The organism is Phenylobacterium deserti (assembly GCF_003254705.1).
Lineage (GTDB): Bacteria > Pseudomonadota > Alphaproteobacteria > Caulobacterales > Caulobacteraceae > Phenylobacterium > Phenylobacterium deserti.
This window is the reverse complement of sequence record NZ_QFYR01000001.1, coordinates 164790-385128: the sequence shown is the minus strand read 5'-3', so window position 1 is coordinate 385128 and position 220339 is coordinate 164790. Positions and strand designations below refer to the sequence as shown.

General features: G+C 68.7%; 220 protein-coding genes, 1 tRNA gene, 1 other RNA gene and 1 riboswitch (2 of these 223 only partly in view). Of the genes, 113 read left to right on the top strand and 109 right to left on the bottom strand.

What is annotated here, in order from left to right:
* The 4 genes in view from DJ018_RS01920 to DJ018_RS01905 are tightly spaced (at most 50 nt apart) and all read left to right on the top strand, a layout consistent with a single transcriptional unit that may run on beyond the window.
* A protein-coding gene (locus DJ018_RS01920; protein WP_165842770.1) for an L-threonylcarbamoyladenylate synthase crosses the window boundary here: on the top strand, window positions 1-422 show its final stretch. 511 nt of this gene lie to the left of the window's left edge; the window shows 422 of its 933 coding nt (coding positions 512-933); its start codon lies off the left edge, out of view; the stop codon is at window positions 420-422.
* A gap of 24 nt (window positions 423-446) precedes the next feature.
* A complete protein-coding gene (locus DJ018_RS01915; RefSeq protein ID WP_111513105.1) occupies window positions 447-1859 on the top strand; it encodes an FAD-binding oxidoreductase in 1413 nt (470 codons plus the stop codon).
* Window positions 1860-1909: 50 nt separating this feature from the next.
* The gene (yaaA, locus tag DJ018_RS01910) at window positions 1910-2710 is read left to right on the top strand and encodes a peroxide stress protein YaaA (protein WP_111513104.1); all 801 of its coding nucleotides are present in this window, start codon (window positions 1910-1912) and stop codon (window positions 2708-2710) included.
* Between the two features lies 1 nt (window position 2711).
* On the top strand, window positions 2712-3509 hold the full coding sequence (locus DJ018_RS01905) for a 3-hydroxybutyrate dehydrogenase (protein ID WP_111513103.1): 798 nt from the start codon (window positions 2712-2714) through the stop codon (window positions 3507-3509).
* On the opposite strand, the gene DJ018_RS01900 is transcribed toward DJ018_RS01905, so the two are convergent.
* Window positions 3506-4069: a type III secretion system chaperone family protein gene (locus DJ018_RS01900; protein ID WP_133254201.1), complete on the bottom strand. Its 564-nt coding sequence runs from the start codon at window positions 4067-4069 to the stop codon at window positions 3506-3508. The two genes, DJ018_RS01905 and DJ018_RS01900, sit on opposite strands and share 4 nt — an antisense overlap.
* Window positions 4070-4178: 109 nt before the next feature.
* Here DJ018_RS01900 and DJ018_RS01895 point away from each other — a divergent pair, with 109 nt between their 5' ends.
* The 3 genes from DJ018_RS01895 (at window position 4179) to DJ018_RS01885 (ending at window position 7076) form a co-directional block, all read left to right on the top strand.
* Window positions 4179-5165 carry an SPFH domain-containing protein gene (locus DJ018_RS01895; RefSeq protein WP_111513101.1) on the top strand — a complete coding sequence of 329 codons (987 nt, stop codon included), beginning with the start codon at window positions 4179-4181 and terminating at the stop codon, window positions 5163-5165.
* A 2-nt stretch (window positions 5166-5167) separates the two neighbouring features.
* Window positions 5168-5626, top strand: a complete 459-nt coding sequence (locus DJ018_RS01890; RefSeq protein WP_240609430.1) for an NfeD family protein — start codon at window positions 5168-5170, stop codon at window positions 5624-5626.
* 127 nt (window positions 5627-5753) lie between these two features.
* Window positions 5754-7076 carry a hypothetical protein gene (locus tag DJ018_RS01885; protein WP_111513099.1) on the top strand — a complete coding sequence of 441 codons (1323 nt, stop codon included), beginning with the start codon at window positions 5754-5756 and terminating at the stop codon, window positions 7074-7076.
* Window positions 7077-7140: 64 nt separating this feature from the next.
* On the opposite strand, the gene DJ018_RS01880 is transcribed toward DJ018_RS01885, so the two are convergent.
* From DJ018_RS01880 to DJ018_RS01855, 6 genes are all read right to left on the bottom strand, one after another.
* A complete protein-coding gene (locus tag DJ018_RS01880; RefSeq protein WP_111513098.1) occupies window positions 7141-8682 on the bottom strand; it encodes an acetolactate synthase large subunit in 1542 nt (513 codons plus the stop codon).
* Complete coding sequence (locus DJ018_RS01875; RefSeq protein ID WP_111513097.1) at window positions 8679-10457, bottom strand: feruloyl-CoA synthase; 1779 nt, start codon at window positions 10455-10457, stop codon at window positions 8679-8681. The genes DJ018_RS01880 and DJ018_RS01875 overlap by 4 nt, the downstream gene beginning before the upstream one ends.
* Before the next feature lie 60 nt (window positions 10458-10517).
* Window positions 10518-11771: an RNA polymerase sigma factor gene (locus DJ018_RS01870; protein ID WP_240609429.1), complete on the bottom strand. Its 1254-nt coding sequence runs from the start codon at window positions 11769-11771 to the stop codon at window positions 10518-10520.
* Window positions 11758-12105, bottom strand: coding sequence for a YciI family protein (locus DJ018_RS01865; protein ID WP_240609490.1), 348 nt, complete (start codon window positions 12103-12105; stop codon window positions 11758-11760). The genes DJ018_RS01870 and DJ018_RS01865 overlap by 14 nt, the downstream gene beginning before the upstream one ends.
* Before the next feature lie 114 nt (window positions 12106-12219).
* Window positions 12220-13554, bottom strand: coding sequence for a dihydroorotase (locus tag DJ018_RS01860; protein ID WP_111513095.1), 1335 nt, complete (start codon window positions 13552-13554; stop codon window positions 12220-12222).
* Between the two features lie 4 nt (window positions 13555-13558).
* Window positions 13559-14557, bottom strand: a complete 999-nt coding sequence (locus tag DJ018_RS01855) for a glycosyltransferase family 9 protein (protein WP_111513094.1) — start codon at window positions 14555-14557, stop codon at window positions 13559-13561.
* A 62-nt stretch (window positions 14558-14619) separates the two neighbouring features.
* Here DJ018_RS01855 and ygfZ point away from each other — a divergent pair, with 62 nt between their 5' ends.
* The 4 genes from ygfZ to DJ018_RS01835 all read left to right on the top strand — a co-directional run bounded on the left by ygfZ (window position 14620) and on the right by DJ018_RS01835 (window position 17983).
* The gene (gene ygfZ, locus DJ018_RS01850; RefSeq protein WP_111514627.1) at window positions 14620-15477 is read left to right on the top strand and encodes a CAF17-like 4Fe-4S cluster assembly/insertion protein YgfZ; all 858 of its coding nucleotides are present in this window, start codon (window positions 14620-14622) and stop codon (window positions 15475-15477) included.
* A 65-nt stretch (window positions 15478-15542) separates the two neighbouring features.
* Window positions 15543-16130 (top strand): DNA-3-methyladenine glycosylase I, encoded by a 588-nt coding sequence (locus DJ018_RS01845; protein WP_420849498.1) that lies wholly within the window; start codon window positions 15543-15545, stop codon window positions 16128-16130.
* Between the two features lie 2 nt (window positions 16131-16132).
* Window positions 16133-16804, top strand: a complete 672-nt coding sequence (locus DJ018_RS01840; RefSeq protein ID WP_111513093.1) for a ribonuclease HII — start codon at window positions 16133-16135, stop codon at window positions 16802-16804.
* 96 nt (window positions 16805-16900) lie between these two features.
* On the top strand, window positions 16901-17983 hold the full coding sequence (locus DJ018_RS01835) for a site-specific DNA-methyltransferase (protein WP_111513092.1): 1083 nt from the start codon (window positions 16901-16903) through the stop codon (window positions 17981-17983).
* On the opposite strand, the gene mutY is transcribed toward DJ018_RS01835, so the two are convergent.
* A complete protein-coding gene (gene mutY / locus DJ018_RS01830) occupies window positions 17980-19026 on the bottom strand; it encodes an A/G-specific adenine glycosylase (RefSeq protein WP_111514625.1) in 1047 nt (348 codons plus the stop codon). The genes DJ018_RS01835 and mutY overlap by 4 nt on opposite strands.
* Before the next feature lie 87 nt (window positions 19027-19113).
* Here mutY and DJ018_RS01825 point away from each other — a divergent pair, with 87 nt between their 5' ends.
* From DJ018_RS01825 to DJ018_RS01780, 10 genes are all read left to right on the top strand, one after another.
* Complete coding sequence (locus DJ018_RS01825; RefSeq protein WP_111513091.1) at window positions 19114-19653, top strand: DUF721 domain-containing protein; 540 nt, start codon at window positions 19114-19116, stop codon at window positions 19651-19653.
* Window positions 19654-19770: 117 nt separating this feature from the next.
* Window positions 19771-20379: a DsbA family protein gene (locus DJ018_RS01820; protein WP_111513090.1), complete on the top strand. Its 609-nt coding sequence runs from the start codon at window positions 19771-19773 to the stop codon at window positions 20377-20379.
* A gap of 3 nt (window positions 20380-20382) precedes the next feature.
* A complete protein-coding gene (locus DJ018_RS01815) occupies window positions 20383-20985 on the top strand; it encodes a DsbA family protein (RefSeq protein WP_240609428.1) in 603 nt (200 codons plus the stop codon).
* A 14-nt stretch (window positions 20986-20999) separates the two neighbouring features.
* Window positions 21000-24440, top strand: a complete 3441-nt coding sequence (locus DJ018_RS01810; RefSeq protein ID WP_111513089.1) for an AAA family ATPase — start codon at window positions 21000-21002, stop codon at window positions 24438-24440.
* A 180-nt stretch (window positions 24441-24620) separates the two neighbouring features.
* Window positions 24621-24980 carry an AtpZ/AtpI family protein gene (locus tag DJ018_RS01805; protein ID WP_205853693.1) on the top strand — a complete coding sequence of 120 codons (360 nt, stop codon included), beginning with the start codon at window positions 24621-24623 and terminating at the stop codon, window positions 24978-24980.
* A 15-nt stretch (window positions 24981-24995) separates the two neighbouring features.
* A complete protein-coding gene (locus tag DJ018_RS01800) occupies window positions 24996-25781 on the top strand; it encodes a F0F1 ATP synthase subunit A (RefSeq protein ID WP_111513088.1) in 786 nt (261 codons plus the stop codon).
* Between the two features lie 45 nt (window positions 25782-25826).
* The gene (locus DJ018_RS01795; RefSeq protein ID WP_111513087.1) at window positions 25827-26051 is read left to right on the top strand and encodes a F0F1 ATP synthase subunit C; all 225 of its coding nucleotides are present in this window, start codon (window positions 25827-25829) and stop codon (window positions 26049-26051) included.
* Between the two features lie 73 nt (window positions 26052-26124).
* A complete protein-coding gene (locus DJ018_RS01790; RefSeq protein ID WP_111513086.1) occupies window positions 26125-26757 on the top strand; it encodes a F0F1 ATP synthase subunit B family protein in 633 nt (210 codons plus the stop codon).
* On the top strand, window positions 26757-27260 hold the full coding sequence (locus DJ018_RS01785; RefSeq protein ID WP_111513085.1) for a F0F1 ATP synthase subunit B: 504 nt from the start codon (window positions 26757-26759) through the stop codon (window positions 27258-27260). Before DJ018_RS01790 ends, DJ018_RS01785 begins: the two co-directional genes overlap by 1 nt.
* A 154-nt stretch (window positions 27261-27414) precedes the next feature.
* Window positions 27415-28869: a glycoside hydrolase 5 family protein gene (locus tag DJ018_RS01780; RefSeq protein ID WP_165842769.1), complete on the top strand. Its 1455-nt coding sequence runs from the start codon at window positions 27415-27417 to the stop codon at window positions 28867-28869.
* Here the strand turns inward: DJ018_RS01780 and DJ018_RS01775 are convergent.
* The 5 genes from DJ018_RS01775 to gcvT form a co-directional block, all read right to left on the bottom strand.
* Entirely contained in the window at window positions 28866-29270 is a 405-nt protein-coding gene (locus DJ018_RS01775; protein WP_111514623.1) for a hypothetical protein, read from the bottom strand. The two genes, DJ018_RS01780 and DJ018_RS01775, sit on opposite strands and share 4 nt — an antisense overlap.
* A gap of 138 nt (window positions 29271-29408) precedes the next feature.
* The gene (gene gcvPB, locus DJ018_RS01770) at window positions 29409-30992 is read right to left on the bottom strand and encodes an aminomethyl-transferring glycine dehydrogenase subunit GcvPB (RefSeq protein ID WP_111513083.1); all 1584 of its coding nucleotides are present in this window, start codon (window positions 30990-30992) and stop codon (window positions 29409-29411) included.
* The gene (gcvPA, locus tag DJ018_RS01765; RefSeq protein WP_111513082.1) at window positions 30989-32335 is read right to left on the bottom strand and encodes an aminomethyl-transferring glycine dehydrogenase subunit GcvPA; all 1347 of its coding nucleotides are present in this window, start codon (window positions 32333-32335) and stop codon (window positions 30989-30991) included. The genes gcvPB and gcvPA overlap by 4 nt, the downstream gene beginning before the upstream one ends.
* A 57-nt stretch (window positions 32336-32392) precedes the next feature.
* Window positions 32393-32758, bottom strand: a complete 366-nt coding sequence (gene gcvH, locus DJ018_RS01760) for a glycine cleavage system protein GcvH (protein ID WP_111513081.1) — start codon at window positions 32756-32758, stop codon at window positions 32393-32395.
* Window positions 32759-32782: 24 nt separating this feature from the next.
* The gene (gcvT, locus tag DJ018_RS01755) at window positions 32783-33934 is read right to left on the bottom strand and encodes a glycine cleavage system aminomethyltransferase GcvT (protein ID WP_111513080.1); all 1152 of its coding nucleotides are present in this window, start codon (window positions 33932-33934) and stop codon (window positions 32783-32785) included.
* Window positions 33935-34108: 174 nt separating this feature from the next.
* Window positions 34109-34197, bottom strand: a riboswitch (glycine riboswitch).
* Window positions 34198-34524: 327 nt separating this feature from the next.
* Here gcvT and DJ018_RS01750 point away from each other — a divergent pair.
* Complete coding sequence (locus DJ018_RS01750) at window positions 34525-36753, top strand: glycoside hydrolase family 1 protein (protein WP_111513079.1); 2229 nt, start codon at window positions 34525-34527, stop codon at window positions 36751-36753.
* A 105-nt stretch (window positions 36754-36858) separates the two neighbouring features.
* The gene (locus DJ018_RS01740; RefSeq protein ID WP_133254200.1) at window positions 36859-37587 is read left to right on the top strand and encodes a hypothetical protein; all 729 of its coding nucleotides are present in this window, start codon (window positions 36859-36861) and stop codon (window positions 37585-37587) included.
* Between the two features lie 77 nt (window positions 37588-37664).
* Here the strand turns inward: DJ018_RS01740 and DJ018_RS01735 are convergent, their stop codons facing one another.
* Window positions 37665-38207: a porin family protein gene (locus DJ018_RS01735; RefSeq protein WP_165842768.1), complete on the bottom strand. Its 543-nt coding sequence runs from the start codon at window positions 38205-38207 to the stop codon at window positions 37665-37667.
* Window positions 38208-38449: 242 nt separating this feature from the next.
* On the opposite strand from DJ018_RS01735, the gene DJ018_RS01730 reads away from it, so the two are divergent.
* Together DJ018_RS01730 and DJ018_RS01725 are read left to right on the top strand one after the other, a co-directional pair.
* Entirely contained in the window at window positions 38450-40252 is a 1803-nt protein-coding gene (locus DJ018_RS01730; RefSeq protein ID WP_165842767.1) for a calcium-binding protein, read from the top strand.
* Between the two features lie 562 nt (window positions 40253-40814).
* On the top strand, window positions 40815-41504 hold the full coding sequence (locus DJ018_RS01725) for an RDD family protein (protein ID WP_111513074.1): 690 nt from the start codon (window positions 40815-40817) through the stop codon (window positions 41502-41504).
* Between the two features lie 5 nt (window positions 41505-41509).
* Here the strand turns inward: DJ018_RS01725 and DJ018_RS19075 are convergent, their stop codons facing one another.
* A complete protein-coding gene (locus DJ018_RS19075; RefSeq protein WP_165842766.1) occupies window positions 41510-41668 on the bottom strand; it encodes a hypothetical protein in 159 nt (52 codons plus the stop codon).
* 107 nt (window positions 41669-41775) lie between these two features.
* Here DJ018_RS19075 and DJ018_RS01720 point away from each other — a divergent pair, with 107 nt between their 5' ends.
* Together DJ018_RS01720 and DJ018_RS01715 are read left to right on the top strand one after the other, a co-directional pair.
* Entirely contained in the window at window positions 41776-42876 is a 1101-nt protein-coding gene (locus DJ018_RS01720) for a PAS domain-containing protein (protein ID WP_111513073.1), read from the top strand.
* A gap of 116 nt (window positions 42877-42992) precedes the next feature.
* Window positions 42993-43526 carry a hypothetical protein gene (locus DJ018_RS01715; protein WP_111513072.1) on the top strand — a complete coding sequence of 178 codons (534 nt, stop codon included), beginning with the start codon at window positions 42993-42995 and terminating at the stop codon, window positions 43524-43526.
* A 69-nt stretch (window positions 43527-43595) separates the two neighbouring features.
* On the opposite strand, the gene DJ018_RS01710 is transcribed toward DJ018_RS01715, so the two are convergent.
* Window positions 43596-44648 (bottom strand): AI-2E family transporter, encoded by a 1053-nt coding sequence (locus DJ018_RS01710; protein ID WP_111513071.1) that lies wholly within the window; start codon window positions 44646-44648, stop codon window positions 43596-43598.
* 188 nt (window positions 44649-44836) lie between these two features.
* On the opposite strand from DJ018_RS01710, the gene DJ018_RS01705 reads away from it, so the two are divergent.
* The 14 genes from DJ018_RS01705 (at window position 44837) to DJ018_RS01640 (ending at window position 58558) form a co-directional block, all read left to right on the top strand.
* Window positions 44837-45259, top strand: a complete 423-nt coding sequence (locus DJ018_RS01705; RefSeq protein WP_133254199.1) for an Hpt domain-containing protein — start codon at window positions 44837-44839, stop codon at window positions 45257-45259.
* A gap of 88 nt (window positions 45260-45347) precedes the next feature.
* Window positions 45348-45677: a hypothetical protein gene (locus DJ018_RS01700; RefSeq protein WP_133254198.1), complete on the top strand. Its 330-nt coding sequence runs from the start codon at window positions 45348-45350 to the stop codon at window positions 45675-45677.
* A 50-nt stretch (window positions 45678-45727) separates the two neighbouring features.
* Window positions 45728-46807, top strand: coding sequence for a c-type cytochrome biogenesis protein CcmI (ccmI, locus tag DJ018_RS01695; protein ID WP_111513068.1), 1080 nt, complete (start codon window positions 45728-45730; stop codon window positions 46805-46807).
* Window positions 46804-47310 (top strand): cytochrome c maturation protein CcmE, encoded by a 507-nt coding sequence (gene ccmE, locus DJ018_RS01690; RefSeq protein ID WP_111513067.1) that lies wholly within the window; start codon window positions 46804-46806, stop codon window positions 47308-47310. Before ccmI ends, ccmE begins: the two co-directional genes overlap by 4 nt.
* Window positions 47307-49280, top strand: coding sequence for a heme lyase CcmF/NrfE family subunit (locus DJ018_RS01685; protein ID WP_111513066.1), 1974 nt, complete (start codon window positions 47307-47309; stop codon window positions 49278-49280). The genes ccmE and DJ018_RS01685 overlap by 4 nt, the downstream gene beginning before the upstream one ends.
* Entirely contained in the window at window positions 49277-49729 is a 453-nt protein-coding gene (locus DJ018_RS01680; RefSeq protein WP_111513065.1) for a cytochrome c-type biogenesis protein, read from the top strand. The genes DJ018_RS01685 and DJ018_RS01680 overlap by 4 nt, the downstream gene beginning before the upstream one ends.
* Window positions 49730-49879: 150 nt before the next feature.
* On the top strand, window positions 49880-51457 hold the full coding sequence (locus DJ018_RS01675; RefSeq protein ID WP_111513064.1) for a Do family serine endopeptidase: 1578 nt from the start codon (window positions 49880-49882) through the stop codon (window positions 51455-51457).
* Between the two features lie 84 nt (window positions 51458-51541).
* Window positions 51542-52213: a response regulator transcription factor gene (locus tag DJ018_RS01670; protein ID WP_111513063.1), complete on the top strand. Its 672-nt coding sequence runs from the start codon at window positions 51542-51544 to the stop codon at window positions 52211-52213.
* A 9-nt stretch (window positions 52214-52222) separates the two neighbouring features.
* Window positions 52223-53626 (top strand): sensor histidine kinase, encoded by a 1404-nt coding sequence (locus tag DJ018_RS01665; protein ID WP_111513062.1) that lies wholly within the window; start codon window positions 52223-52225, stop codon window positions 53624-53626.
* A gap of 100 nt (window positions 53627-53726) precedes the next feature.
* Window positions 53727-56606 carry a bifunctional [glutamine synthetase] adenylyltransferase/[glutamine synthetase]-adenylyl-L-tyrosine phosphorylase gene (locus DJ018_RS01660; protein ID WP_111513061.1) on the top strand — a complete coding sequence of 960 codons (2880 nt, stop codon included), beginning with the start codon at window positions 53727-53729 and terminating at the stop codon, window positions 56604-56606.
* Between the two features lie 67 nt (window positions 56607-56673).
* A complete protein-coding gene (locus tag DJ018_RS01655; protein ID WP_111513060.1) occupies window positions 56674-57051 on the top strand; it encodes an EF-hand domain-containing protein in 378 nt (125 codons plus the stop codon).
* 38 nt (window positions 57052-57089) lie between these two features.
* Window positions 57090-57635, top strand: coding sequence for an RNA polymerase sigma factor (locus DJ018_RS01650; RefSeq protein ID WP_111513059.1), 546 nt, complete (start codon window positions 57090-57092; stop codon window positions 57633-57635).
* The gene (locus tag DJ018_RS01645; RefSeq protein ID WP_111513058.1) at window positions 57636-58043 is read left to right on the top strand and encodes a hypothetical protein; all 408 of its coding nucleotides are present in this window, start codon (window positions 57636-57638) and stop codon (window positions 58041-58043) included.
* Complete coding sequence (locus tag DJ018_RS01640) at window positions 58043-58558, top strand: periplasmic heavy metal sensor (protein WP_111513057.1); 516 nt, start codon at window positions 58043-58045, stop codon at window positions 58556-58558. The genes DJ018_RS01645 and DJ018_RS01640 overlap by 1 nt, the downstream gene beginning before the upstream one ends.
* Here the strand turns inward: DJ018_RS01640 and DJ018_RS01635 are convergent.
* Window positions 58505-60373, bottom strand: a complete 1869-nt coding sequence (locus DJ018_RS01635) for a sensor histidine kinase (RefSeq protein ID WP_276309801.1) — start codon at window positions 60371-60373, stop codon at window positions 58505-58507. The genes DJ018_RS01640 and DJ018_RS01635 overlap by 54 nt on opposite strands.
* Before the next feature lie 90 nt (window positions 60374-60463).
* Window positions 60464-63094, bottom strand: a complete 2631-nt coding sequence (pepN, locus tag DJ018_RS01630; RefSeq protein WP_111513055.1) for an aminopeptidase N — start codon at window positions 63092-63094, stop codon at window positions 60464-60466.
* Window positions 63095-63270: 176 nt separating this feature from the next.
* Here pepN and DJ018_RS01625 point away from each other — a divergent pair, with 176 nt between their 5' ends.
* Complete coding sequence (locus DJ018_RS01625; RefSeq protein WP_111514622.1) at window positions 63271-63918, top strand: OmpW/AlkL family protein; 648 nt, start codon at window positions 63271-63273, stop codon at window positions 63916-63918.
* Between the two features lie 53 nt (window positions 63919-63971).
* Here DJ018_RS01625 and DJ018_RS01620 read toward each other — a convergent pair whose 3' ends face one another.
* The 6 genes from DJ018_RS01620 to DJ018_RS01595 form a co-directional block, all read right to left on the bottom strand.
* Window positions 63972-65318, bottom strand: coding sequence for a response regulator (locus DJ018_RS01620; protein ID WP_111513054.1), 1347 nt, complete (start codon window positions 65316-65318; stop codon window positions 63972-63974).
* Window positions 65319-65386: 68 nt separating this feature from the next.
* On the bottom strand, window positions 65387-66712 hold the full coding sequence (locus tag DJ018_RS01615; protein ID WP_240609427.1) for a glycosyltransferase: 1326 nt from the start codon (window positions 66710-66712) through the stop codon (window positions 65387-65389).
* A 188-nt stretch (window positions 66713-66900) separates the two neighbouring features.
* Window positions 66901-68493, bottom strand: coding sequence for an amidase (locus tag DJ018_RS01610; protein ID WP_111513053.1), 1593 nt, complete (start codon window positions 68491-68493; stop codon window positions 66901-66903).
* Between the two features lie 69 nt (window positions 68494-68562).
* Window positions 68563-70128 (bottom strand): cation:proton antiporter, encoded by a 1566-nt coding sequence (locus DJ018_RS01605; protein ID WP_111513052.1) that lies wholly within the window; start codon window positions 70126-70128, stop codon window positions 68563-68565.
* Window positions 70129-70149: 21 nt separating this feature from the next.
* A complete protein-coding gene (locus DJ018_RS01600) occupies window positions 70150-71715 on the bottom strand; it encodes a carboxylesterase/lipase family protein (RefSeq protein WP_111513051.1) in 1566 nt (521 codons plus the stop codon).
* A gap of 115 nt (window positions 71716-71830) precedes the next feature.
* Entirely contained in the window at window positions 71831-72013 is a 183-nt protein-coding gene (locus tag DJ018_RS01595; protein ID WP_111513050.1) for a CsbD family protein, read from the bottom strand.
* Window positions 72014-72239: 226 nt separating this feature from the next.
* Between DJ018_RS01595 and ettA the strand changes: the two genes are divergently transcribed.
* Window positions 72240-73907, top strand: a complete 1668-nt coding sequence (gene ettA / locus DJ018_RS01590) for an energy-dependent translational throttle protein EttA (protein ID WP_111513049.1) — start codon at window positions 72240-72242, stop codon at window positions 73905-73907.
* A gap of 57 nt (window positions 73908-73964) precedes the next feature.
* On the opposite strand, the gene DJ018_RS18925 is transcribed toward ettA, so the two are convergent.
* Entirely contained in the window at window positions 73965-74564 is a 600-nt protein-coding gene (locus DJ018_RS18925) for a hypothetical protein (protein ID WP_133254197.1), read from the bottom strand.
* A 163-nt stretch (window positions 74565-74727) separates the two neighbouring features.
* Here DJ018_RS18925 and DJ018_RS01580 point away from each other — a divergent pair, with 163 nt between their 5' ends.
* The 7 genes from DJ018_RS01580 to DJ018_RS01550 all read left to right on the top strand — a co-directional run bounded on the left by DJ018_RS01580 (window position 74728) and on the right by DJ018_RS01550 (window position 82360).
* Window positions 74728-75297: a type 1 glutamine amidotransferase domain-containing protein gene (locus DJ018_RS01580; protein ID WP_111513047.1), complete on the top strand. Its 570-nt coding sequence runs from the start codon at window positions 74728-74730 to the stop codon at window positions 75295-75297.
* A gap of 74 nt (window positions 75298-75371) precedes the next feature.
* Window positions 75372-76343, top strand: coding sequence for a metalloregulator ArsR/SmtB family transcription factor (locus tag DJ018_RS01575; protein WP_111514620.1), 972 nt, complete (start codon window positions 75372-75374; stop codon window positions 76341-76343).
* Entirely contained in the window at window positions 76340-77272 is a 933-nt protein-coding gene (metF, locus tag DJ018_RS01570; protein WP_111513046.1) for a methylenetetrahydrofolate reductase [NAD(P)H], read from the top strand. Before DJ018_RS01575 ends, metF begins: the two co-directional genes overlap by 4 nt.
* Window positions 77269-78330 carry a homocysteine S-methyltransferase family protein gene (locus tag DJ018_RS01565; protein WP_111513045.1) on the top strand — a complete coding sequence of 354 codons (1062 nt, stop codon included), beginning with the start codon at window positions 77269-77271 and terminating at the stop codon, window positions 78328-78330. The genes metF and DJ018_RS01565 overlap by 4 nt, the downstream gene beginning before the upstream one ends.
* Window positions 78331-78342: 12 nt before the next feature.
* Window positions 78343-79362 (top strand): D-alanine--D-alanine ligase family protein, encoded by a 1020-nt coding sequence (locus DJ018_RS01560; protein WP_111513044.1) that lies wholly within the window; start codon window positions 78343-78345, stop codon window positions 79360-79362.
* Window positions 79362-82013, top strand: coding sequence for a methionine synthase (gene metH, locus DJ018_RS01555; RefSeq protein WP_111513043.1), 2652 nt, complete (start codon window positions 79362-79364; stop codon window positions 82011-82013). Before DJ018_RS01560 ends, metH begins: the two co-directional genes overlap by 1 nt.
* Window positions 82014-82069: 56 nt before the next feature.
* Complete coding sequence (locus DJ018_RS01550; protein WP_111513042.1) at window positions 82070-82360, top strand: hypothetical protein; 291 nt, start codon at window positions 82070-82072, stop codon at window positions 82358-82360.
* Here the strand turns inward: DJ018_RS01550 and DJ018_RS01545 are convergent.
* Window positions 82348-83010, bottom strand: coding sequence for a DsbA family oxidoreductase (locus DJ018_RS01545; RefSeq protein ID WP_111513041.1), 663 nt, complete (start codon window positions 83008-83010; stop codon window positions 82348-82350). The genes DJ018_RS01550 and DJ018_RS01545 overlap by 13 nt on opposite strands.
* A gap of 138 nt (window positions 83011-83148) precedes the next feature.
* On the opposite strand from DJ018_RS01545, the gene DJ018_RS01540 reads away from it, so the two are divergent.
* Both DJ018_RS01540 and DJ018_RS01535 read left to right on the top strand, forming a co-directional pair.
* Complete coding sequence (locus tag DJ018_RS01540) at window positions 83149-85752, top strand: TonB-dependent receptor (protein WP_111513040.1); 2604 nt, start codon at window positions 83149-83151, stop codon at window positions 85750-85752.
* A 3-nt stretch (window positions 85753-85755) separates the two neighbouring features.
* Window positions 85756-86580, top strand: coding sequence for a YncE family protein (locus tag DJ018_RS01535; protein ID WP_111513039.1), 825 nt, complete (start codon window positions 85756-85758; stop codon window positions 86578-86580).
* Between the two features lie 30 nt (window positions 86581-86610).
* Here the strand turns inward: DJ018_RS01535 and DJ018_RS01530 are convergent, their stop codons facing one another.
* From DJ018_RS01530 to DJ018_RS01520, 3 genes are all read right to left on the bottom strand, one after another.
* Window positions 86611-87195 (bottom strand): DUF4893 domain-containing protein, encoded by a 585-nt coding sequence (locus DJ018_RS01530; protein ID WP_111513038.1) that lies wholly within the window; start codon window positions 87193-87195, stop codon window positions 86611-86613.
* A gap of 73 nt (window positions 87196-87268) precedes the next feature.
* Window positions 87269-87553: a hypothetical protein gene (locus tag DJ018_RS01525; protein WP_111513037.1), complete on the bottom strand. Its 285-nt coding sequence runs from the start codon at window positions 87551-87553 to the stop codon at window positions 87269-87271.
* A 448-nt stretch (window positions 87554-88001) separates the two neighbouring features.
* On the bottom strand, window positions 88002-88844 hold the full coding sequence (locus DJ018_RS01520; protein ID WP_111513036.1) for an alpha/beta fold hydrolase: 843 nt from the start codon (window positions 88842-88844) through the stop codon (window positions 88002-88004).
* Window positions 88845-88974: 130 nt separating this feature from the next.
* Here DJ018_RS01520 and DJ018_RS01515 point away from each other — a divergent pair, with 130 nt between their 5' ends.
* Window positions 88975-89772 (top strand): hypothetical protein, encoded by a 798-nt coding sequence (locus DJ018_RS01515; RefSeq protein WP_133254195.1) that lies wholly within the window; start codon window positions 88975-88977, stop codon window positions 89770-89772.
* Between the two features lie 116 nt (window positions 89773-89888).
* On the top strand, window positions 89889-90896 hold the full coding sequence (locus DJ018_RS01510) for a fatty acid desaturase (RefSeq protein ID WP_111513034.1): 1008 nt from the start codon (window positions 89889-89891) through the stop codon (window positions 90894-90896).
* On the opposite strand, the gene DJ018_RS01505 is transcribed toward DJ018_RS01510, so the two are convergent.
* On the bottom strand, window positions 90893-92449 hold the full coding sequence (locus DJ018_RS01505; protein WP_111513033.1) for an MFS transporter: 1557 nt from the start codon (window positions 92447-92449) through the stop codon (window positions 90893-90895). The genes DJ018_RS01510 and DJ018_RS01505 overlap by 4 nt on opposite strands.
* A 199-nt stretch (window positions 92450-92648) precedes the next feature.
* Here DJ018_RS01505 and DJ018_RS01500 point away from each other — a divergent pair, with 199 nt between their 5' ends.
* The 3 genes from DJ018_RS01500 to DJ018_RS01490 are packed head-to-tail and all read left to right on the top strand — an operon-like array spanning window position 92649 to window position 93915.
* On the top strand, window positions 92649-93023 hold the full coding sequence (locus DJ018_RS01500) for a hypothetical protein (RefSeq protein WP_111513032.1): 375 nt from the start codon (window positions 92649-92651) through the stop codon (window positions 93021-93023).
* Entirely contained in the window at window positions 93020-93385 is a 366-nt protein-coding gene (locus DJ018_RS01495; RefSeq protein WP_111513031.1) for a hypothetical protein, read from the top strand. Before DJ018_RS01500 ends, DJ018_RS01495 begins: the two co-directional genes overlap by 4 nt.
* Window positions 93386-93417: 32 nt before the next feature.
* Window positions 93418-93915, top strand: coding sequence for an MOSC domain-containing protein (locus tag DJ018_RS01490; protein WP_111513030.1), 498 nt, complete (start codon window positions 93418-93420; stop codon window positions 93913-93915).
* A 6-nt stretch (window positions 93916-93921) separates the two neighbouring features.
* On the opposite strand, the gene DJ018_RS01485 is transcribed toward DJ018_RS01490, so the two are convergent.
* Entirely contained in the window at window positions 93922-94407 is a 486-nt protein-coding gene (locus tag DJ018_RS01485; protein WP_111513029.1) for a GNAT family N-acetyltransferase, read from the bottom strand.
* 138 nt (window positions 94408-94545) lie between these two features.
* Here DJ018_RS01485 and DJ018_RS01480 point away from each other — a divergent pair, with 138 nt between their 5' ends.
* Both DJ018_RS01480 and DJ018_RS01475 read left to right on the top strand, forming a co-directional pair.
* A complete protein-coding gene (locus DJ018_RS01480; protein WP_111513028.1) occupies window positions 94546-96141 on the top strand; it encodes a response regulator in 1596 nt (531 codons plus the stop codon).
* A gap of 162 nt (window positions 96142-96303) precedes the next feature.
* A complete protein-coding gene (locus DJ018_RS01475) occupies window positions 96304-96612 on the top strand; it encodes a hypothetical protein (protein WP_111513027.1) in 309 nt (102 codons plus the stop codon).
* Window positions 96613-96805: 193 nt separating this feature from the next.
* On the opposite strand, the gene DJ018_RS01470 is transcribed toward DJ018_RS01475, so the two are convergent.
* Window positions 96806-99043, bottom strand: a complete 2238-nt coding sequence (locus DJ018_RS01470; protein WP_111513026.1) for a S9 family peptidase — start codon at window positions 99041-99043, stop codon at window positions 96806-96808.
* A 234-nt stretch (window positions 99044-99277) separates the two neighbouring features.
* Between DJ018_RS01470 and DJ018_RS01465 the strand changes: the two genes are divergently transcribed.
* Window positions 99278-99598, top strand: a complete 321-nt coding sequence (locus DJ018_RS01465) for a UrcA family protein (RefSeq protein ID WP_111513025.1) — start codon at window positions 99278-99280, stop codon at window positions 99596-99598.
* A gap of 7 nt (window positions 99599-99605) precedes the next feature.
* Here DJ018_RS01465 and yczR read toward each other — a convergent pair whose 3' ends face one another.
* On the bottom strand, window positions 99606-101051 hold the full coding sequence (yczR, locus tag DJ018_RS01460; protein ID WP_111513024.1) for a MocR-like transcription factor YczR: 1446 nt from the start codon (window positions 101049-101051) through the stop codon (window positions 99606-99608).
* 60 nt (window positions 101052-101111) lie between these two features.
* On the opposite strand from yczR, the gene yczE reads away from it, so the two are divergent.
* The 6 genes from yczE (at window position 101112) to DJ018_RS01430 (ending at window position 104920) form a co-directional block, all read left to right on the top strand.
* Window positions 101112-101714: a membrane protein YczE gene (yczE, locus tag DJ018_RS19070; protein WP_165842765.1), complete on the top strand. Its 603-nt coding sequence runs from the start codon at window positions 101112-101114 to the stop codon at window positions 101712-101714.
* A 56-nt stretch (window positions 101715-101770) separates the two neighbouring features.
* Window positions 101771-102616: a formate/nitrite transporter family protein gene (locus tag DJ018_RS01450; RefSeq protein ID WP_111514619.1), complete on the top strand. Its 846-nt coding sequence runs from the start codon at window positions 101771-101773 to the stop codon at window positions 102614-102616.
* Between the two features lie 69 nt (window positions 102617-102685).
* Window positions 102686-103312 (top strand): HAD hydrolase-like protein, encoded by a 627-nt coding sequence (locus tag DJ018_RS01445; protein ID WP_111513023.1) that lies wholly within the window; start codon window positions 102686-102688, stop codon window positions 103310-103312.
* Between the two features lie 45 nt (window positions 103313-103357).
* Window positions 103358-103609: a DUF3297 family protein gene (locus DJ018_RS01440; protein ID WP_111513022.1), complete on the top strand. Its 252-nt coding sequence runs from the start codon at window positions 103358-103360 to the stop codon at window positions 103607-103609.
* A 108-nt stretch (window positions 103610-103717) separates the two neighbouring features.
* Window positions 103718-103930: a hypothetical protein gene (locus DJ018_RS01435; RefSeq protein WP_111513021.1), complete on the top strand. Its 213-nt coding sequence runs from the start codon at window positions 103718-103720 to the stop codon at window positions 103928-103930.
* A gap of 108 nt (window positions 103931-104038) precedes the next feature.
* The gene (locus tag DJ018_RS01430; RefSeq protein WP_111513020.1) at window positions 104039-104920 is read left to right on the top strand and encodes an aldose 1-epimerase family protein; all 882 of its coding nucleotides are present in this window, start codon (window positions 104039-104041) and stop codon (window positions 104918-104920) included.
* Here the strand turns inward: DJ018_RS01430 and DJ018_RS01425 are convergent.
* Window positions 104917-105615: a pirin family protein gene (locus tag DJ018_RS01425; RefSeq protein ID WP_111513019.1), complete on the bottom strand. Its 699-nt coding sequence runs from the start codon at window positions 105613-105615 to the stop codon at window positions 104917-104919. The two genes, DJ018_RS01430 and DJ018_RS01425, sit on opposite strands and share 4 nt — an antisense overlap.
* A 225-nt stretch (window positions 105616-105840) precedes the next feature.
* On the opposite strand from DJ018_RS01425, the gene DJ018_RS01420 reads away from it, so the two are divergent.
* The gene (locus DJ018_RS01420; RefSeq protein WP_111513018.1) at window positions 105841-106032 is read left to right on the top strand and encodes a hypothetical protein; all 192 of its coding nucleotides are present in this window, start codon (window positions 105841-105843) and stop codon (window positions 106030-106032) included.
* Here the strand turns inward: DJ018_RS01420 and DJ018_RS01415 are convergent.
* The 3 genes from DJ018_RS01415 to DJ018_RS19065 form a co-directional block, all read right to left on the bottom strand.
* Window positions 106029-106313 (bottom strand): hypothetical protein, encoded by a 285-nt coding sequence (locus DJ018_RS01415; protein WP_111513017.1) that lies wholly within the window; start codon window positions 106311-106313, stop codon window positions 106029-106031. The two genes, DJ018_RS01420 and DJ018_RS01415, sit on opposite strands and share 4 nt — an antisense overlap.
* Window positions 106314-106387: 74 nt before the next feature.
* Window positions 106388-106579, bottom strand: coding sequence for a hypothetical protein (locus DJ018_RS01410; RefSeq protein ID WP_111513016.1), 192 nt, complete (start codon window positions 106577-106579; stop codon window positions 106388-106390).
* A 96-nt stretch (window positions 106580-106675) separates the two neighbouring features.
* Entirely contained in the window at window positions 106676-106843 is a 168-nt protein-coding gene (locus DJ018_RS19065) for a hypothetical protein (RefSeq protein WP_165842746.1), read from the bottom strand.
* A gap of 108 nt (window positions 106844-106951) precedes the next feature.
* On the opposite strand from DJ018_RS19065, the gene DJ018_RS01405 reads away from it, so the two are divergent.
* From DJ018_RS01405 to DJ018_RS01390, 4 genes are all read left to right on the top strand, one after another.
* Window positions 106952-107656, top strand: coding sequence for a Crp/Fnr family transcriptional regulator (locus DJ018_RS01405; RefSeq protein ID WP_111513015.1), 705 nt, complete (start codon window positions 106952-106954; stop codon window positions 107654-107656).
* Window positions 107657-107747: 91 nt separating this feature from the next.
* Window positions 107748-108296, top strand: coding sequence for a hypothetical protein (locus DJ018_RS01400; protein WP_111513014.1), 549 nt, complete (start codon window positions 107748-107750; stop codon window positions 108294-108296).
* 13 nt (window positions 108297-108309) lie between these two features.
* Window positions 108310-109488, top strand: coding sequence for a zinc-dependent alcohol dehydrogenase (locus DJ018_RS01395; protein ID WP_111513013.1), 1179 nt, complete (start codon window positions 108310-108312; stop codon window positions 109486-109488).
* Between the two features lie 102 nt (window positions 109489-109590).
* Window positions 109591-110865, top strand: a complete 1275-nt coding sequence (locus tag DJ018_RS01390) for a dicarboxylate/amino acid:cation symporter (RefSeq protein WP_111513012.1) — start codon at window positions 109591-109593, stop codon at window positions 110863-110865.
* On the opposite strand, the gene DJ018_RS01385 is transcribed toward DJ018_RS01390, so the two are convergent.
* Window positions 110828-111100 (bottom strand): DUF1294 domain-containing protein, encoded by a 273-nt coding sequence (locus tag DJ018_RS01385; RefSeq protein ID WP_111513011.1) that lies wholly within the window; start codon window positions 111098-111100, stop codon window positions 110828-110830. The two genes, DJ018_RS01390 and DJ018_RS01385, sit on opposite strands and share 38 nt — an antisense overlap.
* Before the next feature lie 104 nt (window positions 111101-111204).
* Here DJ018_RS01385 and DJ018_RS01380 point away from each other — a divergent pair, with 104 nt between their 5' ends.
* Window positions 111205-112044, top strand: a complete 840-nt coding sequence (locus DJ018_RS01380) for an MBL fold metallo-hydrolase (RefSeq protein WP_111513010.1) — start codon at window positions 111205-111207, stop codon at window positions 112042-112044.
* Window positions 112045-112048: 4 nt separating this feature from the next.
* Here the strand turns inward: DJ018_RS01380 and DJ018_RS01375 are convergent, their stop codons facing one another.
* Window positions 112049-112627, bottom strand: coding sequence for a hypothetical protein (locus tag DJ018_RS01375; RefSeq protein WP_111513009.1), 579 nt, complete (start codon window positions 112625-112627; stop codon window positions 112049-112051).
* Window positions 112628-112887: 260 nt separating this feature from the next.
* On the opposite strand from DJ018_RS01375, the gene DJ018_RS01370 reads away from it, so the two are divergent.
* On the top strand, window positions 112888-113583 hold the full coding sequence (locus tag DJ018_RS01370; protein WP_111513008.1) for a J domain-containing protein: 696 nt from the start codon (window positions 112888-112890) through the stop codon (window positions 113581-113583).
* Between the two features lie 100 nt (window positions 113584-113683).
* Complete coding sequence (locus tag DJ018_RS01365) at window positions 113684-113974, top strand: hypothetical protein (RefSeq protein ID WP_111513007.1); 291 nt, start codon at window positions 113684-113686, stop codon at window positions 113972-113974.
* 265 nt (window positions 113975-114239) lie between these two features.
* Here DJ018_RS01365 and DJ018_RS01355 read toward each other — a convergent pair whose 3' ends face one another.
* The 4 genes from DJ018_RS01355 to DJ018_RS01340 form a co-directional block, all read right to left on the bottom strand.
* A complete protein-coding gene (locus DJ018_RS01355) occupies window positions 114240-114758 on the bottom strand; it encodes a dihydrofolate reductase (protein WP_111513005.1) in 519 nt (172 codons plus the stop codon).
* Between the two features lie 31 nt (window positions 114759-114789).
* Window positions 114790-115659, bottom strand: coding sequence for a 2-dehydropantoate 2-reductase (locus tag DJ018_RS01350; protein ID WP_111513004.1), 870 nt, complete (start codon window positions 115657-115659; stop codon window positions 114790-114792).
* Window positions 115660-115661: 2 nt separating this feature from the next.
* A complete protein-coding gene (locus tag DJ018_RS01345; protein WP_111513003.1) occupies window positions 115662-116504 on the bottom strand; it encodes a thymidylate synthase in 843 nt (280 codons plus the stop codon).
* A 76-nt stretch (window positions 116505-116580) separates the two neighbouring features.
* Window positions 116581-117123: a DUF924 family protein gene (locus DJ018_RS01340; RefSeq protein WP_111513002.1), complete on the bottom strand. Its 543-nt coding sequence runs from the start codon at window positions 117121-117123 to the stop codon at window positions 116581-116583.
* A gap of 132 nt (window positions 117124-117255) precedes the next feature.
* Between DJ018_RS01340 and DJ018_RS01335 the strand changes: the two genes are divergently transcribed.
* A complete protein-coding gene (locus tag DJ018_RS01335; protein ID WP_165842764.1) occupies window positions 117256-118164 on the top strand; it encodes an RcnB family protein in 909 nt (302 codons plus the stop codon).
* Between the two features lie 3 nt (window positions 118165-118167).
* Here the strand turns inward: DJ018_RS01335 and DJ018_RS01330 are convergent, their stop codons facing one another.
* On the bottom strand, window positions 118168-118638 hold the full coding sequence (locus DJ018_RS01330; protein ID WP_111513000.1) for a 5' nucleotidase, NT5C type: 471 nt from the start codon (window positions 118636-118638) through the stop codon (window positions 118168-118170).
* Between the two features lie 37 nt (window positions 118639-118675).
* Entirely contained in the window at window positions 118676-119158 is a 483-nt protein-coding gene (locus DJ018_RS01325; RefSeq protein ID WP_111512999.1) for a Fur family transcriptional regulator, read from the bottom strand.
* Window positions 119159-119280: 122 nt separating this feature from the next.
* Between DJ018_RS01325 and DJ018_RS01320 the strand changes: the two genes are divergently transcribed.
* Window positions 119281-121365, top strand: a complete 2085-nt coding sequence (locus DJ018_RS01320; RefSeq protein ID WP_111512998.1) for a TonB-dependent receptor — start codon at window positions 119281-119283, stop codon at window positions 121363-121365.
* A 64-nt stretch (window positions 121366-121429) separates the two neighbouring features.
* Here the strand turns inward: DJ018_RS01320 and DJ018_RS01315 are convergent, their stop codons facing one another.
* The 3 genes from DJ018_RS01315 to DJ018_RS01305 form a co-directional block, all read right to left on the bottom strand.
* Window positions 121430-122455, bottom strand: a complete 1026-nt coding sequence (locus tag DJ018_RS01315; protein ID WP_420849487.1) for a DUF4167 domain-containing protein — start codon at window positions 122453-122455, stop codon at window positions 121430-121432.
* 269 nt (window positions 122456-122724) lie between these two features.
* A complete protein-coding gene (gene prmC, locus DJ018_RS01310) occupies window positions 122725-123594 on the bottom strand; it encodes a peptide chain release factor N(5)-glutamine methyltransferase (protein WP_111512996.1) in 870 nt (289 codons plus the stop codon).
* On the bottom strand, window positions 123591-124388 hold the full coding sequence (locus tag DJ018_RS01305) for an MOSC domain-containing protein (protein ID WP_111512995.1): 798 nt from the start codon (window positions 124386-124388) through the stop codon (window positions 123591-123593). The genes prmC and DJ018_RS01305 overlap by 4 nt, the downstream gene beginning before the upstream one ends.
* Window positions 124389-124481: 93 nt before the next feature.
* Here DJ018_RS01305 and DJ018_RS01300 point away from each other — a divergent pair, with 93 nt between their 5' ends.
* Window positions 124482-125711, top strand: a complete 1230-nt coding sequence (locus tag DJ018_RS01300) for a YihY/virulence factor BrkB family protein (RefSeq protein WP_240609425.1) — start codon at window positions 124482-124484, stop codon at window positions 125709-125711.
* The gene (locus DJ018_RS01295; RefSeq protein ID WP_111512994.1) at window positions 125708-126076 is read left to right on the top strand and encodes a YbaN family protein; all 369 of its coding nucleotides are present in this window, start codon (window positions 125708-125710) and stop codon (window positions 126074-126076) included. Before DJ018_RS01300 ends, DJ018_RS01295 begins: the two co-directional genes overlap by 4 nt.
* Here DJ018_RS01295 and prfA read toward each other — a convergent pair.
* A complete protein-coding gene (gene prfA, locus DJ018_RS01290; protein WP_111512993.1) occupies window positions 126073-127149 on the bottom strand; it encodes a peptide chain release factor 1 in 1077 nt (358 codons plus the stop codon). The genes DJ018_RS01295 and prfA overlap by 4 nt on opposite strands.
* Window positions 127150-127300: 151 nt before the next feature.
* Between prfA and DJ018_RS01285 the strand changes: the two genes are divergently transcribed.
* Window positions 127301-127609, top strand: coding sequence for a hypothetical protein (locus tag DJ018_RS01285; protein ID WP_205853692.1), 309 nt, complete (start codon window positions 127301-127303; stop codon window positions 127607-127609).
* 78 nt (window positions 127610-127687) lie between these two features.
* Here DJ018_RS01285 and DJ018_RS01280 read toward each other — a convergent pair whose 3' ends face one another.
* The 4 genes from DJ018_RS01280 to ptsP form a co-directional block, all read right to left on the bottom strand.
* Entirely contained in the window at window positions 127688-127981 is a 294-nt protein-coding gene (locus DJ018_RS01280; RefSeq protein WP_111512992.1) for a hypothetical protein, read from the bottom strand.
* An 80-nt stretch (window positions 127982-128061) separates the two neighbouring features.
* A complete protein-coding gene (ispG, locus tag DJ018_RS01275) occupies window positions 128062-129207 on the bottom strand; it encodes a flavodoxin-dependent (E)-4-hydroxy-3-methylbut-2-enyl-diphosphate synthase (protein WP_111512991.1) in 1146 nt (381 codons plus the stop codon).
* Window positions 129208-129258: 51 nt separating this feature from the next.
* A complete protein-coding gene (locus DJ018_RS01270; RefSeq protein ID WP_111512990.1) occupies window positions 129259-130239 on the bottom strand; it encodes a helix-turn-helix domain-containing protein in 981 nt (326 codons plus the stop codon).
* 140 nt (window positions 130240-130379) lie between these two features.
* A complete protein-coding gene (ptsP, locus tag DJ018_RS01265) occupies window positions 130380-132644 on the bottom strand; it encodes a phosphoenolpyruvate--protein phosphotransferase (protein ID WP_111512989.1) in 2265 nt (754 codons plus the stop codon).
* A 151-nt stretch (window positions 132645-132795) separates the two neighbouring features.
* On the opposite strand from ptsP, the gene DJ018_RS01260 reads away from it, so the two are divergent.
* Window positions 132796-134196 carry an MFS transporter gene (locus DJ018_RS01260; protein ID WP_111512988.1) on the top strand — a complete coding sequence of 467 codons (1401 nt, stop codon included), beginning with the start codon at window positions 132796-132798 and terminating at the stop codon, window positions 134194-134196.
* 3 nt (window positions 134197-134199) lie between these two features.
* Here DJ018_RS01260 and DJ018_RS01255 read toward each other — a convergent pair whose 3' ends face one another.
* The gene (locus DJ018_RS01255) at window positions 134200-135450 is read right to left on the bottom strand and encodes an aspartate kinase (protein ID WP_111512987.1); all 1251 of its coding nucleotides are present in this window, start codon (window positions 135448-135450) and stop codon (window positions 134200-134202) included.
* Between the two features lie 120 nt (window positions 135451-135570).
* Here DJ018_RS01255 and ubiG point away from each other — a divergent pair, with 120 nt between their 5' ends.
* The 3 genes from ubiG (at window position 135571) to DJ018_RS01240 (ending at window position 138206) form a co-directional block, all read left to right on the top strand.
* A complete protein-coding gene (ubiG, locus tag DJ018_RS01250; RefSeq protein ID WP_111512986.1) occupies window positions 135571-136329 on the top strand; it encodes a bifunctional 2-polyprenyl-6-hydroxyphenol methylase/3-demethylubiquinol 3-O-methyltransferase UbiG in 759 nt (252 codons plus the stop codon).
* 36 nt (window positions 136330-136365) lie between these two features.
* Window positions 136366-137169, top strand: a complete 804-nt coding sequence (locus tag DJ018_RS01245; RefSeq protein WP_111512985.1) for an FkbM family methyltransferase — start codon at window positions 136366-136368, stop codon at window positions 137167-137169.
* Window positions 137170-137276: 107 nt separating this feature from the next.
* Window positions 137277-138206 (top strand): alpha/beta fold hydrolase, encoded by a 930-nt coding sequence (locus DJ018_RS01240; protein ID WP_133254193.1) that lies wholly within the window; start codon window positions 137277-137279, stop codon window positions 138204-138206.
* Window positions 138207-138208: 2 nt separating this feature from the next.
* Here the strand turns inward: DJ018_RS01240 and chrA are convergent, their stop codons facing one another.
* On the bottom strand, window positions 138209-139414 hold the full coding sequence (gene chrA, locus DJ018_RS01235; RefSeq protein ID WP_111512983.1) for a chromate efflux transporter: 1206 nt from the start codon (window positions 139412-139414) through the stop codon (window positions 138209-138211).
* Between the two features lie 126 nt (window positions 139415-139540).
* Between chrA and DJ018_RS01230 the strand changes: the two genes are divergently transcribed.
* On the top strand, window positions 139541-140626 hold the full coding sequence (locus tag DJ018_RS01230) for a Zn-dependent alcohol dehydrogenase (protein ID WP_111512982.1): 1086 nt from the start codon (window positions 139541-139543) through the stop codon (window positions 140624-140626).
* Here the strand turns inward: DJ018_RS01230 and DJ018_RS01225 are convergent.
* The 4 genes from DJ018_RS01225 to ctrA all read right to left on the bottom strand — a co-directional run bounded on the left by DJ018_RS01225 (window position 140623) and on the right by ctrA (window position 145668).
* A complete protein-coding gene (locus DJ018_RS01225; RefSeq protein WP_111512981.1) occupies window positions 140623-141951 on the bottom strand; it encodes a M23 family metallopeptidase in 1329 nt (442 codons plus the stop codon). The genes DJ018_RS01230 and DJ018_RS01225 overlap by 4 nt on opposite strands.
* Before the next feature lie 127 nt (window positions 141952-142078).
* Window positions 142079-142432 (bottom strand): arsenate reductase (glutaredoxin), encoded by a 354-nt coding sequence (gene arsC / locus DJ018_RS01220; protein ID WP_111512980.1) that lies wholly within the window; start codon window positions 142430-142432, stop codon window positions 142079-142081.
* A 28-nt stretch (window positions 142433-142460) separates the two neighbouring features.
* Window positions 142461-144851, bottom strand: a complete 2391-nt coding sequence (locus tag DJ018_RS01215) for a M20/M25/M40 family metallo-hydrolase (protein WP_111512979.1) — start codon at window positions 144849-144851, stop codon at window positions 142461-142463.
* A 121-nt stretch (window positions 144852-144972) separates the two neighbouring features.
* On the bottom strand, window positions 144973-145668 hold the full coding sequence (ctrA, locus tag DJ018_RS01210; protein WP_111512978.1) for a response regulator transcription factor CtrA: 696 nt from the start codon (window positions 145666-145668) through the stop codon (window positions 144973-144975).
* A gap of 283 nt (window positions 145669-145951) precedes the next feature.
* Between ctrA and DJ018_RS01205 the strand changes: the two genes are divergently transcribed.
* The 3 genes from DJ018_RS01205 (at window position 145952) to DJ018_RS01195 (ending at window position 148907) form a co-directional block, all read left to right on the top strand.
* Window positions 145952-147094 (top strand): SDR family oxidoreductase, encoded by a 1143-nt coding sequence (locus DJ018_RS01205; RefSeq protein WP_111514616.1) that lies wholly within the window; start codon window positions 145952-145954, stop codon window positions 147092-147094.
* A 71-nt stretch (window positions 147095-147165) separates the two neighbouring features.
* A complete protein-coding gene (gene fliI / locus DJ018_RS01200) occupies window positions 147166-148500 on the top strand; it encodes a flagellar protein export ATPase FliI (protein ID WP_111512977.1) in 1335 nt (444 codons plus the stop codon).
* Complete coding sequence (locus DJ018_RS01195) at window positions 148497-148907, top strand: flagellar export protein FliJ (RefSeq protein WP_111512976.1); 411 nt, start codon at window positions 148497-148499, stop codon at window positions 148905-148907. The genes fliI and DJ018_RS01195 overlap by 4 nt, the downstream gene beginning before the upstream one ends.
* A 50-nt stretch (window positions 148908-148957) precedes the next feature.
* Here the strand turns inward: DJ018_RS01195 and DJ018_RS01190 are convergent, their stop codons facing one another.
* Window positions 148958-149326 (bottom strand): DUF4282 domain-containing protein, encoded by a 369-nt coding sequence (locus DJ018_RS01190; RefSeq protein ID WP_111512975.1) that lies wholly within the window; start codon window positions 149324-149326, stop codon window positions 148958-148960.
* 140 nt (window positions 149327-149466) lie between these two features.
* On the opposite strand from DJ018_RS01190, the gene DJ018_RS01185 reads away from it, so the two are divergent.
* Entirely contained in the window at window positions 149467-149943 is a 477-nt protein-coding gene (locus tag DJ018_RS01185) for a DUF1579 domain-containing protein (RefSeq protein ID WP_111512974.1), read from the top strand.
* Between the two features lie 3 nt (window positions 149944-149946).
* On the opposite strand, the gene flhA is transcribed toward DJ018_RS01185, so the two are convergent.
* The 12 genes from flhA to ilvN form a co-directional block, all read right to left on the bottom strand.
* Entirely contained in the window at window positions 149947-151986 is a 2040-nt protein-coding gene (flhA, locus tag DJ018_RS01180; RefSeq protein ID WP_420849497.1) for a flagellar biosynthesis protein FlhA, read from the bottom strand.
* A 53-nt stretch (window positions 151987-152039) separates the two neighbouring features.
* Entirely contained in the window at window positions 152040-152906 is an 867-nt protein-coding gene (bla, locus tag DJ018_RS01175) for a class A beta-lactamase (RefSeq protein ID WP_111512972.1), read from the bottom strand.
* A 2-nt stretch (window positions 152907-152908) separates the two neighbouring features.
* The gene (gene flbD, locus DJ018_RS01170; RefSeq protein WP_111512971.1) at window positions 152909-154276 is read right to left on the bottom strand and encodes a sigma-54-dependent transcriptional regulator FlbD; all 1368 of its coding nucleotides are present in this window, start codon (window positions 154274-154276) and stop codon (window positions 152909-152911) included.
* Window positions 154277-154308: 32 nt separating this feature from the next.
* The gene (gene fliN / locus DJ018_RS01165; RefSeq protein ID WP_111512970.1) at window positions 154309-154641 is read right to left on the bottom strand and encodes a flagellar motor switch protein FliN; all 333 of its coding nucleotides are present in this window, start codon (window positions 154639-154641) and stop codon (window positions 154309-154311) included.
* A gap of 20 nt (window positions 154642-154661) precedes the next feature.
* Window positions 154662-155303 (bottom strand): FliH/SctL family protein, encoded by a 642-nt coding sequence (locus DJ018_RS01160; protein WP_111512969.1) that lies wholly within the window; start codon window positions 155301-155303, stop codon window positions 154662-154664.
* A complete protein-coding gene (gene fliG, locus DJ018_RS01155; RefSeq protein WP_111512968.1) occupies window positions 155303-156337 on the bottom strand; it encodes a flagellar motor switch protein FliG in 1035 nt (344 codons plus the stop codon). The genes DJ018_RS01160 and fliG overlap by 1 nt, the downstream gene beginning before the upstream one ends.
* Window positions 156334-157974, bottom strand: a complete 1641-nt coding sequence (gene fliF, locus DJ018_RS01150) for a flagellar basal-body MS-ring/collar protein FliF (RefSeq protein ID WP_111512967.1) — start codon at window positions 157972-157974, stop codon at window positions 156334-156336. The genes fliG and fliF overlap by 4 nt, the downstream gene beginning before the upstream one ends.
* A gap of 108 nt (window positions 157975-158082) precedes the next feature.
* A complete protein-coding gene (locus DJ018_RS01145; protein ID WP_240609424.1) occupies window positions 158083-160299 on the bottom strand; it encodes a serine hydrolase domain-containing protein in 2217 nt (738 codons plus the stop codon).
* 100 nt (window positions 160300-160399) lie between these two features.
* Window positions 160400-160894, bottom strand: a complete 495-nt coding sequence (locus DJ018_RS01140; RefSeq protein WP_111512965.1) for an SspB family protein — start codon at window positions 160892-160894, stop codon at window positions 160400-160402.
* Between the two features lie 117 nt (window positions 160895-161011).
* Window positions 161012-161373, bottom strand: a transfer-messenger RNA (tmRNA) gene (ssrA, locus tag DJ018_RS01135).
* Complete coding sequence (locus tag DJ018_RS19060; RefSeq protein ID WP_165842763.1) at window positions 161357-162280, bottom strand: hypothetical protein; 924 nt, start codon at window positions 162278-162280, stop codon at window positions 161357-161359. Before DJ018_RS19060 ends, ssrA begins: the two co-directional genes overlap by 17 nt.
* A 37-nt stretch (window positions 162281-162317) precedes the next feature.
* Window positions 162318-162866 carry an acetolactate synthase small subunit gene (ilvN, locus tag DJ018_RS01130; protein ID WP_111512964.1) on the bottom strand — a complete coding sequence of 183 codons (549 nt, stop codon included), beginning with the start codon at window positions 162864-162866 and terminating at the stop codon, window positions 162318-162320.
* A gap of 162 nt (window positions 162867-163028) precedes the next feature.
* On the opposite strand from ilvN, the gene DJ018_RS01125 reads away from it, so the two are divergent.
* A complete protein-coding gene (locus tag DJ018_RS01125; protein WP_111512963.1) occupies window positions 163029-163364 on the top strand; it encodes a DUF6665 family protein in 336 nt (111 codons plus the stop codon).
* Between the two features lie 3 nt (window positions 163365-163367).
* Here the strand turns inward: DJ018_RS01125 and ybaK are convergent, their stop codons facing one another.
* The 3 genes from ybaK to miaA form a co-directional block, all read right to left on the bottom strand.
* Window positions 163368-163838, bottom strand: coding sequence for a Cys-tRNA(Pro) deacylase (ybaK, locus tag DJ018_RS01120; RefSeq protein WP_111512962.1), 471 nt, complete (start codon window positions 163836-163838; stop codon window positions 163368-163370).
* A gap of 146 nt (window positions 163839-163984) precedes the next feature.
* On the bottom strand, window positions 163985-165775 hold the full coding sequence (locus tag DJ018_RS01115; RefSeq protein WP_111512961.1) for an acetolactate synthase 3 large subunit: 1791 nt from the start codon (window positions 165773-165775) through the stop codon (window positions 163985-163987).
* 194 nt (window positions 165776-165969) lie between these two features.
* Window positions 165970-166899, bottom strand: a complete 930-nt coding sequence (gene miaA / locus DJ018_RS01110; protein WP_111512960.1) for a tRNA (adenosine(37)-N6)-dimethylallyltransferase MiaA — start codon at window positions 166897-166899, stop codon at window positions 165970-165972.
* Between miaA and serB the strand changes: the two genes are divergently transcribed.
* Window positions 166898-167770 (top strand): phosphoserine phosphatase SerB, encoded by an 873-nt coding sequence (serB, locus tag DJ018_RS01105; protein WP_111512959.1) that lies wholly within the window; start codon window positions 166898-166900, stop codon window positions 167768-167770. The genes miaA and serB overlap by 2 nt on opposite strands.
* Before the next feature lie 44 nt (window positions 167771-167814).
* Entirely contained in the window at window positions 167815-168489 is a 675-nt protein-coding gene (locus DJ018_RS01100) for an HAD family hydrolase (protein ID WP_111512958.1), read from the top strand.
* Here the strand turns inward: DJ018_RS01100 and DJ018_RS01095 are convergent.
* From DJ018_RS01095 to hflK, 3 genes are read right to left on the bottom strand one after another with little or no spacing between them, the layout of a single operon-like run.
* Window positions 168471-169013, bottom strand: coding sequence for a GNAT family N-acetyltransferase (locus DJ018_RS01095; protein WP_111512957.1), 543 nt, complete (start codon window positions 169011-169013; stop codon window positions 168471-168473). The genes DJ018_RS01100 and DJ018_RS01095 overlap by 19 nt on opposite strands.
* Window positions 169013-169918 (bottom strand): protease modulator HflC, encoded by a 906-nt coding sequence (gene hflC / locus DJ018_RS01090; protein WP_111512956.1) that lies wholly within the window; start codon window positions 169916-169918, stop codon window positions 169013-169015. Before hflC ends, DJ018_RS01095 begins: the two co-directional genes overlap by 1 nt.
* The gene (gene hflK, locus DJ018_RS01085; RefSeq protein ID WP_111512955.1) at window positions 169915-171093 is read right to left on the bottom strand and encodes an FtsH protease activity modulator HflK; all 1179 of its coding nucleotides are present in this window, start codon (window positions 171091-171093) and stop codon (window positions 169915-169917) included. The genes hflC and hflK overlap by 4 nt, the downstream gene beginning before the upstream one ends.
* Window positions 171094-171226: 133 nt before the next feature.
* On the opposite strand from hflK, the gene DJ018_RS01080 reads away from it, so the two are divergent.
* Complete coding sequence (locus DJ018_RS01080) at window positions 171227-172327, top strand: Mrp/NBP35 family ATP-binding protein (protein WP_111512954.1); 1101 nt, start codon at window positions 171227-171229, stop codon at window positions 172325-172327.
* Here the strand turns inward: DJ018_RS01080 and DJ018_RS01075 are convergent.
* Together DJ018_RS01075 and DJ018_RS01070 are read right to left on the bottom strand one after the other, a co-directional pair.
* Entirely contained in the window at window positions 172324-173718 is a 1395-nt protein-coding gene (locus DJ018_RS01075) for an MFS transporter (RefSeq protein ID WP_111512953.1), read from the bottom strand. The genes DJ018_RS01080 and DJ018_RS01075 overlap by 4 nt on opposite strands.
* Window positions 173719-173795: 77 nt before the next feature.
* Entirely contained in the window at window positions 173796-174701 is a 906-nt protein-coding gene (locus DJ018_RS01070; protein WP_111512952.1) for an SDR family NAD(P)-dependent oxidoreductase, read from the bottom strand.
* Window positions 174702-174888: 187 nt separating this feature from the next.
* Between DJ018_RS01070 and DJ018_RS01065 the strand changes: the two genes are divergently transcribed.
* Window positions 174889-175311 carry a DUF2147 domain-containing protein gene (locus DJ018_RS01065; protein ID WP_205853691.1) on the top strand — a complete coding sequence of 141 codons (423 nt, stop codon included), beginning with the start codon at window positions 174889-174891 and terminating at the stop codon, window positions 175309-175311.
* 17 nt (window positions 175312-175328) lie between these two features.
* On the opposite strand, the gene DJ018_RS01060 is transcribed toward DJ018_RS01065, so the two are convergent.
* The 3 genes from DJ018_RS01060 to DJ018_RS01050 are packed head-to-tail and all read right to left on the bottom strand — an operon-like array spanning window position 175329 to window position 178196.
* Entirely contained in the window at window positions 175329-176306 is a 978-nt protein-coding gene (locus DJ018_RS01060) for an HlyD family secretion protein (RefSeq protein WP_111512950.1), read from the bottom strand.
* A 4-nt stretch (window positions 176307-176310) separates the two neighbouring features.
* Window positions 176311-177063, bottom strand: a complete 753-nt coding sequence (locus DJ018_RS01055; protein ID WP_111512949.1) for an ABC transporter ATP-binding protein — start codon at window positions 177061-177063, stop codon at window positions 176311-176313.
* On the bottom strand, window positions 177060-178196 hold the full coding sequence (locus DJ018_RS01050; protein WP_111512948.1) for an ABC transporter permease: 1137 nt from the start codon (window positions 178194-178196) through the stop codon (window positions 177060-177062). The genes DJ018_RS01055 and DJ018_RS01050 overlap by 4 nt, the downstream gene beginning before the upstream one ends.
* A gap of 213 nt (window positions 178197-178409) precedes the next feature.
* Here DJ018_RS01050 and DJ018_RS01045 point away from each other — a divergent pair, with 213 nt between their 5' ends.
* Window positions 178410-179693 (top strand): NupC/NupG family nucleoside CNT transporter, encoded by a 1284-nt coding sequence (locus tag DJ018_RS01045; RefSeq protein WP_111512947.1) that lies wholly within the window; start codon window positions 178410-178412, stop codon window positions 179691-179693.
* Window positions 179694-179709: 16 nt separating this feature from the next.
* On the opposite strand, the gene DJ018_RS01040 is transcribed toward DJ018_RS01045, so the two are convergent.
* The 3 genes from DJ018_RS01040 to DJ018_RS01030 form a co-directional block, all read right to left on the bottom strand.
* Window positions 179710-180105 carry a DUF4870 family protein gene (locus tag DJ018_RS01040; protein ID WP_240609423.1) on the bottom strand — a complete coding sequence of 132 codons (396 nt, stop codon included), beginning with the start codon at window positions 180103-180105 and terminating at the stop codon, window positions 179710-179712.
* A gap of 73 nt (window positions 180106-180178) precedes the next feature.
* Window positions 180179-180526, bottom strand: coding sequence for a dihydroneopterin aldolase (gene folB, locus DJ018_RS01035; RefSeq protein ID WP_111514614.1), 348 nt, complete (start codon window positions 180524-180526; stop codon window positions 180179-180181).
* Between the two features lie 73 nt (window positions 180527-180599).
* Window positions 180600-181337, bottom strand: a complete 738-nt coding sequence (locus DJ018_RS01030) for an SDR family oxidoreductase (RefSeq protein WP_111512946.1) — start codon at window positions 181335-181337, stop codon at window positions 180600-180602.
* Between the two features lie 292 nt (window positions 181338-181629).
* On the opposite strand from DJ018_RS01030, the gene DJ018_RS01025 reads away from it, so the two are divergent.
* A complete protein-coding gene (locus DJ018_RS01025; RefSeq protein WP_111514613.1) occupies window positions 181630-183066 on the top strand; it encodes an aldehyde dehydrogenase family protein in 1437 nt (478 codons plus the stop codon).
* Window positions 183067-183069: 3 nt separating this feature from the next.
* Here DJ018_RS01025 and nhaA read toward each other — a convergent pair whose 3' ends face one another.
* Window positions 183070-184248: a Na+/H+ antiporter NhaA gene (gene nhaA, locus DJ018_RS01020; protein WP_111512945.1), complete on the bottom strand. Its 1179-nt coding sequence runs from the start codon at window positions 184246-184248 to the stop codon at window positions 183070-183072.
* An 81-nt stretch (window positions 184249-184329) separates the two neighbouring features.
* Here nhaA and DJ018_RS01015 point away from each other — a divergent pair, with 81 nt between their 5' ends.
* Window positions 184330-185769, top strand: a complete 1440-nt coding sequence (locus DJ018_RS01015; protein WP_111512944.1) for a protein adenylyltransferase SelO — start codon at window positions 184330-184332, stop codon at window positions 185767-185769.
* Here the strand turns inward: DJ018_RS01015 and DJ018_RS01010 are convergent.
* From DJ018_RS01010 to DJ018_RS00995, 4 genes are all read right to left on the bottom strand, one after another.
* Window positions 185766-186212, bottom strand: a complete 447-nt coding sequence (locus tag DJ018_RS01010; protein WP_111512943.1) for a DUF411 domain-containing protein — start codon at window positions 186210-186212, stop codon at window positions 185766-185768. The genes DJ018_RS01015 and DJ018_RS01010 overlap by 4 nt on opposite strands.
* Window positions 186213-186282: 70 nt before the next feature.
* Entirely contained in the window at window positions 186283-187185 is a 903-nt protein-coding gene (locus DJ018_RS01005; protein WP_111512942.1) for a DMT family transporter, read from the bottom strand.
* Between the two features lie 4 nt (window positions 187186-187189).
* Window positions 187190-188044, bottom strand: coding sequence for a tRNA glutamyl-Q(34) synthetase GluQRS (gluQRS, locus tag DJ018_RS01000; protein WP_111512941.1), 855 nt, complete (start codon window positions 188042-188044; stop codon window positions 187190-187192).
* Between the two features lie 10 nt (window positions 188045-188054).
* Window positions 188055-188693 carry a TetR/AcrR family transcriptional regulator gene (locus DJ018_RS00995; RefSeq protein ID WP_111512940.1) on the bottom strand — a complete coding sequence of 213 codons (639 nt, stop codon included), beginning with the start codon at window positions 188691-188693 and terminating at the stop codon, window positions 188055-188057.
* Window positions 188694-189121: 428 nt separating this feature from the next.
* Between DJ018_RS00995 and DJ018_RS00990 the strand changes: the two genes are divergently transcribed.
* Entirely contained in the window at window positions 189122-189682 is a 561-nt protein-coding gene (locus tag DJ018_RS00990; protein WP_111512939.1) for an HNH endonuclease, read from the top strand.
* A 4-nt stretch (window positions 189683-189686) separates the two neighbouring features.
* On the opposite strand, the gene DJ018_RS00985 is transcribed toward DJ018_RS00990, so the two are convergent.
* Window positions 189687-190133: a cupin domain-containing protein gene (locus DJ018_RS00985; RefSeq protein ID WP_111512938.1), complete on the bottom strand. Its 447-nt coding sequence runs from the start codon at window positions 190131-190133 to the stop codon at window positions 189687-189689.
* Window positions 190134-190229: 96 nt separating this feature from the next.
* On the opposite strand from DJ018_RS00985, the gene DJ018_RS00980 reads away from it, so the two are divergent.
* Window positions 190230-190982, top strand: a complete 753-nt coding sequence (locus DJ018_RS00980; protein WP_205853690.1) for a ZIP family metal transporter — start codon at window positions 190230-190232, stop codon at window positions 190980-190982.
* Here the strand turns inward: DJ018_RS00980 and DJ018_RS00975 are convergent.
* Entirely contained in the window at window positions 190979-191263 is a 285-nt protein-coding gene (locus DJ018_RS00975; protein WP_111512937.1) for a hypothetical protein, read from the bottom strand. The two genes, DJ018_RS00980 and DJ018_RS00975, sit on opposite strands and share 4 nt — an antisense overlap.
* A gap of 159 nt (window positions 191264-191422) precedes the next feature.
* On the opposite strand from DJ018_RS00975, the gene DJ018_RS00970 reads away from it, so the two are divergent.
* The gene (locus DJ018_RS00970; protein WP_111512936.1) at window positions 191423-191752 is read left to right on the top strand and encodes a hypothetical protein; all 330 of its coding nucleotides are present in this window, start codon (window positions 191423-191425) and stop codon (window positions 191750-191752) included.
* A gap of 8 nt (window positions 191753-191760) precedes the next feature.
* On the opposite strand, the gene DJ018_RS00965 is transcribed toward DJ018_RS00970, so the two are convergent.
* From DJ018_RS00965 to DJ018_RS00955, 3 genes are read right to left on the bottom strand one after another with little or no spacing between them, the layout of a single operon-like run.
* A complete protein-coding gene (locus DJ018_RS00965) occupies window positions 191761-192324 on the bottom strand; it encodes a demethoxyubiquinone hydroxylase family protein (RefSeq protein WP_165842762.1) in 564 nt (187 codons plus the stop codon).
* Window positions 192321-192836: a disulfide bond formation protein B gene (locus DJ018_RS00960; protein WP_111514611.1), complete on the bottom strand. Its 516-nt coding sequence runs from the start codon at window positions 192834-192836 to the stop codon at window positions 192321-192323. Before DJ018_RS00960 ends, DJ018_RS00965 begins: the two co-directional genes overlap by 4 nt.
* Before the next feature lie 31 nt (window positions 192837-192867).
* On the bottom strand, window positions 192868-193446 hold the full coding sequence (locus DJ018_RS00955) for a YqaA family protein (protein ID WP_111512934.1): 579 nt from the start codon (window positions 193444-193446) through the stop codon (window positions 192868-192870).
* A 117-nt stretch (window positions 193447-193563) separates the two neighbouring features.
* Between DJ018_RS00955 and hppD the strand changes: the two genes are divergently transcribed.
* The 6 genes from hppD to DJ018_RS00925 are packed head-to-tail and all read left to right on the top strand — an operon-like array spanning window position 193564 to window position 198603.
* Window positions 193564-194661, top strand: a complete 1098-nt coding sequence (hppD, locus tag DJ018_RS00950; protein WP_111512933.1) for a 4-hydroxyphenylpyruvate dioxygenase — start codon at window positions 193564-193566, stop codon at window positions 194659-194661.
* A gap of 6 nt (window positions 194662-194667) precedes the next feature.
* Window positions 194668-195648, top strand: a complete 981-nt coding sequence (locus tag DJ018_RS00945; protein ID WP_111512932.1) for an isoaspartyl peptidase/L-asparaginase family protein — start codon at window positions 194668-194670, stop codon at window positions 195646-195648.
* The gene (locus DJ018_RS00940) at window positions 195648-196784 is read left to right on the top strand and encodes a homogentisate 1,2-dioxygenase (protein WP_111512931.1); all 1137 of its coding nucleotides are present in this window, start codon (window positions 195648-195650) and stop codon (window positions 196782-196784) included. Before DJ018_RS00945 ends, DJ018_RS00940 begins: the two co-directional genes overlap by 1 nt.
* 2 nt (window positions 196785-196786) lie before the next feature.
* A complete protein-coding gene (locus DJ018_RS00935) occupies window positions 196787-197059 on the top strand; it encodes a hypothetical protein (protein WP_111512930.1) in 273 nt (90 codons plus the stop codon).
* A gap of 45 nt (window positions 197060-197104) precedes the next feature.
* Window positions 197105-198124 (top strand): fumarylacetoacetate hydrolase family protein, encoded by a 1020-nt coding sequence (locus tag DJ018_RS00930; protein WP_111512929.1) that lies wholly within the window; start codon window positions 197105-197107, stop codon window positions 198122-198124.
* On the top strand, window positions 198121-198603 hold the full coding sequence (locus DJ018_RS00925) for a MarR family winged helix-turn-helix transcriptional regulator (protein WP_111512928.1): 483 nt from the start codon (window positions 198121-198123) through the stop codon (window positions 198601-198603). Before DJ018_RS00930 ends, DJ018_RS00925 begins: the two co-directional genes overlap by 4 nt.
* A gap of 3 nt (window positions 198604-198606) precedes the next feature.
* On the opposite strand, the gene DJ018_RS00920 is transcribed toward DJ018_RS00925, so the two are convergent.
* The 4 genes from DJ018_RS00920 to DJ018_RS00905 all read right to left on the bottom strand — a co-directional run bounded on the left by DJ018_RS00920 (window position 198607) and on the right by DJ018_RS00905 (window position 202111).
* On the bottom strand, window positions 198607-198897 hold the full coding sequence (locus DJ018_RS00920; RefSeq protein WP_111512927.1) for a hypothetical protein: 291 nt from the start codon (window positions 198895-198897) through the stop codon (window positions 198607-198609).
* A gap of 392 nt (window positions 198898-199289) precedes the next feature.
* On the bottom strand, window positions 199290-199781 hold the full coding sequence (locus DJ018_RS00915; protein ID WP_111512926.1) for an OsmC family protein: 492 nt from the start codon (window positions 199779-199781) through the stop codon (window positions 199290-199292).
* A 108-nt stretch (window positions 199782-199889) separates the two neighbouring features.
* On the bottom strand, window positions 199890-201764 hold the full coding sequence (gene feoB, locus DJ018_RS00910; protein WP_111512925.1) for a ferrous iron transport protein B: 1875 nt from the start codon (window positions 201762-201764) through the stop codon (window positions 199890-199892).
* Entirely contained in the window at window positions 201761-202111 is a 351-nt protein-coding gene (locus DJ018_RS00905; protein ID WP_420849486.1) for a FeoA family protein, read from the bottom strand. The genes feoB and DJ018_RS00905 overlap by 4 nt, the downstream gene beginning before the upstream one ends.
* Before the next feature lie 194 nt (window positions 202112-202305).
* Here DJ018_RS00905 and DJ018_RS00900 point away from each other — a divergent pair.
* Window positions 202306-202389: transfer RNA gene (locus DJ018_RS00900), tRNA-Leu, on the top strand.
* 104 nt (window positions 202390-202493) lie between these two features.
* On the opposite strand, the gene DJ018_RS00895 is transcribed toward DJ018_RS00900, so the two are convergent.
* The 6 genes from DJ018_RS00895 to DJ018_RS00870 all read right to left on the bottom strand — a co-directional run bounded on the left by DJ018_RS00895 (window position 202494) and on the right by DJ018_RS00870 (window position 209583).
* Window positions 202494-205790, bottom strand: coding sequence for a PAS domain S-box protein (locus tag DJ018_RS00895; RefSeq protein ID WP_165842761.1), 3297 nt, complete (start codon window positions 205788-205790; stop codon window positions 202494-202496).
* A gap of 205 nt (window positions 205791-205995) precedes the next feature.
* Window positions 205996-206661: a glutathione S-transferase family protein gene (locus DJ018_RS00890; protein WP_111512923.1), complete on the bottom strand. Its 666-nt coding sequence runs from the start codon at window positions 206659-206661 to the stop codon at window positions 205996-205998.
* A gap of 71 nt (window positions 206662-206732) precedes the next feature.
* The gene (locus DJ018_RS00885; RefSeq protein WP_111512922.1) at window positions 206733-206933 is read right to left on the bottom strand and encodes a hypothetical protein; all 201 of its coding nucleotides are present in this window, start codon (window positions 206931-206933) and stop codon (window positions 206733-206735) included.
* A 115-nt stretch (window positions 206934-207048) separates the two neighbouring features.
* A complete protein-coding gene (locus tag DJ018_RS00880) occupies window positions 207049-208449 on the bottom strand; it encodes an alpha,alpha-trehalose-phosphate synthase (UDP-forming) (RefSeq protein WP_111512921.1) in 1401 nt (466 codons plus the stop codon).
* Between the two features lie 22 nt (window positions 208450-208471).
* Window positions 208472-208768: a response regulator gene (locus tag DJ018_RS00875; protein ID WP_111512920.1), complete on the bottom strand. Its 297-nt coding sequence runs from the start codon at window positions 208766-208768 to the stop codon at window positions 208472-208474.
* Between the two features lie 65 nt (window positions 208769-208833).
* Entirely contained in the window at window positions 208834-209583 is a 750-nt protein-coding gene (locus DJ018_RS00870; RefSeq protein WP_111512919.1) for an EcsC family protein, read from the bottom strand.
* A 79-nt stretch (window positions 209584-209662) separates the two neighbouring features.
* Between DJ018_RS00870 and DJ018_RS00865 the strand changes: the two genes are divergently transcribed.
* The 5 genes from DJ018_RS00865 (at window position 209663) to DJ018_RS00845 (ending at window position 213544) form a co-directional block, all read left to right on the top strand.
* The gene (locus DJ018_RS00865) at window positions 209663-210910 is read left to right on the top strand and encodes a cytochrome P450 (RefSeq protein ID WP_111512918.1); all 1248 of its coding nucleotides are present in this window, start codon (window positions 209663-209665) and stop codon (window positions 210908-210910) included.
* Window positions 210907-211845 carry a DMT family transporter gene (locus DJ018_RS00860; protein WP_111512917.1) on the top strand — a complete coding sequence of 313 codons (939 nt, stop codon included), beginning with the start codon at window positions 210907-210909 and terminating at the stop codon, window positions 211843-211845. The genes DJ018_RS00865 and DJ018_RS00860 overlap by 4 nt, the downstream gene beginning before the upstream one ends.
* 69 nt (window positions 211846-211914) lie before the next feature.
* Window positions 211915-212301 (top strand): hypothetical protein, encoded by a 387-nt coding sequence (locus DJ018_RS00855; protein WP_111512916.1) that lies wholly within the window; start codon window positions 211915-211917, stop codon window positions 212299-212301.
* Between the two features lie 68 nt (window positions 212302-212369).
* The gene (gene ypfJ, locus DJ018_RS00850) at window positions 212370-213227 is read left to right on the top strand and encodes a KPN_02809 family neutral zinc metallopeptidase (protein WP_111512915.1); all 858 of its coding nucleotides are present in this window, start codon (window positions 212370-212372) and stop codon (window positions 213225-213227) included.
* A 116-nt stretch (window positions 213228-213343) separates the two neighbouring features.
* Window positions 213344-213544, top strand: coding sequence for a hypothetical protein (locus tag DJ018_RS00845; RefSeq protein WP_111512914.1), 201 nt, complete (start codon window positions 213344-213346; stop codon window positions 213542-213544).
* Window positions 213545-213568: 24 nt separating this feature from the next.
* Here the strand turns inward: DJ018_RS00845 and DJ018_RS00840 are convergent, their stop codons facing one another.
* Window positions 213569-213754: a hypothetical protein gene (locus DJ018_RS00840; protein WP_111512913.1), complete on the bottom strand. Its 186-nt coding sequence runs from the start codon at window positions 213752-213754 to the stop codon at window positions 213569-213571.
* A 200-nt stretch (window positions 213755-213954) separates the two neighbouring features.
* Between DJ018_RS00840 and DJ018_RS00835 the strand changes: the two genes are divergently transcribed.
* The gene (locus DJ018_RS00835) at window positions 213955-215793 is read left to right on the top strand and encodes a DUF885 domain-containing protein (RefSeq protein ID WP_111512912.1); all 1839 of its coding nucleotides are present in this window, start codon (window positions 213955-213957) and stop codon (window positions 215791-215793) included.
* A gap of 189 nt (window positions 215794-215982) precedes the next feature.
* Window positions 215983-218886, top strand: a complete 2904-nt coding sequence (locus tag DJ018_RS00830) for a porin family protein (RefSeq protein ID WP_133254192.1) — start codon at window positions 215983-215985, stop codon at window positions 218884-218886.
* Here DJ018_RS00830 and DJ018_RS00825 read toward each other — a convergent pair.
* Both DJ018_RS00825 and cuyB read right to left on the bottom strand, forming a co-directional pair.
* Entirely contained in the window at window positions 218883-219770 is an 888-nt protein-coding gene (locus tag DJ018_RS00825) for a hypothetical protein (protein WP_111512910.1), read from the bottom strand. The genes DJ018_RS00830 and DJ018_RS00825 overlap by 4 nt on opposite strands.
* Before the next feature lie 90 nt (window positions 219771-219860).
* On the bottom strand, window positions 219861-220339 hold the 3' portion of the coding sequence (cuyB, locus tag DJ018_RS00820; RefSeq protein WP_276309798.1) for a cysteate racemase. 223 nt of this gene lie beyond the right edge of the window; only the last 479 of its 702 coding nucleotides appear in the window; the start codon falls outside the window, past its right edge; its stop codon occupies window positions 219861-219863.

Here is a 220339-nt window from a genome sequence, read left to right as displayed (position 1 = left end):
TCGGGCTGGAGTCCACCGTGGTGGCGCTGCTGGACCAGGCCCGGCTGCTGCGCCCCGGCTCCGTCACCCGCGCAGAGATCGAGGCGGTGATCGGCCCCCTGGAAGAGGCGGAAGCGGACGCCAAGCGCTCGCCCGGTCGGATGACCCGCCACTACGCGCCGAACGCGCCGGTCCGGCTGGACATCGAGGCCCCGGCTCCAGGCGAAGCCTTCTTGGCCTTCGGATCTGCGCCCGACGGTGAGCGCATCTGGAACCTGAGCCCCACGGGCGACCTCGCCGAGGCGGCAGCCAACCTCTTCGCCTTTCTGCGAGCCGCCGACCGGAGCGCGCCGGTCGCCATCGCCGTAGCGCCCATTCCGCAGACGGGCCTTGGCGAAGCGATCAACGACCGCTTACGGCGCGCGGCGGGCTTTGTGGGCTGAGATCCCGGCGCTATCTTCCGGGCCATGACCGTGCCCGTTCCCGCCGATGTCCTGTCCCGCCTGAAAGCCGTGCTCGGCGAAGGCGGTTGGAGCCAGGATCCTGACCGTCTCGCACCCAAGCTTGTGGAGTGGCGCGGCCGCTGGACGGGCGAGAGCCCTCTGCTCGCCCTGCCCAAGACGACCGAGGAGGTGGCCGCCGTGGTCGGCATCTGCTTCGAGGCCGGCGTGCCGATCACCACCCAGGGCGGCAACACCGGACTGGTGGGCGGGCAGATCCCGCGCGGCGAGATCCTGCTGTCCACCGAGCGCATGCGGGCGATCCGCGATGTGGAACCCTATGACGACGTGCTGGTCGCCGAGGCTGGCGTGAAGCTCGCGGAAGTTCACGAGGCCGCCGCCGCCGTGCGTCGTCGCTTCCCGCTGGGCCTTGCGTCCGAAGGCTCCGCCACGGTCGGCGGCGCGGTATCGACCAACGCCGGCGGCACCCAGGTCCTGCGCTATGGCATGATGCGCAACCTGGTGCTGGGTCTCGAAGCCGTGCTGCCCAACGGCGAGATCTGGAACGGCCTGAAGCGGCTGCGCAAGGACAACACCGGCTACGACCTGAAGCAGCTGCTGATCGGCGGGGAGGGAACCCTGGGCGTGGTCACCGCCGCGGCGCTGAAGCTCTACCCCGTCATGGCCTCGCGGGCCGTCGCCTTCATCGGTCTGGAGAGCCCGGCCGACGCGATCAAGCTGCTGGCCCGGGCCAAGGAGGAGACCGGCGGCGCCGTCGAGGCCTTCGAGCTGCTGGCCCGGATCGGCATCGAATTCGCTGTGAAGAACGTGCCGGGCACGCGCGATCCGCTGCCTGAGGCGCATCCCTGGTACGTGCTGGCGGAGTTCAGCTCGGGCGAAGCCGGCTCGGCGGAAGCCGCCATGGAGCGGTTCCTGTCCCAAGCGCTGGAAGACGGCCTCGTACGCGATGCGGTGGTGGCGCAGACGGAAGGCCAGGCCAAGGCGCTCTGGGCGATCCGCGAGGACCAGTCCGTCGCCCAGAAGCCGGAGGGCGTCATCTGGAAGCACGACGTTGCCGTGCCGGTCAGCCAGGTGGCCGACTTCATCGCGCGCGCCAACGCCGCGGTGCTCGACGTGGCGCCCCGAGCCCGGATCCTGGCTTTCGGTCACGTGGGCGACGGCAACATCCACTATGACGTGGTCCAGCCCGAGAGCGGCGCGGCCGATCCGGAGCACTCCGCCCGCCGTGAGGAAGGCATGCTCAGAGTGCACGATATCGCTGCGTCGATGAGCGGCTCGATCAGCGCCGAGCACGGGCTTGGCGTGATGAAGACGGCCGAGGCCCTGCGCTACAAGGCGCCGGTGGAGGTCGAGGTGATGCGGGCCATTCGCAACGCCATGGACCCCAAGCGGATCATGAACCCACGGGTGCTCTTCTAGGCTCCGGCGGGGCTTGGCTTGGCCCGGAACTCGCGCCAAGAACGGCCGCGATGCTGATCGTCCTTTCCCCTGCCAAGTCGCTCGATTTCACCGCCGCCCCGGACTCCGTTCCGCTGACTGCGCCCCAGCTCACCGACCAGACGGCGGAGCTGGCCAAGGTGACCAGGAAGCTGACGGCGGCTGACCTGAAGCGGCTGATGTCGCTGTCGGACAACCTCGCCAAGCTGAACCGTGAGCGCTTCCAGTCCTTCGACCCGGCGTCGGAGGAAGGGCTGCAGGCCGCGTTTGCCTTCAACGGCGATGTCTACACGGGCCTGAAGGCGCGAGAGCTCGACAAGAAGGGGCTGGCGTGGGCGCAGGAGCACGTGCGCATCCTGTCTGGGCTCTACGGCCTGTTGCGCCCGCTGGACGCCATCCAGCCCTATCGCCTCGAGATGGGGGTCAAGCTGAAGACCAAGCGCGGCCAGAGCCTTTACGACTTCTGGGGCGACCGGATCTCCGTGGCGCTCAACGAGGCGGCCATGGGGCACAAGGACAAGACGCTCGTGAACTGCGCCAGCGGCGAGTACTTCGGGGCGGTGGATCGCGGGGCGCTCAAGCTTCCCGTGCTGTCCTGCCGGTTCCTGGAAGAAAAGGACGGCGAGCGCCGGATCATCTCCTTCTACGCTAAGAAGGCGCGGGGCCTGCTTGCCCGCTGGGCGATCGACAACCGGATGCAGCGCGCCGAGGATTTGAAGGCGTTCGACACAGCGGACTACCGCTACGATCCGCAAGCCTCCAGCGAGGCCGAGTTTACCTTCGTCCGGCCGCAGCCCCCGCCGCCGGCCGCCAGCCGCAGCAAGGAGGCCTGAGATGGCCGTCGACTACCAGCTCAAGGGCCAGGCCGCGATCGTCACCGGCTCCACCAGCGGCATCGGCCAGGCGATGGCCCGGGCGCTGGCGCGGCAGGGCGTCGACGTCGTGCTGAACGGCTTCGGCGAGGCCGCCGCCATCGAGTCCGACCGCGCGGCGCTGGAGGCCGAAACGGGCGTGCGGGTCCGCTACCACAGCGCCGACATGTTCAAGCCCGAGCAGATCGCCGAGCTGGTGGCTTTCGCCCAGGCCGAGTTCGGGCGCCTGGATATCTTGGTGAACAACGCCGGCATCCAGCACGTGGCCCCCGTGGAGGATTTCCCGCCGGCCAAGTGGGACGCGATCATCGCCATCAATCTGTCGTCGGTGTTCCACGCCACCCAGGCGGCCGTGCCGATCATGAAGGCGCAGGGGCGCGGGCGGATCGTCAACCTCGCCTCGGCGCACGGCCTGGTCGCTTCGCCATTCAAGTCGGCCTACGTGGCCGCAAAGCACGGGGTTGTGGGCTTCACCAAGTCGGTCGCGCTGGAGCTGGCGCGCACGGACATCACCGTCAACGCCATCTGCCCCGGCTATGTGAAGACGCCGCTGGTCGAGGCCCAGATCACCGATCAGGCCAAGGCGCGCAACATGCCCGTCGATCGGGTGCTGGAAGACGTCATCCTGGCCGCCCAGCCGAACAAGCGGTTCGTGGAGTACGACCACCTGGCCGGCCTGCTGCTCTACCTGGTCTCCGACATGGGCGGCTCGACGACGGGGGCTGCTCTCAGCGTCGACGGGGGCTGGACGGCGGCCTAGGCCGCGTTCGCCAGGAAGCCGGTCGGGTCCTTCGCGAAGTCGGCAAAATCGGCGATGCAGCCGCGCCAGGCGTTCAGGTGCATCAGCATCTCATCCCGGTTTGTGCGGGGAAACACCAAGGCCGAGTACTCCACGTGGGCCTTGCCGGAGCGGTCCTGATAGACGCGGCACATCACCGACGTCTGATTGAAGCCGTTGATCTGGGCCATCGTTGGTGAGCCCTCGGCGCCCAAGCGGTCGAACAGAACCGCCTGGCACGCCTTGCCCTGCGGGTTGCAGCCGGCGAACTGGGCCGAGAACACCTCCGTCGGCGACGTCACGGTCATGAACACCGCATCTCCGTCGGTTCGCGCGATCTGCGCCTTGGCGTCCACGGACGCCAGCAGGCTGATAAAGGCGTTCGGATCGCCGGCGTCGTAGCCGCTGGTCCGGGCCGGCGCGGGCTTTGCTGCGGCCTTGGCGGCGGCAGGCTTGGCGGGCGCCTTGGGCGCCGGCTTTGCGGGCGCGGCCCCCATGCAAAGAAGGGCGGCTGCGGCGAGGAGCAGGGTCTTGCGAAGCATCATCGCCCCTTATCAGAGCCTGCACTTGGGCGGGAGCGTGTCTGTCCGGTTTCCATAGCGTGAGTTCCTGGCCGTCTATAAACTTGGGCGTGTGTTCATGGAGGGGCTCATGGGTTTCGGACTTGCTTTCGTCTTCATCGTCCTGGCCGCGGTGGTGCTGTTCGGGGCCGTGAAGATCGTGCCGCAGGGGCGCGAGTACACGGTGGAGCGGTTCGGCCGCTACACGCGTACCCTGAAGCCCGGCATCAGCTTCCTGACGCCCTTCGTGGAAGGCGTCGGGCGCAAGGTGAACATGATGGAGCAGGTGCTCGATGTGCCACGCCAGGAAGTGATCACCAAGGACAACGCCGTGGTGCAGGTCGACGGGATCGTCTTCACCCAGGTGATGGATGCGGCCGCCGCGGCCTACCGGGTCGACAACCTCAACTACGCCATCGCCCAGCTAGCGATGACCAACCTGCGCACGGTCGTGGGCTCCATGGAGCTCGACGAGGTGCTGTCGCAGCGTGACCAGATCAACTCGCGGCTGCTGGACGTCATCGACCAGGCCACCAGCCCGTGGGGCGTGAAGGTGGCCCGCATCGAGATCAAGGACCTGCAGCCGCCGCCGGACATCTCCAACGCCATGGCCCGTCAGATGAAGGCCGAGCGCGAGCGTCGCGCGGTGATCACCGAAGCCGACGGGGAGAAGCAGGCCGCCATCGCGCGCGCCGAGGGCGCCAAGCAGGCGGCCATCCTGGAGGCCGAAGGCCGGCGTGAAGCCGCGTTCCGCGACGCCGAAGCCCGTGAGCGGGCGGCCGAAGCGGAAGCCACCGCGACGGAGCTCGTGTCCAACGCCATCGCCAAGGGCGACGTGAACGCCATCAACTACTTCGTGGCCCAGAAGTACGTGGAAGCCTTCGGCAAGCTCGCTGAGAGCCCGCAGCAGAAGACGGTGATCGTGCCCGCCGAGATGAGCTCGCTGGTCGGCTCGATCGCGGGTGTGGCCGAACTGGTGAACACCGCCCAGACCGGGCCCCGCTCGCCAACTCCGGCGCCCGCCACGCCGCGGGCGCGGCCGCCCCGCGGCTCCGCCGTCCCGCCGACGGAGGCCTGATCATGAACGCGGTTTCCGATCTCTACGCCGCTCACGCGTTCTGGCTCTGGATCGCTGCGGCGGCGGCCCTGCTGGCGATCGAGGTGGCGACGGGCTCGGGGTGGCTCCTGTGGGCCGCCGCCTCGGCCGCGGTGGCGGCCTTCCTGGCCCGCTTTCTGGGGCTGTCGCTGCCCGAGGCGCTCCTGGCGTTCGCAGTCCTGACGATGGCCTCCAGCCTGCTGGCGCGGCGCTACTTCCCGCGCTCGCTCCGCGCCCAGGACAACGACATCAATGATAACATCAGCCGCCTGGTCGGGCAGCAGGGCCAGGCGGTCGCGGCCTTCCGCAACCGGGTCGGCCGGGTGTTCATCGATGGCAAGGAGTGGGCTGCGGAGCTCGAGAGCGCCGAGCGCATCGACGCTGGCGCGCGGGTGGAGGTGGTCGGCGTGGACGGGGCCCGCCTCAAGGTGCGTCCCAACTGACTGAAAACTAGGCTGTACGTCACACTTCCGGCGTCTTCACGGCTCAACTTGACCCTGGCTTGTTCGGGGCGCTTATGTGCGCGCCGAAGGGAAACATCCCGACGGAACACCCAGGAGAGACGTGAGTATGAGGCCAAAGAAACTGGGGCTGATCGCTGCCCTGGCTGCCGTGGCGCTGGCCCCCGCGGTTGTGCATTCCGCCCAAAAGCAGCAGGCCGCTGTGACCGACGCCGATCGCAAGGCGGGCATGGCCGCCGCGCCGGCCCTTGTGCAGACCGCCGGCGTGCCCTGCCAGGTCTCCGACGCGCGCCTGATCGGCAAGAACGAGGACAAGAAGGCCAAGACCTCGACGACCTTCTATGAAGTCGCCTGCTCGGGTCAAATGGGCTTCGTGCTGCAGGCCCCGCAGGGCGGTGCGCCCAGCGCCTTCAATTGCCTGGAATCCAGCGCGGAAGCGACGCCCGGCCAGGAGTCGGCGCTGAAGTGCAAGCTGCCCGCCAACTCCGATCCCAAGGCTGGTCTCGCCCCGGCGATCGCCAAGGCTGGCGTGCCCTGCACCCTCGAGAACGCCCGTGCGCTCGGCCAGACCAAGACCAACAGCATCTTCGAAGTCGCCTGTCAGGGCGGCGCCGGATACGTGCTGCTGACCAGCGCGCCGTTCGACGCCTCTAAGGCGGTCGAGGCGCAGAACTGCCTCAACTACGACGATGCCCAGGGCAACATCAAATGCACCCTCACCGAGAAGGCCACGCGCCTGGCGGTGGTGGATCGCTACGCCCAGCAAGCCAACGTCGGCTGCACCGTGAAGGACCGTCGCTACGTCGGCACTTCGAAGGGTGGCGACAACTTCTTCGAAGCCTCCTGCCAGGACGGCAAGGGCTACATCTTCCGCGTCGATAACAAGGGCGCCGTGGCCCAGAACTGGGATTGCGCCCGCGCCACCCAGATCCTCGGCGGCTGCACCCTCACCGACGCCCGTGAAGCTGCGACCCAGCAAGCCGGCCTCTACACCAAGCTCGCCAAGTCGGCCGGTTCGAACTGCGACGTCGATCGCTACGCGGTGTTCCCGCCGCGCGGCACCGACGAAGTCGTCGAGATGGTCTGCAAGGACGGCAAGGGCGCCGTCGGCGTCTTCAAGACCAACGGCACGGGCCAAGTCCTCGGCTGCGGCCACGCCCTGGCCGCCGGCTACAAGTGCTCGCTGACCCAGGACAACGGCTACGCCGCTCTGACCGCCGACCTGCGCAAGCACAACGTCAAGACCTGCACCGTCTCCAACGCCCGGCCGACCGGCCAAACGGCGAAGGGCACCGTGTTCGTCGAAGTCGCCTGCTCGGACGGCTACAAGGGCTACCTGATCGAGTACAACGTGAACCCGACCGTCAGCGCTGTCGGCGCCACGGGCTGCGCCATGGCGCCGGGCACCTGCAAGCTGCCGGGCAATACCTAAGCCTCAGCTTCGGCAAGAAGACGGAAGGCCCGCGGTTCATCCCGCGGGCCTTTTCTTTTGCGGGTCAGATCGCCGCTTCGATGAACATCGGGCCGCGCTCAGCCATGGCCCGGGCGAAGGCCGCGTCGAACGCTTCGGCCGTCTCGCAGCGCACCGCCGGCACGCCCAGGCCGCTCGCCACCGCCACCCAGTCGATCCGCGGATCGCTCAGGTCGAGCAGCTTGGAGGCCGCAGGTCCGGCTTCACCCGCCCCGGTGCGCGACAGCTCGATCCCCAGGATCCGGTAGGCGTGGTTGGCGAACACGATCGCCGTGACGTCCAGCTGCTCGCGCGCCGCGGTCCACAGCGCCTGCAGGGTGTACATGGCCGCCCCGTCGCCGTTCAGCGAAACCACCTTGCGATCCGGTGCGGCCACGGCGGCGCCGACGGCCAGCGGCAGGCCTGCCCCAATTGCTCCGCCGGTCAAAGCCAGCACCTCGTGCGGGGCTGCCGTCATGGCAGGCACCGCAACTCCGCCCCCGGAGGTGACGCTGTCGTCGCACAGGATCGCGCCCTCCGGCAGGTGGCGGGCGATGGCTTGACCGGCGCTGAACGCGCTTAACGGACCAATGGGCCCGCTGTCGGGCCGCTGCAGCGGCTGAGCCGGTCCGGACGCAGGCGCGCCCAACGCGTCCGCCAAGGCTGCCAGCGCCGCAATCGCATCCTCAGCCCGGTCCGCAAGCGACTGCGTCGCGCATCCTTCGGGCACGAGAACGCTGGGCCGGTCAGGATAGGCGAAGAAGGCCACCGGCTGGGTGGTCCCGGCGAACACCATCAGGTCCACGCCCTCCAGTTCCGAGAGCGCCATCTCGCCGAAGTAAGGCATCCGCCGCGGCGAGAACACGCCGGCCCCGCGCGCCATTCGGCCGACAAAGGTGTCCGCATAGATCGACACGCCCGCCGCAGACAGCCGCGCCGCCTGCGCCAGCCCCTCGGCTCGGCAGGCCTGACCGCCGATCAGGACGACGGGCCGGCTTGCGGCCTGGATCGCCCGCGCGGCCGCCTCCACGGCATCGGAGCCGGGCGGCCGGCGCATGGGCCTGGGCGCCACCACCACCTCGCTGGCGGTCTCCAGCCAGGCCGCGTCCGCTGGAAGGATCAGGCTGGCTGATCCGCAAGGCGGCGTCAGGCTGGCCGCCACCGCCTCGGCGGCCAGGGCGGAAACCTCGTGCGGGCTGTCGGCCGACTTCACCCACAGGGAGTTCGGCCGCGCCAGGCTCTCGATGTCCGACGCCAACGGCGCGTCGAACTGCCGGTGATAGGTCGCGTGGTCGCCGATGATGTTGACGATCGGCGTGAAGGCCCGGCGCGCGTTGTGCAGGTTGGCCACGCCGTTTCCGTAACCTGGACCCAGGTGCAGCAGGGTGCAGGCCGGCTTGTCCGCCATGCGGCCGTAGCCGTCTGCGGCCCCAGTCGCCACCCCTTCGAAAAGGCACAGCACAGGCCGCATGGCTGGCTCGCGATCCAGCGCCGCCACGAACTGCATTTCGCTGGTGCCGGGGTTGGCGAAGCAGGCGGTCACCTCGTTGGCGACCAGGGTGCAGATCAGGGCGTCGGCGCCGTTCATGGGAACTCCATCACATCAGGGGGCGGCGGATCGGCGAACAGCCGCTCCACGGCGGCGGCCCGTCTGGCGCGGGCCAGGCTCTGGGCGATGTAGCCCTTGTCGGTGATCTCACCGGCCAGAGCGTCGGGCCCTTCGGGCAGCACCAGCGCGCGGCGCACGCGCCCGCCCACGCCCTTGGACTTAGCGTTCAGCCGCTCGATCCCGGCGCGAACGGCGAGCGCGACCGCATCCGGCTCCAGCGCGGGCGAGGGATAAAGCAGCAGACCCACCGCCGACTGGCCCTCGCCGCAAACCACAGCATCGGTCACCGCTCCGCCGATGGCCGACACGGCCGCGATGCGCAGGTCCCCCACGCTGACGAAGCTGCCGCTCGCGAGCTTGAAGTTCTCGGACAGGCGCCCGTCATAGATCAGCCCCTGGGCCGGATCGGCCGGATCGACAAAGCGAGCCGCGTCGCCCAGTCGATAGAAGCCTTCCTCGTCGAAGGCGTCGGCAGATAGGTCCGGACGACCCAGATAGCCGGGGGTCACCTGCGGGCCCTTCACCCGGAACTCCAGCTTGCCGTCACGCGGCGTAAGCCGCACGGCCGTGCCCGGCACAGGCAGGCCGATCAGGCCCATTCGCTGGTTCGGCCAATGGACGTTGCACGCCGTGGGGCCGGTCTCCGTCGCGCCATACCCGCTGGCGAAGCTGATCCGCTCCCCCACCGTGCGCACCGCCACCACCTGGATGCGGTCGGCCACCACCTGGCCCAGGGCTGCCCCGCCGTACTGCAGGATGCGCACCCGCTCGAAGAACCGCCGGGCCAGCGCCTCATCCCGCTCCAAGGCGTCCACAAGCAGCATCCAGCCGGCCGGCACCATGTTGTGGTAGGTGGTCGCCACCTCGGCCAGGTTACGCAACGTCTCGCCGAACGCCGCCGCCGTGGGCTGGCCGCCGTCGATGTGCAGCGTCCCGCCCCGGTGCAGCATCATGTGCAGGATCGCATTCGCGCCCAGGCTGTGGCTCCAGGGCGCGGCGTTGACCATCACCGGCGGCTCGGGGTCATCGAAGCAGGCGGCGATCTGGGCCGAGTTCAGGGCGATGTTCGCCTGGGTGACGATCACCGCTTTCGGATGGCCGGTTGAGCCGGAGGTCAGCAGGTACTTGGCGTGGTCCGCCGGCCGGGCCGTGGGAGCCAAGGGGCTCGCGCGCAGCAGGCTCTCCAAGGCGATGTCGCCAGGACGCGGGTTGCGGCCTGCGATCACCGGCCGGCCGGCCAGGGCCTCGGCCGACAGCCCGGTGGCGAACAGGGCCGCGTCCTCCACGAACACCGCCGCCGGCCGCAGGATTTTGCAGGCGTGCGACAGGCGGCTCAGGTGCGCACCGGGCAGGCCATACTGAGGCGACACCGGCGCGGCGGGGATGGCCTGGCTCATGGCCGCATAGGTGATCAGCGCATGGTCGACGCCGTTGCGCGCCAGGATCAGCAGCGGCCGCTCGCCCGTGAGTCCAAGCTGGCGCAGCCCGCCGGCCAAGGCCTGAACTTGTTCGAACGCTTCGGCGAAACTCACCCTCCGCCACCCCGCGCCGGCACGCTCGGCCAGCCAGGTCCGGCCGGGCGCAACCCGCGCCCAATAGGCCAGGGCGTCGGAGGTGGTCTGGAAATCCGTGGAGAACGGCTGGCTGTTGGACAGCACCATCTCGCCGCCCGCATGCTGCTCGACCTCCAGCCGCCGCGGCGCATAGCGCGGATCGCGCATAGGGGCGGCGGAGACGTGAAGCTCGGCGTCCATCCCCGCTGTTATTTCAAGCCGGCGAGCCCTTGGAAAGGCAGGCGGCAGGGTGACGTTGCGTCACCCGAATGTAGCCCTTCCTCCGCGAAGAGATCTCGTGGCTTCCGCCATACGCTGCTCAAGGAAGCGCCGCTCTGCCTGCGGAGGCGACAGACGGAGCGCCGCCTCGAAGGCCTGAATCGCAGCCTCGTGTTCCCCAGCCTGGTTAAGCAGGCTTGCGCGCGCGGCATGGTAGGGACGCCACGTTTGCACGCGGGGTTCATCGGCCAGTTGCGCCAGGGCTCTCAATCCCTCGTCCGCCCCGAAGGCCTTCCCGCGGCTGACCGCGCGGTTCACCTGCACCACGACGTCCGGACGCATTGCGATCAGCGCGTCGTAGAGCCGTGCAATCTCGGCCCAGGGCGCAGCGCCCGTCTCTGCACGGGAGAGGTGGGCCGCGTGGATAGCGGCCAGGATCTGTCTCGCACCCAGCCGGCCCATCTCTGCGGAGCGCTCCAACAGCCCCGCGCCCTCGACCATCAGGTCGCGGCGCCAGAGTGCGGGATCCTGATCCTCCAGCGGAACCATGACCCCGTACCTATCCAGGCGCGCCGGACGCCGGGCTTCGGCGAACCGCACTAGGGCCGCCAAGGCGAGGACTTCCGGCTCTTGCGGCAAAACCTCGGCCAGCACGCCGGAGAGCCGCAGCACCTCGGCGGTAAATGGCGCAGCCTCTTCCGTCAGGGCGGCGTCCTCGTAAGCCTGGGCGTAGGCGACCTCGAGGGTGGAGAGCACCGCATCGAGCCGCTCGGGCCAGTCTGCCGGCTCCGGTATTGCGAACGGCACGCCGGCTGCCTGGATCTTCCGCTTCGCGCGCGTAATGCGCTGGAGCATGGTCGGCTCGCTTACCAGGAACGCTCGGGCCAGCCGCTCCGTGGAGAGACCGCAGACCACCTTCAGTGTGAGGGCCGCGCGGGTATCGGGCGCCAGGGCGGGGTGGCTGCAGACGAATATGAGGCGCAGGCGCTCGTCAGGGATCGGCTCGCGAGCGGCGATCAGGAGCTCCTCGGGCGTAGCCTCCGGCTGCCGCAGGTCGTGCTGCGCGCGGCGCCGCACCGCTGCCTTACGTCTGGCGTCGATGGCGCGGCGCACGGCGGCTCGCCAGAGCCAGGCCGCGTGATCACCCGGCGGCTGCTGGCGCCACGCCACCAGGGCCGCCGCTGCGGCGTCGGAGAACGCATCTTCGGCAAGGTCGAGGTCGCGGAAGCGCGCGGCCAGGGCGGCGACCACCCTCGGACGCACCGCCGCGATCTGCCCGCCGTCAGTCGTCTTCACGCATTAGCGGCCGGACCTCCACCTTGCCGCCCTCCGCAACAGGTATCCGACGCGCGATCGCCAACGCCTCGTCCAGGTCGTCTACTTCGATAAGGTAGTAGCCGCCCAGCTGCTCGTGCGTCTCTGCAAACGGGCCGTCGTGCACGGTCTGCTGACCACCCCCGGTCACGACGGTGGTGGCGGTGTCTACGCCCTGAAGGCCGCCGCCGCCCTTCTGAATGCCGGCGGCGATCAGCTCTTCTGCCAAGGCCATATGCTTGGCCACAATTTCGGTCAGCCGGCGCTCGCCGGCTTCCCCCTGGTATGCGGATTCCGGCTCATAGATCAGAAGCATGTACTGCACGGCTCTGGTCCCCCCTCTCGGCTCAAGGATGTCCGACGCACAGCGTTGCGTCAGCAGGGAGACGTGGAGGAGCGGCCGGATTCGACAGGCCCTCGTCTTTTCCGCTCAGCCGGCCAAGGTTTCCGCGAACCGGACCGGCTGGCCGCGGTGCGGGGCCACCACCTCGTCGTCGCGCATCACCACCTGGCCGCGGATGATGGTGGCCATCGGCCAGCCCTTGGCTTCGAACCCATCGAAGGGGGTCCAGCCGGAGCGATTGGCTTGCGCATCGTGGGTGATGGTGCGCCGCGCCTTCAGGTCCACCAGCGTCAGGTCGGCGTCGAAGCCCACCGCCAGCCGGCCCTTGTCCGCCAGGTTGAAGATGCGGTTGGCGCCATGGCTCGTCAGGTCGACCAGCCGCTCCAGCGACATCCGCCCCTCCGCCACATGGGTCAGCATGATCGGCAGCAGGGTCTGCACGCCCGGCATGCCCGAAGGCGAGGCGGGGTATGGACGGGCTTTTTCTTCCTTGGTGTGCGGGGCGTGGTCGGAGCCGATCACGTCCACCACCCCGTTGGCGATGCCGACCCACAGGCCGTCGCGGTGCTCCGCCGTGCGGATCGGCGGGTTCATCTGGGCGTAGGCGCCGAGCCGCTCGTAGGCCTCTGGCGCCGCCAGTGTCAGGTGCTGCGGCGTGACCTCGACCGAGGCGATATCCTTGTGCGCGGCGAGATAGGCGATCTCGTCCCGCGTAGTGACGTGCAGGACGTGGATGCGCTTGCCCAGGCTGCGGGCGATGCGGACCAGGCGCTCGGTGGATTGGATCGCCGCCTGCGCGTCGCGGACCTCCGGGTGGCTGGTCCAGTCGCCGGTGCGGGCGAGCTCCCGGCGCTCCGCCAGACGGTACTCGTCCTCGGAGTGGAACGCGGCGCGGCGGTTGATGTGGCGCAGCACCTGCTCGACGCCCTCGTCGTCCTGCACCAGCAGGGTGCCTGTGGAGGCGCCCATGAACACCTTGATCCCGCAGCAGCCGGGCAGGCGCTCCAGCTCGCCCAGGAAGCGCGCGTTCTCGTGCGTCCCGCCCACATAGAAGGCGTGATCGCAGTGCATCCGGTCCTTGGCCCGCGCCAGCTTGTCGGCCAGGGCGTCCGGGTCGGTGGTGTTCGGCTGGGTGTTCGGCATCTCGAACACCGCGGTGACGCCGCCCAGCACCGCGCCGCGGGAGCCGGTCTCGAGGTCTTCCTTCCATTCCAGGCCTGGCTCGCGGAAGTGCACCTGGGTGTCGATCACCCCGGGCATCACCAGCAGGCCGGAGGCGTCGAACACCTCCCCGGCCGAGGCTTGGGAAAGGTCGCCCATGGCGACCACCTTGCCGCCGCGAACGCCGATGTCGGCAGGGCCGCGTCCGGCGTGGTTGATCACATCGCCGCCACGCACGATCAGGTCGAAGGTCTCTGGCATGGGCCTACTCTGAAGGGGCGGCGGGCGGATCGCCAGCCTCGGTTTCGGAAAGCAAGGTGCGGGCAGCCTCGAAAACGCGCTCCACGCCCAGGTCCATCATGTGGCAGACCGCCTGCGACAGGTGGGGATCCACCGCCCGGATCTGCTCCAGCGTCCGCGCCCCGCGCACCACCCGCGCGTTCGCGCCCCAGGGTGCGTAGAGCCGATCGTCAGAGGGGCCGAACAGGCCAAGCGTCGGGCAGCCTGCGGCCGCCGCGAGGTGCATCGTCCCGGAATCGTTGCCGATGAACAGGCGCGCCCGCTTCAGACAGGCGTAGGCGGTGACCAGGTCCACCCGGCCAGCCAGGTCGATGAAGCGCTTGCGCGGAACCACATCCTTCAGACCCTGCACCAGCTTGGCGTCGTCCGGCCCGCCCAGCACCATCAGCCGCCCGCCGCGCATCGGCCCGTCGGATCCCAGCAGCCGCATGGCCACCCGGCTGAACCGCTCCAGCGGCCAGGTTTTGCCCACCCAATTGGCGGCGGGCGCCAGGGCCAGGATCGGACCGCTCCCGCCGGTCAGGTCGTCAGCGTAGGTCTCGACCTGCGGCGAGGTGAAGATGAAGGGAGCCGCCGGCTCGTCCTCGATCCGCAGCACCCGCGCCGCTTCCATGACCTTGTGGATCGGCTCGCCCGCGCTCTTGCGATGCACCGCGCGCCGCTTGGTGGACACCAGCCGCGATATGGCCGAGCCGCGCAGGTCGACCACCAGGCCCCAGCGCCGTTTGCGCACCTGCCGCCACAGGTCGAACCAGTGGCTGCCGTCCTTGGACTTGGTGAAGACGATGATCTCGTCGAGGTTCGGGACGGCCGCGAACAGGGGCGCGGCCGCCGGCCCCGCCACGATGGTGAAGCTCGCCTGTGGGATCTCGTCCGCGAGCCGTTTGATCAGGCCGGACGACAGCACGGCGTCGCCGATCCGCGTCGCCGTGATGAACAGAATTGGAAAGGACCCGCGCGCCATTGGCCGATCTATAGAAGCGTCCCTGCTGGCGCTCCAATGGCCGCGCGCCCATTTTGTTCGCCATGACCGCCGACTCGCCCACATTCGCCCCTCTGCCGAGCCGCGCCGTGATTGCGGTGTCGGGCCCCGAGTGGCGAGCCTTCCTGCACAACCTGCTCACTCAGGACGTGGAAACGATCGGCGAGGGCAAGGCGCGCTTCGGCGGCCTGCTCACGCCTCAGGGCCGGCTGCTCTACGATCTGTTCGTGGTGGGTCGTGCGGACGGCGTTTGGCTGGATGTCGCAGCCGAGCACCGAGAGGCCATCCTTCAGCGCCTTCTGATGTATCGGCTCCGCGCCAAGGTCGAGATTGCGGCCTCGGACGCCGCGGTCTCCGCTCTGTTTTCCGCCGATCCGCAGGACGCCACGGATCCGGGCGCCGGGGCCGGAGAATGGGTAGGCGACCCGCGGCTCCCCGCCCTCGGCCTGCGCGGGTACGGCGCTGAAGGTCCAGTCGGCGCCCGTGCCGGCGACGAAGCAGACTACGACGCTCACCGTCTCGCGCTTGGCGTGCCCGGACCTGCGGACTGGGGTTCGGACCGGACCTACCCGATCGAGGCCAACTTCGACCTGCTGGCCGGCATCGACTTCCACAAAGGCTGCTTCGTCGGCCAGGAGACGACCTCCCGGATGAAGCGGCGCGGCACGGTGAAGAACCGCATGCTGCCGCTTCTCTTCGATGGACCGGCCCCGCCCTTCGGTGCGGAAGTGCTGGCCGGCGACCTTCGAGCCGGCGAGGTGCTGTCGGGCGCCCACGGCCGGGCCATGGCCCTGCTGCGTCTGGACCGCATCGAGGGCGCGGAGCTGTCGGTGGACGGCCGGGCCGTGCGGGTGCAACGGCCGGCCTGGTTCGAGGCCGCGCTCGGCCAAGCTGCGGCCTAAGCTCCTCGGTCTCGAAACGCCCTTGAGGTTTTCGCCCGGCTCGGCAGAGAGTGCCGGCGATGACGATGTTGCCTCCCCTCCAGCGGTGCACGTGGCGCGGCATGGCCGGCGACGCGCTCTACGAGGCCTATCACGACACCGAATGGGGCGTGCCCGAGTACGATAGCCGGGCGCTGTGGGAGAAGCTGGTGCTGGACGGCTTCCAGGCCGGGCTCTCCTGGATCACGATCCTGCGCAAGCGCGACGCCTTCCGCGCCGCCTTCGACGGCTTCGATCCTGAGAAGGTGGCCGCCTACACGGACGCGGATCGCGCACGGCTGATGGCCGACCCGGGCATCGTCCGCTCCAACGCCAAGATCGACGCCGCCATCGGCTCGGCCCGCGCCTATCTCGCCATGCGCGAGGCAGGCGAGGACTTCTCCGAGTTTTGCTGGGGCTTCGTGGGCGGCAAGCCGCTGCAGAACCGCTGGGACGCGGGCGAGGTGCCCGCCCAGACGCCGCTCGCGGTGGAGGTTTCCAAGGCGCTCAAGGCCCGCGGCTTCAAGTTCGTGGGCCCGGTGATCGTCTACGCCTGGATGCAGGCCACCGGTCTGGTCAACGACCACCTGACCTGCTGTTTCCGCCACGACCAAGTCAAACCTAAGGACGCCTGACCATGGCCAAGGGACCGACCATGAGCCTGGAGAAGGCGTTCCTGGACGGCCACGTCTGCGGCGTGGACGAGGCTGGCCGCGGCCCGTGGGCTGGACCAGTCAGCGCCGCGGCGGTGATCCTGCACCCGCGCAAGATCCCCAAGGGCCTAGACGACTCCAAGAAGCTGTCGGCCAAGACCCGCGAGAGCCTCGAGGTCGAGATCAAGTCCAAGGCGCTCGCCTGGGGCGTGGGCTTCGCCTCGGTGGAAGAGATCGCCGAACTGAACATCCTCCACGCGACAGGCCTAGCCATGTGCCGGGCGATCGAGGCCATGGCGGTGCAGCCGACCTATGCGCTTGTGGACGGCAACTACCGCTTCAAGCTGCCTTGCCAGGTGACCACGGTCGTGGGCGGCGACGCCAAGTCCAAGTCCATCGCCGCGGCCTCCATTCTGGCCAAGGTCGCCCGTGACCGGCTGATGGTCGAAATGGACGCGCTTTATCCCGGCTACGGCTTCGCCGGGCACAAGGGTTACCGCGCCCCGATTCACGCCAAAGCCTTGCTGGAGCTTGGGCCCTGCGAGTTGCATCGCCGCGCCTGGGGGCCGGTCAAGCTCGCGTTGATGGGCAAGGACCCGCTGCAGGCTTTCGAGGACGCCATGCAGGAACAGCTGCCGCTCGAGGCTGCGGAGTAGGCGGCCGGCGGCCGTTTACATCCTGTTCACCACGTTTCGTAAGCAGCTCTTCACCACGAGGACTCAGGATTCCGTCTCCTAATCTGTGAGGCGTAGATGGGCGTTCCGTCCGAGACGATCATCCTGGGCGACAGCCTGGAAGAGCTGAAGAAGCTTCCCGACCGTTCGGTCGACCTGGTGTTCGCCGATCCGCCGTACAACCTTCAGCTCGGCGGCGACCTGCTGCGGCCGGACAACTCCAAGGTGGACGCGGTCGACGACGACTGGGACCGCTTCGAGAGCTTCGAGGCCTACGACGTCTTCACCAAGGCCTGGCTCAAGGAATGCCGCCGCGTGCTGAAGGACGACGGCGCGCTGTGGGTCATCGGCAGCTACCACAACATCTTCCGCGTGGGCGCGACGCTGCAGGACCTGGGCTTCTGGATCCTGAACGACATCATCTGGCGCAAGTCCAACCCGATGCCGAACTTCAAGGGCACCCGGTTCACCAACGCCCACGAGACCCTGATCTGGGCCTCCAAGAGCCGGGGCGGCAAGCGCTACACCTTCAACTACGACGCCATGAAGATGGCCAATGACGAGCTGCAGATGCGCTCGGACTGGACGCTGGCGCTGTGCACCGGCGAGGAGCGGCTGAAGGACTCCACGGGCGCCAAGGCCCACCCGACACAGAAGCCCGAGGCCCTGCTGCACCGGGTGATCATGGCCTCCACCAAGCCGGGCGACGTGATCCTTGATCCGTTCTTCGGCACCGGCACCACGGGCGCGGCGGCCAAGCGGCTGGGCCGCAAGTTCATCGGCATCGAGCGCGAGCAGGCCTATGCCGACCTCGCTCGCGAGCGGATCGCCCGCGTGATCCCCGCCTCGCCGGACGAGGTGATGGTCACCGGCTCCAAGAAGAGCGAGCCGCGCGTGCCCTTCGGCCACATCGTGGAAGCGGGCCTGCTGCGCGCCGGCGACGTGCTCTACGATCCGCAAGGCCGGCACGCCGCCAAGGTCCGCCCCGACGGCAGCCTGGCCGTCGGCGAGATGACCGGCTCGATCCACAAGGTCGGCGCGATGGTTCAGTCGGCGCCCGCCTGCAACGGCTGGACCTACTGGCACTTCAAGTCGGACAAGGGCCTCGCCCCCATCGACGTGCTGCGCGCCAAGGTCCGCAACCAGATGGCCGTCGCCTAGAGCAGGTTCGTCAGGCCGGCCTTCGCCGCTTTCAGGAAGACGCTGGGGAGGGCGTCGAGGTCGCGGCGCGGGCTCCAGATCACCTCGCCCGCGTCGCCCTCGGCCCGCAGCAGCTGCAGGGTCAGGGTGAAGTGCGTGAAGCCGTGCTCCACTTCGCCGACGCCGCGCCACGGCGCGTCGGCCGGCGCGGCCGCCAGGGCCTCGGTCTCGCTCCAGCGCTCGGCGCGCCACTCAGACGTGGGCAGCGCCAGCATTCCGCCCAGCAGCCCCTTGGGCGGACGGCGCACCAGGGCCACCTCGTCGCCACGGGTCAGGACGTAAGCCACGCCATAGCGATGCGGCCGCTCCGCCTTGGCGCTTTTACGAGGGAAGCTGTCCGGCGCGCCCGTGGCCAGGGCTGCGCAGTGCTCCGCCACCGGACACCGATCGCACAGCGGCGACTTCGGCCGGCAGATGGTGGCGCCCAGGTCCATCAGCGCCTGCGCCCAGTCGCCCGGTCGATCGTCCCGCACCAGCGCGCCTGCCAGCCGCTTCAGCTCCGGCTTGCCGGCGGGCAGGGGCTGCTCCACCGCGAACAGGCGGCTCATCACCCGCTCGACGTTGCCGTCGACCACATTGGTCGGCAGGTCGAAGGCGATCGCCCCCACCGCCGCGGCCGTGTAGGGCCCAAGGCCCGGCAGGCCTCGCAGACCTTCCTCGGTGTCCGGGAACACCCCGCCGTGGTCGCGGGCCACCGCCCGGGCGCAGGCCAGCAGGTTGCGGGCGCGGGCGTAGTAGCCAAGCCCTGCCCACGCGGCCATCACGTCCTCGTCGGGCGCGGCCGCCAGGTCGCTGACCGTCGGCCAGCGGGCGGTGAACTTCAGAAAGTACGGCGTGGCGTGCGGCACCGTGGTCTGCTGCAGCATCACTTCCGACAGCCACACCCGGTAGGGATCGGACCGCACCCCCGCCGCCCCCTCAGCCGGTCCTGTCCGCCAGGGCAGGCTGCGGGCGTTGGCGTCGTACCAGTGCAGGAGCTGGGCGCGGAGCGTCTCGGCGGTCACGCTGTCCACATAGGGGGCCGGACGCGCGGCGTCACTGCGTCACGGGGAACGCTTCGCCTTCGCGACCGGGCGCGCTAGGTTCTGCCCATGCGCCGGCGCCTGCCCACGCCCGATGAAGCGCTCCGCATCCTGGCGGAGAAGCGGACCCGTCCGCCCCACCGGCCGCCGCCGGTGGCCGGCAAGGCGCTGAACCGCACCCTGCGCGATTTCGACAGCAAGTACGGGCAAGGCCCGGGCGCCCTGATGGCCCGCTGGCGCGAAGTAGTGGGCCCCGAGATCGCCAAGCGCACCGAGCCCGTGAAGCTGACCCGCGGCCGCAACGGCGCGCCCTCCAGCCTGGAGATCCGGGTCGCCGGTCCCGCCGCGGCCATCATTCAGCACCAGGCCCACGACATCCTCGCCCGGGTGAACCTCTTCCTGGGCGCCGACGCGGTGCAGAAGCTGCGCATCGTGCAAGGCCCTCTGCGCGCCCAGACGGAAGGGGCCGCGCCCCTGCGCCGCCGGCCCAAGCCGCTGGACGCCGCCGAGGAGGCCAGGCTCGCCGCCAGCTTCGCCGACGCGCCCGACGGCAAGCTCAAGCAAGCCTTGTTGGCGCTGGGCCGCGGCGTCCTGCGGCAGGGACGCTGAGTTGACTCAAAAGCGCCGCCGTCCCATCGCAGTGGGCTGACAAAGCTCCCCCGGCTCACGCGGTCCGGGAATCGGGCATAAAATCGATCCTCAAGGGTTCAGGAAGGTCGCTTCAGAATGATCAGCCGCCGTCTTCTCGTCGCCGCAGCCGCCATGGTCGGCGGCCTGGCGCTCGCCGGATGCAGCAAGGGCGGCGCAGGTCCCGCCGAAGGTGACATGACCCTCGGCAGCGCGAACGCGCCCGTGAAGTTCGTGGAGTACGCCTCGGTCAGCTGCAGCCACTGCGCCACCTTCAACAACGAGGTCTTCCCGCAGTTCAAGGCCAAGTACATCGACACCGGCAAGGTGCAGTACACCCTGAAGGAATTCCTCACCCCGCCGGAGAACGTGGCCGCCGCCGGCTTCCTGACCGCGCGCTGCGCCGGCAAGGACAAGTACTTCAACGTCGTGGACGCCATCTTCCAGAACCAGAACGAAATGTTCCAGACCGGCGACGTGCGCGGCGTGCTGCTGCGCATCGCCCAGTCGGCGGGCCTGACCGAGCAGCAGTTCAACGCCTGCATCAACGACGAGACGGCCATCAAGGAACTGGATGAGCGGGTGAAACGCCACATCAAGGACGGCATCACCGGCACCCCGACCTTCATGGTCAACGGCAAGCAGGTCGCCGTGGGGGAAATCTCCATGGCTCAGATCGACGCCGCCGTGGCGGCAGCCGGCAAGTAAACCGTGTTCCGCTTCAGCCGCCGCCACGCCCTGATCGCCGCGCTCGCCCTTGCGGCGGCCGCTCCGGCGGCGGCTGCGCCGGGCGTCGCTGCGCCCGGCGACATGAGCCTCGGCAAGGCCAGCGCGCCGATCAAGGTCGTGGAGTACGCCTCCCTGACCTGCCCGCACTGCGCCACCTACAACGCCGAAGTCATCAGCGTTCTTAAGAGCCGCTACATCGACACCGGGCAGGTGCAGTTCACGCTGAAGGAGCTGCTGACCCCGCCGCAGACGGTGGCTGCGGCCGGCTTCCTGATGGCGCGCTGCGCCGGCCCGGACAAATACTTCAAGGTCGTCGATGACGTGTTCCGCAGTCAGTCGCGCTGGCGGGCGGGCGGCATCCGCCAGGTGCTGCTGCAGATCGCCATGGCCAACGGCCTGACCGAGCCGCAGTTCGAGGCCTGCCTCAAGGACGAGGCCCAGCTCGACGCCCTCGAGGCCCGCATCCGCAAGGTGGTCGAGGAGGACGGCATCGAGTCCACGCCGACCATCTTCGTCAACGGACGCAAGGTGGAGGGCCACACCCTGGCTGACCTCGAGGCGGCCATAGCCGCAGCACGCAAGTAAGGCGCGCGGCGGCCGTGCACTTCCAGCGGCTACGCCTCTCGGGCTTCAAGTCCTTCGTCGATCCCACCGAATTCCGGATCGAGCCGGGGCTTACGGCCATTGTGGGCCCGAACGGCTGCGGCAAGTCCAACCTGCTGGAAGCCCTGCGCTGGGTCATGGGCGCCAACTCCGCCAAGGCCATGCGGGCCGGCGGCATGGACGACGTCATCTTCGCCGGCTCCGGCAATCGCCCCTCGCGCAACCATGCCGAGGTGGCGCTGACCATCGACAATTCCGACCACCGCGCCCCGCCGGCCTTCAACGACCATCCGACGCTTGAGGTGGTGCGCCGGATCGACCGCGGCGCCGGCTCCACCTACCGGATCAATGGGCGAGAGGTGCGGGCCCGCGACGTCCAGCTGCTGTTCGCCGACGCCTCGACCGGCGCCAGTTCGCCGGCGCTGGTCCGCCAGGGGCAGATCTCCGAGCTGATCGGCGCCAAGCCGCAGAACCGGCGCCTGATCCTGGAGGAGGCCGCCGGCGTGTCCGGCCTGCATTCCCGCCGTCACGAGGCCGAGCTGCGCTTGCGGGCGGCGGAAACCAACCTGTCCCGCCTCGACGACGTGGCCGGCGAGTTGGAGAGCCAGCTCAACCGGCTGAAGCGCGAAGCCCGCCAGGCCGAGCGCTTCAAGCGCCTGTCCGCCGAGATCCGGGCCCTCCAAGGCGCCGTGCTCTACGCCCGTTGGGCCGAAGCCCGCGACGCCGCCCTGCGGCTGAAGGGCGAGGCGCAGGACGCCGTCCGCGCTGTGGAGGAGACCGCCCGGGCCGCCGCCGCCGCGACCACCCGCGCGGCCACGGCCGAGGAAGCCATCAAGCCGCTGCGCGAGGCCGAAACCGTCGCCGCCGCCATCCTGCACAAACTGGCCATCGACAAGGACCGGCTGGACCGCGAGGCCGAGGCGCACGCCGCCGAGCTGGAGCGGCTGGCTGGCGAACTCGCCCGCCTCGACGCCGACCGCGCCCGCGAAACCCACATCGTCGAGGACGCGGGCGCCGCGCTCGAGCGCCTGGCCGACGACATCGCCGCGGTCGAGGCCGCCGTCGCCGCCGCGCCCGAACGCGCGCCGGAGCTGGAAGCCCAGCTCGCCTCGGCCGAAGCCGCCCGCGCCGCCGCCGACGCCCAGGTCGAGACCCTGGCCGGTCAGCTCGCCGCGCAGGAAGCCGTTCGCCGCGCCGCCGCCCAGCGGATCGAGGAGGCGCAAGGCCGTGTCGCCCGCACCCGGCGCGCTCTGGACCAGGCCCGCGCCGAGCGCGCCGCCCTGGGTCCGCTTTCCAACCCGCAGGCCGAAGAGACCCGCGCCGCGCTGGCCGCGGCCGAAGCGGCCCTTGCCGCCGCTCGCGCCGCTCTGGAGGCCGCCGAAGACGAGCGGGCCAAGGCCAACGAGGCGGAGGCCGCCGCCCGCGACGCCGCCCGCAAGCTCGACGAACAGCTGGGCCGCTACACCGCCGAGGCGCGCGCGCTGGCCGGCCTGGTGGCCCAGGCCAAGCGCGGCGGCTTCACGCCGGCGCTCGACCAGGTCGCGCCCGACCGCGGCTATGAGGTCGCCCTCGCCGCGGCCTTGGGCGACGACCTCGACGCGGCTCTGGACCCCAAGGCGCCCGCCTTCTGGGGCGGTCGCGATGCAGCGCCGCCTATATGGCCGCAGGGCGCCACGCCCCTGGGGCCACTCGTAAAAGCCCCGCCCGCGCTCGCCGCCCGCCTCGCCTTCACCGCCCTCGTGGACCGCGCGGACGGCGAGCGGCTGCAGAAGACGCTGTCGCCCGGCTGCCGCCTCGTCTCCCGCGAGGGCGACCTTTGGCGGTGGGACGGCTTCACCGCCCGCGCCGAGGCGCCGAAACCGGCCGCCATCCGCCTGGAACAGAAGACCCGCCTGGCCGAGGTGGAGCGCGACGTGGAGCGTCTGACGCCCCGCGCCAAGCAGGCCCGCGAGGAACAGGCCGCCGCCGCCGCCCGGGTGCGAGCCGCCGACGAGACCCTCCGCATCGCCCGCCGCGAGCCCGCGGTGCACGAACAGAAAGCCTCCCAGGCCCGCGCCGCGGTGGAGCGCCTGGAGCGGGAGGCCGCCCGCAAGGAAGCCGCCGCCGCCTCGCTCGAAGACCTGATCGTCCGCTTCGAGGCGGAGTACGCCGAACATGACGCGGCGCTGCAGGCCGCCAGCGCCGACGCCGCTCCGGCCGCCGACGCCGAGCTGGCCCAAAGCCTCGCCGCCGCCCGCACCGCCGCGGCCGCCGCGCGTGAGGCGGCCACCGCCGCCCGCAGCGCCTTGGACCTGGAGAAGCGGGAGCGGGAAGGCCGCACGCGCCGGCTGGAGCAGCTCACTCGCGACCGCGACGACTGGGCCCGCCGCACCCAGGCCGCCGCCAAGCGGCTGGAAGCGCTGGCCGACGCACGGGTCAAGGCGCAGGCGGCCCTCGATCGGGCCCGCGAGGCGCCAGGCGCGCTCGAATCACGCCGCGCGGGCTTGCTGGATGAGTTCGCCGCCGCCGAGGCTCGCCGCGCCAAATCCTCCGACGCCCTGGCCGCCGCCGAGCGGGAGCGCGCCGAGGCCGATCGCGCCCTACGGACCGCCGAAGCCCAGGCCTCCGAAGCGCGCGAGGTGCGCGCCAGCCTCGCCGCCCACGCCGAAGCCGCCGCCCAGCGTCTGGAGGAGGTCACCGGTCAGATCCGCGAGACCGCCCGCATGGAGCCGGAGGAGCTCGCCCGCCGGCTGGCCGACGAGGCGGTGGCGATCCCGCAGGACGCCGGCGGCATGGAGGCGCACCTCTACAATCTCGAGCGGCAGCGCGACGCGATTGGGCCGGTCAACCTGCGGGCCGACGACGAGGCGGGCGAACACTCGGCGCGGCTGCAGCTGATGCAAACCGAGCGGGCGGACCTCACCGGCGCCATCGCCCGCCTGCGCCAGGGCATCGACGAGCTGAACGGCGAGGGTCGCGAGCGCCTGGTCGCCGCCTTCGAGGTGATCAACGGCCAGTTCAAGACCCTGTTCGAGAGCCTGTTCCAGGGCGGCCAGGCCGAGCTGCGCCTCGTCGAATCGGATGATCCGCTGGAGGCCGGGCTGGAGATCTACGCCTGTCCGCCCGGCAAGCGTCTGGCCTCCATGAGCCTGATGAGCGGCGGCGAGCAGGCGCTCACCGCCATGGCGCTGATCTTCGCCGTCTTCCTCGCCCAGCCCGCGCCGATCTGCGTGTTGGACGAGGTGGACGCGCCCCTCGACGACGCCAACGTCGACCGCTTCTGCAACCTGCTGGACGAGATGCGCAGTCGCACCCAGACGCGCTTCATCACTATCACCCACAATCCGGTGACCATGGCGCGGATGGACCGGCTGTTCGGCGTGACCATGGCCGAGCGCGGCGTGTCCCAGCTGGTGTCGGTCGACCTGCGGCAAGCAGAGGCCATGGCCGCCCAGTAGCGCCTTTCAACAGCCTTCGCCTGTGAGAATGCCGCAGGCAAGCGAAACGCCAGTTTTTTCCGCAACTTACGATGCGTCCGCCCAGCCTTGACGCACAGAAGTACGGTCTATAGGTTCCGCGCCACTTCCAGCCCCCCAGGCGCGGCGGCCGTCGCGGTCGCGCGAGTGACCTCGAGACGCATGCCGCAATCGGAAGACACGCGCGACGAGGAGCTCCGGCGCCTCGAAGAAAGGGCCGAAGCGCTTCACGCGCGTACGGCTCCGCCTCCCGCTCGTGACTACGGCTCCCAGGCCGCCGGCTACGGCTATCGGATCTTGGGTGTGTTGCTGGGTGGCTTGTTCGTGGGGATGGGCTTCGGTGCGGCGTTCGACGTCGTGGCGAAAACCTCTCCGCTGGGCCTCATCGTTGGGGTCCTTCTAGGCTTTGCGGTCTCCATCTGGATGGCGGTCCGCTCAGCCCGTGTCATGGCGGCCGAAGCGTCGCGGGAATGGGGTCCTCCAAAGGACCTCGGCCCCGAGGACGACGTCGAGGAAGATTAGGGAGTTCGAGGCGGCATGGCCGACCCGATGCACCAGTTCGAGGTCCAGAAGATCGTGGACCTGCCCGATTTCTCCATTCCGGGGGTCGGCGTCATCGACATGGCGTTCACCAATTCGACTCTGGCGATGACCCTGGCCGCCGGCGCGATCGTCGCGTTCATGGCCGTCAGCACCGCCAAGGTCTCGGTCGTCCCCGGTCGCCTGCAGGCGATGGGCGAGGGCGCCTTCAGCTATATCGACAACCTGACCACCAGCATCATCGGGCATGAAGGCCGGAAGTTCTTCCCCTTCATCTTCACCCTGTTCCTGTTCATCCTGGCGATGAACATCCTGGGCCTGTTCCTGGTGTTCACCGCCACCTCGCAGCTGGCCGTCACCGCCACCCTGGCGATCATGACGATCCTCCTGGTGCTGATCGTCGGCTTCGCGCGCAACGGCGCCAGCATGTACAAGCTGTTCGTGCCCGCGGGCGTGCCCTGGTACATGCTGCTGCTGGTCACGCCGATCGAGTTCATCTCGTTCCTGCTGCGTCCCGCCACCCTTGCGCTTCGTCTGTTCGGCAACATGCTCGGCGGCCACGTGGCCCTGAAGGTGTTCGCCGGCTTCATCATCTCGCTCGGCGGCCTGGCGGCCGGCGGCGGGCTGGGCCTGCTCGGCATCCCCGGTGCGGCGGTGTCGCTCGGCGGCGTGGTCGCCCTGACTGCGCTCGAGTTCCTGGTGGCCTTCCTGCAGGCCTTCGTTTTCGCGGTTCTGACCTGCGTCTACCTGAACGACGTGGTCAACCTCGGCCATCACCACTGACGGCCAAACACCAACCTCAATCTTTCAACTCAGGACTAGACTCTCATGGAAGCTGAAGCCGCTAAGTACATCGGTGCGGGCCTCGCCACCCTCGGCATGATCGGCGCTGCCGTCGGCGTGGGCAACATCTTCGCGGGCTTCCTGCAAGGCGCGACCCGTAACCCGTCGGCCGCCGGCAGCCAGTTCACCAACCTGATCCTGGGCGCCGCTCTGACGGAAGCCCTGGGCATTCTGGCCTTCGTGCTCGGCCTGCTGATCCTCTTCAGCTAAGCCCTGCATCCGCGGACGGTGCGGCGCGCCCGAGGGCTCGCCGCCATCCGCCACCGAAGGACGTCTACGCCTTATGGCCGCTCAGACCACACACAACGCAGGCGACGCCCACGACGGTAACCCCGTCGCGGAAGCTGCCGAAGCCGTGCACGGCCACGAGGTTCCGGCCGGCACGACCGAAGTCGCCGCCCACGGCGGCGAAGGCGGCGGCCTGCCTCAGTTCCGGATGGAGTACTGGGGCGGCCAGATCATCTGGCTGCTGATCATCTTCGCCGTCCTGTACGCCCTGCTCGCCAAGGTCTTCGTGCCGCGGCTGCGCAAGATCCAGGACACGCGGGCCCAGACCATCGCCGAGGCGGTGGAACAGGCGCGCACGGTGCAAGCTGAAGCCGACGCCCAGGCCAAGGCCGCCCAGGCCGAGCTCGAGGACGCCCGCGCCCAGGCGCGCCGCCTCGCCGCCGACGCCAAGGCCAAGGCTCAGGCCGAGATGGCCGCCAGCCAGGCTGCCGAGGACCAGCGCCTCAACGCCGAGCTGGAACAGGCGGAGGCTCGCATCCGCGGCCTGCGCGACCAGGCCATGAGCAATGTCCGCGGCATCGCCGCCGACACGGCCGAAGCCATGGTCGCCAAGCTCACCGGTCAGGCTCCGTCCCGCGCCGACATCGACGCGGCCCTCGCCGGCCGTACGACGGAAGGAGCCGCCTGATGCCCGCGTTCCTCAATCCCGCTGAAGCGGAGATGTGGGTCGGCGTCGGCCTGCTGATCTTCCTGGCCATCGTCATCTTCGGCGCCAAGGCTCCGAAGAAGGTGACGGCCGCGCTGGACGCCAAGGCCGCCTCGATCCAGGCCGACCTGGACGAAGCCGCCCGCATCCGTGAGGAGGCCACCCGCCTTCTCGAGCAGCTCAAGGCCGAACGCGCGCAAGCCGAGCGTCAGGCCAAGGAGATGCTGGAAGCGGCGCACGCCGAAGCCCGCCGCCTGGAAGCCGATGCGAAAGCCAAGCTCGAAGAGAGCCTGACCCGTCGTCGGGCCTTGGCGGAACGCAAGATCGCCACGGCCGAGGCGCAAGCCGCCGCCGAGGTGAAGGCCGCCGCCGCCGAACTCGCCGCCCAGGCCACCGAGGCGCTGCTCGTCCAGCGCCTGGCCGGCGCCAAGTCGGACCCGCTGGTGGACGCCGCCATCGGCCAGCTGGCCACCAAGCTTCAGTAGCGCCCAGCAGCGCCGCTGAAACGGACAAGCCCCGGGTAACCCCCGGGGCTTTTTCGTTTCGCCATCGGGGCGCGCAACAATCGACAGGCCGGGAAACCTCATGCGTCCTTGCGCCTTTCTCGGCTGGGCGCCTCAACCCGACAACGGACTGCGTATGGACCTGATCGAGCGGCGCCTCGCCGAACCTGCGTGCCGCAAAGCGCCAGTCGGCTTGCCGTGGATTCAGGTCGCTCAGGGCGCGCCCTACTTCGTCGACGAGACCGGCGCTGACTTCACGCCCATCGGCCAGAACGACGCCATCAGTTGGGTGGAGCTGGAAGGCCTGTTTCGCCGCCGCGACCTGGCGGCGGTCGAGCGCCACCTCGTCTGGTTGCGTGATCACGGCGTCACCGTGCTGCGCCTGATGATGGAGTATGCGCAGGTCCGCACCCGCTACTTCGAGCGGCCGGCGGGCCGCTTCAACCCCACTCTGGTTCAGCTGTGGGACGACCTCTTCGCCATGTGCGAGCGGGTGGGCCTACGCATCCTGCTCACGCCCTTCGACACCTTCTGGACCTGGCTCCACTGGCGCCACCACCCCTACAACGCGGCGAACGGCGGGCCGCTCGACCATCCCTCTCGCCTGCTCCTGTGCGGAGCCACGCGGGAGCTGATCAAGGCCCGCCTGCGGTTCGCAGCCGCCCGCTGGGGCGGCTCCGGCGCGCTGTTCGCCTGGGACCTGTGGAACGAGATCCATCCCGCTCAGGCGCAGGACAGCGCCGACAACTTCAACGACTTCATCGCCGATCTAAGCGCCGCGGTGCGGGAGGAGGAGTTGCGCCGCTTCGGCCGCTCGCATCCGCAGACCGTCTCCCTGTTCGGGCCCGAGCTGACTCTCAAGCCCCACCTGGACTTGGCCGGGCCGATCTACCGCCACCCGGACCTCGATTTCGCGAACCTGCACATCTACGCGACGGGGACCATCGACGATCCCAAGAACACCGTCGCGCCCCCCGTGGCCATGGGACGGATTATCCGCGGCGCCTTGACGGAGATCCAGGACAGCCGGCCGTTCTTCGACAGCGAGCATGGCCCGATCCACACCTTCAAGGACCGCAAGCGCACCCTGCCGGAGCCGTTCGATGACGAGTACTTCCGGCATCTGCAATGGGCGCATCTGGCCAGCGGCGGGGCAGGGGGCGGTATGCGCTGGCCCAACCGCCATCCGCACGTCCTCACGCCCGGCATGCGCCGGGCCCAGGCCAGCCTGTCCCGCTTCACCCCGCTGATCGACTGGAGCCGTTTCCGACGCCGCAATCTCAACCAGGAGATCGTCACCACCCATACCGGGCTCGAGACCTTCGGGTGCGGGGACGACCGGCAGGCCTTGGTCTGGCTGCTGCGACGCGGGCCGCTGGCCGACGGGCAGTTGGACGCCCACGCGCCGCCTATCCAGACGATGGTCCGCGTGCCGGGCCTCGCCGCCCGCGCCTATGAGGTCACGGCCTGGAACACCGCCGAGGGCCGAACGGAAGGAAGTTGGCGGCTGGAAGCGGGGCGAGGCGCGCTGATGATCCCGACGCCGCCCTTTGTCGCCGATCTTGCGTTGGCGGTCCGGCCGGCGGCTTAGGCCGCCCGCTGCGCCCGCATCCGGCGCTTCAGGCGGCGACGCCCACGAACGCCCACGCGGACGCGCTTGGGCAGCACCAGGCGCTCGACGCGCAGGTACTGCTGCCACACCACCAGCACGACCTCCGGCTCACGCCGCATCAGGCGACGGATCGGGAAGATCATCTTGGGGTGCGCCTTCTGCATCTTCACGAACTGGCGCTTCGCCCCGTAGGAGTTGCGCAGCACGATGGCCGCGCCCACCACGGTGAAGGGCACGCCGAGCGGACCTGGAAGCGGCGCGATCAGAATGCCGATCAGGATCAGCAGGCCGCCCAGGCCAAGCAGCGCATATCGGATGATCCGCGCGAGGAGCTCGCGAGCGGCTTCATCTGAGGCGCGGGGCACGCGCAAAGAGGGCATGGCGAAAGACACGGCGACCTGCGGACACGCGGCGTCCGAACATAGGGGAGGATCGGACCTGCGCCGCGCTTAGCTTGATATGCGAACCCGCCGCCGGATCGTAAAGGGAACAACCCGTTAAATTTCGGTCAGGTCGAGCTATTCCGCTGCCAATGGCGCCGGCGCCACACCCGTGGGTTCCGGGCGCCACGTCAGCTTCGGCTTCCGCGCCGCCTGGGTCTCGTCAAGCCGCCGCAGCGGGGCGAGGAAAGGCGCCCCCTTGAACCGCTCCACGTCGCCCGCCTTGGCCGCTTCGGCGAGGCCCAGCAGGGCGTGAACGAACCGGTCCAGCTCCTGCTTGGACTCCGTCTCGGTCGGCTCGATCAGCATGGCGCCGTGGACGACCAGCGGGAAGTACATGGTCATCGGGTGGAAGCCCTCGTCGATCATCGCCTTGGCGAAGTCGAGCGTGGTGATCCCTGTGCCTTCCAGCCAGCTGTCGTCGAACAGCGCCTCGTGCATGCAGGGCCCTTCCGGGAACGCGGGGCTCATGGCCACCGACAGGCGCGCCTTGAGGTAGTTGGCGTTCAGCACCGCATCCTCGGCCACCTGCCGCAGGCCGTCGGCCCCATGGCTGCGCATGTAGGCGTAGGCCCGCACGAACATGCCCATCTGGCCGTGGAAGGCGCTCATCCGGCCGAAGGCCTGGGCCGCCTCGCCGGCGGTCTCCTCCTCCAGGCGCAGGCCTTCGCCGTCATGCACCACCCAGGGCGCGGGCGCGAAGGCCGCCAGGGCCTGCGACAGCACCACCGGACCGGCGCCCGGCCCGCCGCCGCCGTGCGGCGTGGAGAAGGTCTTGTGCAGGTTGATGTGCATCGCATCGACGCCCAGATCGCCGGGGCGCACCCGCCCGACGATGGCGTTGAAGTTGGCCCCGTCGCAGTAGAAGTAGGCGCCCGCCTCGTGGGTCAGGCGGCTGATCTCCAGGATGTCGCGCTCGAACAGGCCGCAGGTGTTCGGATTGGTGACCATGATCGCGGCCACGTCGTCCGACAGCTTGGCCGCAAGGTCCGACAGGTCCACGCGCCCGTCGTCCGTCTGGGCGATCTCCGTCACCGAATAGCCGACGAAGGCCGCTGTGGCGGGGTTGGTGCCGTGCGCCGAGGTCGGCACCAGCACCCGCCGGCGATGGCCCTGGCCCGCCGCCTCGTGCGCCGCCTTGATGGCCAGCAGGCCGCACAGCTCGCCGTGGGCGCCGGCTTTCGGCGTCAGCGCCACCGCCGGCATGCCGGTCAGGGTCTTCAACCAGTGCGCCAGCCGGTCCATCAGCTCCAGCGCGCCCTGCGTGGTCGAGGTCGGCTGCAGCGGGTGCAGGTCCGCAAAGCCCGGCAGCCGGGCCATCTTCTCGTTCAAGCGCGGGTTGTGCTTCATGGTGCACGAGCCCAGCGGATAGAGCGCCAGGTCGATGGCGTGGTTCTTCTGGCTCAGGCGCACGTAGTGGCGCACGGCCTCCGGCTCCGAGAGGCCGGGCAGGCGCAGGTCGTCCCGCACCAGGCCACCCAAGTCGCTCTCGTCGAACCCCGGCGTCTCGTCGAGGTCGACGCCGGTCTTCTCCCAGCCGCCCACTTCAAAGAGCAAGCCCTCGTCCTGCAGCAGCGCGCGGCCGCCGCTCAGGGAGGCGTGGCCGGTGCTCTCGCCGGCGGTGTCGGGACGGGTGGGGCGGCCCACGTTCAGCATGCTCATCGGGCGAGCTTCCGGGAAAGGGCGGCCGCCAGGGCCGCGATGTCTTGAGAGGTGTTGGTTTCGGTGGCGCAGACCAGCAGGACGTCGTCCATGCCGCCGGCGGGATCCAACCGGCTGAACGGCACGCCGGCCAGAATGCCTTCGGCGGCCAGCTCGTCGGCCAGCTGCGCGGCCGGCACGGACGTCTTGATCGCCAGCTCGTTGAAGAAGCGGGGCGTCAGAACTTCCACCCCCGCCACGCCGGCCAGCGCATCGCGCAGCTCCCGCGCCCGGCTGTGGTTCACCCGCGCTAGCTGGCTCAGCCCCGCCCCGCCCAGCAGGGACAGGTGGATCGAAAACGCCAGGGCGCACAGCCCGGAGTTGGTGCAGATGTTGGACGTCGCCTTCTCGCGGCGGATGTGCTGCTCGCGCGTCGACAGGGTCAGGACGTAGCCGCGCCGGCCCTCGGCATCCACCGTCTCGCCGCACAGCCGCCCTGGCATCTGCCGCACCAGCTTCTCGCGGCAGGCGAACAGCCCGACGTAGGGCCCGCCGAAGTTCAGCGCGTTGCCGATAGACTGGCCCTCGGCCACCGCGATGTCCGCGCCCATGGCGCCCGGCGACTTCATCAGGCCGTAGGACACCGCCTCCGTCGTCACCACGATCAGCAGGGCGCCGGCCGCATGCGCCGCCTCGGCGATCTTGGAGACGTCCGTGACCACGCCGAACACGTTGGGCGTCTGGACCACCACGCAGGCGGTCTCGGCGTCGATCGCCTCGATCACCGCCGCTTCCGCATCCACCGCGGCCGGCAGGCGGACGATCTCCATCCCTTCCGCATGGGCGATGGTCTGGGTGGTGGAGGCGTAGTGCGGGTGCAGCCCGCCCGACAGCACCGCCTTCTCCCGCCGCGTGACCCGCTGGGCCATCATCACCGCCTCGGCGGTGGCGGTGGAGCCGTCGTACATCGAGGCGTTGGCGACATCGAGGCCGGTCAGCGCCGCCACCTGCGTCTGGAACTCGAAGAGGACCTGCAGCGTGCCCTGCGCGATCTCCGGCTGGTAGGGCGTGTAGCTGGTCAGGAATTCCGAGCGCTGGATGATGTGGTCCACCGTCGCCGGCACGTGGTGCTTGTAGGCCCCTGCGCCCAGGAAGAACGGCCCGGCTCCCGCGGCTCGGTTCTTCGCCGACAGGGCCGACAGCTCCCGCTCCACCTCCAGCTCGCCGGCGTGCAGCGGCAGGTCGAACAGGTCGGCCGGGCGCGCCGCCTCGGGCACGTCGCGGAACAGATCGTCGATGGTGGCGGCGCCGATCACGCCCAGCATCTCGGCGCGATCGTCAGGGGTCAGGGGCAGGTAGCGCATGGGGAACTCACCTATCCGCTCACACCCGCGCAGGCGGGCATGCGCAGTGTTTTGGGACTACAGCGTGGCGAGGAAAGCGTCGTAGGCGGCGCGGTCCATCAGCTTGTCCACCTCGGCCGGGTTCGACACCCGCACCTTGGCGAACCAGCCGCCGGCTTCCGGCCCCGAATTCACCGTTTCCGGCGCGCCGGACAGGGCCTCGTTGGCCTCCACCACTTCGCCGCTCACCGGCGAATAGACGTCCGAGGCGGCCTTGACGCTTTCGACCACCGCAAAGGCGTCGCCGGCGGTCAGGGTCTTGCCGACCTCTGGCACCTCGACGAACACCACGTCGCCCAGCTGCTCGGCGGCATAGGCGGTGATGCCGACGGTCGCGACGTCGCCGTCCAGCTCGACCCACTCGTGTTCCTTGGTGAAGCGCATGGGAGTGTCTCTCTCGCGTTTGACTTAGAGCTTCCGCACGTAGCGGTGGGCGACGAAGGGCGTTTCCACGACCGTGGCCGCCTGGGCCTTCCCCCGGACCAGGACCTTCAGCTTGGTCCCCACTTCCGAGTGCAGCGGCGGCACGAAGGCCAGGGCGATGTTCTGGCGCAGGGTGGGGGAGTGGCCGCCGGAGGTGATCTTGCCGATCACCGTCCCGTCCTCGTCCGCCATCTCGGCCCCTTCGCGGGCCGGCGCGCCGTCCACCTTCAGGCCCACGCGCTTGCGCATAGGGCCCATGGTCATCTCTTTCAGGATCCGCTCGGCGCCCGGGAAGTCGCCCGCCTCGCGCCGGCGCTTGGACAGGGCGAAGGCAAGGTCTCCCTCGATGGGGCTCACCGTCTCGTCCAGGTCATGGCCATACAGCGGCAGGCCCGCTTCCAGGCGCAAGGAGTCCCGCGCGCCTAGGCCGATCGGCTTGACCCGCTCGTCGGCCAGCAAGGTGTTCCAAACGCTCACCGCCGCGAACGCCGGCACGGAGATCTCATAGCCGTCCTCGCCCGTGTAGCCGGAGCGCGAGACCAGCAGGTCGACGCCGAACCCCTGCAGGGCCCGGGCCTCCATGAACACCATGGTGGCGACTTCCGGCACGTGCTGCTTCAGCACCGCCACAGCTTCCGGACCTTGCAGCGCCAGCAGCGCCCGGTCCTCCAGCCGCTCCACCTCGGCCACGCCCGCCAGCCGCTCGGCGATCAGGGCGTAGTCGTTTTCCTTGCAGGCGCCGTTGACCACCACGAACAGCCCGTCCTCGTCCGGACGCGCCGCCATCAAGTCGTCGATGATCCCGCCGTTCTCGTTCAGCAGCAGGGAATACCGCTGCTTGCCGGCTTTCAGCCCCTTGAAGTCGCCGGGCGTGAGGGTCTCGAAGGCCCCGAACGGATCGGCCCCGCGGATGCGCGCCTGGCCCATGTGGGAGACGTCGAACAGCCCCGCATGCTCGCGGCACCACAGGTGCTCCTTCAGCACCCCCTCGGCGTACTGCACCGGCATGGAATAGCCCGCGAACGGCACCATCCGCGCGCCCAGCGCCACATGCGCCTCCGACAGCGGCGTTGTCTTCAGGACCTTGTCGGCAGGGATCTCGGACGTGGGGAGGTCGGAGACGGGAGGCTGGGACATGGACGGCGGACTCCGGGCGATGATGCGGCGTAGCGCCGGAACGCACGTCCCGACGTTTCGCGCCCCCGCTGTCCTTCAGGCCTGAGAGATTTCGGTCCCGCCGATAGCTGGCGGTCCTCTGCTCCTTCGGCGGGCGCTTAACCGTCGCCGGTTGCGCCGCTTTCCAGCGTTCATCAGCCCGTCGCGGTCCTTTTGCCTGAGCGTTTCCGGGGCGGTTGCGCCTTCGGCTCCGGATCGAGTCCGGTCTCTCCCGCGAGAGTTGGGAGTCCTACTGCGGGAGGTGGTGGGGGGAGTCAAGCGGCGGCCGCTGTCGCAGCAGAGCCGCTTCGCGCCTTGAGCGTCTCATGGGCGTTCGCTCGACTGTTTCGTATTTATCGAGCGTCGAGCCGTCTTTCGCGCCAAAAGCATCGTCGCGCGAAGCTTAGGCGGATGCGTTCGATAACATAGATCAGTCATCGCGCCGCGAAGTGCGGCCCGAGCCAAACAATCATATGCGGGTAAACTTGGCGCAGCAGGAACGTCTCTTCTTACTGCTGCATTCTGCCTGCCCTACGCACCGCGTCGGTGATCAAGGGCAGCAGGAGTAAACAGTGGCGGAGGTTGTGGCGTTCGGTGGCGGCGGCAACGAGCGGCGGGAAATCCAGGAGCGACCGTCCAGGCGCCTTGAGCTGTGGGGCGGCTACGAGTGCACGGTGAACCGGGTCCGCGACGCCTGGTTCGACCAGACGCCCCGCAGCGGGCATGAGCACCGGATCTCCGACCTCCAACTGTTCGCCGATCTCGGCATGACGGCGCTGCGCTATCCGGCCCTGTGGGAGCGCATCTCCCCGCAGGACCCTGGGACCTTCGACTTCCGCTGGACCGACGAGCGCCTGCCGCGGGTGCGCGAGCTCGGCATGGAGCCGATCCTCACCCTCTGCCACCACGGCAGCGGACCGCACTACACCAGCCTGATCCAGGACTCCTTCGCACCGGGCCTGGCGCGCCATGCCCGGGCGGTGGCCGAGCGCTACCCGTGGGTCCGCGACTGGACGCCGGTGAACGAGCCCCTGACCACCGCGCGGTTCAGCGCCCTTTACGGCTACTGGTATCCGCACACCCAGACGGAAGATGCGTTCTGGACCGCGCTGCTCAACGAGATCGACGCCACCCGTCTCTCCATGCGCGAGATCCGCAAGATCAATCCCCAGGCGCGCCTCATTCAGACCGACGATCTGGGCTTCTGCCACGCCACCGAACCCCTGGCCCAGGAGGCGGAGTACCAGAACCAGCGGCGCTGGATCGGCTGGGACCTGCTTTGCGGAATGGTGACGCCCGACCACCCTCTTTGGGAGCGGATCGCTTCTCATGGGCTGGGAGATCGCCTGCGGGTCATCGCAGACGACCCGTGTCCGCCTGACGTCATCGGCGTGAACCATTACCTGGCCAGCGAGCGGCTGCTCGACCACCGCCTTGAACTCCACCTCAACCGGGCCGTTGCGGACCGCGAGCTCGGCCAATGCAACGGCGTGCCCTACGTCGACGTGGACGCCATCCGAAACCGGGAGGAGGGGGTCCTCGGGCTTCCCGCCCTGCTGCGTCAGGCGGCGGAGCGCTACGGACGAACCGTGGCCGTTACCGAGTGCCACAACGGCGCGACCCGCGAAGAGCAGGTGCGCTGGTTCGTGGAGGTCTGGGACGGCGCCCAGGCGCTGCGCGACCAAGGCTTCGACATCTGCGCCGTGACGGCCTGGTCCCTGCTTGGCTCTCACGACTGGAACCGCATGGTCACCCGCTTCGTCGGCCACTACGAGGTCGGCGTCTATGACGTCCGGACGGGCGAGCCACGCCCCACCATGCTCGCCCCGGTCCTGGAGGATCTGGCCAACGGCCGGCGACCCTCCGCCATCGCTCTGGAACAGCCCGGCTGGTGGCGGCGGACCAGCCGGCTGGTCAACGCTCAGCCCTCCGGCCGCCCCGAGTTCGACATGGGCCGAAACCCGCACCTCCAGGGCGCGTCCCCCCTGCTGATCGTCGGCGCGGGAAGCGTCCTCACTCAGCTGATCCAAAGGGCCTGCGAGGTGCGCGGGCTGCCCTACCGCCGGCTGCACCGCGCTCCCGACGCCGCCGCCCTGGCCCGGCTGACGCCCTGGGCGGTCGTCGACGGCCGCGACTGGGCCGGCATCTGCCAGCAGGAAGGGGCGAGCTCCCGCCGCCAGACCCGTTGGCCCGGCCCCAGCTTCGCCCCGCCCGAGGCCCTGGTGGAAGCCTGCGGTCTCCAGGGCGTGCCCTGCGCCGTCTTCAGTGCGCCCGAAGGCTTCGAGGAAGTCGACGAACGCCTCCTGACGCTTGGCGCCGGCGCCCTGCTGATCGCCCGTGCGGACGGCGTCTTCGCTCCCTGGGATCGTTCCCGCTTCGCGGTCAAGGCGCTCGACCTGCTGGAGCTTGGCCGCACTGTCGAGGCCTGCGCCGACAGCCACTGGGATGAGACCTATGGCCCCGATCTGGTGGACGCGGTGCTCGACCTTCTGATGGACGGGGTGGTCGGCTTCCAGACCTTCGCCCCGTCGGAGCCCTGGTCCGTCGCCGAGTTCGTCAGGCGGCTGGCTGAGACCGCCGAGTGCGATCCGGACCTGGTGGTTGGGCGGCGCATGCCGACCCTGCGCCCGGCGCCAGCCCAAGACCATGAGAGCGCCGCCTTCCAGCTGCTTCCGCCGGGCGAGACCACGCTGGAGCGCTTTGTGCGGGAAAGCCGCCTGGCCCGGCGCGAGGGCGCTCAGGCCGTCTCGCGGCGCGAGGACGAGCCCCACCTGGAGCCCGCAGCGCCGCTGGCGGGCTGACCGGCGGACCTAACAAAGGTCGCCCTCAGGAACGTCGCCGGCCCCTCCGGTTGGTCCAGCGTCGCATCCATCCTGCGTCGCTCCAGCCGGTCGCCGGAGAGCCTCATGGCGACGTCTTCGCCCGTCACAACCGCGCGCCGAAGCCCTTCCCTGAAGAGCCGCACCCGCGCGATCACCGGGACCATGCTGGCCCTGATCCTGGCAAGCTGCCGTCCCCAGCTTGCGCAGCAGCAAGCCGCGCCGCCGGCCGCGGCCGCGGCCGCGGGCGAGGCTGCCCGCCTCGCAAAGGGCGACCCGCGCCAGCCGCCCGCGCTGTACAAGATCGTCAAGGTGCAGACGCCGGCCCTCAGGGCCCCGGCGCCCTGGGATGCAGGCGTTCAGCTGCGTTTCGCCGCCCACAATTTCGTCGCGGTGATCGCGCCCGATGGTCGGGTGGTTCGTGAGTTGCATGGCATTGCAAGGGGACCGAGAGGCGAGCCCCTGGCCGGGCTTGGCGGCGTGCGCCCATTCGCCCGGGAATACATCTGGGGCGAAAGCTACGACCATCGCACCGGCTTCTACGACGAGACCTACCCCCAGGCCGTCCTGTTCACCGGCAGCGCCGCCGCCGTGGACGCCCGCCTCACCGCGGCCGCCGACCTGCAACGCACCGTGAACCGCCGGGCCATCCGCTACGCCTGGCCCGCCACGTCCAGCGCGAACAGCAACGCCTATTACACCACTCTGCTGGCGGCCATGGGCTTGGCCGACGTCCGCGCCGACCACCAGCTCTGGGCGCCTTCCGCTGGGCGCCTTCTGGTCACGTCACGCGCGCTGCAAAGGACGTGGCTCTGAGGCGGTCGAAACTCAGAGGCTGAGTCGGACAGGACGGCGGACTCTCCAGACGTCCGCCGTCCATCACCGCTTGCCGCCTACCTGAACCGTCGTTGGTAGCTGATCGACCACTGGTCCGCCCGCAGCGGCCCGTCGAACTCGTGGCGCGTCCAGTCGAGCCGCACCCCGTCCTTGTCCGTCAGCCGGTACTCGCCGCCGACCCCGTAGTTCCAGCTCTCGTCGCTGGTCGTGTAGGAGTAGGTCTGGCCGTTCTGGTTGCCGCCACGCTTCATCTCTGTGCGCCCGTATCCAGCTCGGCCAAACAGATCGATCTTACCCGTCACCGGGACAACGCCGACCACATAGGCCGCCAGCTGGTTGTCGATCTTGTTCGTGATGCTCATGGGCGGCACAGTGGGGACGTCGAAGGTCTCCTTGTTCAGCCCGATCGCGCCTTCACCCTCGAGGGCGAGAAAGCGGTTCGCCTTCCACCCAACCCGTCCCTGGACGGCTCCCAATTCTTCCGGGAAGAATCCGAAATCCGACTGCGCATACCCGATCGAGCCGTAGATCTGCGCGCCCGCAACCTCCGGAACCACGACACACGTCGCAGCCGCCAGCACCAAACTCAGCTTAAGCATCCAGCATTCTCCACCCAGGGGTGCGCACTGCGTCGCCTGAAATCTGGCCGAGAATGTGGCGTGGGTTTGAAGGTGTTCTGAACGGCGCCATGGCGTGCTTCGTCCGCTGAGCATTGCCGGATGCACGACGCCGGGCAGCATCCAGCGGTTGAACGTCGCGCCCCATGGACGCAGTACGCGTGCGCGTGCGACATGGCGCAACAAGCGGCGCGGCGGGAAGCGGCCGCATTTCGGAGGCTGCGATGCCGACCCCCATGCAGACCGTTACCACCTCGGCCGACTACCGGGTGTCCGCCACCGAGCAACTGATCTTCGTCAACCAACCGGCGTTCCTGCTGAACCAGTTGGCCCCTGGCGGCGGAGTGGCCCATCCTGCCGTGCACCTCACGATTTCGGGCGAGGTGCAAGCCCTTATGACCTCCGTCCAGGCGGCCGGAGCCATGGGGATCAATGGGATCAACGTCAGTAACACCTTCGACGCCGGCCCCACGGTGACCATCGAACGAGGCGGCCTGCTAAAGGTGACCGCGACCGGCGGCGGGGCGATCGCCTACGCTGGTGGCGGCCAAGGGGCTGCAACCCTGAACAACGCTGGCGCAGTGATCGTCCAGGCGGACGACAAGGCGGTAGGCCTAAACAACCTTTCCGCCAGGGGCGTGCTGATCAACAGCGGTCAGGTCAGTGTTATCTCCACCGGTTCCGACGCCATCGGCCTTGAGACGTACGGCTATCGGGTGCAAGCGCTCAACAGCGGCGAGATCACAGTCTTCGGTCACGATCGGGCAACCGGAGTATGGATCGCCGACTCGCAGGGGGTTTTCCGCAACACAGGCGTAATTGTCGCGCGAGACGACAATCCGGTGCGCGACAGCGTTGGCGTCCTCTGGAACGTCGGGCCAACGACAAGCTCGCAAGGCGAGTTCGTCAATGAGGGGACGATCGAGGGTGACCGATCACTGCAGGTCGAGATCTCATTCGGCTCCGCCGCGGACAACGTTATCGTCAACAAAGGTCGCCTGATCGGGACGGTGTTCATGGGCGGCGGAGCCGCCGAGACCCTTGTCAACAACGGGGTTATCGACGGCGCCGTCCGCTTCTTCGGCGGCGGCAGCATCTACGACGGCCGCGCAGGCACGGTGCTCGGGGAAGTCGTGGCCAGCGACAACAACGGCGGTGGCCTGTTGCTGGGTGGTAGCGGGGGAGAGACCCTTAGCGGCGGATACTCTAATGACACCATCTCGGGCGGCGGGGGTGATGACCTGATCGCCGGCGGCCGTGGCGACGATCGTCTGGACGGCGGCGCCGGAGTGAACACCTTGAGCTTCGCGCGCGCCTTGGAGCCAGTCCGCGTAGACCTCGCGGCCCAGACAGCGAGCGACGGAGGGACCAAGACCCTCGCCAACTTCCAGATCGTACTCGGCGGGCGCTACGCCGACACTTTGATCGGCGGCGTTGGCGATGACACCCTGATGGGCGGAGACGGCGCCGACGTGTTGACGGACATCGCCGGTTCCAACCGCCTCTGGGGCGAGGCTGGCGACGACAGCCTCGCGGGCGGCGTTGGCTTCGACAACATGAACGGCAACACCGGGAACGACACTCTGCACGCCGGGGACGGCGAGGACTGGGTGAGCGGGGGCAAGGACCAGGACCTGCTCTACGGGGACGCGGCGTTCGACATTGTCCTCGGGAACCTCGGCGATGACACCTGCGACGGCGGCGCTGGCGCCGATTGGGTGCGCGGCGGCCAAGGTGACGACATCGTTCGAGGCGGCGCGGGCGATGACCTACTGTGGGGAGATCGCGGCGCTGACACCCTCACCGGGGGGACAGGTGCAGACGTCTTCAACACCTTCGTAGGAGCGGGTCTGGATCGCGTAACCGACTTCAGCTTCGCCGAAGGAGACCGTGTTCACATTGAAGCGGGCGCGTCCTACAGCGTCCGGCAGGTCGGCGTCGACACCGTGGTCGACCTTGGTGGCGGCGACCAGCTCATCCTGGAGCGGGTCGATGCCGCTAGCCTTCCGGCAGGCTTCATCGTCTGATTTGCCAACCCAGCTTGGCCCTTTGAGGGGCCGCTGTGCGCGTGTTTCGCGCGGGGCTAGGAAATCAACATGCCCGTTTCCGGTGGCTTCGGAGCACCGCGACCTTGAAGAGGGCCGCCGGTGGCGCTGGTCCGTGACAGTCTCAACGGAACTCATCGAGGTTCAGGCTTGCGCTGTGCGGTCGCCACCTTGGACTGCAGGCAAGCCCGTAGCGTCCATTTAGAATGATGCGGAATGCGATCGTGCGTCGCCCCTCGCAACGGCCGGACCAATCCCTCTCGACGCGAGCGTGCCTCAGGCCCTCATGCGCGAGCCGCCGCTGGATCGACGCGATGCGTGTGCTGTCCAAGCCGTAGTCGAACCAGAGCAGAGATCCAGCCAAGACCAACCCAGGAAAAGCCACTGCTAGGAGACTCGCCCAAGTTCGCCCTCCTGCCTTGCGCAAGGCCGGCGTTGGGGCTGAGCCACGCTTGCTGGTGCTCATCTGATTTCCTCAGCCTCAGGTGGACCGCACCTGAAGGTTGCGACTAAGCTTCGCCACAGGGCAGGGGCGAGGTGTATCATGCAACAGCGTTGGGTGTTGACGGTCATCATCGGGGCGTGGCTGTTCGCAACCGTGCTTTCCGGCGGGGGCAGCGTTCTCCGTGACGAATGCGTCAACGGGGTCTGCGTAGTCCAGGCGAGGACATCACTAGCGAGCGTGCTGATCGCTGCTGGTCTTCTGGCTTTCGTACTGACCTATCGCCGCAAGCCGGTGGAAGCCCTCCCGGGCGCAGGTCCCGTTCGGCTAAGGACGCGGATTTTCGCCCTGGTTCTAGACATGCTGGCGGCGGGGGCGATCACGGTGCCGCTCGGTGCGCTGCCGATGCTCGCCTACGCAGCAGCAACGTCGGGTGAGTTTCTTTGGGCTGTGCAGAGTAATCGTGCCACGGCCGTCGATCACCTCTTTGCAAGCACCTTGGTGCTCGCAACCATGGTTGGGATGGGCGTCTACTTCTTCCTGCCCGTGATCCGCGGCGCTCAGACGCCAGGACAGTACGTAGCGGGCTACCGGATCGCGTCCGTCGGCGGTTCAGCGCCGAAGTGGCCTGCAGTCATTGTCACCGCACTCCTCGGACTGTTGCTTTGGCCAGTGTCAGTGGTGCTTGCCTTAGGCCGGGAAGACCGGGAGTTCTGGTGGAACCGTCGCCAAGGGCTGCAGGCCGTTCCGGTAGTTGCTTCCGTCGAACCCTCGACGATCCCTGCCGCCTAAAGGCTCTAGTCCGCCTCCGCCCACAAACACCGCCCATCCTCCCAAGCCCCGCCGTAGCGCACGCAGGTCTCCGCGTCTTTGGGCGGCGCGGTGCGGACCCAGGCGATCACCGTCGCCACGCACAGGACGAGCAGGATGACCGCGATCTTCAGGCCTGGGCTCATAAGGCCACGCTACGAAGCGCCGCGATGCCGGGCAACGCGCGCCGGCGCCGCAGCCAACTGCGCCGTGGTGCTGGTCTCAAAGCTCGGCCGTCGCTAAGACGCGGGCCGTGCTGCCAGATCTTTCCGTTTCGGCCCTGATGGACGCCCTCGCGGGCTCGCCCCTGCCGACCACCTTCGTGGATCGGGACGGCGTCTATCGCTTCGTCAACCGCGCCTACGAGCGGTGGTTCGGCCAGAGCTGGGACGAGGTGGTCGGCAGGACCATGGAAGAGGTGCTCGGGGCCAATGCGGCCTCCTCGGTCGAGTTCTACAAGGAAGCGGCCCTGAACGGCGCCACCGTGGAGTTCGAGTCCAGCTTGCCGTACCGCACCCGCGGCGTGCGGCGGATGAAGGTGGTCTACGCCGCGGCCCGGAACGCCGACGGCGGGGTGCCGGGCTTCTTCGCCTTCCTGGAGGACGTCACCGCCCGCTATGACGCGGAGGCCGCCGTGGCCTCGGCCCTGGACGGCATGGCGGACGGCTATTTCGCCCTCGACCATCAGCACCGCGTCACCTTCATCAACAGCGCCGCCGCCCGGCTGATGGGCAAGCCGCGCGACCAGTTGCTCGAGCGGCCCCTGGACGAAGTGTTTCCCGGCGCCATGAGCGGCAGGATCGGCGCGCTGATCAAGCAGGTGATCCACACCGGCAACCCCGAACGCAAGGTGCTGCCGTCCTCCATCCGGCCGGGCCGGATCTTCTCCGTCGACGCCATCCCCCTGATGACCGGCGGCGCCGGCGTGGTTCTGCAGGACGTCACCGAAAAGGTGCAGAGGGATGCCGACCTCGCCCTGGCTCGCGCCCGGTTCGAAGCGGCGACCCGGGCGACTCTCGGCGTGATCTACGAATGGGATCGCCACACAGGCGAGGTTTGGCGGTCCGGCGCCCTGGAGCAGCTGTTCGGCGTGCCGGCCGAAGACGCAGCCCCGACCGTTGCGTGGTGGACCGAGCGCATGCATCCCGACGATGTGCTGGACCCCGGGGTCTACCTGGCCAGCATCGAAGACATCGCGGAGCGGCGCTATCGGGTGCGGCACGCCGATGGCTCCTGGCGCTGGGTGCTCGATCGCTCCGCCCCCATCCGCGGCGAGGACGGCCAGGTCACCCGCGTCGTGGGCACGGTGTTCCTGAAGGATGGCGCGGACGGGGCCGAGGCTGCGGACCTCTGACCGGGGCGAAGACTCGCCATCGCTGATTTCCTGTGCGGCCCCGCTGGAACGAGCTTCCGGCGCCTTTTGTTGAGGGGCGAACCCGGCGCCGGGCCGGGTGCTCGGAGATCAGCAACATGAACGCAAACATCGTATCGGCCGTGTTCGACGACCGTCGGGAAGCGGAGCGCGCAGTTACCGACCTCCGGTCGGCGGGCGTGCGCCAGGAGGCGATCTCTTTCATCGCCCGTGACGAGGACGGTCACGCCCACCAAACGGATGCCGACGGCCACGAAAGCACGGGTGAAAAGGCGGCCAGCATCGCCTCCAAGGCGGCCCTGGGCTCCGGCGTCGGCGCCGCCTTGGGCGTCGCGGCCCTGGCCATTCCGGGCGTCGGCCCGCTGGTGGCGGCTGGCGCCATCGCCGAGGCGGCGATCGGCGGCGCGGCCCTGACCGGCACCGCGGTTGGCGCGGCGGCGGGCGGCCTGACGGGCCTGCTGTCCAAGCACGGGGTCAGCGACGACGACGCCCGCTACTACGAGGACCGGGTCAACCAAGGCGGCGTGTTCGTCTCGGTGAACGCCGACCAGGCGGGCGTGGCGCCCGACGCGGCTTCGGACATCCTTTACCGCGCCGGCGGGCACTCCTCCGCCCGCTCCAAGATGATCTAAGGGCGCAAAGCCTCGCGAGATCTGGCCCGTCGACGTCCTCGTCGGCGGGCCTTTTGCGTTCTGGCGCGGCTAGTCCTTGAGCTGGCCCGGCGCGTGGGCTTCCGGGTCGTGCAGCACATCCTGGCGGTAGAGCATGGTGACGGCCGTGTAGAGCACCAGCGCCAGCGGGGTGGCGAACAGCACGCCCAGGGGGCCGAACAGCGAGCCCAGGCCCACCACCGCAAAGACGCCCAGCACCACGGGAAGGGCGGCGACGTTCTTCTGCACCAGGGGCGTGATCAGGTTGGCCTCCAGCTGCGAGACACCGACGTAGAGCGCCAGGGTCAGCAGCACCGTGTGGCCGCCCACCGTGGCCGCCACCAGCAGGCCGGGAACGGCGGACAGGATCGGCCCCACGATCGGCACGAACTGCGCAAGGCCGGTGAGCAGGCCTAGCACCCCGGCCGACGGCACGCCGATCGCCCAAAGCCCCAGGCCCGTGAGCACGCCCACCGTGGCCATGGACACCATCTGCGCCCGCAGCCAGCCCTGCAGGGCCCTCCCGCAGGCGTCCATCACCTCCCGCAGGCGCGGGCGTGCGGCGAGGGGGACGATCGACAGGGCGCCGTCCCGCGACTGCCCGGGGCGGATCGCCAGGAACACGCCGGCCACCGCCACCAGCGTGAGCGTTGTGAAGCCGCCAAGCACGCCGGTCACGAACCTTTGGGCGAACAGCAGGGCCCGGCCGGCCTGGCCCACCAGGGCGTTGGTCACGTCCACCAGTCGGTCGCCCACCGGCGAGGCCTGCAGGCGGGCCAGCACCACTTCCCAGGCGGCGGGCAGGCGCTCGGCCAGCTGCGAGGCCTGGGCGCCGATCCGCTGGCCGAACAGGACGCTGACGCCGGCGATGGCGATCACGATCAGCAGCACCGCCAGGAACACCGCCAGCCCGTCCGGCATCCGGGTGCGCCGCACCAGCGGGTCGGCGATGGATCTCAGGGTCACCGCCACCACCACCGAGCCGAAGATCAGCATCCAGAGGTTGGACAGCCGGATCGCCAGCTGGGCTGCGAAGTAGACGCCCACCAGGGCCGCGGCGGCGAACAGGATCCGGACGATCTCGTCCCGGCTGAGGCCCTTCATGGCTGGCGCGCCGCCGTCATGCGTCTGTGTTCCAGGCTTGCTGTGGAGCTGGCGATCTTCGCAGGCTTCGCCGCCCCGGGCCAGTCGCCCGCAAGAACCGTTAGGGTGATAATTTCCAAACGTTAGTTCAGCGGCAAGGATGCCGCGCGCAGGATCGCTCACGACTGCAATCCGACCCGGTGATCGCCGTGCCCCAGGACTCTTCCGTCAAGATCGCGCCCGCCCGTGTGGAGCTTGCCCAAAGCGCGCTTGCGCAGATGCAGGGCGACCTGCGCGAAGCCCTCGTCCGTGACGTCGCCAAGCTCGAGGCCAAGCGGGCCGAGGTCGCCGCCGTCGGCATCAGCCCCGACACCGTCGGCCAGCTCTACATGCGCGCCCACGACCTCAAGAGCCTGGGCGCCACCTGCGGCTTTCCCGCCGTTTCCATCGTCGCCGAGTCCCTGTGCCTGGTGATCGACGACGAGGACTACGAGTTCGAGCGTCAGGTCGGCCTGATCGACGACCACATCGACGCCATCAAAGCGCTGCTGGCCAACGACGCCCGCGACGCCGCCCATCCCCTGGCCGCCCGCCTCCTCGAGGACCTGCGCCGGGACGTCGAGTACCGCTAAGCCCCGGATCGCGTCTCGCGAGCGCGCTGACGGGAAACGCAACCGCGGCGGAGTCCCGCGCCTGCGGTGTTCCCGTTATGTTCTCGGCATGAGGAGCGCCAAGCCCGAACCCGCCATGCGGCCGCTGCACACCGGCGCGGACACCCCGCTGGGAGCCTTCCAGCGCTATCCCGGCTGCCGGGTTCTGCTCAGCTGCGCGGCCTGCGCCTGGTCCAAGTCCTACCGGCCCGAGCCGATGATCGAGCGCCTGCGCAAGCTGCGGGCCGGCGGCTACGAGACCACCCTGGCCGACGCCGCCCGCCGGGTGGCCTGGAACTGCCCCCGCTGCCAGCGGATGCGCTGGCGCTTCGAGTTCGCCCTGCCCGAGGGGCTCGACGAGCGCGAGATGCGGCGGCTGGCCAATCAGTACCGGAACTGAGGCGGCACGCCGCGCTCGCCCTGCGCACGTCTTTCGGCTAAACGGCGCGCATGATCGCGTTCTGGGTCGTTGCGGGCGTGCTGACCGCCGCCGCCGCCGGCCTCATCCTCGCCAGGGCCGCCGGAGCCGCCCGCCAAGGAGCGGCGCAGGACCCGACTCCCGTCGTCTACCGCCGCCAGCTGGCCGAGATCGACGAGCTCGCCGACCGCGGCCTTCTGGCCGAGAACGAGCGCAAGAGCGCCCACGCCGAAGCCGCCCGCCGCCTGCTGGCCGCCGCCGAGAAGCCGGGCGAGGCCTGGGACGCCGGCTCCGCCTCCCGCCGCCCGGTGCTGATCGCCGCCCTTTTGGCGCCCGCCGCCGCCCTGGCCCTTTATTTCGCCGTCGGCGCCCCCGGCCTGCCGGACCAGCCCTTCGCCAAGCGCCTGTCGCAGTGGACTGAGGCCGACCCGCGCACCCTGGCCCCGCCCGAACTCGCCGCCGTGCTCCAGCGCGTCACCCGCGAGCGGCCGGATCCGGAAGGCTTCCGCTACCTGGCCATTGTCGAGGGCGCCGCCCAGAACCCGGCCGGCGCCGTGCGCGCCATGCGCCGCGCCGTCGACCTCGCGCCCCAGCGCGCCGACCTTTGGGAGATGCTGGGCGAGGCCCTGGTGTTTGAAGGCGGCGGCGAGGTCACCCCGCAGGCCCGCCAGGCCTTCGCTGAAGCCCTGAAGCGCGACCCCGCCTCCGTCGCCGCCCGCTTCCACCTGGCCCGCGTCGAGGTGGTGTCCGGCGACCGCGCGGCCGGCGTCGCCGCCTGGCGCGCCCTGCTGGCCGACCTGCCAGCCGACGATCCCCGCCGCGAAGCGCTGCAGGGCGCCATCGCCGAAGCGCAAGGCGCGCCCGCCGCCCCGGCCATCGGAGGCGACCAACTCGCCGCCGTCCAGGGCATGGTCGAGGGCCTGGCCCAGCGGCTGCGCGACAATCCTGGCGACGAGGACGACTGGATCCGCCTGGTCCGCTCCTATGCGGTGCTCGGCGACGCCAAGCGGCGGGACGATGCTTTGACCCAGGCCAAGGCGCGTTTCTCCGGACGCCGCGATGTGGTGGAGCGCCTTGAGGCTGCGGCGCGTACGGAGCCGATGAAGAGATGAGCTGGCTGCCCAAATCCCGAAAGGCGCGTCGTCGCCTGACCCTGATCGCCGCGATCGCGCCCGTTCTGGCCATCGCCGTCGGCCTGACCCTGTGGGGCCTGCGGGACTCGATCTCGTTCTTCTACACCCCGTCCCAGGCCGACGCGGCCCAGCCGCCGGCCGGCCGCTCTATCCAGCTGGGCGGCCTGGTGGCCCCCGGCTCGGTGATCAAGCACTCGGACGGCCGCGTGGAGTTCACGGTCCAGGACCAGAAGGCCGCCGACAAGGTGGTCTTCCAGGGCGACCTGCCCGATCTGTTCCGCGAAGGGCAGGGCATCGTCGCCGTCGGCTCCTTCCGCGATGACGGCGTCTTCCACGCCAAGCAGGTGCTGGCCAAGCACGACGAGCGCTACATGCCCCGCGAGGTGCAGGACGCGCTCAAGGAACAGGGCGAGTGGTACGGCGAAGGCGCCAAGCCGCATGAGGCCGCCCCGGCGACCCGGACGGACGCTTCCGCCACATGATCACTGAAATCGGGGCGTTCGCGCTCCTCCTGGCCCTGGCGTTCTCGCTGGCCCAGCTCGTGCTTTCGGCCGCTGGCCGCATCCGCAGGTCGACCGTGCTGGCTGCGGCCGGCGAAGGCGCGGCCCTGGCCGCCTTTATCGGCAACCTCCTGGCGTTCGCCGCTCTGATGCACGCCTTCATCACGTCCGACTTCTCGGTGTCGAACGTCGCCAACAACTCGCACAGCGAAAAGCCGCTGCTCTACCGGATCGCCGGAACCTGGGGCAGCCACGAAGGCTCCATGCTGCTGTGGTGCCTGGCCCTGACCGGCTTCGGCGCGGCCGCCGCCATCCTCGGGCGCACCCTGCCGCGCGGCCTCAAGGCCGTGATGGTCGCAACCCAGGGCGGCCTGGGCGTGGTGTTCCTGGCCTACACCGTGTTCGCTTCCAACCCCTTCGCCCGCTTGACCGCCGTTCCGGTGGAGGGCCGCTCGCTCAACCCGCTGCTGCAGGACCCGGCGCTCGCCGTCCACCCGCCCTTCCTCTACGCGGGCTATGTCGGCATGTCGGTGGTCTTCTCCCTGGCGGTCGCCGCCTTGGTGGAAGGCCGCGTGGACGCCGCCTGGGCCCGCTGGGTGCGGCCCTGGACCCTGGCCGCCTGGGCCGCGCTCACCGTCGGCATCACCCTGGGCTCCTTCTGGGCTTACTACGAGCTCGGCTGGGGCGGCTGGTGGTTCTGGGATCCGGTCGAGAACGCCTCCTTCATGCCCTGGCTCATTGGCGCGGCCCTGCTCCATTCCGCCATCGTGACGGAAAAGCGGGGCGCCCTGTCCGGCTGGACCGTGTTCCTGGCCCTGGCCGCCTTCAGCTTCTCCATGCTGGGCGCCTTCCTGGTGCGCTCGGGCGTGCTGACGTCGGTGCACGCCTTTGCGGTGGACCCGACCCGCGGCGTGTTGCTGCTGATCATCCTGGGGGTCACCGCAGGCCTGGGCTTCGCCCTGTTCGCCTGGCGCGCCCCGACCTTGAGCCAGGGCGGCCTGTTCGCCCCGATCAGCCGCGAGAGCGCCCTGGTGCTCAACAACATCCTGCTGGCCGCCGCCACCGCCACGGTGCTGCTGGGCACCCTGTTTCCGCTGATCCGGGAAGCGGCCACGGGCGAGGCGATCTCCGTCGGCCCGCCCTACTTCAACCTGACCTTCACGCCCCTGATGGCCGCCCTGCTGATCCTGGTCCCCGCCGGCCCCCTGCTGGCGTGGAAGCGCGGCGATGCGGCCGGCGTCGCCCAGCGGCTGTGGATCGCCGCCCTGATCGCCATCGGCTGCGGCCTGCTGGCCTTCGCCCTGGTCAGCCCGCGCAAGGCGTTCGGCGCCGCGGGCCTGGCGCTCGGCTTCTGGCTGATCACCGGCTCCCTGGCCGAACTGGTCGAGCGGACGCGCGCCTTCCGGGCGCCGGCGGCTGAGACCTGGCGGCGCCTCACCGGCCTGCCGCGCGGCGCCTGGGGCATGACCCTGGCCCACATCGGCCTCGGCATCTTCGTCCTGGGCGCCTGTTTCGAGACCGGCTGGAAGCAGGAGGCGGCCGAGACCCTGCCCATCGGCGGCAGCCTGGACGTCGGCGCCTATCACCTGGTGCTGGAGACCATCGGCGGCGTCGAAGGCCCCAACTACGAGGCCGAGCGCGGCATCATCCGCGCCACCCGCGACGGCGCCCCCGTCTGCACCGCCACGCCCGAGCGGCGCTTCTATCCGGCCGGCAGCCAGACCACCTCCGAGGTCTACATCTGCTACCAGGGCCTCAGCCACCTCTACATCGTGCTGGGCGAGCGGCGGGACACGGGCCCGCAGCCGGTCTGGCTGGTGCGCGCCTACTGGAATCCCTGGGCCAGCCTGCTGTTCTTCGGCCCCGGCGTCATGGCGCTGGGCGGCCTTGTGTCCCTGTCGGACCGCCGGTTGCGGCTGGGCGTGGCCCGTCGCAAGGTGCAGGCCGCATGAAGCTTCGCGCGCTCTTCGCCGTCCTGGCCGGCGTCCTGTGCATCGCCGCCGCCTCCGACCCGGCGGAGCGTCTGCCCGACCCGCGGCAGGAGGCCCAGGCGCGCCAGATCTTCCAGGATATCCGCTGCCTGGTCTGCCAGAACGAGTCCATCGACGACTCCGACGCCGAGCTCGCCCGCGACCTTCGCCAGATCGTCCGCGAGCAGGTCCGCGCCGGCCGCGACGAAGCCGAGATCAAGCGCTTCCTGATCGATCGCTACGGCGAATTCGTGCTGCTTCGGCCGTCCATGAGCCTTGGCAACATGGCCCTTTGGGCGGGTCCGTTCCTGGTGGTCCTGCTTGGCGCGGCGCTTATGCTTCGACGTCTTCGGAACCGAACCCCGGAACCGGAACTATCGGCTGCAGAGGCCGAGCGCCTGAAGCGGATCGCCAACGACGAGCCGGCGTGACACCTTTGCGCCCAACATCGGTCGTGAAGCTGCGCGGAGGGTGACCTAAACGTAACTTGAGAGGCGTTGCGCTCTCGTGCATCGAACCTAGGTTTGTGAGGCGCGCGCCGGGACTGCCGAAGACGCGCGCACAGGGAAACAGTAAGGCATATGACCTCGAAGAAGACGGGTTACCTCCTGGGCGCCGTGGCCGGCGCGGGCGTCATGGCCGCCGCGGTGGCCGGCGCAGGCATGCGTCTGCCGGCGGCGCACGCCGACCAGCCTCAACTTATCAAGGCGTCCACTGCGCCGATCTTCGCGCCCCCGCCGGGCGCGCCCATGTCGTTCGCCGACATCTTCGACCGCGTCTCGCCCGCGGTGGTGTCGATCAACGTGACCAGCCGGGTCGACAGCGCCGCGCTGCGCATCCCGGGCCTGCCGTTCGACCTCGTGCCGCGCGGCCAGGCTCCCGGCCAGGATGACGAGGACGAGGAAAGCGGTCCCCCGCAAGGCGGCCGGACCCAGCGCGGCCAGCCGCGCCTGCCGACGCAGCAGTCCTCCGGCTCGGGCTTCTTCATCTCCGCCGACGGCTATGTGGTCACCAACAACCACGTCGTCGAGAACGCCGAGACCATCAAGGTCGTGATGAAGGACGAGACGGAGCTCGAGGCCACCGTGGTGGGCCGCGACGAGGCCACCGACATCGCCGTGCTCAAGGTGAAGGGTCGCGGCAGCCCGTTCCCGTTCGTCAACTTCGAGAACTCCGCCAAGCCACGCGTCGGCGACTGGGTGATCGCGGTCGGCAACCCGTTCGGCCTGGGCGGCACCGCCACCGCCGGCATTATCTCGGCCTACGGCCGCGACATCGGCGAGAACTTCGTCGACTACATTCAGATCGACGCGCCCATCAACCGGGGCAACTCGGGCGGCCCGACCTTCGACGTCTACGGCCGGGTGATCGGCGTCAACACGGCGATCTTCTCGCCCACGGGCGGCTCGGTCGGCATCGGCTTCGCCATTCCCGCGGACGTGGCCGACACGGTCTCCAAGCAGCTCATCAGCGGCGGCAAGGTGACCCGCGGCTACATCGGCGCCACGGTCCAAAGCTTCACGTCCGAAATGGCCGAAGCCCAAGGCCTGGGCGAGACCCGTGGCGCGATCATCAGCGACCTCGTGCCGGGCGGCCCGTCCGAACGCGGCGGCCTGCTGCCGGGCGACGTGGTGGTTTCGGTCAACGGCCGCACCATCAAGTCGAACTCCGAGCTGACCCGCGAAGTGGCTAAGGCCCGTCCGGGCGACGTGCTGCGGCTGGAAGTGATCCGCGAGGGTCGCCGTCGCAACGTCGAGATCCGCTCGGGCACCCGTCCGTCGGAGCGCGAGCTGGCCTCGAACGACAACACGCCAGGCGGCCGCAACAACCAGGGTGGGCGCACGCCCAACCAGGCGGCCTCGCCGCCGGTGCTCGGCCTGTCGCTGTCGCCGCTTGATGACGCCAGCCGGCGTCAGCTCAACGTCCCCTCGGACGTGCGCGGCGCGCTGGTCACCTCGGTGGACGACAACTCGGACGCCGGTGAAAAGGGCCTCAAGCGCGGGGACATCATCGTCCGCGCCGGCGATCGGCCGATCACCGGCGCCGCCGACCTCACCGCCGTCGTCACGGCCGCGCGCCAGGCCAATCGGCCCAGCGTGTTGATCGGCGTCTGGCGCCAGGGCCGGACCCTGTTCCTGCCGCTGAAGATCGCCGGCTAAGACCTTTGAAGACCCTCGGGCGAAATCCAGTCCAACTCGGCTGGATTTCGCTCTAGGCTTTGATTTCCCGGGGGGGTGGAATCAATGCGCATTCTGATTGTTGAAGACGACCTGCAGGCGGCGGACGCCATGGACCGTGGCCTGTCTGAACTTGGCCATACCTGCACCAAGGCCGCAGATGGCGAGGAAGGCCTCCAGGCCGCCCGCGCCGGCGAGTTCGACGTGATGATCGTCGACCGCATGATGCCGCGCATGGATGGCGTCACCTTGGTCGAGTCCCTGCGCCGGGAAGGCGACCAGACGCCCGTCCTGTTTCTCTCCGCCCTTGGCGAGGTCGGCGACCGCGTCGCGGGCCTGCAGGCCGGCGGCGACGACTATCTGGTCAAGCCCTACGCCTTCGCCGAACTCAGCGCCCGGGTGGAAGCCCTGTCGCGTCGTCGCGAAACCGGCTCTGTGGCCACCGTCCTGCGGGTCGGCGACCTCGAGATGGACCTGATCGGCCGCACCGTGCACCGCCAGGGCAAGGACATCGACCTGCAGCCGCGCGAATTCCAGCTGCTGGAATTCATGATGCGCCACGCCGGCCAGTCGGTGACCCGCACCATGCTGCTGGAGAAGGTCTGGGAATACCACTTCGACCCCCAGACCAACGTCATCGACGTCCACATCTCCCGCCTGCGCTCCAAGATCGACAAGGGCTTTGACCGCCCCATGCTGCAGACGGTGCGCGGCGCCGGCTACCGGCTCGACGCCTAAGGCGCTCGGGTGCGCCTGCCGCGCATCTTCCGGACGACCCCGTTCCGGCTGACGCTGCTGTTTCTCGCCCTGTTCGCGAGCGCGGCCAGCGCCTTCCTGGCCTACATCTATGTAGCCACCGCGGGGGAGGCGACGCGCCGCACCGACCGCGACATCACCCGCGAGATGATCTCCCTCGCGTCGGTCTACAACCGGGCCGGGGTCGACGCGGTTAACCAGGCGCTGATCGAGCGCGCCGCCAGCGAGCGGCCGTTCCTCTACCTGCTGATGACCCCTGACGGGCGGCGGATTTCCGGATCGATCGAGGAGAGCCCGATCGAGGACTTTGCCGGCAAGCCCGCCTGGACGACCTTCACCATCACCGACGAGGCGCCGAACGGTCGCCTCGTGCGCCACCCCGCCCGCGGCCTGCAGGAGCGGCTGCGCGGCGGCGAAATCCTGTTCGTCGGGGCCGACGTGGGCGAAGACGAGGCCTACGTCATGAAGATCGTCCGCGCGCTCTGGGGTGCGGGCGCCCTCGTGGTGATCCTGGGCCTGGCCGGCGGCGTGCTGGTCAGCCGCAACGTTTCCCGCAGCATGGCCAGCCTCACGGGCGTGGTGGACGCCGTCCGCAACGGCGACCTGGGCGCTCGCGCGCCCGTCCGCGGCACCCGCGACGAGTTCGACGAATTGGCCCTGGGCCTCAACGAGATGCTGGACCGGCTGGAACGCTCCATGGCCGGTCACAAGCATGCCGGCGACGCCATCGCCCACGACCTGCGCTCTCCGCTCACTCGCCTACGGGCCCGTCTGGAAGCGGCCTACCTGGATGTGGAAGCGGGCAAGGGTGATCCGACCCACGCTCTGGCTCAGGCGCTGGAGGACACCGACGGCGTGCTGAAGACATTCGCCGCGGTGCTGTCGATCGCCCGCCTGCAGGCGGCCGGCACGGCGCCCGACCCGGTGCTGTTCGACCCGACCGAGCTGGCCGCCGACATCGCCGAACTCTACGAGCCGCTTTGCGAGGACAAGGGCATCGACTTCGCCGCCGAGCTCGCCAAGGAGCTCACCATCCGGGGCAACCGCGAGTTCATGGCCCAGGCCTTGGCCAACATCCTCGACAACGCCATCAAGTACACGCCGACCGGCGGGGCGATCATGCTGCGGGTCCGCCGCCGCTCGTCGGGCGAGGTGGAGTTCTCGGTCACCGACACCGGGCCGGGCGTGCCGGAAGAGGATCGCGAACGCGTCGTTCACCGCTTCGTCCGCCTGGAGAACAGCCGCAACGAGCCCGGCGCGGGCCTTGGCCTTTCCCTGGTCGCCGCCGTCGCCGAGGCCCACGGCGGCCGCCTCGAACTGGACGAAGGCCCCGGCAAGGTCGGCGAGATGGGTCCAGGCCTGCGCGTCGCACTCATCTTGCCGCGCGTTGCGTAGCCCCAACCACGGCCGTTAGCCCCTCGTTTGCCCCCATGCACCATCTGGTGTTCATGGGTCCCGGACAGCCGCTGCGCGGCTCCCCCGATGACACGAGTTGATGAGATCGATGCTCGCCGACCAGCTGAAGCCCTGCGGCCCCGTCATCGACGCCAAGGCCGCCGCCCGCGCCCGCGAAATCATCGGGGAGACGCCGCGCATCGATGAGGCCTGGCCGGCTCTTGAGCCGGTGTTCGGCGCCTCCTCCTATCTGGCCAGCCTGGGCCGCCGCGCCCCCGCCATGCTCGGCCGGCTGCTCGAAGCCGAGCCCGACGCCCAGCTCGCCGACATCCTGGCGCGCACCGCCGCGGCTGCAGGCCTGGACACCGACGCCGCCTCCGTCGAACTACGTAAGCTGAAGGCCGAGCTGCACCTCCTGACCGCCCTGGCCGACCTTGGCGGCGTCTGGGATCTCGATGAGGTCACCGGCGCCCTGACCCGCTTCGCAGACGCGGCGGTTGGGGCCTCACTGACCGTCGCCGCCCGCGCAGAGCTCCAGGCCGGCCGCCTGACGCGCGTAGGGGAGGGCGAGCATGGGCCCGTGCCCGGCTGGTTCTGCATCGCCATGGGCAAGCAGGGCGCCTTCGAGCTGAACTACTCCAGCGACATCGACGTCTCGGTCTTTTTCGATCCCGACGCCCTGCCGCTGGCCGAAGGCGTGGAGGCCCAGGCCTTCGCCGTCCGCCTGACCCAACGCGTGTCCGAGCTGATGCAGGCCAAGACGGCCGATGGTTACGTCTTCCGCATGGACCTTCGCCTGCGGCCGGACCCATCCTCGACCCCGCCGGCCGTGCCGGTGCCGGCCGCCCTCGAGTACTACGAAAGCGTCGGCCAGAACTGGGAGCGTGCGGCCTTCATCAAGGCGCGCCCCTGCGCCGGCGACATCCCGGCCGCCAAGGCTTTCCTCGCCGAGCTCGCCCCCTTCATCTGGCGCAAGCACCTCGACTTCGCGGCCATCGCCGACATCCACTCCATCAAGCGGCAGATCCACGCCCACAAGGTGGACGAGCGGATGAGCGCCAAGGGCGTCGACCTCAAGCTCGGGCGCGGCGGCATCCGCGAGATCGAGTTCTACGTCCAGACCCAGCAGCTGATCCTGGGCGGCCGCAATCCGGCGCTGCGCAGCTGCCGCACCCTGGACGCCCTGCAGGCGCTCACCGACGCCGGTCACGTGGAGCCGGCCACCTGCGCCGAGCTGGCCGAAGCCTACCGCACCCTGCGCGCCGTCGAGCATCGCATCCAGATGCTGGCGGACGAGCAGACCCATCGCCTGCCGGAGTCCGACAACGACCGCCGCCGCGTGGCGGCTCTCTCCGGCTATGACCGGCTGCGCAGTTTCGACGCCGCCATCACCCGCATCCTCAAGACCGTGAACGGCCGCTACGGCGAGCTCTTCCCGGAAGAGGAGCCGTTGTCCTCCCGGTTCGGCAGCTTGGTCTTCACCGGCGTCGACGACGACCCGGAAACCCTGGCCACCCTGGCGCGGATGGGCTTCCCCAATCCGAACCGCGTGTCCCAGACCATCCGCAGCTGGCACCACGGCAACATCCCGGCGACCCGCACCGAACGTGGGCGCGAGCTCTTCACCCGGCTGGCGCCTCGCCTGCTGGAAGCCGCCAACGCCACCGGCGCGCCGGACACCGCCTTCAACCGCTTCAGCGACTTCTTCTCCCGTCTGTCCTCGGGCGTGCAGCTTCAGTCCTTGTTCCTGGCCCAGCCCAAGCTCTTCGAGCTGGTGGTGCAGGTCATGGCCTTCGCGCCGCGGCTGGCCTCGACCCTGGCGCGCCGGCCCGCGGCCATCGACGCCATGCTCGACAGCGCCTTCTTCGAGGACATCGACGTGGAGGAGGACCGCGCCGTCATGGACGTCGCGGTGCGTCGCGCCGGCGGCTTCGAGCCCGCGCTCGATGCTGTACGCCGTGTACATCGCGAGCAGGCCTTCCGGGTCGGCGTCCAGGTGATGAGCGGCTCGGCCACCGCCGAGCAGGCCGGCCGCGCCTTCGCCGACCTGGCCGACCTCTGCATCCAGGCCTTAGGTCCCGCCTCCCTGGCCGAGACCATCCGCATCGGCGGCGATTTCGCAGGGCAGGTGGCCGTCGTCGCCCTCGGCAAATGCGGCTCGCGCGAGATGAGCGCCAGCTCCGACCTCGACCTGATGACCCTCTACTTGGCCGATGATCCCGCCGCCATGAGCGAGCTGAAGGGCTGGGACGCCGCCACCTTCTACGGCCGCTTCACCCAGCGACTGATCGCCGCACTTTCCAGCCAGACCGCCGAGGGAGGTCTGTATACCGTCGACATGCAGCTGCGCCCCTCCGGCACCAAAGGCCCCGTCGCCGTCAGCTGCGCCGCCTTCGAGAACTACTACCAGGGCGAGGCTGAGACCTGGGAGTTCCTCGCCCTGACCCGCGCCCGGGTGGTCTGGGCCAGCTCCCCCGACTTCGCCCAGCAGGCCTGCGAAGCCATCGAGCGCCAGCTCCGCCGCCCCCGCGACCGCAAGCGCACCGCCGCCGAGGTCCGCGAGATGCGAGAGCTCCTGGAACGCGAGCGGCCGCCCAAGGGCGACTGGGACCTCAAGCTCTCGCCCGGCGGTCTGGTCGACATCGAGTTCGCCGCCCAGTTTCTCCAGCTGGCTCACGCCCCCGACGGCGGACCCTTGAAGCCCAACACCGCCGAAGCGCTCGCCGCCTTCCGCGAAAGCGGTCTCGCCCCTGCCGAGCCGCTCAAGGCGCTGGCTCAGGCCTGGCGCCTTCAGCAGGACCTGAGCCAGCTCCTCAAGGTCGCCCTGGAGGACAACGCCGACCCATCTGCCGAGCCCAAGGCCTTCCGGGCGCTGCTGGCCCGGGCCGGCGGCGTGCGCGAGTTCCGGGTGCTGAAGACCCGCCTGGAAGCTTCCCGCGCTGCGGCCCGCGGCGCTTACGAGGCGATCGTCTGTCCCTGAGCGACGGAGAACCGGTGCTGGGGCGTTGAAGCAGAGGGACGGGCAAACAGCTCTCCAAGGATCTCAGATGAAGACCATGCTTCTCACCCTCGCCGCCGTGGCCGTTGCGACCAGCGCCGCCGCCCAGCCGTCCGGCCGCAACCCCGACGCCGACGGGGATGGCAAGGTCACCATGGCCGAGTTTCAGGCCATGCAGCCCGGCCGCTTCTTCGACCGGCTCGACAAGAACGGCGATGGCCAGATCACGGCCGCGGAAGCCGGCGACGGCCCCGGCGCCCGCATCTTCACCCGCTTCGACACCAACAAGGATGGCGCTGTGACCAAGGCGGAAGCCGAGGCCGCGGCGGCTCAGACCTTCGCTGCAGCCGACCTCGACAGGGATGGCGCGTTGTCGGAGGAGGAACTCGTCAATCTGCGCCAGCAGATGCAACGTGGCCGTCCCTAGAACCAGTTGGCCGCTGAAGGTCGGGGGCAAGGTCGCGTTTGACGGGCGATCCGGACGAGGCGCTGCTGGCGCGCGTGGCGAAGGGCGATCCCGCCGCCGTGCGCGCCCTCATGGCCCGCAAGCTTCCGCGCATCCTGTCGCTCGCCCAGCGCATGCTGGGCGACCCCGCCGAGGCAGAGGACGTCGCTCAGGAGACCTTTGTCCGGATCTGGAAGCAGGCGCCCAAGTGGAAGCCGGGCGAGGCCAAGTTCGACACCTGGCTGCACCGTGTCGCGCTGAACCTCTGCTACGACCGGCTGCGGCGTCGGCGCGAGATCGCCACGGACGCGCCGCCCGAGCAGGTGGACGAGGGGCCTGCGCCGGACCGCCGGCTGCTGGCGGCGGACACGAGCGTGCGGGTGTCGGGGGCATTGCAGCGCCTGCCCGAGCGGCAGCGGGAAGCCGTCGTGCTCTGCCACTATCAGGAACTGGGAAACATCGAGGCCGCGGCGATCATGGGCGTCAGCGTCGAGGCGCTGGAGAGCCTGCTTTCGCGCGCCCGCCGGGCCCTGCGGGGCGCGCTGGCTGACATGGTGGAGCGTTAGGTGAACAGAGAGCGGTTCGAAGAACTGGCGCAGGCTTACGGCGGGCAGGTCGCCCGCTGGCCGGAGAGCGAGCGCGACGCCGCAGCCCTGCTGATGGCGGCCGAGCCCGAGTACGCGCGCCGCACGCTTGCGGAAGCGGAGCAGCTGGACGCATTCCTGGACGCTTGGCGACCGAAGCCTGCTTCGGCGGCCCTGATGGACACGGTGCTGGCGGCAGCGCCCAAACCACGACGCGAGCCGCGCTGGCGGGGCTGGCTGATGCCAGCCGGCTTGGGCGCGGGACTTGCTGCGGCCTGTGCGGCGGGGGTGCTGTTCGGGGTTCAGCTCGAGCAGCGGGCCACCGGCGCCAACAGCGCGGGCGCCGCTGTGGCCGAGCTCGACCTTTCCGGCCTGTCGGAGGACGTCTGATGAGCCGGAAGGCCCTGCTGATCGCCTTGTTCGTGTCGCTGACGGTGAACGTCTTCGTGGTGGGGGCTCTGGCGGGCGCCGCCCTCACCAACCTGCGCCCGCCGCCGCCGGAACGCAGCCGGGGCGGAGGTCCGATGGGGCCCGCCGTGGCCGCCCTTTCACCGGGGGCGCAGGAGGAATGGCGTTCGGCCTTGCGCGATGGCCAGCCGGGCGTCGCGGCCCGCTTCCGGGAAGCGCGGATGATCCGTCGCGCGGCTTGGGCGCGGCTGGGAGCCGATCAGGTGGACACCCAGGCCGTGCTTAAGGAGCTGGAGCGCGCCCGAGCGATCGACGGGGAGACCCGCGCCGAACTGGACCGTCGGATCGTCAGCTTTGCGGCTGGCTTGACCCCAGAGGATCGGAAGCGGTTCGCGCAAGCCTTGGCGCAGCCGCGCGGCGGCCCGCGCGAGCGGCGTGGTCCCTCAGGCGGCGGCGCTGCCTTGGGTGGCGGCCACCCCGGTCTGCTGGACCGGTAGCGAGAAGCTGGCGGTCGTACCCCGGCCGGGCATGCTCTTCAGGTCGATGAGGCCGCCGTGCATCTCGACCAGAGACTTGCTCAAGGCGAGGCCCAGGCCGGTGCCCTGGGCTGTCTTCGACTGCTGGCTCTCGATCTGTTCGAACGGCCGGGCGAGCCGCGCGAGATCGTCCGCCGAGATCCCGATGCCCGTGTCCTCGACCGCCAGGCGCACCCGCTGCCCCAAGGTGTCCTCCCGCAGTTCGGCCCAGACCGTGATGCGACCGCCGCGGGGGGTAAACTTAATGGCGTTGGACAGCAGATTGAGAAGCACCTGCTTGACGGCCCGGTAGTCGGCCTCGACCTCCGGCAACTCCGGCATGTGCACCGCCAGCGCCAGCCCGGCAGTCTCGGCGCGGTTGCGGACCAAACGGACGGCGTCTTCCGCCACCTCCTGAATGGAGATCGGCTCGAAACGCAGGCTCATCTTGCCCGCCTCGATCTTCGACATGTCCAAGATGTCGTTGATGAGAGCCAGCAGGTGCTGGCCGGACCCCAGGATGTCCTTGGCGTAGTCGTGGTAGCGGCGATCGCCCAGCGGTCCGTACATCTCCGCAGCCATGATCTCGGAGAAGCCGTTGATGGCGTTCAGCGGCGTGCGCAGCTCGTGGCTCATGTTGGCCAGGAACTCGCTCTTGGCCTGGTTGGCGGCCTCGGCCCGGACCTTTTCGGCTTCGTACTTGCGCGCCAGCTCGGACAGCTGCTCCTGGCTGCGCTCGAGGTTGGTGACGGCGCGGCGCAGCGCCTCCTCGTTCAGCCGGCGGGCTTCCTCCTGCGCCTTCACAGCGGTGATGTCGGCGGCAGTCACCACCAGCCCGCCCTCGGCGGTGCGGCGTTCCGAGATCTGCACCCACCGCCCATCGGCCAGTTCGGCTTCCTTGACGCCGGTGCGATCGCCCGGCGCTGCATATTGACGCCGGATCGCGGTCTGAGAGGCTTCGTCCACGACGTCTCGCGTCGCGCCAGGCGTCAGGACATGGGCGTCCAGCCGGAAGAAGCTGCGGAAGTTGCGGTTGCACATGACCAGCCGGTCATTGCGGTCCCACAGCACAAACGCTTCCGAGACGCTCTCGATTGCGTCCCGTAGCCGGGTCTCGGCCGCCTGCGCGCGGGCCTGAGCCAGCCGCTCCTCGGTCACGTCCAGAGCGACGCCGATGATGCGGGCGTAACCGCCTTCGGGGCTCTCGCCGAATCCCTGGCCGCGTGCGTCGATCCAGACGGGGCGGCCGCCGGTCAGGCTGGGCACGCGGAAGGAGACGTCGAAGCCGCCATAGACGGCGGCGGCGCGAAGAGCGTCGCGCAGTCCCTCGCGGTGGCCTGGGGAGACGCGGTCCAGCACCTGCTGGCCGTCCACGACGCCGCCGCGCCAGCTGAACAAGGCGGCTGTGACGTCGGACATAAAGATCTTGTCCTCGGCCAGGTCCCACTCCCAGATCCCGCAGCGGGCGGCTTCCACCGCCATCCGGAATCGACGCTCGGAGTCGTTGAAGGCCAGATGCGCCTGTTCGACCCGGCGCGTCTCGGCGATCAGCAGGGTGCCCAGCAGGAAGGCCACGCCCAGGGGGGCGAGAAGCCAAAGCAGCTGCTCGACCGGGCTTTGAGGGCCCATGCGCAACCGAATGACCGCAAAGGCGGTGTAGACGGCCAGCATGACAAGGCAGGCCAGGATCGCGATGCGCGTGAAGCGATGGCTCGGTGAGCGTTCCACGTGGGAGGGCGCGGCCGAACGGCCGTGCATCTCGGCCGGAGCCGAGCTTTTCCCCCCGCGTTTAGCCAAGCCGCGCCGCTCCTCAAGCTAGACTGCAAGCACCCCGGTGCGGACTCTACGGTGCGTCGGCGAATCCGTCACCAGGGGCTAGCGCGGCGTTCAGTCCTGGGCGTCCTGCGCCAGGGCCCGGGTCGCAAGTTCGTAGACGTTCTTCGACAGCCCTGCCGTCGCGGCGATCCGCTCGAGTTCCGCGCGCATCAGGGCACCGAGCTCGGGCTTGTAGCGCCGCCAGCCGCCGAGCGGGTCGACAAGGCGGGCGGCAATCATCGGATTGAATCGGTCCACGGCCAGGATCTGGTCGGCCAGGAACCGGTAGCCCGCGCCGCTCGGATCATGGAAGCGCGCCGGATTGAAGTTCGCGAAGGTGGAGACCAGCGCCCGCAGGCGGTTTGGGTTCTTGGTGTCGAATGCGGGATGGGCCGTCAGCCCCATGACCCGGCCAATGGCGGTCTCGCTGGGGTCGCGCGCCTGCACGGCGAACCACTTGTCGATGACCAGCGGCTCCGACGTCCAACGCTCGTAGAAGTCGGCGAGAGCCTGCCCGAACGCCTCCCCCCCAACCTGCATCAGGGCGGACAGGCCGGCCATGGCGTCCGTCATGTTGCCGGCCGCCTCGAAGTGACCATGCGCGTAAGCGGCGTTATCCGAGCGAGGATTAGCCAGCAGCAGGTCCAGCGCGGCGTTGCGCAGGGCGCGTCGACCGGCCCCCTCTGCATCCGGAGAGAATTCGCCGAGATCCTGCAGACCGTTGTGCAGTTCGCGCAGCTGCGACTCCAGATGCACTGAAAGGCGGGTCCGGAGCGCGTCGCGCGCCTCATGGATGGCCTGCGGATCGGCGGGGCTCATGACCAACGCCAGATCGGGTTCGGACGGCAGGGCGAGCATGAGCGCCTTGAAAGCCGGATCGGCCGACTGGTCCGACAGGGCGCGGCCGAGCGCGTCTGCGTAGCGTTCCTCGTTCACCTCGTCCGGGCTGCCGGCGGCGCGACGCAGGATCAGGTCTCGCGCCAGTTCCTGCCCGGCCTCCCAGCGGTTGAACAGGTCCGGATCTGCTGCGAGCAGGACGTACTTGTCCTTGGGCTCCAGATCGGTGGTGAGCACCACGGGAGCCGAAAAGCCGCGAAGCGCGGAAATGACCGGGAAGCGATCGACGCCAGTCAGGGTGATGCTCGCCTGGGGTTGATCCAGGACAATGACCGTTTCGTCTTGCGGCTCGCCGTCATGCTCGAAGCGCAGCGGGCGGCCTTCGCCATCGAGTAGGCCGAAGGCGATCGGGATCGGCAGCGCCTGCTTCACCGGCTGGCCCGGCGTGGGCGGCGTTTCCTGCGCGAAGTTCAGCGTCAGGGTCTTGGCCGCCTCATCGTACTGGCTCTCCAGGCTCACCCGCGGGGTGCCGGCCTGTTCGTACCAGGCGAAGAAGTGCGACAGGTCGCTTCCCGAAGCTTCCTCGAAGCACTTGATGAACGCTTCCACCGTGGTGGCGTGACCGTCCCAGCGTTCGAAGTAGAGGTCCATGCCGGCCCGGAAAGCCTCCGCGCCCAACAGGATCTTGAGCATGCGGATGATCTCGGCGCCCTTCTCATAGATGGTCGCCGTGTAGAAGTTATCGATCTTCAGATAGCTCGAGGGACGCACGGGGTGGGCGAGCGGACCCTGGTCCTCAGCGAATTGCCGGGCCCGCAGGGCCTTCACGTCCTTGATCCGCTGGACCGCGTGACCGCGCATGTCGGCCGAGAAACTCTGGTCGCGGAAGACGGTCAGGCCTTCCTTGAGGCAAAGCTGGAACCAGTCGCGGCAGGTGATCCGGTCGCCGGTCCAATTGTGGAAGTACTCGTGGGCCACGACGCTCTCGATCCGCTCGAAGTCCGCGTCGGTGGCGGTGGCGGGGTCGGCCAGCAGCAGGGAGCTGTTGAAGATGTTCAGCCCCTTGTTCTCCATGGCCCCGAAATTGAAATCGCGCACAGCGACGATCATGAAGAGGTCGAGGTCGTATTCGCGGCCGAACGCCTCCTCATCCCACCTCATGGAGCGCTTAAGGGCGTCCATGGCGTAGGCGGCGCGCGGGGCCATTCCCGGATCGACGAAGATCTTCAGTTCGACCGTGCGGCCGGTCATGGTGACCAGACTGTCCTCCAGGACGTCCAGCTCGCCCGCCACCAATGCGAAGAGATAGCTGGGCTTCAGGAACGGGTCATTCCAAACCGCGTAGTGGCGGCCGCCCTCCAGTTCGCCCTGCTCGATCAGGTTGCCGTTGGACAGCAGGTGACGGAAGCTTCGGTCCGCCTCCACCCGGACGGTGAAGCGGGACAGAACATCCGGCCGATCCGGCCAGAAGGTGATCTTCCGGAAGCCCTCGGCTTCGCACTGCGTGCAGAACCGCCCCCCGGACATGTAGAGGCCTTCGAGAGCCTTGTTGTTCTCCGGATCGATCTCGACCTCGGTCTCCAGCACGAAGGCATCAGGGGCGCTGGGGATCGTCAGCCCCTCGTCATCGATGGTGCGTTCGCCATCGGACAGGACCCGGCCGTCAATTGCGACGGAGATAGGCTTCAGGCGCTCGCCGTTGAACCTTAGGGGCTCCGAATGCTCCCTGTTTCGCCGCACCTGGAGCCGCGCGGTCACCCGCGTGGCGGTGGGGTGCAGGTCGAAGGTCAAGGCAACCTCGTCGATCAGGAAGGCGGGCGGGCGATAGTCCGAAAGGCGAATGGCCTGAGGCGTGTCGGTGCGCATAGAGGGCATCTATTCCTTGCGAGGCGGCGGCGCCAGGGCGGGCCTGCCTCAACTCCCGGCCCCGCCCAAGGTTCGCAGGCCTGGGCGTGAGACGGCTTGAGCCAAATCAAGGCCAAGCTTCGACGAACGCGCGAGGAACCCCTCGCGCGGCGTTCTTGCCGCCGATGGGGATAGCCATGAAAAAGATTGCTCTCGTCATGACCGCCGGCGCAGCGCTTGCGCTGGCCGGAGCTGCGAACGCGCAAGACTTCACGCCGAAGGCCGCCGGCACGATCCTGCTGAACGTCCGCGTCACCAATGTTGCGCCCGACGTGGGTGACGACATCACGACCCTGGCGGGCCGGCCGACCGGCCTGAAGGCCGATGTGAGCGACGACGTCATGCCAACCATCGGTCTGAGCTACTTTCTCACCGACCACGTCGCCGTGGAGGCGATCGCCGGTACGACCAAGCACACGATCAAGGCCAAGGGGCCGGCCACGGACCTCACAGTCAAGCAGACCTGGGTCCTCCCGCCGGTGGTGACGGTGCAGTATCACTTCGCGCCCGGCGCGAAGGTGAGCCCCTATGTCGGTGCGGGCGTGAACTACATGCTATTCTACAACGACAAGGACCAGAACGGCTTCCGCCTGAAGGTGAAGGACGGGTTCGGCACGGCCCTGCAGGCCGGGGTCGACGTGGCCACCAGCGGCCGCTGGAGCGTCAACGCCGACGTGAAGAAGATCTTTTTCGACACCACCGCCACCGACGGTGTGAACGGCGTCACCTCGAAGGTTCGCCTCGATCCGTGGGTCGTCTCGGCGGGCGTCGGCTACAAGTTCTAGTCCGGGCAGGGGCCGCAGCGTCAGAACGTCTGCGGCCTTCCGACCACGCCAGGCTAGGTCACGCAGGCCTCGACCTTGGCGATCAACTCCGCGAAATCGACTGGCTTGGCGATGCAGCCGTTCATGCCCACCGAGGCATAGACGTCGAGCTGATGGGACAGCGTGTTGGCGGTGACCGCCAGGATGGGGATGGCGGCTTCGGGTCCCGGTGACGCGCGGATCTCCTGAGTGGCGCTGACGCCGTCTTTTACCGGCATCTGGATGTCCATCAGGATCAGATCGTAGAGCCTTCCCCGTGTGGCGTGGACTGCTTCGGCGCCATCACTCACCACGTCGCACTCGTGCCCTTGCGCGGTCAGCACAGTCTGGACCAGCAGCCGGTTGCCCTCGTGATCGTCGGCATAGAGAACCCGCAGCGCCCGCGTGGCTTCAGCCTGTTCTTCCGAAGTTGGCTGCGGCGCCGCGGCGCTGAAAGCGGGAGCGGCGTCGGAGTCTACGTCCGAAAGGGCGATGAGCTCGTTGATCATGCGGAGCAGGCCGTCGCCCGCTTCCATGACGCGGTCGAGATGGCCGCGCTGCTCCGCGTCCAGCGAAGTCCGGCGAAGCAGTTCGCCGAAGCCCAGCACGCTGTTCAGGGGCGTGCGCAGCTCGTGGCTCATGGTGCTCAGGAAGCGCTGCCGGGCAGCCGCGCGCTCGGCCCTCTGTTCGGCTTCCACCTGGGCCGTCACATCGCGTTCGCTGAGCAACAGGCTGGACTGACCCGTCACCGGGTCCAGCAGGGCGCGGGCTTCCAGGTGATGGATGCGCTCGCCGGCGAGGGTGCGGACCGGTACGAACTCGGCATGCGGCGCGGCGGCGAGAACCGCCTCCAGAACCTCCTTCCCGTGCTCAGGGTTCTGAAAGCGTCCGATGAAGTCCAACGCACCGTAGGCGGCGAATGCGGCAGGGTTGCTGAAAAGCGCCGCGCCGGCCGTGTCGAACAGCGTGACCAACGTCGTTGTGTGGCGCAGAGCCTCGACCGCGCGACGCTCCTCCGGCTCGACCTCCGCCGGCACGGCTTCGAACAGCAAGGCCTGAAGCCCAGGCGCGACCTCGAACGCCGAGATCGCGGCTTCGACGGTCACCGGCTTGCCATGCGGATAGTAGGTCCAGCGTTCGTGAACGGTGTCCCCATTTGCGGTGGCGTTGACCAGGCGCTGCAGGCGGCGCTGCACGGCGTCCGACTGCTGGGAGAAGTCTCGCGCCATGAGCGCATCTGGGTTCGCAGCGCCCCAGAGTTCGGCTGCGGCCTGGTTTGCGTAGAGCTTGCGCCGCTGTGTCGGGTCAAACAGCCAGACGGGCCGGCGGAGGCGGTCCCAGCCTGCGTATTCGACCGGACGTGGATCGGACGTGGAAGCCAAGGCGGCGCTCCGGATTCGGAGCAAGTCTCGCCGAACTGAGCTTTATCAACGCTTAAGCGGGTGTTCGCCTACGCGATCAGCGCCAGCGGGCGGGTCGCCGGCCGCTGGGCAATGAGCTGGCTGTAAAGGCGGGTCAGGCCTTCGAAGGTTGTATCCCAGCCGTGCCGGGTCTCAGCACGGTGCCGCGCCGCTTTGGAGATCGGCTCGAGATCGCGGGCGAAGAGCGCTTCGATCGCTTCGGCCAGGCCGGGGCCGTCGGCCACCCGCGCCAGCTGGCCCACGGTGGCATCGACAAGCTCGCCGACGCCGCCTCGCATGGGGCCGACCACAGGAAGGCCGGCGGCCATGGCCTCCAGCACCACCAATCCGAAGATCTCGTTCTCGTTGGCGTGCAGGAAGGCGTCGCAGCTGGCGATCATGCCGGCCAGCTTGATGGGGTCGCGTTCGTAGTCGTGGACGATCACTTGCGAGGAGTAGCGGGCGTCCTTGCCGGCGCCGACCAGCAGCAGGCGGTATGGGTCGCCGAGGCGCTCCACCGCGTCGATCATCGACTCGATGTTCTTCTCGCGGGCCGGGCGGCCGGCGAAGACCAGCAAGCGGATGTCGGGCGACAATCCCAGTCGCTTGAACAGGCGCGCGCGGTCGGCGCGGCTGGGGTGGAACAGCTCGGTGTCGACGCCCAGCGACTGCACCGTCAGGCGCTCCACGCCGGCTTCTTCCAGGCGCGAGGCGATATGGCGGCTGGGCGCCACCACGTGGTCGAACCGCTGATAGGCCTGAGCCCAGAAGTTGAAGGTGGGCGCTTCAGCCCATTCGCCGAAGTGCAGGGCCGCCAGGGCCGCCGCATCGGTGTGGCAGAAACCCACGACCGGCACGCCCAGCGCTTCGCCTGCTTCCAGTGCAGCATGGCCAGGCACAAAGACGTCGCCGGCTTCGATAATCTGCGGTTGCAGGGTCTGAAGGATGGTCGCCCATTTCGTCAGGCTCGCCGGCATTCGGTAGCCGTCGCCGAAGGGCAGGCGGGCCGCCGCGATGGTGACCAGCCCGTCGCCTTCAACCTGGGTGCGTGGCCCTGGCACCACCAAGCTGTGCTGGATGTCCGGACGACGCTTCTGCAGCCAGGCGCGCTTGGCCATGAGGTAGCGTTTCACGCCGCCCGATTTGGGCGCGTACATCATGGTGGTGTCGAGGAGGTGGAAGCCGGCGCCCGGAGCGGCGGGCGCTTCAGCCGGATCAAGCCGGATGAGGTTCTCGTGCTCGGCAGCCGTGACGTCGAACACGCGGCGCGCCCTCTGCTTTTCGATGCTCGTGGAAGCCGCAACGAACAGAGCGGCAGAGCGATCCCGCCTGCGCTGCCGCAGCCCGCGCAGCTTGGTGGCGCGGGTCGGGCTCACAGGTCTGTTCCAGAGCTTCGCCAGTGGTCTCGTCCTTCGCCGGTGCGGCCGCGTCACGGCCCCTCGTCGGAGCGACCGCCCTTGGTATCAGCAGATGGCCTAAGCCGTCATCCGGCGGCTTATTATGCCGTTTTGATGCCGCTCAAGCTCGGCGGAACATCGGCGCGTCGGCCTTGTCGCGCAAGAGTTCAGTCCACGTCCAATGCGCGGGCCAGTTCCGGACGCACGTTGACCGTCGGCAGGAACTCGGGCGGACGCCAGGCCGGAAGCGCCTGTTCGAGGGCGTAGCCGAGGGACAGGATGCGCGCATCCGACCAGGCCGTGCCGATGATGGACAGGCTGACGGGGAGGCCCGAGACCTGGCCCACCGGCAGATTAAGGTGCGGGTAGCCGGCCACCGCCGCCAGCGACGTCGAGGGGCCGCTGAAGTTGTCGCCATTCACCGGATCCACCAGGGCCGCGGGCGGTCCGCCCGACATCACGATGGCTTCCACATTGGCCTGCTTCAGCATGCGGTCGATGCCCTCGGGGCCCGCGAGGCGTTTGGCGGCTGCGCGCTTGGCCTTGTACCCGGTGTCGGTGAGCGGCGGGCTCTTGTTCGCCGCCTCGAAGATCTCCTGGCCGAAGATGGCAGTTTCGGCGGGTGTTGCGGCGTTGAAGGCGATCAGGTCGTCGAGAGTGCGGGTTTTGACCGCTGCGGGGGTGGTGGCGAGATAAGCGTTGATGGCAGCCTTGAACTCGGCCTTCAACGAGGCGTCCTCGGCCTCGCCGATCTGGCTCAGCTGAGCATCGGGCAACGCCTTGACGTCCACCAGCACGGCGCCCGCTTGACGCATGGTTTCAAGCGCCTGGTCGAAAGCCGCCTGCAGCTTGGCCGATCCACCTTCTCGGCGGAGCACGCCGATGCGGGCGCCCTTCAGGGCGTTCGCATCCAGGGCGGCGAGGTAGTCGACCTTGCGGGCGTCGGCAGGCCTCGTCGTCGGGTCTGCCGGATCCGATCCCGCCATGCCGGCCAGCAGGGCCGCGGCGTCGGCGACCGTGCGTGTCATGGGACCTGCCGTATCCTGTTCGGGCGAAATGGGCACCACGTGCGTGCGGGACACCAGACCCAGCGTCGGTTTGAAGCCGACCAAGCCGTTGAACGAGGCGGGGCAGGTCACTGACCCATCGGTTTCAGTGCCGACCGCCAGGGCCGCGAAGCCGGCCGCCACGGCGGCACCGGAGCCCGAGCTCGATCCGCAGGCGTTGCGGTCAAGGGCGTACGGGTTGTGAACCAGACCGCCCATGGCGCTCCAGCCGCTGATCGACTGAGTGGAGCGGTAGTTCGCCCATTCGGACAGGTTGGTCTTGCCGATGATGACGGCGCCGGCGGCCTTCAGGCGCTGGACCAGCGGTGCGTCGCGCCCGGTGACGTTGTCCTTCAGGGCCAGGGAGCCTGCTGTCGTGGCCGTGCCGTCGTTGGATTCGATGTTGTCCTTGATCAGCACCGGAACGCCGTGAAGCGGACCGCGGATCTTGCCGGCCCGGCGCTCCGCATCCATCGCCTGGGCGTCCGCCATGGCGCGGGGGCTTATAACGATCACGCTGTTCAGCTTGGTGCCGCGGTGGTCGAGGTCGGCGATGCGGCCCAGAGCGGCGCGCACAAGCGCTTCAGAGGTCACGGCCCCCGATGTCATGGCGGCTTGCTGGTCTTTGGCCGAGGCATAGGGACCGAGAGGCTGTGCGAGCGCTCCGGTAGCAGCCGACGCAAACAATGCCGCCAGCGCGAATGTGCGAAACATGAACCCCCCAAGGCGCGATGCTCGAGAGGTTTATTGCCGCCGACCGCGTTGCGCCAGCCCCGGTTCGCTTCAGACCGCAGATGTCGTCAGAGGTGCAAACCCGCCATGCGGAGTGGCGTCGAGTTCGGCCCAATCCAGGTCTTCCACCAGCCGGTGGAACGCCTCGTCGCTGATTTCTCCCGCACGACGCAGTTCGGTCAGCCGCTCGCGCTGACAGGTCACGACGCGAAGCTTGAGTTCATCGAACGCGGTGGCGCGCTGCGGGGCTTCCTGGTCCTGGGCCACCTGGCGCTCTTCGGTGAGGATCGCCCGCAGCCGATCGGCTTCGACAGAGCTATCGCCCTCCAGCGCCGCCACAGCGGCGGTGATCAGGGCCTGCCGGCCATGCGAGACCTCGTGCTCCACCTCTGTGTCCGGCTGCAGGCCGAGGCGGGTCACCAGCAGCTTCAGCGTCAGACCCTGAATGACCAGGGTGCCGAGCACCACCACGAAGGCGGCCAGGACGATTTGGTCGCGGAACGGGAAATCCGCCGGCAAGGCGAAGGCGGTGGCGAGCGTTACGAGCCCCCGCATGCCCGACCAGGAGACCAGCAGGGCGCTGCGTGTCTTGGCGGGGCCGACGCTGGCTGCGAGCGGACCGCCCAGGAGGCGGTGCTTCAGCCGAAGCACGCTGGCGTAGGTCATGACGTAGGCGACGCGCGTGACGATCACGATCGCCAGCACCGCGCCGCTGAACGCCAGGGCTTCCGCGAGGCCGTCCCCGGCCAGGCGAGCAAGGATCGGCCGCGCCTGCAGGCCCATGAGAACGAAGGCCAGAACGTTCAGCGTGAAGACCGCGGTCTCCCAGACCGAGTAGCTGCTGACCCGATTGCGCGCGGAGGTGCGCGAGCTAGACGAATGCGACAGCGTCATCCCGTAGACGACGGTAGTGATGATGGCTGAGAGCCCTAGCCGCTCGGCCAGGATCCAGACGCCGAACGTGCCCACGAAGGTCAGGACGGTGAAGCTGGCGGGATCCTCGATCCGGGCGGTCGCGCGGTCGTACAGTCGCGCGAGTATGTAACCCGCCACCGGACTGCCGACAGCCGAGAGCGCCAGCATGGGTCCGGCATGAGACCAGGTGATGTGACCGACTGCGGCGGCCACCGCCAGGCGGTAGACCATGATTGCGGTGGCGTCGTTGAGCAGGCTTTCGCCGTCCAGCAACTGGCGCACGCGCCTGGGCAGCCGGATGTCGGACAGGATCGCTGCGGCCGCCGAAGCGTCAGGCGGCGCCACGATGGCGCCCAGCGCGATGGCCGCGGCCAGCGGCATGCCCGCCCAATGGTGAGCGAACAGCGCAACGCTTGCCACCGTCACCAGAACTGCGACCACAACAAGCGATGTCAGCGGTAGGACGTTGCGGCGGAGGTCCCGCGGCGAAGTGTCGAACGCCGAGTCCAGCAGGATGGGCGCGATAAATAAGGCGAGCGCCAGGTCCGGCTCGATCCGGATCTCGGGCCCGTTGGGCACAAGCGCGATCGCCGCCCCAGCGAGGGCCAGAAGCACCGGATAGGGAGCGTTGATCCGCCGGGAGATCGCCGTCAGCGCAACCGAGCCCAGCAGCAGGGCCAAGGTCCACTCGAAGAGTTCCATGGCGCGGCTGCCGGATCAGGATCAGGGCTGGGCGAGTGCGGCTTCGAGCGCGCGATAGCGCGCGTCCATCGCCGCCGCAGGTTCAGCCCGGCTGGAGGCGTCGATCACCATCTGCGAATAGCGCGTGCCGCCCGCGGCCGGCCACGCGGGCAACCCGGGGCCGTTCGGATCGCCCTTCTTGATGAAGTTGACGAAGTAGCCGTTCATCACCCGGGAGACCTCCCGATCCTCCGAGGTCCAGGCGTAGACCGGATTGAGGTCGAGGTTGCCCAGCGCATATTCGATCTCGGCGGAGTGCACGGCGCCTTGCGGACGCGGGGCGTCGGGCTCGGCCTTCGTCGCCGGGCGGGGGCGAGCATAGAAGTAGTAGTAGCTGGGCTGCCCTGTCGCCCGATGCAGATCGAACCACTTCCAGGTAGAGTAGGAGATGAAGCTGTCGCTCGCCAGGGTGCGGGCTGCGGCTTCCACATCGGCGTCCGAAGCGGTGGGGTAGGCGGCCAGGATCGCCGGAGCGCTTGCGCCGAAGCGTTGGCCGACGGCCTCGCGCCAGGCGGCGACCGTCACGGGACCCTTGCCAAGGATCGCTTCCGCGCCGCCTTCCTGGGAATTGGCGCCGGCCAGCAACGGCACGCGCGCCTGCTCCCCGGCCGCGTAGATCTCGCGCGGCTGGCGCGGGAAGAACCAGCCGTCGACGTTCGGACCCGTGCGCAGGTTGTTCTCGGCAGCCAGGGTCAGCAGCCGTTCGGCCGGCAGAGCGCGAAGGGCGGCGAGGTTCGGTGCTCCAACGGCCTGGCCGAACCGCACGCCCTCGGCCTCAGCTTCTGAGCGCGCGGTCAGCGGTCGCAGGCCAACCAAGCTGCCGCTTTCCCCGATCGCGCCAGCGATCAGCCCCTTCGAGAGCGGCGAGGCCATCTGAGCGCTGACGGAGAAGGAGCCGGCCGACTCTCCAGCGATGGTGATGCGGTTCGGATCGCCGCCGAACGCTTTGATGTTGGCCTTCACCCACCGCAGGGCGGCGGCCTGATCCAGCAGACCGTAGTTGCCGGAAGCGCGGTTCGGGCTCTCGGCCGTCAGCTCCGGGTGGGCGAAGAAGCCGAAGGCCCCCAGTCGATAGTTCAGCGTCACGACCACCACGCCCTTGGCCGCCGTGGCCTCGCCGTCATAGCGCAGTTCCGAACCGTCTCCGGCGCGGAAGCCGCCGCCGTAGAAGTAGACCAGAACCGGCAGCTTCTCGGTCGCTGCGCGAGCGGGCGTCCAAACGTTCAGGTACAGGCAGTCCTCGCTGACGCCCGACGAGCGGAACATCATGTCGGTGTAGAGCGGCTGCTGCATGCACTGGGCGGCAAAGGTCTTGGCGGGCCGCACGCCGCGCCAGGACTGAGCTGGCTGAGGGGCGGTCCAGCGCAGTGCGCCCACCGGCGGGCGGGCGTAGGGTATGCCGCGGAAGATCCGAACACCCGAAGCCTGACGGCCCATGCCGTCGATAGCCCCGCCTTCGACTTTAACCTGGTCGGCGACTTGGGCGACGGCGGGCGTGGCGAGGATCGCGGCGGCGAGACAGAGCGCCAGGCGGCGGGCGAGTTTCATGCAAGGCTCCGGAGCGAAGCCGTGAGGCAAGCGCGCCTTTGCGAGGAAATCAACGGCTAGACACGACAAAGGCCGCGCTTCGGGGGCGCGGCCTTCGAACGCTTGGCGGCTGAAGCTAGTGCTTCAGGACGTCCCGGGCGGCTTCCTTCAGGGAGCCGACGCCCTTCTGGACCTTGCCTTCGACGCGGTCCGCACCGCCTTCGGCTTCCAGGCGCTCGTCACCGGTCGCCTTGCCGGCGGCTTCCTTGATCGAGCCCTTGGCGTCCTTGGCGGCGCCCTTCATCTCGTCCTTGTGCATAGCGCACTCCTTCGCGATTGGGGTTGTCCCCCGTCGGCTGCACTACGTGCGAAGGCGCCGTTCGTTCCGCCCTGGACGGAACTCACTGCACAAATGCGAGCGCTTCGGCGGCCTGTGCTCCGCGCGAAGAGGGTTGCGCCAGCCCGTCGCCGTTGCGCCGCGGGCACTCGGCGGCTATCTGCTCCGCGACTTCCCCATTTAGTTATCGAGCGAGCGCGGACGCCCCATGGCGCAGCAATACATCTTCCAGATGCAGGGCCTGACCAAGGCCTACCCCGGCGGCAAGAAGGTCTTCGAGAACATCTGGCTGAGCTTCTACCCCGACGCCAAGATCGGCGTGGTGGGCGTGAACGGCTCGGGTAAGTCGACCCTGCTGAAGATCATGGCGGGCCTCGACAAGGAATACTCCGGCGAGGCCATGTGCGCCGAGAACATCAAGCGCGGCTACCTGGCCCAGGAGCCGCAGCTGGACGAGACCCTGAACGTTTGGGGCAACGTCATCGCCTGGTGCGAAGAAAAGCAGATCGTCGACCGCTACAACGAGATCGCGGCCGAACTGGGCGAGAACTACACCGACGAACTCATGGAGGAGATGACCGCCCTCCAGGAGAAGATCGACGCGGGCGACCTGTGGGACATCGACTCCCGCATCGAGATGGCCATGGACGCCTTGCGCTGCCCGCCGAACGACTGGCCGGTGGACAAGCTCTCAGGTGGTGAAAAGCGCCGCGTGGCTCTCGCACGCCTGCTGCTCTCCAAGCCCGACATGCTGCTGCTCGACGAACCGACCAACCACCTCGACGCCGAAAGCGTGGCCTGGCTGCAGCACCACCTGGAAGAATTCCCGGGCTGCGTGATCCTGGTCACCCACGATCGCTACTTCCTCGACCAGGTCACCAAGTGGACGCTGGAAATCGACCGCGGCAAGGGCATCCCTTACGAGGGCAACTACTCCGGCTGGCTGGAGCAGAAGACCAAGCGCATCGTCCAGGAGCAGTCCGAAAGCGAAGCCCGCCAGCGCGCCATGACGCGCGAACTGGAGTGGGTCCGCTCGGGCGCCAAGGCTCGCCAGGCGAAGTCCAAGGCGCGTCTCGCCCGCTATGACGAGATGGTGCGCGAGCAGGAGAGCGCTCGCCAGGCGCAGAGTTTCGCCTCGATCCAGATCCCGCCGGGCCCGCGGCTTGGCAACGTGGTGCTGGAAGCCGAGAACCTTTCGAAGTCCTATGGCGACAAGGTCCTCTTCGAGAACCTGTCCTTCAAGCTGCCGCCCAACGGCATCGTTGGCGTGATCGGCCCGAACGGCGCCGGCAAGTCGACCCTGTTTCGGATCATCACCGGCCAGGAGCAGCCGGACAGCGGGACGTTCCGCCTCGGCGAAACGGTTAAGCTGGCCTATGTGGACCAGAGCCGCGACGCGCTCGATCCCAACAAGACGGTCTGGCAGGAAGTCAGCCAGGGATTGGACATCCTCACGGTCAACAAGCGGGACATCAACACCCGCTCCTACGTGGGCTCGTTCAACTTCAAGGGCGGCGACCAGCAGAAGAAGGTCGGCTTGCTGTCGGGTGGTGAGCGCAACCGCGTCCACCTGGCCAAGACCCTGACCACCGGCGGTAACGTCATCCTGCTCGACGAACCGACCAACGACCTGGACATCGAGACCCTGCAGAACCTCGAAGAGGCGCTGGAGGAGTTCGCCGGCTGCGCCGTGGTCATCAGCCACGATCGCTGGTTCCTGGACCGTCTGGCGACCCACATTCTGGCCTTCGAAGGGGACAGCCACGTGGAGTGGTTCGAAGGTAACTTCGAAGCTTACGAAGAAGACAAGAAGCGCCGGCTGGGCGTGGAATCCCTGATCCCGCACCGCATCAAGTTCCAGAAGTTCTCGCGCTAGTCCGGACCTTCGAGTTGGATCAGAACGGCCCCGCTGCGAAGCGGGGCCGTTTTCGTATCAGCGCACGCCGCCGGTGGAGCCGCCGGTGGGAGCGCTGGACGTGCTGCCCATGCCGCCGGCCGGCTGGCCAGCCGCCGCGCCCACGCCAGACGAACTTGAGGTCGAGCCGGTCGCGCCGACGCCCGACCCGGACATCGAGCCGGTGGTCGAGCCGGACATGGAGCCGGCAGATCCCCTGCCGCTGCTCGTGCTGGTGTCGGCGCCCGTGCCCGTGCCCGTGCCCGTGCTCGCGCTGGAGCCCGCGCCGAGACCGGTGCTCGGGTTGACGCTGCCGTTAGCCGAGCCGGTGGCGCCGCCCATCGACGAGCCCACGGTCGAGCCTGCGCCGGTGTCCATGCTGCTGGAGCCCGTCATGCCCGCAGCGGCGGAGGTGTTGGCGGATGTTCCCGTTTGGGCGCCGGCCGAGCCGCTCCACCAGTCGCGGGTCGCCCGCTGGCGCGGCGTGGCCCGTGAGTAGGCTTCGAGCTGGCTGTAGGGGATCGGCTGGCTGGGGCCGATGCTGGCGCTGCTGCTGCGACTGGAACTCGACTGAGCCACGGCCTCAACGGCCGTAAGCGTCATCGCGGCGGCCGCGGCGGCCATGATGATCTTGTTCATAAGGTTGTCTCCCGAGTGATCGAGCCGCGTTCGGCGGCTTGCGGGGGAAACCTGCGGGCGCACGGCCTTGTTGCAGCTCACCGCGAAAGTTGCGGCCTCTGGAACTCGGCGCGCAAGGCTGCCGTTGTCGCGCCGAACCCCACAATTCCAAGGAGATGTCGCCATGGCCGAAGCAAGGCTGCAGGGCAAAAAGGTGGCCGTTCTCGCCACTGACGGTTTCGAGCAGGTCGAGCTCACCAAGCCGGTCGAGGCGCTGAAGCAAGCCGGCGCTCAGGTCGAGATCGTCGCTCCGAAAGGCGGCGAGATCCAGGGCTACAACCACCACGACAAGGGCGACACCGTGCCGGTGGATCGCGAGTTGGCCCAGGCCAATCCTGCAGACTACGACGCCATCGTGCTTCCCGGAGGCGTGATCAATCCGGACCAACTTCGGCTGGAGCCGAAGGCGATCGAGTTCGTGCGATCCTTCGCCCATGAAGGCAAGCCGATCGCCGCGATCTGTCATGGGCCCTGGACCTTGATCAACGCCGAGGCGGTGCAGGGCAAGACCATGACGTCCTGGCCCTCGCTGCAGGCGGACCTGAAGAACGCGGGCGCCCAGTGGGTGGACCAGGAAGTGGTTGTCGACGATGGCCTAGTCACCTCGCGCAAGCCCGACGACCTGCCGGCCTTCTGCGCCAAGATGATCGAAGAGTTCGCCGAAGGCCGTCACGACCGCCACGGTCAGGCCTGAAGATCGACAGGGCGGCGGCGCGAGGCGTCAGCCGCCCCTCGACAATCATATAAAGATATCTTTATATGGCTCGCATGACGCTTTCAGCGAGCCAGGCTGTCGATGTGCTTCGCGCCGCCGGGGAACCGACGCGCCTGCGGATCCTCGCGCTGCTCGCGCTTGAAGAGTTGGCGGTGCTGGAGCTTTGCAGGGTTCTCGACCAAAGCCAGCCACGTGTCTCACGTCATCTGAAGCTGCTCGCGGAAGCGGGCCTCGTCGAGCGCTTCCCCGATGGCGCCTGGGTCTTCTATCGCCTGACCAGCGGCGGGCCGGCCGGCGAGATCGTGGCCGAGATCCTGGGGCGCACGGACGCGGCCGACCCGGTTCTCGCCGCGGACGCCGAGAGGCTGTCGGCGGTTCGGGAAGAGCGGGCCGCCGACGCCGCGGAATACTTCGCGCGCAACGCCGCCCGCTGGGACGAGATCCGCTCCCTCTACGTGGCGGACGCCGCCGTGGAGCAGGCGATCCTCGCCGCTGTGGGCGAGGGACCGTTCCGCCGTCTGGTCGACCTGGGCTCGGGCACCGGCCGCATGCTGACCTTGCTGGCGCCTCGAGCCGAACAGGCGCTGGGTCTCGACCTGTCGCAACAGATGTTGAACATCGCACGCAACCACGTGGCGGAGGCGGGGCTGGACCGCTGCGAACTGCGCCACGGCGACATCTTCGGCACGCGTCTGCCGGACGGAAGCGCCGATCTGGTGGTGGTTCATCAGGTGCTGCACTACCTGGCTGACCCGGCTGCGGCGGTGCGCGAAGCCGCCCGCATCGTGGCGCCCGGCGGCAAGCTGATCATCGTCGATTTCGCTCCGCACGGGCTCGAGTTCTTGCGTGAGCAGCATCAGCATCGCCGCCTCGGCTTCTCCGACGCTGAGATGAAGCGTTGGCTCTCGCATGGTCCGTTCAGCGGCGTGGAGGCTCAGGCGCTGCCGCCGGTCCGCGAGGGCGGCCTGACCGTGAAGATCTGGACCGCTGCGCGCGCGTCCGACGAACAAAGGAGCGCCGCATGAGCCCCTCTGATACCGCCCTGGGACCTGTGGCGCGGGCCGGCATCGGCGGCACGCCGCGGCCGAACGTGTCCTTCGAGTTCTCGCCACCCAAAACGGCTGAGGCGGAAGCAAACCTTTGGGAGGCGATCCGCCGCCTCGCGCCGCTGAGCCCGTCTTTCGTGTCGGTGACCTATGGCGCCGGCGGCTCCACCCGCGACCGCACGCATCGCACGGTGCTGCGGATGCTGACGGAGACCGACCTCAAGCCGGCGGCCCACCTGACCTGCGTCGAAGCCTCGCGCGAGGAGGTGGACGAGGTCATCCGCGACTACTGGAACGCCGGCGTGCGCCACATCGTGGCCCTGCGCGGCGATCCGCCCGGCCAGATCGGCGGCGCCTACACGCCGCGCGCCGACGGCTACAACAACGCCACCGAACTCACCCGCGCCATCAAGGCGGTGGGCGACTTCGAGGTCAGCGTCGGTCTTTATCCGCAGGTGCACCCGGAGAGCTCCGGGATCGACCACGACATCGACGTGCTGAAGGCGAAGGTCGACGCTGGCGCGACGCGAGCGATCACCCAGTTCTTCTTCGATATCGACGGCTTCCTGCGCTTCATGGAGCGGGTGCGGAAAGCTGGGGTCGCGATCCCCATCTCTCCCGGCATCATGCCCGTGACCAACTTCAACGCCCTGAAGAAGATGGCCGGGCCGATCGGCATCGAGGTGCCGGCTTGGCTCGCCAACCTGTTCGAGGGGCTCGACAAGGACCCCGAGACGCGCCGGCTGATCGCCGCCTCCATCGCGACCGAGATGTGCGCCCGGCTGGCTGAAGAGGGCTTCGGCGACTTCCACTTCTACACCCTGAACCGCGCCGAACTGACCTACGCGATCTGCCGGGTCCTGGGCGTGCGCGAGACCCAACCTGCGCCTGCGGAGGCGGCGGCATGACCAGACAAGAACGCATCGCGGCCCTCAAGGCGGCCGCCAAGGAACGGGTGCTTATCCTGGACGGCTCCTGGGGCGTGATGATCCAGAAGCGCGGCCTCGCGGAAGACGACTACCGCGGCGAGCGGTTCAAGGACGCAGCCGGCCAACTGAAGGGCAACAACGACCTCCTGTGCATCACCCGGCCGGACATCATCGCCGACCTGCACGACCAGTACTTCGCGGCAGGCGCGGACATCTCCGAGACCAACACCTTCAGCGCCACCTCGATCGGCCAGGCCGAATACGGCATGGAAGCGGCGGTGCGCGACATCAACCTGGAGGGTGCGCGCATCGGCCGGCGCGTGGCGGACGAATGGACCGCCAAGGAGCCCGACAAGCCGCGCTTCCTGGCGGGCTCCGTCGGGCCGCTGCCGGTGATGCTGTCGATGTCGTCAGACGTGAACGACCCCGGCGCGCGCAAGGTGACGTTCGAGCAGGTCTATGCGGCCTATTCCGAGCAGATGAAGGCGCTCCACGAGGGCGGCGTCGACCTGTTCCTGATCGAGACCATCACCGACACCCTGAACTGCAAGGCGGCGATCAAGGCGATCATGGACCTGGAGGACCAGGGCTACGAGCCGCTGCCGATCTGGATCTCGGGCACCATCACCGACCGCTCAGGCCGGACCCTGTCGGGCCAGACGGTCGAGGCCTTCTGGAATTCCATCAAGCACGCAAAGCCATTCGCTGTCGGGCTGAACTGCGCCCTTGGCGCGGACCTGATGCGGCCGCATATCGCCGAGCTGGCGCGCGTCGCCGACACCCTGGTCAGCGCCTACCCGAACGCCGGCCTGCCGAACGCCATGGGCGAGTACGACGAGACGCCGCACCAGACCGGCCACCAGCTGCACGAGTGGGCCGAACATGGCCTGGTCAACATCCTGGGCGGCTGCTGCGGCACCACGCCGGACCACATCCGGCACGTGGCTGACGAGGTCCGCGGCCTTAAGCCGCGACAGATCCCCGAGCGGCCCAAGGCCATGCGCCTGGCCGGCCTTGAACCCTTCGAACTCGCCTGACATCAGAGCCCGATGCGTATCACCATCCTGTTCGGCGGCGTCAGCCGCGAGCGTCTTGTCGCCGTCGCGTCCACCCAGGCCCTAGCCGGCGCGCTGCCGGAGGCGGACCTCTGGTACTGGACGGCCGAAGGCCCCGTGCACGCAGCCAGCCGCGAGGTGCTGCTGAACCACCAGCAGCCGTTCGAGGTGACCCTGCCGGCCGAAGGCGAGCCGCTGTCGGAGACGATCGAGGGCGCGCTGGACCTCGCGGCGCGGGAGGGCCGGCTGCTGGTCCTCGGGATGCACGGCGGCCCGGCCGAGGACGGGACGCTTGCGGCGCTCTGCGAGGCGCGCGGCGTGGCCTTCACCGGCTCGGGCGCCGCGGCCAGCCGGCTCGCGTTCGACAAAGCCGCCACGAAGGTCGTGGTAGCTGAGGGTGGTGTCGCCACACCGGCCTCGATCCCGGTCGAGAGCGGCGCGGACGTGCGATCTGGCAAGCTCGCCGAAGAGCTGGCGCGGCACGGCCGTCTCGTCGCCAAGCCGGTCCGCGAAGGCTCGAGCTATGGCCTGATCTTCGTCAACGGTTCTGCGGACCTGGAGGCGTTGGCTGAAGCCGCGGACCGCGAGCCGTACCTCGTCGAACCGTTCGTCGCAGGATTGGAGTCCACCTGCGGCGTGCTGGAGAATACCGACGGCACGCTGATTGCGCTGCCGCCGGTGGAGATCCATCCGGCCGAAGGCGCCTTCGACTATGCCAGCAAGTACCTGTCGGCCGAGACGCGCGAGATCTGCCCCGCAACCTTCCCGGACGATGTTCAGGCCAAGATCAAGGACGGCGCCCTCAAAGCCCACAAGGCGGTCGGCGCCATGGGCTATTCCCGCTCCGACTTCATCGTGACGCCCAGCGGCCCGGTGTTCCTGGAGATCAACACCTTGCCGGGCCTGACCCAAGCCTCGCTCTATCCCAAGGCGCTGAAGGCGCAGGGGATCAGCTTCCGCGACTTCCTCGACATCCAGATCGCGTTGGCTGCCGCCCGCGCCGGCCAGAGCTGATGCGCCCGCTCTTCGTCAACGTCGGTGAGCGGACCAACGTCACCGGCTCTGCCAAATTCCGCAAGCTGATCGCCGAGGGGCACTACCCCGAGGCCCTGAGCGTTGCCCGCCAGCAGGTGGAGGCCGGCGCGCAGGTCATCGACGTCAACATGGACGAAGGCCTGCTGGACTCAGTGGCCGCCATGCGGACCTACCTGAATCTGCTGGCGGCTGAACCCGATATCGCCCGCGTGCCGGTGATGGTCGACAGCTCCAAGTGGGAGGTGATCGAGGCCGGGCTGCAGTGCGTCCAGGGCAAGGCGATCGTCAATTCGATCAGCCTGAAGGAAGGCGAGGCCAAGTTCATCGAGCAGGCCAAAGCCTGCTTGCGCTACGGCGCGGCGGTGGTGGTCATGGCCTTCGACGAGGTCGGCCAGGCGGACACCGAAGCGCGCAAGTTCGAGATTTGCGAGCGGGCTTACCGCATCCTGGTGGACCGGGTGGGCTTCCCGCCCGAGGACATCATCTTCGACCCCAACATCTTCGCCGTGGCGACGGGGATCGAGGAGCACGACAACTACGCCGTCGACTTCATCGAGGCGACGCGACGGATCAAAGCCAACCTGCCGTACGCGCGGGTGTCGGGCGGCGTCTCGAACGTTTCGTTCTCGTTCCGCGGCAACGAGCCGGTGCGGCGGGCGATCCACTCGGTGTTCCTGTACCACGCCATCAACGCCGGCATGGACATGGGCATCGTCAACGCCGGCGACCTGCCGGTCTATGACGACATTGAGCCCGAGCTGCGCGAGGCCGTCGAGGACGTGATCCTCAACCGCAAGCGCGCCGACGGCCGCTCGCCCACCGAAGTGCTGGTCGACCTCGCGCCCAAGTACAAGGGCGGCAAGGGCGAGGGCGCCAAGGGTCCGAACCTCGCCTGGCGCGAAGCTTCTGTTGCCGAGCGGCTGAAGCACGCCTTGGTCCACGGCGTCACCGACTACATCGAGCAGGACACCGAAGAGGCGCGCCAGCAAGCCGAGCGACCGCTGCACGTCATCGAAGGCCCGTTGATGGACGGCATGAACGTCGTCGGCGACCTCTTCGGCGCGGGCAAAATGTTCTTGCCTCAGGTGGTGAAGTCCGCCCGCGTGATGAAGCAGGCCGTCGCCTACCTGCTGCCGTTCATGGAAGCCGAGAAAGAAGGCCAAGAGCGCCAGAGCGCCGGCAAGATCCTGATGGCGACGGTGAAGGGCGACGTCCACGACATCGGCAAGAACATCGTCGGCGTGGTCCTGCAGTGTAACAACTACGAGGTCATCGACCTCGGCGTCATGGTTCCGGCCGATCGCATCCTCGATGAGGCGCAGGCCCACAACGTCGACATCGTCGGCCTGTCGGGCCTGATCACGCCGAGCCTCGACGAGATGGTGTTCGTGGCCAGCGAGATGGAGCGGCGCGGCTTCAAGGTCCCGCTGCTGATCGGCGGCGCCACGACGTCGAAGACCCACACGGCCGTGAAGATCTCGCCGCAGTACAAGAGCGGTCCAACCACCTATGTGCTGGACGCCAGCCGAGCGGTGGGCGTGGTCTCCAACCTGTTGTCGCCCACCGAGCGCACGCGATTCGTGGCGGCGACGGAAGCCGACTACGCCAAGGTGCGCGAGCAGTTCGCGCGAGGGCAGGGCAATCGCGCCCGCGCCAGCCTTGAGGAGGCGCGCGCCAACGCCTTCACGCCCGATTGGACGATCTACGATCCGGTGAAGCCGAGCTTCCTGGGCACGCGGACCTTCGCGCCCTACGACTTGAACGAGCTGGCCCGTCACATCGACTGGTCGCCGTTCTTCGCCAGCTGGGAGCTGGTGGGCCGTTTCCCGCAGATCCTCGACGACGACGTGGTCGGCCAAGCAGCGCGGGACCTATACGCCGACGCCGAACGCATGCTGGCGCGGATCATCCAGCAGGGCTTGCTGGAGGCGCGTGGCGTCGTCGGTTTCTGGCCGGCCAACGCCGATGGCGACGACATCGTGCTGTACACGGATGAAGGCCGCAGCACTGAGCTCACCCGCCTGCACACTCTGCGCCAGCAGATGATCAAGACGGGCGAGCAGGCGAACCTCGCCCTGGCCGATTTCATCGCGCCGGTTGGGACCAAGCCGGACTGGATCGGCGGTTTCGCGGTGACCTCCGGGCATGGCGAGCTGGAGCTGGCGAAACAGTTCAAGGACGCCGGCGATGACTACTCGGCGATCCTGTCCACCGCGCTGGCCGACCGCCTGGCCGAGGCCTTCGCCGAGGCCCTGCACCGCAAGGTCCGCACCGAACTGTGGGGCTATGCGCCCGACGAGGTGTTCGACATCGACGCCCTCATCGGCGAGCAGTACCGCGGCATCCGTCCGGCCCCTGGCTATCCTGCCCAGCCTGACCACACGGAGAAGGCGACGCTGTTCAAGCTCCTGGACGCCACGCCGGCGACCGGAATGGAGCTGACCGAGAGCTTCGCCATGACGCCGCCGGCGGCGGTCTCCGGCCTCTACTTCGCGCATCCAGAGGCGCACTACTTCGGGGTCGGCCGGATCGAGAAGGATCAGGTCGAAGACTATGCTCGTCGCAAGGGCTGGGATGTGCGCACGGCCGAGCGTTGGCTGGCGCCGATTCTGAACTACGACCCGGCTTAAGCGCTTGTGACCTGCAGCGGAGCAGCCGAGGCTGCTCCGAGGGATCAGGAGCGTCGATGGACCAGGAGCCGGTCGGGGTTTTCGTGCTGACGGTTCGCGCTAAGGCCGGACCGCGCAACAGCGAACCGGACGGCAAGCGCTACGACATCCTGCTGTTCGCCCGTGGCGAGACGGAGGAGTCGGCCCGGGCCGCCGGCGCCGCCGCCCTCGATGACCGCGGCTGGGACGAAGCGCAGATCCTCCGCGCCGGCGAGATCGTCGACGCCGGCGCTGTGCCCGAGGACCTGCGCGGCGTCATGCAGCGGGCCCTCCGCGACGGCTCTGCGCTGATCGTCTACGAGGACTGAGCCCCGCCCTCCTGCGCAATCGTGCGCAGGGCCCGTTCGAACGCGTCGGCCGGCTGCCCGCCCGAGATCAGGTACTTGTCGTTGATGATGAAGGCTGGGACGGCGCTGATGCCGGCTTCCCGCCAGAACCGTTCCGCCTGCCGAACCTCATCGGCATATCGTCCGGTGTCCAGCACCTGGCGAGCTTCGGTCGGATCGAGCCGCGCCACAGCGGCGGCTTCAACAAGCGCGTCCGAGGCGCCGGGATCCTTGCCGTCGGTGAAGTAGGCGGTGAACAGAGCGTGCTTCAGCGCCCGCTGTTCACCCTTCAACCCGGCCCAGTGCAGCAAGCGGTGGGCGTCGAAGGTGTTGTAGATCCGGCTCTGGTCGCTCATCGCCATGACGAAGCCTACCTCGGCAGCGCGGGCGCGGATCATCTCACGGTTCTTCGCGGATTGCTCAGGCGTCGAGCCGTACTTGCGGCCAATATGCTCGACGATGTTCTCGCCGCCCGCCGGCATGTCGGGGTTGAGCTCGAAGGGCTGGAAGCGGATCTCAGCCTGCACGTCGTCGCCGACCCGCCGCAAGGCTTCCTCCAACCCGCCCACACCGATCACGCACCAGGGGCAGGAGACATCGGAAACGATGTCGATCGTCATGGTCTGGGTCATCTGCTGCTCCTGTGGCTGGGCGGCATATAGGGAGGCCGATCTCAAAAGGCACTTTTCACAGGACCGTCATCGGCGGGTCGCGCCGCCTTCGCATCCTGCCTCTAGCCCGCGCCCTCACATCCAACGGGGGAGCGGTACATGTTCCAGCTTACAAACGGCGGCCGCCTGGCCGCGCTTCTGCTTGCGTCCACCGCTCTCGCCAGCCCGTCTTTCGCCGAAGAGCTCGATCAGGCGAACCCGACGGTCGACGAACTGGTCGTCACTGGCCAGCGCGAAGCGCAACGCAAAGCCATCGAGGTGAAGCGCGACGCTTTCACGGTGACGGACTCGGTGTCGGCGGACGACATCGGCAAGCTGCCGGACCACAACACGGCCGCAGCGCTGCGCCGTATCCCCGGCGTTTCCGTCATGGAAGACCAAGGCGAGCCCCGCTTCCCGACCCTTCGTGGCCTGACCTCGACCTATAATCGCACCACCATCGACGGAGCGACCGTCGCCAGCGTCGACTCCGCCGGCCGGACAGTGCCGCTCGATATCGTGCCGTCCGTGATGGCGGGGCGTATCGAGGTGGTGAAGACGGTCACGCCGGACATGGACGCCAACGCCATCGGCGGCGTCATCAACGTGGTCACACGCTCTGCCTTCGACGCGCGCGGGCCGTTCCTGTCCGCCATGGGGTCTTACGGAAAGTTCGAGCAGCACGGGGACGTGCGCAATGACGACCCTGCCTACCGGCTGAGCTTCGCCGCTGGCACGCGGTTCGGTCCGGACGAGCAATTCGGCATCGTGATCGGCGGCAGCCTCGAACAGCGCGACTACGACATCCCGCAGGTGGAGTCGGCCAATCCTTCGATCCGCGAATACACGGCTGCAGGCGCTCCGGTGGATTCCGGCGATCCGCGCGGCAACGCCATCCAGGTGCCGTTCCAGCAGCGGCTGTTCTGGTACAACAACACCAAGCAGCGGAAGGGCGTGAACGGGAAGATTGAGTGGCGTCCGAATGAGGACTTCCGCATCGACGCTTCGGCCATCTACGCCACCATGGAAGACGACGAGCAGCGGATCGAGAACCGTCTCGAGCCGCTGGGCAACGTTTCCAACCAGACGCAGACCTCCGGCACGTTCTTGCGCGGCCGCAACATCATCCACATCAACCGGCCGATCACGACCCGCTCGCTGGGCATCGTGCGCAGCGATTTGGAGTGGCATGCCAACCCGCGGACGGTGGTGACGGGCGGCGTCGCCTACTCCAAGTCCAAGCTGGAGGAAGACAACACCAGCGACGAGTTCCGCACCAACGATGCACAGGGTGCGAACTACGGCTTTAACTACGACACCAGCCAGTTCTTCTTCCGCTTCATCCCGTTGAATGAGGCGGCGGTGCGCAACCCGGCGAACCACCTGTTCAACAACCACCGCATCGCGCTGAGCGTGGCGGATGAAGAGGTGACCCAGGCCCACGCCGACGTGGCATTCGACACCGGCTGGTTGGACGACAGCCTGACCCTGAAGTTCGGCGCCGCGGGCCGGAGCACGCTCAAGAGCGTCGACGCCGACCAGGCGACCTACACCGCTCGGTCGGGCTTCATCTACACACTGGCGCAGGTGGCCGAGGAAGGGCCCGAAGAGCTGATCCAGGGCGTGTACCGCCTGAATCCGCGCATCGGTGATCGCGCCGCGATCGACTTCTTCAACGCCAACCGCTCCAGCTTTGTTGAGAGCCTCAACAACGTGGCTTCGGACTTCAAGGTGAGCGAGGACGTGGCGGCGGCCTATGCCCAGTTCATCTTCGAGCGAGGCCCTCTGACCGTGATCGGCGGCTTGCGCTACGAGCGGACAGAGGTGGACACCAGCTCGACACGGGCACTGAACGGCGGCTTCTCGCCCGTCAGCGCCTCCGGCTCCTACGACAACTGGTTGCCGGGCCTGCACCTGAAGTACGCGCTGCGTGACGACCTGATCGTGCGCGCAGCTTGGACCAACACCATCGGCCGTCCGAACTTCGCCGACATCACGGCTCGCGAGGCGATCACGTTCAGCGGCAGCCAGGCGGTCCTCAGCCGGGGCAACCCGAACCTGAAGCCGCGGGAGAGCGAAGGCTTCGATCTCTCGGTGGAGTTCTACCCGCGCGACGGATTGCTGGCCTTGGGCGTGTTCCGCAAGAACATCGAGAACGAGATCTTCACGCTGAACTCCGTGGAGCAGATCGACCTCGGAATCGGCCGAGGCCCGGAGCCGGTTTCGGTGAGCGCGCCGCGCAATGCCCAGCCGGCGACGATCAACGGCTTGGAGATCGCCTGGCAGCAAGCGCTGACCATGCTGCCGCAGCCGCTGGACGGCTTCGGTTTCAACCTGAATGTCACGCTGCTGGATTCGGAGTTCATGTTCGTTACCGACACCGGGGCACGGGAAACCGGCTTCTTCCAGCAGCCGGACATCGTGACCAACGAGTCGATCTACTACCAGCGTGGTCCGCTGGAGGCGCGGATCTCGCACAACTACATCGGCGGGTTCCTGGAGACGGTGAACGCGGTGCCGAACGCCGATCAGTACTGGAAGGGGCGGCACAGCTTCGACGCCAACGTCAGCTGGCGGATCAATGACCACTTCACCGTGTTTGCAGAGGGCGAGAACCTGTCGAACTCCGGCCGGCAGGAAAACACCGGTCCGTTCCGCCGCAATCTGCAAGAGTCGGCTGAGTACGGGCGCACCTACTGGGTCGGCCTGCAGGCGAGCTTCTGAGCCATGCGCCTCTGCATCCTGATCCTGGCCGGCCTGCTCGCAGCCACTGCCGCGGCAAGCGCGGTTGAGCCGCCGATCGACGCGGGAAAGGCCGAGGTGGTCCGCCGCTACCCAGCTCCCGAAGCACGCCAAGGCGTTGCGGTGGATCGCGACCACATCTACGCGGTCGCGAACTGGACTATCGCCAAGTACGACAAGAAAACGGGCGCGAAGCTGGCCGAGTGGAAAGGAGACCCGCAGCGGTTTCCGCACATCAACTCGTGCACGGTGATCGCCAAGGAGCTGGTCTGCGCCAGCTCCAACTTTCCCGCCGTTCCTCACTGGAGCGCGGTCGAGATATTCGATCCCAAAACCCTTCAGCACCGACGTACCGTGCCGCTTGGCCCCGGAACGGGCTCGGTGACCTGGATCGAGCGGCGAGATGGCGCCTGGTACGCGGCCTTCGCCAACTACGATGGCAAGGGCGGCGAGCCGCCGCGGGATCATCGCCACACCGCCTTGGTGAAGTTTGATGATCAGTGGCGGCGTGTGGGCGCGTGGAGCTTCCCTGAAACCGCGCTGGCCCGCTTCGCCCCGATGAGCTCGTCTGGGGGCGGGTTCGGACCGGACGGGCGGCTCTGGGTCACCGGCCATGACCATGGCGAGCTCTACATCCTCGCATTGCCGTCCGACGGGGGCGCTGTGCTCGAGCATCTGGCGACGGTCCAGGCTCCAGACATCGAGGGGCAGGCGATCGACTGGGACGAGAGCGAGCCCGGAATGATCTACGGCATCAGCCGCTCTCGGCGCGAGATTGTGGCCCTTCGGGTCCGGTCCCCCGGCCGGTAAGCCACCGCCCAGGAGGACGGCGGCCCCGGCTCAGCGGGCGAGTTCCAAAATGTCGAGGGTCGACTCCTGCTTAGGGTAGGGCAAGACCAGCCGGTACCGCTGCGCGCCGATGCGTTCGAAGACGCCGATCTGGTCGCGCTCGTCATTGTCGCCGTAGCGCACCGGGCCTTCGTCACCCCAGGCGACGGCTCCCAAATAGACCTGTCGCCGACGGGTGTCGGGATAAAGGTGGCCCATCGGGCGTTGCGAGCCGGTCGTTTTGCTGAGGATCAGGTCGCCGCCTGGTGTCAGTTCGACCCGGCAGCGGAACCAGCCATAGGTGATCAGGCCTGAACTCGGGGCGGCGCCCTTCAGTCCGAGCTTTAAGGTGCGGCAGCGGTAGGCGCCCGGTGTGGGCTCAGGGCGCACAAGCGCCGCATCAGGCCTGACCACGGCGCCCAGCCCGCGCAGCTGTTGCGGCGAGGCGTGGCTAAGGGCCTCGCGCCAGGCCTGATCGAGGCGTGCCAGTCGGGCCAAGTCTGCGGGGCGGGCATCCTGCCGATATTCCGCCGACGCGGCTGAAGCAGCTGCGGGAATGGCGATGCAGATTGCGAGAGCGGCTGCGGCGGCGTTCATGCGGAGCTCCGATCGAGTTGGTCGAAGGTTGCCCCGCCTCGACTGAACGCCGGCTGACCGCCAACGCGAGTCGTCACTGGGCCGGAGCGGTCGTGGCTCCCGTCGTGGTGCTGGTGGTCGCCCCGGCGGCTGTGGCGGGCATGGTGGTCGTCGTGCCTGGGGCCGGAGCGCTGGCCTGTGCGGCGGCCTGATCGGCCGACTGCTGCAGCGCCTGATCGCTGACGGCGGCTTCCGGCAGACTGGTCTGGACCTCGGCCTCGGCCACAGGGGTCTTTGATTCAGCTTCACGGGTATTGTCGCAGCCAGCGAGGCCGGCGGCGACCAGCGCGCAGCTGAAGGCGAGGGCGGCTTGTTTCATGGAGAAGCTCCCAGGGTTGAGCTGTGGGCAAACGTCTCAGCGCGGTCGCAGTTTCCGTCGGCGGCAGGGGTTAGCTGTCGCTTCCAGGCAGCGGGTCCGCTATAGTGTCGCATCCGTTGCAGATCACCAGGCAGCGACGGCTGAGACGCGCGTGCGCCCCGCCCCGACTTTGGAGGCGATGATGCGTAGGATTGCAGTCCCTTTCACTGGACGCCGGCTGTGCCGCGCGTCCTGACCCGCTGCCCCACCACGTTGAAGCCCGCTCCGACCCAGCTCACGCTTGACGCGGTGACATTCCGGATCATTCAGCTGCCCGAATTCACCCTGGCCTGCCCATCCTGCAGCGCGGACCATCTCTGGAGCGGGGAGGATGTTTGGCTGGAGGGCGAGGAAGCGCCACCGGGGCGCGTCGCCCGAATGCGCTGAGCCGGGATGGCCGAGCTGGGCTTCAGCGTCCCGCCAGATCCCGCACCGCCTCGGCGATCGGCGCCTGCGCGAAGTGGTGCACCATGTGGCCCAGCCCTTCGAGGTCGGTGTACTTTCCGTCTGGTAACAGCCTGGCAAGCAGCTTGCCGTGCAGGTTGTTGTTCACCACCAGATCGGCCCCGCCCCCGAAGATCCGGACGGGCGTACGACAGGCGGGATAGTTCATCGTACTGAGCATCAAGCCGGCGTTGAGGAAAGCAGCGTCTTCGCCATCCGCCTCCACCTGGGCCCGTGAACCGGCCTCGTTGAACGGGAAGGTGGATGCAAAGCGTTCTGGTATGGCCTGCGGCTTGAACATCGCGCTCCAGAGTATCGGCAGCAGCGCCTTGTCGATGCCGGCGGCCAGGGTCTCGTTCATTAGTGGGCCAACGATCGGCGTGCTGCGCGGTGCGAACAACAGGTGCTCCAGCCGGACCTCAGGAAACGCGATCGGTGCGAGCGCCACGACGCCGCGCAGGTCCTCAGGAAACTGCATCGCCCAGGCCAGTGCGACAGCGCCGCCGAAGGAGTGCCCGACGAGCACCGGCCGCTGCAGGCCAAGACTCTGCGCGGCGGCATGCAACGCCGCCGCCTGTCGCCAGGGGGTGCCGGTCGGCCCCTCGCGCCCGCTTTCGCCCTGGCCAGGCCGATCGAATGCAGTGACGCGGAATTCCGGCACGAGGCTGTCGGCCAACCCCATGAACAGGTCCGCACGGGTCATGAGGGAGCCGTGGATCAGGACGACGTCTGCACCCGCACCCGCCTGCGTGTAGGCAAGCGGCGGGGCGCCTGGCGCGGTGACCGAGTCGTGGCGGGGATCTGCCATGGCCGAGGGAAGCACTCCCACCCGCGGAGGTTCCCATCTTTCGGGCCGCCGCGACCCTGTGGCCGCTAGGCGCCTGCCAACGCGTCGCGTAGCTTCCAGGGTGAGGGACGTCGGGTCTTAGGGTATCGTCGTGAACAAGGGTCTTGTGACGGGGGCCAGCCTCGCTGTTCTCATGGCGGGCTCGGCTTGGGCTGCCCCGCAGGCTTCATCGCTCAGCGCGCCGGCATGGGTGATCACGCCCGTCGACAACCTCTGCCGCACGGAACTCGAGTTGACCGGACGATCCGGCGGCGTGGCGCCGGCCGCCTTGACCTCCGACGGTCGTGAGGTGCGGCTGGTGTTCGCCAAGGAGGACGCGCCGGAGCGGGCCTTCCTGTCCCTGCGCATCAATCAGAAACCCTTCTCGAACCTGGTCGTGCGTGGGGCTGAGCCCGGTCTCAGCGAGATGGTGCTCAGCGATGAGACGCTGAGCGCGCTGCGCAAGGGCGGGGTCCTCCAGGTCGGCTGGTTGTCGCAAGAGCCTGTAAGCCTATCGCTCAGCGGATCCGACCAGGGCCTAGCCGATCTGCGCACATGCGGCGCTCAGGTCGCCGCGCAGTGGCGCGAGCGGCAGTCGGCGCAAGCTCAGGCTAAGGCGCAGTCGGACGCCGACGCGCGCGCCAAGGCGCTGGCGGCGGAGCAATTGGCGGCAGTGCGGGCGCAGCGCGCGGCTGCGGAAGCGGAACGGACACGTCTGCTCGCGGAAGCGGATCGTCAGCGGGCGCTGGCCGACGCCGAGCGCCGGCGCGTGGAGGCTGAACAGGCCGACTATGAGCAGTCGCGTTGGGAGCCTGCTCCGGAGCCGTACCGCGGCTACCGCGAATATCCTCCAGCCTACCGTGAGTATCCTCGTCCGGCGCCGCGCTATGGCTACCGGCCGTACGACTGAGCTCTCCACAAGAAAAAGACGTCTCGGATAGTCGTCGTCGCTGAAACTGCGCGTCCGAACGAACATCTGACGCATTAGCTCTGTACGCCGCGGCTGCTTCCCGTCAGAGACCCCGTATGAACCTCGTCACCGATCCGCGCCGGCTTCGCGAGATCCTGCTCCGATACCAGCGTCCCAGCCACCGACGCAGCATCACCGAAATCCTGGTCACCGCCCTGCCGCTGCTGGCGTTGTGGGGCCTGGCGCTGTTCGCGGTCGATCGCGGCTGGTGGTGGGGCGTCGTGCTCACCGTTCCGGCTGGCTTCTTCCTCGTGCGGCTGTTCATGATCCAGCACGACTGCGGCCACAGCGCTTTTTTCCGTTCGCGCCTCGCCAACGAGTGGGTGGGCCGGGTGATCAGCGTGCTGACGGTGACGCCCTACGACTACTGGCGGCGGACGCATGCCATCCACCACGCGACGTCCGGCAATCTGGATCGGCGCTGGCTTGGCGGCGTGGAGACCCTGACGCTTGACGAATACCGCGCCCTGCCGCCGCTGAAGCGGTTCGGCTACCGCATCTACCGCAACCCCCTGGTGATGTTCGGCTTGGGACCGGCCTACATGTTCGTCCTGCAGCATCGCCTGCCCATCGGCCTGATGCGCGAAGGCAAGGCGTGGATGAGCGTGCTCGGCAACAATCTGGGGCTGGCGCTGCTGATCGTTGTCGAACTCCTGCTGGGTGGCGTGCCCGCCCTGCTGCTGGTGCACCTGCCGATCGTAGTGGTCGCCGCCTCGATCGGCGTGTGGCTCTTCTACGTCCAGCACCAATTCGAAGGCGCCTATTGGGCGCGCAAGGAAGATTGGACGGCGCATGAGGCGGCGTTGAAGGGCAGCTCGCACCTCGACCTGCCGCCCGTGCTCCGCTGGATGACCGCCAACATCGGCGCGCACCACATCCACCACGCGGTCAGCAAGATCCCGTTCTACCGGCTCTCCCAAGTGCTCAAGGACCACCCGGAGCTGAAGGACGTGAGCCGCGTCACGCTGGCCGACAGCTTCAAGGCGATCCGTCTTTCCCTTTGGGACGAGGCCCGCGGCCGGCTGATCTCGTTCCAGGAGGCGCGGCGGCTGGCCGTGGCTTAAGGGTCGGCCGGCGGCTCGTCGGCCTTGGCTTGACGCGCAGCCCGGCTGGCGCGCGCGCGGTCGGCGCGCTTCTGCTCCCGATAGCGGCCGTGCAGCTCGAGGAGCGAGCCGGCTGGGAAGGCCGGCCGCAGGCCGCGCACTGGCGACAGGTTGCGCACCCCGCGCCGGGTGTCGCCGATGATCTCCTGAACGACGGCCCGGCCGCGGATGGTGCCTTCCTCGGTGATGAAGGTCAGCCGGTGCAGGGCGTAGAGCCCCATGCCCGCGGCGATCAGGAAGAAGAACCCCCACTGAGTGATCTGGAAGCCGAAGAACTCCCGCACTCCGCCGGGATCGCGCCAGAGGATCTGGATGGTCAGCTCCCGCGCGGCGTAGAAGTCCGCTGAGGCGCCGGCGAGGATCGGGGCGAGGCCGGCGGCGGCCGAGGCGATCAGCGAGTTGGCGGCGATGTAGGCGGTGGCCGTGCTGCGCGGCGCGCACTTCAGGACCACGTTGCCGGTGGCCAAGCCGACGCCGGCGGCCGCCATGCCCATGACCACGTGGAGCAGGGCTAGGTAGGCGACGAGCAGGAGGTGCTGGTCGATCTGCGAGGCGACGGTCATGCCGGCGATGCAGAGCAGGAAGACCGGGGCGGCGGCGTTCAGGACGGCCTTGTTGGAGAACCGGTCGGTGAGGCGGCCCCACTCGCGTAGGACCAGGAGGTTGGCGAGCTGGCTGACCACGGTGAAGGCGGTGACGTAGCCCATCCCGAGGCCGAGCTGCTGGACGAAGTATACAGTGAAGAAGGGGGTGGCGGCGTTCACGGCGAACTGCCAGCTCGCCAGGAAGCGTATGATATTCCTAAAGTTTTTGTCCTTCAGGGGCGCCTTGAGCAAACGAAACAGACTCTGCTTCGGCTGAGCTTTCGGCATGATGGGTTCGGGCACCAGGGCGAGGCGCCAGGTGCTGATCATGGCGGCGGCGAAGCCGGACATGTAGAGCACGGTGAAGACCATGCCCGAGCCGCCGCCGCGGGCTGCGTGCTGGCTTTGGAGCGCGAAGCCGGCGGTCAGGGTGCAGATCATGCCGACGGCGGTGGCCCAGATGGTCCGTCGGGCGAAGAAGCGGCCCAGGCGCTCCTCCGGCACGAGGTCGCGGATCCAGGAGTTCCAGGAGCAGGCGCAGATCGCGTTGGCGCCGGTGTGGATCACCTCGAGCAGCAGCAGCAAGGCGAGCGCCAGCCGCTTGTCGGGTACGAAGGGCAGCATGGCCATGCAGGGCAGGGCCAGGCGGGCGGTCAGCAAGGCGGCCACGGAGATGCGGCGGCGGGCGCGCAGGCGCTCCACCAGGCTCACGGCCGGGGCCTGAAGGATCTGGGTCCACAGCGGGATGGCGGCCAGCAGGCCGATCACGGTGTTGGGGGCTCCAAGCCACAGGGCGAAAGCGACGATCACCACCCCGCTGTTCAGCGCGCCGACAGCGGTGGCGAAGATCGCGTCCAGCATGAGGTTGCGCACGCCGCGGTCGAGCTCGCGCCCCCCGATCTGAGCTTGCGGCGCAAGAAATCCGGCCACCTGCGATCACCCCCTGGAAGCTTCAACCGGCGACGAACCGCCGGGAGTCCCACTAGTTCCACCCAGGGTGGGGTCGGGAGGACTTGCCGAGCTGAGCTGCGCGGGTGAGTGTTCGCGGGGCGGCCGTGTTCACGAAAGCGTGCCGCATCTTTTCAAGCTTGGCGGCAGAGACATATAGGTCCGCCGAGGAGGGCGCTGGATGAAATCCGCCATCGTTCAGAACCTGACGCGTCCCGCCGCCGGTCCCGCGTTCGCCGGACTCAGCCTGGTGCTGGCGCTGGCCCTGGGGCTCAGCCTCGCCGACGCCCGCCGGGCCCGGGCCGATTTCGTAGCCCAGACCGCGGACCTGAGCCGGGCGCTCGAGGCAGAGCGTTCCGCCTCCGCCCTGCAAGCCAACACCGCGCCGGTGGCGGCTGCACGTGGCGGCGCGGCGATCAAGGTGGCCGAGCATGCGCCGGGCGCTCCGGACGCCGCCGCCGTGGCCGAACGGCTGGCCAGCGAGCCGCCCGCCGGCCTCGACGGCTGCGCGCGCATGGAAAGCGCCGACCAGGCCGTGCTCGCGACACTGCGATGAGGCGACGGCTCCAGGCGGCCTGCGCCGCCGCCCTGCTGGCTTGGTCGCTGGCAGGCTGCAGCACGCTTGGCCCCAAGCCGAAGCCCAGCCCTGTGGTCGCGTCCGCACCGGCGCCGCCGCCGGCTGAGCCGGAGGCCGCTCCGCCGCCGCCGCCTAAGCCGCGCCTGATCCCGCGCAAGGCGCCCGCGCCCGTCAGCTGCGTGCCCAAGAACTTCCCGCGCGCGCCGCGCTACCCCGATAGCGACGCGGCCTTGAAGAACGCGGCCGGCGCGGCCGACCGCTACCAGCTGATGGCGGCGGGACGTCTGCTGCGGATGCAGCGGCTGGCCGCCCTCGAGCGGGCGCTGGAAGCCTGCCGCTGAGCGCAAAGGCGCGCGGCGCGTTCGGGTCTTCCATGCTGAATCCTTCTTCCGCCCTCGCTCGCCTGCTGGATGGACCCATGCAGCCGGGCGCCGTCGCCTGGCTGGGCTCGCGCCCCGTACGTCGAGCGCCGATGACCGTGCTGGAGTCGGTGGAGCTGGCGCCTGGCGAAGGGGTGCTGGGCGACCACTACAAGAGCCGGACCAACGGCCCGCGGCAGGTGACGCTGATCGCGGCCGAGGACCTGGCGGCCATCGCCAGCTTCCTGGGGCGGGCGGAGGTGGAGTCGGAGCTTCTGAGGCGGAACATCGTCACCCGGGGCGTCAACCTGCGGGCGCTCAAGGGCCGGCGGGTTCGGGTCGGCGGCGCGATCCTCGAGACCACGGGCGAGTGCCACCCCTGCTCGCGCATGGAGGAACTGCTCGGACCGGGCGGCTACAACGCCGTACGCGGCCATGGCGGTTTCACTGCGCGGGTGCTGGAGGGCGGCTGGGTCCGGCTGGGCGATGCGGTTGAGCGGCTGGACGGCTAGCCCCGCTCAGACCAGCGAGCGTTCCATGGCGTAGTTGTGAATGGGCACGCCGCGCACTTCGAAGTCCCGACGGTGTGATGTGGTGAAACCCTGACGCTCAAACAGGCCGCGGGCGAGTTCGCTGGCCTCCACATAGAGACGTGTTGCGCCCCAGGCGCGCGCCTGCTCGACCAGAGCCTGAAGAAGGGCGGACCCCACGCCGGTCCCCGCCGCGGCCGGGTGGGCGTAAAGGTGATCGATGTGCCCATCGGCCTCCAGGTCGCCGTAGCCGAGCACCGTGCCGTCCGCGCCCTCGGCCACCAGCGTCACGCGTCCGTCGCTCGCCCGCGCATGGACCGTGGCGGGATCGGCCGGCTCCGGCGCCCATGCGGCGACCTGCTCGGGCGAATAGCGGCGGGCGCCAATGGTGCGGGCGGACTCGAAGTAGAGCTGAGCCAGGCGCGGCGCGTCGGCCGCCTGGTAGGTGCGGATGACGAAGTGAGGAGCGGACATGGCGGCGCTTGTAGCCGGGCTCCGGCCTACCGCCCAGGGGAGGCGCGCCGCCCGCCGCGTGTGCGCAGCCTGTGGATAGTCACGGGCGATTAAGCCTCAAAGCCTAGGTTCGCCGCCAGTTTCCGGAGTTCCGCCCAGATGAACGGCGCCGCGCGCCTCCTGATCGTCGACGACGTCGAGGACAATCGCGAGATCCTCAAGCGTCGCTTCCAGCGGCTGGGCTACCAGACCGCCGAGGCCGACTGCGGCGAGCGTGCGCTTGCAATGCTGGCCACCGAGGCCTTCGATCTGGTGCTGCTGGACGTGGTGATGCCCGGAATGGACGGGCTTCAGGTGCTCTCCGAAATCCGGAAGACCCACTCGGCCGGCGCCTTGCCGGTGATCATGGTGACGGCCAAGGCGATGAGCGACGACGTGGTCGCCGCGCTGGAGCTCGGCGCCAATGACTATCTGACCAAGCCCGTGGACCTGACCATCGCCAAGGTCCGTGTTTCCGCCCAGGTGGCGCGCAAGCGGGCGGAGGACGCATCCCTGGCCGCCCGCGCTGAGCTGGAGCAGGCTGTCAGCCGGCTGCAATCGGCGATGGAGGGCGCCGCAGCCGCGGCCAAGGCCAAGTCCGAATTCATGGCCAACATGAGCCACGAGATCCGCACGCCGCTGAACGGCGTGATTGGCGCGGCCCAGGCGCTCAAGGACGACCCGCTGACGCCGCGCCAGCTGGAGCTGGTGGCCATGCTGGAGGGGTCGGCCCGCAACCTGGAAGGCCTGCTTTCCGACGTGCTCGACAGCGCGGGCCTGGAAGCCGGCGCCGTGCAGCTTCAGAGCGCGCCGTTCGACATCGCGGAGGTCGCCCGCCGCAGCGCCCTTCTGTTCAAGGACAGCGTCGCCCAGAAGGGCCTCAAACTTGAGGTGGCCGCTGCGCCGGACCTGGGCCTGGTGCTGGGCGACGAGTCGCGGGTGCAGCAGATCCTGCACAGCCTGCTGAGCAACGCGGTGAAGTTCACCGAGCAGGGCCGCATCTGGTGCAAGCTCGAGCGCGATCCGCAGGACGGCGCTTGCCTGGTGGAGATCGGCGACACCGGCGTCGGCTTCGCGCCCGACCTCAGCGAGGCGATCTTCGACCGTTTCCGTCAGGGCGACGGCGGGGTTACGCGCCGGCACGGCGGGTCAGGCTTGGGGCTGGCCATCTGCCGCGACCTAGCCAGCCTGATGGGCGGGTCCATCACCGCCGCCTCCGCGCCGGGACAAGGCGCGGTCTTCCGGCTGCGGCTGCCGCTGCCGGCGGCGGCTGCGCCGAGCGCGGCTGGGGAGATTGGCGCGAGCGCGGCCCTGACCCGTGTGCTGGTGGTGGACGACAACGAGGTGAACCGTCGGGTGATCCAGCTCTTCCTGGATCCGGCCCGCTTCGAGGTCGTGGCGGTGACCAACGGCGCCGAAGCCGTCGCCGCCGCAGGGCAGAGCGCCTTCGACCTAGTGCTGATGGACGTGCAGATGCCGGTCATGGACGGCCGTACGGCCATCCGGGAGATCCGTCGGCGCCTGGACCGGCCGCCGCCGATGGTGGTGGTGTCGGCCAACTCCGACCCGCAGGACGTCGAGGCGTCGATGGCGAGCGGCGCGGTGGCCCACATCGCAAAGCCGGTGAACCCGTCGCTGCTGCTTTCGGTGATCGCCGAAGCACTGGATCCGGCCAGGCGGATCGAACCCGCCGCGCGACGTTCCTCTGCGGGTTGAGCGCGGCGCCTGGCCTGCGCCATCGCCACCGACATTGCGGCTCCGCGATCGAGTGACAGTTCATGTCACAACAGTGTCATGAAACATTGCTATTCGACGCGGTTGGCGTACGCTTCCTCGAACAAGAGACGGGTCTATCCGTCCTGACGAGGAGGAACTGCCATGCAACGGGTTCTTTTGGCGCTCGCGGCCAGCGCGCTCCTGGCGGGCGCCGCGCACGCCGCAGACCAGCAACAGGCCCGGTCCGCCGACAAGGCCGCCACCAACGCGCAGGCGCGCGCTCCGGCGGCCAAGAAGGTGCTCTACATCTGCAGCGAGGAAGAGCGCAGCTGGCGCATGTTCTCCCGCGACCTGGGCACGCCCGATTTCGTGACGGCCGAACAGGTGCGAGCCGACGCGGGCAAGGCCTGGTCGGCGCCAAAGTGCATCACCGAAACCGAGATGAAGCGTCTGAACATCGCCTCGCGCTAGGGGTGAACGCTTCAGAGCCGTGAGGGGGCGCCTTCCCCGCTTTCGGGCAAGGCGCTTCGCCATCGATCCTGCCTCGGGTGGGGCGACTGTGCGGGGCGTCACGGGAGGGGGCAGGCAAACGAAAACGGCGCGCCCGCCGTGCGAGCGCGCCGCTATCAGGAACAGGTCCGACCCTTGGGGGCCGTAAGGGCGCTTAGTCGGCGCCCTTCAGCTTGCGATTGAAGAAGTCGAGGGTGACCAGCGCCCGGTGCTTGCGGTTGGCAGGCGTCCAGCCGGCGCGGTGGCGCAGGCCGGGATAGACCATGGTTTCGAACGGGATTGCCTTGGCCTGCAGGGAGGCGAAGACCCGCGTGGCGTTGTCGAAGGTCACGTTGTCGTCGGCCATGCCGTGCAGGATCATCACCGAGCCGGGCTTGAGCCGATCCAGGTGGGTGAGCACGTCGCCGGCCTTGTAGCCTTCCGGGTTCTGCTGGGGCGTGCCCATGTACCGCTCGGTATAGGCGGTGTCGTAGAGCGACCAGTCGGTGACCGGAGCGCCGGAGACGCCGGCCGCGAACGGCGAGTTTTCCGCCGTCAGCATCATCAAGGTCATGTAGCCGCCGTAGGACCAGCCGGTGACGCCGATCTTGCCGGCGTCCACATAGGGCAGGGTCTGGAGGTAGCGGGCGCCGGCGACCTGGTCCTGCACCTCCACCGAGCCGAGGCGGCGGTCGAGGGCGGTCTGGAAGCGCACGGGGCGATTGGCCGAGCCGCGGTTGTCCAGGCGGAACAGGATGTAGCCCGCCTCCAGGAACAGGCGGTCCTCGGGGCTGGCCCAGTCCTTCTTCACCTGCTGAGCGTGCGGGCCGCCGTAGACCTGCACGATCACCGGATACTTCCTGGACGGATCGAAGCCCGGGGGCGTGCGCATGGACCAGTGCAGGTCCTGGCCGTCGGCGGCCTTGATGGTCCCGAAGGTGGGCGTGCTGAGGGTCGAGGCGTAGGGCCAGTAGGGGTGGCCTTCCGCCAGCCGGTTCTCCTCGATCCAGCGGACCAGGGAGCCGTCGGCCTTGTAGAGGGCCGTCTGGGGCGGGGTCCTGGGATCCTGGTAGGTCCCGACAAAGGCGGCGCCGTTGTGGGCCACGCTTTCGGTCCACCAGCCGCCCGCCTTGGTGAGCGGGGCGGGTTGGCCCGGCTTCAGGTAGGACACGGTGTAGAGCCGCCGCTCGATGGGCGTGTCGATGCTGGCGCCGAAGAAGGCGACGCCGCGGGCTTCATCCACGCCTTCCAGGGCGTCGAGCGTCCAGGCGCCGCGGGTGACCTGGCGGATCAGCTTGCCGTCACGGCCGTAGAGATAGAGGTGGCGCGAGCCCGAACGGTCCGAGGACCACAGGAAGGAGCCATCCTTCAGGGCGGTGAAGTCGTCGGTGGCTTCCACCCAGTGCGGGCTGGTCTCGCTGAGGATGACCTTGGAGGCGCCCGTGGCCGGATTGACGCTGAGCAGGTCGAGACGGCGCTGGTCGCGCGACAGGCGCTGGACGTAGAGGGTCTTGCCATCCTTGGACCAGTTCACCCGGGACAGGTAGATGTCGGCGTTGGCGCCCAGATCGACCTTGGTGCGCTGGCCGCTGGCCACGTCGGCGACGTAGAGCTCGACGCGGGCGTTGGGGCGGCCGGTGCGGGGATAGCGCTGGCGCACCACCGTGGCGCCGGTGGCGCCGACCTCCGGCCGGTCGATGATGTCGACGCCGGACTGGTCCACGAAGGTGAGGGCGATCCGGCTCTCGTCCGGGCTCCACCAGTAGCCGGTGGAGCGGTCCAGCTCCTCCTGGGCGATGAACTCGGCCGTGCCCCAGCTCTTCAGCTCGTCGCCGCCCTGGGTGATGGCGCGTTCGGCGCCGCCGCTGGAGGGGGCGATGAACAGGTTGTCGTCCCGCACCCACGAGACATAGGTCCCGCGCGGGGAGACCTTGGCGTCGATTTCGTCGCCGGGCGTGTTGGTGAGCTGGCGGATCTGGCCGTCGGCGCGCTGGTAGAGGAACAGATCGCCCTCCACCGGAGCCAGGATGTAGCGGCCCTGTTCGTCCCAGGCATACTCGACCACGCCGCTGGTCTGGACGCCCAGGCGCTCGCGGCGGCTCTTTTCGGCTTCCGAAAGGGTGCGGCCCTGCGGGATCAGCGAAGCGCCGTCGATCAGCAGGCGCGGGGCGCCGCCGGACACGTCGGCGATCCACAGGTCGGTGATGCGAAGGTTGTCCGGCTTGACCTTCATGTAGGTCACGGCCGAGCCGTCGGGGCTGAGCTTCACGCCGCGGGCGCGCGGGCCGGTAAGGTCGGGGCTTTCGAAGACCCGATCGACGCTCAGCCGCTGGCCGGGCTGGGTCGCCTGCTGGGCGCCCGCCGCGCCGGCCAGGACCGAAGCCGCCGCAGCGGCCAAGAGAAGAAGACGCATCGCCCCGAACTCCCGGAAATATCTCGTGCTTCCTTGAACAGGGCGGAGGCGCGCTTGGCAATGGGCGGCGTCACATGTGACGGAGCGTGGCGCGAACGTGACGATCTTGTAAGAATTCGGTCAGCTTAAAACTTTGTCATGACAGGACTTTAAGAGGACTTCCGGCCGGTGCGGGCGGATAACAACTTCATCAGCGGCGAGCAAAAGCCGCAACGCACAGGACCGGAGCTTACAATGTCCAAGATCTCGCAAGTGTTCGCTGGCGTCGCTTCGCTCGCGCTGCTGGCCACCGCAGCTCATGCTGAAGGTTTGACTGTGACGGCGAGCGACCTGGATCTGTCCACGCCGGCCGGCCAGCAGGCGCTCGACAAGCGCGCGGAAGGCGCGGCGCTGAAGATGTGCGCCGGCGTCTACATGGCCCGCGACAACTGCGTGCCCGGCGCCAAGGCCAAGATCGTCGCCCGCGCCACGGCCGAAGGTTCGGTGACCCTGGCCAAGAACGGCAAGACCTATGTGTTCGTGCAGGACGGCGCCCACAACCTGGCGCAGAAGTAAGCCGGCCTCAGACGACGGGGTCGGCGCCCTGGGCCGCTGAGGTCCGCGGCGCCGCCCCGCCCAGGCCCAGCGCCGCCCAGGCGCGGGCCAAGCCCTCGACGGCCGCATCGAGAACCTCGGGCGGCTGGCTGTAGGGCAGGCGCACGAAGCGCTCCAACGTGCCGTCGACGCCAAAGCGTGGGCCGGGGGTGATGCGCACCCCGTGCCGCTCGGCCGCGGCGGCCAGGGCGGTGCTCACCGGCCCCGGCAGCTCGGCCCAGGCCACCAGGCCGCCGGACGGCGGCGTGATCCGCCACTCGGGCAGGCGCTCGGCCATGCGGGCCAGCAGGTGCTCGCGGCGTTCCCGCAAGAGGGCGCGGCGGGCGTCCAGGCCGACATCCTCGGCCAGCAGCACGGCGGCGGCGAGCTGTTCCAGAACCGGGGTTCCCAGATCCAGCGACGGGCGCGAGGCCACCAGCGCCGCGGCCACCTCGGCGTCGGCCCGAATCCAGCCGATCCGCAGGCCGCCCCAGAAGCTTTTCCCCATGGATCCCAGGCGGATGACGCCGCGCTCCAGCACCGGATCGGGGGCGGGCGGAGGCGCGTCCAGCCACAGGTCGGACATGGTTTCATCGAACACCAGGGCGGTGCGGGTGCGCGCGGCGGCTGCGGCCACCTCGGCCCGGGCGGCGGGCTCCATGCAGCGGCCCGTGGGATTGTGGAAGTCGGCGATCAGATAGGCCAGGCGCGGCCCGTTCTGGCGAAAGGCGGCGGCAAGGCCGTCAAGGTCCCAGCCCCGGTCCGGCAGAGGCACGGGCGCGGGGCGGCAGGAGACGCGCTGGATGGCGTCGATGGCGTGGGGGTAGGTGGGCTGGTCCACCACCACCCGGTCGCCGGGGCCGGTGAACATCCGTAAGAGCAGCGTCAGGCCGTGCTGGGCGCCGCTGGTGACCACGATCTGGTCGGGCCGGGTGGGCAGGCCGCTTCGGCCATAGCGCTCAGCGATCACCTCGCGCAGCACCGGCAGGCCGGTGGCCTCGTAGCCGTGGCCGGGCAGGTGGGCGGGCAGGGCGGCCAGGGCCTGGGCGTAGGCGGCGTGGACGCCCTCGGCGGCGGGCAGGGCGGCGGAGGACAGGTCGATCAGCCCCTCGCCCGAGCCCAGCGGCAGGGATGCGCCGGGGCGAAGGCCGGGGCCGCTGGGCAGGCCGGTGCGGGCGCCCGAGCCCTGGCGGCTGACCAGAAAGCCCTGGTCGCGCAGGCGGGTGAAGGCGGCGGTGACGGTGGTGCGGCTGACGCCCAGGGCGGCGGCCAGCTCCCGCTCGCCGGGCAGGCGCACGTCCAGGGCCAGGCGGCCGTCGAGGATCAGCAGGCGGATGGCGTCGGCCAACTGGGCGTAGGCGGCGCCGCGCGCGCCCTCGCCGCGCCAGGCGCCCAGGTGGCGGAGCAGGGAGGCCGTGCCGATGCTGCGTGTCATGGGGCCAGAGTGCGCCAACTGGCTATGGAATCAAGAGCCACTCGGGATCAGCTTGACTGCATGCTTACGCGTCGCCTTTTCCAGCTCATCGTCGGCCTGGCCCTCTATGGCGTCGGCATGGCCCTGCTCGTCCGCGCCCACCTGGGGCTGGATCCCTGGGACGTGTTCCACCAGGGGGTCAGCGAGCACCTGCCGTGGAGCTTCGGCATGGTGGTGATCGCCACGGGGGCGGCGGTGCTGCTGCTATGGATTCCGCTCAAGCAGAAGCCGGGGATCGGCACGGTGGCGAACATCTTCGTCATCGGGATCGCGGCGGATGCGGCGCTGGCGGTGCTGCCGACGCCCGAGAGCCTGGCGCTCAGGGCGGCCTTTCTGGTGGGCGGGGTGGTGCTGATCGCGGCGGCGGGCGGAGCCTACATCGGCGCAGGCTTCGGGCCCGGGCCGCGGGACGGGCTGATGACCGGCATCGTCGCGCGCACCGGCTGGTCCATCCGGGCCACCCGCACGGGGATCGAGCTTGCCGTGCTGGCGGTCGGCTTTGCGCTGGGCGGGACCATCGGGGTGGGCACGGTGGTCTTCGCCCTGGCCATCGGGCCGCTGGTCCACGTCTTCCTGCCGCTGTTCACCATTCGGCCGCCGGAGCCCCGCGTCGTCGCAGCTTAAGGCCTGCAACGGCCCCGCCGCCCGCACGTTCGCCGAGCGAGCATGGGATGGACGGGATGAGCGAACGGGCGGCGGATTCGCCGAAGCTGGAGGCGAGCGAACAGCAGCAGGCGGAGCGGCACGCGCCCCTGCGGCCGCTGGTGATCCACGAGATCATCCGGGCCGAGGGCGAGGTGGAGCTCCAGCGCTCCGTCTGGTCGCTGTCCTGGTCGGGACTGGCGGCCGGCCTGTCGATGGGCTTCTCGTTTGCGACCCAAGCCTTGCTGAAGAGCGACCTGGGCGAGGGACCGGGCGCCCATGCTCTGGCGAGCTTCGGCTATACGCTCGGCTTTCTGATCGTGGTGCTGGGGCGACAGCAGCTGTTCACCGAAAGCACGCTGACCGCCGTCCTGCCGGCCCTGACGCATCGCAACCTTGCGACCTGGCTCAAGACCGGGCGGCTGTGGGGCGTGGTGCTGGCGGCCAACATCGTGGGCACGTGGCTGTTCGCCACGGCGCTGGCGTGGGGCCGGCCCTTGCCGGCGGAGACCGGTCCGGCGCTGGCGGAACTGGCCGCCGCCACGATCGGCAACGGCTTCTGGGCGACGGTGCTGCGGGCCGTCCTGAGCGGCTGGCTGATCGCGCTGATGGTCTGGCTCCTGCCGAGCGCCCACACGGCGAAGATCCTGGTGATCGTGGCGATCACCTGGGTGGTGGCGCTGGCGGAACTGCCCCACTCCATCGCCGGCTCGGTCGAGGCGAGCTATGGCGTGCTGACGGGCGCCTATCCGTTCGCCGACTACCTGTTGCGCTTCCTGGTCCCCACTCTTCTCGGCAATGTGATCGGCGGCGTGTCGCTGGTCGCCATGCTGAATCACGCGCCCCTCTCGGAAGAGGTGGAGGACGTGCAGGATGAGGGCTGAGGGCGCTATTGACTTAACGCCTGCTTAAGGACTACCAGCCGCGCCCTTCGGGGGCCGAGGCGTCTTCCTTTGTACAAGCTGATTATCTTCGACTTCGACGGGACCCTGGCGGACAGCGCCAAGTGGTTTGCTAACGAGCTCAATCCCCTGGCCCGTCGCTTCGGCTTCCGGCAGGTGAGCGAGGCGGAGATCGACCACCTGCGCGGCCTCGGGACGCGCGAGATCATGAAGTACATGCGCGTGCCCCCGTGGAAGCTGCCGGCGATCGGCGCCCACCTGAAGGCCCGCATGGCCGAGGACGCCGGGCAGATCCCGCTGTTTCCCGGCGCCAAGCCGCTGCTGCGCAAGCTGGCCTGCACGGGCACGCGTCTAGGCGTGGTGAGCTCAAACGCCGAGGACAACGTGCGCCGCATCCTCGGCGACGAGGCCTCGGCCCTGATCGAGCACTGGGAATGCGGGGCCTCCCTGCTGGGCAAGCGCTCGCGCTTCCGCCGGATGGTGAAGAAGGCTGGCGTCAGCTGCGCCGAGACCCTGTGCATCGGCGACGAGGCGCGCGACATCGAAGCGGCCAAGGCCGCGGGCCTGCCCTGCGCCGCCGTCACCTGGGGCTACAACAAGGCCGAATTCCTGGCCTCCTGCCGGCCCAACTGGATGTTCCAGACCCCCGAAGAGATCGCCGAGCGGCTGGCCGCCTGATCGGGCGCGCTTGAACCTGCTCGCAGACCGTGAGACTCAGCGCCCATGAGCGAGACCCAGAACGAGACCCTTCCCGACCGCCTGTCCGCCGACCCGGACAGCCCGTTCTATGACGAGGCGGTGCTCGCCCGGAACGTGGGCGTGCGGTTCAACGGCGAAGAGAAGACCAACGTCGACGAATACTGCGTGTCCGAAGGCTGGGTGCGCGTGGCGGCGGGCAAGGCCACGGACCGCCGCGGCAAGCCGCTGACCATCAAGCTCAAGGGCTCGGTCGAGCCGTACTTCCGCGAAGGTTGAACCGCGCACCTGCGTTGTTCGGTCGCGGCGCCTGCGACCGTGCGAGGTGGGGACCTATTAAGGGTTGCGGTGCGATAACCTCGTCATCTGGAGCGGGGAAGCATCCAAATGTTCGACCTCAGCGTGATCGCCAAGGGCGGCCTGTGGGTGCTTGTTGACGATGAAGATGGCGAGCTTGGGGCGTTCGGCTCGCGCGCCGAAGCCTTGAAGGCCGCGGGCGACTACGAGGCTCGCTTTGTCGACGAGCCCCGCCACGTGCTGATCCAGGAAGAAGCCGGCGAGTGGGAAGAAGCGGTCGTCGAGGCGACCCCGCTACACTAGGCCTGCTCCAGGGCGCTCACCTGCATAGCCCGGAAGCGAGTTCGCGCCGGCAAGGTTGACGCCGCCGCTGCGAGCCGCGATTGCACGCCGGCCGCACCGGAGGCCCGCATGTCTGAACAGATCATCCGCATCGCGACGGCGGAGCTGTCCGCCGAGATCAACCCCCTGGGCGCGGAGCTCTGGGCCCTGGCCGACGGCGAGGGCCGGGCGCTGATGTGGAATGGCGACGCAGCCTGGTGGCCGGGCCGTGCGCCCTTGCTGTTCCCAGTGGTGGGCGGACTGGTGGACGGCCGCTATCGCCTGGATGGACAGACGTTCGAACTGCCGCGCCACGGCTTCGCCCGGCGCAAGACATTCGAGGTGGTGGAGCATGGCCCGACCGTCGCCACCTTCCGCCTGACCGACGATGCGGAGACCCGCGCCGTCTATCCGTTCGCCTTCGCCCTGACCGTCAGGTTCGAAGTGTCGGGCGCGCGCCTGACCCAGACGGTGGAGATCGCAAACCGCGACGAGCGGCCGATGCCCGCCAGCCTGGGCTTCCACCCAGCGTTCCTGTGGCCGTTGCCGTATGGCGCGGGGCGCGAGGCGCACCGCATCGTGTTCGAGAAGAACGAGCCGGCCCCGGTGCGCGGCCTGGGGAGCGACGGCCAGATCGCCCGCGAGCCCTTCCCGACGCCTGTGGAGGGTGATGTGATGCGCCTGCACGACGGCCTGTTCGAGCACGACACGGTGGTGTTCGACGTCCTGGAGAGCCGCAGCCTGCGGTACGGCGCGGAGCGCGGGCCGCAGCTGGAGATCGGTTTCGAAGGGCTGCCGCACCTGGGCGTCTGGACCAAGCCAGGCGCACCCTACATCTGCATCGAGCCCTGGTGCGGCTTCGCCGACGAAAGCGGCTTTGCCGGCGACCTGCGCGAAAAGCCGGGCGTCTTCGATGTGACGCCCGGCTCCAGCAAGACTTTCGCGATGTCGATCGCCCTGACGAACGCTTAGGCGGCGTCCACCAGCACGATTTCGGCGTCCTCCAGAGCGGTGATCCGCAGGACGTCTTCGTTCTTGATCGCCGCCCCGTCACGGGCGTCGAGGCGCACGCCGTTGACTTCAACCGCGCCCGCGGCGGGCACGAGGTAGCCATGGCGGCTGGCGCCGAGCGCGTACTCGGCCGTCTCGCCCGACTTCAAGGTCGCCCCGACCACACGCGCGTCGGTGCGGATCGGCAAGGCGTCCTCGTCGCCGGGAATGCCCGAAGCCAGGGTCACGAACTTGCCGGCGCGGTCCGACTTGGGGAACGGCTTGGCGCCCCAGGTGGGTTCGCCGCCCGTGCGGTTGGGCTCGATCCAGATCTGGAAGATCCGGGTGGTTTCCGGCTCCAGATTGTATTCAGCGTGCCGAATGCCGGATCCCGCGCTCATCACCTGCACGTCGCCCGCTTCCGTCCGGCCCTGATTGCCAAGGCTGTCCTGGTGCGTGATGGCGCCGGAGCGCACGTAGGTGATGATTTCCATGTTGGCGTGGGGGTGCGGCGGGAACCCGGATTGCGGCGCGATCTCGTCGTCGTTCCAGACCCGCAGGCTGCCCCAGCTCATGTTTTGGGGGTCGTAGTAGTTGGCGAAGGAGAAGTGATGCTTGGCCTTCAGCCAACCGTGATCCGCACCGCCGAGGCCTGCGAAGGGTCGCCGTTCGATCATCTTGTTCGTCCCATTCCTGTGCGCGCCAGGGGCTGGCGCGTCGTTGATGAGAAGATAGCTCTACTCTGCCGTAAGCAAAGCGGCTGGGATGAACAAGATTGCTTCCGAGGCGGAATGAATGCCGCCAAGGTGCGACGTCCGGTAGCAGGGGCCGGGGCCCTTTGCTTTCACTGTCTTAAGGTTGTCCGCCTACGCCTATGAGGTGAGTGAACGGCGTGGCGTTACATGAAGTATGAAGTCATCGAAGCCGGCGGTGAGTGGGTGGTCCGGCACCGGGGGTGCGAGGTCGGGCGGTTCGAAGCCCAGCGCTTGGCCCTGCAGCACATCAGCCAGCGGCTCAAGGAAGGCGAGCCCGCCGGCGTCGCCTCCTTGGCCCTGAAGTTCGCGGCGCGCACGGCGCCGGACGAGGTGCGCTAGACGCGCATCTCGAAATAGGCGGTGTCGCTGCCGGAGGAGTGGCCCAGCAGGGTGATCCGGAACTGCGCACCGGTTTCCAGGGTCAGAACCCCTTCGCCTTCGCGGAAGGCTTCCTTGGCGACTTCCGGGGTGGCGGTCAGCGACCCGCGCAGGCGGGACGGGCCCGCCTTGAGGGTCGTGGGTTCGCCTTGAATTTCGTAAGCCACTTGGCCTTGGAAGCCGCGGTAGCGGAGTTCGCCTTCACCCACGAAGGCGGGCAGCTTCTTGCGGACGTAGGCCATCGGACCTCCTCGTTGTGTCGGGGAGCCCTGTTAACGGCTGGAGCTGCACTTCGATCCCTGTAAGCCGCGGAATACTAGGCTTGTTCCGCCGCCTTGCGCCGAAGCCGGACAATGCAGAGCGGGCCTTGCCAGATCTCCACGGTGTGGAAGCGGGACAGGCGTTCACGCGCCAGCGTCCGAAGCGCCTCGGTGTCGGAGCCCTGCAGCCGCTCCGAGAACGCGGTCTGGCCGGCCTCGTCCAGGCCGTAAAACAGGAATTCGCTCACCTTGTCCCCCGCCGCTGGCCCACACTGTGGCTCACGCGTGGAGGGCAGTCTGCCGGGTAGACGACTCAAGAGCGCATTTGCCTGGGGACGGGTGATCTACATCGGCTGCTCCGCACGCGCATCGGCGGCCGCCTGGATCAACCGCCGGCCGGACTCCTCCGCCGCCGCTGGGGTCAGCGACAGACCAACGCCGTCGGGCCCCAGGACGACAACTTCGTTTTCCACCACCTGAACGGTCATGGGCTCGGAGAACGCATCACTCAACTCGAACCTCGATGTGATCCTGAACGGCCGCCCAACCTCAAAAGAGGGTCGGCTGTTCCGTGTACGGCGTCGAGGAGCCCTAAGCGGAGCTGAAGCGTTAACGCTGCAATGGCCTGGGATAACCACTTTCTGGACAGCCTCTCGCCCGCCGATATCGCGGCCCTGCGACCGCATCTCAGCGAGGTCACGGTGGAGCGGAACCAGCTGCTGGATGAAGCCGGCGACGCCATCACCAAGGCCTACCTGCCGATCGACGCGGTGCTGTCGGTGGTGATGGTGATGCGCTCGGGCGCGCAGGTCGAAAGCCGCACGATTGGGCGGGAAAGCGGCTATGGGCTGCTGCATGCCCTGGGTTCGCCCTTGTCCTACGAGCGGATGCTCGTCCAAGTCGGCGGACGGGCCTGGACGATCCCGGTCGAAGCGTTGAGGGCGGCGGCGCTGGGCAGTCCGACGCTGACCCAGACCATCGTGCAGCACGCCCAGGCGACGATCATCCAGAGCGCCCAGTCCACCGCGTGCAATTCGCTTCATTCAACGGAGCAGCGGCTTTGCCGCTGGCTGCTGCTCACGCAGGACCGGGTCGGCTCAAACCTGCTGCCCCTGACCCAGGAGCACCTGTCCATCATGCTGGGCGTGCAGCGCACGACGGTCACGGCCATCGCCTCGCACCTCCAGGAGCGGGGCCTGATCTCCTATGTCCGCGGCAAGATCAGCGTGCGCGACCGGGCCGCGCTCGAGCGGTGCTCGTGCGAGTGCTACGAGGCGGTTCAACGTGGGGTCGAAGCGCTCCTGGAACGGCAAGCTGGGCCCTAGACGCGGTCGCCACCTGGAGTCGCGATAGGTCGGAACCAATGCGCCTCCACGTGGCTTCGGGCACCGTCGGGTAGATGACGGGAGCTTCGACATGAGCCTAGCTGAGACCTTCAACGCCAAACCGAACGGACAGGGCGGTCTGTTGTCAAACCTGCGCCTGCCGACGCGCGAGACCATCGACAACCTGGCCCGTGCGCCGAAGTTCACCATCCCGCTGCCCAACACCCCGAAGGCCACCGTCTACACGGACCGGGTGCGGGCGGCTCCGGCCATCACCCCCACGGTCGCCGGCGCGATCGGCCAGACCGCCATGCTGCTGGGCATCGCCGGCCTGTTCTTCCCGAAAGCCGTCAAGCGCGCGCTGGGCGTGCAGGCCCCGACCCCGGTGGTCCAGGCCGTGTTCGGCGCCCGGGAGATGTGGAGCGGCGTGAGCCTGGCGAGCGATCCGACCAAGAGCGAAGTGCTGTGGGCGCGGGTGGCGGGCGACGTCTTCGACATCGTGGCGCTGAAGGCGCTGGACAACCCGTCGAACCCCAAACGCGGCAACGCCCGCGCGGCGCTGGGGTTCGTGCTCGCCGTCACCGCCCTGGACGTGGTCACCGCCGTCCGGATGACCAACGTTCAGCGCAACTGCGAATAAGGACGCCCAATCGATGAAAGCCATCGTCTGGCAAGGCAAGAAGGACCTCCGATGCGAGGAGGTCCCGGATCCGACGATCGAGGATCCCAAGGACGCCATCATCCGCATCACCTCGACCTGCATCTGCGGCTCGGACCTGCACCTGATGGACGGCTTGGTGCCGTCCATGATGAAGGGCGACGTCATGGGCCACGAGCCCATGGGCGAGGTGGTCGAGGTCGGGCCGGAAGCCCGCGCCAAGGGCCTGAACGTCGGCGACCGGGTGGTCGTCCCGTTCCAGATGACCTGCGGCGAGTGCGAGCAGTGCCAGAAGCACAACTTCTCGCTCTGCCAGCGAACCAACCGCAACGCGGACCTGGCCAAGGCGCTGTGGGGCGACACCACGGCGGGCCTGTTCGGCTACTCCCACATCACCGGCGGGTTCGCCGGCGGGCAGGCCGAGTACCTGCGCGTGCCCTATGCGGCCACCACCTGCATCAAGGTCCCGCAGACCGGCGAAGACGAGAAGTACGTGTTCCTGTCGGACATCCTGCCCACCGGCTGGCAGGCGGCGGACCAGGCTGACATCCAGGACACCGACACTGTGGCGATCTGGGGCTGCGGGCCGGTGGGCCTGTTCGCGATCCTGTCGGCCAAGATCATGGGCGCCAAGCGCGTGATCGCCATCGACGACGTCCCCGAGCGGCTGGAGATGGCCCGCTCGATCGGCGGCATCGAGGTGATGGACCGCAAGGGCATCGACGTGAACCATGCCCTGAAGGACATGACCGGCGGCCATGGCCCGGACAAGTGCATCGACGCCGTGGGCATGGAGGCGCACGGGCCGAACATGTTCCTGGACGCTATCGACCGCGTGCAGGTGGCCATGAAGCTGGAAACCGACCGCCCGCCCGTGCTGCGCGAGGCGATCATGGCGATCAAGGCCGGCGGCACCCTGTCGATCCCGGGCGTCTACGGCGGCCTGACCAACCAGATCCCGTTCGGCGCGATCATGAACAAGGGCCTGACCATCCGGACCGGCCAGACCCACGTGCGCAAGTACGCCGACGACCTGTTGCGGCGGATCGACGAGGGTGAGATCGACCCCACCTTCCTGATCACGCACACGGTTCCGCTCGGCAAGGCGCCCGAGATGTACAAGACGTTCCGCGAGAAGCAGGACGGCTGCGTCAAGGTCGTGCTGAAGCCCTAGGCTTCGATCCCAATCAGCTCTGCTGAAAGCCCCGCCAGCAAAGGCTGCTGGCGGGGCTCGTGCGTTTGGCCCTAGTAGCCCCCGATCTTTCGCGGAGTTCTGATGTTCCGATCCTTGAGCGTGCGGGTGCTGCTGGCCCTGGTGGCGGGACTTGCGCTGGGCGCCTTTGCGGCGGCCTACGGCGGTCCGGGCCTGAAAGGGGCGCTGGAAGCGTTCATCTCTGTCGGCGAGCTGTGGCTGAACGGCCTGCGGATGACGGTGGTGCCGCTGCTGTTCTCGGTGCTGGTGGTGGGCATCGCCGGGGTGGCGGATGCGGCGGCCACGGGGCGGCTGGCGGTGCGCGCGCTGCTCTGGTTCCTGGCCTTGCTGCTGATCGGCTGCGCCTGGACCATCGGCTTCGGTCACGGGCTCTATGCGGTCTGGCCGGTGAGCCCGGAAGGGGCGGCCGCCCTGCGCGCCGGCGCGCCGGCGCCGCCTGCCGATCTCGCCGCCTCGCCCCCGTTCGGGGAGTTCATCAAGAGCCTGGCGCCCACCAATCCGATCAAGGCCGCCGCGGAGGACTCGATCCTGCCGCTGGTTGTCTTCGCGGCCGCCTTCGGCTTTGCGGTGACGCGGCTGGGCGAGGCCCGGCGCGTGGCGCTGACCGGCTTCTTCCAATCCATCGCCGACGCCATGGTGGAGATCGTCCGCTGGGTGCTTTGGGCCGCACCCGTCGGGGTGTTCGCCCTCAGCCTGGGCGTGGGGCTGCATGCTGGGGCGGGCGCGGTGGGGGTGATCGCCCACTACGTCACGGCGGTGTCGCTGGCGCAGATCGGCATCACCATCGTCGCTTACGTTATCGCCGTGGGCGTGGCGCGGGTGGGCCTAGCGGCCTGGACCAAGGCCGTGGGGCCGGTGCAGGTCATGGCCTTCGCCACCCAGTCCTCCATCGCCTGCCTGCCGGCCATGGTGGAGCGTTCGCGCGACGACCTGAAGATCCCCGACCGGGTGACGGGCCTGGTGCTGCCGCTAGCGGTGTCGGTGTTCAAGCTGACCAGCCCGGTGGCCAACTTGGGCGTGGCGATCTTCGTGTCCCAGGTCTACGGGATCGAGCCCAGCCCCGTGCAGTGGATGGGCGCGGTGATCGTGGCGCTGGCGGTCAGCGTGGCCTCGGTGGGCCTGCCGGGGCAGGTGTCGTTCTTCATGAGCGTGGGGCCGATCTGCCTGACGCTGGGCCTGCCCGTGAACCTGCTGCCGATCCTGATCGCGGTGGAGGTGATCCCGGACATCTTCCGCACCGTGGGCAACGTCACCGGCGACATGGCGGTGACCGCCATCCTGGGCCGCAATGAGCGCGGGCTCAGCGAGCCAGCACCCACAGCAGTCCCAGCAGAATGAACTGAACCGCGCCGATCAGCCGGAAGTGGCTGGCGAAGGGCTCCTTGCGGGTCTTGTGCCGGTAGATCTCGCGGGCGACGTTGGCGCCGGCCCAGCCGCCGACGGCCGCCAGGGTCAGCAGGGTGCGCTCCGGCACCCGCCACTCGCCCCGCTCGGCGCGGCGCTTGTCGCCGGCGAAGGCGGTGAAGGCCACCAGGTTGATGGCCAGGAGATAAAGGGTCGCCAGCTCGAACATCGGCGCAGGCTAGGACGACGCCGTTAAGCCCGTCTTGCCATTTGACGGCCCAAGGAACGGTGAAGGCGCGCTGCGGTTAAGCCCCGGCTGATGGGGAGAACGCCATGCGGGTGCACCACCTGAACTGCGGGACCGACTGTCCGTTCGGAGGCGCCTTCTTCGACGGGCGCAGCAAGGGGGCGCTGGGCCACCTGGTCTGCCACTGCCTGCTGATCGAGACCGACACGGGCCTGGTGCTGGTGGACACCGGCTATGGGCTGAAGGACGTGAAGCGGCCGTTCGAGGGGCGCATCCCCAAGCCGTTCGCCGCCATGCTCAACATCCGGCTGCGCGAGGAGGAGACGGCGATCCGCCAGATCGAGCGGCTGGGCTTTTCGGCGCGGGACGTGCGGCACATCGTTCTGACCCACCTGGATTTCGACCACGCCGGCGGGCTGGAGGACTTCCCGGAAGCCACCGTGCACCTGATGGGCGCGGAGATGACCTCGTTCCGGAAGGACCGGCAGGGCTTCGTGATGACCAACCGCTACCGGCCGATGCAGATCGACGAGGTGCACAGCTGGCGCACCTATGAGCCGCAGGGCGAGCCCTGGTTCGGCTTCTCGGCGGTGCGGCAGCTGGAAGGCCTGCCGCCAGAGATCCTGCTGATCCCCCTCAAGGGGCACACGCAGGGGCACGCAGGCGTGGCGGTGCAGACGGGCACGGGCTGGCTGCTGCATGCCGGCGACGCCTACTTCTATCGCGACGAGGTGCGGCGGCCGGACCGGCGCTGCACCCCGGGCCTGCGGTTCTACCAAAACATGATGGAGGTGGACCGGGCCTCACGCCTGCACAACCAGCAGCGGCTGCGGGAGCTGTCGCTGGATGGCTCGGCGGGGGTGCGGATGATCTGCGCCCACGATGTGGTCGAGTACGAGGCGGCCGCGGCGGGCCGCCTCCTCTAGGTGTTTACGGCGTAGCCGACGCGGGCGCCTCAGCGGTGACCGGGTCGGCGTTGACCTGGAAGCTCGCGCCCATCAGCACGGCGCGCTTTTCGAGCTCGGCGGCTTGGGTCTGGCACATGGCCGGCAGGGTCCAGCCCATCCAGGCCTGAGCGCGCTGGGCGGCGGGAATGTTCTCGCCGAAGCTCCACTGGTTCATGCCCTTGCGCAGCGCGCGGGCGCCCAGGGTGTTGATCGGGCGCAGGCTGGCCTTTTCCGCGGCCGTCATGGCGCGCTGGAACAGCACCAGGTCCTTCTGAGCTTGGGCCAGCTGGTTGTCGTAGACCTTGAGGTCCTCGGCCAGGTTGGAGCCGGGCTTGCGGTAGGTGGACTCGATGCGGCGGACTTCCGGCCAGACCTCGTCGCGGCGATCCACGTAGCCGCGCAGCATGCCGTAGCACCAGCTGACGAACTGGTAGGGCTCGGTCGGCGCGCCAGCCGGATAGTCGGGATTGGACGCGCTGGCCGGCGGCGCAGCGACGGAAGGATCTGCGGCGGCAGGGGCCTGAGCGGAGAACAGGGCCAGGGCGGCGAGAAGCGAAATCATACGGACGAAAACCTCGTAAAGCTCAGCTTGTAACGCACGAGTGCGCCGATCGAACCCGCCGTCCCTCGGGGTTTCGATCTCAACGGCTTGGCGAACTTCTAGCGGGGCGGGGCACCCGGGGCAAACTGGCAGGAACCTGGACAAGGCGCCGTTGTTGAGGCGGCGAGCAACTTCCAGCCCTTTCCAAAACTTAATGCCTCCCGGGTCAGACTGGAGTTGTCACGCCCAGGCCACAGTCCTAAGGCTTTCAGTTACTGAAGATGAGCTTCTGGCGAAAAATAGCCGGCCTCGCCGTCCGCAACCTCGACGAAGCGGAATGTGACGACTGCCCATCGGCCCTGCCCGGGGAAGATCCCGCGTTCTCCACGGCCGTCACCGCCCTGGGAGCCAAGCTGGCCAAGGCGGATGGCAACGCGCACGCCGACGAATACGAAGCCTTCGCCGGCGTTTTCCAACCTGAGCCGGCCAGTTCCGGCAACATCCGCAGGCTCTACCAACTGGCGCGGCAGACCACGCGCGGGTTCGAAAGCTATGCCCGGCGGCTGGCCAAGCGCTATCGGCACTGCCCGCAGATCCTCGAGGACGTGCTGGACGGCCTGTTCTATGTGGCGACGTCCGACGGCGTGGTGACAGCCGACGAGCTGGCCTATTTGGAGCGGGTCTGCGAGCTGTTCGGTCTGGGGCCGCTGGTGTTCCGGCGACTGAAGGCCACGCACCTGGGCGCCGACAAGGACGATCCCTACGAGGTGCTGGGCGTGCGCCACGACGCTTCGGACGAGGAGATCCGTCGTGCGTGGAAGGCGCAGCTCTCGGAAGCGCACCCGGACCGGGCGCGCGGCCGCGGCCTGCCCAGCGAGTTCATCGAGGTGGCCGAGGCGAAGGCGGCCACCATCAACGCCGCCTTCGATGCGGTGATGCGCGAGCGCCGGGCCCTGGCCCTGGCAAGCGTGGCATAATGGTCCCTGGGCGCCCCTCTGAGGCGAGACAGGTTGACGTTCGGAACCTCCGGGCCGACATAATTCGTTTAAGCCCAGCCCATTGGGCGAAGAGGGACGCATGGTGAAAGACTTCGCCGTCCGGCACGGACCCGCTCTGCGCAGCATCGCCGCCATCGGCGGGACGCTCGCGGCCGCCGCCGCGGTCATCGTGGGCGCGGTGCTCGCGGTGTTCTTCGCCGCGACCGTGGCCGTGATCGCGGTGATGACCAGCGCCCTTCTGGCGTTCTCGGGCCTGGCCCTTCGCGCCCGCCGCACGGCGCGCGCCCGCCATCGCCGCAGCGATGTCATCGAAGCGCGGCACCTGGGCGGGCATCACTGGGTGGCCTACGGCTGGAACGAACGCCGCTAGTCGCACCCACCGCCTGAGCCAGCGTCGCACGAGGCGCCGCCAGCGTCGGACCCAAATGTCGCTACCATCAGGACTGCGCCTGTTCCGCAGTCGCTGTTTTCCTGAGCGCGTTGAGGCGCATTCCGGCTGAACCGCCGGATCACCAAACCGCCGAGCACAAGAAGCAGCGCGAGCCCGGCGCCGACCACCAAGACGAGCGAAAGCCTGTCCATGGCGTCCCTCCAGCGCGTCGAGCTTGCCACGCGTTCAGCGCGGCCGCCACGGCTCAGAGTCGCTCGAGCACCCGGAAGGTGAAGGCATAGTCGTCGCTATCCGACGCCTCGTGGCGTTCGGCGCGAACTTCCCGCCAGCGGGACTCGTCGATGGGCGAGAGAGACACGTCGCCCTCCACCTCCGCGTCCACATCGGTCAGGTAAAGGCGGCGCGCGCGGGGCAGGGCGAGTTCGAAGAGCGAAGCGCCGCCGATGACGCAGACTTCGTCCCGGCCATCCTCGTCCGCCTGTTCGCGGGCGATCTGCACGGCCTCGGAGAAGTCCTCGCACACCACGGCCCCGGACGCCTCGAACGAGCCATCCTTGGTGAGGACGATGTTGGTGCGCCCCACCAGCGGCTTCTTGGGCAGGCTTTCCCAGGTCTTGCGGCCCATGATCACCGGCTTGCCCATGGTCACCGCGCGAAAGATGGCCAGGTCGGATCTTAGGCGCCAGGGCAGGGCGCCGTCCCTGCCGATGACGCCGTTGCGGGCGCGGGCGATGGGGCCTGCCGAAAGGATGACTTGGGACATGACGCCGTTCTAGCGGGCGGGCGCCTCGCCGTCAGCCCTGGGCGGCTTCCAGCAAGGTGACCATGAGCTGGTTCAGGGGCGTCGGGATGCCGTGCCGGGCGCCGCGCCGGACGATGACGCCATTGCGGGCGTCGATCTCCATTGGGCGGCCGGCCAGGCGATCGGCGTGCATGGAGTTGACGGAATCCGCCGGCGCCGTGCGGTAACCCTCGACGATGGCGTCCGGCAGGTCGAGGGAAAGCTGGGCGCCTTCGGCCCGGCCGACGGCCACGCATTCGGCCACCAGCCCGCGCATCAGCTCTGCCACGTCGTCCCGCCGGGCCACCCCGCCGGGCTGCAGCACGAGGGCCGACACGGCGCCCGCGCAATTAAGACACAGCTTGCGCCAGGCGGCGGTGGTGAATTCGTCCGTGGTGGAGGTGACGATCGGGGTGCCGGCGAACAGGGCCGCGAAATCCGCGCCGGCCGCGCCTTCGGGGACCAGCATGGTTCCGTCACGCCGCTGGTGGATGCGCCCGGGGGCGAGACGTTCGGCCGGCAGGTCGATGATCACCGGCAGCAGCTTGTCGGCTGCGAGGTAGGGCGCGAAGCGCTCGAGATGCTCGACGCCATTCTGGATCACGGCCACGCGGGTCGCTGGCCCCACGAGCCCGCCGAGCCAGTTGGCGGCCGCCGCCACGTCGTAAGTCTTAGTGGTGGCGAGCACCCAATCCACCGCCGTAGCTACGGCAGGATCGGTCAGGATCACCGGCGTAGCCGACAGCGGACCTCTGGGCGTGTCGATCTCCAGCCGATCGAGCGGCGTGCGCACGCAGAGCGTCACCTGGTGGCCCGACTGCATGAGCCAGGCGGCCAGCGTGCCGCCGATCGCGCCCGGGCCGATGACCGCGACGGCGGCCATGCTCAGACCGCGATGGGTGCGGAGATCGACGGGTGGGCCTGATAGCCCTGCAGCTTGAAGTCCTCGAACTCAAAGGCGAACAGGTCGTCCTTGTCGGCGATCTGCATCACCGGGAGGGTGAGGGGCTCGCGCCCGAGCTGCTCTTTCGCCTGATCGAGGTGGTTCAGATAGAGGTGCGCATCGCCCAGCGTGTGCACGAACTCGCCGGGCTGCAGCCCCACGACCTTGGCCATCATCAGGGTCAGGAGAGCGTAGGAGGCGATGTTGAACGGCACGCCGAGGAAGACGTCGGCCGAGCGCTGATACAGCTGGCAGGACAGCTTTCCGTCGGCGACGAAGAACTGGAATAGGCAATGGCAGGGCGGCAGGGCCATGTCGTCCACGTCGGCCGGATTCCAGGCCGAGACGATGTGGCGGCGGCCGTTCGGATTGGTCTTCAGCCCGTGAACCAGATTGGAGATCTGGTCGATCACACGGCCGTCCGGCGCGGTCCACGACCGCCACTGCTTCCCGTAAACAGGGCCGAGTTCGCCGCTCTCGTCCGCCCACTCGTCCCAGATGGACACGCCGCGCTCCTGCAGCCAGCGCACGTTGGTGTCGCCGCGCAGGAACCACAGCAGCTCGAGAATGATGGACTTGCGGTGGAGCTTCTTGGTGGTCAGCAGCGGGAAGCCCTTCGAGAGGTCGAAGCGCATCTGCCGGCCGAAGACGCCAAGCGTGCCGACGCCCGTGCGGTCGCCGCGCTGCGCGCCGTTGTCGAGGATGTCCTGCAGCAGGTTCAGGTACTGCCGTTCCGGGTGGTCGGCGGCGGCTTTTTCCTGCGCGATGGCGACGTGCGCGTTCATCGACGGCTCCCCAATTCCAACGGCTCAATCCCCACGATTCGGCGCTCGAGTCTGCCGCTGAGCGCGCCGCAGAACTTCACCCAGCGAACCCGCCGTCGTCCAGAAAGGTCTGCTCGTCGGACGTCGTGACGCGGCCCAGACAGGCGTTGCGGTGCGGGAAGCGGCCGAAGCGGGCGATGATGTCGCGGTGGATGACGACCCATTTCACGATCTCCGGGTCGTCCAGCTCGGTCGCGAGCGCCAGGGCGAAGTCCTGGTCGGCCAGGTTCTCCGAATGCTCGAAGGGCAGGATGAAGAACTGCTGGAAGTCGCGCTCGACCTGCAGGTGGAAGCCGGATTCCACGGCGGCGCGGGCGATGGCGCGCGCCTTCGGGTCGGTGGCGAAGGCATGGCCCGAGCCGCGGTAGAGGTTGCGCGGGAACTGATCGAGCAGGATCAGCAGGGCCAGGGCGCCCGCCGGGCTTTGCGCCCAGCTGTCGTATTCGCCTCGGGCGGCGGCATGGTGCACAGGCTCGAACTTCAGGCGGATCGCTTCGTCGAAACGCGCATCCTTGGCGTACCACTTGGCGGGACCGGCCGAGCGCCAGAAGCCCAGGACATCGTTCAGGTGCGCCGTCATTCCGTCCCTCCGCTTCAGCGGCACAATTGAGGGCAAGGCGGTTCTTGTTCAAGCACGGTTCAGCCGCAGGGGCGCACGTCTTGCAGCAAGGGGACGTGCGGCCGCGGACTGCGGCTGGCAAGGTCGATGACGATGAAGATGAAGACGATGGCGCTGACCCTGCTGCTGCTGGCAGGCGTCAGCGAGGCGGCGATGGCGCAGGACCGCGGCGGCCGTGAAGCCAACCGTGAGCAGCGCATGGAACGCCGCGAGCAGCGGATGGAGCGACGCGAAGCGCGCCAGTCCGGCATGGACGGGGCGCGGGCTCCCCAGGCTCGCGAGGGGCGTCGGGGCGGCGAAGGCGGCTTTGCCCGGCAAGGCGGCTCCGAGCGTTGGGGCGGCGGCGAACGGCAAGGCGAGCAGGCGCGTCGTGGCGACCCTGGACGTGACGCCCGGCGCGACACCCCGCGCGACACCCCGCGCGATGGGGGCGGGCAGCGCTGGGAGCGGGACCGTCAGGGCGGCGACCACGGGGTCCGGCGTGACCGGCCCGAAGGCTGGCGGCCGGACGCGCGCCCTGACGTGCGGCGCGACGAGGGCCGCGATCGGCAAGGCCGCGAGACATGGCGAAGCGACGAGCGGCGTGATGACCGAAGACGTGATGACGACCGCTCCGGCTGGCGCCGCGAAGACCCGCGCTGGCGTGACGACGGCCGGCGAGATGGCGGGCGTGATGGCGCGCGTTCTGGCTACTTCCGGCGCGACGGCCGCGACGCCCCGCGCTGGGACGCCCGTCGCTACCCGCGGATCTACAGCAGCCCCTATCGCTACCGGGTTCCGGCCTACCGGCCGCCGTCCGGGTTCTATGTGCGCAGCTGGGGCTTTGGCGAGACCCTGCCGCGCGGCTGGTACACGCCCGAGTACCGGCTGATGGATTGGTGGGCCTATGACCTGCCGATGCCGCCGCCGGGGTTCAGCTGGGTGCGCGTCGGCGCCGATGTGTTGCTGGTGGACGACTTCACCGGCCGGGTCGTGCAGGTGGTCCGCTACGTCTTCTGGTAGGGACTAGAGATAGCCGAGCGCCTCCAGCTCCTGGATCGAGCGCTCGGCGGTCTTGTGATGCACGAAGACGCCGCCCGCCTGTTCCCAAAGGTGGCGGTGCTTGTCGCGATCATCGACCAGCACGTCGCCCGGATGGCAGTGCTCCCGCTTCAGGGCGGCCATGGTGGTGATCACCGGGACGCCGGGGAAATGGCGTTCGGCCCAGCGCCGCTTCTGCGGCTCGGCCCAATTGCCCCGCGGCAGGCCCGTGAGGATGATGGGGCTCTTGTCCTTCACCGCCTCGAACAGGACGAAGGCGTCCGGCAGCGGCTCAAGGTTCTCGAAGAAGCCGTCGGCGCCAGCGAGGCGCTTCCAGAAGGCCCCGGGGCCGAAGCGCTTCTCAAAGGCGCGGGGCGGCAGGCCCAGCACCTTCTCGGCGCCCTTGTCGAAGTCGGCGAGCACGCCGTCGCAGTCGAGATAGATCTGTTTGCGCATCAGGCCGGGCTAACGCGGCAGCGGGCGAGCCGGTTCGTCAGTCGTGCCGGCAAGCCGGGCAGCGGCCACGCGCTTCGAGGGTGACACTGCGCACTTCGTAGCCGTGCGCGGCGGCGGCGGCGAATTGCGGGGCGAAGTCGGGCTCGAACTCCTCCGCCGCTCCGCAGCAGTCGCAAATCAGGAAGGCCGCGCTGTGGCTCTCGCCGGCGATCCGGCAGGGCACATAGGCGTTCAGGCTTTCGATCCGGTGCGCAAAACCCAGGCGTTCCAGGAATTCCAGGGCGCGATAGACGGTGGGCGGCTTGGCCGGCTCCCCTTCCGCGCCATAGGCTGCGATCAGGTCGTAGGCCTTCAGCGGGCCGTCGGCGCCGAGCAGAAGCTCCAGAACGCGCTTGCGCGGCGGGGTGAGGCGCTCCTGATGGTCGGCGCAGCGGGTCTCGGCCAGGCCAAGCGCCTGCCGCAGATCCTGGCCTTTGAGCCCAGGATGGGCCCCGTCCTCGTGGTGGCACTCAGCTCCCATGGTGTTCCAGCTAACCCAGGTCGGCCTCAGCCCGCAATGGGCCTTGACGGCGCGTTATGTTATTTCATAACAGGCGTTACTTTGTAACGTTTGGGCCGAGTTCAAGGCCGAGAGGACGCGATATGAGCCGTCACCTGCTGTTTTCCGCCGTGGCCGCATCGGCCCTGCTCGCCGGGCCCGTCTACGCGCAGAGCGGACCTGCCGCGGTGGGACAGGACGGCCACCCGGTCTCGGAGGTGGTGGTCACCGCCGCGCCGTTCGCCATTTCCCTGGACTCGGCGACGACCAACATCGACGTGGTCGACCGTGACGAACTCGACCTCGCGCCCAGCGGCGGGCTCGGCGACGTGCTGAGCGGCATGCCTGGCGTGCGCTCCACCTTCTTCGGTCCTGGCGCCAGCCGGCCGGTGATCCGCGGCCTGGCCGGTCCGCGGGTGCTGGTGCTCAGCAACGGCCTGGGCCAGGTGGACGCCAGCGCCCTGTCGCCGGACCACGCCGTGGCCACCGATCCGCAGGAAGCCGAGCGGATCGAAGTGCTGCGCGGACCGTCGGCCCTGGCCTATGGCGGCTCGGCCATCGGCGGCATCGTGAACGTCATCGACGAGCGGATCGCCATGCACCGGGTGAACGGCGTCGAGGGCCGGGTGCTGGCCAGCGCCTCCTCCGTGGACGACGGCCACTCGGTAAGCGGCGCCCTGCGGGCAGGGACCGGGCCGTGGGTGGTCAGCGTCGACGGCGTGCGCCGCGAGACCGAGGACTACAAGGTCCCGACCTTCCCGGAATCAAAGCGCCAGCTGGCGGCGGACGGCGAAGAGTGGCCTGGCCCCGTGGACAGCACGGTCGAGAACACGGCGACGGAGCTGTCGTCCTACGGGGCGGGCCTGTCCTACGTGGGCGAGCGTGGCTTCATCGGACTGTCGGTGAAGCGCACCGAGACCACCTATGGCGTGCCCGGCCACGAGCATGGGCACGAGGACGAGGGCCACGACCACGAACATGATCACGACCACGATCATGACCACGAGGAGGAGTTCCACGGCGAGGACGGGGTGGCGATCAAGCTTGAGCAGACCCGCTACGACCTGCGCGCCGAACACGACCTGGACCTGGGCCCGTTCAGCGCGGTGCGGCTGGGCGCCGGCTACGCCGATTACACCCACGTGGAGCTGGAAGGGGGCGAGCCGGCCACGCGCTTCTTCTCCGAAGGTTGGGAAGGGCGGCTTGAGCTGGTCCAGCGCGAGCGCAACGGCTGGCAGGGGGCGGTCGGCTTCCAGGCCCTGAAGCGCGACTTCGACGCCGTGGGCGAGGAGGCGCTGGTGCCGCCCACCCGCACGACCGAGTGGGGCGCGTTCACCCTGCAGCGGCTCGACCGCGAAGGCTGGGGCGTGGAGGGCGGCCTGCGGGTCGACCAGCGCAAGCTCGAGAGCGTGGTCGCCGATCGGGACTTCACCAACGTGTCGGGCTCGCTGGGCGGCTTCATCCGTCCGAGCGCGGGATGGTTCCTGGGCCTCAGCGCCTCGCGAACCAGCAGAGCGCCGGCCCAGGAAGAGCTGTTCGCCAACGGGGCCCACGCCGCCACGCGCAGCGTCGAGATCGGGTCGGCCGACCTGGATGCGGAAGTCTCCTACTCGGTGGACCTGACGGCGCACTACGAGCGGGGACCTTTCGAACTGGACATGCACCTGTTCGGCGTCCGCTATGACGGCTTCATCGACCTTTCGCCGACCGGGCTGGACGACGAGGAGAGCGGCATGCCGATCTTCCGTTATGTGCAGACCGACGCGACCTTCCACGGCGCGGAGGCGGAAGGCTCCTGGCGCGTGTGGGAAGAGGGCGAGCGTAGCTTCCGGCTGGAAGCCGGCGCCGACATCGTGCGCGGCGATACCGACCTTGGCCCGCCGGCCCGCATTCCCCCGTGGTCGGTCACCGGCCGCGCCGTGTTCGAAGGCGGCTGGTGGGGCGGTCAGCTGGAGGTCCGCGAAGTGGGGGATCAGGACCGCGTCGCCGAGTTCGAGCTGCCGACGGACAGCTACACCCTGCTGAACGCCTCCCTGAGCCTGCGTCCGCTGAAGGACCGAAACCTGCGACTCTTCCTGGACGGCCGGAACCTGACCAACGTCGAGGCGCGCGAGCACGCCTCGTTCCTCAAGGACATCGCGCCTCTGCCGGGGCGGAACGTCCGGATGGGGGTGGCCTACCGCTTCTAGGGCCGCTTCCCCCAGGCCCGGAAAGACGAAAGCCCGCGGAGCGATCCGCGGGCTTTCTGTTGTTTTAGGCCTCTTCGGGCTCGCCGGAGGACGGGGCGCCCTCGTCGGCTTCGAAGCTGCGCGGGGCGCGGCGGCGGCGGGTGCGGCGGGGCGGACCCTCGTCGCCATCGGCGCGCGGCGTGGCGGCCTGGAGGAAGGCGGGGGCGTGGCTCTCGCCGCCCTCGGCGTCGCGCAGCATGGGCGCTTCAGCGGCGGCGAAGGGCTCGGCCTGCGGCTCGATCACCGGCATGGGGTCGCGCTCGGGGCGATCCTGGCGATCGGAGCGCTCGCGGCGCTCCTCGCGGTCGCCGCGTTCGCCACGGCCATCGCGGTCATCGCGGTTGCGGTCCCGGTCACGCCAGCGCTCACGGCGGCCGCCTTCGCGGCCCTCGCGGTTGTCACGGTCCCGGTCGCGGTTCTCGTCCCGCTCGCGGGGACGGTCGTCACGGTCGCGGCGGTTCTCGTCACGATCGCGCGGGCGGTCGTCGCGATCGCGGCGGTTCTCGTCACGGTCACGCGGGCGATCGTCGCGGTCGCGGCGGCCTTCGAAGCGTTCGCCCCGATCCCGGTCGCGGCCATCGCGGTCGCGGCCGTCACGGTCACGACGGTCGTCGCGGTCGCGGCCTTCGCGGGGACGATCCTGCCAACGGTTCTCGCGGGTCTCGCCAGCCTCGGCTTCACCGCTCTCAGCGGCTTCATCGGCGGCTTCGGACTGCGCCTGGGCGCCTTCGTCTTCGAAGTCGATGTCGAAGCCGGACGCGAACTGGTCGCGGCCGAGGATCTCGGAAGCCGGACGCTGCGGCTGGAGAGCGCGCAGCAGGCGGAAATAGTGTTCGGCGTGTTGCAGATAGTTCTCGGCCAGGACGCGGTCGCCGGCGGAGGAGGCGTCGCGCGCCAGCTGCTGGTACTTCTCGAAGACGTGCTGCGCGTTGCCGCGCACCTTCACGCCGTCGGGGCCGTTCGAGTCGAACGCCCGGTTGGCGTTCTGCTGCGGCTTGCCCCCGCCGCTGCCGCCACCGCCGCCGCGATTGCGGCCGCGCTGACGCTTCATACCCTTGAAATCTCTCATGACGGTGACCGGTTTGGCTCTTCCCTGAGCGGACCTTCGCTTCGAGGTCGCGGCGCGCTGGCCTTCAGCGGAGCGGGCCCACGAGGGCCGGTTGAATTGTTGAAGACGCTAAGTTCCCCGTCGTCCGCCCGGGAGCTTTCCAGCGAGAGCCTTTTTGAGAAGCGTCGCGCCTGCCGGGCTGGGCGGAGAGCCTCGGGAGAGGTCTGCCTAAGCCGGCGTTTTTGGGTGGAGACGTGACTTGATGTAGCGGCTCAGTGCCCGGTTTCCAAGGGGTTTTTCAAACCGGTCACCACACGGTCACGGTTGCCCAGGTCCAAGACGGTCTGGACGTTGAAGGCGCCCGCCGCCCGGAACAGCGCTTCAACCGCATCCTTCTGGTCGTGACCGATCTCGACGGCGAACCGGCAGCCGGGCTTGAGCACCCGCAGGATCTCGGGCGCGAGGATGCGGTAGGCGTCCAGGCCGTCGGCGCCGCCGGACAGCGCCAGACGCGGCTCATGGTCGCGCACTTCAGGCTCGAGCTCCTCGATCACCGCGTCGGCGATGTAGGGCGGGTTGGAGACCACCAGGTCGAAGGTCGAATCGCCCAGGCCCGCGGTCCAGTCGCCGCGCAGCAAGGCGACCCGGCCGCCGAGGCCCAGGTTGGCGGCGTTTTCCCGGGCCACGGCCAGGGCGTCCTCGGAGATGTCGATCCCCAGGCCCTTGGCGGCAGGGCGGTCGGCCAGGATAGCCAGCAGCATGGCGCCGGAGCCCACGCCCAGGTCCAGCACCGACCAGGCGGCGTGTTCGGGGAAGTCGCGCAGCACGTACTCGACCACCGTCTCGGTGTCCGGCCGCGGCGTCAGGACGTCGGGCGTCACCGACAGCATGATCTTCCAGAAGCCCTTGCGACCGAGGATGTGGCTGACCGGCTCGCGGCGTTCGCGGCGGGCGAGGTACTCGTCCAGAGTCTTGGCCTGCTCGTCGGTGAGGGGGCGATAGGGATCGCTCACGATGTCCACGCGGCTGGCGCCGGCGGCGGCCTCCACCAGCAGGCGCGCGTCGATCACCGGGCCAGCGAGACCCGCGTCTTCCAGACGCTGGCGAGCCTGTTTCCAGGCCTGGACGAGGTTGAGGCTCATGCTTGGACGTCCTGGAGAGCGGAGACGGCTTGCGGGCCCGTGCAGGCGTCGCCGACGGCCAGGCGACCGGCGGCGGTGACCTGCAGATAGACGCCGCAGTTCATGTGGCCGTAGTTCTCGAACAAGGCGCGGGTGATCTCAAGATCCCGCTGCGCGGTGGCCGGATTCACGTGGGTGGCCGCGCAGCGTATGGTGGGCTTGAACACCTGGGTCTCGACCCCGCCCAGCATCAGCGGCTGGCCCGTCCAGTCGTTTTCGATCCAGGGCTCCCAGCCTTCCACATAGACGTTGGCGCGGAACCGCATGGGGTCGAGCTCGACGCCTAGGCGCCTGGAGAGGTCGCGGACGCTGGCCAAGTTGATCAGCGACACTTGGCCCTTGGGATGGTCGGTGAAGCGGTGCGCCGAGGGCGCTTCGCAGACCCGCAAGGGACCGCGCAGATCCTCCTCTCCGACCAGGTCGGCCACCCAGGCCGCGAAGGCGGCGCGGCCATCCTCAAGGTCCATGTCGCCGGAGAAGGCGGGCATCCCGTCGGCTTCGGCGTGCAGAAGGCGCGTGGCCTCGTCATAGCGAGTGCGGGCGGCAGCCACCCGCGGCAGGCTCATCAGCACCGTGAACTTCTGCTTGGGGATGTGGGCGGGGGCCTGCGGATCGAAGCCCGACGGCCCGTTCTCCACGGCCCAGATGCGGTCAAAGGGGAAGCCGACCTCCGGCTCCAGGTCCACGTGCTGCAGGGCTTCGGGCGTGAAGCCTTTGACGGGATGGCGGCGGATGGCTGCGATTTGACCGATCATTGGGCCGCTCTAGCGTCTGGGCGCCGACGCGGACAAGCGGAACGGACGTCGCATCCCGCTGTTCTGGCAAAGGTTGCAAGGGAGCTGCGGCGCGTGCCGAATACGGAAGACCACGTGGAAACCCGCGGGCGAGGGGGCGTGGCGCGCACCCTGCTGGCGCTGGCGCCCTGGGTGGGTATGGCGACGTTCGGCGGGCTGTGGCTGAAGGCGCGCCGCGAGCCCAAGCCTGGACTGAGCCATCAGCTGGTCGCCTCGCCGGAGAGCTTCGAGCAGACCGAGCCTGGGCGCGGCCGTATGGCGCATGCGCCCCGCCATATCCCGCACCTGGGATGGAAGGACGTGCTGTGGCGCACCTGGCTGGAGATCGGCCGGGATAAACTGCCGGTGGTCGCCGGCGGCATCACCTTCTACGCCCTTCTGGCGATCTTCCCGGCCATGGCGGCCTTTATCTCGCTCTATGGCCTGTTCGCCGACGTCGGCACGGTGATGCAGCAGCTGAACGAGCTGGCGGCCTTCGTGCCGCCGCAAGTCCTGAGCCTGCTGGGCGAGCAAATGCTGCGCTTGGCCACAGCGCAAAGCACCGGCCTTTCGCTCGCCTTCCTAACGAGCCTCTTGCTGTCGGTCTGGAGCGCCAACGCGGGGGTGGGCACGCTCTTCGACGGCCTGAACGTCGCCTACAACGAAACGGAGAAGCGCAACTTCTTCGTCCGGCGGGCGATGACCTACGCCTTCACCTTCGCGGCGCTGGTGTTCATGGCCATGGTGACGGCGATCCTGGTGGCCGTGCCCATCCTGCTGCGCTTCTTCGGCCTCGGAGAGACGCTGCTGGTGCCACTGCGCTGGCTGCTGCTGCTGGCCGTGGCGGTGTTCGCCTTCTCGGTGATGTACCGGTTCGGACCGTCCCGCCGGAAAGCCCGCTGGCGCTGGGTGCGCTGGGGCGCCTGTTTCGCGGCCCTGATCTGGGTCGGTGGCTCGCTGGGCTTTTCCTGGTACGTGAACAACGTGGCCCACTTCGACGCGACTTACGGCTCGCTCGCGGCGGTGATGGGCTTCATGATGTGGATCTGGTTCTCGGTGATGGCGGTGCTGTTGGGGGCGGAGCTGAACGCAGAGATCGAACATCAGACCGCGGTGGACTCCACGACCGGCGGCCCGCGGCCCATGGGCGAGCGGGGCGCCGCCATGGCCGACACCGTGGGTCTGCCGTTCATCGGCGTGCGCAAGGAAGCGGCCCAGCTTTGGGGCGTGGCGCGCCGGCAGGCGGGAAACCTGAGCGGCCGTGTGCGCCGCAAGCCGGGGCCTGAAGACGGCAAGCCGCAGTGAGCCGCCCGCCCGTTCGGATCCTCGCCTACCGCGCCCTCGGCTTCGCGGCGCTGGGCCTCGCCGCAATCGGCGTGGTGCTGCCGGTGATGCCCACCACGGTCTTCCTGCTGATCGCCGTCTGGGCGTTCGCCCGCGGCTCGCCGGAGCTGGCCGATCGCGTGCGTCGCCACCCACGCTACGGACCGCTGCTGGTGGACTGGGAAACCCGCCACGCTATTCCGCGCCGCGCGAAAATCGCCGCCGTCTCGATGATGGCGGTGAGCGTCGGCGTGGTCTGGTTCGGATCGCGCAACCTGATCCTGACGGGCGCGGTAGGGGCGATCCTGCTGGCCGTCGGCTGCTGGATCGTGACTCGTCCGAACTAGGCCAGTTCGTCTTCCAGGGCGGCGAGGCGGGCGGCCTGATCCTCGGCGATCAGCGGGTTGATGACGTCGTCCAGCGCTTCGCCTTCCAGCACCTTGGGCAGGTTGTAGACCGTCAGGTTGATGCGGTGGTCGGTCACCCGGCCTTGCGGGAAGTTGTAGGTGCGGATGCGCTCGGAGCGGTCGCCCGAACCGACCTGGCTTTTGCGGCTTTCCGCGCGGGCGCTGTCCAGCTGTTCGCGCTGCATCTCATAGAGACGGGCCTGCAGCACCTTGTAGGCGCGGGCGCGGTTCTGATGCTGCGACTTCTCGGACGAGGTCACCACGATGCCGGTGGGCAGGTGGGTGATGCGCACGGCGGAGTCGGTCTTGTTGACGTGCTGGCCGCCCGCGCCCGACGAGCGGTAGGTGTCGATGCGCAGGTCCTGGTCGCGAATCTCGATCTCGACGTCTTCGGGCTCGGGCAGCACAGCGACCGTGGCGGCCGAGGTGTGGATCCGTCCGCCCGCTTCGGTGGCCGGCACCCGTTGCACCCGGTGCACGCCGCTTTCGAACTTCAGCCGGCCAAACACGCCGTCGCCGGTCACTGAGGCGATGATTTCCTTGTAGCCGCCTGCATCGCCTTCCGAGGCGCTGTCGATCTCGACCTTCCACCCGCGGTTCTGGGCATAGCGCTGGTACATGCGGAACAGGTCGCCGGCGAACAGGGCGGCCTCGTCGCCGCCGGTGCCAGCGCGCACTTCCAGAATAGCGGAGGCGTTCTCGTCCCGGTCCTTGGGCGCGAGCAGCAGAGCGACCTCGCGCTCCAGCTCCGGCAGGCGTTCCTTGAGAGCGATCAGCTCGTCGCGCGCCATGGCCGCCATTTCGGCGTCGCCGGACGCGGCCATCTCCTCCAGCTCGGGGCCTTCGGCGCGAACCCGCTCGAGCGCGTGCACCGCATCGGCCACCGGCTTCAGCTCGGCGTGTTCCTTGGACAGCTTGACGATTTCCGCGCCATCGGAGGCCGCCGACATGCGCGCCTCGATCTCGCGGAAGCGGTCGAGCACCTGATCGAGCCTGGCCTGGGGAAGTCGCACGTCTGCCTCGGTTGAATTGGGGGAGCTTCTCTAGCGCCGCGCGGCCCGGATGCCAAACAGCGGCGTGCGCTCGCGGAACGCTGATCGTGACCTTCGGAACGTCAACCCGTTGAGGCCGTTACGGCGCAGGTCCTACGAGGAGAACTAACATATGGCTACCGAACGAGTGACGGAGCGTAGCGACGGCCTGACGAACGAGCGGGTGGTCGAACGCGATGGCGGGGGCACCACCACCTATGTCGACCGCGGCGGTTCGGGCGTCGGCGGCGTGATCATCGGCATCGCCGTTCTGGCGCTTGTCGCGATCGTGGCCTTCTTCCTGCTGAGCCAGAGCCGCAACGACGCCATGCGCACCGATGCGGTGACGAGCGCGGCGTCGAGCGTTGCGAACAGCGCTTCCAACGCTGCGGAAAGCGTCGGCGACGCAGCCAACTCGGCGGCCGACTCCGTCAGCCGCTAAGGCGCACGCTGGTCGAACGAAAAGGGCCTCCGCCGTCGCCGGCGGAGGCCCTTACGCTTTTTCCGGCGACTGGCGCGCTTAGACGCGCTGGCCGTTCATCTGGGCGTTGCCGAAGGAGCCGAGCTTCACGGTGCCGCTCATCTTGTCGCCTTCGACCTTGGCGACGAAATCCAGCTGCATCGGCATCGGCTGGGTGATGTTGGCGCTCCAGGTGAGGGTGTCGCCGTCAACCTTGCCGCTGATTTCCTGCGTGCCCATGCGGCCTTCGGTCTTGCCGGTGAAGGTGTCGCCGCTGGTGGTGATCGTCGCGTTCACTTCCTGCGGGCCCATGGGCGTGTTGATCGTGATCTTCCAGTTGCCGTCGGCGGACATGGGGCGCTCCGTGTTTCTGAGGTGCGACACCTAAACGCAGATGGAAGACCCCCGCAAGAGTGACGGGGGCGTCATTTTTCTTATTCCGCGGCTTCCAGCGGGCTGGCGAGCTTGGCGGCTTCGATCTCTGCGGCGCGGGCTTCGACGAGTTGGACGATGTGGTCGACCATGCCCTCGTTGTCCTGCTTGTGGTCAGGCTTGCCCGCCACATAGATCATGCCCGACCCCTTGCCGCCGCCGGTAAATCCGAGGTCGGTCATCAGCGCCTCGCCCGGTCCGTTCACCACGCAGCCGATGATCGACAGGCTGAGCGGGGTGGAGATGTGGGCCAGCCGCTCTTCCAGCGTCTCCACCGTCTTGATGACGTTGAAGCCCTGACGGGCGCAGGAGGGGCAGGCGATGATGTTCACGCCGCGGTGGCGCAGGCCCAGCGACTTCAGGATGTCGAACCCGACCTTGATCTCTTCGACCGGATCGGCGGCCAGGCTGACGCGGATGGTGTCCCCGATGCCGGCCCACAGCAGGTTGCCCATGCCGATCGCCGACTTCACCGTGCCGGTGCGCAGTGCGCCGGCTTCGGTGACGCCAAGGTGCAGCGGGCAGTCGATGGCGTCGGCCAGCATCTGGTAGGCGGCGACCGTCAGGAACGGGTCGGAGGCCTTCACGCTGATCTTGAACTCGTGGAAATCGTGGTCCTGCAGGATGCGCGCGTGGTTCAGCGCGCTCTCGACCATGGCTTCGGGGCAGGGCTCGCCATATCGCTCCAGCAGTTCGCGTTCGAGCGAGCCGGCGTTGACGCCGATGCGCATGGAGCAGCCGTTGTTACGAGCGGCGTTGATGACTTCGCGCACCCGGTCGGGCGAGCCGATGTTGCCTGGGTTGATGCGCAGGCAGGCCGCGCCGGCCTCCGCCGCCTCGATGCCGCGGCGATAGTGGAAGTGAATGTCGGCGACGAGCGGGACCTTCGCCGCCTTGGCGATGGTGCGGAAGGCGGCGGTGGAATCCTCGTCCGGGCAGGAGACGCGGACGATGTCGGCGCCGGCCTCTTCAAGCTGGCGGATCTGGTCGATGGTGGCGGCCGCATCGGCGGTCACCGTGTTGGTCATCGATTGCACCGAAATGGGCGCGTCGCCGCCCACTTCGACGGAGCCCACGCGGATTTTGCGGGACGGCCGGCGCTGGATCATGCGCCAGGGGCGGACGTGGGTGTGGTCTTGCGCGCTCATGCCGGTCCGAAAATAGGCGCTTCCGGGCGAAAGCCCAAGGTGCGCGTGCGGCTAGCCGGCGAGTTTCGCCAGGGCGACCTGCGGGGCGGGAAGAACGCCTCTGGACGCGCCGGCGACGAACACCTGGAAGGCTTCCGGTTCGGACACGTCAGCCACCAGGCCGCCGACCATCGGCACGCGATAGGCCTCGCCCTTGTTCAGCTGCCGGGCGAAGTAGACCGAACCGTCCGCGCCGCGAACGATCAAGGCGGCAGGCTTCAGGGCCTGAAGGGTGACCGCGGACGGCTGGTTGGGCGCGGCGCCGAGAATGGCGCCAGCCGGCTTGAAGGTCGGAACGAGAACCAGGTCGGCCGGCATTTCCGGCGGCCCGACCACGGGCTTGGGCTGGCCTTCCAGCACGATGGTCTTGCCGTCTTCGGCGAGGTGAGCTTCGGCCAGGCCCGGCGTCTCGTAAGCAGGCGGGGTGGTGGACTCCACGGGCGCCGGCAGCGGCGCGCCTAGGGACACGGGCCCTGACTTCACCGTCTGCAGCGCGCGGGCCACCGTCTGCTCGGGCGCGGTCGGGGGCGGCGGAGCGGCCTCCATCATGGCGCGCTGGGCGATATTGTAGAGGACGATGGCGACGATGATCAGCGCCATGAACCCCATCAGGCCGCGCAGGCGCGGGTCGCGCTCGTCGATCACGCCGATGGGGGCGCGCAGCGGCTCGTCCAGCACCGGCTCGTCGGCCTTGAACCGTTCCACCGCCGCATCGGGATCGACACCCAGCGCGTGGGCGTAGGCGCGGATGTAGCCGATGGTGAAGGGGCGCGAGGGCAGCAGCTCCAGCCGCATCTCCTCCAGCGCTTCCAGGTAGGAAGCGCGGACGCGGGTGGCTTCCGCCAACTCGTCGAGGCTCAGGCCGTGGTGTTCGCGGATGGCCCGCAGGGCCTGACCGATGTCGGCGCCGCTATAGAGGTTGGGCGCAGGCGTGCTGAGTTCGCTGGACCCCGCGTCCAGGTTCAGTTCCGGCACTCCAGTATCGAGCGGCATGGCCACTCTATCCTTGAACTTGCGTTGCGCCGGAGGGGCCGCAGCAGGGCAGAACCGGGCAGGGCGCGGACAGATTTGGGGTCGATCGGCAGTAACACCCGCCAGGAAGGCTCTCAATGCGGTGTTCGGTCACGTGAGACTTACACCGCCAGGTAGATCTTGCGGGCCAAGGTTTCGATTTCGTTGCGCACCGAGCCGGCGCTGCCTCTCAAGAGGGCGGAGACCCCGCGGCGGGCGGCCTCGCGGTCGCAGGACAGCACCATCTGCTTCACCGGACCGACGCCGGCGGGCGGCATGGACAGCCGCTCGAAGCCCAGGGCAACGAGGGCGAAGGCCTCCAGCGGACGGCCAGCCATCTCGCCGCAGACGCTGACGGGCGTGCCGGTTTCGGCGCAGGCGCGCTGGATCTGCTCCATGGCCCGCAGGAACGGCGGCGAGAGGGGATCGTAGCGATCAGCCACCCGCGGGTTACCGCGGTCGGCGGCGAACATGTACTGCAGCAGGTCGTTGGTGCCGACCGAGACGAAGTCGGTCATCGGCAGCAGGGCGTCCAGGTGCCAGACCATGGAGGGCGCTTCCACCATGGCGCCGACGTCCAGGCGGGACGGGGCCGGGCGACCGCGGCGCTGAGCCCAGGCGATCTCGGTTTCCACCAGGGCGCGGCCGGCGCGGAACTCGTCCACATTGGCCACCAAGGGGAACATGATGCGCAGGGGCCGGCCCTTGGCCGCCGCGATCAGGGCGCGCAACTGGAGGCGCAGCAGGGCGGGGCGGTCCAGCCCCATGCGGATCGCCCGCCAGCCGAGCGCGGGATTGTCCTCCCGCTCGGCTTCCAGGTAGGGCAGCACCTTGTCGCCGCCGAGATCCAAGGTGCGGAAGGTCACCGGCCGGTCGCCCGCCGCGTCCATCACCCGCTCGTAGAGGGCGGCCTGCGCATTGAAGCGCGGCATCTCCTCGGCGACCATGAACTGGAACTCGGTGCGGAACAGGCCGATGCCCTCCGCGCCCGTCTCCTCCAGGATGTCGAGGTCGACATCGAGGCCGGCGTTCATCAGCAAGGTCACCTTGGCGCCGTCCCGCGTGAAAGCGGGCGTGTCGCGCAGCTTGGCGAACTCGGCGCGGCGCTGAGCTCGCACGTCCATCCGGGCGCGAATGGCGGTGACCACGTCCGGGCGCGGTCGCAGATAGGCCTCGCCCGTTTCGGCGTCGACGATGACCGGATCGCCTTCGGACACCTTGTCCCGCAGGCCGTGCAGGCGCCCGACGCAGGGGATGTCCAGCGCGCGGGCGACGATGGCCGCGTGGCTGGCGGTGGAGCCTTCCTCCAGCAGCAGGCCGCGCAGCTTGGTGCGATCGTATTCCAGCAGGTCGGCCGGACCGAGGTTGCGGGCGATCAGAATGGCGTCGTTGGGCAATTCCCGCGCGACGTGGCCGTCGCCCGACAGGTGGCGCAGCAGCCGGTCGTTGAGGTCTTCCAGGTCGTGCAGGCGCTCGCGCAGGTAGGGATCGCGCGCCTGACCCAGGCGGGCGCGGTGCTCGGAGCGGACCCGCTCCACAGCCGCCTCGGCGGTGAGGCCGTTGCGCACCGCATCCTCGAGGCTGCGGTTCCAGCCCCGGTCGTGGGCGAACATCCGATAGGTGTCGAGCACCTCGTAGGATGCTTCCACCAGGCCGTGCTGGCCTTCCAGCATCTGGTCGATCTGGGCTTGCAGGCCGCTGATGGCTGCCTTGAGCCGGGCCTCTTCGGCGACCACGTCCTCGCTGAGCAGCTGGGACGGCGCCACCGGAGGCTCGTGCAGCACGGCCACGCCATAGGCCAGGCCGTCGGCGAACTTGGAGCCCTTGAGCCGCTCGGGGCGGTGCGGCGCGAGCTCGACGCCCTTGAGCTCGTCCTCGGTGATCAGTTCGCCGCCGGCCACCATCTCGGCCAGGACCATGGCGATGATCTGGAGATCCTCGACCTCGTCCTCGGTGTAGACGCGCTCGGTGCGGTTCTGGACGACCAGCACGCCGATGGCGCGGCCGCCGCGCAGCAACGGCACGCCCAGGAAGGCGTGGTAGGGGTCTTCGCCCGTTTCCGGACGATAGGAGAAGGCCGGGTGCTCGGGCGCGTCGGCCAGGTTCAGCGGCCGGCCGAGCTTCATGATCTCGCCAACCAGGCCCTCGCCCGGCTTCATGCGGGTGACGTGCACGGCCTTGAGCTCAAGGCCTTCAGTGGCGAACAGCTCCATCTCGCCGCCCGCGCGGCGCATGTAGAGGGAGCACACTTCGGCGACCATGGAGCGGGCGATGATCCGCACCACCATGTCCAGACGCGTCTGGGCAGGCCCGCCGCCGGCGAGCGCCTCCCGGATCTGCCGCAGCAGGCTCCGCTGTCCACGAATGGCGACACCCGAAACCGGCATCGTCGGCGCTGCGCCTCCCTATCCCTTCGCGCTCCCTAACAGCTTTATCTTTCCGAACAGAGACGGAAAGGGGGCGCTTGCATCGAAAGGACGTTCTTGCGCCCGCCCGCAGGCCTGACGCGACGCTCGAACATGAGCTAAACGCGCCGCCATGACGAACGTGACGGCGGCGAGCACCGGCTGGAGGGACCTCCTGGCCGAAGGGCGATTCTCGCGCTTCGCCCTGATCTGCCTGGGCGTGTGGCTGAACGCGGCCGACGCGCTGGTGACAGCCACCATCATGCCCAGCGTCGGCGCGGACCTGGGCGGCTACGCCTATTTCAGCTGGGCGGTGGCGGGGTTCCTGGTGGGCGCGATCCTGGCGGGCGCCAGCGCAGGACGGCTGGCCGAGATTTTCGGCCTGCGCCAGGCCAGCGCGCTTGCGGGCGTGGCCTGCATGATCGGCTGCGCCATGAGCGCGGCGGCGCCTAATGTGGGGGTCTTCCTGGCCGGCCGGCTCGTGCAGGGAACGAGCTGCGGCTGGATCTCGGGCTTCTCGATGGTGGCCATCGCCCTGCTGTTTCCAGAGCGGCACCTGGCGCGGGTGTTCGCGTCCGTCTCGGGCGTGTGGGGCGTGGCGACCGTTCTGGGCCCGCTGGTCGGCGGGATCTTCGCCGAGGCCGGGGCGTGGCGGGGCGTCTTCTGGCTGTTCGCGGTGCAGGCGGGGCTGTTCAGCCTGGCGGCCCTTTGGCTGTTGCGAGGCTCGGGCCGCGCGGCTCAGCGGTCCGGCGTGCCGTGGCTGCAGCTGGGGGTGCTGACGGTGGGGGTGGCGGCCATTGCGCTGGCTGACGTGATCCACGTCTTCTGGATGGCGCTGGCCCTGGTTGCGGTGGGCGTGGCGATCCTGGGACTGGTGCTGTGGATCGACAACCGGGCCCGCGTGCGGCTGCTGCCCAGGCGGGCCGGCGATCTGCGGACGGTGGTGGGGGCTGGCTACTCGGCCATGTTCTGGATGACGGCAGCCTCCATGGGCTTCGCGATCTACGGGCCGCCCATTCTCCAGACGCTGCGCGGGCTGTCGCCGCTGTGGGCCGGCTATGTGATCGGGGTGGAGTCTATCGCCTGGACCATCGCCGCCGTAGCCGTGGCTTCGGCGGGGGAGAAGTGGGACGCGATCTGGGTGCGGACGGGCGGCGTGATGCTGGTCGCTAGCCTGGTAATCCTGACCTGGGCGATGGCGGGCGGCCCCCTGTGGGTCGTGCTGGTCGGCGGAGCCTTGCTGGGGGCGGCCTTCGGCCTGTCGTGGAGCTTCATGACCCGCCGGATCATGGCCGTCTTGTCGGACGAGGACCGGGCGATCGGCACCTCGGCGACCATCGCCATTCGCCAAACCGGCGCGGCGGCGGGGGCGGCGATCTCGGGCGCCGCGGCCAACATCGTGGGCTTTTCGACAGGCCTGACGACCCAGAGCGCGCAGGCCGCGGCGATCTGGGTCTTCGCCAGCGTGATCCCGGTCGGCCTGATCGGCGCCTGGGCGGCGTTCCGGCTGACCGGAAAGGCCGCCCGGCCCTAAGGCCTAGAGCTGGTCCAGGCCGTAGGCGGCGTGCAGGGCGCGAACCGCCAGTTCGGTGTAGGCGGCGTCAATCAGCACGCTGATCTTGATCTCCGAGGTGGAGATCACCTGGATGTTGACGCCCTTGTCGGCCAGCGCGCTGAACATCGACTTGGCGACGCCCGCGTGGCTGCGCATGCCGACGCCGATGACGGACACCTTGGCGACGTCTTCGTTCACCGCCACGTCGTCGAAGCCGATCTCGCTCTGGGCGGCGCGGACGATCTCCACGGCGCGGGCGGCGTCACGCTTGCCGACGGTGAACTCCATGTTGGCGGTGTTCTGCGTCTTGGCGTGGCTCTGGACGATCATGTCGACGTTGACGTTCGCGTCCGCCAGGCGGCCGAAGATCACGGACGACACGCCCGGATGGTCCGGCAGGCCGAAGAGGCTGATCTTGGCTTCGTCCCGGCTGTAGGCGACGCCGCTCACGATCCGCTTTTCCACGATCTCCTCCTCGTCGCACACGATGGTGCCCTGGCCTGGCGCTTCGCCCGGCTCGACAAAACTGGAAAGCACGCGCACCGGCATCTTCTGGGCCATGGCGAGCTCGACGCTGCGGGTCTGCAGCACCTTGGCGCCCAGCGAGGCCATCTCAAGCATCTCCTCGAAGGAGATCTTGGCCAGGCGCCGGGCCTTGGACTCGATGCGCGGGTCGGTGGTGTAGACCCCGTCCACGTCCGTGTAGATGTCGCAGCGCTCCGCCTTCAGGGCGGCGGCGATGGCGACGGCGCTGGTGTCCGAACCGCCGCGGCCAAGCGTGGCGATGCGGCCGTCGCGGGTGACGCCCTGGAAGCCGGCGATCACCGCCACCTGTCCGTCGTCCAGCGCGGCGGCCAACTTCTCGGGCGGAATGTCGTCGATGCGGGCGCGGCCGTGCGCGTCATCCGCGATGATCGGGATCTGCCAGCCGAGCCAGGACTTGGCGCGGATGCCCATGTTGCGCAGGACCATGGCCAGGAGGCCGGCGGTCACCTGCTCGCCCGAGGCCACAACCGTGTCGTACTCGTCGTCGGAGGGCTCAATGCCCTGGCCTGCGGGGCCTGCGCCATCGGTCCAGGCGACCAGCTCGTTGGTCTTGCCGGCCATGGCCGAGACCACCACGGCCACCTGGTGGCCGGCTTCAAGCTCTGCATTCACCAGGCGCGCCACCCGGCGGATGCGCTCCAGGTCGGCCACCGAAGTGCCGCCGAATTTCATCACCAGCCGGGACATGCGGGTCTTGCGGGCTCTCTGCTGCTGCGGTGCGAAAGGCGCCGCCTTCTAGCCATGACTTCGGTGTGCGGCAACGCCTTCGGCGCTTCGCGACAGGCCGCTAGGGGGGTAAGAGAGGGCATGACTTCCCAAGCGCGGCCACAATCGAGCATCGATCCTGCAGAAGTCGAGCGCTTCTCGCGCATCGCAGCCGAATGGTGGGACCCGAAAGGAAAGTTCGCGCCTTTGCACAGGTTCAATCCTGTGCGGCTCGCTTTCATCCGCGATCAGGCCGCCCAGCACTTCGGGCGTGACGCCAAGGCGCGCCGCCCGTTCGAAGGGCTGCGGCTGCTGGACATCGGCTGCGGCGGCGGCCTGCTGTCCGAGCCGATGAGCCGGCTGGGCTTCGAGGTCACGGCGGTGGACGCCAGCGCCCGCAACATCGGCACCGCATCGGCCCACGCGGCGGAGCAGGGCCTGGCCATCGACTTCCGCTGCTCCACCGCCGAGGATCTGCTGGCGGCGGGCGAGCCCCCGTTCGACGTCGTGCTCAACATGGAAGTGATCGAGCACGTGGCCGATTCCGGCCAGTACCTGCGCGACACCGCCCGGCTGCTGAAGCCCGGCGGGCTGATGATCGTGGCCACCTTGAACCGCACCCTGAAGGCGCTGGCGCTGGCCAAGTTCGGGGCCGAGTACGTGCTGCGTTGGCTGCCGCCCGGCACCCACGACTGGAAGAAGTTCCTGAAACCGGAGGAGCTGCGCGGTTTCTTGGACGGCGAGCCGGTGACGGTGGCGGGACCGTTCGGCGTCACCTTCGATCCGCTGACCGGCCGGTGGTCTCAAAGTCGCGACTGCGACATCAACTACATGATGACGGTCACGCGCGACGTGGCCTAGAACGGACGGCTGGGGGCGCGCTTAGAAGGACTTCGTATGGCTTCGCTACGCGTGCTGGCTCATGCTTTCCGGGCCTGGCGGCGCAACCTCGGCTGGGCGAAGCACGAGCCGGAAACCCCCTACCTCGCCGACCTTCTGTCGGGCGCGCCCGTCTGCCTGCACGTGGGGGCCAGCGACGGACGCCACTCCTACGTCATGACCCAGGTGGCGCCGCAGGCCAGGATCTACGCCTTCGAGCCGTCGGCCTTCACCTTCGAGGTGCTCAAGGTCTGCATGGCCTGGCACGGCATCGCCGGCCGGGTGACCCCGGTGCCGGCCGCCGTCTGGGACCGGACGGGCGAAATGCTGCTGGTGATCCCTAAGAAGCTGTCCGGCCGCATGGGACACTCCTGGGCCTATGTGGCGGAAACGCCGCCGGAGGGAGAGGCGCGGCCCGACATCGATGTCTCGGGCGCGGAGCTGCAGCCAACCCAGGTGGTCAGCCTGGACGACTTCTGCACCCGGGAAGGGCTGGAGCGAGTCGACTTCATCCGGATGGACATCGAGGGCGCCGAGCTGAAGGCGCTCGCCGGGGCGCGCCAGATCCTGGACCGCGACCGCCCGCACATTCTGCTGGAGATCCACCCCGCGATGCTGCAGCAGCGGTTCGGCGGCACGGCGGACCAGGTGTTCGCCTTCCTGCGCGAGCGCGGCTACCGCATGTTCGCTCTCCAGGGCGATCGGCTGGAAGAGCTGAGCAGCCTGATGAGCGATGTGCCCTGGAAGGACTACTTCTTCATCCATCCGACACGGGCCCGTCGGCTGCCGGACGGCGTGTTCCGGGCCCGCATGGCCGCCTGACGTGGCCCCGGCGCCACGGATGGGCGCCGCTGGTTCCGGGCCGCGAACCAACAGCGGGACCGTACGTTTGCCCCTCAGGTGAGTGAAGCTTGAGGAGGCTGCAGGACGTGCCGCGCAAACGGCCGAAAGGCGTGCTCGCCATGGGCTGGGCTTGTTTGGAGTGCGCCGCCACCGGACGCACCGAGCACGCGCCAACCTCGGCCGACTATCCGGACACCGTTCTTCGTCGCACCAGCTTCGTCGCTGGAGGCGGGCTTGGCTGGAAGATCTCCGCCCTGGAGACCCCGCGCGACAAGCCGCCGCCGTGGAAGATCGTGGTAATCACCGGCGCGCCCTCCTGGGCCGAGTATTGGGCCGAGACCATGGCGGACCTGCCGCAGGACCGACAGATGGTGGTGGTGGACCGCCCCGGCTACGCGGGCTCCGAGCCATTCCACGTGGTGCCCGATATTCGCGTCCAGGCGCAGGCGCTGGCCTCCGTGCTGCGCGCCGCGCCGGGGCAGAAGGTGTTGCTGGTCGGCCAGTCCTACGGCGCGGCCATCGCCTCCATCATGGCGGCCGAGAACCCGGGCAAGGTGGCTGGCCTCGTGCTGCTGTCCGGCTTCTTCGGCGAGACCGGCCCCACCTCGCGGTGGCTGATCGACGTGGGCTCCAAAGCCTTGAAGATGATCCCGCGCGACCTGCGCCACGCCGTCATGGAAGCCGCCGGCCAGAGGCCCCAGCTGGTGCACGCCCGCCGCGCGCTGATGCAGGTGAATGCTCCCATCTACATGGTGCACGGCGACAAGGACGACTTCGCGCCGATCGAAGTGGCTGAACGGCTGGCGCGCGAGACGCCCACCCGCCGGCCTATCCAGTTCGTGCGCACGCCCGGCGCCAACCACTTCCTGAACGATGGACCGCCCGAGCAGCTGCTGAGCGCTCTCGAAGCTTGCATCCCGCAGAAGCGCGCCTGGACGTTCCGGTTGCCGAGACTGCCGAGCTTCGGCATCCCGCGGCCGCAAGGCGTCCTGCCGGCCACCGCCCGCGCGGCCTGAGCTCAGCGCAGGAACAGGCCGGTCGCCACCGCGAACCCGACAGCCACCAACCAGCGCGGCAGCCGGGCAATGCTGAGGAACACCCACGCGGCCGCCACGAGGGCCCAGTCCGCAGGCTCTACGATGGTGCGCATGATCAGCGGATCCCACAGCGCGGCCGCAACCAAGCCCACCGTGACCGCCTGAAGACCCGCAAGGGCGCCCATGATGCGCGGCGCCCCCTGGAGGCGGTTCCAGAAAGGCGCGCCGCCGACCATCAGCAGGAGGCTGGGGGCCAGCATCGCCGCCACCGCCAGGCCCCCGCCAAGCCAACCACCCGTCGCTCCGATCTGCGCTGCGCCGACGAAGCCGGCGAAGGCGAACAGCGGGCCGGGCAAGGCCAGGGCGGCGCCGTATCCGGCGAGCAAGGTGTCGATATCAATCCAGCCTTCCCCGTCCAGCTCGGCGCTGAGCAAAGGAAGCAGCACCTGCTCGCCGCCGAACGCCAAGGCGCCGACCCGGAAGAAGATGCCCGCCAGACCGGTCTCCGGGCTGCCCAGCGCCCAGGCCGCAAAAGGCAGGAGGAGGAAAAGCCCCGCCGCGAGCGACAACGCGATCTTCGCCGCCCGCGCGCTCACACGCGCGCCCTCAGCGAGCTCCGTAGCGCGTTCCGCTGACGAGGACGGTCCCAGCAACGCCAGCCCGAACAGCGCCCCGGCCGCCAGCGCGAAGAACTGGGCGACCGGTCCGTGGGTGAGGATGGCCCCGACGCCAGCGCCGACCGCCAGGCCGACACGAACAGGATCGGGCGCGATCACCCGCGCCATGCCGGTCAGGGCCTGCAGGACCATGGCGCAGGCGGCGATCTTCAGCCCCAGGGTCCAGCCGTCGCCCCACATGCGAAAGAGAACCGGCGCGAGCTGCGCCAAGGCGATCATGGCGGCCGCGGCCGGAAGCACGAACCCGGCCAGCGCGACCACGCCGCCGGCCACGCCGGCCTGTCGCAGGCCGATGGCGATGGCGAGTTGGGTGGATGAGTGCCCGGGCGTGCTTTCCGCTTGGTCGGCGGCCTGGGCGAGTTCGGCATCCGTCAGCCAGCCGCGACGCTCGACGAACTCGCGTCGGAAGTCGGCAAGGTGGGCGGAGGGGCCGCCTGCCGTCAGGCCCGCCCCGAAGAAAGCGAGGAAGACATCCAGCAGATTCGGGGCGGTGCGCGCAGGCTCGTCCATCAGGTCCCCAGGCGGGCTCGCCCTGTCATGCGCAGGCGCGGGGCGGCTGTCGACCCCGATCTGTGTTGAACTGCGCCCGGGCGGCACGCTAGCGTGCGCTCAAACACTTGTTCGAAAGGCTGGCGCATGAAGGCTGCGGTGCTGCGGGAGGTGGGCAAACCGCTTCAGATCGAGGACGTGCAGATCGACAAGCCGGGGCCGCACGAGGTGCTGATCCGCACGGTCGCCGCCGGAGTCTGCCATTCCGATCTCCACTTCGTGGAAGGCTCGTACCCGCACCCGCTGCCTGCGGTGCTCGGCCACGAGAGCGCGGGCGTGGTGGAGGCGGTGGGTTCGGAGGTGCGCACGGTGCGCCCTGGCGACCACGTGATCACCTGCTTGTCGGCGTTCTGCGGTCACTGCGAACACTGCCTGACGGGCCACATGAGCCTGTGCGTGTCGCCGGACACCAAGCGCGGCAAGGACGAGCCGGCGCGGATCACGCAAGGCGCGGCGAGCCTGCCGCAGTTCCTGAACCTGTCCTCGTTCGCCGAGCAGATGCTGGTGCATGAGCATGCTTGCGTCGCCATTCGCAAGGACATGCCGCTGGACCGGGCCGCCCTGATCGGCTGCTCGGTGATGACCGGCGTCGGCGCGGTGATCCACACCTCGCAAGTTCGGCCCGGCGAGACGGTGGCGGTGATCGGCTGCGGCGGGGTGGGGCTGTCTGCCATCAACGGCGCGGCGATCGCCGGAGCCGGGCGGATCATCGCCATCGACATGTCGCCGGGTAAGGAGAACCTAGCCAAGGCCTTCGGAGCCACCGACTTCCTGCTCGCCAGCGAAGGCGACGTGGTCAAGCAGGTGATCGAGATGACCCGCGGCGGCGTTCAGCACAGCTTTGAGGCGATCGGCCTGTCCAAGACCGCCGAGCAGGCGTTCAACATGCTGCGCCGGGGCGGGACGGCCAACATCATCGGCATGATCCCTGTGGGCCAGACCATCAGCCTGATGGGCGCGGCGTTCCTCGGGGAAAAGCGCATCCAGGGCTCGATGATGGGGTCCAACCGCTTCCCGATCGACATGCCCCGACTGGTGGATTTCTACATGTCCGGCAAGCTGAAGCTGGACGAACTGGTCAGCCGCCGCATCCGGCTGGAGGACGTCAACGACGCCTTCGCCGAGATGAAGCGGGGCGAGATCGCCCGCTCGGTGATCGTCTTCGACGCCTAGCGGCGGACCACAGTGTCGGCGGCGGCCATGGCCTGGTTCTCGCCCAGCAGGCGGTCGATGCGCGCCTTCTCGGCCCGGAACCGGGCGAGTTCAGCCCCGGCCAGCACCGTGCCCTGCGGGATCTTTGCGCCCAGCGGATTCACGCGCTGGCCGTTCTGCCAGATCTCGTAGTGGAGGTGAGGGCCGGTCGCGAGGCCCGTAGAGCCGACGTAGGCGACCACCTGGCCCTGTTTGACGCGGACGCCGGGACGGATGCCCGGGGCGTAGCGGGAGACGTGGGCATAGCCGGTGTCGAACGAGCCGGTGTGACGGATGCGAAGCCAGTTGCCGTAGCCGGACCAGCGCCGGGCTTCCAGCACCACGCCGTCGCCGGCGGCCAGGATCGGCGCCCCCGTGCCAGCGCCGAAGTCGATGCCCTGGTGCGCGCGGGTGTAGCCCAGCACCGGATGGCGGCGCTTGCCGAACACAGAGGTGATGCGCGCGCCGTCGACCGGAGTGCGCAGCAGGAAGCCTTTGATGTTCTTGCCGTGCTCGTCGAAGTAGTCGGCGCTGCCGCCGGCCCGTTCGAAGCGGTAGAACCGCACGCCGTGTAACTCGGCGTACTCCAGGTCGCCGGTCTCAATGGTCTTGCCGCTTTCGGTGACCTTGCGGTTGAACACCAGCTTGAAGTCATCGCCCGGCTGGATGTCCCGCTGGAAGTCAAGCTTGTGCGAGAACAGCTTCACGACCTGAGCCGTGATGGTGGGGGTGGCGCCCATGCGGGCGGCGCTCTCGTACAGCGAGCCTTCGATCTTGCCGTTGGCCGCCACTGTGTCGTCGAGGATCTGCTCCTGCAGTTCCCGCAGACGCAGGGCGCCGTCGAAGGTGCGTGACAGAGTGATGGACTTGGCCGGGCCGGCCCGCATCGACAGGCCGATCAGTCGGGCGTGACCGCGCTCGGCCCGCGGCTTGGCGATGGCGGCTTCGAAGGCCATGCCGGCGCGGATGTTCACCGTGTCCATGGCCTGGGAAAGAAGGCCGACGGCCTGTTCCGCCTCGTCCGGCGCAACGCCCGCGCGCTCGACGGCGGACTCCAGCGTCTCGCCCGGAAGGACCTTCACCGCCACGTTCTCAGGGCGGGAGAAGCCGGGCTGCGCTTCGGCCTGGGTGAAGGCGGCATGCTGCAAGGCCAGAACGGCGGCCGAGGACAGCTGCGGCGGGTCTGCCGGCTTCGATCCGGTGTCCGTCGCCTTCCAGACGATGAACAGCCCAAACAGGGCGGCGGCGCCGGCGACAACGCGCGGCGCAATGCGGAAGGACGGACGTCGCGGGTCGAAATCTTGCATCAAGCCCCCGTACTTAGACGACATACAGTTAAGCTATCGCCATCGCAAAGGATGTACGCCCCCACAGGCGCTCGCGAAGATGGCGGGAAACAGCGCTTTGTGCGCTGCGCCATTTGTCACGCTCTGTTCAGAGCAGGCCCAGAACGAGTTCGGCAGGTCGGCACAGGGCCGCACCTTTCGGCGTCACGACGATAGGACGATTCACCAGGATCGGCTCGATGATCATGGCCGCGATGATCGCTTCGTCCGAGACGTTCGGGTCGGTGAGGCCCAGCTCTTCGGCGTTGGTGCCGTTCACCCGCAGGATGTCGCGTGCACTCGCGCCGTCCATTCGGGACAGCAGATCCTGCAGCTGTTCGCGCGTCCAGCCTGTCTTCACATACTCGACGACCTGGGGCTCGAGCCCCTTCTCCTGAAGGAGCGCCAGGACGTTGCGCGAGGTCCCGCACTTGGGATTGTGGTAGATCACGACGTCGCTCATGCGGACGCCTTAGCCAAAAGAAGCCGGTTCACCAAGAGAGCCGGCGCGTTCCGGTGATCACGGTCGAGTCAGAGTTGTCGAAGGCCATGGCTCCGGCAGGGCGCGGCGGCAGTGGGCGCGCCTGCGCGGGCCAGCTCTCCACGAGCATAGAATAGCGGACGTCCAGGGCGCCCGGGCCTGCCGGCTGCAGGATCAGTTCGAGGGGCGCAGGGCCGCCTTCCCAACGAATGGTGTTCCAGGCGCCGGGACGCAACTGCTGGCCCACGGGCGCGCCGTTGACGCGGGCGAGGGCGAGCGCGGTGTTGGGTCTGATCCGCAGGGTGAGGACGCGGGCGCCGCCTGCGCTTGTCGCCAAAAGCCGAAGGGCGCCGTTGTCGGCGGCCGTCAGGCGCAGATCCGGAGCGGGCGCCGTGACGAGCGTTGCGGGCGCGGCGGGCGGCTTGCCCCAGAAAGCCCAGCTGTCGTGCGGCGCCGGCGTTCCGCCGTCGGCGCGCAGCACGGCGTCCGTCCAGGGGCTGCTGGCGTCGGCGGTGCGCACGCGGAAGGCGCGTCCGGCGTCCTGGTCGAGGTGGTAGACAACAGCGGCCACCTGCGGGGTTCGTGCGGTCCAGCCGGGCTGCAGGCGGATGACGATCACGATGACGGCGCCGGCGATCATCAGGGCCGGGCCGATGCCGCGCCAGCCCGGCGCGCCCTCCGCCGGTTGCGCCAGCGGCCAGAGGCTGAAGGCGGCGAGCAGCAGGGGCAGGGCCACGAGTTCGGGCATGTCCAGGCCCTGGTGCATCAGGTGCGCAAGCGCGCCCAACCAACCGAGGCTGAGGACCGCCACCAGCGCCAGGATCCCCAGGGCGGCGTAGCTGCGGCGAGCGGCCGTGGAGGTGGCCGCGGCGGCGAGGCCCGCCGCCAGCAGGGGCCAGGCCACGACGTGCGCCGCCTCGGGCGCGGCGATCTGCGCCGCCAGCGCCAGCGCCAATCCAACGAGCAGCACGCCAGCCCAGCCGCCAGAACGGGCCGCGGGGCGGCCGAAGGCGATGGCGGCCAGGACCGCGCCTGCCGCGCCGGCGCCCAGGCCGACAACATCAGGCTTCCCGGCCAACACGGCGGCGCCGAGGCCCGCCCCTGCAGAGAGCAGGGCGGCCGGCAGGCGTCGGCCGCGAGCGAGCTCTGCGGCCGTGAACAGCAGCGTCCCAAGCGCGACGAGGCCGATCGCGAGCTCCCAGCGCCCAGGCTGAGCGAGAAGGCCCCGCTGCTCCAGCCAGCCGAAGCCTGCGCCCGTTCCGGCGCGCGCCAGGTGCAGAAGGGCTACGGCGGTGAAGAGCAGGTAGAGGGCCGCGCCTGCGCCCTGTAGGGCCTCGCGCCAAGCCAGGGCCTTGGCGCGCCGGGCGCGAACGAAGCCGAAGGCGATGAGGCCGGCGGCGAGGCCCAGCACCAGCCAGCCGGCCGCCGGCGGATAGGCGATCAGCAGGTCGCCGAAGAGATGTGCGTAGACCTGGTCGGGGCCCTTTTGCGGCAAAGCCTCGTCGAAGGCGGCCACGCGCGCGGCGGCCAGCACCTGATCGCCCATGTCCTGCAGCGTGCCCGCATCGAGGTTGGCCGGCGTGGAGGTGGGAGCGTGGTAGTCGAACTGGCGACTGATGAAGGCGAAGTTCAGCCCGGGCAACCCGGCCTCCATGGCGCGGGTGAAGTCCGTGTCGTTGGGCATGTGCCGATAGATCACGCCGGACAGGCTGTTGGCGGAGGGGCGCTGGGCCGCCTCTCGCAGCAGGGCTATGGCGCCGGCGTTCTGCGGGCCAGCCTGGAACATGTGCACCCGGCCGGCCGAGCCGCGGGCTTCCATGTTGATTACGAAGCCGACCCGGCGGGCCAAGGGATCTCGGCGGAAGAAGGCGTCCGCCCCTAGGAGACCGGCTTCCTCGCCGTCGGTCAGCAGGATGATTATGTCGCGTGCGGGTGCGCCCTGGGCGCGGATCACGCGGGCGATCTCCAGGGCCGCGGCGACGCCGGCGGCGTCGTCGGCCGCGCCAGGCGAGTTCGGCACACTGTCGTAGTGCGCCATGAGCAGGACCGCAGGGGCGCTTCGATCGCGTCCCGAGATGACGCCAAGGATGTTCTGCACGGGGGCTGCGCTGACCTGCAGGTTCTGCGGCGTGCTGCGGGTGAAGAGGCCCGTCCCGCTGCGCACCTGCGGCTCGAGGCCCATGGCGGCCATTCGGGACAGGAGATAGCTCCGCACCCGCGCATTCTCAGCCGAAGCGACGGGGTGGGGACGCCGCGCCATGGCGCGGACATCGACCAGGGCGGCTTCGGCCGAGAACCGGTCGGCGGGACGTCCCTCTGCCGGCCGAGGCGGCTGCTGCGTCCACCAAGCCAGGGCGACGCCCAGCACTAGCGCCGCGATCAGCGCGACCAGCCGGCCCATCCGTTTCTCCTCCCGCCCTGCTTCGACGGCAAGCTAACGGCGGTTCGCGAAAACGAAAACGCCCGCCGGTGAAGGCGGGCGTTGGGACGCGGTACTGGTAAGCTTTACTGGGCGCGGGCGATCAGGCCGCCACAGCGCCCTCAGAAGGGTCCCGCAGCACATAGCCGCGACCCCAGACCGTTTCGATGTGGTGCTTGCCGTCGGCGGCCGCGGCCAGCTTCTTGCGCAACTTGCAGATGAAGACGTCGATGATCTTCAGCTCGGGCTCGTCCATGCCGCCGTAGAGATGGTTCAGGAACATCTCCTTGGTCAGGGTGGTGCCCTTCCGGAGCGAGAGCAGCTCCAGCATCTGATATTCCTTACCGGTCAGGTGAACGCGGATGCCGTTCACTTCGACCGTCTTGGCGTCGAGGTTCACCACGATGTCGCCGGTGCGGATCACCGACTGAGCGTGGCCCTTCGAACGACGCACCACGGCGTGGATGCGGGCGATCAGCTCGTCCTTGTGGAACGGCTTGGTCATGTAGTCGTCAGCGCCGCCGGAGAAGGTCTTCACCTTCGTCTCGATCTCGGCGGTGCCCGACAGGATCATGATGGGGGTGTTGATCTTGCCGACGCGCAGCGTGCGGAGCACGTCCATGCCGCTCATGTCGGGCAGGTTCAGATCGAGAAGGATGAGGTCGTAGTCGTAGATCTTGCCCAGATCGACGCCTTCCTCGCCCAAGTCAGTGGTGTAGACGTTAAAGCCTTCCGACTTGAGCATCAGCTCGATGCTTTGCGCGGTGGCGCTGTCGTCTTCTATCAACAGAACCCGCATGCTCTCCTACTCCGTCCCCGCTCAGCCCGCGGATTCTCGGAATCCGCCCCGAAGCTCGCCGTTAAACATGCCAGCGAGTTAATTTAAGACTGGTTAATGGAAGATGTCCGTCTGGTTCGAATCGTTAATCTGATTTGAGAGTCGCGGGCAATCGGAGCCGTTCGGGCGTCGAGTCGCACCCCTGTTGAATCTTTTGTGATTGGACGATCGCGGGCGAAGCAGCATCGCGGAACGGCCCATCGCGCGCGTCGTTGCCTTCTGGCGTTTCGCCGCAGGAGGTCCCATGCGTCCCAAGCTCAAGCCGCTCGCGCAGCAGGTTCTGGTGATCACGGGCGCGAGCTCAGGCATCGGACTGGCCACGGCGCGGAAGGCAGGCCGGGCGGGCGCGGCGGTCGTCCTGACGGCGCGCAACGAGGCCGCCCTGCGGGAGGCGGCCGACGAGATCAACCGCTTCGGCGGGCGGGCCCATACCGTCGTGGCCGACGTCGGCGATCCGGAAGCCGTAGCGCGGATCGGGCGGGCAGCCTTGGCTCGGTTCGGCCGCATCGACACCTGGGTCAACGTCGCCGGGGTCGGCATCTATGGCCCGCTCAAGGACGTCACGCCGGAGGATCACGAGCGGCTGTTCCGGACCAACTACTTCGGCGTGGTCAACGGCACGCTGGAAGCCTTGAGACACCTCCAGTCGCGCCCGGAGGGCGGGGCGATCATCAACGTAGGCTCGGTGCTGTCCGACGCCGGCGCGCCGCTGATGGGCGCTTATTCCGCCTCCAAACATGCGGTGAAAGGCTTCACCGAAAGCCTGCGGATGGAGATCGCCCGGGAGAAGCTGCCGGTCTCGGTCACCCTGATCAAGCCGTCGAGCATCTCCACGCCGTTCCCGGAGCACACCAAGAACCTGACTGAGAGCGCCATGCGGCCGCCGCCACCGCTCTATTCCCCTGACGTGGTGGCCGACGCCATTCTTCATGCGGCCGAACATCCGGTGCGCCAGCTGAATGTCGGCTTCGGCGCTCGCGACCTGCCGGTGGTCGCCGCCTCGGCGCCGCGGCTGGCCGACAGCTTGTTCGGAAGGCTCATCCCGCCGCTGACCCGCCTGGGCGGCATCCGGTCGTCAGGCGATACGCTGTATGCGCCCGGGCGCGATGGGCGGATCGAGGCCGCCGCCTACAAGGGGCGCAGGTACTCCGTCTACACGGAGGCGCAGAAGCACAAGCTGCTGGTGGTGGGCGTCGGCGCCCTGGCGGTCGCCGGGGCTGCGATCTGGCTTGGTCGTGGAAGGATAGGGCGCACCACGCGCCCGCTGGCGGCCAGGGCGCTGCGTCCGCTGGTGATCAAGGCTATTGGGGCGCGACCTCTGGCGGTCGCAAAGGCAGCGGCGAAGCGTCCGCGCTGGGCCCTGCGACTGGCCGCCGCGCTGCGCTGATCCGTTAAGGGATCTTCACCACCGGTTAACGCCGAAGCACCGACTCTGCCCTCGAAGTTCAGGGGCGTGTCTTGCAGAGCCTGGTGGCCGCGGTGGAGCGGCTCGATCCTTTGACGGTGTCCGGCCGCGTCGCGGCCGTAAACGGCCTGCTGATCGAGGCGCGGGGCGGGCTGTCTCGCCTGGCTGTGGGCGCACGCGCGGAGATCGACCGAGTGGGCGAGGGGCCGCTGGCCGCCGAGGTCGTGGGCTTCCGCGAAACGCGCGCCCTGCTGATGCCCTTCGGACCTGTGGAAGGCGTGGCGCCCGGCGCGCCCATTCGCATCGAGCCGCAGGCCGCCACCGTGCGCCCGACCACCGCTTGGCTCGGCCGCATAGTCGACGCCTTCGGCGAGCCCATCGACGGACTCGGTCCGCTGCCGCAAGGCATGGCCGCCTATCCGCTGCGCGCCTCCCCGCCGCCGGCCCACGCCCGCGACCGGGTGGGCGAGCGGCTGGACCTGGGCGTGCGCTCGATGAACGTCTTCACCACCTGCTGCCGCGGCCAGCGCCTGGGCGTTTTCGCCGGCTCTGGCGTCGGCAAGTCGGTGCTGCTGTCGATGCTGGCCAAGAACTCGGACTGCCAAGCCGTGGTCGTCGGGCTGATTGGCGAGCGCGGCCGCGAGGTACGGGAGTTCATCGAGGAAAGCCTGGGTGAAGAGGGCCTGCGCCGCGCCATCGTGGTGGTGGCGACCTCGGACGAGCCCGCCCTGAAGCGCCGACAGGCGGCCTACATGACGCTGGCCCTGGCCGAGTTCCTTCGTGACCAGGATCTCGACGTCCTGTGCATGATGGACTCGGTCACGCGTTTCGCCATGGCTCAGCGGGAGATCGGCTTGGCCGCGGGCGAGCCGCCGACCACCAAGGGCTACACGCCGACAGTCTTCACCGAGCTGCCGAAGCTGCTGGAGAGGGCCGGCCCGGGCCCAACGCGGCCGGACGGCACCACGGCGGGGCCGATCACCGGCATCTTCACCGTCCTGGTCGACGGCGACGACCACAACGAGCCGATCGCCGACGCTGTCCGAGGCATCCTGGACGGCCACATCGTTATGGAGCGGTCCATCGCCGAGCGCGGCCGCTTCCCCGCCATCAACGTCCTGAAGTCGATCAGCCGGACCATGCCGGGCTGCCACGCGCCGTTCGAGCGCCAGATCGTCAAGGACGCCCGCCGGGCTCTCTCGGCCTACGCCAACATGGAGGAGCTGATCCGCATCGGCGCCTACCGTGCGGGCGCAGACCCAGAGGTCGACCGCGCCATCCAGCTTTACCCCGCCCTGGAAGCCTTCCTGTCTCAGGACAAGGATGAGGCGACCGGGCTCGACGCGTCCTTCGCGGCGCTTTCCCAGATCCTGAACGAGGCCGCATGAGTTGGGCGCAGTCACTGATCAAGCTGGCCACCTATGAAGTCGAGGTGCTGCAGAAGCGCCTCGCCGAGGTTGGCGATCGTCGCCAGGCGGCCGAGATGAAGATCTTCATGCTGGACGCCGAAGGCCAAGCCGAGATCGCCCACGTCAGCGCCCATCCCGAAGGGGCCTTCCGCCTGCCGAGCTACCTGGCCGCGCTGAAGATGCGCAAGGAACAGGCCCAGGCGGACGTCGATGTCCTGCTGATGGAAGAGCAAGGCGCGCGCGATGCGCTGGCTCGCGCCTTCGAAGAGCAGAAGAAGTACGAAGAGATCGCCGAGCAGCAGCGCCTGACCGCGGTCAAGGAAGCGGGCAAGCGCGACGCGGCCGCCATGGACGAGCTGGGCCTGCGCAAGGCTGCGGGACGCTAAGTCGACGAGTTATCCCGGACGGCGCGGGCGCGTCCGGGATCAGGTTTGGATCAGGGCTGCTTGCCCAGACGCCCGCGTTCCTGCTCCATGTCCTGGCGCAGAACCGAAAGGTCTTCGCTGATCTTGAAGATCGCGACGTAGAACTCGCAGAACGAGCGCCACAGCAGCAAAAGGGCGCCCATGGCGATCAGGCCGCCCACCAGCACCGGGATCGCCAGCAGCAGGCCCCAGGGGAACGGATCGCGGATCGCGACGCCCACGGCCGCGCCCAGCGCCCCGAACACGCCCAGCGCAATCAGGGCGAGGCCGGCCCAATAGATCAGGTGCACGACCTGGCCGGTCATCAGCCGCTCGAAGGTCAGCAGATCCCATAGGATCGCCGAACCGGTTCCTTGAGGTCTGTTGGAAGGTCGCCGCATCCGATTCCCAAGACTCGCGGAGCTGTGGATCGCCCCTTAGGTTGAACCGCTAGCAGCCGAGCCGCGCGCCTGCAACGGCGCAGACGTCGCGCAGGAGCCTAACCTCCGAGCCGGGTGTATGGTGCCCCGAGGAGGCCGCCATGAACGCAGAAGCGACGAAAGAACACGCCTGGCTCAGCAAGCTGGTCGGAGAGTGGGTGGGCGAAGTCGAGGGCTCGGACGATCCGTCGGTCCCGGCGCACCCCGCCTGGACGGAAACGGTGCGCACGCTCGGCGACTACTGGGTGATCGCCGAAGGAGCTAGCACCATGCCCGACGGAACGCCGGCGCATAGCATCATGAGCCTTGGGTTCGATCCGGCCAAAGGCCGCTTCGTGGGGACCTGGCTGGGCTCAATGATGCCCAACCTTTGGGTCTACGACGGCGCGCTGAACGACGCCGGCGATGTGCTGGCGTTGGAGTCAGAAGGCCCGAGCTTTGACGTCGAAGGCGAGATGCGGCGTTACCGCGACAGCATCGAGCTGGTGAGCCACGATCACCGGCGCCTGATCTCTGAGGTGCTCCGCCCGGACGGGACCTGGGAAGAGTTCATGCGGCTGAGCTATCGCCGCCGCTGAGCCCTAGATGGTGCCGACGGTCTTCAGCCGCGCCCGGGGGTGGATCTCGTTCTGGCTCATCACCGGAGTCTGGCCCCGGAAGCGCTCGATGATGGAGCGGACGTAGGGCCGGATAGCCGGGCTGGTCAGCAGCACCGGGGTCTCGCCGGACAGCGCGGCGCGTTCGAAGGTGTCGCGCACGCCAATGATGAACTCCTGGAGACGCGAGGGCGCCAGGGCCAGCTGCTTCTCTTCGCCCGGGCCGACCAGGGCTTCGGAGAAGGCGTACTCCCAATCGGGCGTCAGGGTGATGATCGGCAGGCTGCCGTCGTCGCCGCGGTAGGCGAAGCAGAGCTGGCGCGCGAGGCGCGTGCGCACTTGCTCCACCAGCATGGTCACCGACTGGGTGTGGGGCGCGGCCTCGCCGATGCCTTCCAGGATCGCCGGCAGGTCGCGGATCGAGATCCGTTCCCGCAGCAGCGACTGCAGGACACGCTGCACCGTGGTCATGGTCACGACGTTGGGGATCAGGTCGTCGGCCAGCTTCTTCTGCTCGGGCGGCAGCTCCTTCAGGAGCTTCTGCACTTCGGCGTAGGAGAGCAGGTCCGGCATGCTCTCCTTGAGGATCTCGGTCAGGTGCGTGGTCAGCACGGTCGCGGGATCGACGATGGTGTAGCCGCGGAAGGTGGCCTCCTCGCGCAGGGAGTCGTCGATCCAGGTGGCGGGCAGGCCGAACGCTGGCTCGCGCATGTGCTCGCCCGGCAGCTCCACCTGGCCGCCGCGGGGGTCCATGGCCATCAGCTGGCCCAGGCGCACTTCGCCCGATCCAGCCTCCATTTCCTTGATCCGGATGCAGTAGCCCTGGGAGGGCAGGCGCATGTTGTCCAGGATCCGCACGCTCGGCATGATGAAGCCGAAGTCGGCCGCCAGGGTGCGGCGCAGCGCCTTGATCTGGTCCGTGAGCCGGCGGCCTTCCAGGTCGTTGATGAGGCCAAGCAGGCCGTAGCCCAGCTCGATCTTGATCTCGTCGATGGCCAGGGTCTGGGCGATGGACTCTTCTTCGGGCTCCGCCGCCTCGCCGCCGATCTCGATCTTGGGCGCCTCGGGTTTGGCCTGCGAGCGCTTCCAGGCCAGAGCGCCGGAGCCCACCGCGATCGCGGCGAACGGGATCAGCGGCATGCCCGGGATGAACGCGATCACGCCGGCCGAGGCGGCGACCATGCCCAGGCTGATGGGGTTCATGGCCAGCTGGGTGACGAACGCCTTATCGGCGGAGCCTTCGACGCCCGACTTGGAGACCAGGAAGCCGGCGGCGATCGAGATCACCAGCGCCGGGATCTGGCTGACCAGGCCGTCGCCGATGCTCATGATGGTGTAGGTGGAGAACGCTTGGCCGATGGGCACCTTGTGCTGCACGACGCCGATCAGGATCCCGCCGATGATGTTGATCGCCAGGATCACCAGGCCGGCGACGGCGTCGCCGCGCACGAACTTGCTCGCGCCGTCCATAGCCCCGAAGAAGGTGCTTTCCTGCTCGAGCTCCTTGCGGCGGATCTTGGCCGTTTCCTGGTCGATCAGGCCCGAGGACAGGTCGGCGTCGATCGCCATCTGCTTGCCCGGCATGGAGTCCAGGGTGAAGCGCGCGGCGACTTCGGCGATCCGGCCAGAGCCCTTGGTGATGACGACGAAGTTCACCACCACCAGGATGGCGAAGACGATCACCCCGATGACGAAGTTGCCGCCCATCATCAGGTTGCCGAAGGCTTCGATGATGTGGCCAGCCCCGTGTGCGCCCTCGTGGCCGTGGCCAAGGATCAAGCGCGTGGAGGCGATGTTCAGGCCGAGCCGGTAGAGCGTCGCCACCAGCAGCACCGTCGGAAAGGCGGTGAAGTCCAGCGGCCGCTTCATCATCAACGCGGTCATCAGGATCAGAACGGAGCTGGTGATCGAGATCGCCAGGAATAGGTCCAGCAGGAAGGCCGGAACGGGCAGGATCAGCAGGACGACGATGCCGACGACGCCGACGGCGAGCGCGACTTCGCCACGCGCCACCCAGCCCCACATCTCGCGGGGCGTCGGGGCTTTTCCGCCCAGGCTGGGGACGCTGGTATCGGCCATCAGACCAGAGTTTGGGCCACGATTCGACCAACCTCGGCCATGACGCCTTCGCGCACAGCCAGCTCGGCGGACGTTTCCGTGATGTAGCAGGCGACCACGATCGGCCCACCCGTTGGTGGCCAGAACACCGCAACGTCGTTGGTGGAGCCGTTGGCGCCCGTGCCCGTCTTGTCGCCTGCGCGCCAGCCGGCGGGCAGATGCTTGCGCAGGCGGTTTGCGCCGGTGGGAGAGGCGATCATCCAGCCGACCAGTTTCTCGCGCGACGCGGCCTTGAGCACTTCGCCCACGGCGAGCTTGCCCAGCGTGGCGGTCATTGCGGCCGGCGTGGTGGTGTCGCGAGGATCACCCTTGATGGCGCTGTTGAGTTCCGTCTCCCAGCGGTCGAGGCGGGTGGCGCGATCGCCGATGCCCCGCAGCCAGGCGGTCAGACCTTCGGGGCCGCCCACGGTCTTCAGCATCAGGTTCGCGGCCGGATTGTCACTCTGCTCGACGGCGGCCTTGCACAGAGCCTCAAGGCTGACCTGCCCGCGATCCAGATAGGTCTCGGTGACCGGTGCGTGGGGCCGCATGTCAGCCCTGGTGATCGGAACCCCGCGGTCCAGCCGCTCCTGCCCTGCGTCGACCCGCGCCAGCACTGCGGCGGCGGCCAAGGCCTTGAAGGTCGAGCACATGGCGAAGCGCTCGTCCGCCCGGTGCGCCAAGCGCTTGCCGGTAACGAGGTTGACCGCGTGAACGCCAAGGCGTCCGCCGGAGCGTGCCTCCAGCATGGTGAAGCTTGGGGCCGTCTGCGCCCCTGCGGGCGCAGCCAGAACGGCCGCAGCGCCCGCCAGGACCAGCCGGCGGTCGGGATGCGGACGGCCGGTCATGGTCAGGCCGCGCTCGCGCCCATCTGCGGCGCCGGCACCGGCACGCCCGCCTCGGAGTATTCCTTGAGCTTGTTACGCAGGGTGCGGATCGAGATGCCCAGGATGTTGGCCGCATGGGTGCGGTTGCCGAAGCAGTGCTCCAGGGTGTCGATGATCAGCTGCTGCTCAACGGCGGCCACTGTCTGGCCGACGAAGGCGCGGCTGGCGGTTTCGGCCGCCAGGGAGGCGGCTTGCGCCGTGCGGGCGTGGGCGTCGGCGGGAGCGAGCGGCTGGCCATCCGGCAGGCGGATGGCCATCTCGTCGATCTCGGGGCCGGCGGACAGCAGCACCGCACGGTGCATGGCGTTTTCCAGTTCGCGCACGTTGCCCGGCCAGCGGTGGGCGACCAGACGGCGGCGAGCTTCGCTCGACAGCGGCCGCACGGCGACGCCATTGGCGGCGGAGTACTTCTTGATGAAGTGCTCGGCGAGCGCGATCACGTCGCCCGGCCGCTCGCGCAGCGGCGGCAGGCGCAGGTTCACGACGTTCAGACGGTAGAGCAGGTCTTCGCGGAACGTGCCTTCCTTCACCGCCTGCGCAAGGTCGCGGTTGGAGGTCGCCAGGATCCGGATGTCGACCTTTACGGGCTTGGAGCCGCCGACCCGGTCGATCTCGCGCTCCTGGATGGCGCGCAGCAGCTTGGCCTGGAGGCGCACGTCCATTTCGGAGATTTCGTCCAGCAGCAGGGTGCCGCCGTTGGCTTCCTCGAACTTGCCGATGCGCCGCGCCAGCGCGCCGGTGAAGGCGCCCTTCTCGTGGCCGAACAGCTCGCTTTCCAGCAGGTTCTCGGGGATGGCGGCGCAGTTCACCGAGATGAAGGGCTTGGCCTGGCGGCGCGACTTCTGGTGGACGTAGCGGGCGATGACTTCCTTACCCGAGCCGCTTTCCCCGGTGATCAGGATCGAGGCGTCGGACGGGGCGACCTGGTCGGCCAGCGCCATCACGTTCTTCATGCCCGGGTCGCTGACCACCATGGGACGGTTGTCGTCCGACACCGCGGCGAGGACGGCGGCGATCAGCTCGGCGTCGGGCGGCAGAGGGATGAATTCCTTGGCTCCGGCCTTGATGGCGTTGGCCGCGCCATAGGCGTCTGCGCCCACGCCGCAGGCCACCACCGGCACCCGGATCCGTTCGGACTCGTTGGCGGCGATCAGGCCGGCGATGTCGAGTTCGTAGTCGACCATCAGCAGGTCGGCGCCCTGGCCGGCCCGCAGGGCGTGGGTGGCCGCCTCGACGCTTTCGACGTGGCTGACCTTGGCGCCCGCGCTCATCGCCATCTTCACGGCGCTGGCGAGTTGCCCGTTGAGTTTCCCGACGACCAAAAGCCGCATGTGCTCGTCTCCTAAACCTCGACCCGGTCGCCTCAGGCGGCCGTGTCGCCGTCCTTGATGATTTCCGTCATGGTCACGCCCAGGCGTTCGTCGACGATGACGACCTCGCCCCGGGCGACCAGGCGGTTGTTGACGTAGATGTCGATGGCCTCGCCGACCTTGCGGTCCAGCTCCAGCACGCTGCCGGACCCGAGCTGCAGCAGCTGGGCGACCGAAAGGCTCGCGCGGCCCAGCACGGCGGAGATGTTCACCGGAACATCGAACACCGGGGCCAGGTCGTTGGCGTTCTTGTCCTCGCCGTCGAAGGCTTCCGGCAGGCCGCCGCCGGGGCCGAATTCGTCGAGCTTGAAGTCGTTCTCGGACATGTTGGGCGCTCTTCTCCGGATCAGCCCGGAATGAGGGGTTCGGCGTGGAGGCCTTCAGCAGCCAGCGCGGCGCTGAGGGCCTGTTCCACGCGCTCGGCGGCGGCGGCGGGATCGAAGGCGGCCTGACCATCGCCGAAGTCGAGAGTGAAGGCGTTGCGGCCGAGCTGCGCCTCGGTGCGCACCTGTATGGCGCCGGCGAAGCCGGTGCGCCGGGCGGTCTCGTCGAGCTGGCCCTGGATGGCGTCGGCCAGTTCCGGCGGGGCGCTGACGATCAGGCGGGGCGCCGACTCGATCTCACAACCGAGGACTTCGATGGCGGCCTGGATCGGCGCCTCGGGAAAGCGGTCGAGCGCGGCGTCGGCGATGGCCCGGCCGCACGCCAGCGCGAGGGCGGCGGCGCCGGTGCGGTGCTCGTGCGCCACTTCGGCAAGCCGCGGCATGGCCTGGTGGCAGATCGCGGCGATCTCAGCTAGAGCCCGCGCCTGCTGGGCGGCCACGCTGTTCAGACCCGCGCGCTCGCCTTCCGCCCGGGCTTCGGCGCGGATGACTTCGACCTCTTCAGGGGTGAAGCTGCGCTTGGGGCGCGGCGCTTCGTAGGCCACGCCGCCGGCGGCGTCGAACTCGGTGTCGAAAGCGAACTTGCGGGGTTGGACGCCGGTCATCAGTACACCAGCTCGTCATCGCCGCCGGAGCCGGCCAGCATGATCTCGCCCTTGGCGGCGAGGTCCTTTGCGACCTGCACCATGGCCATCTGGGCCTGGTCGACGTCGCGCAGGCGGACCGGACCCATGGTCTCCATGTCCTCGCGCATGATCTTGGCGGCGCGCTCGGACATGTTGGAGAAGAACATCTCGCGCAGGGCGTCCGAGGCACCCTTCAGCGCCAGGCCCATCTGGTCCTTGTCCACCGCGCGCAGCAGGGTCTGGATGCCGCCCGGGTCGAGCTTCGACAGGTCCTCGAACACGAACATCAGCGCGCGGATGCGCTCGGCCGCTTCGCGGTTGCGCTCTTCCAGGGCGGTGATGAAGCGGGCCTCGGTCTGACGGTCGAAGGCGTTGAAGATCTCGGCCATCAACTCGTGGCTGTCGCGCTTGGAGGTGCGAGCCAGGTTGGACATGAACTCGGTGCGCAGGGTCTGCTCGATCTTGTCGAGGATCTCGCGCTGCACAGGCTCCATGCGCAGCATGCGGGTCACGCACTCGAGGGCGAAGTCCTCGGGCAGTGCGGCCAGCACCCGGGCGGCGTGCTCCGACTTGATCTTGGAGAGCACCACCGCGACGGTCTGCGGGTATTCGTTCTTCAGATAGTTCGCGAGCACCGCCTCGTTCACGTTGCCCAGCTTGTCCCACATGGTGCGACCCGCGGGACCGCGGATCTCCTCCATCAGGGCTTCCACCTTCTCGGGCGGCATGATCTGGGAGAGCAGGCGCTGGGTCTGCTCGAACGAGCCCATGATCGCCCCGGCGCCCGACATGCCGGAGACGAACTCCAGCAGCAGGTCTTCCACCACGCCCGCGTTCACGGTGCCAAGGCTGGCCATCGCCTGGGAGATCTCCTTGATCTCCTCGTCATCCAGCTGCTGCCAGATGTGCGCGTGCTCTTCGCCAAGGGCGAGCAGGATGATCGCCGCCTTCTCCGGGCCGCTCAGGGCCTTGGGGTCGACGACGCCCTTTTTACCGACCAGACGCGCGCTCATGGCGTTTCATGCAACCAGCTGCGGAGGATCGAGACCGACTCCTCCGGATGCTTCTCGACGAACTCGGACACGCGCTTGACGGAGCTGGCCTTCACCTGGCCCTCGATCCGCGCGATGTCGATCTTCTGCTCCAGCTCCCCGTTGGGACCTGGCAGGGCCAGCTGCCCGCTGGCGTCCATGGTGAGCTGCAGGGGCTGGCCGTCGGCGGTCATGGCCACCGGTGCGCCGGCGCCGGCCAGCATCGGCATCAGCTGGCCGCCGCCGCCGCCCGTTGCGCTCTTCAGCAGGGGCCGGCCAACGAACAGCAGCATCAGCACGCCGACAATCAGCAGCACGCCGATCTCAACCGCGCGCATGAGGTCGTTCTTGTCGAAGCCCATCAGCGGATTGGCGACTTCCACGCCTTCCGGATCGGCGGCGCTGGGGAAACGGACGTTGACCACAGTGACCTGGTCGCCGCGTTCCTGATTGAAGCCGACGGCCGAGCGGACGAGCTGCTCGATCTGCTGCATCTCCTGCGCGGAACGGGGAGTGTAGGGGCCGGGCTTGCCGTCGGCGCCCGCAGCGCTGGCGCCGTCCACGGCCACGGCCACCGAAAGCCGCTTCACCTGGCCGGGCTCCTGAACCTCGGTGCGGACCGTCTTGGAGATCTCGTAGTTGGTGGTCGATTCCTGGCGGCCGCTGTTGGAGGAGTTGTTTGCGGTCTCCGGGCCGTTGCCGCCGGGGATGTTGGCGGCGGCAGAGGCCTCGCCGGACGGATCGGGCTGATTTTCCTGCGAGCGCTCGTCGGTGGTGCTTTCCGAGCGGATCACTTGACCGTCAGGGTCAAAGGTTTCCTGCTGGACGGTGACGCGGGCCAGCTCCAGCTCGGCGCTCACGTTGACGCGGGCCTTGCCGGCGCCGACCACGCCTTCCACCAGCTGCTTCACCTGCTTGGCGATGCGCTGCTCGACCTCGGTCTTGCGCCCGTCGGCCTCGGCGGCCATGCCGGTCTCGCCGCCCGAGAGAGTCTTGGCGTGCTGGTCGACCACGGTGACGCGGTCCGGCTTCAGGTTCGGCACCGCGCCGGAAACGAGGTTCTGGATGGCGCGGACCTGCTCGGCCGACGGCTCGCGGCCGCCGACGCCGATGTTCACGGAGGCCGAGGGTTGCTCGGCGCCGTCCTCTTCGAACAGCTGCCGCTTGGGGATCACCAAGTGGACGCGGGCGGAGGTCACGCCGTCCAGGCCGCGGATGGTGCGAGCCAGCTCGCCTTCCAGGGCGCGCTGGCGGTTCAGCTGCTGGACGAAGTCGGTCTGGCCCAGCGCGTTGGAGTTGTCGAAGATCTCGTAGCCCACGGAGCCGGTGGTCGGCAGGCCCTTGCCCGACAGCATCAGGCGGGTGGACGCCACATCGTCGCGGGGCACCAGGATGGTCGATCCGTCGCCCTTCACCTCGTACTTCACGCCCGCTTGGTCGAGGGCGGCGGTGATGGAGCCGGCTTCCTTGAGGTCGAGGTTGGAATAGAGCAGGGCCTTGGGCTCGCTCAGGTTCATGCTGAGCGCGACCATGGCAGCCGCGACACCCGCTCCGATCCCGATGATCGCAGCGATGCGGCCGATGCCGAACCTCTGAAGCGCCGCTACGAACTTCTCCAACGCGGCCGTCTCCCCCACCCGCACTGACAACCGGGCAGAGTTTGCCCGGCGCTAGGCAGGTTTTACCCAGTTGATAGTTAACGCCGCGTTTAAAGGTCTTAACTTCTCTCAGCCCGACCAGGGCAGCAGCGCATTCCAGGCGCCCAGCAGGACGGCGAAGGCGGCGTAGATCAGGACCGTCGCGGTGAAGGCCAGCTTCCGCCCGGCGGGCCAGGAGTCCACCCGCCGTCCGCCGCGCCAAACCGCCGGCAGGGCGACGAAGGTCACCACGGTGAGCGCGGTGGCGACCAGGGCGCAGGCCGAGGCAATGATCGGCAGGGCGCCCGGCCAGTCGTAGACGACGTCCGCGCGGTTGACGGAAGCCTTGACGGCCCAGGCGGCGAACACCCCCAGTCCCACCAGCCAGAGCAGCGCCTGGATGTTCTGCAGCACGCCGGCGCGGGTCTGGATCTGGTTCTCACGCGACTCCCTACGGGTGCGCAGGGGCACGCCGGCCAGGGTGGCTAGAGCAGCGATCGCCGCCAGGACGCTGACGACCAGCAGGACAACCGGGCTGCGCCAGGGCGACAGACGCTCGAACCGTCCGCTGTTGGCGGCGGTCTGGAAGCTGGCGGCGCGGCCTTCGGCCATTCGGAAGACCAGGCGCTCGTCGCCCAAGGTGGAGATGAAGCGGCCCTGAGCGACGGGACCTTCTGGAACCCAGACCTTGCGGACGCCCCGCTGGCTGGTGACGAGCTTGCCATCGGGCGTGACGTGGACCCCGACCGTGCCCCGCAGGCGATCAACAAAGGCTTCCAGGCCGGCATAGGCGCGCCGGGTCGTCAGATAGCGGCCCTCGAAGTCTTCGGCGCGGGCGGCGAGTTCGGACGAGCCGGGGCGGGCGAAGACAGACGGACGGGCGTAGAACTGGCGCACGACGCTGGACGGCAGGTCGGCCGCCAGGTTCTTGCCGTCGGCGCCGTTGGTCGCGACGAAGATGCCGAGGTTCAGGCCTGGAACAACCACCAGGTTGGCGTGAAAAGACAGGGTCTCGCCGCTGTGACCATAGCCCTGGAAGCCGCCGGGCAGCTGATAGGTGGCGAAGCCGTGCGCCCAGCCGTTGACGCCGGGAGCCGCAGCGCGGAGCGGCGTGCGAAAGGCGCGCGCCGCCTGGGGACCGTACAGCGTGACGCCGTTCCAGGCGCCGTCGCCCAGCAAGAGCAACATGTAGCGCGCCATGTCGCCGGCGCTGGACGAGGCCGAGCCCGCCGGCGCGATCTGGCCCATGAACTCATAGGGCTGGCGGCGGAAGCCGCCGTCCCAGGCGAACCCGTCGGCCACGTCGTCGATGAGGGCGACGGGCATGGGCGCGGGCAGACCCGCTTTCTCCGGCCGCGGCTCGCGGAAGGTGGTCTGGCGCAGGCCCAGCGGGATGAAGATCTGCTCTTCCATCAGCCGCTCGAAAGGCTTGCCGCTGGTGTAGGCCGCGGCCTGCCCCGCGAGAGCCGCGCCGTAGTTGGAGTAGCTGGCAAAGGCGCCCGGCGCGCGGACCCGGCGCGGACGCTCCTGGCGAAGGTACAGGTCGAGCGGGCGAACGCGTTCGAAGTCCCGTTCGAACAGCTGGCCCAATACCCGGCTCTCGAAGCCGGCGGTATGGTCCATCAGGTTGATCACCCGCACGGGCTGCTCAAAGCCTTGGTCGCGCACCTGCACCCGTTCCGGAAGGTAGAGGTTCACCGGCTGGTTGAGGCGGATGCGGCCGGCTTCCACCTCCTTCATCAGGGCGATCCAGGTGAAGGTCTTGGAGATCGAGCCGATGCGGAAGAGCGTGCGGTTCGCATCAACCGCCTTAGCGGGCGACAGGCGAGCGAAGCCGTAGCCCTTGTTCAGCAGCACCTGGCCGTTCTGCACCACGCTGACCGCGGCGCCTGGCAGGTGCGCGTCGGCCATGATCTGGCGGACCACGCCGTCCACATAGGCCTCGAGCTCGACCGCGGGAATGGGCTGGCCGGGCGCGAGCCGGGCGCCCGCGGGACCCACCGGCAGGCCGGGCACGATCGGGGCGGCGCCGGCGATCACCGGCCGTGGAGGAACGGCGCCGGGTACGGTTGCGCCAGCGGCCGCGACGGCTGCGCCCGCGGGGCGAGCGGTCGTGGCCGTGCCAGGGCGCGCACGCCGCGGCGCAGCCTTAGGCCGGATCTGATTGTAGGGAATCGGAGCGTTGGGCAGGGCCGCCGGCGGGGCCGCCGCCGCCGGCGCATCCTGCGCGGCAGCCGTGGAGGTGGTCAGCGGCGTGGCCAACAACAGCGACAGGGCGACCGCCCAGGCTTCGACCATCGACCGCATGACCACACCCCACGCCGAGCCAGACCCGCGTTCGGTTGTAGGGCCGCAAGTGAGTCGCGCGAAGCCGGCGGCCTGCTTCAGACCGCCGCGCGGATGGCGCTTATTTTTTCCGGAATTGGTCCAGCGAAACGATCTTGGCCGGACCTTCTTCGCCGGCGTCATCCTTGGCTTCCGGCTCCGCAGCGGCGGCGGGCAAGGTCTTGACGTCCTGCGGCGCGGCGGGCGGCGGTTCGAACTGCAGCAGGAACTGCACGCTCGGATCGTAGAAGCGGGTGACTGCAGCGTAAGGAATGCTCAGACGCTTGGGCTGGCCGCCGAACTGCAGGGTGACCGAGAAGAAGGTCTCGCCCGGCGCAAGGTCCCAGTACTGGTGCTGCAGGACGATGGTCATCTCGTCCGGGTACTTGCCTAGCAGGTCGGCCGGACCGGACACGCCCGCGGCGTCGGTCTTGAACGTGATGTAGAAATGGTGGGAGCCCGGCAGCCCTTCCGGAGAGGCCGCGCGCTTCAAGGCCGCCTTGACCACACCGCGCAGCGCGTCCTGCGCAAGCGCTTCATAGTGCATCAAGTCCTGGGCCGGCGGGTCCTGGGCCATGGGGTCTCCAACAGGGTACGCTAAGGGGCTGGAAGGTAGCGTCTGAGCCGCTCTGCGCCAAGGCGTCGTGGGACGCGAAATGCGCCGTTACGCTCGTGCAGATGGCGGAAAGGAGAAGGTGGGGGATTCTGTTGGCAGGCTCCCCCGGGCCCCGCCTAAGGATCTGAACCCCTAGGACTTAGGTCGGATGTTCACCGGACCGCTTACGCGGCCAGGCGGACTTCCTCAGCGAAGTTATCGTTCGCATTTAGTTAAAGACCCGGAACGGTGGGTCAGGCCGAGAGAAAGCAACGCCTTTAGACGTCTGTCGATGCTGATCGGCCCCATGCTTGCCCCGCGATAACCGGGAGGAAGATTTGGTGGAGCCGCCGGGAATCGCACCCGGGTCCAGTCCGCTTATTATGCGCGCGTTTATCCCCATAGTCGGGCCGAAACCCGACGCTTTCCATATAGGCCCGCCGCTCAGGGATTTGAAGGGGCCGATCCCGGGGAAATGGAAGTCTCCGGCTGCGGCATGGGCTCGAAACCGGGCGGCTGGGGCCGGGCGTTCCGATCGGCGTTCAGGCGCCCGCCTTCGGCGATCAGCTGCTGATAGGCGCGTCGGTCGGCGCTGAAATCCACCCCGCGCGCGAACAGCACGTCGAAGCGCGGCTCGTGCCCCTGGGCCGCTTGCAGCACCGGCTCCAGCACGTCGGCCGCTTCGCCGATCTCCCGGTCATCGCACGCACGATGCAGGCTGCGCGAGCGGCCCGCCACCAGAAGGGTCAGGTCATAGGCCGTGCCGTTGACGCAGAGGCCTTCGGCGGAGTCGCCGCCGGGCTCGATGGCGTGGACCTCACGCGGGGCGTTCCACATGGCGTGGTTGCGCAAGGCGCTGAACCGCTGGGCCGAGCCGGCCGGCAGCGGCACATCGAAGCCGACGCGGCGTGCGATGCCCGCTTCGCAGCAGGCCAAGCCAGCGCGGCCCTGCACAAAGGCGTCGGAGCCTCGCACCACCACGCGAACCACCGACTGACGTACGCCGTCCGAAGGTCTCACCCAGACCTCGATGATCATCTCGTCGCCGCGCACCACCTGCCACTGCAGCGGCATCAGGCCCCAGAGACGGTAGGTGGCTGGATCGACGCCGTTGTCGACGGGGATCAGGCGCTCGCCGCGGCGCATGCGCCGGTTTCCCAGCGGATCCGCCGCTTCCGGGACCTTCAGGCGCTTCTCCTCCCACCAGCTGTTGGGATCGGGGAGCGGGAAGGGCCAGATCTCAGCCTCGGCGGGCGAGAGGTTCGGCGGCGGCTCCGGCGGGCCCTGCGGCGCACGACGCATCAGCTGCGCCTCGGCAGGAGCCGCCACGGCGAGGGCGGTCAGGAGGGCGAACGCGATCCGGAACACGCTGCCAAAGAGCCCAAGGCGGCCCGAAGGTTCCCCCTCAGAGCGCTTCCACGCCGCGCTGGATGGACAGCACGCCCGTGCGGGACACTTCAACGAGGCCGAGCGGGCGCATGAGTTCGACGAAGCTGTCGATCTTGGATGGCGCGCCGGTCACCTCGAAGACGAAGCTCTCGGCGGTGGTGTCGATCACCCGGGCGCGGAAGATGTCGCTGACCCGCAGGGCCTCCACCCGGTCGCCGCCAACGCCGCGCACTTTCACCAGCGCGAGCTCGCGCTCCAGGCCGTTCGGGTCGCGGGTTACGTCCTGCACGTGGCGGGTCGAGACCATCTTCTGCAGCTGGGCCTCGATCTGGGCCAGCACCTGCGGCGTGCCGCGGGTGACGATGGTCACCCGGCTGGTGTGTGCGCGGCGGTCCGTTTCGGCGACGGTCAGGCTTTCGATGTTGTATCCACGGGCCGCGAAGAGGCCGACCAGGCGGTGCAGTACGCCGGGCTCGTTGTCCACCAGCACGGCGTAGGTCGCCAGGCTTTCCGGCTCGTCCTCGTGAGCCAGATCGTAGACGGATGCGGGCTGGACGTCGGTCATGGCGCGGCTCCTGCGGAAGTCGGAAGGACCTCTAACACCGGCCTCGCTGCTGCGACAGTCCAGGCGTCGCGGGTCCGCTCAGTCACAAGATCGGGAGCGGGGCACCGCCGAGAGGCAGGCGGTGCTATCCTCAGCGGCGGTGAATTCAGGGAAGGAAGCGGCATGGCCGCGCTCAGACTGCCCCAGCACCTCGCCGATCCTCCGCACGTCGACAGCGGCGAGGCGCATCTCCGTTTCGAGCTCCTGGAAGACGTGGACGGCGCCGCCGCCGACTACGGTCGACAGGTGGACGCCGCGCTGGCCGCTCTGCGCGAGCACGACGCGCGCGGCGGGGAACGCCTCAGACGACGCGAACTGGTGGACCGCGCCGCCGACGCCGTCTGGCGGATGATCGTTCAGCACGAGGCCTGCGACTGCTGCGATCACCACGAGCTCCTCCAGCGCCACCATGTGCCGGCGGAGGTCCTGGCTCGCATCGGAGCACGGTCGCACGCCTAAGGGCTAGGTGACCGGCGCGACCTTGGCGCCCAGCACCCGCACCAGTTCGGCCGGGGCGAGGCGCACCTGCAGGCCGCGTTGGCCGCCGTTGACGAAGGCCTCCGCCATTGTTGCGGCGTCGGCGTCCAGCACCGTGGGTACAACCTTCTTCTGCCCGAAGGGGCTGACCCCGCCGACGCGGTAGCCCGTCAGCCGCTCGGCATCCGCAGGCTTCATCATCTCGGCGGATTTCGCCCCCAGGGCGGCGGCCAGCTTCTTCATGCTAACCTCCCTGTCGGAGGCGATCACCACGCAGGCCGGCTTGCCATCCGCCTTGACCATCAGGGTCTTCAGCACCTCGCCCGGCTCGACGCCCAACGCTTCGGCGGCCTGCAAGCCCACGCGCTCGGCGTTCGGATCGTACTCATAGGTGGCGAGGCGATAGGCGACCTTCGCCTTGTCCAGGGCGAGGGTGGCGGGCGTGGTCTTGGACATGTGACCTGAGGTGTCATCCCGGGTGAAGCGAAGCGGAAGGCCAAGCCCATGAACACAGGCCGTGGCCAAGCTGGCTCACCGATATCTGCGTGCGTGGGCCCCGGACAAGCCGCTTGCGCGGCCTTCCGGAACCACTCGCCTCTGGCTCAGACCAGCCGCTTGCCGGCGTCGTCGATGATGGTGCCGAGGTCGCGGGCTTCCTCGGCCATGATCATCTCGTTGTGCGCCTTGCCCGACGGGATCATCGGGAAGCAGTTTTCTTCCTTGGTCACCCGGCAGTCGAAGATCACCGGCTTGTCGCTGTTGATCATCTCCAGGATCTTGGCGTCGAGCTCATCGGCGCGCTCGGCCCGGATGCCGACGCAGCCGAAGGCTTCGGCCATCTTCACGAAGTCCGGCAGGCTGGCCGAGTAGGAGTGCGAATAGCGCTCGCCGTGCAGCAGCTGCTGCCACTGGCGGACCATGCCCATCCATTCGTTGTTCAGGATGAAGATCTTGATCGGCAGGCCATACTGAACGGCCGTCGACATCTCCTGCATGGTCATCTGAACCGAGGCGTCGCCGGCGATGTCCACCACCAGCGCGTCGGGATGGGCGATCTGCACGCCCACCGCGGCCGGCAGGCCGTAGCCCATGGTGCCCAGGCCCCCCGACGTCATCCAGCGGTTCGGCTTCTGGAAGTGGAAGAACTGCGCCGCCCACATCTGGTGCTGGCCGACCTCGGTGGTGACGTAGACCTCCCGGTCCTTGGTCAGCTCGTACAGCCGCTCGATGGCGTACTGCGGCTTAATGAACTCACCGTCCTGGCGATAGCGGAAGCAGTCGCGGGCGCGCCATTCCTCGATCTGGCGCCACCACTCGGCCATGGCCGCCTTGTCGGTGGCGAGGTTGCGCTGCTTCCAGACGGCGATCAGGTCCTCCAGCACGCTGCCGGCGTCGCCGACGATGCCGATGTCGGCCCGCACGTTCTTGCCGATCGAGCTGGCGTCGATGTCGATGTGCACCTTGCGCGAGGTGGGCGCGAAAGCGTCCAGCCGGCCCGTGACCCGGTCGTCGAAACGCGAGCCGACCGCGATCATCACGTCGCAATCGTGCATGGCGTTGTTGGCTTCGAACGAGCCGTGCATGCCAACCATGCCCAGCCACTTGCTGTCCGAGGCCGGGAAGGCGCCCAGGCCCATCAGGGTCGAAGTCACCGGCGCGCCGGTCAGCTCCGCCAGCTCACGCAGCAGTTCGGACGCGCGGGGGCCGGCGTTGATCACGCCGCCGCCGGTGTAGAGGATCGGCCGGCGCGCGCTGGCCAGCAGGGCCGCCGCCTCCGCGATCCGCGCCGGATCGCCCTTCGTGCGGGGGCTGTAGTTGTGGGCGTGCTTGACCTCCGTCGGGCCCTGGTAGGCGCCCTTGGCGAACTGCACGTCCTTCGGGATGTCGATGACCACCGGGCCCGGACGGCCGGAGGTGGCGATGTGGAACGCCTCGTGGATGATCCGCGGCAGGTCGGCGACGTCCTTCACCAAGTAGTTGTGCTTGGTGCAGGGCCGGGTGATCCCGATCGTGTCGCACTCCTGGAAGGCGTCGGTGCCGATCAGGTGGGTGGCGACCTGACCGGTGATGACCACCATCGGGATGGAGTCCATCAGGGCGTCGACAATGCCGGTGACGGCGTTGGTCGCGCCGGGGCCGGAGGTGACCAGGACGACGCCGGGCTTGCCGGTCGAGCGGGCGTAGCCTTCCGCCGCATGGGTCGCGCCCTGCTCGTGGCGCACCAGCACGTGCTTCAGCTTCGGCTCCTGGAACAGGGCGTCGTAGATCGGCAGCACCGCGCCGCCGGGATAGCCGAACAGCGTATCCACGCCCTGGTCGAGGAGGGCGCGCACGACGATCTCGGCGCCGGAGAGGGTTTCCTGCTGGGCTTCGATGGTCTGATGAGCGGTCATTTGCGGATCTCTGTAAGCGCGGTGCGGGGGCGGAGCGTCAGGGCAATAAAAAAGGCCCGCGGGTGGGGCCTGGCGTGAGCGACCGTGTCGGGCTGACGGGGATGTCAGTCCGCGGACGGCCGCCTTACGAGTACAAGGATCTTGCGCACGAGAATTCTCTTAAAGTCGAGGATTAGGCATGTGGCATGCCCGGCCTAAGGCGTCAAGCTGGGCTCTAGCGCAATAAACTGCCTCCACTGGTCTTCGTGACCCGCGGCGGACAGTCGCGGCCATTCGGCCATTTGCCCGCGCATCCAGGTCATCTGCCGTTTGGCGTAGCGGCGGGTCTCCTGCTGGGCGGCGCCCACGGCCTCCGCAAGACTTGTCTCGCCCCCCAAGTGGGCGGCCAGCTCGCGCACGCCCACCGCCTTCATGGCGGGCAGGTCGGGATCGAGATTGCGCGCCGCAAGCGCCTGCACCTCGTCGAGGGCGCCATCGCGCACCATGCTCTCCAGGCGCGCATCGCATCGCGCGTAGAGTTGGTCCCTGGGCGGCTCCAGCGCCACAGCCGACCAGCTCCCCAGCGCCAAAGCCGGCTCTCCCGTCTTCTGCCAGTCTGACAGGGCCGTCCCTGTCGCCGCGAACACCTCCCAGGCGCGGACCAGTCGCTGTCGGTCGCCGGACGATATGCGTGCGGCCGCGGCCGGATCGACTTCGGCCAGCCGCGCGCGGAAGGCGTCTTCGCCCAAATGCATGTAGTCCGCCTCGGCGGCATCCCGCGCGGCCGAGGGGATGGACGGCACCTCGGCGAGGCCGCGCGTCAGCGCCCGGAAATAAAGCCCCGTCCCGCCGACGACCACAGCCGGCCGACCCTTCGCCGCGACATCCTCCAGAACCTGCGCCGCCGCACGAAGCCAGCGCCCGACCGACCAGCCGTCCGCCGGATTAACGGTCCCGAACAGGTGGTGGGGCGCTCGCGCCATCTCCTCCGGACTGGGCGCAGCCGTGATCACCCGCAGGCCGGCGTAGAGCTGCATGGAGTCGGCATTGACGATTTCCGCGCCGGTTCGCTCGGCCAGACGCAGAGCCAGGGCGGACTTGCCGCTTGCCGTCGGGCCGGCGATCAGCCAGATGCGGCGCTGCATGTTCTCCCTCACCTTTGTCAGCCCCGAACCGGAAGCCGCGGCTTCCGCCTACCACAAGGCGCAGGCCCTGCTGAACGGCATGGAAGGCCGACAGCTGGGCGCCGCGGCCTGGGACATCCTCGCGGACGTGTCCGAGGACAAGGTCCGCGCCGCAGCGATCGAGGCGGCCGACGGCCTTCCGGTCGATTTCGCGGTGCAGGCGGGCCAGGGGCGTCGCAAGCGGCTGCTGCTGGCGGACATGGACTCCACCATCATCAACGTCGAGTGCCTGGACGAGCTGGCCGACTACGCCGGGGTGAAGGACCAAGTGTCCGAGATCACCGAGCGCGCAATGCGCGGCGAGCTGCAGTTCGAAGGCGCCCTGCGCGAGCGGGTCGGCATGCTCAAAGGCCTTGCGATCAGCTCCCTGCAGCAGGCCTATGACGAGCGCGTGCGGCTCAATCCCGGCGCCCGCGCCCTTGTTCGCACCATGGCCGCACACGGCGCGCGCTGCGTGCTTGTGTCGGGCGGTTTCACCTTCTTCACGAGCCGTGTGGCGGAAGCGGCCGGCTTCCATGCGAACCGCGCCAACACCCTGATCGAAGCGGGCGACGCCCTGACCGGCGAAGTGGGGGAGCCGATCCTCGGCCGTGAGGCCAAGCTCGCCGCCCTGCAGGAAGAAGCCGCCAGCCTCGGGATCGCTTTGGACGAGGCGCTGGCCATCGGCGACGGCGCGAACGACCTGGCGATGATCGAGGCCGCGGGGCTGGGCGTCGCCTATCGCGCAAAGCCGATCGTGGCGGCGCAGGCCGACGCCAAGGTCGATCATGCCGACCTCACCGCGTTGCTCTACTTCCAAGGCTACACGGACGACGAGTTCGCGCAGGACTGACCGCCGGGGATGCGGGCGCGCTCGAAGCGCGCTAAAGGCCCGCCATGCATCTCCCCCGCGAAGTGAAGGCTGTCGTGTTCGACATGGACGGCCTGCTGGTCGACACCGAGTCGGTGGTGTTCGAGGCGATGAAGGCCACCGCCCGACGCTCGGGCCTGGACCTGCCGTTCGAGGTCTTCATCAAGATGGTGGGCCTGCCGCACGTCCTCAGCGACCAGATCGTCCGCGAGCACTTCGGCGATCCTTTCGACATCGAGCTTTGGCGATCGGGCGTACGCGAGCATTTCTACGAGTTCGCCCAGGCGGGGATCATGCTGAAGGCCGGCGTGGTCGAGCTGCTGGACGAGCTAGACGCTCGCAAGCTGCCCCGGGCGATCGCCACCTCCTCCAACCGCGAAAGCGTCGAACACAGCCTGGGCCAGCACGGGCTGCTGCCGCGCTTCGACGCCTTCATCACCCGCGACGTGCAGCAGAACCACAAGCCGCACCCGGAGCCCTTCCTGAAGGCGGCTGACGCACTTGGGATCGATCCCGCGGACTGCCTAGCGCTGGAGGACTCCCACAACGGCGTACGGGCCGCGTCCGCCGCGGGGATGATGACCATCATGGTGCCTGACCTGCTCGATCCGACGGAGGAGATGCGGGGGTTGTGCGTCCGCATCGCCCGGGACCTGCACGAGGTGCACGAGTTGCTGAGAGCTCAGACCTCGATCAGGTAGCGGCGACCGATCTCGCCGTCGTGCCACGGGTGCGGAACCCGGTCCTGCAGCACGCCGCCGTTCTTCTCGATCACCCGGATGGAGGGCTGATTGCTCTCGGCAACCGTCAGCATCACCTGCTTGAGGTCCGGGTGCTCCGCACGGACGTAGTCGAGCATCGCCGCCAGCATGGGCCCGCCATGGCCCTGGCCGCGCGCCGAAGGCCGCAGGGTGTAGCCGATGTGCCCGCCCCATTGCTCCAGCAGCGGCGTCAGCCGCCAGCGCAGCGAAACTGACCCTAGGAACGCATCATCCCGCGCCCACCAGAGCACGGTCTCCGGGGCGCGGGGCGCCAGCGAGCCGTCCGGCAGGATCACCGTCTCGGGCGGGTTCAGCAGCCGATCCAGAAACCAGGCGGGGTCGTCCTTCGCCGAGGCGATGGACTCCGGGGTCTCCGGGCGCAGGTTGTCACGCGAGTAGCCCTCCGCCATGGCCTCCGCGAAGGAGGCCATGAGCGGCAGGGACGGCCGGACGAGCCGAGGCATCAGCGGCGCGAGGAGCCGCCGGCGTTCGGTCCGCGGTCGAAGTAGCGGAAGAAAGCGCTGTCAGGCGACAGGACCAGGGTGGTGCCGCCTTGGCCCAGGCCCGTCTCATAAGCCTGCAGCGAGCGATAGAAGGACGAGAACGCCGGGTCGCGGCCGAAGCTCTGGGCGAAGATGCGCGTGCGTTGGGCGTCGCCCTGACCGCGGGTGGTCTCGCCTTCCTCCTGCGCGGTGGCCAGCGTGATCGCCACCTCCCGGTCGGCCGAGGCCATGATCTCGCGCTTTTGCTGCTCACCGACGGCGCGGATCTGCGCCGCTTCCTGCTCGCGCGAGGTGCGCATGCGCCGGAACACGGCTTCCTGGTTGGCGGCCGGCAGGTCGGCGCGCTTGATCCGCAGGTCGATCACTTCGATGCCGAGGCGAGAGGCCTGCGCCCGGCGCGCCACGTCCGCCCGCGCCTGAGCCATCAGCTGGCCCCGGCGGCCTGAGATGATCTCGGTGGAGGTCGCTCCACCCAGCACCTGGCGGAGGGAGGAGTTCACGACCCGCTCGATACGGTCGGCCGCCGTGCGCTCGTCGCGCAGGGTCCGGTAGTACTGCAGCGGATCGGAGATGCGGTAGCGCAGGAAGGCGTCCACCATGAGCCGCTCCTGGTCGGAGGCCAGGATCTCTTCCTGGTCGGCCTCGATCGACTGGTTGCGGCGGTCAAGCTTCACCACGTTCTCGAGGAACGGCACCTTGGCGTTCAGGCCGGCCTGGTTGGAGCCTGGCGGGTTCACCACCCGAACCGGCTCACCCAGGCGCACGATGATGGCCTGCTGGCGTTGGTCGACCACGAACAGGGTCTGCGAAAGCACGATCAGCAGCGCGACGGCCGCGACGATGTAGGCGAGCGGACGACCCCTCATTGCGCGGCCCTCCGGCTGGCTTGGCCCTGGGTTTCGGGCTGCGCCTGCACCTGGGGTGCGGCCTGGACCGCCGGCTCGCGCGGGCGGAAGGCGTCAGGCGGCAGGATCACCGGCGCGGTCACGCCGTTGCCGTCGATGATCACCTTGTTGGAGCGGGCGAGGATGCGTTCCATGGCCTCGATGTAGAGCCGGTCGCGGGTCGAGCCCGGCGCGCGGCTGTATTCCGAATAGATCTGGTTGAAGCGGGCGGCTTCACCGAGCGCTTCGCGGACCGCCTGTTCGCGATAACCCTGGGCCGACTGGACGATGCGCGCGGCGTCGCCCTTGGCCTCGTTGATCACGCGGTTGCGGTAGGTGTTGGCTTCGTTGATGGCCGACTCCGCGTCCTGGCCGGCGTTGGCCACTTCGCGGAAGGCGGCGACCACTTCGGTCGGCGGGTTGGCGGAGCGGATCTGCACTTCCACGACGCTGACGCCGGTGCCCCAGGAGTCGAGCGTCCGCTGCATCAGCTCGGCCGCCTGGGCCTGCACCTGCCCACGGCCCGTGGTCAGGATCTGCTGCAGCTGGGTGCGGCCGACCACTTCGCGCATGGCGCTTTCGGCGACGGCCTTCACGGCCTCCTCCGGATTGCGCGTGGCGAAGGCGAAGCGAGCTGCGTCCGAGACACGCCAGCTGACCGAGAAGTCGAGGTCGATGATATTTTCATCGCCGGTGAGCATGAGGCTTTCGCGCGGCACGTCCGCCTCGCTGGAGCCGCCGACGTTGGTCTGGTTCAGGCTGGTGACCGCCACCTTCTCCACCCGCTCGATCGGGTAGGGCAGGTGATAGCGCAGGCCCGGCGCGGCGGAGCGCGAATAGGCGCCGAAGGTGGTGACCACCGCCTCTTCGCTGGGCTGCACGACGTAGAAGCCGGATAGCGCCCAAAGGGCCACCACGCCGCCGGCGACAGCGGCCAGGGCGCCTGGACGGGGACGGCCGCCCGGACCGTTGAAGAACTCGCGCAGGCGCCGGTTCAGCCGGTCGAAATTGGCGTTCAGGTCAGGCCCGTTCGGGCCGCCGGGACCGCGAGGGCCGCGCGGGCCTCCGCCTTGCGGGCGGCGCGGGGGATCGCGCCGGTCGTCGTCCGACGGGGGCTGGCCCCACGGACCGGGATTGGCATTGTCGTTCCAGGGCATCCGCCGCGTCGCGCTCTTTGTTGCTCTTTATGTTTCTCGGGCGCGGCCGGGTCGTTCAAGTCCACCGAACTTGTAAACCGGCGCCGTCAGTCGGATATGAGACCCCTTCCGCCCCAAAGCAAGACCAAGAGGCATGAGCCAACAGCCCGTTCCCGACCGCGCCGCCATCCTGGAAGCCTTGGATAAGGTGAAGGATCCCAAGACCGGCAAGGGACTCTCGGCCGCCGGACTGGTCCGCGGGCTTGTCCTGCGTGGCGCCCGAGCGGCCTTCATGCTGGAGGTGCCGGCCGCCGACGTGCCGTCCTACCGCGCCGTTCGCGAAGCGGCGGAGGCGGCTCTGTCTGCCGTGGAGGGTGTCGAGACGGCGCAGGTCATCCTGACCGCCGAGAACGAAGCGCCCCAGCCGCCGAGCGTCGCGCCCAAGCGCGCCCGAGTGTCCGCTGATCCACAGGCCCGGCTCGGCCACATGCCGGAGGCCGAGCGGCCGGAGCACGTGCGCAAGGTGATCGCTGTAGCCAGCGGCAAGGGCGGCGTCGGCAAATCGACCGTGGCGGTGAACCTCGCGGCCGCCTTTGCGGCCCAGGGCCTACGGGTCGGGTTGCTGGACGCGGACATCTACGGGCCGTCGGCCCCGACCATGCTGGGCGTGGACGGCGAGCCCACCTTCGACGACGAGAAGCGCCTCGTCCCTCTGGAGGCCTGGGGACTGAAGGTGATGTCTATCGGCTTCATCGTGGAGCCGGGTGACGCCGCCATCTGGCGCGGCCCGATGGCCTCGTCGGCGCTGCGGACCATGATGGGCTCGGCCTGGGGCACAGCGGACCAGCCGCTCGACGTGCTGGTCATCGACCTGCCGCCCGGCACCGGCGACATCCAGCTGACGCTCGTTCAGCGGCTGAAGCTGGACGGCGTGGTGGTGGTCTCGACTCCTCAGGAAATCGCGCTGATCGACGCGCGCCGTGCAGCGACCATGTTCGCCAAGACCGGCGCACCGATCCTTGGCGTTATCGAGAACATGGCCTGGTTCGAGGACCCGACGGGCGCGCGCGTGCCGATCTTCGGCGAGGGCGGCGCGGCGGCGGAGGCTGAGCGCCTGGGCGTGCCCCTGCTGGCCCAGGTGCCTATCGAGATGGCGTTGCGCCAGGCCTGTGATGCGGGCCAGCCTCTGGTCGCCACGCGGCCGGACAGCGCTGCGTCCCGTGCCTTCCTGCAGGCGGCGGAGAGGCTCGCCTAGCGAACGGGCGCGGCCGCGAAGCCTTCGCCGGCGCTGAGGGCCAGGGCCTCGCGCGCATCCAGCTCAGCGCGGATCTGCGCGTGTCGGCGCGCGTCCAGGCGGTAGCCGATGAAGCAGGCGCCGCCGAGGATCACAAAGACGATCGGGCCTGAGAGGAAGGCCCACTGCAGCCCGGCCAAGGCTTGCGCGGTGTTCACCGCGCCCTCGGCGGCCTGATAGCCGATCTGCTCCAAGACGTTGAAGGTCAGGAGGATCGCGAAGGCCGCCGCGACCTTCGAGGTCACATTGACCATGGCGTACATCAGCCCCATCCACTCGCGGCCGGTCTCCAGGCGCACCTCGTCGGCGATGTCGCCGGTCAGCGCCCGAATGGAGACGATGAAGCCGGTGTACATCGCGCCCGCCGCCACCATGCCCGGCAAGGCCATCAGGAAGGCGCCGGGCGGGTAGAAGGGGATCGCCAGAAGGGAGAGCGAGTAGACGGTGGTGTTCACCATCAAGGCCCGGTGCTTGCCGATCCGGTTCGCCAGCCAGGCGGTGAGCGGCGCGCCAAGGAAGCCGGCGGCCAGGTAGGCCAGCAGCAGAAGGTTGGCCTGGCCGGTGGTGAAGCCCCGGTGGTCGGTGAAGTAGAAGAGGTAAAGGGCCGCCATCCACATTGGGCCGAGATTGAACAGCAGGTCCGCCAGCAGCAGGCGGATCACGTTCCCTCGTTTCAGCAGGGCCGCATAGTCGCCCAGCCGGAAGCCGGACGTCCGGTCAGCGGGAATGCGCTCGCCCACCATCAGGCAGGCCAGCAGAGCGGTGGCAGGCGCCGCGACGATGATGAACCAGATCATGGCCTTCACGCCGGACGCTTCGCCGCCGCCGCGTGCATCCACCACCACCGGGATCAGCAGCGCGATCACCGCTCCCGCCACGCCGAGGAAGGTGATCGCCCCCATGGTTCGGGAGCGCTGCTCGTAGGTAGGCGCAAGGTTCGACGCCCAAGCCAGGTGCGCCAGATAGGTCATGGACAGGCCGAGATACATGACCAGCAGCCAGGTCACGAGAAAGCCCACGCCGGCGCCTGCGCCCGCACGCATCAGCATGAAGAGGCCCAGCATCATCACGGGCGCGCCCGCCAGCACCCAGGGGCGATAGCGACCCATCCGCGTGCGGGTGCGGTCCATGGCCAAGCCGAGAAGGGCGTCGATCGGGATGTCGATCAGGCGGACCAGCCCGAACGCGGCGCCCACGGCGCCTAGGGTCAGGCCCACGCTGCTTGCGAAGTATTTCGGCAGGTGCACCGACACCGCCAGGGTCACCGCCGAGATCGGGATGTTGGCGGTGGCGAAAGCCAGCACGGCCAGAAGCGACAGCGGCGCGCCGGCGCGCGCTTGAGGCTGAGTCACAAGGAAGGCTCCTGACGGCCGCCCCCATGCCGGGCGGCGGCCGTCAGGTTAGTTGCGTTCGCGCAGAGGAAAAGACCTCAGCCGCCCTGCACCTTGCGCAGGACCTTGGCGGTCTGGGCCCCACCCATGTCATAGGGCTGCTGACCGGCCGGATCGGCGATCTTGTCCCAGTTGTCGCGCACTTCTTCGGCGGAAAGCCCGCCTTCGCCCAGGTAGGCGCCTTCCGTCTCGACGATGCGAGCCACGGCGAAGGCGCCCGCGCCGGCCGTCATGATGACGCCGGTCGGCGCTTCATCCGAGCACAGGTAGACCACGCCGGGGGTCACATACTCAGGCTTCAGCATCTCGAGCATGGCCGGCGGCATCAGGTTCTCGGTCATCCGCGTGGCGGCGACCGGGGCGATGGCGTTGACGTGGATGTTGTTCTTCTGCCCCTCGAGCTTGAGGGTGTTCATGAAGCCCACGATGCCGAGCTTGGCCGCGCCATAGTTCGACTGGCCGAAGTTGCCATAGAGGCCAGAGGACGAGGTGGTGACCACGATGCGCCCGTAGTTCTGCTGGCGCATGATCTCCCAGACCGCCTTGGCAGGCTTCACGGTGCCCAGCAGGTGCACGTCCAGCACCACCTGGAAGTCGCCCACTTCCATCTTGGCGAAGCTCTTGTCCCGCAGGATGCCGGCGTTGGCGACCAGGATGTCGATGCGGCCCCATGCGTCCATCGCCTGCTGGATCATCAGCTGAACGCCCGCGTCGTCGGTGACGGACGAGCCGTTGGCGATGGCTTCCCCGCCGAACGCCTTGATCTCCTCGACCACCGCGTTCGCAGCGTCCGAGCCGCCGCCCGACCCGTCCAGCGCTCCGCCCAGATCGTTGACCAGGACCTTGGCGCCGCGACGCGCAAGCTCCAGCGCATGCTGGCGCCCGAGCCCGCCGCCCGCACCGGTGACAATGGCCACTTTGCCGTCGAAGCGGATGTCCGCCATGAGGATCCCTCTTGAACAGGTGTTCGAATGTGTCAGGCCTTGTGCGGCCTTACTTGCGAGGGCGTCAAGCAAACCGCCGAGGTGACGTGGCGTCACCGGAACCGGTACTGTGGCTTATAATGCACACCGCCGCACCTGCGGCGCCGCCCCATCTTGCGCCGCAACGGCGATGGCCTAGATCGGTTCCATGCATCGTCGATTTGTCACCGCCGCCGCGGCTGCAGCGGCGTTTCTTATGGCCGGCCAGTCCGTCGTGGCCCAGCCCGCGACCTCGGACGCTTTCGGCGTCTGGCGCAACCCGAAGGACAACGTGCGCGTCGAGATCCGGCCGTGCGGCGCCGCTGCGTGCGGCACCGTGATCTGGGCCTCGCCCAAGGCTCAGGCCAAGGCGCGTGAGGCCGGCACCGCCAGCCTCGTCGGCACCCAAGTGCTCAAGAACCTGGAACTGGACGAGCGGCGCGGCGTGTGGCGCGGCAAGGTCTTCGTGCCCGAACTGAATCGCAACTTCACGGGCATCGCCGAGCCGGTTGACGCCGGGCGGCTGCGCGCCAAGGGCTGTGTCATCGGCGGCCTGCTCTGCAAGAGCCAGGTCTGGACCAAGGTCACCTGATCCAGCCCCGCTAAGCGTCAGCTCTTCGGCGGGGCCGCGCTCGCCACCTGCTGCTGTTTCGGATCCATGAACTTCACCAGCACGCGCTGACCGATCAGGAACGGCGCGCCGTCGGCGCTCACCACCACTTCCACGACCCGCTCGTCGGCCCGCTCGGACGGATCGTCCGACTGCAGCTTGCGCGCGCCGAACACCGCGGCGCGTCGGATCACCCGACCGCTGTAGGTCTTTGTGGGATCGCCCTCCGGCGACATCTGCACGGTTTGATTCACGGAGACCGAGGGCAGGGCGCCTTCGGAGATTTCCGCCCGCACAATGCGCGCCGCCTTAGGCTCCAGGTCGAACATGTTGGACACGTTCAGGGTGGAGGCGCCGGCCCCCGGGTTGGCGTAGCGGCGCACGATGCGCCCATCGACGGGCGCGCGGATCACGCTCAGTTCCTGGCTGAAGCGGGCCTCGTTCAGACGCGCTTGGGCGGTCGCGATGGAGGCCTGCTGGGCTTCCAGGTTCGCCTGGGCCTGCCGGATCGCATCGCGCGCCTGATCCAGGCGCTGCCCCGCCACGAAGTTGGAGGAGGCGAGCCCCTGCAGGCGCTCATACTCCCGGTTGGCGGTGGACAACTGCACCCGAAGCACGGCGACCTGCGCGCGCGCCTGGGCCAGTTCCGCGGAAGCCCGCTCGGCGGCCAGGCGCGGCTCGTCGTCCTGCAGGCGCGCGAGCACCTGGCCGCGGCTCACGTCCTGCCCTTCCTGCACCAGCACGTCCGAGACGACGCCCGCCCGGCGGGCGGCGACCTGGATGATGCCGCCTTCCACATCGGCCTTGCCGTTGGCGATGGCGACGTAGGGGCTCTTGGTGGTGGCGGCCGCGGCGGTCTTGGCCGCTTCGGCCTTCTTGGCCTTGGCCTGGCTGTTCATGAACAAGCCGCCAGCGCCAAGGACGACCACCAGACCGACCAGGATCAAGACGGCGCGGCTGCGAAGAAAGGCGAACATATCTCTAGGCTCCGGCGAGCTCGGGTTGTGTCTGGGCCGCGATGGTCTCAGCGCTCCGGGCGGTGCGTCGGTCATCGAGGATGCGGCCGTCCTCGATGTGGATCACGCGATCGGCGTAGGCTTCCAGCCGCGGGTCGTGGGTGACGCAGATCACCGCTGCGCCATGCTCCTTGGCCGCCCGCTGCAGAAGCTTGATCACGATCTGGCCGTTCTCCCCGTCGAGGGCGGAGGTCGGCTCGTCGGCGAACAGCAGGCGCGGGTTCTTGGCCAGGGCGCGGGCGATGGCCACCCGCTGCTTCTCCCCGCCTGACAAAGCGGCGGGGCGCATGTTCATGCGGCTCTCCAATCCCACTTCCGTCAGCGCCTGGACCGCGCGCTCGCGCGCCTGACCTTTGGAGAGGCCCTGGTATTTCAGGATGATCTCCACCTGCTGCAGCGCGGTCAGCGCTGCAAACAGGTTGAAGCCTTGGAAGATGAAGCCGCAGTGCTCGAGCCGGAACTTGTCGATCTTGCCCGGCCGCAGGCTCCAAAGGTCCTGGCCCAGCGCCTGGACCTCGCCGGTGTCCGGCCGCAGCAGGCCTGACAAGGCTGCGACCAGGGTCGACTTGCCAGAGCCCGATGGGCCCATGACCATCGTAAGGTCGCCGTGACGGGCGTCGAAGTCGACGTTCTTCAGCACCTCGATAAAAGTGCGGCCGGTCTTGAACCGCTTGGAAAGGCCGTGGGCGACCAGCGCCTGTTCGGAGCGAGCGCTCATCGCAGCAGGTCCGCAGGCTGGCTCTTCTTCAGGATGCCGAGGGCCAGCAGGCCCGAGAACATCGCGATGACGAGCAGCAGGATGGCGACGGTGATGATCCAGTTGGCCGGGAAGCTCATGGGCACCGAGCCGGACGCCAGGGCTGCGACGCCCCAGGTCAGCAGGGCGGTGGCGAGCAGGCCCGCGATGCCCACCCAGAACGACAGCTCCAGGATGACCAGCCGCAGGCTGCCCATGGAGACGCCCAGGGCTCGGAGGCTGGCGAACTCCTTGATGCTCGACAGGATCGCGCCACGCAGGGTTTGCGAGGTGATGCCCACGCCGATCAGGAAGCCGAGGAAAAGGGAGAAGCCCAGGAAAATCCCGATGATCTGCTCCTTCATGATGGCCTTCTGGTTGGCCTTGGAGAGCTCTTCCTTGGTCCAGGCGCGGTAGGTGTCCTTGGCGACCGCGTTAAGCTGGTCGCGCACCGCCTCGGCCTGGCTGGCGTCACGGATACGCACCATCAAAGGGCCGGTCTTGTCGTCGCCGCCCGCCATGCCCAGCAGCCGCAGGCTGTCACGGGACATGACCACCTGCTTGTTGTTCACGTTGGGATAGTTCTCGAGGATGCCGCGAATGTAGACCGTGCGCCCGTTCAGCGTGGCCATGTCGCCCGCCTTGACGCCCAGCGCTCCCAGCGCCGTGCGGTCCACCGCCACGGCATAGGGCTCCATGAGCGCCCGGCGTACATCCTCGCTGTAGTCGATTGGCAGGGTCACGGCGCCGGGACGAGGATCGACGATGTTGATCTGCACGCCCTCCGTGACCTGCTTCTGGCCATCCTTGGGGATGTTCTGAAAGCGCGCCCAGCTGCCGCCCAGTGCGGCCACTTCGACCACGTTCGGGTTCAGATAGATCAGAGGCTGGATTCTGGCCGGCAGGGTGTTGGGGCCGTTGACCAGGCTCTCGGACTTGGGCGCCAGGATCATGATGTCGGCGCGGCTGCGCTCGATGGTCGCGGTTGAGGCCTTCACGATGCCGGTGAACATGCCGACCTGGGCAAGCACCAGCAGGCCCGAAAAGGCCAGGGCCACCATCGCAGCGGTGTAGCGGCGCCACTCGTAGAGCAGAGTGGACAGGGCCAGCGACATCGTCTTCCCCCTCAACGTCCCGAGATGTCGTCCGCCGCAACTGGTGCGGGCCAGTTAAATCCCGGTAAGACTATACTACCTCGGATTAATTCGGCGTAACGTCACTCTTTCTGGCTGCGTAACGGCTCTGTTACACCCGACTTGCGCAACCGCTTGTCTTGGCTCTATCGGCAAGGAACAGCCGCATGATCGTCGCGGCGCACGGGAGCCTCAATGTTCCGTCCTGAAAACGCCCAGAGCCTGGTGGGCCTGGTGCTGACTATCGGCCTGTGCTGGCTCCTTTCCGAGAACCGCCGCCGTTTCCCTTGGAAGCTCGCCATCGGCGCGGTTCTGCTCCAGGCGGTTCTGGTGCTGGCGCTGTTCGGTTTGCCCGCTCTGCGCGTCGGCCTGCAAGGCGTCGGCCAGGCGGTGGACGGCCTGGCCTCCAGCACCCAGGCCGGCGTCTCGTTCGTCTTTGGGTTCCTAGCCGGCACGCCAAGCCAGCCGTATCCCCTGACCAACCCCGGCTCGCTTTTCGTGTTCGCCTTCCGCGTCCTGCCGGTGATCCTGGTGGTCTGCGCCCTAGCCGCCCTTCTGTGGCACTGGCGGATCCTGCGCTGGCTGACCCAGGGCTTCGGCTTCGTCTTCGAAAAGACCATGGGCCTGCGCGGCCCGCCCGCCCTGGCCACCGCCGCCACGGTCTTCATGGGTCAGGTGGAAGGCCCGATCTTCATCCGCTCCTATCTGGCCAGCTTGTCGCGCTCGGAGCTGTTCCTGCTGATCGCGGTCGGCATGGCCTGCGTGTCCGGCTCCACCATGGTGGCCTACGCCACCATCCTGCGCGACGTCCTGCCCAACGCGGCGGCGCACGTGCTCACCGCTTCCATCATCTCCGCGCCTGCCGGCGTGCTGCTCGCCCGCGTGGTGGTCCCGCGCGACCCCGCCGTGGAATCCCCCGAAGCCCTCGATGTGGGCGGCGGCAAGACCTACGACAGCTCGGTGGACGCCCTGATCAAGGGCACATCCGACGGCCTCTCCATCGTGCTGAACGTCGGCGCGACCCTGATCGTGTTCGTCGCCCTCGTGGCGATGGTGAACGGCATCTTGGGCGTCCTGCCGGACGTGGGCGGCGCGCCCCTGTCGGTGGAGCGCGGCTTCGGCGTGCTGTTCGCGCCGCTCGCCTGGGCGATGGGCGTGCCCTGGCATGACGCGCCTGCGGCCGGCTCGCTGCTGGGGGTGAAGCTGGTGCTGACCGAGTTCAGCGCCTTCATTAACCTGGGCGGCATCCCGGTGGGCGAGATCAGCGAGCGCAGCCGCGTGATCATGACCTACGCCCTGTGCGGCTTCGCCAACATCGCCTCGGTGGGCATCAACGTGGCCGGCTACACCGTCCTCGTGCCCGAGCGCCGGGCCGAGGTGATCGGCATGGTCTGGAAGGCGATGATCGCCGGCTTCCTCGCCACCTGCCTCACCGCCTCGGTGGTGGGCGCAATGCCCGCGAGCCTGTTCGGCCTCTGAGGCGCGTGCGGCGCTCCTACGCCAACCAGGTGTAGGGGCGCGGGTAGGGCTCGTCTCGGGCCAGGTAGACGACGCCCATGATGCACCGCAGGGCGAACCAGATCCCGACCACCGCCAGGATGAAGCCGCCGATCAACAGCAGCGGCACGCCGACCAGGATCAGCGAAAGCGGGATGCCGAAGAAGAAGAGGGCGCCGCCGATCAGCCACCAAGCGATCGACAGCCAGAAGGTGCGGATCAGGAAGGTGTAGTGGGTCCGCATGCGCGTCCCGGCTCGATCACGGTTCATGTAGGCGATGATCAGGCCGACGAAGACCGTCACGCCGATGGCGTAGGTCAGCAGGTAAAGCCCGTAGGCCACCGCCGGCATGGTGCGGTCCTCGACGGTTCCGTAGCCCAGGCGATCAGTCACAGGCGCTCTCCTTCAGTCCCACGCAGGATCGCCGAACGAGGTGGGAAGGGGAAGAGATCCTTGGAAGATGGGGTCAGGCTCGGACGAGCGTGATCTCCACGCCGGCGCCGGTGGCGTGCGGCGCCAGCGCCAGCGGCTTTTCCACCCGCACCCGTGCCCGGGTCACCCGCGGGTCGGCCAGACAGGCGCGGGCCAGCCGTTCGGCGAAGGTTTCGACCAATTCGATATGGCCTTCCTCGGCCACGGCCCGGGCGGCGTGCAGCACGTCCTCGTAGTTGAGGGTGTCGGCAAGCTTCACCGCGCCAGCGGTGGGCACGTCCAGCTCCACATCGACCACCAGCGGCTGAACGCGGCCGATCTCGTGCTTGTAGACGCCGATCTCGGCCTGCACCTGCAGACCCGTGACGAACACCTTGGTCATCACGACCTTGGCGTCGGGCGCGGGCGGGGCGTCGTTGTCGGTGCGGGCGGCGGCGACCATGGGGCGATCCTCCTCAGGCGCGCCAGGCCAGATGCTGGCCGGAGTCGACGGCGATCATCTGGCCGGTGACCGATGGGGCGTCAATCAGATAGCGCAGCGCGTGGGCGATCTCGGCAGGGTTCACCGGCCGCTGCATGAGGGTCCCGCGCGCTTCGGCTGCGAAGTCCGCCGGATCCTGGTGAATGGACTGCAGGGTGGGCCCCGGGCCGATGCCATTCACCCGCACGCGCGGGGCGAGGGCCTGGGCCATCATCCGCGTGGCGTCCCAAAGAGCGGCCTTGCTCAGCGAATAAGAGAAGAAGTCTGGGGTGGGGCGGAAGACCCGCTGGTCGAGGATGTTGACGATCAGCCCTTCGCGCTCGGCGGGGAGCCTTCGGGCGAACACCTGCGACAGCACCAGCGGCGCACGAAGGTTGGTCTCGAGGTGGGCATCCCAGGACGCACGGTTGAAGCTCTCGAAGGCGTCTTCCTCGAAGACGCTTGCCGAATTGACCAGCAGGGTGACCGGTCCGAGCTCGGCTTCAGCTTCGCCGACCAGGGCGACCGTGGCGGCTTCCTTGCGCAGGTCGCAGGTGACGATGGTCGCGCGGCGGCCGCGGGCGCGCACCTCTGCGGCGGCGCTTTCGGCGTCGTCATCGACGCTGCGGACATGGATCGCGACGTCGAACCCCGCCTCTGCGGCGGCGGTGACCAGGGCGCGGCCGATGCGGCGGGCTCCGCCGGTGATCAGCGCAGCCCCGCGGCTAGCCACGGGCGCGGGCCCTCAGCCGGCTCAATCCAGACGGCCGAACTCGTAGAAGTTCAGCGCGCCGACGACGACGAGGAAGATGACGATGGCGGCGATGCCGGACATGGGCGGCTCCAGACTCTGATGGCGCGGCTTTAGCGAGGCGCGCGGTTTGCTGCAAGCGCCCGGGGCTTCAACGAGGCGCGGAGCTTCAGGTTCTCCGGTCAGGTGACGCAGCGACAGGCCTTCCCGAGGACGTTTCCATCTTTAAAATGACTGTTTGAATGCGAGCCTGAACCGGGCCCAGGAGGACGCGATGCGAGAGAGTCTGAAGTTCTTCATCGACGGCGAGTGGGTTGAGCCCGCCGAACTGAAGACCCTGGACGTCATCAATCCGGCGACCGAGGAGGTCTGCGGCCGGATCGCGCTCGGCGGGGCGGCCGATGTGGACCGGGCGGTGCAAGCCGCGCGCAAGGCTTTCGCCAGCTGGTCCCAGACCAGCCGCGAGGAGCGGCTGGACATCCTTCAGCGCATCGTCGCCGAGTACCAGAAGCGCTTCGGCGTTCTCGCCGCCGCCGTCACCGAAGAGATGGGCGCACCAGCGTCCCTGGCGCAGCGGGCGCAGGTTCCCATCGGCATGGCGCACCTGGCCACCGCCGCCGAGATCCTGAAGACCTTCAAGTTCGAGGAGGATCGCGGCCAGACCATGATCCTGAAGGAGCCGATCGGCGTCTGCGGCTTCATCACCCCCTGGAACTGGCCGCTGAACCAGATCGCCTGCAAGGTGGCGCCGGCCTTGGCGACGGGCTGCACCATGGTGCTGAAGCCCTCGGAAGTGGCGCCCTTCTCCGCCCAGATCTTCGCCGAAATCCTGCAGGCCGCGGGCGTTCCGGCCGGCGTGTTCAACCTGGTGCACGGCGATGGCCCTGGCGTCGGCGTCGCCCTGTCCAGCCACCCCGACGTGGACATGATCTCGTTCACCGGCTCGACGCAGGCGGGGATCGAGGTGGCGAAGAACGCCGCTCCGACCGTGAAGCGCGTGCACCAGGAGTTGGGCGGCAAGAGCCCGCACGTGGTTCTCGACGATGCGCTTTTCACCAAGAGCGTCGGACGCGGGGTTGCGTCCATGATGACCAACTCGGGCCAGAGCTGTAACGCGCCCACCCGCATGCTCGTCCCGCAGGCCCGCATGGAAGAGGCGATCGCGGTGGCTCGCGAGTCCGCCGAGCGGATCACCGTGGGCGATCCCAACGGCAACCACACCCTAGGCCCCGTGGTCTCCGAGGCGCAGTTCAACAAGATCCAGGGGCTGATCCAGAAGGGGATCGACGAGGGCGCCACCCTGGTCACCGGCGGCCCTGGACGGCCGGAAGCGCTGGAGCGCGGCTATTTCGTGAAGCCCACCGTGTTCGCCAATGTCACGCCCGAGATGACCATCGCGCGGGAAGAGATCTTCGGGCCTGTCCTGTCGATCCTCGGCTACGCCGACCTGGACGAGGCGGTGGCGGTGGGCAACGACACCGAATATGGCCTCGCCGCCTACGTCAGCGGCGCAGATGCCGCTCAGGCGCGCCAGGTGGCCCGCCGGCTGCGCGCCGGCCAGGTGACGATCAACGGCGCCATGGACGTCACCGCGCCGTTCGGCGGCTACAAGATGAGCGGCAACGGCCGCGAATGGGGCGACTTCGCATTCCACGAGTTCCTTGAAACCAAGGCTGTCGTCGGCTGGGGCGAGCAACAGGCCGCGGAGTAGGGCTCAGGCGGGCCTTAGCCGGCGCGCTCGGGCCCAGCCGAGCACGGCGAGCCCCGCCAGGGTGGAGATCACGGAGCCGGCGACCACGCCCAGCCGCATCTGCGCCTGGGCGGGGCTGGCTTCGAGCGCCAGCTGGCCCAGGTAGAGGCTGAGGGTGAAGCCCGCCCCGCAAAGCAGGCTGACGCCCAGGATGTCGGCCCATCCGGCGCCGGTCGGCCGGCGCGCCTTCTTGAGCGCGATCAGCAGGGCGCAGGCGCCGAAGATGCCGAGGGGCTTGCCCACGGCCAGCGCCAGGGCCGTCCCCAGCGCGACCGGGCTCGCTACATTGCTCACCGCGAGCTCACGGAACGACACGCCCGCCGCAGTGAAGGCGAACAGCGGCAGGACGAAGTAGGCCACGTAAGGGTGCAGCCCCTCGACGAAGTCCTCGGTCACCCCCGGCCGATGCGGCTTGCGAGGCTCGATGGGCACGGCCATCGCCGCCGCGATGCCGGCCAGCGCTGTAGAGAGCCCCGCTTTCAGGGCGAAGGCCCACACAAGGATGAAGCCCAGGCCGTAGAACAGATAGGGCGCCCGGCGCCACCGCCCCATCAGGAACATCAGCGCCAGGGCAGTGGCCCCTCCACCAAGCGCCGGCAGGCTCACAGGGTCGCCGGCAAGAACGCCGCTGATCGCCACCGCGCCCAGGTTCTGGAGGATGGCGATCGTCAGCAGAAACGTCCGCAGGGCCGGTGGGGTGCGCGGTCCGGCCAGCGCCAGGGCCGCCATGGCGATCGCCATGTCCGTCCCCGTCGTGGCGGGCCAGCCTGCCAGCGCCGGACCCGAGCCGGTGTTGAGCAGAAGGTAGATGACCGCCGGCGCCAGCAGCCCGCCCAGGGCCGCAGCGATCGGCAGCGCCAGGCGGCGCGGGTTCGCGAGCTCGCCCCGCAGCGCCTCGTGCTTCACCTCCAGGCCGAGCACGAAGAAGAAGATGGCCATCAGGCCATCGCGCACCCAGGCCAGCACGCTACGCGTCTCATGAAAGGCGCCGAACTGGACGGTGAAAGGCGCGCCGATGAACTCGAAATAGCGCGGCGCGAGCGGGGAGTTGGCCATCGCCACGGCGGCCAGCGCGGCCGCCGCCAGCACCACGCCGGAGGCGGACTCGGTTCTCAGGAAGTCGAGCGTGATGCGACGGGCCATGCCGAGCGGTTAGCACGAGCCAAGGCTCGGCAGTAGCCGCGCGAGGTTGCCAGCCCGTGGGTGGAGGCCCATTTGGGTTCGATGCCCGTTTCCCCCGCCTACCGTCCGGATCCCGTCTTTCCGCAGCTCGGACGCGAGTTCGCCGATCCCGTGAACGCGGCCGACTTCCCGCAGACCATTCTGCGCTTCCGCAACGATCGGGCGGCGGCCACGGTCGGTCTGCAGACGCTGACGGACGAGGAATGGATCGCCCATTTCGGCCGGTTCGAGCCGCTGCCCGGCAACATCAATCCGCCGTTGGCCCAGCGCTATCACGGCCATCAGTTCCGCTCGTACAACCCCGACCTTGGCGACGGTCGCGGCTTCACCTTCGCCCAGATGAGGGAGGTCGGGACCGATCGTCTTCTGGAGCTGGGCACCAAAGGCTCGGGCGAGACGCCCTGGTCGCGTTCGGGCGATGGTCGCCTGACCCTCAAGGGCGGCGTGCGCGAGGTGCTCGCGACAGCCATGCTCGAGGCCTTGGGCGTGCCGACCTCCCGCTCGTTCTCGCTGATTGAGACTGGAGAGGAGCTGGTGCGCGGCGACGAGCCCAGCCCGACCCGCTCATCGGTGCTGACTCGCCTGTCGCACAGCCACATCCGCTTCGGCAGCTTTCAGCGGCACGCCTTCTTCGACGCGCCTGAGCGCATCAACGCTCTCATCGAGCACGTCGTCGCCAACTACTATCCGGAGCTGAGCGACGCCTCCGATCCCGCGGCGGCGCTGCTGGATGCGGTGGTGGCCCGGGTCGCCAAGCTCGCGGCGCGCTGGATGGCGGCCGGCTTCGTCCATGGCGTGCTCAACACCGACAACATGAACATCACGGGCGAGAGCTTCGACTATGGCCCATACCGCTTTGCGCCCTACTCGAACCCGAACTTCACCGCCGCCTACTTTGACCAGACCGGGCTTTACGCCTTTGGCCGCCAGCCCGAGGCGGTGTTCTGGAATCTGCAGCAGCTGGCCGGCTGCTTCACGCTGGTCACCGAGTCGGATCCGCTGATCGAGGCGCTGAACCGCTTCGGGCCGACCTACCGCGACGAACTGGTCACCGCGATCCTCGGGCGCCTGGGCCTGCAGCCCAAGGGAACGGAGGACGACGCGGCGTTCATCCAGACGGTTTTCGGCGCCTTGGCCGGAGGCGGCGAGGCGCTTCGTTGGGAGCCGCTGTTCTTCGACTGGTTCTGCGGCGACGCCGCCCGTGCAGACCGCAGTCCGCGCGCCGAGATCTACGCGCACGAGGGGTTTCAGCCCTTCCGTGAAGCCATCGCCGGCTACCAGGCCGAGCGGCCGGAGCGGCTTCAGCACCCCTTCTTTGCGAACGCCGAGCCCGAAGAGCTGCTCTACGACGAGATCGAGGCGATCTGGGCGCCGATCACCGAACAGGACGATTGGTCGGCCTTCCACGCCAAGCTCGAGCGGATCGAGACGGCGCGGCAGGCCTGGGGCTTGTGGGCGCAGGGCGAGGGCGAACGCGCCTAGGCGTGGCGGGCGAACACCCGCGTCTTGCCGCCCGGCAGCAGCAGAAAGGTGTTGTAGGCTTCCTTGCGCCCGTCGCGCGCCTCCATGCCCGGCGAGCCGATGGGCATGCCAGGCACGGTCAGGCCGATGGCCTTGGGCTTCTCACGCAGCAGCCGTTCGATATCCGCCGGCGGCACATGGCCGACGGTGACGTAGCCGCCCACCTGCGCCACGTGGCAGGAGGACAGCTCGTCTGGCACTCCGTGCTTGCGCCAGATGGGGCTGACGTCCTCGACCTCGACCACCTTGGGATGGAAGCCCGCCCGGCTCATGGTGCTGATCCAGCCCTTGCAGCAGCCGCAGGAGGACGTTTTCCAGACGGTGACGGTTCGCGGAGCGGCGTGGGCGACGCCTGCCAGCGCCAGCATGGGCGCGGCGGCGAGAAGGGTGCGGCGGTTGAACATCGGAACTCCAATCGCACGAGGCGGCTGAGAGTTAGATGATCTTCCGCAAATGCGGCGGCAAGCCGACGGCTTAAACTTCGGGCGACGGATCGTTTTTGGGCCGCGAAGCCCACTGCGCCAGCACCACCCCGCCCAGCGCGATCGCCGCGCCCAGCGCCTGCATGTGTCCGATCGGCTCGGCAAACAAAACCCAACCCAGCCAGGCCGCCACCACCGGCTGGACCAGCACCACCACCGAGGCCGTGGGCGTCGGCAGCCGTCCCATGGCCCAGGCGATGGAGCCCTGGCCGGCGACGTGCATCAGGCCCAGCCCGACGCAGGCCGCCCAGCCGCCGGCGCTGCCGGGCAGGATCGGTTCGCCCAGAGCAAGAGCGGCGATCAGCATCATCGGCAGGCCCACCGCGCCCGACCAGAACATCAGGCGGCTGGCGCTCTCGCGCTTCCGGCCCTCGCCCATGGCGATCATGTAGAGGGCGTACCAGAGAGCGGTGAGCACCGAGAGGGCGTTGCCCAGCGGCGGGTTCACGCCAGGCCCGCCGCCCTTCTCGAGCGCCATCATCCAGGCGCCGGCGACCGCCACGGCCACGGCCAGCAGGAAGGTCTTTCGTGGGCGCTGGCGCAGGAAGATCCAGGCGAACGCCGTCACCACCACCGGGGTGAGGTTGGACAGCACCGTGGCGTTGGTCACCGAGGTGTAGCGGATGCCGTAGTGCCAGAACCCCATGTCCAGGGCGAACATCAGCCCGGCGATCAGCGCCAGACGCGACGGTAAGCCTACGCCGCCCCCCGCCCCAGCGCTGGCCCTTCCCGCCATCAACGCCAGGAAGGGCAGGGCGAAACCCAGCCGCCACACGCCCGCCGCCGCCGGCCCGGTGTCCGTCAGGCGCACGAGGATGGGGGAAAGTCCGATGACGCAGGCGCCGAAGACCAGAACCGCCAGCGCTTTCCAGCGCGGCGCCGACGGCGCGGCCATCGCCTCACTCAAAGCCCATCTCCCGTCGAAGCTCGGTGGCGGTGATACCGCGCCCGCGCAGTTCGCGCAGCGTTTCCGCTCGGTCGCGCTTGGCGAACCGCTTGCCGTCGGGGCCCGTGAGCAGCCGGTGGTGGCGATAGATCGGCGTGGGAAGGGCTAACAGCGCCTGCAGCAGCCGCTGCACGTGCGTCGCTTCGAACAGATCCTGGCCTCGCACCACGTGGGTGACCCCCTGGAGCGCGTCGTCGTGCACCACCGCCAGGTGATAGGCCACGCCCACATCCTTGCGGGCCAGCACGACGTCCCCGCCAAGTTCCGGCCGCGCCTGGATCACGCCTCGCTCGCCGCTCGGCCCTTCGCCATCTTCGATGAAGGTAAGGCCCTCGAAGCCGCCGAGGGCCCGCTCGGCCGCGGTGAGCGACAGGCGCCAGGCGAACGGCTCGCCAGCCGCCAGCCGCGCCGCCTCCTCCTCGGCCGGCAAGGGGGCCCCGCGAAACACCTCCATGGCGCCGTGCGGGGCGCGGCCGATCTCCTCGGCGATCTCTTTGCGGGTCCGGAAGCAGCGGTAGAGCAGGCCCCGTTCCGCAAGCTCCCGCAGCGAGCGCTCGTAGTCAGCGAAGTGATCCGATTGCCGGCGGACCGGCTGCTCCCAGGACAGGCCCAGCCAGGCGAGGTCCTCCAGAATTCCGTCCTCGTACTCGGGACGGCAGCGGGTTCGGTCAATGTCCTCGATGCGCAGGATGAAGCGGCCGTGCGCCGCGCGCGCAGCTTCGAACGCGGTCATGGCCGAGAACGCATGGCCGCGGTGCAGCCAACCGGTCGGTGACGGCGCGAAGCGGGTGACGAAGGAGGCGCTCACGGCGCCGCTCCTAGACCTCGTGCCGGGGTCTGGGGAAGAGGCCCATGTGGCTGAACACGGCGCGGAAGAACGCCGTCTCCCCGCCAAGCGCCTCGATCAGGTGCTCGAACTGTTTGAAGCCGGCCATCTCGGCCAAGCCGTGGGCCGCGCACCAGGCGGCCACGGTGGCCAGTTCCAGATCCACCGTGGCCTTGGGGTCGGCGCCCAGCTCCACCAAGGTTTGGCGCACCTTGCAGTACGCGCTTTCCTCGTCCTCCTCGGTGACGTGCGGCAACGCCTCCTTGTTGCGGGCCGCGTCGTACATGATCCGATAGAGCGCCGGGTGCTCCCGGGCGAAACAGACATAGGCGATGCCGAGCGCGCTCAGCCGTTGGTGCCCTTGCGCCTGCGCCTTGGCCGTCGTCATGGCGCGGTCCAGCATGATCCAGCCGTCGTGCGCCACGGCGTCCAGCAGTTCGCTCTTGTCCTTGAAGTGGTGGTAGGGCGCCGCCGGACTGACGCCGGCCTCGCGCGCAACAGCTCGCAGCGACAAGGCCGCCGGACCTTCAGCCTCCAGAAGCCGGCGCGCCGCATCGACGAGCGCCCGGCGCAGGTCGCCGTGGTGATAGGGCTTGCCGTCGGCCGGCTTCGAAGCGCTCATCGACGGCATCCTAGAGACGCTTTCCCGAGCGGTAAATGCATCTTGACGATGCTTAGATGCGAGCATATCTAAGCACCGTTCAAATCGAACCGCCTCCGCTCCCCCGGAGGCGCCAACTCAAAGGTGTGTGTCATGACTACTGTTGCGAAGGTCGCCAACTTCGAACGCCTCTTCGACCGGCTGGGCGCGCCGCTGCTGCTCCTCCTCGGACTGACCGCTGCGGCCGCCGTGGCGGTGGTGAGCTGAGACGTTCGGCGAGAACAGAGAGGGGCCCTTCGGGGCCCTTTTTTGCACGCGCCCTTGTCATGGCCGCGTCTTCGAATCTTCCGTATAGTTGGAACTGCAGCGGATTTTCGCTGCGCGCTGGATCGGAGGCCTCGTCTTCAGTCCGTTAGCGTACGACATAACGGTGCTCAGGCGCCGCGGGAGGTCCGGTCATGCAGGTGCTTAGTCGCCCGCCGTCCGGCTGGCCTGCCCTTGTGCTGAACGCGGACTTCAGGCCGCTCAGCTACTATCCCCTGTCGCTGTGGCCTTGGCAGGAAGTCATCAAGGCCGTGTTCCTGGATCGGGTCGACGTGGTCTCGACCTATGACCAGGTCGTCCACTCCCCGTCCTTTGAGATGCGCCTGCCGAGCGTCGTATCGCTCAAGCACTACGTGCCGCAGGACCGGCCCCCGGCCTTCACCCGCTTCAACCTGTTCCTCCGCGACAGTTTCAGCTGCCAGTACTGCTCGTCGGGCGAGGATCTGACGTTCGATCATGTGATCCCGCGCTCTCGGGGCGGGCGGACCACCTGGGAAAACATCGTCACCGCCTGTGCGCCCTGCAACCTGACGAAGGGCGGGCGGACGCCGAAGGAGGCGGGCATGCATCCGCACATGCGGCCACGGCGGCCAAGTTCGCACGAGCTGCAGGAGCGAGGACGCAGGTTCCCGCCGCACCACCTGCACGAAAGCTGGCTCGACTACCTCTACTGGGACATCGAGCTGGAGGCTTGATCCGTCAGGCGGACGCCTGCAGGGCGCCGGCAGGGGCGGCCCCGCCGCGCAGGGCGCCCTTCACCTTCCGCACGACCTGCACCAGCTTCTGGACGGGCCGGGGCATGGGATCTCGGCAGAAGGCGAGCTTCTTCACATAGGTCGGCACCCGCCAACGGGACACCGATCCGGCTGGGAAGAGCGCCACGTCGCCTGGCCGAAGGCTGCGCGGGCCTGAGCCGTCGTCGACCACCACCTCGCCCTCCAGGATGTGGACCCACTCGTCGCCGGCGAAGTGCCAGTCGAACTCACCGGCGGTGCAGTCCCACACCGCCGTCAGGGCCGCGCCGTCGGCGGCTTGCGACAGCACGGTGCAGCGGGCCTGAGGCGCGCCGGCGCGGATCCACTCGGGCCGGATGGGCGCAGCCTCCAGTGCGACGGCGTCGATGGCCGCAGCGGCGATCGTGGTCATGGTGAAATCCTGAAACAGCCTTGGCTGCTAGACGCGCAACGGTCGCGGTTGTTCCGAACGCCGTGAACCGCCCGCGGCTCAAGCCGTTGCGCGCCGGTGGACATCCCGCTTTCCCTCCAGGCGGGCCTTTGGGGCCTGCTCAGCGGCTCGGCGCTGATCCTCGGCGCTGCAGTCGGCTATTTCGCCCGCGTTCCGGCTCGTCTGATCGCCGCTATCATGGCGTTTGGCGCGGGTGTTCTGATCTCGGCCTTGTCGTTCGAGCTGATGGACGAGGCGTGGCGGCGCGGCGGGTTGAACGCGACGGCCGTCGGCTTCCTGGGTGGAGCGGCGATCTTCACCTTCGCGAACCTCGCGTTGGCCAGAGCCGGGGCCAGGCACCGCAAGCGTTCGGGCGCGCAGCAGGCCGGCGAGGAGGGCAGCGGCGCGGCCATTGCGCTGGGCGCCCTGCTGGACGGCATCCCGGAGTCGGTGGTGATCGGCGTCAGCCTTCTTGGCGGCCAAGGCGTCAGCCTGACCGCCGTCATCGCCATCTTCCTGTCGAACATCCCCGAAGGGCTTTCCAGCTCGGCGGGCATGCGCAAGGCAGGTCGCCCGGCGGTGTTCGTACTGGGCATGTGGGCGGTGATCGCGGCCCTGTCGGGCGTCGCGTCCTGGGTCGGCTACAGCGTCTTCAGCGGCTTCTCGCCAGCCGTGATCGCCGCGACCCAGGCCGTGGCGGCCGGCGCCATCCTGGCCATGCTGGCCGACACCATGATTCCGGAAGCCTTCGAGGAGACCCGCGACTTCGCGGGCCTGATCACCGTGGCCGGCTTCCTGGCGGCGTTCGCGCTATCGCGCGCCGGCGGCTAGCGGAAAACGTAGACGCCGCCCATCGGACGCTGCGGGGCCTCGGCCAGGCCACGGATCTCCAGCCGCGCACGACGTGCGCCGCACTCGCAGCGAACCCGCTCCTCGAGATCCTCGATGCAATGACGGCCCAACCCCTGACCCAGCCAGTGGCTGGCGTCCAAGGCCGCCTCACGGCCGCAGTTGCACACCGCCCAAAGGCTGCTGCGCGCCGCCAGGGCCTGGTTGAGCCTGGGCGCGCCCAGCGCCGCGCCGATTGCCTGATAAGAGCCGCCGTCCGCCATGATCCGCCTCCGAGAGTAGAACAAAAGCAGAACTCCTATTGCTTTGCGACTCCGCGGGGGATGTGCCGCGGCAGGGGTGCTCAACCTGACGCTGATCGGGTCCTCAGGAACCTGCCCGTCGCTCCACCATTAGGCCGGGGAAGCATTCGGGAGAGCTCGATGAACCAGTCCAGACCAGCCGGGACCAATGCGTCCGATTCCGCGCCGGGTGTCGATGACGGCCGTGTCGCAGGCCCGCAACCAGCTGTGAATCATAAGCCGGCCGGCAAGCCGATCGTGTGGATCATCGTGGCGGCCATCGCTGCGATCGTGATCGGCTCGCTGATCGCCCGGCCCATGGCGACCTCGCGCGGCGGCGAAGAAACCGTCACCTCGGCGACCACGCGCGCGGAAGTGGAAGGCAGCACCGTTCCGGGTACGCAGAACGAGTCCACCGCGCCTGCGCCCTCTCAGCAGATCGGCACGGATGGGCCGCGTCCGGCGCAATAAGCGCCGGGCTAGATCTTCTCGCTGATCTTGATGGCGGCCTTGCAGCCGGTGCGGATCACCGCCGACAGCAGGGTGTAGCCCGGAGCCTCGCGCGCCCCTTCGTCCACCGCGAGGTCGCGGTGCGCGAGCTCCTCGTCACGGAACTTGGCCAGTTCGGCTGCAAGCTCCGGCTCCCGTTCCGCGAGCTCTTCCACCTGCCCGGCGTAGTGCTGCTCGATCACGCTCTCCACCGCTTCGGTGCAGGCGTGGGCGGCCTTCTCGCCCAGCAGGGCGGTGCCGGCGCCCAGGGCGAACCCTGCGATGCGCCACAGCGGCGTCATCGCCGTGGGCCTGATGTTGCGTTCGGTCAGCAGGCGGTCGAAGCGCGCCAGGTGTTCGGCCTCATGGCCTTCCATCTCGGCCAGCTGATCGGAAATCCGCTCGCGCCCTTGGGCCTGGGCGAACACCGCCCGTTGCCCGCGATAGATGGACACCGCCCCAAGCTCGCCGGCGTGGTCGACGCGCAGGATCTCGGCCATGCGGGCCGCCAGGGCGCCGCGGCCGGGGCGGGGCGGGATCGGCTTCTCATTCATGGCTTGGACCTTTCCCTGAGCGCGGCGAGGGCGCTCAGGCCCGCCAACACCAGGGAGACCACCGCGTTCCATCCCGCCATGGACAGGCCCAGGAACACCCAGGCAGCCTTGTCGCAGCTCGGCGGCTTGATTTCAGCGCCCTTAAGCAGGGCGTCCAGCGAGGCGGCCGACACGCCCGCGCCTGTGGACGCGCAGGTCGAAGGGCCGGCCCAGAACTTCCATTCCGCTCCCGCGTGGTAGATCGCAACGCCTGCGCCGACCAGGAAGACGAGGCCCAGGATCCAGCAGGTGGCCTCGCGCCACCGAGGTCCGCCCGGCAGGCGCACTGCGATCATGAAGCCAAGCGCCAGGCCCAGAGCCGTCCAGTAGACCTCCCGCTGGCGCAGGCACAGGGTGCACGGCGCAAGACCTCCAAAGGTCTCGAAAGCGTGGGCGGTCGCCAGCATGGCGGCGGAGGCCAGCAGGGCCACAAGCCGCCAGCGGTCGAGGAATGGGCGAAGGGCGTTCGTCATCGGCAGTGGCGATATGAGCCGAAAATGCGGCTCAGCCAAACATCTTCAAGGCCACTAAGCCGCCCACCAGCACCAGGATCCCGATGATGGCGTAGAGGTTCATGCGCCGCTCGAACTCCTTCAGCATGGCCGGGCCGTAGTACTTCAGCACGGCGGCGACGATGAAGAAACGCGCGCCGCGGGTCACCACCGAGGCCCAGATGAAGGTGAACAGGTCGAACCGCGCCAGGCCGGCGGTGATGGTCACCAGCTTGTAGGGTATCGGAGTCGCGCCCTTGATCAGGATGACCCACAGGCCCCACTGGTCGAACCACTTCTGGAACTCCGCCGGTCCTTCCGGATGGCCGAAGAGCTTCAGGATCGTGTAGCCGACCGGCTCCAACCACACGCCGATCGCATAGCCGAGCAGCCCGCCCAGCACGGATGCGATGGTGCAGATGCCAGCGTACAGGAACGCACGCTGCGGCCGGGCCAGCACCATGGGCGCCAGCATCACGTCCGGCGGGATCGGGAAGAACGAGCTCTCTGCGAACGAGATCACGGCGAGCGAGGCCGGGGCGTGACGCGAGCCGGCCAGGCGCATCACCCATTCGTACATCTTTCGAAACATTCGATCTCTTCGGCGATCCGGGGGAGGGACTTGAGCGTTCAGCTAGCAGGCCGGCGGGGGCTTGTCTTCCAGCGAGCGATCTAGTTTCATCTGATACTAAATCCGGGAGAGACGGCCATGAACATCCAGACGCCTGCCGCTGCGCGGGACCTGTTCGAAAATCCGCTGGGCACCGACGGCTTCGAGTTCGTCGAGTTCACATCGCCTGAGCCGGAGCGGCTGGCGAACCTGTTCGAGCTGATGGGCTTCACCGCCATCGCCCGGCACCGTTCCAAGAACGTGCTGCGCTTCCGCCAGGGCGACATCAACTTCATCCTGAACATGGAGCCGCAGGGTCAGCCTGCCGAGTTCCGCGCCGTGCACGGCCCCTCCGCCAACGCCATGGCGTTCCGGGTGAAGGACGCGGCCAAGGCCCTGAAGATGGCGATCGAACGCGGGGCGACGCCGGTCACCGGCCCGGTGGGTCCGATGGAGCTCAACATCCCCGCCATCGAGGGTATCGGCGGCTCTTTGCTCTACCTCGTCGACCGCTACGGCGCGCAGGAGATCTACGACGTCGACTTCGTGGAGATCGCCGGCTCGGCCGAGCGCTCCGCCGCCGCTTCGGTGGGGCTGACCTACATCGACCACCTGACCCACAACGTGTTCCGCGGAAACATGGCCAAGTGGGCGGACTTCTACGAGCGCATCTTCAACTTCCGTGAGATCCGCTACTTCGACATCGAAGGCGCCCAGACGGGCCTGTTCTCCAAGGCCATGACCAGCCCCTGCGGCAAGATCCGCATCCCGCTGAACGAGAGCCAGGACGAGCACTCCCAGATCGAGGAGTTCCTCAAGGACTACAAGGGCGAGGGCATTCAGCACGTCGCTCTGGGCACGGTGGACATCTTCCACGCGGTCGAGACCATGCGCGACCGGGGCGTCAGGTTCCAGGACACGCCCGACAGCTACTACGAGCTGCTCAATGCGCGCGTCCCCGGACATGGCGAGGACGTCCAGCGGATGCAAGCCGACAAGATCCTGCTCGACGGCGCGCCGACCGAGGGTCAGGGCCTGCTGCTGCAGATCTTCACCGAGAACATGATCGGCCCGATCTTCTTCGAGCTGATCCAACGCAAGGGCAACGAGGGCTTCGGCGAAGGCAACTTCAAGGCCCTGTTCGAGTCCATCGAGCTCGACCAGATCCGCCGCGGCGTCCTGCCGGCAAAGGACTGATTTCGCATGGCGTCAAAGTGGGCCCTGGTCGCGCATGGCGGCGCGGGTGTGATTGACCGCTCCGACCTGAAACCCGAGCAGGAACAGGCCTACCGCGACGCCATGGCCCGCGTCGCCGAAACGGGAGCTGCGGTGCTGCGTGACGGCGGCTCGGCCATGGACGCCGTGGTCGCCGCCGTCCGGGTGCTGGAAGACGAGCCGCTGTTCAACGCCGGCCGCGGCGCGGTCTTCACGGCCGAGGGCCGCAACGAGCTCGACGCGTCCATCATGGACGGCCGCAGCCTGGACGCCGGCGCCGTGGCGGGCGTCACCCGCACCCGCAACCCGATCACCCTGGCGCGGGCGGTGATGGAGCAGTCCCCTCATGTGTTCCTGGTGGGAGAGGGAGCGGACGGCTTCGCGCAAACTCGGGACGACGTGGCTCAGGTGGAGCCGTCCTACTTCTTCACCGAGCGCCGCTGGCTGTCTCTGGAGCGCGAGCTGAAGGAGATGGGGCTGCCGATCCCGGAACGCCCCGAACGCGCCGGCCACGACGACCTGGCGGCTCTGGCGCACGACGAGGGCAAGCGCGGCACCGTCGGCGTGGTGGCCGTTGACGCGGAGGGGAACGTCGCGGCCGGCACCTCTACCGGCGGCACCACCGCCAAGCAGTGGGGAAGGGTGGGCGACAGCCCGCTGATCGGCTGCGGGACCTACGCCTCCAATAAGTCCTGCGCAGTGTCGGCGACGGGCACGGGAGAGTTCTTCATTCGCCTCGCCGTGGCCAAGGAGATCGCCGCCCTGGTCGAGCACAAGGGCGTCTCGCTCCAGGAGGCGGTGGACGAGGTCGTGCAGACCCAACTCACCGCCATCGACGGCGATGGCGGTGTGATTGCGGTGGCGCCCGACGGGACCTGCGCCTGGAGCTTCAACACATCCGGCATGTACCGCGCCCGCATCGCCGACGGCGAGCCGCTGGTCGTCGGCATCTACAAGGATGATCCGTGATGGCGAACCGCAAGTGGATCCCGATCCAGGCTGCGCAAGGCGTGCACTCGCGCCAGGCCCACGCCGACCTGCCCACCGGAACCTTCGAGCGCGAGATCTCCAAGGAAGGCTTCTTCGGGCCGGCAGCCTTTATCCACCATCGCCGTCCGCCGACCGGTTGGGTGAATTTCGAAGGTCCGCTTCGGCCGCGCGCCTTCGATCTTGCGCGTTTGAACGCCGCCGACCCGAGCCCCTGGGCGGCCGGCCTCGTCCTGCACAACGCCGCCACCGAAATCCGCTTCTGGAAGCTGGCTGAAGCGATGCCGGCCCTGGCGCGCAACGCTGATGGCGACCAGCTGCTGTTCGTCCATCAGGGCCGCGGCCATCTGTTCTGCGACTATGGCCGGCTGGCCTTCCGGGCCGGCGACTACCTCTACCTGCCGCGCGGGACCATGTGGCGCCTGGAGCCGGACGAGCCCTGCGCCGTGCTGATGATCCAGGCGACCAACACCCACTTCGGCCTGCCGGACAAGGGGCTGCTGGGCGGGCATGCCCTGTTCGATCCGGCCATGCTGGAGACGCCCAAGATCGACGAGGCGTTCAAGGCGCGGCAGTTCGACGAGGGTGAATACCGCGTCGAGATCAAGAAGCGCGGCCAGGTATCGGTGGTGACCTACCCCTACAACCCGCTGGACGCCGTCGGCTGGCACGGCGACCTCGCCCCTGTGCGCCTGAACGTAGAGGACCTGCGGCCCGTCTCCAGCCATCGCTACCACCTGCCGCCGTCCGTCCACACGACCTTCGTGTCGAACCGCTTTGTGGTCTGCACCTTCGCCCCGCGGCCATTCGAGACCGATCCCGGTGCGCTGAAGGTGCCCTTCTTCCACAACAACGACGATTTCGACGAGGTGCTGTTCTACCACGCCGGCGACTTCTTCAGCCGCGACCACATCGAAGCCGGGATGATGACCTTCCATCCATCCGGCTTCACCCACGGCCCGCACCCCAAGGCGCTGAAGAACATGCTTGTGCAGGCCAAGCCGGCGACGGACGAATATGCGGTGATGATCGACACCCGCGATCCGCTGGAGGTTGGCGAGGCCGCCGCCTCCGTGGAAAATCCCGCCTACGTCGACAGCTGGAAGACCCCGGCCTGACCATGGACGCCTACAAAGCCGACCTCCGCTCCGCCGCCGAAGATGAGCTGCAACGCGCCTGCACCCTCGGCTGGCGACAGCTCGCCCACCACACGCCCTGGGGGGACACCTTCGAGGGGTTCACGCCCGGAGGGCGCGAAGTCTGCATCGAGCGCAGCTACCTCTGGGACGGAGAACCCGGCAGCGACATCCGCGTCGAGGTCACCGTCTATGTGGAAGACGACTACGAAGGCGGCGTGCGCCTGACAGGCTCCATCGCCCGCGAGACCGCCTGAACCAGAACACGGCCCGGCCCACGGGCGCATAGGGAGACCACGTCCATGAAGCTCGCGTCCCTGAAGGGCGGCCGCGACGGCCGCCTGGTCGTCGTCTCCAACGACGTCGCCTGGTTCACCGACGCGAGCCAGATCGCGCCCACCCTGCAGACGGCGCTGGACGATTGGGACCGCTGCGAGCCCCTGCTGCGGGGCCTGGCCGACAGCCTCGAACATGGCGCCGCCCCGCGCGAGCGCTTCCACGAACATGAGGCGGCCAGCCCCCTGCCGCGCGCTTACCAATGGGCGGACGGCTCGGCCTACGTGAACCACGTCCAGCTGGTGCGGAAGGCGCGCGGCGCGGAGATGCCCGAGACCTTCTGGACCGACCCCCTGATGTACCAGGGCGGCTCCGACAGCTTCCTGGCGCCGCGTGATCCGATCCCACTGGCAGACCCCGCCTTCGGCTGTGACCTGGAAGGCGAGGTGGCGGTGATCACCGGCGATGTGCACATGGGCGCGAGCCGCGAAGAGGCGCTCACCGCCATCCGGCTCGTCATGCTCTGCAATGACGTATCCTTGCGCAACCTGATCCCGGGCGAGCTCGCCAAGGGCTTCGGCTTCTTCCAGTCCAAGCCCGCCAGCGCCTTCTCGCCCGTGGCGGTGACGCCAGACGCCCTGCCGGGCTGGGCCGACGGCAAGCTGCACGGCAAGCTGGAGGTCGAGCTGAACGGCCAGGTGCTGGGCGAGGCGGACGCCGGCGTCGACATGACCTTCGACTTCGGGACCCTGATCGCCCACGCCGCCAAAACCCGCGCGCTCGCCGCTGGGACCATCATCGGTTCGGGCACGGTGTCGAATCGAGGAAACGACGAAGGTCCAGGGAAACCTGTGTCGGAAGGCGGAGTCGGCTACAGCTGCCTCGCGGAGGTGCGGACCGTGGAAACTCTCGTCCATGGGGCGCCCAGGACCGAGTTCCTCAACTTTGGCGACTGTGTTCGCATTGAAATGAAGGACGCCCGCCGACACACCATCTTCGGTGCGATCGAGCAGGAGGTGGTCCCATATACCCGCGAGTCGAGATGACCCACGACGCCGAGAGCGGGCTCAAGCTCGACGGCTATCTTCCCTACCGCCTGTCGGTGGCGTCCAACGCGGTGTCGGGCCTGATCGCCCGCGCCTATCAGGACCGCTTCGGCCTGACGATCCCGCAATGGCGGCTGATCTGCGTCTTGGCTGAGGATGGCGGGCTGACCCAGAACCAGATCGTCGCCCGCACGGTGATGGACAAGGTGACGGTGAGCCGGGCCGCTCAGGGGCTCCTGAAGCGGCGGCTGGTCGGGCGGTCGGACCATCATGCCGACGGCCGCTCTCACGTCCTGACGCTGACCCACGAGGGCTCGCGCCTGCATTCGGAGATCGCGCCTCTCGCGCTTGCCTACGAGGCGGCCCTGATCGCCGGCCTTGCGCCTGAGGAGGTGAACCTGCTCAAGCGCCTGCTCAGCCGGCTTCAGTCGGCCGCCGGCGCCCTGGCCGGCGAGTCCCTGCCGCCCTCGCTACGCTGAGGCCTAGTGGAGGACCGGGACGGCCTTCACGCTCCAGCGGTGCGAGCCTTCGCCGAACGGGAGGTGGAAGCCATAGGTCGCCCGCTTGCGCTCGTCGCGCCAGGCGTCCTCAAAGGAGTGGATCAGGGCGACCTGAAGATCCTCGGGGATCTGCCGGACGTCATGGCCCATCTTCCGAGCCACTTGCTCGATCACCATCCCCCGGTGCGCTTCGCCGCCGAGCGACAGCAGGACCTCACGGACACGGTTTGCGAGCTGTTGGTTGGGCCGCATCGGCTTTTTGCCGGTTTCCATGTGAGACACACTTTCCTGGTGCTTTCCCATCGCCCACGAAAGCTGCCACCGGGAGTTTAGCAGCAGGTTAAGGTGAAGGTTGAACGCGTGGTTAACGCTGCGCCCTGCGGTTGAGCGGTCTCCGCCTGAATGCGCGGCCTTGCCGGACAGCTACGCAACTGGACATCTCGACGGGCGCGCTCGGCTCGCGCCGCTTGCGTGAGGTCAAGCGCGCACTGCTGAAGGAGAGCGCCTTGCGCCGGCTTGCCCTGATCGCCCTGTCGCTGATGCCGGCCGGCTGCTCCACCGTCACCTACAACCGCAATGTCGCTGATAGCGGTCCGCGCGCGCTGAAGCCGGGCGTCTCGCTGACATCAGCAATCAGGCCGCGCCGACCACGCCCTAGCCGCGCCTTAGGTGTAGCCGCCGCCCTCCGCCGCTTCCTGGCGGACCTGGACGTCTGCAGGTTGGCCGCCGCCGCTCGGCGCGCCCGACAATCCGACCTGCGGAATCCGCGCGCCGCGGTCCGCGGCGAACGGCCAGGCTCGCGTGGCGGTGTCGAGAAGCGCCCGGGCGGTCTCTTCGGGCACCGAAGGGATGTCGGCCTCCAGGCTGACCTCAGCGTCGAAGCGGTCTTCCTGGCCGGAAAGGTTCAGGGTGCAGCGTACGTCGGCGCCCTCGATGCTGACGCCCTGCTGCAGCGCCGCCAGACGCAGGGCGGAGAGCAGGCAAGCCGCATAACCCGCCGCGAGCAGCTGTTCGGCGTTGGTCCCCGGTCCGCCGGCGCCCGCCAGCTCCTCCGGCGTGGAGAGCTCCAGGTCGATGCGGTCATCCGGCGTGCTGACGCGGGGCGGGGCGCCTTCGTGGGCGATGGCCTGGGCGGCGTAGTTCAGCTCGGTGGGCATGGGGCGGCTCGCTGCAGTGGCGGGGACGCGTGCGGTCAAGGTTCTGTATACCGCCCGCGATAGCCAACTAAGCTGCGAGGAGGAGCCGCGGTTCCGCCGACTCGTCGATCAGCCGCCGCCCAGCGCCACAGCCACCCGGTAGACGATGAAGGACGCCAGATAGGCCGCCGACGTCATGTAGACGAACATCACCGCCGGCCAGAGCCAGGAGTTGGTTTCCCGCTTCACCACCCCAAGCGTCGAGACGCACTGGGGCGCGAACACGTACCAGGCCAGGAACGACAGGGCGGTGGCCAGCGACCAGTGCTGGGACAAGGTCGTGGCCAGGGCCCCAGGATCGGCCTCGGCGTTGCCCACCGCATAGACGGTGCCCAACGCCGCCACCGCCACCTCACGGGCGGCGAAGCCGGGGATCAGGGCCACGGTCATCTGCCAGTTGAAGCCAATAGGCGCCAGCAAGGGCGCCAGGGCGTGACCCAGCCGTCCTGCCAGGCTGTAGTCGATGGCGGGGGCCGTGGCGCCTGGCGGCGGCGCGGGAAACACCGACAGGAACCAGACGATGATGTTCAGCGGCAGGATGATGCGCCCGGCCCGCGACATGAAGATCCGCGCCCGCAGCAGCAGGTTCCGGAACACGCTTTCCGCCGACGGGACCTTGTAGGTGGGCAGCTCCATGAGGAACGGCTCCACCGCCCCGCGCCAGAAGATGCGGCGGGTCAGGAAGGAGACGAGCAGGGCGCTGAAGATCCCCGCCGCATAGAGGCCGAACATCACCAGCCCCTGCAGGTTCAGGAACCCGCCGACCGTCTGGTTTGGAATGAAGGCGGCGATGATCAGGGTGTAGACCGGGATCCGCGCCGAACAGGTCATCAGCGGCGCCACGAGGATGGTGGTCAGCCGGTCGCGCTTATTGTCGATCACGCGAGTCGCCATGATCCCGGGGATCGCGCAGGCGAAGGACGACAGCAGCGGGATGAAGGCGCGGCCGTGCAGGCCCGCGCCGCCCATGATCCTGTCCATCAGGAAGGCGGCCCGCGCCATGTAGCCAAAGTCTTCCAGCAGGATGATGAAGAAGAACAGCACCAGGATCTGGGGCAGGAAGACCATGACGGCCCCAAGCCCGGCGATCAGGCCGTCCACCAGGAAGCTCTGCAGCCAGCCGTCCGGCAGGTTGTCCGCGGCCAGGCCGCCGAGCGCGCCGAAGGCCGCTTCGATGGCGTCGGCCGGCGGCGTCGCCCAGCTGAACACCGCCTGGAACATGACGAACAGCAGGCCGAGCAGGATCGCCAGACCTCCGACCGGGTGCAGCAGCACGCCGTCGATCTTGCCGGTGAAGGTGTCCGGCCGCTCCGGCGGGCGCACATAGGCCTTCAACAGGCGCTGGGCTTCGCGGTGCGCCTCGCGGATCTCGGCGGCGGTCGGCTCACGCCAGCGGTTCTGCCCGCCGGCCATATCGGTGCGCGCGAGGGTGTCCACTTCGGCCACCAGCTCGGCGATGCCGCGGCGGCGCGTGGCGACGGTGGTGACGATCGGGCAGCCCAGCTCGCGCTGCAGGCCTTCCAGATCGATCCGCAGGCCCTGGCGTTGGGCGATGTCGAACATGTTGAGCGCCAGCACCATGGGACGGCCCACGGCCTTGAGCTCAAGGATCAGCCGCAGCACGAGGCGCAGGTTGGTGGCGTCGGCCACGGCCACCAGAACGTCGGGCGCCTGTTCGCCTGCCAGCTTGCCCAGCACCGCGTCGCGGGTGACCGCCTCGTCCGGGCTGCGGGCGCGAAGGGAATAGGTGCCCGGAAGGTCGAGCACGGAAATGGCACGACCGCCGGCCGTGGTCAGATGGCCTTCCTTCCGCTCGACGGTCACGCCGGCGTAGTTGGCGACCTTCTGGCGGCTGCCGGTCAGGGCGTTGAAAAGGGCGGTCTTGCCGGAATTGGGATTGCCGACCAGCGCCACGCGCGCCGGGCGGGTAAGCGTTTCACTCATTGGGCGCGCCGCGTCGGCCCTCGCGCCAGAAGCACCCAGACGTCTTCGGCGTCACGACGGCGCAGTGCGATGCGCATGTTGTCCAGACGGACCGCGATGGGGTCGCGGCGGATGGCGCCTTCGTGCAGCACCTCGAGTTCCGCGCCTTCCACGAAACCGAACTCCAGCAAGCGGCGCTGAAGCTCCTCGAGCCCGACACCATGGTCGCCAGGGTGGCTCTCGGCTCGCACGTCCACGATCACGCCGGCGTCGCCCGGCCGGGTCTGGCTCAGACGCACCAACTGACCCTCGGCGTCCGCCGCGGGGGTGGCGGCCGGCGCGATAGCCTCGGCGAGCATGTCGTGCATCCGGAACGCCCCGTAGAACCCAACTTGCGAGTGATTATCAATTACGCGCCCGGCGCGGCGAATACAAGGCGCACCGCGACTCTGCCCCAAGCGGGCGGCCGGCGAATTGACGCGTCTCGATTCAGATGCGCTGGCGCGTTGACCGCAGGCGCGCGGTCGCTAGATTGCGCCCCCGCCCAATCCGGTATCTCCGGGCCCCAGTGGCGAAATGGTAGACGCGGCAGACTCAAAATCTGCTGTCGAAAGGCGTGCTGGTTCGAGTCCGGCCTGGGGCACCAAGGGATCTAGTGGGGGCAAGCCTCCCAGGGGCGCGGCGTGACTGTGGTTTGGTTCACGCTCCAACAGCCGCCACCCGCCTGGCTAGTGCGAGATCCCCTCGACCTCATCTGGCGGCCGCCTGGCTGTCCAGGACGCTCCGGACCTTGATCGCCAGATCCGCGATGCTGAATGGCTTGGGCAGGAATTCCACGCCCGGGTCCAGCACCCCGTTATGGACAACGGCATTGCGGGTATAGCCGGTCGTGAAGAGCACTTTCACATGCGGCGCGCGCGCCTGGACCTGGTCGGCCAGTTGGCGCCCGCTCATTCCGGCCATCACCACATCAGTGAACAGAAGATCTAGGCGGGCCAGGGTTTCCACGACGCGGATCGCCTCTTCGCCCCCCGAGGCTTGGTACACGATGTAGCCAAGCTCCTTCAAAGCATCGACGCTCATCTGCCTGACGCGCTCTTCATCCTCAACCACCAGCACGACCTCGGTGCCGCCGGCTTCCGGCAGCAGGGCCGCCTGCGCAGGCGTGGCCTGTTCTTCGAGGACGCCGAGATGGCGCGGGAGGTAGATCTTCAGAGTCGTCCCGACCCCGAGCTCCGAATAGATCGCCACGTGGCCGCCCGACTGCTTGACGAAGCCGTAGACCATCGAGAGCCCAAGCCCAGTTCCCTTGCCCACAGGCTTGGTGGTGAAGAAAGGATCGAACACGCGCTCGATGACCTCAGGCGGCATGCCTGAGCCTTTGTCGGTCACCGCCACCATCACATACTGGCCCGGGTTCAGCCCCAGGTGCTGGCGCGTATAGGTGTCGTCGAGGTGGGCGTTGGCCGTCTCCACCGTAAGCTGACCGCCGTCAGGCATGGCGTCGCGCGCGTTGACCGCTAGGTTCACGATCGCGCTCTCGAGCTGGTGCGGGTCGGCGTTCACCGGCCATAGCCCGCCTGCCTGGACGACCTCTAATCGGATCGTCTCCCCAAGCGTGCGGTGGAGCAGTTCCGACATGTCGCTGACCAACCGGTTCACGTTGAGCACGCGCGGCGACAGCGGTTGCTGTCGAGAAAACGCCAGCAGGCGCTGGGTCAGAGTGGCCGCGCGGGTTGCGCCCTCACGTGCGCTGTCAAGGTAACGTTCCGCGCCGGACTGGCCGCGGTCGAGGCGGCGGCGCGCCAGATCCAGGCTCCCGATGACAATGGCCAGCATGTTGTTGAAGTCGTGAGCGATGCCGCCGGTCAGCTGCCCGACCGCCTCCATCTTCTGCGCCTGGCGCAGCGCTTGCTCGGTCCTTTGGAGCGCCTCCGCAGCCGCCTTCTCGTCTGTGACATCGCGGGCGACGGCGTGAATGAAACCTTCGTCCGGGACGGCCGTCCAGTTCAGCCAACGGTAGGAGCCGTCCTTGTGCCGGTACCGGTTCTCAAACCGAAAGGTGGTGACCCCATCGGCGAGCTTGCCCACTTCGTTCACCGTGGACTGGACGTCGTCTGGATGAACGAGGTCCAGGAACTTCTGCCCATGCAGCTCGTGCGGCTCGTACCCGAGGTGCAGCGTCCAGGCGGGGTTCACTGCACGGATGATGGCCTCGAAATCCGCCACCAGCATGAGCTCGGTTGAGATCCGCCACATGCGGTCACGCTCAGCCGTTCGAGCGGCAACCTCGCTTTCCAGCGACTGGTTCAGGGCAGTCAGCGCCAGCTCCGCATGCTTGCGCTCGGTGATGTCTAAGACGACGCCGATCACGCCGGCTGGCTCTCCTGCCGCCGTGAACAGGAATTCGGCGCGGGCGGCCAGCCATCGCACCTCGTCGTTTGGCCAGAGATGGCGGTACTCGAACTCCAGGTAGCGTTCGCCGTTCGCCATGGCAGCTGCGGCAAGACCCTGCAGCCGCTCCAGCTCTCCGGGGTAGTAGCGCTCGTGGATCTCGGCGAGCGTTGGGCGGGCGTCTTCCGGCAATCCGAGCAGCTTGTTCAGCTGCGGCGCGTGAGCGACCTCGCCCGCGGCGTTGATCTCCCAAACCGCCATTCGTCCGGCGTCGACGGCCAGCTTGAGCCGCGCTTCCGACGCGGCAAGCGCGGCCTGGGTGTCTCGAGCGTCGGTGACGTCCTCCATGGTTCCGACGTATCGGACGGCGACCACCTGCCCATCCCGATCCTCGAACACCGCCTCGCCGTGCGCGCGGATCCAGCGAACTCCGTCGGGCGTGCGCACCCGATATTCGTATGGCGCTTCGTCCCGGGTCTCGGCGTCCGTCGCTCTTGCGAACTGCGCCTGAACCGCTGCGAGGTCCTCAGGATGCATCGCGGCGGCGAGCATCTGGTAGGTGACCGGCTCGTCCGGAGGGAAGCCCCAGATCTCCCGAGCGCGCGGGGAGAAGTCCAGCTCGTTTGTTTCCAGCCGCCAATCCCAGACGCCGAGCCGGGCTGCTCGGGTCGCCAGGTCGAGCCTGGCCCGCTGGGTTCGCAGCGCGTTCTCTGCGCGCGCCCGCTCCAGCAGTTCGCGGCTGCGCTCAGCGACCTCTTCCAACAAAGCCACATCCGCGGCCGTCCACGGCCGAGGCGTACGTTGGTTCAGGTAAAGGATGGTGCGGAGCCGACCGGCTTTGACGAGCGGCGTCACGAGCACGGCCCGCGTGTCGACTTCGTTGGAGGTTTTCTGAGATGCGCTGTCCGCGGTCAGGGGGTCTGACCGCACATCGCTCATGGCGACGGTTTGGCCCGCTCTGAGCCGCTCCATCACCTTTGCGCCGAACGCGCTGCCGGGGAATTCGCCCAGAAGGACGGGGACCGACCCGTCGGTCCAGCAAACGTCATAGGTCACGAGGTCGTCGACCTCGTCGACGTTGCCGTAGCCGACCCGTTGAACGTCGAACCACGACCCGAGCAGCGCGCAAATGGCCGGCAACAGCTCGTTCGTGTCGCCGCCAGCCCGCAGGACGTCCGTCAGCTGCAGCAGGAACGCATTTCGTTGATCTTGCTCGCGCTTCTTCGCGGCGGCGCTTTCCTCCGCGGTCCGGTCTCGCAGAACTTTCAGGTAGCCGAGATCGGCTCCCGTGGCCGGATCTCGGAGCGGTGTCGTGACGCCTGACGAGAAGACGGGCTGACCGTCTTTTCGAATGCGCCATCTCTCATGTTCGCAGCGCCCTTCGCGCCGGGCCGCCGCAAACTCCTGAAGAACCGTTCCTGCGCGCTGATCTTCCGGCGTGTGGATGAGCGTGATGGCCTTCCCGACGATCTCATCGGCCGTCCAGCCGAAGATCGCCTCGGCGCCAGGGTTCCAGCCGGTGACGTGGCCGTCGGTGTCGGTTGTGATGATCGCGAAGTCCGTCGCACTCTCGATGACATGTCGCGCGATGCGGTCGAGTTCAGAGTAGCCGCTGGGGTTCACCGTCACTGAGCGCCCATCAACTTGATCCATTCTGAGGCCAGGCCGCGTCATAGGGCATGGCTCTGCTCCGGTCGACCAGATATCCCAACCAAAACAACAACCAGGCCGGGTGCGAGAAGGCGCGGTGGGACTGCGCATCGCGTCGCATCGACTTCGTCACCGCTTGGGCTGGCGATCTTCGCCTGAGCTAATCGCTTCTGTCGCGCGGACGCTCGGGCCTGACCGCCACTTCAGGTCAGGCGTAGGCGTAGGGGCCGCCGCGCTCCAGCGCCCGCTGGTAGGCGGGGCGCGCGTGGATCGTCTTCAGGAACTGGGTCAGGCGCGGGCGCCCTTCCAAGGCTCCGCCGCGAGCGGCGGCGGCTTCCACAGGGAAGCTCATCATCACGTCGGCGGCGCTGAACGCCGGGCCTGCGAACCAGCCGGTCTTGGAGAGCTCGGCTTCCCAGTAGTCGAAGTGCGCCTTGAGCTGCGGATCCACCACCTCGACCTGGGCGCGGCTGGCGATCGATCCCACCAGCGGCTTGAGCAGTCCCGGCGCACGCCCGGACATCCGGCTGAACACCAGCTTCAGGAGAAGCGGCGACATGGCCGAGCCTTCCGCATAGTGCAGCCAGTATCGCATCTGCCGGGCTTCCGGCGTGCCGGCCGGCGGCGCGAGCCGCCCTTGTCCGTAGCGCTCCAGGATGAACTCCAGGATCGCGCCGGTCTCCGCGATCGTCTCACCATCGACCGTCACTACGGGCGACTTGCCCAGCGGGTGAACGGCCTTCAACGCGGCGGGCGCCAGCATGGTCTTCGGATCGCGCTCGTAGCGCACCACCTCGTAAGGGACCCCCAGTTCCTCCAGCAGCCAGAGCACGCGCTGCGAGCGGGAGTTGTTCAGGTGGTGGACGGTCAGCACGGCGGCGATCCTCGGAGCGTCGGGCCTTCTGGGTTAAAGCCAAAACGCCGCCGCGCAAGCTTCACCCAACGTCAGTCGCTCTCGCAGCGGCGCAGCTGCCCGCATTCGTCCTGCACGTGGAGCTGGAAGGCGAGGCCCGAGGACGTCTCGCCCAGTCGGCGGGCGGCTCGGATCGCCGCGCTGCGCCGCCGATAACGACCGAACTTCAGGTGGTCGCCGATGATGGTCCAGGCGCCGTTCTGCTGGACCACGCCGTAGTGCACGTCCGCCATGTGTCGTCTCCCGCTGGGCTCTCCCCCCTTGGGCCCACCGAGTGCGCCGTGTCGGGATGGCGACACTAAGGCGGACGTTGACTCACATTTGGCAAAGTCGGGAAGGGTTGCGGCTCTAGGTCGCCTCGGCCGCTTCGACGGCGGGTGGATGCATTAAAGCCTGCACGAACGCATCGCGCCAGGCGGTGACGTCCTGGGTCTGCACGCCGTGCATCAGGCTCTCCCACCGGCGAACCCGCTCGGCCTTGCTCATCGACAGCCCGCGGCGGATCGCATCGGACATCTCTTCGCGGCTGAACGGGTTGACGATCAACGCCTCGCCCATCTGCTCCGCCGCGCCCGCGAACTGGGAAAGCACCAGGACGCCTGGGTCCGTCGGGTCCTGGGCCGCCACATACTCCTTGGCCACCAGGTTCATGCCGTCGCGTAACGGCGTGACGAGGCCGATGCAGGCCGCGCGGTACATGCCGGCCAGTTCGTCGCGGCGATAGCTGCGGTTCACATAGCGGATCGGCACCCAGTCGGCGGTCGCGAACGCGCCGTTGATCCGGCCGGAAACGGCGTCCAAACGGGCGCGGATTTCCTGATAGGCGGGAACGTCGCCCCGGCTGGGCGTGGCGACCTGCAGCAGGAATACCCGCTCCTGAGCCTCGGGCGTGGTGCGCAGATAGTCCTCGTAGGCCAGGAACCGCTCCTCCAGGCCCTTGGAGTAGTCGAGGCGGTCCACGCCCATGATCATCTGGCGGCCGGCCAGGCTCTGGCGCATGCGCTCCCGCCAGCCGGCGGCCGACTCGCCATTGGCCGCTGCGGTAAACGGCTCCGCGTCCAGGCCGATAGGGAAGCTGCCGAGCTGGATGCGCCGGCCGAACGCCTCGGCGGTGCCGTCCGGGTGCAGGACGCCGCCCTCGCTCTGCACCACATATTCCTGGAAGGCGGTCAGCGAGTCTTCGGTCTGGAAGCCCACCAGGTCGTAGTCGAACAGCGACTGCACCAACTCGCGGTGGTTGGGCAGCGTGGCGAACAAGCGCCTGGGCGGCCAGTGGATGTGCAGGAAGAAGCCCATGCGGTTCTTCAGCCCACGTCGGCGCAGCTCCTGTCCCAGCGGGATCAGGTGGTAGTCGTGCACCCACACGAAGTCCGCCGGGTCGACCAGCGGCAGCACCGTGTCGGCAAAGCGGGCGTTTACCCGCGCATAGCCTTGGTCGAACGAGCGCTCGTAGGCGGACAGGTCGATCCGATAGTGAAACAGCGGCCACAGGGTCCGGTTGGCGTAGCCGTTGTAGTACTCGTCCCGGTCCTGCTCCTCGAGGTCGACCGTGGCCACCGTGACCCCGGCGCCCCGCTCAATGCTCAGCTGCCCCGTGAACTCGGGAACGGTTCGGCCGCTCCAGCCGAACCAGATCCCGCTGTACTCGCGCAGGGCCGCAGACAGCGCCATGGCCAAGCCGCCGACGCTGGCCTCGCCGTCTTCCGCGGGTGGGCTGACGCGATTGGAGATAACGATCAGGCGGCTCACGCAAGGCGCTCCCGTACCGCACTCACGCGGGGGCGTGAGTGACGACGTGGGCTCGAACGCCCCAGGTCTCCCTTAGGCTGCGCGCCAGTTCCGCTCCGTTGCGAGCGCCGGCGAGTTCCGGATCGATAACCGCAAGATCTACATGGCTTTGCGCAATCAGCGCGAGCGCTTTCGAAGCGGTGTCGACCGGTCCGATAACATTGATGCCCGAGGCGTTCAGTCGATCGAGGAGCTGATCCGTCTTCGATGTCGAAGAGCCGGCGATCATCACGGTGGAGAACTGATCCAGTTCGTTCAGCAGGTTTTGCAGGTCCCTCATGGGTCTTAGCTAGACGACGCTTGACTGATCGGGAACCGCTGCGGCCCTGAACTTAATGTGAGGATCTACTCACCTTGCGCCAGCCAGCGCATGCGATAGGCGTTCATCGCCGTGTGGCCGACTCGCTCAGTCAGGCGCCAGTTCACCACCGCCCCGACAGGCGCGCCGATCAGCGGGATCAGCTGAGCCATCTTTGCGAGGTCGATGTAGTCCCGGTACTCCTGCTGGAAGCTACGCCAGTTGAAGCCGTCCAGATGGCTAGGATGCTCGCGCCGGTCCCAGTCCTCGAGCGTGTGGAACACCTGCGCGCGGTGATCGGCCGAGGAAAACGCCAGCTCGAAGATGTGCAGCAGGTAGAGCCGCTCAGCGAAATCCTCGCCCGAGCGTCCGTAGATCGCCATCAGGTCGAACAGCAGCTTGATCTTGATGGCGATCAGCGCCGGGAAGTCCGCCACCGCGAGCCAGAACCCGCCGGCGCCCGCCACGCCGCCTTCTGCCGCCGCCGCGGTCCGATAGCTGGCAATGGCGGCCAGCGCCCGGCGGTCCCGCTCGCTCAAAGGGACGCCTGACAGCGGCCGGGCGGTGACCGCGTGCGAGCCGGTCAGGATCCCGCGCGTCATCTGCTCGATCACCCGGGTGACCGCCGCATGCACCTTCTCCGGGATGATCCGGTTGACCCGCTGCTGCACCCCGCGCGCCGCCCGGCTCGCCAGACCCGGCGGCTTGAGCACCTCGGCGCGCCAGCACCGGAGCTCCTCGCGGACCCAGGCCTCGTAAACGTCTTCCGGAGCGCCGAACGGCGGGGTGGCTGCCATGGAGCGACCATACCGCCCTTTGAGGCGCGGCGAACCTGCTCGCCCCTCAGGTGTTCGGCCCTGGGGCAGCGAGGTCTGTATGTCAGAGATACCCACGGAGCATCGCCTGGACGGCACGGCGGAGTTCCTGAGCAAGGGCTACGAGTTCCTGCCCGAGCGCTTCCGCAAGGCGGGCTCCGACATGGTCCGCACGCGCCTGATGATGCAGGAGGTCACCTGCGTTCAAGGCGAGGACGCGGCCCGCATGTTCTACGAGCCCGACCGCTTCACCCGCAAAGGCGCCTTGCCGCCGACCACGCTCATGGCCCTGCAGGACCTCGGCAGCGTGCAGCGGATGAGCGGCCCCGCGCACCGCTCGCGCAAGCGGATGTTTCTGTCGCTGATGAGCCCGCAGCGGGTGCAGGCGCTCGGCGAGGAGTTCGACCGTCAGTGGCGCGCGCGGCTTGCGACCTGGGCGGAACGGGGCCGCGCGAGGCTCTATGTCGAGGCCGGCGAGATCTTGACTCGAGCCGTCTGCGCTTGGGCGGGCAGCCCTCTGGACGAGCCCGAAGCCGGACGGCGAGCCCGCGAGTTCCGCGCCATGATCGAAGGCGCGGGATCTGCCGGGCCCCGCAACTGGCGTGGCCTGGCCCTTAGAGCCCGCACCGAGCATTGGGCCAGGAGGCTGGTTCGCAAGGTGCGGGAAGGAGAGCTCGCGCCAGAGCCGGACACCGCGCTCTACGCGGTGGCCCACCACCTCGATGTCGATGGCGAGCGGCTCAGTATTCCGGTCGCCGCCGTCGAGTACCTGAACGTCACGCGCCCGACGGTGGCCGTGGATCGCTTCATCGCCTTCTGCGGCCTGGCCCTGCACGAGCATCCGCAATGGCGCGAGCGACTGGCGGGCGACGACGACAGCCTGCTGGAGGCGTTCGTCCAGGAGGTGCGCCGCTTCTATCCTTTCTTCCCGGCGGTGGGCGGCCGTGCACGCCAGGCGTTCGAGTGGCGCGGCGTGCGGTTCGAGAAGGGCGACTGGGTGCTTCTCGATCTCTACGGGACGCTGCACGATCCGCGCAGCTGGACCGATCCCGAACGCTTCGATCCGGAGCGTTTCCAGCGCGGGGAGGCCAACGCCTTCAACTTCATCCCGCAAGGGGCGGGCGAGGTCGCCAAGACCCATCGCTGCCCAGGCGAATGGATCACCATCGAACTGATGAAGCGAGCGGTCCGACAGCTCGTGTCGGGCATGACCTACGACGTCCCGCCCCAGGACCTTTCGGTCGATCTGGGCCGGATGCCGGCCTTGCCGGCCAGTCGCTTCCTGATGACGGGCATCCGCCCGGCTTGACCCGCGGTGCGGAAGCGCCGCACAGCACGGGCGTGACCGCCGCCGCCGACTTTCAGCCGCCGCGCCAGCAGCCGGCGCTGGGCATCGCCCTTCGGGTCACCGCCATGATCTGCATGGCCGGCCTCAATGCGTCGGTGAAGTGGTCCGGCTCGCGCGGCGTGCCGGTGTTCGAGATCATCTTCTTCCGCAACGCCTTCGCCTTCATTCCCATCGGGCTCTACATCTGGCGCACCGCCGGCCTACAGGCGCTGAAGACCACACGCCCGGTCGCCCACCTGCGCCGCTCGATCTCTGGCCTGCTCAGCATGATCTGCAGCTTCACGGCCGTGCAGTACCTGCCCCTGACCGAAAGCACCGCGATCCAGTTCGCCGCGCCGCTGTTCATGACCGCCCTGTCGGCCTTGCTGCTGAAGGAGGCGGTCGGCCCGCACCGCTGGGGCGCGGTGGCCGTGGGGTTCATCGGGGTGCTGATCATGGTGCAGCCCCAGCCCGGCCACATGAACCTCATGGGCGGCGGGCTGGCGGTGATCGCGGCGGTCGGCACCGCCGGCGCCATGGTGGCGATCCGGCAGATGGCGGCGCTGGAGCGTGGGCAGACCATCGTCTTCTACTTCACGCTGGCCGGGGCGCTCACCGGCCTGGTCGGCTGTCTGTTCACCGGCTGGAAGACCCCGGATCCCGTGACCCTCATGGGGCTGATCGGTTGCGGCCTGATTGGCGGCGTCGGCCAGCTGTTCCTGACCGAGGCGCTGCGGCGGGCGCCCGTCGGCGTGGTCGCGCCCTTCGACTACACCCAGCTGATCTGGGCGACGGCGCTGGGCTTCCTGATCTGGGGGGAGCTGCCTCATCCGGCGACGGTTGTCGGCTCGGTGATCGTCGCAGCCAGTGGAATCTACATCCTTCATCGCGAGATTCGGCGCTTCCGACGCGGCTGACGCGTTGCAGAGAGGACCGCGGTGGCGAAGGCCGCCTCGGTGTCCCATCTGCGGGACAGGAGACCCCTCATGCGCCGCGCCTTCGTCCTTTCCGTTCTCGCTCTCGGCCTTGCGGCCGGCCCTGCGTTCGCCCAGCAGGACCTGCTGCTCCAGCAGCGGGCGCAGACAGAGATGCGGCTGCAAGAGATGCAGCAACAGATGGACATGGCTCGCCAGCGGGAGATCGCCACCTCCAACGAGCTGATGGCGCTGGACGCGCGTCTGCGGACCGAGCGTGGCATCGCCGATGTCCGAGCCCAGGCGCTTTCGCCCCGCCTTCCGTCGGCGCCCCAAAACCAGATCTATCCCGGTGCGCCCCCGGCGCGTCTCGACACCAGCGGCCTGGCGTCCATTCCCGATGATCGCCTGGCCGAGTCGAACCGCCGGGTGCGCGAGGCCTCCGCCCGCCGTCGCTAGGCGCCGTGGAGCGCGAACGGACCGTCGGCGTTGTGTCGTCGTCCTGAAAGCGGCTTGAGAGGCTTGGAATGCGCTGGCAAGGCGGACGCCAGTCCGGGAACATCGAGGACCGTCGTGGCCTCGGCCCTGTCGCGGGCGTCGGCGGGCTTGGCGCGGGCGGGGTGATCCTCGCCCTGATCGGCTACTTCGTTTTCGGCATCAGCCCCGACACCACCATGGGCGCGCTCAGCGGGGCCGGCGGTGGTCAGGCGCAGCAGCAGACGGGTGTGCGCGGCGCGGTCAGCGACGCCGACGGACGGTTCGTAGACGTGGTGTCCACCTCCGTGGACGATGTCTGGACCCAGATCTTCCGCCAGAGCGGCCAGACCTATAAGCGTCCCGATGCCGTGGTGCTCTACGACCAGTCCACCACCACCGGCTGCGGCATGGGCCAGTCCGCCATGGGGCCGTTCTACTGCCCGGCCGACCAGCGCGTTTATCTGGACCTGTCCTTCTGGCAGGAGCTTTCCGGCCGTTTCGGCGCCCAAGGCGAGGCCGCCCGCGCCTACGTCATCGCCCACGAGATTGGGCACCACGTGCAGAACCTGACCGGCGCCAACCAGGATGCGCGCCGCATGGGCTCGCAAGGCGCCGAAAGCGGTTCGGTGCGGCTGGAGTTGCAGGCCGACTGCTACGCCGGCGTCTGGGTGGCGAACGCCGCCCGCGTGTCGGGCGGACAGGTGGCCCTGGATCCGCGGGACGTCGAGGATGGCCTGCGCGCCGCGGCCGCCGTGGGCGACGACACGCTCCAGCGCGGCGCCGGCCGCCGGGTGGCTCCGGACAGCTTCACGCACGGCTCGTCCGACCAGCGGATGCGCTGGTTCCGAACCGGCGTTCAGGCGGGGGACCCCGCGGCCTGCGACACCTTCCGGGCCGCAAGGCTCTAGAGCTGCCGAGGCATAAGCCCCGGCTTCTCCACGGGATTCAGTGCCCTTGCTTGCGCCTGTGCTGGCGCGGCAAGGGCGACTCACGCTTCTTAACGAGGGGTTTCGGAGGATGAGCCATGCATGACGCCACCTACGTCGCCTTCGTTCCGGCCGCCAAGCGCGCCGAACTGCGGGCGATCCTGAGGTCCGAGGATACCAAGCCGCTGGCCTGGCGCGAGCAGCGCACCCTGTTCGGCAGCGAGTTCTATTTCTCGGGGCCGCCGGCGCTGGCGCGCAAGGCGCAAGCCTATGTTTCCGAATGGGTGATCCGGCGCTGAGGCGAAGCCGCCTCAGCCCGTTTCCTACTCTTCTTCCTCAGTGACTTCCTCTTCGAGGATCTCGCGGGCGCGATCTTCGACCAGAGCCCGGAACTGGGTCCAGTACTCGTCGCCGGCGTCCTCGGGCAGGGTCATGGCGATGATGTCGATCGCCTCCTCCAGCATCTCCTGGAGGTCTTCTTCGGTGAGTTCAGTTTGTTCGTCGGTCATGGGCGAACTATAGGCGCCTCCCGCCGGATGCCAACGCGCCTCGTGGCCGTGTCGTGATCTTTTCATCAACCGCCTCGTCAGCGCTCACGCGACGGGCGCGCACGCGGCGCATCTCTCCCCCACGTGCGGTTGAGCCTTGCCGTGGCTGCCCATCGGGCTATGGCTTGAGCCTCCAGCACTCGAAACCGGAACCGCGCCCCGTGAAAGCGTCCACGCCGCTCGCCCTCGTCCTGCTCGCCTCGACGGCGTTGCTTCCGCTTCAGGCCGCCGCCCAGACGGGTCCTGCGCAGACGGCGTCCGCTTCCGCCACCGCGGCGGAGGATCAGCGCCTGCTGGCCTTCCTCGACAAGGCGTTCGATGAAGCGGCGGCGCTCAGCCCTGAGACCCTCACCAACCTCGGTCTCAAGCAGAACTACGACAAGCTCGACGACTACACCGACGCCCAGAACAAGCGTGAGCTCGACCTCAGCGAGCGCCAGCTGGCGCAGATGAAGGCCCAGTTCGATCCGGCCCGGCTTGGGCCCCAGGCGCAGCTGAGCTACCGGCTCTTCGAAGAAGCCGTCGCCACGGAGCGCGAGGGCTACAAGTGGCGCTGGTACAGCTTCCCGATCAGCACCAACGGAACGCCCGCCGGCGATATCCCGGTGTTCCTGATCAACCAGCACCGCATCGACACGGTCGCCGACGCCCAGGCCTACATCGCCCGCATCCGCGACACCGAGCGAGTGATGAAGGAGATCGCGGCCAACGTCCGCCAGCAGGCCGCCCAAGGCATCGTGCCGCCGAAGATGGTGTTCGCGCCGGCCCGTAATGACGCCAAGGAGATCCTTGAAGGCGCGCCCTTCACCTCCGGCGACGACAGCACCGTCCTTGAGGACTTCAAGACCAAGGTCGGCAAGCTTGATGCGCCGGCTGCGACGAAGGCCAAGCTGATCGCAGACGCCCAGGCCGCGCTGACTGGTCCCTTCAAGCGTGGCTACGACACCTTCTTCGCCGTGCTTGACGAGGTGGAGCCGAAGGCGACCAGTAACGGCGGCGCCTGGCGCCTGCCGCAGGGCGGCGCATACTACGATAGCCGCCTGCGCTTCTACACGACGACGGACCTCACCGCCGACCAGATCCACGAGCTGGGTCTGGCGCAGGTGAAAGCGATCCACGCCGAAATGGAGGCCATCAAGACCCAGGTCGGCTTCAAGGGCACGCTGCAGGAGTTCTTTGTCCAGGTCCGCACCGATCCGCGCTTCAAGTACCCGAACAGCGAAGCGGGCAAGCAGCAGTACCTGTCGGACGCGCGCACCTACATCGCCCAGGCCATGGCCGCCGCGCCGCGCTTCTTCCACCGCCTGCCGAAGGCGGCGCTGGAAGTCCGCGCCGTGGAGCCGTTCCGCGAACAGACGGCTTCTGTGGCCTTCTACGAGCGGCCGGCTCCGGACGGCTCGCGTCCCGGCATCTTCTACGTGAACCTCGCCAACATGGATCAGGTGCAGAAGGTGCAGGCCGAAGGCATCGCCCACCACGAGGGCGCACCGGGCCACCACTTCCAGATCGCCCGCGCGCAGGAGCTCGAGGGCCTGCCAAAGTTCCGCAAGTACGGCTACTACGGCGCCTACATCGAAGGCTGGGGCCTCTACACCGAGCGTCTCGCTGGCGAGATGGGGGCCTACAAGGATCCCTATTCGCAGTTCGGCATGCTGGGCCTGCAGCTTTGGCGCGCCATCCGCCTGGTGACCGACACTGGCCTGCACTCCAAGCGCTGGAGCCGGGAGCAGGCGGTCGCCTACTTCACTGACAACTCGCCGCTGGCGACCGCGGATATCAACCGCGAGGTGAACCGCTACATCAACAATCCGGGTCAGGCGACGAGCTACATGGTCGGCCAGCTGCGGATCAACGCGCTGCGCGACAAGGCGGAGAAGGCGCTGGGTCCGAAATTCGACATCCGCGACTTCCACGAGGTGGTGCTGGCGAACGGCGCCGTGCCGCTCAACGTTCTGGAAGAACTGGTCGACGCCTACATCGCGCGTACCAAGGGTGCCTGAGCTGAACCTTAAGTGATGCGGAGGCGCCACACCTGCGGGTTCGGGTGTGGCGCTCTTCAGGTTTCGCCGCCTCTCAGCGACGGGTTCGGCGTTCCAGGGCGTTTGAGATCCGCATGACCCCAGGGTCTCGCCCTGTTTGTCGCGTAAAGAGGAGATTGTGGCGTGGTGGATCCGAAGCGCGTTCGGCGGATGAATCTTGGCCGAAAGGCGATGTCCGAGCCGGAGGCGCTGCCGACGATCCTGATGGCCGGCTGCCTGGTTGCGGCGGCCCTGGCCACGTCGGCCTCCGCCCAGACCACGCCGTCCGGTCAGCCTCAGGCCGAGGAGCCTGCCGCGCCTGCCGGGGGCGGCGCGGTGGGCACCGATGAGGAAGGCTACGAGGTCGACGAGCTGGTGGTCACCGCCGCCAGCGCTCAGATCGGGACCGTTCCGGGCAACATCCCGCCGGAGATCCAGCTGGGCCCGCGCGAGATCCGCGCGCTGGGCGTAAGCTCGGTGGCCGAACTGCTCGAAGCCCTGGCGCCCCAGGTGTCCAGCGGCCGTGGCCGCGGCGGCGAGCGTCCGATCATCCTGGTGAACGCCGCGCGGATCTCGTCCTTCTCGGAAATTCGCGACCTTCCGCCCGAGGCCATCCTGCGGGTCGACATCCTGCCGGAAGAGGTGGCGCTTCAGTACGGCTACCGGGCGGACCAGCGCGTCGTGAACATCGTCCTTCGCCCGCGCTTCCGGGCCCTGACCACCGAAGTCGGCGCTCGCGTCGCCACCGCAGGCGGGCGCGAAGCCTTCGACGTCAACGCCAACGCCCTGCGCATCCAGCGCGACAACCGCTTCCAGCTCGACGTGAAGGCCTCGACGTCGGACCCGCTGTTCGAGAACGAGCGCAACATCATCCAGAACGTGTCAGGTCGTCCGTACGACACGATCGGCAACGTCACGGCTTCACCGTTCGGCGGCGAGATCGATCCCGCGCTCAGCGCCCTGGCCGGCCAGCCGCTGACCGTGGCGCCTCTTCCTACCAGCCTCACGGGCGCACCTACGCTCGGAGCCTTCGCCGCAGGCGGTGTGGCCCGGACCAGCGACGTCGGCGGCTACCGCACCCTGCTCAGCGGGTCCGACCAGCTGTCAATCAACGCCGTGCTGACCCGGGCGCTCGGCGGTGGGACCTCCGCCACCGTGAACGGTCGGTTCGAGAAGACCGAAGGCGAGAGCCAACTGGGCCTGCCGACGACGGCGCTCACGGTGCCGGCCGGCAACCCGTTCTCGCCGTTCTCCGGTCCTGTGGAGATCAGCCGATATGTGGGCGACCGGGCGCTGCTGCGTCGCTCCGACAGCGAGACTGCGCATCTCGGCTTCGCCGCGAACGGCGCGCGCTCCGGCTGGCGCTGGGCCTTCACGGCCAACGCCGACCGCAGCAACGCCAAGAGCCTCACTGACGCCGGCCTGAACACCACCCTGCTGCAGGCGGCGATCGATGCCGGCGATCCGGCGGTAAATCCGTTCGCCCCGCTCGGCGGCGCCTTGCTCCTCAGCCGTCCCGCGGACTGGAGCAAGTCCACCATCACCACCGCGGATGCGGAGCTGGTGGTGAACGGCAGCCTCTTCGAGCTGCCGGCCGGCGCCCTCAACACCTCCCTCACCGTCGGCGGCGAGACCAACAAGTACGACAGTGAGTCCTTCCGCTCGGGCGTCCAGCGCTCGGTCGAGCTGTCGCGTGATGTCGGCAGCGTGCAGGCGAGCTTCGACCTGCCGATCACCAGTCGCCGGAACGACTTCCTGGCCGCGGCCGGCGACCTCTCGGTCAACGTCAACCTGGCGGCAGAGCGGCTGTCGGATTTCGGAACCCTCACCACCGTTGGAGGCGGGGTGAACTGGTCTCCCATCGCGCCGGTCCGCCTGATCGCCTCCTTCACGGAAGAGGAGGGCCCGCCCACCATTCAGCAGCTGGGGGACCCGGAGGTCGCTACGCCCGCGGTGCGCGTCTTCGACTTCATCCGTGGCGAAACTGTCGAGGTCACCCAGATCACCGGCGGCAACCCCGCGCTCAATTCCGACAACCGGCGGGTTATCAAGCTCGGTTTGAACATCAAGCCGTTCAGCCAGCAGCAGCTGACGTTCCGCGCGGACTACACCAAGACCCGGATCGAGGACGCGATCGCCTCCTTCCCCACGGCCACGGCCGAGATCGAGGCCGCCTTCCCGGAGCGCTTCGTGCGCAACGCCGAAGGACGTCTGATCCAGATCGACAGCCGGCCGGTGAACTTCGAACGGCAGGAGCGGGAGGAGCTCCGCTGGGGCTTCAACTACTCTCGCCCGCTCGGCCCGCAGCGTCCGCCGGGCGGCTGGCGCGGGCAGGGCGGCGCTCGCCCAGGCGCAGCGGCGGGCCAACCTGGTCAGCCTGGAGCCCAGCAGGCCGCGGCCGGGGCGCCGGGCGCCGCCAGCCAGGCCCCCGGCGGGGCGCCGGCCGGAGCTCCGCCCGAGGGGGCGCCGCCGCGTGAAGGCGCGGGCGCACGGCAGGGGGGCGACGGCGCCCGCGGTCCCGGCGGCTTCGGGCCGGGCGGTCCTGGCGGCCCCGGTGGTTTCGGCGGCTTCGGCGGCGGCCGGGGTGGCCGTGGCGGCGGCGCGCTTCAGTTCGGCGTCTTCCACACCGTCCACCTGAAGGAAGAGATCGTCATTCGCCCCGGCGTGCCGGTGCTCGACCTCCTCAACGGATCGGCGGCCGGCAGCACCGGCGGCCAGCCCGAACACGAGGTCGAGGTCCAGCTCGGCTTCTCCAAAAACGGACTTGGCGCGCGGGTCACCGCCGAATGGCAGAGCGGCACCGAAGTGTTCGGCGTCGCGGGCGGTCAGGACCTGAAGTTCTCCGACCTGACCACCGTGAACCTGCGGCTTTTCGCGGATCTCGGCTTGCAACCGATCGCCCGTCAGCACCGCTGGCTGCGCGGCGCGCGCGTGACCGCCTCGATCAACAACCTGTTCGACGAGCGGCTGGACGTGCGCACGTCCACGGGCGAGACCCCGGTCAGCTATCAGCCGTACATCCTCGATCCGCTTGGCCGCACCGTCCGGGTGAGCTTCCGGAAGCTGTTCTTCTAGGCGGCGCGCCAGGCGTCGATGACGCCGCGCTCGGCAAGCCCGGCGAACAGTCTCTGGCTGTTCGCCGCATTGGCTCGAACAAAGCCGGCCAGGGCAGGGCTCGCCAGCAGCTCGCTTGAGATCAGCAAGCCGCCGCGTCCGCGCAAGCACAGGCCGCGCTCGACCAGGGCCTGCGTATGCCGGCGCACCGTTTCCTGTGGGGCGGAAAGAGCGCGCGCCAGGCCCGCGACCGGTATGCCAGTGGGCGGGGCCTCTTTGGAGGACAAGCTCGCCTGCAGCACGCCCAGCAGGCAGATGGCCGAGATCATATCCCCGCTTGCCGCCATTAGCTGCTCGGCGGTTCTCAGGATGAAGTCCGACGCGAGCCGCACGGCGGCTCGTACCGGCGCGGAGCCGGCCGTGTCGAAGCGGCTGGCCGGCAGCTCGTCCACCAGCCCGGCCGCCATCGCATCCAGGAACAGCCGCCGCAGCCCATTGTGGGTTCCGACAACAGACTGCAGGTAGCCGGGCGAGACCAGAAAGGTCTCCGGCACGATCACGCCGCCAGCTGCCGCCTCGCAGATGCCGCGCGTCTCCAATGATCGAACTCGGCGCCGCACGGTCTCGAAGGGCAGCCCAAGCGAGCTTGCGATCGCGCTGATGCTCACCGGTCGGCGCAGCTGGTCGGGCGCGGGTGTCTCCAGCGCGCCGTACATGGCCCTGGCGTTCGGGTCACGGGTAAGGGGGACGATGTTGGCCTGGTTGATGGCCAGCACGAGCACGGCGTCCGTGGGGCTCAGGCCGGCCAGCCCGCCGGCGACCTGTTCCACCAGGAAGTCGGCCGAGAGCCGCGCAAGCTGGACGTCGCGCTGGTCGAGCGCAGGTCTAGCGACGACGTCGTGCAAGAATCCCCCTCCCGCCGGCTTCAGCCTGACCCTAGCACCGGTCCGAGGGTTGCGAAGCCGCCGACGCCGCGCTCCAAGGCCGCGGTTCGGCTAGTCGACCATCACCGGGATGGCTTCGTAGCCCAGGCACACGGCGACGCAGCGGCGCGCTAGGTGTTCGGTCGGGTCGATCAGCTGGACGCTCAGCGCCTCCGGGTCGAGCACCAAAGGAACTTCCGTGCAGCCGGCGATGATCGCCTGGGCGCCCTGCTGGATCAGCGTCTCCGCCTGCGCCTGGATCACCGCCACCACTTCAGGACCGAGATCGCCCGCCTTGATGCGGTAGAGCCCATCCATGAACCGGTCCTGGCCGCTGGCGTCCAGGGTGACGGTGGCGAGGTTCTGCGCCGCCAGGTACTCGCGATAGAGCCGCAGGGCGCCCTTGGTGCCGAGCACGCCGACGCGGTGCGCTCCGGTGTTTCGGGCGGCGACGGACGCGGTCTCGATCATGTCGATCAGCGGCAGTTCAGCCGCGTGCTGGATGATGTCTGCATAGGCGTGCGCGGTGTTGCAGGCGATGGCCAGCACGT

Excerpts from the sequence above, each read along its gene's own strand:
- DJ018_RS01790 (WP_111513086.1), top strand. The coding sequence starts at position 26,125 with ATGGCCGCTCAGACCACACACAACGCAGGCGACGCCCACGACGGTAAC.
- DJ018_RS01575 (WP_111514620.1), top strand. The coding sequence starts at position 75,372 with ATGACGCTTTCAGCGAGCCAGGCTGTCGATGTGCTTCGCGCCGCCGGG.
- DJ018_RS01780 (WP_165842769.1), top strand. The coding sequence starts at position 27,415 with ATGGACCTGATCGAGCGGCGCCTCGCCGAACCTGCGTGCCGCAAAGCG.
- DJ018_RS01070 (WP_111512952.1), bottom strand. The coding sequence starts at position 174,701 with ATGGCGGACATCCGCTTCGACGGCAAAGTGGCCATTGTCACCGGTGCG.
- DJ018_RS01890 (WP_240609430.1), top strand. The coding sequence starts at position 5,168 with ATGAACGCGGTTTCCGATCTCTACGCCGCTCACGCGTTCTGGCTCTGG.
- flhA (WP_420849497.1), bottom strand. The coding sequence starts at position 151,986 with ATGTGGGGCTGGGTGGCGCGTGGCGAAGTCGCGCTCGCCGTCGGCGTC.
- DJ018_RS00985 (WP_111512938.1), bottom strand. The coding sequence starts at position 190,133 with ATGACCACGATCGCCGCTGCGGCCATCGACGCCGTCGCACTGGAGGCT.
- DJ018_RS01080 (WP_111512954.1), top strand. The coding sequence starts at position 171,227 with ATGAGCCAACAGCCCGTTCCCGACCGCGCCGCCATCCTGGAAGCCTTG.
- DJ018_RS01095 (WP_111512957.1), bottom strand. The coding sequence starts at position 169,013 with ATGCCTCGGCTCGTCCGGCCGTCCCTGCCGCTCATGGCCTCCTTCGCG.
- DJ018_RS00895 (WP_165842761.1), bottom strand. The coding sequence starts at position 205,790 with ATGGATCAAGTTGATGGGCGCTCAGTGACGGTGAACCCCAGCGGCTAC.
- DJ018_RS00830 (WP_133254192.1), top strand. The coding sequence starts at position 215,983 with ATGAATCTTGGCCGAAAGGCGATGTCCGAGCCGGAGGCGCTGCCGACG.
- DJ018_RS01725 (WP_111513074.1), top strand. The coding sequence starts at position 40,815 with ATGCAACAGCGTTGGGTGTTGACGGTCATCATCGGGGCGTGGCTGTTC.
- fliN (WP_111512970.1), bottom strand. The coding sequence starts at position 154,641 with ATGTCCGAGAACGACTTCAAGCTCGACGAATTCGGCCCCGGCGGCGGC.
- bla (WP_111512972.1), bottom strand. The coding sequence starts at position 152,906 with ATGACCGGCCGTCCGCATCCCGACCGCCGGCTGGTCCTGGCGGGCGCT.
- DJ018_RS00875 (WP_111512920.1), bottom strand. The coding sequence starts at position 208,768 with ATGAGGGACCTGCAAAACCTGCTGAACGAACTGGATCAGTTCTCCACC.
- DJ018_RS01860 (WP_111513095.1), bottom strand. The coding sequence starts at position 13,554 with ATGCCAGAGACCTTCGACCTGATCGTGCGTGGCGGCGATGTGATCAAC.
- arsC (WP_111512980.1), bottom strand. The coding sequence starts at position 142,432 with ATGAGCGACGTCGTGATCTACCACAATCCCAAGTGCGGGACCTCGCGC.
- DJ018_RS01715 (WP_111513072.1), top strand. The coding sequence starts at position 42,993 with ATGAACGCAAACATCGTATCGGCCGTGTTCGACGACCGTCGGGAAGCG.
- DJ018_RS01450 (WP_111514619.1), top strand. The coding sequence starts at position 101,771 with ATGAGCGAACGGGCGGCGGATTCGCCGAAGCTGGAGGCGAGCGAACAG.
- DJ018_RS19075 (WP_165842766.1), bottom strand. The coding sequence starts at position 41,668 with ATGAGCCCAGGCCTGAAGATCGCGGTCATCCTGCTCGTCCTGTGCGTG.
- DJ018_RS01855 (WP_111513094.1), bottom strand. The coding sequence starts at position 14,557 with ATGGCGCGCGGGTCCTTTCCAATTCTGTTCATCACGGCGACGCGGATC.
- DJ018_RS01185 (WP_111512974.1), top strand. The coding sequence starts at position 149,467 with ATGAACGCAGAAGCGACGAAAGAACACGCCTGGCTCAGCAAGCTGGTC.
- ettA (WP_111513049.1), top strand. The coding sequence starts at position 72,240 with ATGGCGCAGCAATACATCTTCCAGATGCAGGGCCTGACCAAGGCCTAC.
- DJ018_RS00935 (WP_111512930.1), top strand. The coding sequence starts at position 196,787 with ATGGACGCCTACAAAGCCGACCTCCGCTCCGCCGCCGAAGATGAGCTG.
- DJ018_RS01800 (WP_111513088.1), top strand. The coding sequence starts at position 24,996 with ATGGCCGACCCGATGCACCAGTTCGAGGTCCAGAAGATCGTGGACCTG.
- DJ018_RS01355 (WP_111513005.1), bottom strand. The coding sequence starts at position 114,758 with ATGTCCCAAGTCATCCTTTCGGCAGGCCCCATCGCCCGCGCCCGCAAC.
- ispG (WP_111512991.1), bottom strand. The coding sequence starts at position 129,207 with ATGAGCGCGCAAGACCACACCCACGTCCGCCCCTGGCGCATGATCCAG.
- chrA (WP_111512983.1), bottom strand. The coding sequence starts at position 139,414 with ATGGACGAGCCTGCGCGCACCGCCCCGAATCTGCTGGATGTCTTCCTC.
- DJ018_RS01060 (WP_111512950.1), bottom strand. The coding sequence starts at position 176,306 with ATGTTCGCCTTTCTTCGCAGCCGCGCCGTCTTGATCCTGGTCGGTCTG.
- DJ018_RS00855 (WP_111512916.1), top strand. The coding sequence starts at position 211,915 with ATGCGCCGCGCCTTCGTCCTTTCCGTTCTCGCTCTCGGCCTTGCGGCC.
- DJ018_RS00975 (WP_111512937.1), bottom strand. The coding sequence starts at position 191,263 with ATGGCGGACGGCGGCTCTTATCAGGCAATCGGCGCGGCGCTGGGCGCG.
- DJ018_RS01730 (WP_165842767.1), top strand. The coding sequence starts at position 38,450 with ATGCCGACCCCCATGCAGACCGTTACCACCTCGGCCGACTACCGGGTG.
- DJ018_RS01415 (WP_111513017.1), bottom strand. The coding sequence starts at position 106,313 with ATGGCCTACGTCCGCAAGAAGCTGCCCGCCTTCGTGGGTGAAGGCGAA.
- DJ018_RS01005 (WP_111512942.1), bottom strand. The coding sequence starts at position 187,185 with ATGGCCGCGCCGTCGGCGCCGCGCTGGAAAGCGCTGGCGGTTCTGGTC.
- DJ018_RS01335 (WP_165842764.1), top strand. The coding sequence starts at position 117,256 with ATGAAGATGAAGACGATGGCGCTGACCCTGCTGCTGCTGGCAGGCGTC.
- DJ018_RS01820 (WP_111513090.1), top strand. The coding sequence starts at position 19,771 with ATGATCAGCCGCCGTCTTCTCGTCGCCGCAGCCGCCATGGTCGGCGGC.
- DJ018_RS01190 (WP_111512975.1), bottom strand. The coding sequence starts at position 149,326 with ATGCGGCGACCTTCCAACAGACCTCAAGGAACCGGTTCGGCGATCCTA.
- DJ018_RS01915 (WP_111513105.1), top strand. The coding sequence starts at position 447 with ATGACCGTGCCCGTTCCCGCCGATGTCCTGTCCCGCCTGAAAGCCGTG.
- DJ018_RS01350 (WP_111513004.1), bottom strand. The coding sequence starts at position 115,659 with ATGGCCGCCGTCGCGGTCATCGGCCCGGGCGCGATCGGCGGCACGCTG.
- DJ018_RS01245 (WP_111512985.1), top strand. The coding sequence starts at position 136,366 with ATGGCTTCGCTACGCGTGCTGGCTCATGCTTTCCGGGCCTGGCGGCGC.
- DJ018_RS01320 (WP_111512998.1), top strand. The coding sequence starts at position 119,281 with ATGAGCCGTCACCTGCTGTTTTCCGCCGTGGCCGCATCGGCCCTGCTC.
- DJ018_RS01530 (WP_111513038.1), bottom strand. The coding sequence starts at position 87,195 with ATGAACGCCGCCGCAGCCGCTCTCGCAATCTGCATCGCCATTCCCGCA.
- DJ018_RS01520 (WP_111513036.1), bottom strand. The coding sequence starts at position 88,844 with ATGGCAGATCCCCGCCACGACTCGGTCACCGCGCCAGGCGCCCCGCCG.
- DJ018_RS01325 (WP_111512999.1), bottom strand. The coding sequence starts at position 119,158 with ATGGGAGCTGAGTGCCACCACGAGGACGGGGCCCATCCTGGGCTCAAA.
- gcvH (WP_111513081.1), bottom strand. The coding sequence starts at position 32,758 with ATGCGCTTCACCAAGGAACACGAGTGGGTCGAGCTGGACGGCGACGTC.
- DJ018_RS01840 (WP_111513093.1), top strand. The coding sequence starts at position 16,133 with ATGGCCAAGGGACCGACCATGAGCCTGGAGAAGGCGTTCCTGGACGGC.
- DJ018_RS01305 (WP_111512995.1), bottom strand. The coding sequence starts at position 124,388 with ATGATCGGTCAAATCGCAGCCATCCGCCGCCATCCCGTCAAAGGCTTC.
- DJ018_RS01670 (WP_111513063.1), top strand. The coding sequence starts at position 51,542 with ATGCGCATTCTGATTGTTGAAGACGACCTGCAGGCGGCGGACGCCATG.
- DJ018_RS01340 (WP_111513002.1), bottom strand. The coding sequence starts at position 117,123 with ATGACGGCGCACCTGAACGATGTCCTGGGCTTCTGGCGCTCGGCCGGT.
- ctrA (WP_111512978.1), bottom strand. The coding sequence starts at position 145,668 with ATGCGGGTTCTGTTGATAGAAGACGACAGCGCCACCGCGCAAAGCATC.
- DJ018_RS01195 (WP_111512976.1), top strand. The coding sequence starts at position 148,497 with ATGAGTTGGGCGCAGTCACTGATCAAGCTGGCCACCTATGAAGTCGAG.
- DJ018_RS01285 (WP_205853692.1), top strand. The coding sequence starts at position 127,301 with ATGGCTACCGAACGAGTGACGGAGCGTAGCGACGGCCTGACGAACGAG.
- DJ018_RS01700 (WP_133254198.1), top strand. The coding sequence starts at position 45,348 with ATGAGGAGCGCCAAGCCCGAACCCGCCATGCGGCCGCTGCACACCGGC.
- DJ018_RS00920 (WP_111512927.1), bottom strand. The coding sequence starts at position 198,897 with ATGGAAACCGGCAAAAAGCCGATGCGGCCCAACCAACAGCTCGCAAAC.
- DJ018_RS01880 (WP_111513098.1), bottom strand. The coding sequence starts at position 8,682 with ATGAACGGCGCCGACGCCCTGATCTGCACCCTGGTCGCCAACGAGGTG.
- ilvN (WP_111512964.1), bottom strand. The coding sequence starts at position 162,866 with ATGACCGACGTCCAGCCCGCATCCGTCTACGATCTGGCTCACGAGGAC.
- DJ018_RS01140 (WP_111512965.1), bottom strand. The coding sequence starts at position 160,894 with ATGGCCCAGGACCCGCCGGCCCAGGACTTGATGCACTATGAAGCGCTT.
- DJ018_RS01600 (WP_111513051.1), bottom strand. The coding sequence starts at position 71,715 with ATGAAACTCGCCCGCCGCCTGGCGCTCTGTCTCGCCGCCGCGATCCTC.
- DJ018_RS01470 (WP_111513026.1), bottom strand. The coding sequence starts at position 99,043 with ATGCGTCTTCTTCTCTTGGCCGCTGCGGCGGCTTCGGTCCTGGCCGGC.
- DJ018_RS00870 (WP_111512919.1), bottom strand. The coding sequence starts at position 209,583 with ATGGCAGCCACCCCGCCGTTCGGCGCTCCGGAAGACGTTTACGAGGCC.
- DJ018_RS01675 (WP_111513064.1), top strand. The coding sequence starts at position 49,880 with ATGACCTCGAAGAAGACGGGTTACCTCCTGGGCGCCGTGGCCGGCGCG.
- DJ018_RS01845 (WP_420849498.1), top strand. The coding sequence starts at position 15,543 with ATGTTGCCTCCCCTCCAGCGGTGCACGTGGCGCGGCATGGCCGGCGAC.
- DJ018_RS01430 (WP_111513020.1), top strand. The coding sequence starts at position 104,039 with ATGTCTGAACAGATCATCCGCATCGCGACGGCGGAGCTGTCCGCCGAG.
- DJ018_RS01825 (WP_111513091.1), top strand. The coding sequence starts at position 19,114 with ATGCGCCGGCGCCTGCCCACGCCCGATGAAGCGCTCCGCATCCTGGCG.
- DJ018_RS01490 (WP_111513030.1), top strand. The coding sequence starts at position 93,418 with ATGCTGAATCCTTCTTCCGCCCTCGCTCGCCTGCTGGATGGACCCATG.
- ypfJ (WP_111512915.1), top strand. The coding sequence starts at position 212,370 with ATGCGCTGGCAAGGCGGACGCCAGTCCGGGAACATCGAGGACCGTCGT.
- DJ018_RS01510 (WP_111513034.1), top strand. The coding sequence starts at position 89,889 with ATGAACCTCGTCACCGATCCGCGCCGGCTTCGCGAGATCCTGCTCCGA.
- nhaA (WP_111512945.1), bottom strand. The coding sequence starts at position 184,248 with ATGGCCCGTCGCATCACGCTCGACTTCCTGAGAACCGAGTCCGCCTCC.
- DJ018_RS01660 (WP_111513061.1), top strand. The coding sequence starts at position 53,727 with ATGAGATCGATGCTCGCCGACCAGCTGAAGCCCTGCGGCCCCGTCATC.
- DJ018_RS00865 (WP_111512918.1), top strand. The coding sequence starts at position 209,663 with ATGTCAGAGATACCCACGGAGCATCGCCTGGACGGCACGGCGGAGTTC.
- DJ018_RS00990 (WP_111512939.1), top strand. The coding sequence starts at position 189,122 with ATGCAGGTGCTTAGTCGCCCGCCGTCCGGCTGGCCTGCCCTTGTGCTG.
- feoB (WP_111512925.1), bottom strand. The coding sequence starts at position 201,764 with ATGAGTGAAACGCTTACCCGCCCGGCGCGCGTGGCGCTGGTCGGCAAT.
- DJ018_RS01215 (WP_111512979.1), bottom strand. The coding sequence starts at position 144,851 with ATGGGCCGGCTGGTCGCGCTGATCGCGGCGCTAGTGCTGGGCGTCGCC.
- gcvPA (WP_111513082.1), bottom strand. The coding sequence starts at position 32,335 with ATGCGCTACCTGCCCCTGACCCCTGACGATCGCGCCGAGATGCTGGGC.
- DJ018_RS00930 (WP_111512929.1), top strand. The coding sequence starts at position 197,105 with ATGAAGCTCGCGTCCCTGAAGGGCGGCCGCGACGGCCGCCTGGTCGTC.
- DJ018_RS01405 (WP_111513015.1), top strand. The coding sequence starts at position 106,952 with ATGGCCTGGGATAACCACTTTCTGGACAGCCTCTCGCCCGCCGATATC.
- DJ018_RS01905 (WP_111513103.1), top strand. The coding sequence starts at position 2,712 with ATGGCCGTCGACTACCAGCTCAAGGGCCAGGCCGCGATCGTCACCGGC.
- DJ018_RS01550 (WP_111513042.1), top strand. The coding sequence starts at position 82,070 with ATGGACCAGGAGCCGGTCGGGGTTTTCGTGCTGACGGTTCGCGCTAAG.
- DJ018_RS00955 (WP_111512934.1), bottom strand. The coding sequence starts at position 193,446 with ATGTTTCGAAAGATGTACGAATGGGTGATGCGCCTGGCCGGCTCGCGT.
- DJ018_RS01895 (WP_111513101.1), top strand. The coding sequence starts at position 4,179 with ATGGGTTTCGGACTTGCTTTCGTCTTCATCGTCCTGGCCGCGGTGGTG.
- DJ018_RS00970 (WP_111512936.1), top strand. The coding sequence starts at position 191,423 with ATGAACCAGTCCAGACCAGCCGGGACCAATGCGTCCGATTCCGCGCCG.
- DJ018_RS01145 (WP_240609424.1), bottom strand. The coding sequence starts at position 160,299 with ATGCGGTCGATGGTCGAAGCCTGGGCGGTCGCCCTGTCGCTGTTGTTG.
- DJ018_RS01025 (WP_111514613.1), top strand. The coding sequence starts at position 181,630 with ATGCGAGAGAGTCTGAAGTTCTTCATCGACGGCGAGTGGGTTGAGCCC.
- DJ018_RS01865 (WP_240609490.1), bottom strand. The coding sequence starts at position 12,105 with ATGCTTCTGATCTATGAGCCGGAATCCGCATACCAGGGGGAAGCCGGC.
- DJ018_RS01465 (WP_111513025.1), top strand. The coding sequence starts at position 99,278 with ATGTCCAAGATCTCGCAAGTGTTCGCTGGCGTCGCTTCGCTCGCGCTG.
- pepN (WP_111513055.1), bottom strand. The coding sequence starts at position 63,094 with ATGCGCACCGACACGCCTCAGGCCATTCGCCTTTCGGACTATCGCCCG.
- DJ018_RS01545 (WP_111513041.1), bottom strand. The coding sequence starts at position 83,010 with ATGACCCAGACCATGACGATCGACATCGTTTCCGATGTCTCCTGCCCC.
- DJ018_RS01735 (WP_165842768.1), bottom strand. The coding sequence starts at position 38,207 with ATGCTTAAGCTGAGTTTGGTGCTGGCGGCTGCGACGTGTGTCGTGGTT.
- DJ018_RS01230 (WP_111512982.1), top strand. The coding sequence starts at position 139,541 with ATGAAGGCTGCGGTGCTGCGGGAGGTGGGCAAACCGCTTCAGATCGAG.
- hppD (WP_111512933.1), top strand. The coding sequence starts at position 193,564 with ATGAACATCCAGACGCCTGCCGCTGCGCGGGACCTGTTCGAAAATCCG.
- DJ018_RS00995 (WP_111512940.1), bottom strand. The coding sequence starts at position 188,693 with ATGCCGTCGATGAGCGCTTCGAAGCCGGCCGACGGCAAGCCCTATCAC.
- DJ018_RS01375 (WP_111513009.1), bottom strand. The coding sequence starts at position 112,627 with ATGATTTCGCTTCTCGCCGCCCTGGCCCTGTTCTCCGCTCAGGCCCCT.
- DJ018_RS01420 (WP_111513018.1), top strand. The coding sequence starts at position 105,841 with ATGAAGTATGAAGTCATCGAAGCCGGCGGTGAGTGGGTGGTCCGGCAC.
- DJ018_RS01435 (WP_111513021.1), top strand. The coding sequence starts at position 103,718 with ATGTTCGACCTCAGCGTGATCGCCAAGGGCGGCCTGTGGGTGCTTGTT.
- fliG (WP_111512968.1), bottom strand. The coding sequence starts at position 156,337 with ATGAGCGCGCGTCTGGTCGGTAAAAAGGGCGTCGTCGACCCCAAGGCC.
- DJ018_RS01795 (WP_111513087.1), top strand. The coding sequence starts at position 25,827 with ATGGAAGCTGAAGCCGCTAAGTACATCGGTGCGGGCCTCGCCACCCTC.
- DJ018_RS01640 (WP_111513057.1), top strand. The coding sequence starts at position 58,043 with ATGAGCCGGAAGGCCCTGCTGATCGCCTTGTTCGTGTCGCTGACGGTG.
- DJ018_RS01015 (WP_111512944.1), top strand. The coding sequence starts at position 184,330 with ATGCCCGTTTCCCCCGCCTACCGTCCGGATCCCGTCTTTCCGCAGCTC.
- DJ018_RS01475 (WP_111513027.1), top strand. The coding sequence starts at position 96,304 with ATGCAACGGGTTCTTTTGGCGCTCGCGGCCAGCGCGCTCCTGGCGGGC.
- DJ018_RS01885 (WP_111513099.1), top strand. The coding sequence starts at position 5,754 with ATGAGGCCAAAGAAACTGGGGCTGATCGCTGCCCTGGCTGCCGTGGCG.
- miaA (WP_111512960.1), bottom strand. The coding sequence starts at position 166,899 with ATGCAGCGCCGCATCTGGCTGATCGCCGGCCCGACGGCAAGCGGCAAG.
- ubiG (WP_111512986.1), top strand. The coding sequence starts at position 135,571 with ATGACTTCCCAAGCGCGGCCACAATCGAGCATCGATCCTGCAGAAGTC.
- DJ018_RS01010 (WP_111512943.1), bottom strand. The coding sequence starts at position 186,212 with ATGTTCAACCGCCGCACCCTTCTCGCCGCCGCGCCCATGCTGGCGCTG.
- DJ018_RS01565 (WP_111513045.1), top strand. The coding sequence starts at position 77,269 with ATGACCAGACAAGAACGCATCGCGGCCCTCAAGGCGGCCGCCAAGGAA.
- DJ018_RS01785 (WP_111513085.1), top strand. The coding sequence starts at position 26,757 with ATGCCCGCGTTCCTCAATCCCGCTGAAGCGGAGATGTGGGTCGGCGTC.
- DJ018_RS00925 (WP_111512928.1), top strand. The coding sequence starts at position 198,121 with ATGACCCACGACGCCGAGAGCGGGCTCAAGCTCGACGGCTATCTTCCC.
- DJ018_RS01775 (WP_111514623.1), bottom strand. The coding sequence starts at position 29,270 with ATGCCCTCTTTGCGCGTGCCCCGCGCCTCAGATGAAGCCGCTCGCGAG.
- DJ018_RS01655 (WP_111513060.1), top strand. The coding sequence starts at position 56,674 with ATGAAGACCATGCTTCTCACCCTCGCCGCCGTGGCCGTTGCGACCAGC.
- DJ018_RS01525 (WP_111513037.1), bottom strand. The coding sequence starts at position 87,553 with ATGAAACAAGCCGCCCTCGCCTTCAGCTGCGCGCTGGTCGCCGCCGGC.
- DJ018_RS01685 (WP_111513066.1), top strand. The coding sequence starts at position 47,307 with ATGATCACTGAAATCGGGGCGTTCGCGCTCCTCCTGGCCCTGGCGTTC.
- DJ018_RS01875 (WP_111513097.1), bottom strand. The coding sequence starts at position 10,457 with ATGGACGCCGAGCTTCACGTCTCCGCCGCCCCTATGCGCGATCCGCGC.
- yaaA (WP_111513104.1), top strand. The coding sequence starts at position 1,910 with ATGCTGATCGTCCTTTCCCCTGCCAAGTCGCTCGATTTCACCGCCGCC.
- gcvT (WP_111513080.1), bottom strand. The coding sequence starts at position 33,934 with ATGTCCCAGCCTCCCGTCTCCGACCTCCCCACGTCCGAGATCCCTGCC.
- DJ018_RS01610 (WP_111513053.1), bottom strand. The coding sequence starts at position 68,493 with ATGTTTCGCACATTCGCGCTGGCGGCATTGTTTGCGTCGGCTGCTACC.
- DJ018_RS01380 (WP_111513010.1), top strand. The coding sequence starts at position 111,205 with ATGCGGGTGCACCACCTGAACTGCGGGACCGACTGTCCGTTCGGAGGC.
- DJ018_RS01540 (WP_111513040.1), top strand. The coding sequence starts at position 83,149 with ATGTTCCAGCTTACAAACGGCGGCCGCCTGGCCGCGCTTCTGCTTGCG.
- DJ018_RS01100 (WP_111512958.1), top strand. The coding sequence starts at position 167,815 with ATGCATCTCCCCCGCGAAGTGAAGGCTGTCGTGTTCGACATGGACGGC.
- DJ018_RS01385 (WP_111513011.1), bottom strand. The coding sequence starts at position 111,100 with ATGTTCGAGCTGGCGACCCTTTATCTCCTGGCCATCAACCTGGTGGCC.
- DJ018_RS01055 (WP_111512949.1), bottom strand. The coding sequence starts at position 177,063 with ATGAGCGCTCGCTCCGAACAGGCGCTGGTCGCCCACGGCCTTTCCAAG.
- metF (WP_111513046.1), top strand. The coding sequence starts at position 76,340 with ATGAGCCCCTCTGATACCGCCCTGGGACCTGTGGCGCGGGCCGGCATC.
- DJ018_RS01425 (WP_111513019.1), bottom strand. The coding sequence starts at position 105,615 with ATGATCGAACGGCGACCCTTCGCAGGCCTCGGCGGTGCGGATCACGGT.
- DJ018_RS01500 (WP_111513032.1), top strand. The coding sequence starts at position 92,649 with ATGAAATCCGCCATCGTTCAGAACCTGACGCGTCCCGCCGCCGGTCCC.
- DJ018_RS18925 (WP_133254197.1), bottom strand. The coding sequence starts at position 74,564 with ATGAACAAGATCATCATGGCCGCCGCGGCCGCCGCGATGACGCTTACG.
- serB (WP_111512959.1), top strand. The coding sequence starts at position 166,898 with ATGTTCTCCCTCACCTTTGTCAGCCCCGAACCGGAAGCCGCGGCTTCC.
- yczR (WP_111513024.1), bottom strand. The coding sequence starts at position 101,051 with ATGACACGCAGCATCGGCACGGCCTCCCTGCTCCGCCACCTGGGCGCC.
- flbD (WP_111512971.1), bottom strand. The coding sequence starts at position 154,276 with ATGCGGCTTTTGGTCGTCGGGAAACTCAACGGGCAACTCGCCAGCGCC.
- ccmI (WP_111513068.1), top strand. The coding sequence starts at position 45,728 with ATGATCGCGTTCTGGGTCGTTGCGGGCGTGCTGACCGCCGCCGCCGCC.
- ptsP (WP_111512989.1), bottom strand. The coding sequence starts at position 132,644 with ATGCCGGTTTCGGGTGTCGCCATTCGTGGACAGCGGAGCCTGCTGCGG.
- DJ018_RS01485 (WP_111513029.1), bottom strand. The coding sequence starts at position 94,407 with ATGTCCGCTCCTCACTTCGTCATCCGCACCTACCAGGCGGCCGACGCG.
- DJ018_RS01205 (WP_111514616.1), top strand. The coding sequence starts at position 145,952 with ATGCGTCCCAAGCTCAAGCCGCTCGCGCAGCAGGTTCTGGTGATCACG.
- yczE (WP_165842765.1), top strand. The coding sequence starts at position 101,112 with ATGCTTACGCGTCGCCTTTTCCAGCTCATCGTCGGCCTGGCCCTCTAT.
- DJ018_RS01390 (WP_111513012.1), top strand. The coding sequence starts at position 109,591 with ATGTTCCGATCCTTGAGCGTGCGGGTGCTGCTGGCCCTGGTGGCGGGA.
- DJ018_RS00885 (WP_111512922.1), bottom strand. The coding sequence starts at position 206,933 with ATGGCGGACGTGCACTACGGCGTGGTCCAGCAGAACGGCGCCTGGACC.
- DJ018_RS01225 (WP_111512981.1), bottom strand. The coding sequence starts at position 141,951 with ATGCAAGATTTCGACCCGCGACGTCCGTCCTTCCGCATTGCGCCGCGC.
- DJ018_RS01065 (WP_205853691.1), top strand. The coding sequence starts at position 174,889 with ATGCATCGTCGATTTGTCACCGCCGCCGCGGCTGCAGCGGCGTTTCTT.
- ybaK (WP_111512962.1), bottom strand. The coding sequence starts at position 163,838 with ATGTCCAAGACCACGCCCGCCACCCTCGCCCTGGACAAGGCGAAGGTC.
- DJ018_RS01680 (WP_111513065.1), top strand. The coding sequence starts at position 49,277 with ATGAAGCTTCGCGCGCTCTTCGCCGTCCTGGCCGGCGTCCTGTGCATC.
- DJ018_RS01495 (WP_111513031.1), top strand. The coding sequence starts at position 93,020 with ATGAGGCGACGGCTCCAGGCGGCCTGCGCCGCCGCCCTGCTGGCTTGG.
- DJ018_RS01625 (WP_111514622.1), top strand. The coding sequence starts at position 63,271 with ATGAAAAAGATTGCTCTCGTCATGACCGCCGGCGCAGCGCTTGCGCTG.
- ygfZ (WP_111514627.1), top strand. The coding sequence starts at position 14,620 with ATGACCGCCGACTCGCCCACATTCGCCCCTCTGCCGAGCCGCGCCGTG.
- DJ018_RS01330 (WP_111513000.1), bottom strand. The coding sequence starts at position 118,638 with ATGCGCAAACAGATCTATCTCGACTGCGACGGCGTGCTCGCCGACTTC.
- DJ018_RS00945 (WP_111512932.1), top strand. The coding sequence starts at position 194,668 with ATGGCGTCAAAGTGGGCCCTGGTCGCGCATGGCGGCGCGGGTGTGATT.
- DJ018_RS01710 (WP_111513071.1), bottom strand. The coding sequence starts at position 44,648 with ATGAAGGGCCTCAGCCGGGACGAGATCGTCCGGATCCTGTTCGCCGCC.
- DJ018_RS01045 (WP_111512947.1), top strand. The coding sequence starts at position 178,410 with ATGTTCCGTCCTGAAAACGCCCAGAGCCTGGTGGGCCTGGTGCTGACT.
- hflK (WP_111512955.1), bottom strand. The coding sequence starts at position 171,093 with ATGCCCTGGAACGACAATGCCAATCCCGGTCCGTGGGGCCAGCCCCCG.
- DJ018_RS01125 (WP_111512963.1), top strand. The coding sequence starts at position 163,029 with ATGGCCGCGCTCAGACTGCCCCAGCACCTCGCCGATCCTCCGCACGTC.
- DJ018_RS01260 (WP_111512988.1), top strand. The coding sequence starts at position 132,796 with ATGACGAACGTGACGGCGGCGAGCACCGGCTGGAGGGACCTCCTGGCC.
- DJ018_RS01345 (WP_111513003.1), bottom strand. The coding sequence starts at position 116,504 with ATGAACGCGCACGTCGCCATCGCGCAGGAAAAAGCCGCCGCCGACCAC.
- DJ018_RS01560 (WP_111513044.1), top strand. The coding sequence starts at position 78,343 with ATGCGTATCACCATCCTGTTCGGCGGCGTCAGCCGCGAGCGTCTTGTC.
- DJ018_RS00905 (WP_420849486.1), bottom strand. The coding sequence starts at position 202,111 with ATGCACGACATGCTCGCCGAGGCTATCGCGCCGGCCGCCACCCCCGCG.
- DJ018_RS00965 (WP_165842762.1), bottom strand. The coding sequence starts at position 192,324 with ATGAATGAGAAGCCGATCCCGCCCCGCCCCGGCCGCGGCGCCCTGGCG.
- DJ018_RS00915 (WP_111512926.1), bottom strand. The coding sequence starts at position 199,781 with ATGCCCACCGAGCTGAACTACGCCGCCCAGGCCATCGCCCACGAAGGC.
- DJ018_RS00840 (WP_111512913.1), bottom strand. The coding sequence starts at position 213,754 with ATGACCGACGAACAAACTGAACTCACCGAAGAAGACCTCCAGGAGATG.
- ccmE (WP_111513067.1), top strand. The coding sequence starts at position 46,804 with ATGAGCTGGCTGCCCAAATCCCGAAAGGCGCGTCGTCGCCTGACCCTG.
- DJ018_RS01535 (WP_111513039.1), top strand. The coding sequence starts at position 85,756 with ATGCGCCTCTGCATCCTGATCCTGGCCGGCCTGCTCGCAGCCACTGCC.
- DJ018_RS01365 (WP_111513007.1), top strand. The coding sequence starts at position 113,684 with ATGGTGAAAGACTTCGCCGTCCGGCACGGACCCGCTCTGCGCAGCATC.
- DJ018_RS00845 (WP_111512914.1), top strand. The coding sequence starts at position 213,344 with ATGCATGACGCCACCTACGTCGCCTTCGTTCCGGCCGCCAAGCGCGCC.
- folB (WP_111514614.1), bottom strand. The coding sequence starts at position 180,526 with ATGACCAAGGTGTTCGTCACGGGTCTGCAGGTGCAGGCCGAGATCGGC.
- DJ018_RS01440 (WP_111513022.1), top strand. The coding sequence starts at position 103,358 with ATGAGCGAGACCCAGAACGAGACCCTTCCCGACCGCCTGTCCGCCGAC.
- DJ018_RS01270 (WP_111512990.1), bottom strand. The coding sequence starts at position 130,239 with ATGCCGCTCGATACTGGAGTGCCGGAACTGAACCTGGACGCGGGGTCC.
- DJ018_RS01805 (WP_205853693.1), top strand. The coding sequence starts at position 24,621 with ATGCCGCAATCGGAAGACACGCGCGACGAGGAGCTCCGGCGCCTCGAA.
- DJ018_RS01900 (WP_133254201.1), bottom strand. The coding sequence starts at position 4,069 with ATGCTTCGCAAGACCCTGCTCCTCGCCGCAGCCGCCCTTCTTTGCATG.
- DJ018_RS01595 (WP_111513050.1), bottom strand. The coding sequence starts at position 72,013 with ATGCACAAGGACGAGATGAAGGGCGCCGCCAAGGACGCCAAGGGCTCG.
- metH (WP_111513043.1), top strand. The coding sequence starts at position 79,362 with ATGCGCCCGCTCTTCGTCAACGTCGGTGAGCGGACCAACGTCACCGGC.
- DJ018_RS01740 (WP_133254200.1), top strand. The coding sequence starts at position 36,859 with ATGGCGACGTCTTCGCCCGTCACAACCGCGCGCCGAAGCCCTTCCCTG.
- DJ018_RS01605 (WP_111513052.1), bottom strand. The coding sequence starts at position 70,128 with ATGGAACTCTTCGAGTGGACCTTGGCCCTGCTGCTGGGCTCGGTTGCG.
- gcvPB (WP_111513083.1), bottom strand. The coding sequence starts at position 30,992 with ATGAGCATGCTGAACGTGGGCCGCCCCACCCGTCCCGACACCGCCGGC.
- DJ018_RS01370 (WP_111513008.1), top strand. The coding sequence starts at position 112,888 with ATGAGCTTCTGGCGAAAAATAGCCGGCCTCGCCGTCCGCAACCTCGAC.
- hflC (WP_111512956.1), bottom strand. The coding sequence starts at position 169,918 with ATGAGGGGTCGTCCGCTCGCCTACATCGTCGCGGCCGTCGCGCTGCTG.
- DJ018_RS01315 (WP_420849487.1), bottom strand. The coding sequence starts at position 122,455 with ATGAAGCGTCAGCGCGGCCGCAATCGCGGCGGCGGTGGCGGCAGCGGC.
- DJ018_RS01255 (WP_111512987.1), bottom strand. The coding sequence starts at position 135,450 with ATGTCCCGGCTGGTGATGAAATTCGGCGGCACTTCGGTGGCCGACCTG.
- DJ018_RS01115 (WP_111512961.1), bottom strand. The coding sequence starts at position 165,775 with ATGACCGCTCATCAGACCATCGAAGCCCAGCAGGAAACCCTCTCCGGC.
- DJ018_RS00960 (WP_111514611.1), bottom strand. The coding sequence starts at position 192,836 with ATGACGAACGCCCTTCGCCCATTCCTCGACCGCTGGCGGCTTGTGGCC.
- DJ018_RS00940 (WP_111512931.1), top strand. The coding sequence starts at position 195,648 with ATGGCGAACCGCAAGTGGATCCCGATCCAGGCTGCGCAAGGCGTGCAC.
- DJ018_RS01400 (WP_111513014.1), top strand. The coding sequence starts at position 107,748 with ATGAGCCTAGCTGAGACCTTCAACGCCAAACCGAACGGACAGGGCGGT.
- DJ018_RS01280 (WP_111512992.1), bottom strand. The coding sequence starts at position 127,981 with ATGTCCGCCGACGGCAACTGGAAGATCACGATCAACACGCCCATGGGC.
- DJ018_RS01580 (WP_111513047.1), top strand. The coding sequence starts at position 74,728 with ATGGCCGAAGCAAGGCTGCAGGGCAAAAAGGTGGCCGTTCTCGCCACT.
- DJ018_RS01835 (WP_111513092.1), top strand. The coding sequence starts at position 16,901 with ATGGGCGTTCCGTCCGAGACGATCATCCTGGGCGACAGCCTGGAAGAG.
- DJ018_RS01050 (WP_111512948.1), bottom strand. The coding sequence starts at position 178,196 with ATGTCGCTGGCCCTGTCCACTCTGCTCTACGAGTGGCGCCGCTACACC.
- prmC (WP_111512996.1), bottom strand. The coding sequence starts at position 123,594 with ATGAGCCTCAACCTCGTCCAGGCCTGGAAACAGGCTCGCCAGCGTCTG.
- DJ018_RS01395 (WP_111513013.1), top strand. The coding sequence starts at position 108,310 with ATGAAAGCCATCGTCTGGCAAGGCAAGAAGGACCTCCGATGCGAGGAG.
- DJ018_RS01480 (WP_111513028.1), top strand. The coding sequence starts at position 94,546 with ATGAACGGCGCCGCGCGCCTCCTGATCGTCGACGACGTCGAGGACAAT.
- DJ018_RS01160 (WP_111512969.1), bottom strand. The coding sequence starts at position 155,303 with ATGACCGGCGTCCAACCCCGCAAGTTCGCTTTCGACACCGAGTTCGAC.